Raw genomic sequence first — 221,202 nt, 5'->3', positions numbered from 1 at the left:
GACCAGTCCGAAGTTCTCACCGAACAGCCACCGCCACAGGACACCCACGACGATGGGCGACAGCAGCCAGGGGATGAAGAAGATGACGCGGGCGACCGACCCGCCCTTGGCGTGCTTGCTCACCACGAGGTTGGCGGCGAGCAGCGAGACCACGAAGTTCAGCGGGACGAAGAGCACCGCGTAGAGCACCGTCCGCGACAGCGCGTCGTAGAACGTGGAGTCCCCGAACAGCTTGTGGTAGTTGTCCAGTCCGATGAACTGGAACGCCCCCACACCCGAGTAGTTCGTGAAGGAGTAGACGAGCCCGATCACCGCCGGCCAGACGAAGAACAGGGCGAAGAGCACGACATTGGCCGCGATGAGGACGAGCGGCGCAAGCGTGTACTTACTGCGTCTCCTGGGCGGGCTCGCGGACGCGTCCGAGGCGCGTTTTGTCATCTTCCTGACTCCGTGCTGGTGGAATGGACGTGCGGTGGGCTCTCGGTCTGAGCCGGGCATCGGGTGGACGGCCGGGGCCGGGCGGCGGTGTCTCGACCCCGCCGCCCGGCCCCGCGGCCCACGATCAGCCGCCGACCTGCTGGTTGTAGCCGGCCACGATGTTCTCCAGGGCCTTGTCGGCCGACTGCTGACCGTTGATCGCCTTGGCGAGCTCCGTCTTGGTCGGGTCCTCGGTGAGGCTCTTGCCCTTCAGCACCCAGTCCGTCTGCGCGTTGTTGAAGTAGCCCGAGATCGGGGCGTACAGCGGGATCTCCTCGTTGTACAGCTTGAACGCCGCCTGCGCCGCCTCCGAGGTGAAGGGGTACTTCGGGTTCAGACCGCTCTCGACGGGCAGGAACCCGGACGCCTCGCACAGCTCGCGGTAGTGGTCCGGCTCGTAGACCCAGGACAGGAACTTCTGCGCGGCGGTGGCCGCGGCGCCGTTGTTGTTGAAGCCCACCATCATGCCGCCGGCGTTGACGTCGCTGGCCTGCACCGGCTGGGCCGGCGTCGGGACGCTCGCCCAGTCGAACTTCTTGATGCTGTCGGCGAAGGCGGCGACCTGCCACACGCCGGACCAGTAGGCGACCACGTCACCGCTCTGGAACATCGCGGACGGGTCGGCGCCGCTGGTCCACACCGACTTCGGCATGGTCTTGTCGTCGTTCCAGCCGACGAAGGTGTTCACGGCCTTCTTGGTCGCCGCGTCCACCGAGAACTTGCCCGAGGAGTCGGCGTGGACGTACTGCCCGCCCATCTCGTACACCATGGCGCGGAGCCGGGACGGCGAGTTGTCGAACGTCAGCGAGTACTTCACGCCGGTCTTCTCGCGGACCGTGTTCGCCGCCTTGATGAAGTCGGTCCAGGTCCACGTCTTGTCGGGCGAGGCCGGGAAGGCGACGCCGGCCTTCTTGAACAGCGACTCGTTGATGTACAGGCCGGACGCGGTGACGTCCGAGGGTATGGACAGCACCTTCCCGGAGGCGTCCTTCGCGAGGAAGTTCGGGTTGATGTTGTTGCTCTTGGTCTTGACGATGGAGCTGAGGTCGATCAGCTTGCTCGACCAGATCGGGTCCAGCGACGGCACGGCCGCCACGTCGGGCAGGGAGTTCGCCTGCGCGGCGTTCTTCAGCTTCGTCGTGTACCCGTCGTAGGGGATGTTGACGAGCTTGACGTCGACACCCTCGTCCTTCTTGTACTGCGCGATCAGCTTCTTCCAGCCCGCGTCCTGCCCCGGAACCGTGGAGATCCAGAACGTCAGCGACTTGGCGTTCCCGCCCGATTCGGAGCCGCCTCCGCAGGCGGTCAGCAGGAGGGCACCTGCCGAGGCCACGGCAGCGAGGGGAACCAGGCGGCGTATGCCGCCGCGGCCGAGTCGGCGGGAGCGCCGCACACCCACAGTGGTCATCTTCGATCCCTTTTTCGTCGTAGGGGACGGAGCACGGCGCCGATCGAGGCGGCACGGGTGCATTTTGCAGGAAATTTCGCTTTCCGGGGGCGCGGCCTCGCCCGGCCGCGTCGCCATGGGGGGTGGGATCCCCGGCCCCGGGGGCCGTCGTCGCACAAGCACGCCCTCGTGCGGCTGCCGTACTTCACGTACGGGCAGGATGCTCAACCCGAGTCGGCGTCCCGGCCGACTTAGAAAGCGCTTGTCCGGACATTGGCAGATCGAGTCGGAGGCCGTCAATCCTTCCCCCCCGCGGCCTCGGTCACGGTTTGGACTCCTCGGCTGACCGCGAGCCGGGCGGCGCCCACGACCGTGCCGAGATCCCCGACCGTGCTGCTGACGACTTCGGTGGGCCAGCTCAGCCGGGCCAGCTCGGCCCGCACCCCGGGCAGCACCTGGGGGTCGGCGCCGGTGCTGCCGCCCAGCACGATCAGACCGGGGTCCAGCACCGCGGTCACGGCGGCCGCGAGCCTGCCCACGTCGGCGGCATGGCGGTCGACGACGGCACGGGCCGTGGCCCGGCCCCCGGCCGCGAGGGCGAAGAGCCGGTCCGTGGTCCGCGGGCACGGCCCGTCCCGCTCCCCCCAGGCCTCCTTGGCGCGGCGCAGCAGCGACCGGGCCCCGATGTACTCCTCCAGGGCCTCCCGGCGCGGCTCACGGCCGTCGTCCCAGGGGTAGGGGAGCCGGGCCAGCTCACCGGCGGCGCCGTTCGAGCCGCGCAGCACCTGGCCGCCGACGACGATGCCGAGACCGATACCGACGCCGATCCGCAGATAGCCGAAGGTGTGCCGGCCACGGGCGGCGCCCTCGTGCAGCTCGGCGAGCGCGGCGCAGTTGACGTTGTTCTCCAGGTGCACGGGGACGCCCGGGGGAAGGGCCACGGCCATCGCGTCGAAGACCGGGCCGGCCTTGGCGGTGGCGGGGCGCATCCCGCTGCCCTGGAGGTCCCGTGCGGTGACGTCACCGACGGCGACCACGATCGAGCGCAACGGCGCCCCGGCGGGCAGGGCGGCGAGTGCCTCCCGGACGGCGTCCGCGGCGTCCTGGCGGGGGGCGGTGGCCTCGGCGAGCAGGGTGCCGTCCAGGGCGCAGCCCCTGACCCGGGTGAGCGCGGGGCCGAGGTCGACGGCCAGGACGGCGCCGGCGACGGGGCCGAGCCGGTAGACGGCGGCGGAGCGGCCCGTGCCGCTGGATGCGGTGCCGGAGTGCGCGGCGAGCCGGGCGCCCTCCAGTTCCGCCACGGCGGAGGAGACGGTCGGCTTGGAGAGCCCCGCCAGGCTGGCGAGCTGCGGGCGGGTGGCCCTGCTCGCCTGGGCCAGCACGGCGAAGACCGCGCTGGCGCTCTCGGTCAGGCGGGGGGCTTCCGCCACGTCGTGTTCCACAGTTTCCCCCACGGGTACCGGGCCGCGCACCCGCCCGAACTCGGCTCGGCGGACGGCGGCGAAAGGATGCGACGACGGCGCGCGTACCCGCCCCGCGAAGGCCCGGAAAGGGTCCGCCGGAGTCGAGTCCGCGACTTCTCTTGACGCACTGTACTTCGTTAGTTAACTTCCTAACGAACTTCACGGTACTCGCCTGCCGTGCTCACCAGAAGCCTGTCCCGGGGCTTCCCTAGTTCATCAGAAACAGCAATTTCGCAGGTCACGGTTCGCCCACCGTCGCAGCTCGATGCAACGACGAAAGAGGATCCGTGCAGGACTCTCCCCCTTCGTGTCCCGTCGCGGTCGGTGTCGACGTGGGCGGTACCAAGACGCATCTCCGCGCGATGGCGGGTGACGACGTCTTGGCCGACCGGGTCGGCCCCAGCAGCGGCTGGCGGCCGCACGACACCGCGGCCGCCGCCCGCTGGCTGGCCCGGCTCGTCCAGGAGTCGCTGCCTGAGGGCGTGCGCCCCGCCGCGCTCGCCGTGGGCGCGCACGCCTGCGAGACACCCCGGCAGTGCGCGCAGATCCGCGCCGCCGTTCAGGAACTGCTCGGCGTTCCCGCGCACGTCGTGGGCGACGCCGAGCTGCTCGTGCCCGCCGCGGGACTGGCCAAGGGGGCCGGCCTGGTGGCCGGCACCGGTTCGGTCGCGGTGGGCCTGCTGCCCGACGGCACCCCCGTGCAGGTGGGTGGCTGGGGCGCGGTCCTCGGCGACGAGGGCGGCGCCGCCGGCCTCGTCCGGGAGGCGGCCCGGGCCGTATGGGCCGCCCACGACCGCGGTGAGGAGCCGGACGCCCTGGCGGCCGGTCTCGTCGCCGCGTTCGGCGTGCCCGAGGTGCCCGCGCTCGGCGCGGCGCTGGAGGGCGCGCAGAGCGCCTCCGCCGAGTGGGGCCGGCACTCCCCCGTGGTCTTCGCGGCCGCCGACGCCGGCTCCGCGCTCGCCCGTGCCGTGATCGCCGAGGGCGGCGGGGCGCTCGCCGCGCTCGTCGCCCGGCTCGCCGCCCGCGGGGCCGCGGTCGACGACGTGGTGGTGGCGGGCGGCACGATCCTGCACCAGCCCGCTCTCTACGAGGCCTTCACCACCGCGCTGCGGGCCGCCGTACCGGGAGCGCGCGCACGACCGCTGACCGGGCCGCCGGTCCTGGGCGCGGTGGCACTGGCGAGGGCGCTCCTGTGAGAAACCGCTTGCACGTTCACCCGCGTGACATGTACCCGTCGCCGGGCCCTCACGGGAGCGACACAGCCCGGCCGTAGATCTTCGCTCGTACGCGTCGTCCGGCTCAGGAGTCGTCACCAGGCCCACGAGCCGCACGTGATCACATCTCTCCCTCTGGCCCCATGGGCCGAAGAACTCAAGAGAGGCACACCCATGCCGTCACCCGCCGGGCTCAACTCCACCTCGGCCGTGAACAGAAGGCGTTTCCTGAAGGTCTCCTTCGGCGGCTCCGCGGCCCTGGTCGCCGCGCCGACGCTGGTCTCCTGGCTGGGCGCGGCCGACGCCAAGGCCGCCACGAGCCCGCTGCCGTTCGTCGACGACTACAAGACGAACGTCCCGGCCAACCTCACGCCCGAGACCAACGCCGTGGTGCGGGTCCTCGGCGGCTTCGCCCGGGTGTGGAAGACCGGTTCGGCCTGGAACACCGGCACCCCGCTGCGGCCGGAGATCCTGCGCGCCAACATGCGCTACTGCGCCGCGCTCACCCGCGCGCGCACCGACGCCCAGGGCCGGGAGGCGTTCGTCTACGACCGCCAGCACCAGAGCTACGCGATGATCGCGGGCCTCGGCCCCCTGTCCGGCCTGTACAAGGCCGGCGCCAAGGCGGTCACCTCGATCACCAGCGCCCCGGACACCACGCCCGCGACCACGGTCAGCGACGCGGTGCCCGCCGACGCTCCCGCCGGCTCGGCGCTCGGCGCCGGTTCGTACGCCTCCGACCTCGGCCAGGTCGCCAGGCTGGTCGACACCGTGCGCGGCCCGTACGCCTCCGGCAACCAGGGCAAGTACGCCTTCCAGTACCCGCGGCCGTGGCGCATGAACGAGAACAGCGAGGTCGTCGACACCGGGAGGACCGACGCGCTCGGCTACCCGGTCTACGACTCCCAGGTCGTCGTCGTGCCGCAGCTGCTGCGCCAGCGCAACACCTCGCCGGTCGACGACGGCGGTTTCCCGAGCGGCCACACCAACGCCTTCCACCTGGCGGCGCTGGCGTACGCGTACGCCGTGCCCGAGCGGTTCCAGGAGCTGGTGACCCGCGCACTGGAGCTCAGCCACACCCGCATCATGTCCGGCATGCACTCCACGGTCGACGTCATGGGCGGCCGCATCATGGCCACCGCGCTCGCCGCGGCCACCCTCGCCGACCCGGCCAACGCCGACCTGAAGGCCGCCGCCCGCGCCCAGGCCCTCGCCTACTTCACCGGGAAGACCGGGACGACGGCCGACACGCTGTTCGCCTACGCGCACGCGGACGCCTCGGACCCGTACGCCGACCGGCAGGCCAACCGGCGCGCCGTCGAGCCGCGGCTGACGTACATCCTGGAGCGCCAGGGCCGCGAGGAGCCGCTGACCGTACCCAAGGGCGCCGAGGTGCTGCTGGAGACGCGCCAGCCGTACCTGAGCGCCGAGCAGCGCCGGAACGTGCTGCGCTCCACCGCGCTGCCCTCGGGGTACGTGCTGCTGGACGGCTTCGAGCAGTGGGGCCGCCTCAACCTGTTCGCCGCCGCCGACGGCTACGGCGCCTTCGAGACCGACGTGACGGTCACCCTGGACGCGGCGAAGGGCGGCTTCCACGCGGCCGACGCCTGGCGCAACGACATCGGCGGCGACGGCTCCCTGACCAAGCGCGGCTCGGGCACCCTCACCCTGACCGGCCACAACCGCTACCGCGGCGGCACGGTCGTCCAGGAGGGCACGCTGGTCGTGGGCCACGCGCACGCGCTCGGTCGGGGCGACGTCCGGCTCACCGGCGGCACGCTGCGCGCCGGGCAGCCGGTGCGGGTCCGCAGCACCTGGACGCAGTCGAGGGGCGCGACCCTGGACCTGCCGCTGCGCCGCGACCACAGCGCCGCGCTCACCGTGTCGGGGCGGGTGACCCTCGGCCAGGGCTCGGTGCTGTCGCTGCGCCTGGACGACAAGCAGCCCGCCCGCGCCGGGGACGTCGTCCCGGTCATCCACGGCCGCGCGCTGCGCGGCCAGTTCGACACCGTGGAGCTGAACTCCGCGACGCTGCGCGCCGTACCCGTGTACACGGCGGACGGTCTGTCGGTACGACTCCTGAAGCGGTAACGCCCCCGGAGGCGGGAGCTGGTGCACAGTGGCCCCGTGGCCACCGCGGACCGCTCCCGCCGTCGCCCCGCGGGCGACACCGCGGGGCACACGATGAAGCACACTCAGCGAGGGGACCCGGTCCGGCGACCGGGCACCGGCACGACGGCGGTACGCCCGCGCCGCACTGCCCCGGTCCGCCGCAGACCCTGGCCGGTGCCGCTGTTCGTGGGCCTCCTCCTCGCCCAGACGGCCGCGGCGATGGTGACCACGGCCGTGCAGCAGACGCCGACCATCGACGAGCCGGTCTACGTGGCCGCGGCCGCCGACTATCTGCACGAGCACCGGATCCGGTACAACCCCGAGCACCCGCCCCTCGGCAAGCTGGTCGTCGCGGCCGGTGTGGCCCTCGCCGACCCGCACGTGGACCCCCGCTTCAGCGGCGACCAGACCGCGGCGGGCCGGCATCTGCTCTACGAGTCGGGCAACGACCCCTGGCGGCTGATGCTGTGGGCGCGGCTGCCCGTGATCGCCCTGACGCTCCTGTTCGGGCTGGTGGTGTTCGCCTTCGCCCGTGACCTCGCCGGTCCCGTCCCCGCCCTGGCCGCGCTCGCCCTGTACGCCTTCTCCCCCGACGTGATCGCGCACGGCTCGCTGGCGACGCTGGACGTGCCCGCGGCCGGTTTCCTGCTGACCTCGGCCTGGCTGCTGTGGCGGGCCCGCAGCACCGGGCGGGCCCTGCTGTACCTGCCGCTGGCCGGCGCCGCGCTCGGCGCCGCCCTCGCCACGAGGATGAGTGCCCTGCCCGCCGTACCGGTGTGCGTGGCGCTGGCGGCCCGGTCGGTGGGGCCGTTCCGGGTGCGCCGGGCCGCGGCCGCGGCTGGCGCGGTGGCGTCGACGGCCGTGGCCCTCGTCTGGCTGGCGTATCTCGCGGTGGACCCCCGGCTGCGCTGGGACCCCCGGCAGGCACACGTCCCCGTGGTGCACGGGCTGCGCGGGCTGCTGGTGCGGCTGCTGCCCCTGCCGGAGGCGTACCGGGACGGCATGCGGATGCAGTTCGGGCTGGAGGACCAGTCCTGGTCGGGGTTCCTGTTCGGGCACGTGTACTCCGGGTCGCGCTGGTACTACCTGCCGGTCGCCCTGGTGGTGAAGACCCCGCTCGGCATGCTCGCGCTGTGGGCGGCGGGCGCCGCCGCCCTGGTGGCGGTACGACGGCTGCGGCCCGCGGCGCCGTACGTCCTGGTCCCCGCGGCGGTCCTGCTGGCCTCGGCGATGACCGGATCGCGGAACCTCGGCACCCGGTACGCGGTGTTCCTGCCGATGTTCCTGGCGGTGGCCGGCGGCTGCGTCCTGGCGGTGCGGTGGCGGTGGCGGCGGGTGGCGACCTGGGCGCTGGTGGCGTTCGTCGCCGTCAGCTCGCTGCGCGCGTTCCCCTACTACCTGCCGTACTCCAACGAGGCGTTCGGCGGCCCGGCGCGGACGCATCTGCGGCTGCACGACTCCAACGTGGACTGGGGCCAGGACCTCGGCCGGCTCGCGGGCCGGCTGCGCGGACGGTACGCGGGCGAACGGGTCTGGCTCGTCTACAAGGGCAGCGGAGTGCCCTCGTGGTACGGCATCCGCGCCTCCGATCCCCGGCGCGCCCCGCTGCGCTCGGTGCACGGGGTGCTGGCCGTGTCGGACTCGGCGGCGGCCCGGGCCGGCAGGCGGCTCGCCCGGCTGATCCGGTCCAGCCACGAGGTGGACGACGTCGGCCACTCGATCACGATTTACCAGCGGTGACGGCCGTGGGGTGTGCGAGCGGCGGGGGCTCGGGCACGCTGTCCGGCACGCTCCGTGAGCTATGTTGAGCTGCGTGGGAGACAAAGGAGGCGCACCGGTGCCATCGCCCCAACAGGCACGCGCACAGGCATCAGCGATCACCTCGGGCAAGACGGATCCCGAAGCGGAGGTGTCCCCGACCTCCCGGCTCCGGGCCCTCTTCGACGGCCCCCAGCTGTCCCCGGGACAACGACGCATCGCCCAGTACCTGATCGAGCACATCACCGAGGCGGCGTTCCTGTCGATCACCGACCTGGCCGACCGGGTGGGGGTCAGCCAGCCCTCGGTGACCCGGTTCGCCGCCGCGGTCGGCTTCAGCGGCTACCCCGCGTTGCGCGAGAAGCTCCAGTCGATCGCGCTCGGCACCCTGGCGGGCGGCCCCGCAGCGGACGAGGCGAACCGCAGCAACGAGCTCCAGGCCGCGGTCGACGCGGAGATCGAGAACCTGGAGAACCTGCGGCGGGACCTGTCCGACCCGGACCGGGTGATCGAGGTCGGGCGGGCGCTGTCGCAGTCGACGCCGCTGACCATCCTGGGCCTGCGGATCTCGGCCTCGCTCGCCGAGTACTTCGCCTACGCCGCACGCCGGGTCCATCCCGACGTCCGGCTGGTGACCCGGGGCGGCAGCGTCGCCTACGACGCGCTGCTGCAGTCCCGGGAAGCGGGCGGGACCTGGGTGCTGGCCTTCTCGATGCCCCGGCACGCCCAGGAGACGCTGACGGCGGTACGGGTCGCGCGCAGCGCCGGACTGAAGGTCGCGCTGATCACCGACCTGGCCCTCGGCCCGGTGGCCGACGAGGCCGACGTCACCTTCGCCAGCGGCACCGGCTCCCGGCTGGTGTTCGACTCCTACGCCGCCCCCGGGGTGATGGCCGCCGCGCTGCTCCAGGCCATGACCGACGCGGGCCCGGAGCGCACCCAGGCGCGGCTGGAGGAGTACGAGCAGATCGCCGAGCAGCACCAGTTCTTCCTACGCGAGTAAACGGCCACCGCCGAACCGCCGACCCTCCACGCTCACCCCTCCCCCTCCGTAAAAGGGCACAGGGATCATTGCGGGCACTTCACACATGAATGTTTTCATACGTCTTGCAAACCCGTCGGTATATATAAATACTGCTCACGGCCGCACCCGCCCCTCAGGGCTCCTGTACGGGCACCCGAAGCCGTCGTCCCTACCCACGTCGGCGTCGCAGGGTGCTCGGGGCGCCGCTCACGCGAGCGCCCGTGGCGGCCTCGGTCATCCCCTGGACCGGGGCCGCCCCACACCCGTCGGACCACCCGTCCCGACGCCGCACACCCGGAAGCGATGACCATGACTCTGACGACGACGCAGCGCATCAGCCCGGACTGGCCGTGCCAGGTCAAGACCCCCGGCAGCTACGACTGGGAGCGTTCGGCCGCGAAGTGGCTGCGGGAACTGGTGCCCGCCCGGTACGCGAGCTACCCGCTCATGCTGCGTCAGCCGGTGCTGCTCGGCCGTCACGCCCAGATCCAGGTCCAGCAGGAGATCCGGGTGGCCCGCACCGCCCTGCAGACCGCGCGCGCCGACCTGCCCCGGCTGGGCATGGCCGAGTCGGTCATCGAGCACACCATCAAGCTGTACGCCGCCGAGCTCATGCAGCTCCAGCACATCGCCCGCAGTGTCCGCTGCGTCACCCAGGCCCTGATCGAGTCCCACACGGGCCGCTGAGCGACGCGGACGGGCCCGTTCCGCGATGTCGGCACAAGGGCCTGATCGCAGCCGCACACCTGTGCCATGCTCGATGCGTGACGAGCGAATCCGCGCTGCCCCCGGAGTCCGGCGAGGCACCCGACATGGCCGCCCTCACCCGGGTCGTGGCACGCCAGCGCGCGGAGATGGACCGGCTCCAGGAACTGGCCGCCACCGCGGCCGTCCGGGAACGGGCCAAGGGCGCGGTCATGGCGCGGCTCGGCTGCTCCCCCGACGCGGCACAGGAGGAACTCCAGCGCCGGGCGGAGGCCGCCCGGCGGACCCTCCTGGAGGAGTGCTGGCTCACCCTCGGCTCGCTGGCCGCGCCCACCGCCGCCGCACCGCACGCCGCCGCGGCCGACCCGCACGAGGGGCCGGACGAAACGCACCCGGCCCCCGACGAGGTCGACTCCTCGGCCCTGGCCCGGCTCGCCCGGGCCCTCGTGCGGGTCGGCACGCCCCAGGACCTCGCCCGCTGTGTGCTCGACCGGCTCGCCGCCGACGCGGACGCCGACGCGGTCATGCTCTACGCACGGCTGCCCTCCGGCGGGCTGGAACTGGTCGGGCACGCCGGGATCGACGAGACGCTCGCCCTCCAGTGGAGCCGGGTGCCGCCGCTCGCCGGGGTCGCCGCGCTGGAGACGCTGAGCGCCAACGAGGCCCGCTGGCTGGAGGACCCGGCGGCGGACCAGGAGCGGTACCTGCTGATCGGGGACCCGTCCGAGCAGTGGGGCTCGCGCGCCTGGCTGCCGGTGGGCACCGAGGAGCCGGAGGTGGCGCTCGGCGTGCTGCGCCGCCGCACGGGCCCCTTCCCGGCCGCCGTACGCGCGCATCTACAGGCCGTCGCCCGGCTGTGCGCGGGCCCGCTGCACACGTTCGGGGTCCGGCGGGAGCCTGCCGTCGGTGCCGCCGCGGACGCCGTGCAGACGGTGTTCGACCGGCTGCCGGTCGCCGCGGTGCTGCTCACCCCGGTGCGCGGGCCCTCGGGTGCCGTCGAGGACTTCCGGATCGAGGCCGTCGCCGCCGGGACCTCCGACGCCGTCGGCCGCGCCGGCCGCGACCTGCTCGGTCTGCGCTTCCTGGAATGCTGGCCCACGGCCGTGGACGAGCCGCTGTGGCAGGGGTGCCTGAAGGCGCTGGAGGGCGAAAAGCCCTACGAGAGCGAGCCGTTCGCCCGGCAGCACCGTGTCGCCGGGGTCAGCGAGCTGGCCACTTACGCGGCACGGGTGGCCCGGCTGGGCGACGGACTGGTCGTCAGCTGGGTGCGCCACGACCCCTCGGACCGCCAGGAGCAGCGGCTGGCGGACGTGCAGCGGCTCGGCCGGCTCGGCTGGGCCACCTGGAACCTGACCACCGGCGAGGGCAACTGGTCCGCCCAGGTCTACGCTCTCCTCGAGCGCGACCCCGCGCACGGACCCGTCCCGCTCACCCGGCTGCCGGGCTTCGCCCTGCCCGAGGACGTGCCCGCGCTGGCCCGCGCCGTCGGCGAGCTGGTGCACGAGGGGCGGCCGTGCGACGTGCCGTTCCGGGTCGCCGCCCGGGACGGCGTCCGCCATCTGCGGGCGGTCGCCGAGGCGGTGACGGACACCGAGGGCACTCCCGTCGAGGCGCACGGCTTCCTCCAGGACGTCAGCGCCCAGCGCAGCGCCGAACTCGCCCTGCTCGCCAGCGAACGCGCGATGCTCACCCAGCAGGGCGCGCTGACGGCCGAGCGCACGGTCGCGGCCCGGCTCCAGGACGCGCTGCTGCCGCTGCCGAAGGAGCCCGTGCGGCTGGCCGGACTGCGCGTCGACATCGCCTACCTGCCCGCGCAGTCGGGACTCAACGTGGGCGGCGACTGGTTCAGCGCCATCCGACTGCCGGACGGCGACGCCCTGTTCGTGGTGGGTGACGTCACCGGGCACGGCCTGGACGCCGTCGCCTCGATGGCCCTGCTGCGGTTCACCGCCAAGGGCATGGTCATCACCGGCTCCTCGCTGACCGGGGCGCTCTCCCGCCTCAACGCGCTGCTGCTGCACTCCCGTGATCCGCACGGCACGGCGACCATGGTCCTGGCCCGCTACAGCCCGGCCGGGCGGCGGCTCGTGTGGGCCCAGGCCGGGCATCCCCCGCCGCTGCTGCTGCGCTCCGGCGAGGCCCGCTATCTCGAACGGCCGCACGGCATGCTGCTCGGCGCCCGCGACGCCCCGCGCTACGCGGAGGCGGAGTGCCTGCTCGCCCCGGGCGACCGGCTGGTGCTGTACACCGACGGTCTGGTGGAACGGCCCGGGGAGAGCATCGACCGGGGCCTGGAGCGGCTCGCCCGCGCCGCGGCGGCCCCCCACCCGGGCGGCCCGGTGCCGCTGGAGCGCCTGCTCGGCGCGCTCCCGGAGCCGGAGGGCCGGGACGACGTGTGCGTCCTGGACATCCAGGTGCCGCCCGACGCCGACGACTGACCAGTCCGGTCCCCCGTCCGCCCGGTCGCCGGTGTCAGCCGCCGGTTCGTGACTCCAGCGCCTGACGGGTGTCGTCGCCGTACACGCCGTCCTCGTCGCCCCGGATGCCGTACCAGAGCTGGAAGCGGGCCACCGCCTCCCTGAGGGTGGTGTCGTACCGGCCGTCGGTGGGGCCGTCGCGGTACACGTCGGGGATCTTCAGCAGCCGCTGCTGGAGGTCGGTCACCTCGGGGCCGCTGTCGCCCTCCCGCAGCGTGCCGGCGCCGTCGGGGTCGGGGTCGGCCGACGGCGAGGAGGTGTCCGGCTGGGTGGCGCTCGGCTGCGGCTGGACGGTCTCCGCCGCCGCCTCGCCGCCGCGGCCCGGCACCAGCAGGGCACCGGCGAAGCCGACGAGCGCCGCGGCGCACACGCCGACCGTGATGGCGGCCCGGCGCAGCCCGTTGCCCGGCCCCTCGGCTTCGCGCCGCCCGCGTGCGCCGTGCGCCGCCGACGCCGCGGGATGCGCGCCGGTGCGCCCCCGAGGGTGCCCGTAGGGGCGGCCGGCGGAGCGAGTGGGGCGGGAGCCGTACGAGGGCCGCTCAGCCGGACCCGCCGAGGCCGCGGCGGAGGGGTGCTCGCCCCACCCCGCCGCAGCCGCGGCGCCCCGGTCCGCGGCGGGCTCGTACGGGGACCGCTCGTCCGCCCAGTCCTGACCGGCGACCGGTTCCGTCGCCGGTCCCGCGGCGTCGTGGCCTTGGGCCTCGGGCGCGGGCGCGGCGTCGGTCCAGTGCCCCACCGGGGGGAGACGCTCCGTCGCCGGCTCGTCGGTGCCGTCCGGCAGCCCCTGCATCGGGATCGACTCGTAGGAGACCGGTTCCTTGGTCAGTTCGGTCATCTCGCGGAACAGGTCCGCCAGGGCGTCGGTGTTGCGGGGCCTGAGAACCCGGATGGGCTCCACGACCTTGCGCTCCTGCGGTTGTCCGGGTTCGGCCGGTGTCGGCACCCTGGTCTCCCTCCGTTCCGTGTCCCCGGGGAGAGATACGGGCGGACGGGCGGACGGGTTCAGCCGGTCAGGAAGCGGCGCAGCGAACGTGTGGTCGCCGCGACGAAGGCGTCCCGGGCTCCGTCGTCGAGGACGTCCAGGGAGAGATAGGGGTTGAGGTCCTCCAGTTCGACGAGGAGCAGCCCGCCGCCGGGGGCGCGGCAGGCGTCGACGCGCTGGATGCCGTGCGCCAGGGTGTTCCACTCGATGAAGCGGTGGGCGAACTCCAGGTCGGCGGGGGTCGGCTCGTACGGCCGCAGCTCCCAGCGGCGGCCGGGGTCCGGGGCGTACAGGGCGTACTGGAAGTCGTGGTCGACGAAGTAGAAGGAGACCTCGTAGGCGAAGTCGACGCACGGCTGGACGAGGACGGTGCCGTCGGCCAGGGCGGGCAGGTCGTCCGCGGCGACGGTCCTGAGGCCCAGGGAGTCCGCGCCCAGCTTGGGCTTGACGACGTACCGGCCGGCCGCGGGCAGGCGGTGCAGGTCCTCGGCGCGGTCGACGGTGGGGATCACGGGATACCCCTGGGTCCAGAGGTCCAGGAGGTACTGCTTGCCCGCCATGTCGGCGCGCCCGGTGAGCGGGTTGTAGACGCGGGCGCCGTCCCGCAGGGCACGCTCGCGGAAGGCGTCGTAGGCGTCCTGGTAGCCGAGGACGGGGCCGCTGTTGCGGACCACCACGGCGTCGAAGCCGGCCATCAAGGACGCCGCGTCCAGGGGGTGGCACAGGGCCAGGTCGAAGTCGGCGCGCAGCCGGGAGGTGAGCCGGACGTCCTCGTCGCCGTAGCGCCGGCCGCGGGCCGGGTAGGCCAGGTCGGTGACGTAGAGGAGACGGGGACGGGCGGACGGCACGGGGGCTCCTCGGGCTGGGCGGCGGTGCCGAAAGGTTACGCCGGGGCGGTGGGTGCTCCTGCGGGGAGGGGGACGCGGGGGTCGTACGATGACAGGACCGTCGTTTCTCTCCCGAAGGGCTCGTCCACTCCGTGACCACCGCAACTCTTCTCGACGGCAAGGCCGCCGCGGCCGACATCAAGAACGAACTCGCCCTGCGTGTCGAGGCGCTCAAGGAGCGCGGCATCACCCCGGGGCTGGGCACGATCCTCGTCGGCGACGACGCCGGCAGCCGTTCCTACGTGGGCGGCAAGCACCGCGACTGCGCGCAGGTCGGCATCGCCTCGATCCGGGTGGAGCTGCCCGCCGACGCCTCCCAGGCCGATGTCGAGGCGGCGGTGCTGCGGCTGAACGCCGACCCGGCGTGCACCGGCTTCATCGTGCAGCTCCCGCTGCCCGCGCACATCGACACCCACGCCGTGCTGGAGCTGATCGATCCGGTCAAGGACGCCGACGGGCTCCACCCGACGAACCTGGGCCGGCTGGTGCTGGGCATCCCCGGGCCGCTTCCGTGCACCCCGCGCGGCATCATCGATCTGCTGCGCCGCAACCGTGTGGAGATCACCGGGCAGCAGTTCTGCGTCATCGGCTGCGGCGTGACCGTCGGCCGTCCGCTGGGCCTGATGCTGACGCGCGCCACCGAGCACGCCACGGTGACCCTGTGCCACGAGGCGACGCAGGACACCGCCGCGCACGCCCGGGAGGCGGATGTGGTCGTGGCCGCCGCGGGGGTGGCGCATCTGGTGCGGCCGGACTGGATCAAGCCGGGCGCGACCGTGCTGTCGGTGGGCCTCACCCGCACGGTCGAGGGCGTCCTCGGTGACGTCCACCCCGATGTCGGCCATGTCGCCGGCTCCTTCGCCCCGCCGATCGGCGGCGTCGGCCCGATGACCCGGGCGATGCTCCTGACGAACGTCGTCGAGGCGGCCGAGCGGCTCTGAGCCCCCGGCGTCCCGGACCGGCACGCCGTGCCAGGCACTCGGTTCCCTTTTCGGTGGGTATCGGAGGGAACTGAGTGCCATCACAGGGCTCCGGGTGTTACGTTCCCGTCCATGAGCGCCACTGAGAAGGCGGAGGCCAAGCCGCCGATGCGGGACGCCCTGGTGGCGGCGGCCTTCCGGCTGTTCCTGGAGCGGGGCTACGAGCAGACCACCGTCGACGACATCGTGGCCCTCGCGGGCGTCGGCCGGCGGTCGTTCTTCCGCTACTTCCCCTCCAAGGAGGATGTGGTCTTCCCCGACCACGAGCGGTGCCTGGCCGACATGACCGCCTTCCTCGCCGCGAGCGAGCCGGACGCGGAGCCGGTGCGGCGCGTGTGCGACGGCGCCCGGCTCGTCCTGCGGATGTACGCAGAGAACCCTTCCTTCTCGGTGCAGCGCTACCGGCTCACCAAGCAGGTGCCCGGGCTGCGCGCGTACGAGCTGTCCGTGGTGTGGCGTTACGAGCGCGCCCTCGCCGCGTATCTGCGGGGCCGCTTCGCCGGCGGGGCCGACGGCAGCCTGCGGGCCGATGTGATCGCCTCGGCCGTGGTGGCCGCGCACAACAACGCCCTGCGGTCGTGGCTGCGTTCGGACGGCGAGGGCGACGCGACCGCCGCCGTGGACCACGCGCTGGGCTATGTGCAGGCGGCGTTCGGCGCGGCGCCCGCACCGCCCCCGGCCGGCGAGCAGCCCGAGGACGTGGTCGTGGTGGTCTCGCGGCGCGGGGCGCCGCTGTGGCGGGTGGTGCAGGAGATCGAGACGACGCTCGGACGGAGCTGAATCCGCTCCGCCTTCAGGGTACGCGGTACCTTTACCTGTGGCACTCAGTGCCATACGCTGTGCCGGTGCACGGTGGCACGGCGACCGGGCACATCCGTGCACGGCCGGGCCGCGCACGGGGGGATTCCGGCCCAGGGCAGGGAGTTGACCAGCGTGTACCACTACTCAGGAAGCGCCGTTCAGCGGGCAGCCGGCTCCTCCGCGGGGCTGCTCGACCGCGCGAAGGCCGACGGCGAGGCGATCCTCTTCCAGCGCTGCACCTGGTGCGGCACCGCCATGTACCACCGGCTGCTGTGTCCGGTGTGCCAGGGCAGCGACCTGCGCACGGAGCGCAGCGAGGGCGTCGGGACGGTCCGCCACGCCACCGTCGTCCACCGCAACACGCCCTCCGCGCGCAATGTGTCGCTGGTCGAGATGGCCGAGGGATTCGTCGTACGGGGCCGGGTCATGGGCCCCCTCATCGGCATCCACAGCGGCGATCGCGTCCGGCTCTCCACCGTGAAGGACCCGGTCCGCGGTGAGCCGGTGTTCCAGTTGGTCGACGAGCCGTACCGGGGCTGGCACCGCTAGACAGCGCCCACCGGACAGCACGGAGACTCCGCACGACGGCTCAATTCCGGTCATTCACGGGCCGGTTCACTCGTCACAGGCAACCCACAGGTCCCTGATCGCCTCCTTGGAGGCGTGAGGTGCTCCCGGAACGGACGGGACGCCCACGCACGAAGTGTGAGGAGGGACCCTTGTTGCATGCCCGGCGCATAGGTGTCACCGCCGTGGCCGTGCTCGCGGCCCTGGCGGGAACACCCGGGCTGGCCCAGGCCCAGCAGCCGTCCGGTACGACGGCGTCGGCCGCTTCCGACGGCGGACTGCCCCCGGGATGGCGCGTCACCGGTGAGGGTGCGGCACGTCAGCTCGTGTGGCGCGCGGAGTCGACCGTGCCCATGGGGGACGCGCGGGTGGAGTTCCACGCGGGCGGCCGGCTGCTCGGGGTGCCGAAGCCTGCCCGGGACGGCCGTACCTTCCGGCTGACCCTCGACCGGGCCGCGTCGCTGACGGACCTCCAGGTCCTCGCGGCCGGCCGCAGGCTGGACGAGGCCGCCGCGGACACCGCCGCACCGTCCAGGGATTCCCTGGCGGCCGCGCGTCCCCCGGCCGCGCTCCCGGCGAACCCGGTGGACCCCGGCAAGCCGGGCGCGTACCGCACGGTCACCGGTGAGTACGACCTCGCCCCGGTGAAGCTGCCCGACTTTCCCCGGCCGGTCGAGATGCAGGCCGTGGTGGTCGCGCCGAAGGGCGCCACCGGCAAGCGGCCGCTCGCGCTGTTCCTGCACGGCCGGCACGCCACCTGCTACAAGCCGGGCGGCGGCGAGGACGGCGTCACCGGCGACTGGCCCTGCCCCACCGGGCTGAAGGCGATCCCCAGCTACCAGGGCTACCTCCAGGACCAGCAGCTGCTGGCGTCGCAGGGCTATGTCACGGTGTCGATCTCGGCGAACGGCATCAACGGCCAGGACTGGGCGGCCGACGACGGCGGCGCGCAGGCCCGTTCCTCCCTGGTGCGCCAGCACCTGGCGAAGTGGGCCGGCTGGGCCGCCCACCCCGGCGCCGCGCCGGCGGCCGTACGCACCGCGAAGGTGGACCTGGACCGCGTCCTGCTCGTCGGTCACTCGCGCGGCGGCGAGGGCGTCAACCGGGCCGCGATGGACAGCCTCTACCGGGCGCCCGCCGCCCAGGACGGCTACCGGGGCCCGGTCCGCTGGAAGATCCGCGGGACCGTGCTCATCGGCCCGACCGTTTTCGGCCAGAACCCGGTCGCCGACGTCCCCTCCACGACGATCCTGCCCGGCTGCGACGGTGACGTCTCCGACCTCCAGGGCGAGGTGTACGCCGACGGCACGCGCGGCGTCAGCAAGGGCGCCGCCCTGCACAGCTCCGTCTACGTGGTCGGCGCCAACCACAACTTCTTCAACACGGAGTGGACGCCGGGCAAGGCCCAGGCGCCCGCGAACGACGACTTCTGGGACGACCCGGAGAGCACGGACCGCGACCCGGTCTGCTCCACGGGCACCCGCACCCGGCTGACCGCCGACCAGCAGCACCGGGCCGGCGCCACCTACATCGCCGCGGCCGCCCGGCTGTTCGTGGCCGGCGACGACCGGGTGCGCCCGCTGCTCGACGGCACCGGCCTGCGCGCCCCCTCGGCCGACCCGGCCCGGGTGCTGACCCATGCCGTCGGCGCCCGCCGTACCGGCGCGTTCCTGCCGGACGCCGGGGTGAAGGTGACCGGCGGCAGGCTGTGCGCGGCGGTCGACCCGGCCCCTGCCAAGGCCTGTCTGGGCCCGGACGCCCACGGCTCCTCCCCGCACTTCGCCACCTGGGCGTTGGAGAAGGAGGCCGGCCGCCACGCGGTCGCGCTGAAGTGGTCGGCGCCCGGCAGGGCCACGAAGGTCACCCCCGCCAAACCGCTCTCCCTGTCCGGCGCGAAGAACCTGACGCTGCGCGTCTTCGTGCCGCCGAACACCACCGGCACCAAGCTGGACGTGTCGCTCACCGACTCCGCCGGTCACCGCGCGAGGCTCGGCCAGGTGAAGGTCGACGGGCTGCCGGGCACCGAGCGGACCTCCTCGTACTGGGCGCGCGAGGTGCGGGTCCCGCTGACCGCGGCCACCCGCGCCAGGTTCGACCTCAAGCACGTCAAGTCGCTGGAACTGACGCCGCGTTCGCACTCCGGGCGGGCCTGGCTGATGGACGCCTGGGGCTGGGCCCCCGGCACCCCGGCCATCGCGGCGGCCACCCTGCCGCGGGTGGACATCGGCAGGGTCACGGTCAAGGAGGGCGACTCCGGCACCCGCACCTACCGCGTCCCGGTCAAGGTCACGGGACCCGGCACGGGCAGGGTCCGCTTCTCCGTCATCGACCCGGACACCGGCCGGGCCGTGGACAAGCTGGTCACCGTACGGTCGGGGGCGAACCCGCTCCATGTGTCGGTCGTGGTGAAGGGTGACACCCGCTTCAACTACGACCAGCGGCACGACGTCGTCGTCAAGGCCGTGCGCGGTGCCGTCATCGGCTCGTACCAGGGCGGGGTCACCGTGGTGAACGACGACCCCGCGCCGAAGGTGACGCTGACGCCGGTCACGGACAAGGTGACCGAGGGCGGGACGCTGACCTGGCGGATCACCCTCTCCGAAGCGGCCGACGTGGTCTTCTGGCAGCCCGTCCGGGTCCTGCCGGTCACCGAGGGCACCGAGCTGTCCACCAAGGACGTGGACCCGCAGTGGCTGCTGGACTGGTCCGGTGACGTGCCCGACCCGGAGCGCCCGCTGTCCAGCGCGAACCTGTGGGCGTGGCTGGGCGTCCCGGCCGGGTCCACCAGCACCGACTTCGTCGTGAAGACGGTGCGGGACCAGGTGGCCGAGCCGGTCGAGTCGATGCGTCTGGCGCTGACGGACGAGAACGCCGACCCGCTGCCGGACCAGCCGGTCCTGACGGGAACGGTCGAGGACGCGCCGTAGGCAGTCGTCACGCAGGGGGCATGGACCGGGCGGTCCGTGCCCCCTTTTCCGTGTTCAGAGCGTGATGCGGATCCCGACCGTCCCGTCCAGCCCGCGCCGCAGCCGACTGCCCAGGAGGGTCAGCCGCCCGAGGATGCCGTACTTGCGGGCGAGCAGGGTGCGGTAGTGGGCCGTGGTGTGGGCGTCGCAGATCTCGGCGGTGGCCGGGACCGGTGCGCCGGTGGGGTTGCCGCGGACGTCGCAGGGGCCCACGAGGACGTCGGCGCGGGCCCGGATCCGCTTCACCTTCCAGGCGTCGGCGGCCGACCAGGCCCCGAGCGTGTCCCCGTCGCGCACCACCCAGACCGGGGTCGCGACCCCGGTGCCGTTCTTGCGGTAACTGGTGATCAGCAGGTACTTGCCCGCTCCGAGCCGGTCGAGCGCATTGTCGTCCATGCAGGCAGTCTAGGCAGGCGGATCACCGCCTCGGCAGCCTCCGGTCCATGGTCGGTGCGGCCGGTCGGGGCTCCCCGGGGCCGCCGGTGGGGCCCCGGCCCGGCGACGGCGGTATCCGGGTACCAGGCATCCGGGCATCCCGGCATCCCGGCATCCCGGCATCCGCACGGATTTCCGCCGGTCGCCCCCGGGTGTGGGCTCCCTTGCATAGATTGCTTGTCGGTCGCATGCACAGTTTGCCTGTCGATCGCGCGCCTCCCCCATCCCCCTCCTGCCGCCGGAGCCGAACCCATGACGTCCGTCACCCCCACCCCGGAGAACTCCCGTATCGACATCACCCAGCCGCACACCGCCCGCATCTGGAACTACTGGCTGGGCGGCAAGGACCACTACGAGGTCGACCGGGCCGCCGGCGACCGGATCCGGGAGTTACACCCGGACATCGGGGAGTACGCCCGCGCCGACCGGCTCTTCCTGGGCCGTGCCGTGACCCATCTGGTGACGAGGGCCGGGATCCGCCAGTTCCTCGACATCGGCACCGGGCTGCCCACCGCCGACAACACCCACGAAGTGGCCCAGCGGCTGGCTCCGGACTCCCGGGTCGTCTACGTCGACAACGACCCGCTGGTCCTCGCGCACGCCCGGGCCCTGCTCAGCAGCACGCCCGAGGGCCGCACGGACTACCTCGACGAGGATCTGCGCCACACCGAGGCGATCCTGGAGCATGCGGAGAAGACCCTCGACCTCGCGGAGCCGGTGGCGCTGATGCTGCTAGGCGTGGTCATCTTCGTCGGCGACGACGAGGACCCGTACGCCCTGGTGCGTCGGCTGCTCGACCGGCTGCCGGCGGGCAGCCATCTGGTCCTGTCGCACACCGTCACCACTCCCGCGATGCCGGACGTGGACGAGGCCGTGCGGTTCTGGAACGAGCACGGCACCCCGAAACTGACCCAGCGCACCCCCGAGCGGGTGGCGCGCTTCTTCGACGGTCTGGAACTGCTGGAGCCGGGCGTGGTGTCGTGCTCGCGCTGGCGGCCCGAGCGGCAGGGGGCGGAGCCGGAGCCGGCGGAGGTGGCGATGTTCGGCGGAGTGGGGCGCAAACACTGACGTGCGGCGCGGCCGTGCGGCTCGCGGCGGCCGGTGCCGCGGCGGCTTCGCGAGGTGATCACTTCCGGGCTGAACACGACCGGGCGCTCGCACGTATGGGGGTGAGGGCACTCAACGACCGGAGCGCCCCGCGGTGTTGGAGCCGCACAACCGGGGTTTTTCGGGAGCTGGGCATGAGGCACGCACGACGACGGATCGTCCGGCGAGTGACACGGCTGGCGGCAGTCGGCGGACTCCTCCTGGGCGGGACCATGGTCACCCAGGCGGCCATGGCCACCGAGACACCCGCCACCTCGGCGACGCCGCGCACCGCACCGGAGTCCGTGGTCACCAACCCCGGTGCGGCGCTGGTCAAGAAGCTCGGCACGGCGCGCACCGCGGGCACCTGGCTCGACGACGAGGGACGCCCGGTCGTGGCGGTCACGGACGACGAGTCGGCCGCCACCGTGCGCAAGGCGGGCGCCCGGCCCAAGCTCGTGGACCACAGCATGAACGAACTGAAGTCGGCGGCGGCGACGCTGCGTTCGGCACCCAGGGTGCCCGGGACCGCGTGGGTGACGGACTACAGGACCAACGAGGTCATCGTGCAGGCCGACAGCACGGTGTCGGCCTCCGACTGGGCGAGCCTGACGAAGACCGCGACAGGCATCGGCAGTTACGTCCGGATGGAGCGGACGGCGGGCACGTTCACCACGCGGCTCAACGGCGCCCAGCCGATCCTGTCGACGGGCGGCCGCTGCTCCGCCGGGTTCAACGTGACCAACGGGACGAACGACTTCATCCTGACCGCGGGGCACTGCGGGCCGAACGGGTCGACCTGGTTCGCCGACAACACCGCGCAGCAGCAGGTGGGCCAGACCGTCCAGCAGAGCTTCCCGGTCAACGACTTCTCGCTCGTGCAGTACGCCAGTGGCAAGGCCGGCAACGGTGCCGATGTCGTGGCGATCGGCAACGGCAACGGGGTGCGCATCACGGGCACGGGCGACGCGGCTGTGGGCCAGCGGGTGTTCCGCAGCGGCAGCACCACGGGCCTCAAGGACGGGCAGGTGACCGGGCTCGACGCGACGGTGAACTACCCGGAGGGCACGGTCAGCGGGCTGATCGAGACGAACGTGTGCGCCGAACCCGGCGACAGCGGCGGGCCGATGTTCTCGGAGGGCATCGCGCTCGGCATCACCTCGGGCGGCAGCGGCGACTGCACGACGGGCGGTACGACGTTCTTCCAGCCGGTGACCCGGGCGCTGGCCCAGCTGGGCGTGACGCTCATCGTGTCCGCCCCGGGCAACGGGCAGGCGGGCGGCACCGCGCCCTCCGGTGGCCCGCAGCCGTCCCTCTCCCCCACCCAGGCGGCGATCGCGCCGGGTTCGACCTCGCCGGGCTCGACGACCCCGGTGACGGGCATCGGCGGCGGGACGTCCCTCGCGGCCCGGCTCACCGACCCGAACACCATCGGCCCCGGCCTGCTGGTCATCGGCGGCAGTCTGATCGCCCTGGTCGCCACCCGCTACTTCCGCGCCGAACAGGACCGCCGGGCCTACCGCGACTACTACTCGGCGACCTGGGGCTGAGCCCGGCAAACGAAAAGGGCACCCGGTCAGGGTGCCCGCTTCGGTCTACGAGGATCAGACCGCGTTCAGCGGCTGCGGGGCCGCGGCGGCCCACTCCAGGACGAGGCGCTGGTACTCCGCGCGCTGCTCGACACTCAGTGTCCCGCCCGACCGCAGCCACAGGGCCCGGATCTCCTCGTTGACCTCGTCAGCCGAACGATCGGAAACGGTTTCAACAGTGGTGGACATGGTGTGAAGCATACGGCTCTCAGGGTGAAGGCCACGTGAGTAAGTACTGATAATTCGGTCATTCCGTACCGTGTTACTGATCACGTCCCCCTGTACACCGCCCCATGTCAACCCCTGTGGGCCCGCCGGCCGGGGCCGGGTGCCGTCAGGTGCCCGGCTTGCGGCCGTAGACGAAGACGTCGTCGCCGTTCCTCAGCAGCGACCAGTACTTCTTGGCGGTGGCCGTGGTCATGTTGACGCAGCCGTGGGAGCCCGGCGGGTTCCACATGCTGAGGTTGACCGAGTGGAAGGCCTGACCGCCGTCGAAGAACTGGCTGTAGGGCATCGGCACGTTGTAGATGTCGGACACGTGGTCGATGTCACGCCAGTAGATCTTCTTCAGCCCGGTGCGGGTCTCGTACCCGTCGCGGCCCGTGCGGACCGGGACGGGACCGTAGACGAGCCGGCTGCCGTCCTGGATCCAGCTGAGCTGGAGGGTGAGGTTGACGCAGGCGATCCGGCCCCTGTTGGTGGGGCACCGGCCGGCCGCGTTGGGGTGGTTGCCCACGGCCTTCTGCTTGTTCATGAGGTCCATCACGCCCCAGGTGACGGAACCCGCGAAGCCGACGTTCGGGGTGATGCCGTGCTTGTTCTGGAACGCCTGGATGGCCCGGCAGTCGGCGGCCGACTGCCTGCCGTCGACGGGTCGGCCGAGGAACTTCTCGACCTGCTTCTGATACGGCCCGGCCTGCGTGGTGCAGGTGGCGGCCTGGGCCGGCGCGGCGCCCAGCACGAGCGTCAGCGGGGCGAGCAGCCCCGTGACCCCGAGCGCGACGGCTCCTCTTGTGCGTATGTCCCCCATGGGTGCCCTCTTTCCGGCGCGGTTTCGATCTCGACAACCTAGACCGGTGGGTGGGGTGCGTGGTTGTGGTCCGGGGCAAGCTGTGACGAATCAGTTAAGCAAGCCCGGCCGATGAAATGGAGTTCCTTCACACATGTCCGGTTTTGTCCAGCAACTTCCCGCGCTCATAGGGGTCGTGCTCGGTGCCCTCGGTTCGTATCTGGCGGTCGTGCGCAGCGACCGGGCCCGGTTCGGGCGCGAGCAGGCGGCGCGGTGGGAGGAGCGGCGGCTGTCGGTGTACTCCGACTACGCGCAGGCCTTGAAGAGGTCGGTGGTCCTGACGTACCGCGTCGCCGCCCACCTGGGCAACGACCCGCACCCGCACCCGATGGCCCTGGCGGAGGCGGAGCCGCTGCTGGCGGAGGCCACCGACGGGCGCGACCCGGCCGGGGAGGCGCTGATCATGCTGGGCAGCCGCCAGGTGGTGGACCGGGCCCGGGTGTGGGTGCGGGTGGTGATGGACATGGAGGCGTTCCTGCGGGCGGGGACCGTGGACCCCAAGGCCTGGCAGGGGCTGCTGGAGCGGCAGCGCGCCGGCCGTGAGGGCTACTACACGGCCGTCCGCGAGGACCTGGCGCTGCCGCCGGGGCATCCGGCGCGCTGGCCCTCGATGCCGGTCTCGGGCGGGTGAGGGGTCAGCGGTAGCCCGTCACGTCCGCCGGTTTCCCCGCGTCCTGGACCTCGACCAGGTACCGCCAGGCGTCGGGACGGCTGCCGTCGAGGTCGGTGTAGCCGTAGAGGGGGGCTAGGCCGCCGCTGGAGAGGGACCGGCCGTTGAAGCGGGCCACGTCCGGGTCGGCGGCGAGGGCGGCGACGGCCCGGCCGACGTAGCGGGGTGTCTCGGAGATCGCGAAGTGGGGTTCGGCGGCCAGGGCGTCGCGCCAGGTGTCCTCGGTGACGCCGAACGCGTCGAGCATGATCTCCGAGCGCATCCAGCCGGGGGTGAGGGCGACGGCAGTGGCGCCGCGCGGGCCGAGTTCATGGCCGAGGGAGAACGCCATGCGCAGCACGGACGTCTTGGCGAGGTCGTAGAAGAAGCTGTTGCGGTAGGTGACGCGGTTGTACTCGGCGGTGCCGTCGGTCATCTCCACGACCAGGCCCCCGGGGTGCCGCAGCAGCAGCGGGAGGGCGTGGTGGCTGGTGATCGCGTGGGTCTCGACGGCGAGGCGGAGCAGTCTGAGTCCGTTGTCGAGGTCGTGCTCCCAGACGGGGGTGTCCCACGCGAAGAGGTGCTCGGCGCCCCAGATGTCGTTGACGAGGACGTCCAGCCGGCCCTGCTCGGTGTCGATGCGTTCGACGAGCGCCCTGACCCGGTCGGGTTCGAGATGGTCCGTGGGGACGGCGATGCCCCGCCCGCCGGCCGCGGTGACCAGGTCGGCGGTGTCCTCGAGGGTCTCGGGGCGGTCGTACTCGGAGCGGCGGTCGCGCGTGGTGCGTCCCGTCACGTAGACGGTGGCCCCGACCGCGCCCAGTTCGACCGCGACGCCCCGTCCGGCGCCCCTCGTCGCCCCCGCCACCAGTGCGACCCTGCCCGCCAGCGGACCTGACCTGTCCGGCCCCATGTCCGGCCTCCTCGTGTTCCTCGTGTTCCTCGACTGTTGCTCGTTTCGGGTTCGAGGGTCGCGTGGAAGCCGGACATCTTCTGTCGCCTTTTCCGGCGGGTTCGCCGACGGTCACCCGGTGGGGCTCAGCCGCTCCGCGAGTTCGTCCTCGTCGGCGACGAACCAGAGCTGGCGGCCCCGGTTCGCCTCGTACACGAAGTCACGCAGGGCGGAGCTGTCGGCGAGGTGCCGGGAGATGTCACCGACGACGGCCAGCCGCAGCCGGTAGTTCGCGAACTTCTGCACGACCGCGCCCGCGATCCCCGACCGCAGCCGGAAGAACTCCTCCCCGCAGCGCTCGGCGGGGACCACCACCAGTTCCGCGTCGTGTCCCATCGCGTCACCGATCAGGTCGAGCGCGGCGCGCTCCCCGTCCAGCGCCGGCCCCTCGGGGGCGCAGCGCAGGACGCGGGTGGTGTGCAGGGTCGTGAGCGTGGGTGCGGTGTCGGTCATGCGGATGATCGTAGGAGTTTCCTACGGCCTGGCGCGCGCCGTTTCCCGCCCCGTGCGTCAGTGCCCGCGAGCGATCCACTCCTCCAGGTGGGGTGCCTCCGCGCCGATGGTCGTGGCGTCGCCGTGGCCGGTGAGCACCTTGGTGCCCGGCGGGAGGGAGAGCAGCTTCTCGCGGATCGAGGTGATGATCGTCGGGAAGTGGGAGTAGGAGCGGCCGGTGGCGCCGGGGCCACCCTGGAACAGGGTGTCGCCGGTGAACAGGACGCCGAGGCCGGGGTCGTACAGGCAGACCGCGCCGGGGGCGTGCCCGGGGGTGTGCAGGACGGTGAGGTCGGTGCCGGCGGCCTCGATGACCTGGCCGTCGGCCAGATGTGCGTCGGGCTCGCGGTCCGGGTGGGTGAGCTTCCACAGGGGCAGGTCGTCCGGGTGCAGCCAGATGGTCGCGCCGGTCAGCTCGGCGAGGGCGGGGGCCGCGCCGACGTGGTCGTTGTGGGCGTGCGTGCACACGATGGCGGTGAGCCGGCGGTCGCCGACGGCCGCGGCGATGGCCGCGGCGTCATGGGCGGCGTCGATGACGATCGCCTCGTGGTCGTCGCCGACGATCCACACGTTGTTGTCCACGTCCCAGGTGCCGCCGTCGAGGCTGAACTGGCCCGAGGTGACGAGTCGTTCGATACGGGCGGCCATCACAGCACCACCACCGAACGCAGCACGTCGCCGTGGTGCATGCGCGCGAACGCCTGCTCCACCTCGTCGAGGGCGATGGTCTCGGTGACGAAGGCGCCGAGGTCCAGGCGGCCCTGCTGGTGCAGGTCGATCAGCATCGGGAAGTCGCGGGAGGGCAGGCAGTCGCCGTACCAGGACGACTTCAGGGCACCGCCGCGGCCGAAGACGTCCAGGAGCGGCAGTTCGAGCTTCATCTCCGGGGTCGGCACGCCGACCAGGACGACCGTGCCGGCCAGGTCGCGGCCGTAGAAGGCCTGCTGGTACGTCTCCGGGCGGCCGACCGCCTCGATGACGACGTCCGCGCCGAAGCCGCCGGTCAGCTCGCGGATCGCCGCCACGGCGTCGGTCTCCTTGGAGTTGACCGTGTGGGTCGCGCCCATCTTCTTCGCCGTCTCCAGCTTGCGGTCGTCGATGTCGACGGCGATGATCCTCGCCGCGCCGGCGAGGTTCGCGCCGGCGATCGCCGCGTCACCGACGCCGCCGCAGCCGATGACGGCGACCGTGTCCCCACGGCTCACGTTGCCGGTGTTGATCGCGGCCCCGATGCCCGCCATCACGCCGCAGCCGAGCAGCCCGGCCACGGCGGGCGACACCGACGGGTCGACCTTGGTGCACTGGCCGGCCGCCACGAGCGTCTTCTCGGCGAAGGCGCCGATGCCGAGGGCCGGGGACAGCTCGGTGCCGTCGAGGAGGGTCATCTTCTGCTTGGCGTTGTGCGTGTCGAAGCAGTACCAGGGGCGCCCGCGCAGACAGGCCCGGCACTGGCCGCACACGGCTCGCCAGTTGAGGATCACGAAGTCGCCCGGCGCGACGTCCGTGACGCCGTCACCGACGGACTCGACCACGCCCGCCGCCTCGTGGCCGAGCAGGAAGGGGAATTCGTCGTTGATGCCGCCCTGCTTGTAGTGCAGGTCGGTGTGGCACACCCCGCAGGCCTGGATCCGTACGACGGCCTCACCCGGGCCGGGGTCCGGGATCACGATCGTCTCCACCCGCACCGGCTCGTTCTTCCCCGGCGCGATCACTCCGCGTACTTCCTGCGGCATGGGGTTGCCCCTTTCTTCGGCGGTCATCCGTCCCAGGTAGGACCCTACGCGGGGCGGAGCGGTCAGGGCACGGCCGACAGCTCCGGAACCCCCTCCTGCGGGCCGTGCCCGGCGACGGCCGCCGTAGCCTGAGGGCTCCGCCCGAGCGCCGAGGAGCCCCGTGAGCAACGCAGAGACAGCCGGCATACGACCCCCGTGGCGGCTGCTGCTCGACCATGTCCGGCCCCACCGCGGGACCCTGCTGGCGGGGGCGGTGCTGTCGCTGGTCACCGGGGCGACCGGGCTGCTGCTGCCGCTCGTGGCGCGGGGGTTGATCGAGGACCTGTCCCACGACCGGCCGATCACGGGGGCGTTGCTCGTCCTGACGGGCCTGGTCGTCGCCAACGCGGCGGTGGGGGCGCTGGGTTCGTACGTCCTGCGGCGCACCGCCGAGTCCGTGGTGCTGGGCGCGCGACGGGCGCTGTCCTCGTATCTGCTGCGGCTGCGCATCCCGGCGGTGGACCGCAGCGAGCCCGGGGACCTGATGGCCCGGATCACCTCCGACACCACCCTGCTGCGCGAGGTCACCACCGACTCGCTGGTGGGCCTCGGCACCGGCGGACTCACCCTGGCCGCGACGGTCGTGATGATGGCGCTGGTCGATCCGGTGCTGCTGGGGGTGACCCTGGCCGTGATCCTGTGCGCGGGAGCGGTCCTCGGGGTGATCGTGCCGCGGATCAACCGGGCCAGTCGGCAGGCGCAGGACGCGGTCGGGGTGATGGGGGCCTCGCTGGAGCGGGTGCTGGGCGCGCTGCGCACCGTGAAGGCGTCCGGCGCCGAGCCCCGGGAGGAGCAGACCCTGCACGCGGCGGCCGAGGAGTCCTGGCGGCAGAGCGTGCGGGCGGCCAAGTGGTCGGCGGCGGCCGGGAACACGGCCGGGCTCGCCATGCAGAGCGCGTTCATCACGGTGCTGGCGGTGGGCGGGGCGCGGGTCGCCACGGGCGCGATCGGCGTCGGCACCCTGGTGGCTTTCCTGCTGTACGTCTTCTATCTGATGGCACCGATCCAGCAGGTCGTGGGCGCGATCACCCAGTACCAGACGGGCTCGGCCGCCCTCGCCCGGATCCAGGAGGCGCTGGCGCTGCCCGCCGAGCCGGTGGGCCGGCCCGCCCCGCTGCCCTCCCCCGCCGCCGAACCGGCCTCGCTCTCCTTCACCGACGTCCGCTTCCGGTACGCCGACGACCTGCCCTACGTCCACCACGGGGTGACGTTCGACGTCCCGGCGCGGGGCATGACGGCGTTCGTCGGCCCGTCGGGCGCGGGTAAGACCACGGTGTTCTCCCTGATCGAGCGGTTCTACGACCCCGAGTCCGGCACGATCCGCCTCGACGGGCGCGCCCTCGGGGACTGGGAGCTGCCGCTGCTGCGGTCGTCCATCGGGTACGTCGAGCAGGACGCGCCGGTGCTGTCGGGCTCGCTGCACGCCAACCTGCTGCTGGGCAACCCGGAGGCGGACGAGGACACGGTACGGCGCGTGCTGAAGACGACCCGGCTGGACGGGCTGGCCGACCGGCTGCCGCAGGGCCTTCAGACACTGGTCGGACACCGGGGGACGAAGCTGTCGGGCGGGGAGCGGCAGCGGGTGGCCATCGCCCGCGCGCTGCTGCGCCGGCCCCGGCTGCTGCTGCTCGACGAGGCGACCTCGCAGCTGGACGCGGTGAACGAGGCGGCGCTGCGGGACACGGTGGCCGATGTCGCCCGGACGACGACGGTGCTGGTCGTGGCGCACCGGCTGTCGACGGTGACGACGGCCGACCGGATCGTCGTGATGGACGCGGGCCGGGTGCGGGCGGTGGGGACGCACGCCGAGCTGGTGACGGGTGATCCGCTCTACGCCGAGCTGGCGGCGACCCAGTTCCTGGCGGCGTCCGAGTGAGGGAAGGTTCCCGCCGGGGGGCCGCAGCCGAAGGGGCCGTCGCCCGGCGGGAGGACCCGGGCGGCGGCCCCATGGGGACCTGCGGCTACTGGATCGCGGGGAGCAGCCCGGTGACGGGGGCCACGAGGTCGGTGACCTGGTGCAGTTCGCCGAGCTTGCTGAGCTGGTGCAGGTTGTTCAGTTCGGCGAGCTGGCGGGAGACCGGCGGCAGGTCGGCCCGGTGCTCCGCCGGCATGCCGTCGGCGACCAGCGAGTCGATCAGGGCCATCGGGTGGATCCGGCCGTCGGAGGGGGCGTCGGCCGCGTTCGCCAGAGGTGCGGCGAGGCCCGTGATACCGGCGGCGAGGGCGGCGACTGCGGCGATGCGTCGAGTGGAGATCATGCCTGCACAAACGCCGCGGGGGCCGGCGCGGACACGGGTGGCGGACCGGGCTCACTCAAGAGGCGGAGCCGTGGCCGCTGCGCTTGCCGAGGCCCGCGGGGCGGAGGACGCTCGAAGGTGAGGGACCGGCGGCCCGGCTCCCCACGGTCCGCGGCCCTCCTAGGAGGTCACCATGGGCACCGCGGCAAGTTCCGGCTTCTCCACCGACACGCTGCGCAGGGGCGTCGAGGGATCGACCCCGTCGGATCTGTTGTCCCTCTACGCGGACGACGCCCAGCTGCGCATCGTCGATCGCAACACCCAGCCCAGCAGCCCCCGGGTGCTGCACGGCAGGGCGGAGATCGGCGAGCTGCTCCAGGACGTGTACAGCCGCGACATCAAGGCGCACAAGGTGGATGAGTGCATCGTGGAGGGCGACCGCGCCGCCTTCACCGAGTCCTGCGAGTACGCGGACGGCGTGCGGGTCCTCTCCGAGTCGATGATCACTCTGCGGGACGGCAAGATCGTCGACCAGATGATGATCCAGGCATGGGACGAGTAGGGAGGAAATTCGCCGGGGTCCAGGTCACCTCCCGGCTGACCTGGACCTTCTCGGCCCGGCTGGGGCGCTCGCGCGGCCACCGCTCCGCGCTGCCGGGGCCGGCGTCGGCGGCGGGCAGGAAGCTCTCCGTCGCCGTGCTGCGGACACTCCTGGGTACGGCCCGCCGACCGCGCCCGCTCCCTCCCGCACCCTCGTACCGGCTCCGGCCCGCGCTGCCGGTACGCCGCCGCCGGACGCGCTGACGCCCGGCGGGACGACGGTCCGTCAGTTCAACGACCAGCTCTGGTTGGTGGCGCCGCTGCACGACCACAGCACCAGCACGGAGCGGTTGGCGGTGGCGGCGCCGTTGACGTCGAGGCACAGGCCCGCGTGGACGTTGGTGATCGTGCCGTCGGCGTTGACGTTCCACTTCTGGTTGTTCTGGCCGTTGCAGTCCCAGATGACGACCTTGGTGCCGTTGGTGGTGCCCTGGTTGTAGGCGTCCAGGCACTCGGTGCCGTACACCACGAGTTCCTTGCGCGAGGTGTACGTCCAGGACTGGTTCTGGCCGCCGTTGCAGTCCCAGATCTCCGCCTGGGTGCCGTTGGTGACGGTGTTGTCGTAGACGTCCAGGCAGCGGCTGGACGCCCTGCCCACGACCTGGGTGCCGTTCACGCCCGCCAGGGGTCTGACGGTGATGTCGGCGAGGGCCGGGGCGTTGCCGAAGGCCAGGGTGTTGGCCGAGCCCTTGGACAGGCCCACCAGGAGGCTGATCGTGCCCTGGCCGGAGCCGGTCGGCGGGAAGGAGACCGTGGTGGCGCCCTGGCCGTTGACCTTGAGGGTCGCGGTCTGCGCCGTCGAGGCGGTGTTGGTGTAGGCGACGTCCACGATCTTGGTGCCGGTGGCGCCCGCGGTGACACCGGAGAAGCTCGACGTACCGGTGTAGGTGCTGCCGGAGGCCTCGGTGCCGCCGGTGACGGTGAGCATCACCGAGCCGCCCGCCGGGACGCTCTGGGTGTAGCTCGTGCTGTACGAGCCGATGTCCGACCGGGACCACAGGTCGCGCACGGTCGCCGGGGCACCGGTCAGACCGAGGTCGGACCAGCGGACGGTGATGTTCGCGGCGGCGGAGGTCCGGTTGAGCAGGACCACGGCCCGCTTGCCGGTGCCGGCGAGGACCTTGCCGTACACCTGGAGTCCGGTGGTGTCCTCGGCGACCTTGACGCCCTGGAGTCCGCGCGCGTCCTGGTCGACGGCGATGACCTCGGGGTTCTTCAGGATGTTCGCGGTCTCGGCGGTCATGGTGGTGAGGTCGTTGCCGGCCAGCAGCGGGGCGCCGGAGACGGCCCAGAGGTTCATGTGGGTGCGGTTCTGCGCGGCGGTGAAGCCGCTCATGCCGACCATCAGCATGTCCGGGTCGTTGTAGTAGCCGGTGTGCTGGGCGAGCGGGTGCAGGCCCTGGTCGAAGTTGGACAGCAGGTTCGTCATGGACGGCGGGTTGCCGTAGAAGATGATGTCGGTGCTGGTCCGGTACATCGGGGCCAGGCCCGGGGCCCAGTTCCAGGGGTTGCTGTTGCCCCAGTTGCAGACGGAGAGGGTGAGCGGGCGGCCCGTGGTGGCGCTCGCCCGGTCGACCGCGTCGCTGATCGCGGTGTACGTCGTCCGCGGGTCGAGGCCCTCGGCGTCACCGCCGCACCAGTCGACCTTCACGAAATCGAAGCCCCACTTCGAGAACTGGAGCATGTCCTGGGCGTAGTGGCCCTCGCTGCCGCTGCCCGGGGCGGCGGGGCGGCCGGTGGGGTAGTAGTAGCCGCAGCCGTCCTTGCCGGCGTCCGTGTAGATGCCGGCCTTGAGGCCCTTGCTGTGGATGTAGTCGGCGATGGCGCTCATCCCGCCGGGCCACTCGGACTCGTCGACGGTGATGTTGCCGCCGCTGTCGCGGGTGCCCTGCCACCAGCCCTCGTCGATGTTGACGTACTGGTATCCGGCCGCCGGCAGGCCCGCCGCGACGAACGCGTCGACCTGCCCCTTGATGACGCCGTAGTCGATCTTCGCGGCGAAGCTGTTCCAGGACGCCCAGCCCATCGGGGCCGTGGGCACCGCGATCTGACGGGTAGTCGCCGCCTGTGCCGGGGCGGGACCGGCGAACACCAGGGCGGCGGTCGCGGTCAGCGCCAGGGCGAGGAGGCGCACGGCTGCGGTTCTGCAGCGCCTGAGGAGGCCTGGGCGCGGTGGGGGATACATGCGGCGACTCCGGGGGTATTCGACATCTCGAACGAGGATCGGCGAACCGAACGGCTGCGCGCCCGAACGTAGAGCCGCCGGAGGGGCAAGTCAACGGCTGCGACAGAAGTCATGTGACCGGTCTCAAGGTGAGCGGTGTGACCGGTCTCAACGAGAGTGAGGTGACCGGCCTCCGCGATGAAGTGACGTCCGCCTTCGGGTCGTTGGCCCCGCCGCGCGCCTGACGCCGCCATACTGTCCGACGTGCGAGTGGCGATCATGACGGCGGGCTCCCGGGGCGATGTCGCCCCCTTCACCGGTCTGGGGCACGCCCTGGTGCGCGCGGGCCACGAGGTCACCCTGGTCACCCACGGGCGGTTCGCACCGCTCGTGACCGGCTCCGGGGTGGGCTTCCATCCGCTGCCGGTCGACCCGCGGGCGGAACTGGAGTCGGAGCGCGGCCGGGGCCTGCACGACAGCTCCAGCGGGCCGGGCAAGCTGCTGCGGGCGATCCGGCTGGCGCGGGCGGTGGTCGGCGACATGACCGACGATCTCCTGACCGCCGCCCACTCGGCCGACGCCCTGCTGGCGGCGGCCCCGCTCGCGCCCCTGGCGCGGACCATCGCCGAGGGGCTCTCCCTGCCGATCCTCGGTCTCCACCTCCAGCCCATCGCGCCCACCCGTGAGTTCGCCCCGCCCATGCTCGGCGGCGGCTCCTGGGGCGCCCTCGGCAACCGTCTCGCCGGGCACGGCGTGGAACGGGCCGTCGAACGGGTCTTCGCCCCGGTCCTGCCCGCCGTCCGCGCCCGGCTGGGCCTGCCGGCCGGGGGCACGCGCTCGCGCCGGCACCGGTTCACCCCGGTGCTGCACGGTTTCAGCCCCCTCCTGGTGCCCCGGCCCCACGACTGGCGCCCGGAACTCGACATCACCGGCTACTGGTGGCCGTACGACCGCGACCGTCAACTCCCGGCTTTCCTAAGGGAGTTCCTGGACGCCGGGCCGCCGCCGGTCTTCGTCGGCCTGGGCAGCGCGACGGTGCCCGATCCTCGGCGGCTGAGCGCCGAGATCGTACGGGGGCTGCGGCTGGCGGGGCTGCGCGGGGTGATCCAGCGCGGTTGGGCGGGCCTCGCGGCCGACGGCGACGACCTGCTGACCGTCGACGAGGTCCCGCACTCCCTGCTCTTCCCGGAGACGGCCGCGGTGGTCCACCACTGCGACGCGGGCACCACGGCGGCCGGGGTCCGCGCGGGCGTCCCGGCCGTACCGGTCCCGATCCAGTTCGACGAGGCCTTCTGGGCCGACCGCCTCGTGACGGCGGGGGTGGCCCCCCGGTCGGTCCCCCTGCGCCGGCTCACCGCCGAAACCCTGGCCGCGACCCTCACCGACGCCACCCGCGACCCCCGGTACACCGAGCGGGCAAGGGAACTGGGCACACGGGTACGGGCGGAGGACGGCGTGGGGCGGGTGGTGGCGGCGGTGTCCCGCCTGAGCTGAGAAGCAAGGTCCGGCACCCGGCCTTGCCGAGCGGCCTGGAAATCGCCCGGCGGAGAGACAGCCCAGGCCGACCGGAGCAGGGAAGACCCGGGGGCCTACCGGAGCGGAGAACATCCGGGGCCGACCGGAGCGAGCAAGGCCCGAAGACCGGGCAGGCCGAGTGAGGCCCAGGACCGACCCGGGCAGGCGAGGCCCCAGGACCGGCACGAGCGACGAGGACACGGACCCGCGGCCGAAACAAGCAAGCCCCACGGCCCGACAGGAGCCGGCGAGAACCCGAAGACCCGCCGGCCAGACAGCGCCCGAGAACCGGCACCAGCGAGGAAGACCCGAGGGCCGACCGGAGCGAGCCAGGCCCGACCACCGGGCAGGCCGAGTGACGCCCAGGACCGACCCGGGCAGGCGAGGCCCCAGGACCGGCACCAGCGACGAGGACACGGACCCGCGGCCGAAACAAGCAAGCCCCACGGCCCGACAGGAGCCGGCGAGAACCCGAAGACCCGCCGGCCAGACAGCGCCCGAGGACCGGCACCAGCGAGGAAGACCCGCGGGCCGACCGGAGCGAGCCAGGCCGAGTGAGGCGCAGGACCGGCATGGGCGACGAAGGCCCAGCGGCCGCGGCCGAAACGGGGAAGATCCCTGGGCCGACAGGAGTGGGCAAAGCCCGCGGACCGGCACGAGCGCGCAGGGCGCAGGGCGGCCGGAGCAGGTGAGGCCCGGAGGCCGCGCGGCGAGGAAGGGTCCGACGACCGACCGGCGTGCGGGAGGCCGGTGTTCATCGGTGGCGACGCGGTCCTACGGACGGGTTCTGGACTCGGGCACCCACCCCGGAGGCCGCAGTATCCCCAGCAGTTGGCGGACCAGTTCGTCGACCACCTCGTCCAGGGTGGCGTCGACCCAGCCGGCGCTCCAGTCGTGGAGAAGGCCGTTGACGCTGCCGATGAAGGCCGCGGCCGAGAGGCGGTAGTCGCGGGGGGCCGCCTCGCCGCGTTCGACGGCGGCCGTGGCCTCGGCACAGATCAGCTCGATCCAGCGGGCACGGCGGGCCAGGCGCTGCTCCTCCAGACGGGGGCTGACGCCCACGATCTCGACGAAGGTGATCCGGATCCGGCTCGGATCCGAGGTGACGTCGGCGGCGTAGGCGTGGAAGATCGCCGTGACCCGCTCGGCCAGCGGCAGGCCCTCCGCCGCCGCGAAGGCGGCCACGACGGCCGCCTCCGCCCAGTCGTTGACCTGGAGGTGGAGCACCGCGAGGACGTCCTCGAGGGTGCGGAACTCCTCGTAGAACTGCCGCGTCGACAGCCCCGCGGCCTCGCTGAGCGCAGCGACCGTCGTCCCGCGGTAGCCGGGGGTGCCCCCGAAGAGCTTCAGCGCCGCGTCGAGGAACCTGCCGCGCCGCTCCGCCTGCCGCTCGGCCGCGGTCTTGCCGCCGTACCGGCCGGTCGGCGCCCTGAGTCTGCCCGTCACTGCACCCTCCCGTGTCGCTCCATGCCCCCCCGTCGCCAATTTTGTCGTGCACGGAGTCTTGTGGCGAAGGGCACCCCTTCCTTACTTTCCAGTAAGTACGTTCTGAACGCAGGCGTGTTCAGATTCGGGCTTCTTCGAGCCGCTCAGCCCTGCCCCACCCGTTTCCCCACTCCGGAGGAGTGAGCACTCATGGCCGCCTTCAAACCCGGGCACCTCTGTGCCGTAGCCGCCGCCCTCGTCCTGTCCGTCACCGCCCCCGCGACCACGGCCCAGGCCGCGTCCGGCGCCGACCTGCGCGAGGTGATGTTCGTCGGCAACAACTGGGAGGGCACCGCGGACGTCATCAAGTCCACCGGTGACTTCGCGAAGGTCGGCCGGATCAACGTGATCCCCGACAAGGACGCGCGGATGGCGGAGATCAACGCCGACCCGATCAAGTGGATCTACTTCACGGCCATCCGCAACGGCGTCGGCGAGGGCCACGACCAGTTCGTGGACGACATGTACTCCACGCCGGACGGCAGGTCCGTCGTCGTCTCGCGTCCCAGCTTCGCCGACGTGGTCTCCATCAACCTCGCCACCGGTGCCATCAACTGGCGCTTCCCCGTGTCCGGTTACCGCTCCGACCACATGGCCGTCTCCCCCGACGGCACCCGGGTCGCGGTCTCCGCGTCGACCGCCAACACCGTGCACGTGCTGGACATCAACACGGGCAAGCAGGTGGGGTCGTTCGCCACCGGCGACAAGCCGCACGAGAACATCTTCACCAAGGACGGCAAGTACATCTACAACATGGCGATCGGTGATGTGAACACCAGTCTCGACGCCCCGTGGCTGGACTGGACGAAGGGCGACCGGCGCATCACGGTCGTCGACGCGACCACCTACAAGCAGGTCAAGATCATCGACATGCGGCAGAGACTGGACGCGATCGGCCTCACCGACTACTCGGACGCGGTGCGCCCGGCGGTGTTCTCGCCCGACGAGTCCAAGCTCTACTTCCAGGTGTCGTTCTTCAACGGCTTCTTCGAGTACGACCTCGCCGGCGACCGCATCACCCGCACCAAGACCCTGCCGAAGAACCCGGCGACGAACGACGACCGCACCACGTTCGTCAACGACTCCCGCCACCACGGTCTGTCGATGAGCCCGGACGGCAGCAAGCTGTGCGTCGCCGGGACCATGGACGACTACGCGACGGTCGTCAACCGCAGCACCCTCCAGGAGGGTCCCCTGGTCACCGCGTCCAAGCCGTACTGGGCCACGGTCAGCGGCGACGGCAAGGACTGTGTGATCTCCGAGAGCGGCGCCGACCAGGTCACGGCGATCGACTTCGCCACCGGCAAGAAGGTCCTGTCGGTCCCGGTGGGCGACCACCCGCAGCGGGTGCGGCTCGGCCATGTCGCGGCCGACTGGACGGGCACCGGCAGCTGATCGGCCCGGCACCGGAGGGGGCGGGCGCCCGGCGCCCGCCCCCTCCTTCGCGCGCGGTGGCGCGGTGTCGTGCCCTCGCGCCCTCGCGCCTATCCGATCTTCGAGGCCACCCACGCGGCCAGCTCGCTGCGGGCCGCGGCCAGCAGGGTCGCGGACGGCGCGGTCGCGCCGTTCGTCACCAGTGCGTAGTGCAGGACACCGGAGTCGGCGGCGCTGAGCAGCAGTCGGCGGCTGCCCGTCCCACCGGGTTCCACGGCGGCACCGATCCTCGTCGCGGAGGAGTACGCCGGCGGTCCGTACACCGTGCCCAGGTCGGAGACGACCGTGGTGGACGCGGTCGGGAAGGAGGCGGGCAGATGCAGCTCGGTGGGCGCGGTGCCGCCGGTGGACCGCCACACCAGCACGCCGTACTGGCCGGAACCGACCAGCGAGGCCACGTTCGGCAGGCTGCTGGGAACCGGGTTCCAGGTGAGCGTGGTGGAGCCGTCACGGGAGCGGTCCTCGTAGGTGAAGGCGACGGTGGAGCCCGAGGTGGCGCTCGGGTACACCCGGTCGAGGAGGCGGGCGTCCTGACGGAGCGTCGCGACACCGCTGTCGTCCAGGCGTACGGCCGAGAGGTCCTCGTCGTTCCAGGCGTCACCGGAGGTCATCACCTTGTCGGCGTTGCCGTTCATCAGCTCGCGGTGCCGCCCGTTGTAGATGTCCCACTGCCACTGCGAACCGGACAGCACCCGTCCCGAAGCGGCCGGTGTCGTCCACCAGTTGGCGCCCTTCACCCGCGAGTCGAGGGCCTGGTACATCGCCTTCAGCACGGTGGGCGCCTTGCCGGCGGTGCTGCCGTTGAGGGGGTGGCCGAACTCGCTGACGATCGCCGTCGTCCCGAGGGCCGAGGCGCGGTCTCGGACCGTGCCGAAGTCGCCGACGTACTGGCCGTCCGCGGCGTTGCCCCACATCAGGATCCCGGAGATCGCCTTCTGGTCGTAGAAGTGGGTGTTGAAGACGTACCGGGAGCCGATCGCGCCGGCGTCGAGGAGGCCGCCCTCCTCCTTGCTGACGTTGCCGTTCCAGAAGAGGTTCGGCTCGACGAGGGCGGGCTTGTCGGTCCAGCCGGCCGCGTCCATCCGGGCCCGGAACCTCACGTAGAAGGGCCACAGCAGGTCGCGTTCCCAGGTGCGGCTGGCCTGGCCGGAGTCGTAGGGGCCGGCGTACGGCTCGTTGTAGGGGTCGAAGCCGAGGACGCCGGCGAACTCCTCGGCCGTGAGGTTCGCCTTGATGTAGGCCATGGTCTTCTGGGCGGCGGCCAGGAAGTAGTCCTGGAGGCCGTAGGCGTTGTGCCAGAAGTCGTACTGGGCCTTCTTCACCGCACTGTTCTGGGTGATGTTCTGGCCCCACACGAAGCAGATGCCGCAGGACTCGGCGGGGTAGCCGCCGAGCGCGACCGCCCAGGCGGGGGCGCCGTCGCCGGTGTACCAGCTGCCCGAGTTGAACAGGTAGCGGGAGTACAGGTCCTGGTGGAAGTCGGGGTAGACCCGGATGCCCGCGTCGAGGAAGGCCTGCATCTGGGCGGTGGCGGAGGCGAGATAGGCGGTGTCGACCTGGCCCTTCACCGGTTCGGCGTAGGCCCAGGAGAGCAGGAAGCGCACGGCGTTGCCGCCGCCGAGGGCGCGCAGGGCCGTCGCCGACTTCCTGGCGTCGGCGACCGAGGCGAAGGGCAGACCCTTGTTCTCGGCGAGTTTCGTCTCGCCGGAGACGTTGTAGCCACGCAGTACCACCTCACGGCCGTTCGCGTCGACGAAGCGGCCGTTCGACACGGTGAGCGCCGTGCCGTCGAACGGGAGGGAGTCGGGGACGGTGGCCGCGGCGGCGGGCGTGCCCGCGGCCGTCAGGAAACCGCAGAGTCCGCAGAGGACGACCAGAACAGCGAGCAGACGTGCCCGGGCATTCGGCATGTCCACTACAGTCGGGCGCTTTCCGGACACCGTCAATACATCTGACTCACGAGTAAGGTTGAACATTGTTCACCTTTGGCGGCGCCCCACGCGCACCGCAGGCCCCGGAAGTCGAGCGGCGGGCGGGGCGGCAACGGATTACCGTGCAGACGTGCGCGAGATTCTCCCGGTGCTGAGCGGGTGGTACGGCGCCGGTGCGCCGTTCGGGCTCGCGACCGTGGTCGCGGTCAGCCGCAGCGCGCCGCGGTCGCCGGGGGCGGCGATGGCGGTGGGGCCGGACGACGAGGTCGTGGGCAGTGTGTCCGGGGGCTGTGTGGAGGGCGCGGTGTTCGAGCTCGCCCAGGAGGTGCTGGCGAGCGGGCGGGCCCGCCGGGAGACGTTCGGGTACAGCGACGCCGACGCGTTCGCGGTGGGGCTGACCTGCGGCGGGGAGCTCACCGTGCTGGTCCGGCCGGTCATCCCCGGGCGGGATCCCGCCTTCGGCCTGCTCGCCGCCTCCGTCGCCGCCGGCGAACCGGTGACCCTGGCCACCGTCACCGACGGCCCGGCCGCACTCGGCGCCGCCCTCGCGGTCCGGCCGGACCGTGCCGCGGGCTCGCTCGGCACCGAGGGCCTGGACGCGGCGGTCACCGCGGACGCGCGCGGGGAGCTCGCCCTCGGAGCCACCGGAGTGCGGCACTACGGACCGCGCGGGCAGCGGCGCGAGGACGCGGTCACGGTGTTCCTGCACTCCTTCGCCCCGCCGCCGCGCATGCTGGTGTTCGGGGCGATCGACTACGCGGCGGCCGTGGCCCGCATCGGCGATTTTCTCGGCTACCGGGTCACGGTGTGCGACGCGCGCCCGGTGTTCGCCAGACCGAGCCGCTTCCCCGAGGGTGTCGAGGTGGTCGTGGACTGGCCGCACCGGTATCTGCGCGGTACCCGGACGGACGAGCGCACCGTGATCTGCGTCCTCACCCACGACCCGAAGTTCGACGTGCCGCTCCTCGAGGAGGCGCTGCGCCGGCCGGCCGCGTACATCGGCGCGATGGGCAGCCGGCGCACCCACGAGGACCGTCGGCGGCGGCTGGTCGAGGCGGGGCTGGGCGAGCCCGAGCTGACCCGGTTGCGCTCCCCGGTCGGGCTCGACCTCGGTGCGCGTACGCCCGAGGAGGTCGCGGTGTCGGTGGCCGCCGAGATCGTCGCCGTGCGCTGGGGCGGCACGGGCGCTCCGCTGTCGAAAACGGCGGGGGCGATCCACGGCCGCCCTCCGGAAGCGGAAAGTCCCATAATTCCTTCAAAACGGGGCGTATGAGACAGAGGGATGCTGGGTAGTGGCACTGTCAACCATCCCCGCGAGGGAAGGAGGTCCGTGAAGCACAGCAGACTCGCAGCAGCCGGGCCGCCCCCGACCGTTTCGGCCGGGCGCGGCCCGGTTCAGCGAGGTGGCAGCCGGTGCAGGACGACGTCCGTGAGGCTGCCGTCGGCCACCGTGGCGGTGAGATAGGTGCAGTGCGGCTGACGGCGGCGGTCGGTGGGGGAACCCGGGTTGAGCAGGCGCAGTCCGCCGGGGGCGGTGCTGTCCCAGGGGATGTGGCTGTGGCCGAAGACCAGGACGTCGAGCTCGGGGAAACGGGCGGCGCAGCGGGCCTCGCGGCCCTGGGCCGGTCCCGTCTCGTGGATCACGCCGAGGCGCAGCCCGCCCAGCTCGGCACGGGCCACCTCGGGCAGCCGGGCGCGCAGGTCGGGGCCGTCGTTGTTGCCGTACACCGCGATCAGCCGACGGCTGCGGCTCTCCAGCAGATCGAGAGTGGCCACGTCGACCCAGTCCCCGGCGTGCACGACGACCTCGGCCTCGGGGAGCGCGGCGAGCAGCGGGGCGGGGAGTTCCCTGGCGCGCTTGGGCAGGTGGGTGTCGGACATCAGCAGGAGAGAAATCCCCATGTGCCCAGGCTAGCTCCCCCGCCGGCGCAACCTGGAGAGCGTCATGCTTCGTGGTCGGGGTCGAGCACCACCACGAACCTGTTGCCTTCCGGATCCGCCATCAGGGCGTGCAGGCCATCGTGAGGTTCCACGAGAGAGGCGCCCTTGGCGATCAGCGTCTGCACCTGTTCGGCGATCGTTCCGACAAGGACGGTGACGACCGGTAGCACCGCCGGAGATGTCGCCTCGCCGACGCTGTACCCACCCCCACCCGGGATGCCGCCCCAGAACCTGATCATTTTCTCCGGGTCTACCGCGTCGATGTGAACGTGCATGCTGCCGTCTCACTTTCATCTGTGCGCCCGAAGCCGAAAACGGCCTGCCGAAGCAGTCCGGCAGGCCGTTTTCAACCGGACGCGGACGACCTGGTTCAGTGGTTCGTGCCCGAAGCCCAGACGGCCTGACTGCCGTCGTAGACCACCACGTTGCCGTCGTCCTGCACGACCAGGCGGGAGCCCGGATGACCCGCCGTGTTGGAGGCCCATACCGGCCTGCCGGAGGCCGTGTAGACGACGAAGTTGCCGTCGCCCTGGAGGGTCGCCGACCAGCCCCGGTTGACGGTGTTCGAGGCCCAGCGGGCCCGGTTGAACTCGTCGTAGATGACGAGGTTGCCGTCGGTCTGCATGATCAACCGCGCCGTGTTGGAGCTGACCGACTGGCCCCGGCTCAGGGTGAACGGCGCATACCGAGTCTGGTTCGCCCGCAGGGACTGCACCGCTGCCGTACCGCCGGCAGCCGCTGCAGCGTCGTCCGAGGGCGCCGCGATGGCCTGGCTGCCGAGCGTCAGGGTGGCGACGACGGCGGTGGCGAGAAGTGTGACGACTCTCTTTCTCACGAGCGAACTCCTTGAGTCAGATCGTTCATCCGGCAGTGCCCGGGCCGGGCACCGCCCCTGCACTCTGACACCACCAGCGAGCGGAAGAAGCCGCTCCGCACCGCCATGACGTGTTTGCACCACCGCTTTGACCTGAACGCCGGGGCGCACGCGGCCGGGCGACGCCTCCCCCGACCGGAGCAAGGCCGGAATCCGGCTGCGCGGCCCCCGGACCCCGCCGTCTGCGGGCGACGCCGGGCAACGGCTCGTGAACGCTGGGGAACAGGACAGGTGAGCGAGGCACCGCGGCGTTAGCATCGGGCCAACGCGCACCCGCCCTACGGCACAGATCCGAACAGATCCAAAGGGGGCCAGGAGCCCGATGCCGGTCAAGGTCAGCGTCATCGTCCCCGTCTACAACCCCGGTCCCTACATCGAGGACTGTGTCGCGTCGCTGCTCAGGCAGTCGCTGCCGCCCGACGCCTACGAAGTGATCTTCGTGGACGACGGCTCCACCGACGCCACCCCCGCCCGTCTCGACGCGCTAGCCGCCGAGGATCCCCGGGTGCGGGTCATCCACCAGGAGAACTCCGGCTGGTCCGGCAAGCCCCGCAACGTCGGCATCGACGCCGCCCGCGGCGAGTACGTCATGTTCGTCGACAACGACGACCACCTCGGCGACGAGGCCCTGGAGCGGATGTACGCGTACGGGGTCGCCCACGACGCCGACGTCGTCGTGGGGAAGATGGTCGGCCGGGGCCGCGGGGTGCCGGTGGAGCTGTTCCGGGTGAACCGGCCGAAGGCGAACGTCGAGAACGCGCCGCTGATCGACAGTCTCACCCCGCACAAGATGGTCCGCCGCGCGTTCCTGGAGCGCACCGGGCTGCGTTTCCCGGAGGGGCGGCGCCGCCTGGAGGACCACGTCTTCGTCACCGAGGCCTATCTGCGCGCGGACAACGTCGCGGTGCTCGCCGACTACGTCTGCTACTACCACGTACGGCGCGACGACGACGCGAACGCGGGCTTCCAGCGCTTCGACCCGGCCGGGTACTTCAAGAACCTCCGCGAGGCCCTGGACGTGGTCGAGAAGTACACCGAGCCCGGCCCGCTGCGCGACCGGCTCTTCCGGCGCTGGCTGCGGGTGGAGATGGTGGAACGGCTGCGCGGCCGCCGGTTCCTGAACCTGCCCGAGGACTACCGCAAGGAGCTGTTCGAGGAGATCCACGCGGTGGTCGTCGAGCGGTTCGGACCGGGGGTGGCGGCGCCGCTTCAGCCCACCCAGCGCGTGGTCGCCGCACTCGTGACGGACGGGCGTTACGACGACGTCGTCGCGTTCGCCGAGTGGGAGTCCGGGGTCGCGCTCACCGTGGACCCGGAGGACGTCCGCTGGCAGGACGGGGTGCTGCGGATCGGGTTCGCGGCGGAGCTGACGCACGACGGCGGGCCGATGACGTTCCCGGCCGCCGGGGGCTCGCCGCAGTGGCCGCCGAGAGACGTCGCCGAGGCGGTGCGGTGGCTGGGTGAGGACACGGTCGGCCGCTTCGGCAGGGCCAGGCCGGACCTGCTGCTGCGCGACCGGGCCAGCGCCGCGCAGTACTTCCATCCGGTCGAGGTGGTCCGGGAGACGGTTCCCGCCGGGGACGGCAGCCGGGTGCGGCTGGTGCTGCGCGGGACGGCGACCGTCGACCCCGCGGACCGGACCGCGCTGCCGGGCGACGGACTGTGGGACGCCTACGTACGGGTCGGGCTCGGCGGCTGGACCAAGGAGCTGCGGCTGGGGCCGGCGCCCCGCCACGACCGTGCGGAGCCGCCGGCCGCCGTCGTCGCGGGCCGGGTGGTGCTGCCGTACTGGACCGACCGGCACACCAGTCTCGCGCTGGACGTCGGCCGCGCGGGCCGGCGGCTGGGCCTCGGCCGGCCGGGGCCCACGGACGTCACGGTCGCCGGGGAGCGGATCGGAGTGGACCTGGGGTTGCACGTGCCCGTGCGCACCGGGGTGCTGCTGCGGCTGAGCGGGCCGGGGTCCCACGACGTGCCCGCGGTGCTGCTGCCCGGCGGGCGGCTGGAGGCCTCGCTGCCCGTCGCCGACCTCGCGGGCCGTACCTGGCGCACGGCGCTCTGCCTCACGCCGGAGACGCCGGACGGGCCCGAGGTGCGGTTCCATCCGCTGGCGGTGGCGCTGCGGGTGGGGGCGGACGGGGTGCGGGCCGTTCCGGCGCCGCGTCCCGGTGGGGTGCGGAGGTGGGGGCGGCGGGTGCGGCGTCTGTGGCGGCGGGTGCTCGGTGCGGTCGTGCGGGGTGGGCGTGGGGGCGGGGGCGGGCGTTGAGGTCTATGGCGGGTGCGGGTTCGTTGTGGCTGGTCGCGCAGTTCCCCGCGGCCCCACAAAACACCGCGCGGGCCGCCGCCCCCTGAAGGAAGGGGCGGCGGCCCGCGCGGTGGTCAGTCGGCGACCGATACCCGGTTCAGGGCGGTGCGCAGGGCGTCCCAGCCCCGGGCGCGGGACAGGCCCCGGTTGCGGGCGCGGGTCAGGGGGCGCCAGAAGCCTGCTTCCAGCAGGGTCCGGGGCGGGACCGCGCGGACGCGGTCGAGGACGGTCTCGGGGACCTTCTGCGGGTCGGGCACGTCGAACTCGGCGAGGATCTCGTCGTAGCGCTGACTCAGCACCCGGCTGCGCGGGTCGGCGCCGAAGACGAGGAGCTGGCCGGTGGGCTCGGTGTCGACGAGGACGGTGACGAGGTCGGGGCGGTGCCGGGCGAGGATCTCGGTGAGCTTGTAGACGTCGCCGGTCCAGGCGGTGGTGTGGCGGTCGCGGGCCGCCTCGTCGGCGCTGCGCGGCAGCATGTCGTCGAAGACGATCACGCTGGCCCAGTCCGAGTGCCGCTCGACGTTGATGAAATCGCGCAGCGCGTACTCGAACAGGTGCATGCCGTCGATGAAGGAGAGGTCGAGGACGGGGCGCCGCCAGTGGCCGAGGGCCGGACGGCCGCGGCGCAGGTTGCGCCAGGGGTGCCGGCCGCCCCTGAGGTGCTGGAGCGGGTTGTCGCGGGCGAAGAAGTCGTCGCTGGTGGCCTTCACCAGATGGACGTCGCAGCGGATCTCGGAGGTCACCTTGAACGCGGGGTCGACGGCGATGCTCGGCACCCGGGACAGCCTGAGGCTGCGGCCGTCGTTGACGCCGATCTCCAGGTAGGTGCGGGCGGCGGTGACCTTGTGCAGTTCCCGGAGGAACTCATGGCGTTTCACGAACGGACTCCTTGGGTCTCCTTGCGGATGAGCGGCAGTGCCGTGTGCAGGGCGGTGCGCCAGTCCCGCAGGGGGCGCAGGCCGGTCTCCCTCCAGCGGGCGTGGCCGAGCACGCTGTAGGCGGGGCGCGGGGCGGGCCGGGGGAAGGCGTCGCTGGTGGTGGGGCGGACCCGGTCGGGGTCGGCGCCGATGAGCCGGAGGATCTCGCGGGTCAGCTCGTACCAGCTGGCCTCGCCGGTGGCGGTGGCGTGCAGGATCCCGGTGGCCGTGCGGCCGGTGCGCGGTCCCAGGTCGGCGATGCGGGCGGCGACGTCGGCGCTCCAGGTGGGCTGGCCCCGCTGGTCGTCGACGACCTCGAGGGTGTCGCGGCGGGCCTGGAGACCGAGCATCGTCCGGACGAAGCTGGGGCCGTGGACGCCGTAGAGCCAGGCGGTGCGCAGGACGACGCAGGCGTCCGGGAGTTCGCCGAGGACGGCGCGCTCCCCGGCGAGTTTGGTGCGCCCGTAGGCGGTGCGCGGGGCCGGGGGGTGGTCCTCCGGGTAGGGGACGGTGGCGTCGCCCGCGAAGACGTAGTCGGTGGAGACGTGGATCAGCCGGGCGCCGTGCGCGGCGCAGGACCGGGCCAGCAGCCGGGGGCCGTCGCCGTTGATCCGCAGCGCGCGGGCCTCGTCGGTCTCTGCGTCGTCGACGGCGGTGTACGCGGCGCAGTTGACGACGAGGTCGGGCCGGTGCGCGGCGACGGCCCGGTCCACCTGGTCCGGTCGGGTGATGTCCAGGGCCGTGTGGTCGAGGCCGGTCACGTCCTCGCCGCGCCGCGCCAGTTCCGTGACGGTGTCGCGGCCGAGCAGGCCGGCGGCGCCGGTGACGAGCCATCTCATACGGTCCGCGCTCCCCGTTTCAGCGGCTCCCACCAGTCGCGGTGGTCCCGGTACCAGGCGACGGTGTCGGCGAGACCGGCCGTGAAGTCGTGCCGGGGCCGGTAGCCGAGTTCGGTGCGGGCCTTGGTCCAGTCGACGCTGTAGCGCAGGTCGTGGCCCTTGCGGTCGGGCACGTGGTCGACGCGGTCCCAGTCGGCGTGGCACGCCTCCAGCAGCAGCCCGGTCAGCTCCCGGTTGCTGAGTTCGGTGCCGCCGCCGAGGTTGTAGACCTCGCCGGGGCGGCCCTTGGTGCGCACGAGGTCGACGCCCCGGCAGTGGTCCTCGACGTGCAGCCAGTCGCGGACGTTGCGTCCGTCGCCGTACAGGGGGACTCGCTCGCCGTCGAGGAGGCGGGTGACGAACAGCGGGATGACCTTCTCGGGGAACTGGTGGGGACCGTAGTTGTTGGAGCAGCGGGTGACCCGTACGTCCAGGCCGTGGGTGCGGTGGTAGGCGAGCGCGATCAGGTCGGAGGACGCCTTGGACGCGGAGTACGGGGAGGTGGGGCCGAGTGGGTGGCTCTCGGGCCAGGAGCCGGTCTCGATGGAGCCGTACACCTCGTCGGTGGAGACGTGCACGAACGGCCCGACCGCGTGCCGCAGGGCCGCGTCGAGCAGGGTCTGCGTGCCGAGCACGTTGGTGCGGACGAAGGTCCCGGCGCCGTCGATGGAGCGGTCGACGTGGGACTCGGCGGCGAAGTGCACGATCTGGTCGGCGCCGGCGGCCAGCTTGTCGACGAGGTCGGCGTCGCAGACGTCGCCCTGCACGAACTCCAGGCGGGGGTGGCCGACCGGCAGGTTGGTGAGGGTGCCCGCGTAGGTCAGCTTGTCCAGGACGGTGACGTCGAGCGCGGTGTCGCGGGCGAGGAGGCCGCGGACGTACGTGGAGCCGATGAAGCCGGCGGCTCCGGTGACGAGGAGGTTCATGTGTGGATCTGTACCTTGCTGTGGTCGCCGAGGACGAGACGGTGGGCACTCGGCACGCCGGGGGCCGGGGTGACTTCCACATGTCGGCCGATCAGGGAGTTCTCGATGCGGCCCACGCCGTCGATGGAGGAGTCGCGCAGCACGATGGAGAACTCCAGCTCGCTGTCGGTGATACGGCAGTTCTCCGCGACGGAGGTGAAGGGGCCGACGTAGGAGTCGCGGACCTCGGTGCCCGCGCCGATGACGACGGGGCCGACCAGGCGTGAGCCGACGATCCGGGCGCCCGCCTCGACGACCACCCGGCCGACGGTCTCGGAGGCCTCATCGACCTCGCCGTCGATCCGGGTCTCGAGTCCCTCCAGGACGGTCCGGTTGACCTCCAGCATGTCGACGACGTTCCCGGTGTCCTTCCAGTAGCCCTTGATGATCGTGGAGCGGACGTCGGCGCCGTCGTCGATGAGCCGCTGGACGGCGTGGGTGATCTCCAGCTCGCCGCGCCGGGAGGGCCGGATCGTGCGCACGGCGGCGTGGATCGCGGGGGTGAAGAGGTAGACGCCGACCAGGGCGAGGTCGCTCTTGGGCCGGTCGGGTTTCTCCTCCAGTCCGACGACCTGTCCGGCCGCGTCGAGTTCGGCGACGCCGAAGGCGCGCGGGTCGGGGACCCGGGTGAGGAGGATCTGGGCGGCGGGGCGGGTCCTGCGGAACTCGTCGACGAGTTCGGTGATGCCGCCGACGATGAAGTTGTCGCCCAGGTACATCACGAAGTCGTCGTCGCCGAGGTAGTCACGGGCCACCATGACCGCGTGCGCGAGCCCGAGGGGCCGCTCCTGCGGGATGTAGGTGACGGCGAGGCCGAACCGGGAGCCGTCGCCGACGGCCGCGCGGATCTCGTCGGCCGTGTCGCCGACGATCACCCCGACCTCGGTGACGCCCGCCGCGGCGATGGCCTCCAGGCCGTAGAAGAGCACCGCCTTGTTGGCCACGGGGACGAGCTGTTTGGCCGAGGTGTGGGTGATCGGCCGGAGTCGGGTACCGGCACCGCCGGACAGCACGAGAGCCTTCATCGCCTCACCTCGGCTCCCGGAGGCCGGGAATGCCTGGATCGTGGTGGTTGTCTGTCTTCAGTCCTCACCCCTGACGATGTTCCATTCCGGGCCGGAGCGCATCCCGGGCGGGGTGCCGGGGCCCACCCGGGCGGGCAGGCAGGTGCGCAGGGCCCACAGGTCGCGGCGCAGTCGGCGGGCTCTGGCCCAGCCGGTCTCGGCACGGCGTGCGGCGGGCTTCTCCTCGATGTGCGAGGTCACGGGATCTCATCACCTTTCGGGCGGCCCACGGAGCGTTCCCGCGGCGCCACGCAAGGGCGAGTACCCGGGGCGGCCCCGCGGACACGTCAGCCGCCGACGGTGACCTCGGCCCACACCTGTTTGCCGCCGCTGACCGGGAGGGTGCCCCAGGCCTCGGAGACGGCCTCCACGAGGAGGATGCCGCGGCCACCGGTGGCCTCCCAGCCGACATTGGGCTGGACGGGGGTGCGGGGCGAGGCGTCGGTGATGGCCACCCGCAGCCGGTTGCCGACCAGGGTGAGGTCGAGGCGGACCCGGCCGTCGGTGTGCACCAGGGCGTTGGTGACGAGTTCGGAGACCACGAGGAGGGCCGTGTCCACGGCGTCGCCGGACACGTCCCAGGAGCGCAGCGTGCGCCGGCTGAAGCGGCGGGCCTGGCGGGCCGCCTCGGGCAGCCGCCACACGGTCCAGCCGTCGCGCAGCGGTTTGACGGCCATGCCGTCGTAGCGCATCAGCAGCAGGGCCACGTCGTCGGCGCGGTGGGCGCCGGCCAGCAACGCGTCGGCGACCAGGCCCAGGTCGGCGGGGTCGGAACCGGCGAGGCCCCGGGCGAGCCGGTCCAGGCCGGTGTCGATGTCGAGCTGGGCGGACTCCACGAGGCCGTCGGTGGTCAGGGCGATGACCGTGCCCGGCAGCAGTCTGAGCGGGGTCATGGGGAACTCGGTCCGGTCGAGCACGCCGAGCGGCGGGCCGCCCTCGCCCTCGACGCGTTCGGTTGCGCCGTCCGGGTGCCGCAGCACCGGTGGCGGGTGTCCGGCCCGTACGCACCATCCGGTGCCGGCCTCCATGTCGACGTCGACGTAGGCGCAGGTGGCGAACAGGTCGGTCTCGAGCTCGGTCAGCAGCCGGTTGGCGTGGGCGACGACCACGTCCGGCGGGTGGCCCTCGGTGGCGTAGGCGCGCAGCGCGGTGCGCATCTGGCCCATGAGGGTGGCGGCGGCGGCGCTGTGGCCCTGGACGTCGCCGATGACGAGGGCCACGTGGTGGTCGGGCAGCGGGATCACGTCGTACCAGTCGCCGCCGACCTCCAGCCCGGCGGTGGCGGGCAGGTAGCGGGCGACGGCGACCCCGCCGGGGAGCGCGGGCAGCCGGCGCGGGAGGAGCTGGCGCTGGAGCATGCCGACGAGTTCGTGCTCGGCGTCGAAGGCGTGGGCGCGCAGCAGGGCCTGTCCGGCGAGCCCGGCGGAGGCGGTGAGCAGGGCGCGTTCGTCGGGGCCGAAGTCGTGCGGGGTGTCCCAGCCGATGAGACAGGCGCCCGCCATCCGGCCGGCGGCGGGCAGCGGCAGGACGGCCAGGCCGCCGGGGCCGACCTCGGCGAGGGCGGGTTCCAGGACGTCGCTGCCGGCGGGCCAGATCCGGGCGCGGCCCTCGCGCAGCGCGGCGGCGAGGGTGGGCATGGCGCTTACGGGGGCGTCGGGCCATTCGCCGCGCCATTCCGAGCGCCACAGCTCGGGCCAGGCCTCGGGGTCGGCCGGGTCGAGGACGATGACGACGAGCCGGTCGTTCTCCAGCTCGGCGAGGGCGATCCGGTCGGCGCGCAGCGGCTCGCGCAGGGCGGTGACGACGGCCTGGCTGACGTCCCGGACGGTGCCGGCGGTGGCGAGGGCGGCGGCCAGGCGCTGCACCCGGGCCACGTCGGTGACCTCGGCGCGCAGGCTGGAGGCGTCGGTGACGGTGCCGACGAGCCGGGGCGGCCGGTCCTCGCCGCCGGGCAGCAGCCGGCCGCGCAGCCGCAGCCAGCGGGGCGGGCCGTCGGGCTGGAGCACCCGGAACTCCAGTTCGCGTTCGCCGATCGACATGTGGTCGGCCTCGACGACGGACATCAGCGAGGGCAGGTCCTCGGGGACGGTCCGGGCGAGGAGGGTCTCCACCCGGCCGTCGAAGTCCTCCCGGTCCATGCCGAACAGGTCCAGGAGCACGGCGCCGACCTCGACGCGGCCGGTGTCCATGGCGAGGCCGAAGGAGCCCGCGCCCGGTTCGTCCTCCGTGCCGGGGGCGACGGGCGCGGGCGCGGCGAGCGCCTCCGCGACGAGGGCCAGGCAGGCGCGGTCGTCGCCGTCGAAGCCGGCGGGGCGTTCACTGACGGCGAGCAGCAGCCGTCCGCCGGCGCCGGGCACCGGGAGGGCGGCCAGCCGGACGTCGGGGGTGCCCTCGGCGAGGTGTTCCGGGCCGAGCCACACGGGCCGGCCGGTGCGGTGCGCTTCGGCCACCGGGGAGCGTCCGTCGGCGGGGTAGCTCTCGCGCAGTCCGTACAGGGCGCCGGGCACGCCCGCGGACTCGGCCAGCACGAGCGCTGCGGTGTCCTCGCCGGGCGTGTACAGCGCCGCGAGGGACGCTCCCGTGAAGACGAGCGCCTGTTCCAGGAGGCGCCGCACCCGGTCCGGGCCGGCGGGGTCGGCCGTGATCGTCTTCAGGGCGAGGGCGGCACGCACGGGTCCCGCTCCGCGCCCCGCAGCACCCTCAGTGACCACGTCCGCCATTACAGCGCGTATGCGACCCGGGCGCAGCCCCTCCTCACGGCGGGGCCGTCCGCCCCGCCGTGCGCGCGTTCGCCGTGCGCCCCGGCCCGGTAGGGGGCAGATTTGGAGCCGGAACCCGGGATGGTCGGTGGGCCGAGGAGGTGGGCGCCGTGTCCGACGGGAACCAGACCGGGCAGACGGCGGCCGCCGTGCGGACGCCGGTCGGCCGACCGCTGCTGTCGCTGGCGCTGACCTCGATGATGGACGCGGTCGGCGCGCACTCGGGTGCGGTGTACCTGCGGCCGGGCGAGGAGCCGGTGCTCCAGATGGCGGTGACGGCGGGGCTGCCCCGTTCCTTCTCGGCGCCCTGGGAGCGGGTCGGCCTGAACGCGCCGATCCCGGTGGCGGAGGCGGTCCGGGAGCGGCGACTGGTGTGGGTCGGCGGGGAGGAGGACATGGCCCGCCGGTATCCGCGGATCGCGGTCGTCCTGCCGTATCCCTTCGCGCTGGCGGCGCTGCCGGTGGCCACCGAGTCGCGGGTGTACGGGGCGGTGTACGTGACCTGGCCCGGTTCGCATCCGGCGGAGCTGTCCGAGCGGGAGCGCGAGGAGCTGACGGCGGGGTGCGACCGGCTGGCGGTGCGGCTGGAGCGGACGGCGGCGGAGAACCGGCCGCTGGGGGTCGAGTCCGATCTGATGGACGCCTGGTCGATCGGCGGGACCGCGGACACCCTCGGCACGGTGGAGGCGGCGCGGATGGTGGCCCGGCTGCCGTACGGGCTGTGTTCGCTGGATCTGAGCGGCCGGGTGGGCTTCGCCAACACGGCGGCCGCGGATCTGCTCGGGGTGCCGGTGCGCGCCCTGCTGGGGGCGCAGCTGTGGGCCGCGGTGCCCTGGCTCAACGACCCCTCGTACGAGGAGCGTTACCGGGCGGCGCTGATCGGGCAGGCCCCCGTGTCGTTCGTGGCGCTGCGGCCGCCCAAGGAGTGGCTGTCGTTCCGCCTGTACCCGAGCACCACGGGGATCAGCGTCCGGATCACCCGGGCGCGGAACGTGTCGGAGCCGAAGCCCTCGCCGGCCCGGCCGGGGGACGCGCCGAGCCGGCTGGTGTCGATGTCGCAGGCGCTGAGTCTGGCGGGGGCGCTCACCGAGACGGTGACCGTGCAGGACGTGGTGGGGCTGGTCGCGGACGAGATCGCGCCGACCGTGGGCAGCCAGGCGCTGGCACTGCTCGGGGCGCGGGCGGGACGGCTGCGGGTGCTGGGCCATCACGGCTATCCCGACCCGCACACGGTGGAGCGGTACGAGGGGATGCCGCTGTCGACGGCGTCGCCGGGCGCGCACGCGGTCGCGCACGGCGTCCCGTCGTTCTTCTCGTCCCGGCGGCAGCTGGAGCAGCTCTACCCGGCCGAGCGGTCCTCCCCGGACGGTCTCGCGGCCTGGGCGTACCTGCCGCTGATCGCCTCGGGCCGTCCGGTGGGCGCGTGTGTGCTGGCGTACGGGCGGCCGCGTGAGTTCTCCACGCACGAGCGGGCGGTGCTGAGCAGTGTGGCGGGGCTGATCGCGCAGGCCCTGGACCGGGCGCTGCTGTACGACGTCAAGCACCAGCTCGCGCACGGACTCCAGGCGGCCCTGCTCCCCCACACGCTGCCGCGGCTGCCCGGGGTGCGGGCGGCCGCCCGCTATCTGCCGGCCACCCGGGGCATGGAGATCGGCGGCGACTTCTACGACCTGGTGCCGTCCCGGCCGCTGGCGGCGGCGGTGATCGGGGACGTGCAGGGCCACAACGTGACGGCGGCGGGGCTGATGGGGCAGCTCCGCACGGCCGTACGGGCGTACACGACCGTGGGGCAGGAGCCCGCGGAGGTGATGCGCAGCACCAACCGGCTGCTGATCGACCTGGGGTCCGATCTCTTCGCCAGCTGTCTGTACCTGCGGCTGGACCCGGCCCGCGGGCGGGCGGTGATGGCGCGGGCCGGGCATCCGCCGCCGCTGTTGCGCCGGGCGGACGGACAGGTGCGGGTGCTGGACCTCGCGGGTGGTCCGCTGCTGGGCATCGACGGGTCGGCGGCGTATCCGACGACGGAGGTGGAGCTGGCCCCCGGTTGTGTGCTCGCCCTGTACACGGACGGGCTGATCGAGTCGCCGGGGGTGGACATCGAGGACGCGGTCGCCGGGCTGGGGCGGCGGCTGGGCGAGAGGGGTGGCCGTCCGCTGGAGGAACTGGCCGACGATCTGGTGGGGCCGTACGCGGCGGCCGAGGAACGGCTCGACGACGTGGCGCTGTTGTTGCTGCGGGCGACCTGAGCGCGTGAACGGCCCGGCCCCCGCCGGAGGGCCGGACCGTTCACGCGGTGCCGGTGATCGGCTGGTGCCGATGCGGTGTCAGTGGGACGCGGTCACGCCCGCGCCGCCCTCGAGACCGTTGTCGTTCTGCTGCTGGGCGCCGTTCTGGTCCTGCGCCCCGTTGCCGGCGTCCTGGCCCTTGCCGTTGCCGGCGTCCTGACCGTTGCCGTTGACGGCCTCGCCGGTCTGGTCGTCGATGCCGTCGCCGTTCTGGTCGACCGCGCCGGCGCCCTGGCCGTTGCCGGCGTCCTGACCGTTGCCGTTGACGGCCTCGCCGGTCTGGTCGTCGATGCCGTCGCCGTTCTGGTCGACCGCGCCGGCGCCCTGGCCGTTGTCGCCGACGCCGTCGCCGGCGCCCACGCCACCGCCGAGGCTCGCTCCGGTCGCCTGGAGGGCGGTGGTCACCGGCTGGAAGAAGGTCTCGCCGCCGACGGTGCAGTCGCCGCTGCCGCCGGAGGTCAGGCCGACCGCGAGGCCGTCCTGGGTGAACAGGGAGCCGCCGCTGTCGCCGGGCTCGGCGCAGACGTCGGTCTGGATGAGACCGGTGACGGTGCCCTCGGGGTAGTTGACCGTGGCGTCGAGGGCGAGGACGTTGCCGTCCTTGAGGCCGGTGGTGCTGCCCATCCGGAAGACCTGGGTGCCCACGACCGCGTCGGCGGCCTGCGAGATGGCGACGGTCTGCTGGCCGACATTGACCTCGCTCGGCGCCTGGGTGTTCGGGTCGTCGTACTTCACGAGTGCGAAGTCACCGTCGCCGGGGAAGGTCGCCTGGTCGACGGTGGCGATCGGCTGGCCGTTCTCGGAGTCGGACCACTGCTCCGCGGCGACGCCGCAGTGACCGGCCGTCAGGAAGGCGGGCGAGCCGTCCTTGGCGGTGACGTTGAAGCCGAGGGAGCAGCGGGCCCCGCCGCCGAAGATGGCGTCGCCGCCGGAGACCTTGGTGGACAAGGTGCCGGCGGACTTCTTGACCGTCGCCATGCCCGAGCCGAGGCTCTGGACGGTGGACTCCAGCCGGTCCCACTTGGCGCCGGTGACGGTGGAGTCGGCGGTGACCACGATCTGGTTCGTCCGCGGGTCGACGCCCCACGCGGTGCCCGTGATGGTCGCCTTGGTCTTCAGGGTCTTCGCGGCCGCCTCGAGCTCGGCCGCGCTGTTCTGGACCTCGCGGACCTTGGCGCCGGCCTTCTCGGCCTGGGCGACGGCGTTGCTCTTGTCGCCGGAGCCGTCGGCGACGTTGACGACCAGCTGCTGCCGGCCGGAGTCGTAGTAGGAGCCGGCGAAGGCGTCCCCGAGCAGCTGCTGGAGCTGCGCGGCGAGGTTCGAGGCGTCGCCCGTCTTCAGGGTCTTCACGGAGGCGGCGTCGGGGGAGCCGTCCTGGGAGGCGTTGGCCTGGGGAAGCAGGATGGCCGCCGCTCCGAGCGCCGCGACACCACCGACCGCGATGATGGCCTTACGCTTCGTAACTCGCTTGTGACTCAAAAAACTCGACCTCCTGGGGGGGCGGGGTCTGGCTGCCGGTCGCCGGCAGCTCCGTACAGCGGCGCCTGGTTGGCCCTGAGTACGCGCGGGACGCGGGATGCGTTCAATCGCGTTTGCCAACTTCCTTTGCGCAATGCGGAATCGGCCATGACCGCGCCCTGACCGGGCCACGGGGAGGCACCCACCCATACCGCGACGTCCGCCGTCGAAGCGGACGGGATCCTTCCAGGACACGGGCGCCGAAAACCCGCCAGGCGCACAGCCGTCCCACAACCCCCGCCGGATCGGATGTCTCGATCACGGCAGTTCCGACCCACCCGGCTGCGGACGTCGGAGAATCCGACGTCGTCAGGCTGCGCGGGACGCGTACGGCGAAACTGCGGGCGGACCCGCCCGGCTCACCAACACCGCCTACACCGGGCTCCAGTTGATCGAGACGATGAAGGCGACCGGCGGTGCGGACGGCTACTTCCGCACGTGGGCCGGGCAGCACGCCACCACCCTGGAGGAGCAGCAGCGGCTCGGTGCGCCGAGCGCCTGGCCGGGCGCGGTCGCGCCGACGCTCGCCACCCTCAACAGCGCGCTGATCCTGCGGATGGGCGGGATGCGGGCCATCGAGGGCCATCTCGACGAGGCGACGACCAGGGCCCTGGACAACGACACCCAGCGCACGGCCGTCGAGAGCACCCGCGGACCCGAGCGGACGCCTGCACGAACTGGTGCGCCGTCAGCGGACGTAGGGCGGGGCGGGCCACTCCCGCCCCGGTAACGAAACTTTGCCGTTTCGCTCAAAGTGGTCTAGCCTCGATGTGTACGAAACCGTTTCGTTTACGTTCTCTTTGCCCATCCGCCTGCTCCATCGCACCGACCTCCCTGGAGTGGTTCCCCATGCCCTCGAAGACCTTGACGGACGGCGCCCGCACGGGCACCGAGCCGGCGCCGTCCGCCTCCGCCAGGAAATGGTGGATCCTCGCGGTCGTCGCCCTGGCCCAGCTGATGGTGGTGCTGGACGCCACCATCGTGAACATCGCCCTGCCCTCGGCCCAGGCCGACCTCGGCTTCTCCGACGGCAACCGGCAGTGGATCGTCACCGCCTACGCCCTGGCCTTCGCCTCACTGCTGCTGCTCGGCGGCCGCATAGCCGACCTCTTCGGCCGCAAGACCGCCTTCCTCATCGGCGTCGTCGGCTTCGCCGCGGTCTCCGCGCTCGGCGGCGCGGCCACGAACTTCGAGATGCTGGTCACCGCCCGCGCGCTGCAGGGCGCGTTCGGCGCGCTGCTCGCCCCGGCCGCGCTCTCCCTGCTCAACACGACGTTCACCGACGCCAAGGAGCGCGCCAAGGCGTTCAGCGTCTACGGCGCCATCGCCGGCGCGGGCGGCGCGGTGGGCCTGCTGCTCGGTGGCATCCTGACCGACGCGCTGGACTGGCGCTGGACCCTCTACGTCAACGTGGCCATCGCGGTCCTCGCCTTCGCGGGCGGCTGGATCCTGCTGACCAACCACCGCGACGCGGGCAACTCCAAGCTCGACGTCCCCGGCACCTTCCTGGTCGCCGCCGGACTGTTCTCCCTGGTCTACGGCTTCTCCAACGCCGAGACGCACGACTGGGGCTCCCCCCTGACCTGGGGCTTCCTGATCGCGGGCGGGGTGCTGCTGGTGGCCTTCGCCTGGTGGCAGACCCGCGCCGCGCATCCGCTGCTGCCGCTGCGCATCCTGCTCGACCGCAACCGTGCCGCCTCCTTCTTCGCCGTGCTGATCTCCGGCGCCGGCATGTTCGGCGTGTTCCTCTTCCTCACCTACTACCTCCAGCTCAACCTGGGCTTCAGCCCGACGAAGACCGGTGTGGCGTTCCTGCCGATGGTCGGCGCGCTGATGGTGACGGCCCAGCTGGGCACCACCGTCCTGGTGCCCCGGATGGGACCGAAGGCGGTCATTCCGCTGGGCTTCGCGATCGCCGCCGCCGGCATGGCCTGGCTGACCGGGATCGGCGTCGGCTCGGACTACGTGAGCGCGGTGCTGCCGCAGCTGGTCGTCACCGGCATCGGACTCGGCCTGGTCATGCCGCCCGCCATGCAGATGGCCACCGGCGGGGTCGCGGCCGAGGACGCCGGGGTGGCGTCCGCGACGGTCAACGCCATGCAGCAGGTCGGCGGTTCCATCGGTACGGCACTGCTCAACACCCTCGCCGCGAGCGCCGCGACCGACTACCTGGCCGGGCGGGACGCCACCAGCAAGCTGGTCCAGGCGCAGGCCACGATCGAGGCCTACACCACCGCCTTCTGGTGGTCGGCGGGCATGTTCGTGGCGGGCGCGGTGATCGCGTTCGCGCTCTTCCGCCGCGGGGTGCCGGAGCAGGACCCGGAAGCCGCACCGGTCGTCCACATGTAGCCCCGCCGGTCCGCACCCCGGCCCACCGGGGAACGGCGAGCGCCGCAGTACGAGGGGCCACCGTCCGCTGCGGGACGGTGGCTCCTTTCGTACCGCGTCCGGCGTAGGGAATCGCCCCTCTGGGTACGCGCCGGGCCATGAGAATCAGCGTGCTGGACGTGGGGTCGAACGCGGTACGGCTGGTGGTGGCGGACGCCGAGGGCGGGGTCCCGCTCCCGGTGCACACGGAGAAGTGGCGGCTGCGCCTGTCGGAACGGGTCCGTCCGGGCGCGCCCGTCCCGGAGGAGGCCGTGGAACGGCTGGTGACCGCGGTCGCCGCGGCGGCCCGGACCGCGGACCGGTGGGGTGCGGCCGGTCCCCTGGCCTTCGCGACCGCCGTGGTGCGCGCCGCCCCCAACCGGACGGAGGTGCTCCGGGCGGTCCGCACCCGGACCGGGGTCGCGCTGTGCACCCTGCCGGGCGAGCTGGAGGCGGAGCTGACCTTCCTCGGCGCCCGCCGCTGGATGGGCTGGCGGTCCGGGCCGCTCGCGCTGCTGGACATCGGCGGCGGCTCGTTCGAGGTGGCGTTCGGCCGGGGCCGGCTGCCGGACTTCGTGGCCTCGCTGCCGCTCGGGGCGAACCGCCTGACCCCCGCACCTTCCAGCAGCTCGGCCGGCTGTGCGGGGCCCTGCCGGGCCGGCACGGTCCGTTCGTGGACCGCAGCCTGCACCGCCGTGACCTGCGGACGGCGATCGAACGGCTGGCCGAACTCCCGGCGGCGGAACGCGCCCGGCTGCCCGGTATCTCCGCACCGCGCGCGGCGCAGAGCCTGGCCGGGGCGGTGGTGGGGCACACGGCGATGAAGCTGACGGGGCTGCGCACGGTCACGGTCTGCCCCTGGGCGATCCGCGAGGGCGTCCTGCTGCGGCACATCGAGGACGGCCCGTCCTGGTGGGCGCGGGTCAGCGGCGAGACCGACGGGGCCCCCGGCCCCCCGGAGCCGGTGCCGCTGCGCGTCGCGCGACACTGAAGGGCCCCGAAGACGCCCGACGCGAGGAGCAGGCCATGTCCGACGACCGCGAACCGCCCGAGACCGCGCTCGAGGCGGTCCTGCGGGAGATAGAGGACGCCGAGGCCCGCACCGACGAGCTGGACCATCTCGAAGACCCGACAACAAGTGATATGCCGGAAATTCACTGGGACGAGTGAACTAGATCTTGCGCCCGGCCGAGCAGGGATGCCGAGCGCCCCAACGGGGTAGCTACCGGCTCCGAAGCGGCTCCCGAAAGCCGCCCGAAAGCCCCTGCCGAGGTGGAGCGGACATGACGCCACCGGCCGATCCCCCTGCCCGTACTCGTGTCGCCGGCCCCTGCACCGTGGTGGAGCTGACGGGCGAGATAGACCTGGCGACGGCCGGCTTCGTCGCGGAGCAGCTCGACGCGGTGACGGCCGCGGCGGCCGTCGACGTCCTGGTCGATCTGCGCGGGGTGGAGTTCTTCGACTGTTCGGGGCTGCGGGTGCTGTGCCGGGCCCAGGACCGGGCGGTACGCGGCGGCGGTCGCCTGCGGGTCGTCTGCGACCAGCCGTATCTGCACCGGCTGTTCCGCGCGACGGGCCTGCTGGGGCGCTTCCCACCGCTCACCTCACTTCCCGACGGCCTGACGGACAGCCGTACCGAATGACCCCAGGGACCGGCGGGCGGCCCCACTCCGCCCGTCCGGCCCCTGGGTTACGAGATCACGGTCGTCCCGTGTCCATTGGCCCGCACTCCCCACGTCACGGGCCGGTCACGGCGTCCACGGGACCCGCGCGATCCCGGTCTCAGAAGGCGAAGAGGCTGCTCCCGGCAGCGTTCTTCACACATTCGTTGGCGAACGTGCGCTCATAGGCGACACGCTTGCCCTGCCAGACGCCGTCGACCGTGACGACGATCGGGGCGTACTGCTTGGTGCACAGGGCGTCGCCCGGGCCCGCGAGGGCGTCCACATCGCCGCCGGCGGCCCGTAGCTCCGCACAGGCGCGCGCGGCCGCCGGGTGGGTGCCGGAGGGTCCCGGCGCACAGCTCAGGGTGACCGCACGGGCGGCACCCACCGTGGCGGCGCTCTCGCCGTGCCCCATGGTCAGCACCAGGGCGGACGGGGCGTAGAGCGAGGCGGGGGCGGCGGCCGGGGCGGCGAGCGCGACCCCGGTCAGGGGTGCGCAGACGGTGGCGGCCGTGAGGCCGAGGGTCGCGGCCCAGCGCGCGGTGTTCCGCATTGTGTGCATCCTTCCGCTCGATTTCGAGGGTGTGCCGGCCGGCCCGATCGGAGCCGAACCCGGCGACCGCGAGTCTGCCGAGTCCGCCGCCGAAACTCACATCGACCCCATGCGTTTCAGTAACCTTGCGTATTGAAGCAGTGGCGTGAAGTCACGGACTTCGAACGTTCCAACCCCGAAAGCAAGCACTTCATGATCGCGCGCGTCGGCCGGATGGCCGGTTTCCATGGGTTCGTTAATCGGCCTGAAACATTCCGCTCCTGCTCCCTTTCCGCTCTCGGCTGACCTCTTCCTGACGCCTTGTGTTCATGGGCCGACGGAGTAATCGTCATTACATGATTACTTCAGAGCAGAGGGACAAGGTGAGGGGCTGGTTCTCCGGGCGGCTGCCCGACGACCTGTTCGAGGAACTCGTCGAGGTCGTCGTGGACCGCGAGGAGATCACCGTGATCGGCCGGGTGCCCGCGCCCCGGCTCACCGCGGACGCCCCGGACGCCGAGCGGGAGGCCGCCGTCGCGGCCCGGATCCAGGAGTTCCGGGAGCGCACGCGCGAGGCCCGGATGGCCGTGGCACGGGACGCCGAGCACCGGTTCCGCCGCAAGGTGGCGTGGGGCGTGGTGTGCGACGGGCAGCGGGCCCTGTTCACGCATGTCGCGGCGCCGGTGATGACCCGGCTGCGGCAGCCCGAGCGGCAGGTCCTGGACACGCTGATCGCCGGGGGCGTCGCCCGCAGCCGCAGCGACGCGCTCGCCTGGTGTGTCCGGCTGGTCCAGCGGCACACCGACGACTGGCTCACCGAACTGCGCGAGTCCCTGGAGCACGTACAGCGGGTGAGGGCGCAGGGCCCGGACACGGGGGAGGCGACCGACGCCCGGGACGACTCGTCCGCTCAGGACCGGGAGGAGGGATGACCCGGACCGCCCGCCGCCGGGGCCCGTTGTCAGACCCTGCCCCTACCGTGGGGGCATGACTCATTTCGTGCTGGTGGCAGGGGCTTTCCTGGGTGGGTGGGCCTGGGACGAGGTGGCGGCGGAGTTGCGCGCCGCCGGGGACGAGCCCCATCCCGTGACGCTCTCCGGGCTCGCCGAGCGGGCCGCGGAGCCCGCTGGGCAGCGCACGCATGTGCGGGACGTGGTGGCCGAGGTGGAGCGCCTCGGACTGCGGGACGTGGTGCTGGTCGGGCACAGCTACTCGGGGATCCCGGTGGGGCAGGCGGCCGAGCGGATCGGCGACCGGCTCCGGCGGGTGGTGTACGTGGACGCGAGCGTGCCCTTCGACGGGCAGTCCTTCCTGGCCGGTTGGGACAGCGACCACGTCCGCGCGTCGATCGAGGCGCACGGCGGCAGCTGGCCCCCGCTCGGCGCCGACGACTTCGCCGGCCAGGAACTGACCGACGAACAGATCTCCGGGATACGCTCCCGGGCCACCGCCCACCCCGGCGCCACCCTCACCGAAGGGGCGGAGCTCAAGGGTTCCGCGGGCGATCTCCCCTCGACGTACATCAAGTGCCTGCTCGACGGCGACGCCCCGCCGCCGGCCGTGGCGGACCTGCTCAAGGGCGAGAACTGGGACCTGGTGGAGATGAACACCGGTCACTGGCCGATGTTCTCCCGCCCGGTCGAACTGGCCCGGATCCTGCACGCGTCGGCGGCCGGGCGGTAGGGCCGGTCCTGGTCCTCGCCTCACTACCCGCCGGTATCGTCGCCGTGCACGCGGGCTCCCCGGCGAGAGGCGGTAGGGACGGATGGCGAAGCACTGGGCGGACTTCCAGTACGAGATCTATCTCCACGGCATGACGGGCCGGGTTCCCCGGCTGCCCACCGATCTGACCCGGCTGGAGGAGCTGACCGAGCGGCGGCTCGGGCCGGGTCCGGTCGGGTACGTGGCGGGCAGCGCGGGGGACGGCGGCACGGCGCGGGCCAATCGGGCCGCGCTGGAGCGCCGCCGGATCGTGCCGCGCATGCTGCGGGACGTCCACGAACGGGATCTGTCCGTCGAGGTGCTGGGCCGCGCCCTCCCCGCCCCGCTGGCCCTCGCACCGGTCGGCGTGCTGTCGATCATGCACCCGGAGGCGGAGCCGGCGGCGGCCCGGGCGGCGGCCGCGCAGGGGGTGCCGTACATCCTGTCGTCCGCCTCCAGCACCCCGATGGAACGGGTCGCCGAGGTGATGGGGAACGCCGAGCGCTGGTTCCAGCTCTACTGGTCCAAGGACCGCGAGGTGACCCGGAGTTTCCTGGACCGGGCGAAGGCGAGCGGCTTCACCGTTCTCGTGGTCACTCTCGACACGCCGCTGCTGGCCTGGCGGCCACGCGACCTGGACCAGGCGTACCTGCCCTTCCTGCACGGCGTGGGCACCGCCAACTACTTCACCGACCCGGCCTTCCGGGCCGGCCTGGCCACCCCGCCCGAGGAGGATCCGAACGCGGCCGTGCTGCACTTCATCGGTCTGTTCGCGGACCCCGGCAAGACCTGGCCGGACCTCGCCTTCCTGCGGGAGCACTGGGACGGCCCGATCGTCCTCAAGGGCGTCCTGCACCCGGACGACGCCCGGCTGGCCGCCGACGCCGGGATGGACGGGGTGGTGGTCTCCAACCACGGCGGCCGCCAGGTCGCCGGCTCGATCGGTGCCGCCGACGCGCTGCCCCGGGTCGCCCGGGCGGTCGGCGACCGGCTGACGGTCCTGTTCGACAGCGGTATCCGCACCGGCGACGACGTCTTCAAGGCCCTCGCCCTGGGCGCCGAGGCGGTGCTGCTCGGCCGCCCGTACGTCTACGGACTCGGCCTGGACGGACAGCCCGGCGTCGAGCACGTGATCCGCTGTCTGCTCGCCGAGTTCGACCTCACCCTGGCCCTGTCGGGCCACGCCGCACCGGCGACCGTGGGTCCGGGCGATCTGGCCGAGGACGAGGGGTAGCGCCCGGGGAGCGCCCGGGGAGCGCCCGGGGAGCGCCCGCGGGCCGTCGTCCCCGGCCGTTCTCAGGCCGTCCCCTCCTCCAGGCCCACCGGCTGGGCCGACGGCGGGGCGTCCGTGCCGGTGACGGCGAGGGAGCGGGGTGTGGCGGCGGCCGTGTCGGGGAGCCAGCGCTGGGCGTCGGAGTGGTCACGGACCTTCACCACCACATCGGCGCCCGCCTCGGCGCCGGCGCCGGCCAGGGCGAGGGAGTCGTCCCAGCGGGGCAGCAACTCGCCCTGCACGGTGAAGTCGTAGCGGACGTCGTCCGTCCGGCGGTGCCCCGCGTCCACACAGTCGCCGAGGATGACCACACCGGCGTCGGCGTGGGAGTCCACGCACAGGTCGGGCTCGGCCGCGCTGCGCAGCTGGCCGTCCTCGGCGTACGACCACTGCTGGGTGTTCCCGGTGCCGCACGCGGCGAGTTCGAGGGCCGCGCCGGCCCGGGCGTCGCCCCGGATGTCCAGGCAGAGATCGGCGCCGGCCTCGCGCAGTCGGGTCCGCTGGGATGCGGTGGGGAGCTGGACGGTGCCGGGGGTGGTCGGGGAGGCACTGGCGCCCGGGGTGTCGGTGCCCGGGACCACGCCGCTGGTGGAGGCGGCCGGGTCGGCGCTGCCGTCGTTGATCCACATCCCGGCGGCCAGCAGGCTGGTCAGCAGCCCGGCGGAGGCGAGCCCCACACCGGTGAACAGGGCGCGCGGGGAGCGCGGTTCGCCGGCCGTGCGACGGCGCGGCGAGGGCATGCGGGAGAGCAGGGTGCCGCCGCGCGGCCGGCCACCGCGGTGCCGGGCGGAGCCCCGCAGGCGTACGGGCTGCTGGGACCGGCCGGGGCGGGAGTCGTGGTAGCGGCGGGCGCCCCAGCCGAGGACGGCCTCGGCGAGGAGCACGCCGAGCGCGTTCTCGAAGTGCCCGAGCTGCTCGGCGGCGGCCCGGCAGTAGCGGCACTCGTCGAGGTGCTTGCGGACATCCGGCAGCAGTTCGCCGCCGCGCCGGATGGGCACGTCGAGGAGGCGGTTGTAGAAGCGGCACTCCTTGCTCGGCGCGAGTTCCCGGTGGGCGCGGACCAGGCCCTCGCGGAGCTTGTCGCGGGCCTGTTCGTAGGCGGCGGCGGTCATCTCGGTGTCCATGCCGAGCAGTCCGGCGGCTGCCGGGATCGACTCGGCCTCGACCTCCACGTGCCACAGGACGCAGCGGGCGATCGCGGGCAGGCTCTGGAAGGAGCGCTCGGCGAGCACCCGGTTGTCGGGGGTCATGGACTTGGCGGCGCGCATGCCCCGGGCCCCGGCGGGCTTCGTCAGCACGGGCAGCACACCGGAGATCTGGTCGTCGGCGGCCCAGAGCCGGGCCATGTCCCGTACCGTCACGAGCAGTCGGGGCCGCAGCGCGGTGCCCGGCTCGCCCAGTTTCAGCCGGTCGAAGACCTGGTGGACGGCGGCCGCGGTGAGCATGTTCGAGACGTTGCCGGAGGACGCGATGCAGATCACCGCGTACTCGTGGACCGGCCGCCAGTGCCGGGCGATCAGCACCGCGGTGGACTGGGCGACCTCGCTGTCCGTGCCGCCGCGGATCCCTGCGGCGAGGGACTCGTCGGATTCTCCGGGGCCACCGCCGGGCGGCGGGTAGAGAGGGCGAGGCGGCTGAGCGGTCGGCACTGAGCGGTTCCTTTGGTACGTACCTGATGGCGCGACGGGGAGTGTGTGTCCGCCCCGCAGGCGTCACACAGGGACCCGGCCGTCACCCCCCGCTCGGAAGGTTCACCTTTGCACAACTAAGTCGTGCGCAACAAGGCGTGAGGACATCCGGCCCCTTGTTGAATGGATGTCGACAAGGCGGGCGGACGAATGCCCCGTGGCGCGCCTTTCGTCCGTTCTTGCGCCCCGTGTGAAACGGACGCACGCGCAGGGGTGCCGCGCACCTTCCCGCGGAGTGCGCCGCGTAGTGGACTGGATCCGGCCACTTCCTCGGAGGCCCCGCGCAGGACGGCGGCTCTCCTGCGCGCCACGGCCGCCGGCCCTGTTCCTCCCGCCCGGGGCCGGCGGCCCACAACGTCCGGGGACGGCTATATCTGCCAGGACCGCAGCCGGTCCGCGGCCCCGTACACATCGGTCTTGCCGTCGATCAGGTCACGGGCGAGGTCGACGAGCGCGCCGTAGGGCGGGTCGATGCCGACGCCGCTGACGTACATGTAGGCCACCGCGGTCGCGCAGGCGAACCGAGCGTTGGCCGACGGCAGGGGCTTGAGCAGGGCGAGGGTGTGCAGCAGGGCGGCGGCCCGCCAGGCCGGGTCGGAGTCGACGCCGAGCCGGGGCGGGTCCACCCGGTGCCGGGCGACGGCCGCGACCAGCGCGGAGAAGTCGTTGACGGTGGGCTGGTCCGGCAGGACCTCTTCGTGGCGCTGGAGCAGCCAGGGCACGTCGATGTGGATGACGGGTGTCATCGGTCAGGCGACCCGCCCCTCGCCCCTGAGGGCGGGTTCGTCGTCCGGGAACGCGGCCGCGAACTCGTCGGCGTGGGCGGAGAAGAAGCGGCGGAACGCCTCCGCCCCCTCCTGCAGTGCCCGGTGCCGCGCGATGTCGGCGGCGGCCGCCTCGCGCACGAGCGCCTTCATCGACGTGCCGCGTTCCTTCGCGATCTGCCGCAGGTCCTCCAGCTCGCGATCGCTGAACTCCACATTGAGGGCTGGCATCCCCTCACGGTACCGCCCGGGTACTTAGTCGTAAATATCCCCAGGTCAAGCGAGCGTCCGGGCGGTACCAAAAGAGTGCCTAGCCGTGCCTGGCCGTGCCTAGCCGACCTTTGCGCGGCCCTGGTCCGCCACGAAGGAGGCCAGCCGGGCGAGGGCGGCGTTCCAGTTGATCGCGGTCTCGTTCGTGGACCAGGACTGGATGTCGTCGATGTAGCAGAACTGACCGACGCACCCCTGGAGTTTGCTCTGTGCGTACGGGTCCTGGATGCCCGAGTTCGCGCCGCCCGCGAGGGTGCCCCTCGGCGGTTCGGGGAGGTTCGGGTCGAGCTGGTGGGCGTACCAGCGGCTGTGCTGGTGGTGGGAGAAGACCTCGCCGTAGCCGGTCACGTAGGAGATGTTGAGCGCGTTGCGGCCGAGGACGTAGTCCATGCTCTGGACGGCCCCGTCGCGGTACTTCGAGGCGCCGGTGAGGTCGTAGGCGGTGGCGATGACGACCGCGTTGTTCAGCACCTGGTGGCTGGAGCCCCAGTCGTAGCGGTTGCCGTCGGGGGCGTAGGGCATGCCGTACGGCTGTGCGGCGAGCGTGGCCAGGTAGGTGTCGGCGCCGCGCACCACCGACCTGCGGACCTTGTCGCGGCCGGGCAGCCGGTTGGGCACGAGTGCGAGGTCGAGGCGGCCGGCCGCGGCCGTGCGGGACCAGTCGAAGCCGTTCGGGCCGAAGATGTCGGCGGTGTGCGCCGGGGAGCCGAGGACGCGGGCGGCGAACTGCTGCTCGCCGGTGGTGAGGTACAGCTCGGCGGCCGCCCAGTAGAACTCGTCGGTCGCGTCGCTGTCGTCGTAGGCGCCGCCGCCGTTGCTGTCGGCGGCGCCGGCGTAGACGTCGGGGTGCGCGAGGGCCGCCGCCCAGGCCTTGCGGGCCGCCTTGAGGGCCTTCGCCGCGAACTGCTTGTCGTAGGGCCGGTAGAGGCGGGCCGCCTGGGCGGCCGTGGCGGCGAGGTTGAGGGTGGCCGTCGTGGTCGGCGGGTGCAGTTCGCGCTTCTGCGGGTCGGCGCCCGGCAGCAGGGGCAGGCCGGTCCACTGCTCGTCGTGGACCTTGTGGTGGGCCATCCCGGCGAGCGGCTGTCCGTCCGGTACCTGCATCTTCAGCAGGAACTCCAGTTCCCACCGGGCCTCGTCGAGGATGTCCGGAACGTGGTTGCCGCTCTCGGGGAGGGCGAGGGTGCCGTCGCCCAGCGCCGCGGGCCGGCCGGTGCGGGCGTGCAGGGAGCGCTCGTAGGTGCTGAGCAGCTCCCAGGTGGCGATGCCGCCGTTGACGACGTACTTGCCGTGGTCACCGGCGTCGTACCAGCCGCCGCTGACGTCGAGGCGGTAGTCGCAGACTCCCGGCTGGCAGGGGACGCTGGTGTCGCCCTGGTTGGGCGCGACGCCGACGTGGCCGGCCGCCCTGCCGTAGCCGGGGCGCAGGTCGTCACGGATCGCGATGCCGCTGCGCTGGGTGTAGTAGTACTTGACCGCGTCCAGCCGCAGCTGCTCGTAGCGGGCCGTCCCGATGTCGAACGGGCGGCTGGTCTCGCCGTCGGCGACCAGGGTGAGGCCCGTGCCGCGCCCCCGGTAGGCGCCGAAGTCGATGGAGTGGACGCGCTGTCCGGAGGAGACGTCGAGGCCGCGCGGCACGGTCCAGCCGTGGGCGAGCGTCGCCCCGGCGGCGTTCTTCAGCCGCCAGGGCAGCTTCTCGGCCGCGTCGGTGACGAGGGTGGCGTTCTTCGGCCCGGCGGGCAGATAGGCGACCTGGTTGACGCGCACGCGCGGCCCGGTGTCCGGCTCGTAGACCTCCGGGGGCACCCCGCCGAGCAGGGAGACGTCGTCCACGCAGAACCGCCACGGATCGGCGCTGCCCCCGACCTGGAACGCGACCTGCCCGTCAGTGGAGTCCACCGGCGAGGTGAAGGTGTACGTGTAGGAGTCACCCGCCTCGTTCAGCACCGGTGTCGCCTCGTACCAGGTGTCGTACGGGGCGACGCCGAGCCCGACGATCGCCCGCACCACATGCCCCTCGGGCACCCCGGAGGCGGCGAAGGAGAAGCGGTACGAGGACCCCTTGACCAGGGTGATCGCGTTCTGTCCGATCGCGGAGTCCCAGCGGTTGGCGGTGCCGCCGGGTACGTCCGCGCACAGGCGTCCGCCGGACAGGCCGGCGGTGACGTTGCTGGTCCACCAGGGGTCGGCGGTGGTGTCGAAGCCACCGTTCCTGACCTGCTCGACCTCGTCGGCACCGGCCTGCTGCACGGGCAGCGCGGTGAGGGCGGCGCCCAGCAGGGCCGCGAGGGAGAGCAGGGCGGTTCTGCGTCGTGTCACGTCCGGCTCCTCGGTCAGCGTCATGGGAGCGCTCCCAAACAGGGGCAGGGACATGCTTGTCCCAGTCATGACACCGCGTCAACGGTCCGGACGAGAACGGTTGTCCGTCCCCGCCCGGACCGCGGCCCGGTCAGGCCTCCAGCTTGCCGGTCCGCACCGCCCCACCGCCCCTCGGACGGTGCCGGGTGCGGCGCCGGCGAGCGTCAGCCGCAGCCGGGAGCCGCGCACCGCGCACCGCGCACCGCGCCGAAAGGTGACCACGGCCGGGGCGTCGGAGTCCGTGGAAGACGCCTGGAGCCTCGCGGGTGACCACTGCATCCGGCGGACCCCGTCGACCAAGCGTTCCCTGACCTCGCCCGGAGGGCGACCGCCCGGCCCCCTGGGGGGTTCCGGTCCACGCGCGGACGGGACGGACTAGGCTGGAACGGATGTGGCGCGCCTGTTCACTGTGAGTGTCCGTGATGGAGTGGCGACGATGAGCCCGGAGTATCCGTTCGACGAGGCCGCGACGGCCAGGGTGGTCGTCGACGACACCGGCACGGTCGTCTGCTGGAACGAGGGTGCCCGCGCCCTGCTCGGCTGGGCGCCCGCCGAGGTCGTGGGCCGACCCGCCGGCGAGCTGCTCGCCACGGGAAAGCCCCCCGCCCCCACCGGCCCCCGCTGGGACGGCACCCTCGCGCTGCGCCACCGCGACGGCCGGACCCTGCGGGTGTGGCTGCTCGCCCACCACCGCCCCGCCCTCCACGACACCCCGGGCACCTGGCTCGTCGTGACCCCGCTCACCTCGGACGGCACCTCGGACGACCCCGGCACCTCGGACGACCCCCTGGACGCGGCCGCCCTGACCCAGGCGCCGTGCGCCGTCGCCGTCTACGACGAGCGGCTCCGGCTGGCCCGGGTCAACGACGCGATGGCCGCCGCGATCGGTCTGCCCGAGGAACGCATCCGGGGGCTGCGGCTCTCCGAGATCGGCGGCCGGCCGCAGAGCGCCGAACTGGAGACGCACATGATCCGGGTGCTCGCCAACGGACGGGCCGAGGACGTCCAGATCTACACCCGCACCGGCGGCGAGGAACGGGCGCACGCCTGGCTGGCCCGGTTCAAGCCGGTCACCGACGCCTGGGGCCGGGTGCGCGGCGTGTGCCTCGCCGCGCACGACTTCACGGAGAACTACCTCGCCCGCGAGCGGCTCCGGCTGGTCAACGAGGCCAGTGTGCGGATCGGCAGCACCCTCGACGTCACCCGGACGGCTCAGGAGCTGGCCGAGGTGTGCGTGCCCGCGCTCGCCGATTTCGTCAGCGTCGATCTGCTGGACCCCGTGGACGGCGGGGATCCGCCCACCCGGCTCGTCGCCCCGCTGGAGCTGCGGCGGGCCGCGCACGACTCCGTCAACGCCGGCAACCCGATGGCCGTGGCCAAGCCCGGGGACGTCCTGCGCTATCCGGCCGGCTCGCCCCAGGCCGACTCCCTGATCGCGGGCCGCACCATCGTCGCCTCCGTGGACGAGCTGAACGCCTGGCTGGCCTGGGACACCCTGCGGGGCGAACGGGTGCGGGAGTTCGGCATCCACTCCACGATGTCGGTGCCGATCCGGGCCCGGGGCACGACCCTGGGCGTCGCGGTCCTCACCCGCTACCGGCGGCCGGACCCCTTCACCGCGGACGACGTGCTGCTCGCCGAGGAGATCACCGCCCGGGCGGCCGTCTGCATCGACAACGCCCGCCGGTTCTCCCGCGAGCGCGACACGGCTCTCGCCCTCCAGCGCAGCCTGCTCCCGCGCTCCCTGCCCCAGACGGTCGCCGTCGACGCCGCCTCCCGCTATCTGCCCGCCGCCCGCGCCGGGGTGGGCGGCGACTGGTTCGACGTGATCCCGCTGTCGGGGATGCGGGTCGCGATGGTCGTCGGGGACGTCGTCGGCCAGGGCATCCAGGCCTCGGCGACGATGGGCCGGCTGCGGACCGCCGTACGCACCCTCGCCGACATCGACCTCTCCCCCGACGAGCTGCTCACCCACCTCGACGATCTCGTCGTACGGCTGTCCGAGGAGGCAGGCGGCGAGGGCAGCCCCGGCGAGGTCGGCGCGAGCTGTCTGTACGCGGTGTACGACCCGGTGTCCCGGCGGTGCACGCTGGCCCGGGCCGGACACCCCGCGCCGCTGCTGCTGCGGCCGGGCGGCGCGCCCCACCGGATCGATCTGCCCGCCGGTCCCGCGCTGGGCGTCGGGGGGCTGCCGTTCGAGTCGGCCGAGCTGGAACTGACCGAGGGCAGTGTGCTGGCGTTCTACACGGACGGGCTGCTCGCGTCCGGCGAGCGGGACACGCAGGCCGGTCACCTGCTGCTCAGCGAGGCCCTCGCCGCGTACTCGGACTCCCTGGACGAGACCTGCGACCGGGTGCTGCACGCCCTGCTGCCGGCCGGGGGCGTCGCCGACGACGTGGCGCTGCTGCTGGCGCGCACCCGGGGAGTGCCGGCGGCGCAGGTCGCGACCTGGGACATCCCCGCCGATCCGGCGCTGGTCGCACCGATCCGCAAGCAGGTCGTGGACCAGCTCGCGCGCTGGCAGATGAGTGAGGCGTCGTTCACGGCCGAGCTGGTGGTGAGCGAGCTGGTCACCAACGCGATCCGGTACGGGGCGCATCCGATACGGCTGCGGCTGATCCACGACGCGACGACGTTGATCTGCGAGGTCTCCGACACCAGCCACACCGCGCCGCACCTGCGGCGGGCGAAGACCTGGGACGAGGGTGGGCGGGGACTGCTGCTGGTCGCGCAGCTCACACAGCGGTGGGGAAGCCGGCACACCACGGAGGGCAAGACGATCTGGGCGGAGCTGGGGCTCTTCGAGGAGGAGTAGGGGGCACGGCGTGGTGAGCCAGACGGGGTGGCGCGTGCGGGCCCCCGCACGATCTTCGCTGCCACCGCCGGCTCCGCGTCTGCTGGCTGGTCTGCGCGAGCATGGCGCACACGGCCCCGTCGGCGGCGAGGCCTCCCGGGCTGCCCAGGCGGCTCGGGAAGGCGGTGCGCCACGGGCGGCGATGTCCGGCCGGAACAGGGGGCAGGCGTAGAGCGTGGCGGCGTCGAAGCCTGGTCGAAGCCTGGGGGCCGGTCCCCAGCACTTTCCCGTTCCTGGCGGGCTATCGGGTCGTCGGGGACGACGCCGGCCGTTCGACCGAGGAGCCGCCGGCCGAGCGGGAGCGTGTCATCCAGCGGCTGGGCCCCTGGTCGCGATCGAGCCCGCCCCGGTGGCACGGACGCCCATGCCATGCCTGGCGTGCGTCCGGGCTGAGCGGGCACTGCCGGGGTGCGACCGCGCTCGGCCACGGCGTCCGTCCCCACTGCGGCAGGCGGTACCCCGCCGCCAACGCCCACCGGTGTCAGTGGCGTCCGTCGCCGCCGTGGCCATAGCCGGACCCGTACCCACCGCCGTAACCGCCGCCGCCGTACCCGCCGCCGCCGTAGCCCGAACCGCCGTTGCCCCAGCCTCCGTAGCCCGGGCCGCCCTCCTTGCCGCTCCAGTTGCAGTAGTACCAGGAGGAGTACGAGCAGGAGGTGCCCGGGGTGGAGCCGCCGGAGGTGGTGGTGCCCGGGGAGCTCTTCGTCGTCGGGGTGGCCGAGGGGGCCGGGTCGGCCGACTTGGGCGTGGCCGCCTTGGGGGTCGGTGTCGGCTTCGGCGTCGAACCGGCGGTGCCGGTTTCGTCGGCGCCCCAGTTGACGAACTCCATCTGCGGGTCGGGCTGCGAGGTGTCGATCACCCAGCGCTGGGCGGTGCCGTTCGCGCGGTTCTTCAGGACCAGGGCTCCCGACCCGTCGGTGGCGGCGGGCGCGAGGGCCAGGTTCTGGTCGGAGCGCGGGACGAGCGTGCCCTGGAGGGTGAAGTCGTACCGGACGCTCTTCGCGGTCCCCGCGGAGGAGTCGGCGCACTCGCCGAGCCGCACGGAGTAGCCGAGGTGGGAGTCGAGGCACAGGTTCGGGTCGGCGGCGCTGCGCAGCAGTCCGTCGGTCTCGTACGTCCACTGCTGGCCGGCGTCAGAGGAGCAGGCGGCCAGTTCGGTGTCGGCGCCCTTGGCCGCCTTGCCCCCGGCGATGCCGATGCACAGCCCGGAGGCGACGTTGTGCAGCCGGCCGCGCAGGGTGCCCTGGGTCTCCTGGTCGGCGATCCAGGACGGGCTGTCGGTCGCGGTGTCGGTGCCCGCGGAGGGCGTCTTGGTGCCCGCGCCTGCGGTCGCGCCGCTGCCGCCGTCGGAGCCCAGGGCGGCCCACGCCACGAGCGGCAGGACGACCATGCCGCTGACCGTCAGGACGGCGGCGGTGAGGTTGCGGCGGCGGATCCGGCGGGCCGCCTTGCGGTCCGAGCGGCGGGACGCGGGACGCAGGGCGACCTCGGTCCCGGAGCCGGGTCCGGCCGCCGGACGGGACGCCTCGGCCCCGCCCCGGGCTCCGGACGCGGCGTCGGGCCTCCGGGGTGCGGCCGGTTCGCCGTCGAAGGCCTCGCCGACGGCCCCCGGATGGCGCTCGCGGGCGGGCGCCGCCGTCCGCTCGCGTCCGTCCGCGGTTCGGCCCTCCAGGTAGGCGCCGGCCGCCCAGCCCAGGATGCCTTCGGCCAGGGCGACGCCGAGGAGGCCTTCGAACTGCAGGAGCTGGTCGGCGGTGTGCGCGCAGTGCCGGCACTGCTCGGTGTGGCCGCGCAGATCGGGGTCGACGTCCAGGCCGCCGCGGCGGCAGGTCACGTCCAGCAGGCGGTGGTAGCGGTGGCACTCGTCGTCGGTGGCCTGTTCGCGGTGGACCTGGAGGACCTCCTCGCGCAGCCGCTCGCGGGAGCGGCGCAGTTCGACGTGGGCGCCCTCCTCGTCGAGTCCGAGCAGTTGGGCGGGGATCGCGAGGGGTTCGGCCTCGGCCTCGCAGTGCCAGAGGAGACAGCGGGCCGACTGGGGCAGCCGGTGGAAGGCGCGGGCGATCATGCGCCGGTTGGCCGGCGGGAGCAGCAGGGCGGCGGCCGGGGTGCCCTCGGCATCCTGGTGGCGCAGGGCGGGGTGGAGCAGATCGCGGCGGCCGTCGGCGTCCCACTCGCCGGCCAGTCGGCGGACGGTGGCCAGCAGGTGGGGGCGCCAGGCGGCGGTCGGGCCGTCCTGGTGCTGGGTCGCGCCGAACAGCCGGGTGAAGGCGGCGGTGGTGAGCATGCCGGCGGCGCGCTCGCCGTCGGTGCACAGCCGCGCGTAGGCGAAGGCCGCCTCCCAGTGCCGGTCCAGCAGCTCCCCGACGGGGTGGAGCGCGGGCGACTCCCCCGCCGATTGGGTCAGTTCCGCACTCAGCTGTTCGTCCGTCGCGTCGAGGCGGCGAGCCGAAGGGGAATTCGACAGGCCTGCGTCATTCACGGCTGCATTCCTCCTGGAGGCATGTCCGAGGGAAGCGGGACATGCGGCAATAGGCAGGGTTCGACACCTGTGAGGTCAGCAAGGGAGTCGGCTCTTGTGAAGCGTGGGGGGTGTGACGGAACACAGGGGTCTCGCGCGCACAGGGGAGAAAACGTTGTCCGTGCGCCGACACGCCACACCTTCGCACAGCCGGACCTGGAGGAACAAGAGATCTCGCCGTTTCCGGCACGGTGTGCGGGGCCCAGGAATTGACGAAACGTCAATGCATTGTCTGAGTTAGGGCGGGTCCCGGTATGGGTGTCCCTTTTTACCGCCGTTTTCAGGGGCCCTTTCCCGGGACGTCCTTTGTGGCGCGCATGCCGTCCCGGTACGCGCCGGGCGGGCTGCCGTAGCGGGCGCGGAACACACGCGTGAAGTGGAACGGGCTCACGAATCCGGAAGCCGCCGCGACGCGTTCCACGGGGAGGCCGGTGCCCTCCAGCAGCCGGGCGGCGTGCCGCAGCCGGGCCTCGCGCAGGGCCCGCATCGGGGACTGGCCGGTCTGCTCGGTGAAGAGATGCGAGAGCCGGGAGGGGGACAGTGCCACCAGGGCGGCGAGTGAGTCGACGGTGTGCGGGGCGCCGGGGTCGGCGGCGAGGAGCGCCTGGACGCGCCGGACCCGCTCGTCGAGGCCGGGCGGCGGGAGCGGCGCGCGGGCGGCGGCCGTGGTGAGCAGGACGGCCTCCTCCAGGGCGCACAGGGCGAGTTCGCGGGCGGTGGTGCCGTGCGCCACGGCGATGCCGGAGCCGTCCGGCGCCTCCTCGGCTTCCCCGGGCCGGCGGGCATCGGCGTACAGGCGCCAAAAGGCGGTCTCGACGCGCGGGTGCAGGGCCTCGGGCACGCGGCTCACGGCGTACAGGCCGTCGTCGGTGCCGTACGGGCGCAGCCACGGCGTCCACGAGGGGCGGGCCTGGCAGTGCGCCCACCAGAACCGCCAGCGGGGGGCGCCGGGGGCGACCGCGTAGCCGTGCGGGACACCCGGCGCGAGGACGACCAGATCACCGGTGCCGGCCCGGACCTCGCTCGCGCCCTGCCGCAGCAGCCCTCCTCCGGCAGTCGTCCAGGTGAACAGCCAGCTGTCCGATCCCCGGGGCCGGTCGATCTCGTACCCCGGGGCCTCGTCGAAGTGGGCCGCGACCACCAGTCCGGGCGGCGGCGAGGGGGCACCGGGTCCGGCAGCGGCGGGCAGGTCGTCAGCAGGCACGGGCATCCTCCGGTGGGCCGGGTCCGCCTCACGATAAGGGGACCGATCAGCAGGGACCGATCACCCGGGACCGATCAAGGAGGGCGCACATGCTGCGGCAGTACGAGGAGGACGGCTTCACGGTCGTCCGGGGGCTGTTCGGACGCGACGAGGTGGAACGCCTGCGTGCGGAGCTCGCGGGACTCCAGGCGGCGGGGCGGGCCGTGCCGGGGCACTTCGAGCCGCGCGCCGGAAACGATCCGCTGGACCGGTACCCCCGGGTGATGCATCCGCACGAGATCAGCGCGCTCGCCCGGCAGGTACTGCTGGACCCGCGGTTGCGGGACGTGCTGGAGACCCTGCTGGGCGAGGAGGTGCTGGCCGCGCAGAGCATGTTCTATTTCAAGCCGCCGGGGGCGCGGGGGCAGGCGCTGCACCAGGACAACTTCTATCTGCGGGTGGAGCCGGGCACCTGTGTGGCGGCCTGGCTGGCGTGCGACGAGATCGACCGCGGGAACGGGGGGCTGGAGGTCGTCCCCGGTACGCATCGGATGGAGGTGTTCTGTCCCGAGGAGGCGGACGAGGAGGTGTCGTTCGCGCGGGAGTACGTGCCGCCGCCGGCCGGGCTGGCGCCCGTGCCGGTGGACATGGCGCCGGGGGACGTCCTGTTCTTCAACGGGAGCCTGGTGCACGGATCTCCGCCGAACCGGAGCGGGGACCGGTTCCGGCGGTCGTTCATCGGGCATTACGTGGGGCGTTCGGCGGAGCGGATCGGGCGGTACTACCGGACCGTGTCCATGAGTGGGGCGAGGGTGCCGCTGGAGGAGAGCGCGGGGGCAGGGCCTTGCGGGACGGAGTTCGCGTCGCCGGAGGGGCCGCATTAGGGCTGGGGCGGGTGCGGGTCCGTCGTGGCTGGTCGCACGGTTCCCCGCATCCCTGGCGGGGCGCCTCAGTGGCCGGCGATGGGGTGGGGGGTGTAGGGGCGCTCCAGTTCTTCCCGTTCCTCCTCGGTCAGTTCCCACTCCACCGCCGCCACCGCGTCCTCGATGTGCCGGGGCTTCGAGGCACCGATGACCGGGGCCGTCACCTGGGACTGGTGGAGCAGCCAGGACAACGCCACCTGGGCGCGGGGGACGCCGCGGCCGGCCGCGATGCGCGAGACCGCGTCGACGACGGTGCGGTCGCCCTCCTGGTAGAGCGTGCCGCCGAAGGTGTCCGTGGCGCTGCGCTCGGTGGCGGTGCCCCAGTCGCGGGTGAGGCGGCCCCGGGCCAGGGGGCTCCAGGGCAGGACTCCCACGCCCTGGTCGGCGCAGAGCGGCAGCATCTCGCGCTCCTCCTCGCGGTAGAGGAGGTTGTAGTGGTTCTGCATGGACACGAACCGGGTCCAGCCGTGCCGTTCGGCGGTGTACTGCATCTTGGAGAACTGCCAGGCGTACATCGAACTCGCCCCGATGTAGCGGACCTTGCCCGCCTTGACCACGTCGTGCAGCGCCTCCATCGTCTCCTCGACCGGGGTGTACGGGTCGTAGCGGTGGATCTGGTAGAGGTCGACGTAGTCGGTGCCGAGGCGGGTCAGGCTGTGGTCGAGTTCGGACAGGACGGCCTTGCGGGACAGTCCGCCGCCGTTGGGCCCCGGGCGCATCCGGCCGTGCACCTTCGTGGCGAGGACGATCTCGTCGCGGCGGGCGAAGTCGCGCAGCGCCCGGCCGACGATCTCCTCGCTGGTGCCGTCGGAATACACGTTCGCGGTGTCGAAGAAAGTGATGCCGGCGTCCAGCGCCTGACGGATCAGCGGACGCGAGGCCTCCTCGTCGAGGGTCCACTCGTGCGTGCCCCGGTCGGGGAGGCCGTAGGTCATGCAGCCCAGACAGATCCGCGACACGTCCAGGCCCGTCGAACCGAGCTTCACGTACTGCATCGATGCTGCTCCTGACTCGGAGGGGAGTACACACGGGGGAGCCTACGTCGACGCCGGCCGCTCCTCGGGGAATCTCACTCCACCAGGTCCAGCGCCCGCTCCCAGCCGAACTCCCCGCCCCGGTGGGGAGGTCCGAAGCGGACGCCCATGCCGCGCAGCCGTATGAGACTGTCCTGGTAGGCGGGGTGGGCGGCGAGGCCGTCGGAGACGCAGGTCAGCACACCGACCGGGACGCCCTGGCCCGTGACCTCGCACAGGGTGCCGAGGGCGAGGGTGTCGGCGACGCCCGCCGCCCATTTGTTGATCGTGTTGAAGGTGGCCGGGGCGACGACGACGGCGTCCGGGTCGGGGAAGGGACGCGGGTCCCCCGGGCTCCGCCAGGCGGAGCGGATCGGGCGGCCGGTCTGCGCCTCGACGGCGGCCGCGTCGAAGAAGCCGTTCATGGCGTGCGGGGTGGCGATGACCCCGACCTGCCACTGCCGCTCCTGAGCGGCGGTGATTAGTCTGCCGACGCCCGAGGCGATGCCGGCGGCGCAGACGACGACGTACAGGAAGGGCGGCTTCTCGTCCGGTGCGGTCACCCGGGAACCCTACGCGAGCGGGAAGGACAGCCCTCGCTCGGAGTCGGGGCGCGGGCCGTGCAGGCGGCGGTCCCCCTCGTCGATCCGTACGTCGTTGATGCTGGCCTCCCTGCGGGTCATCAGGCCCTGCTCGTCGAACTCCCAGAGTTCGTTGCCGTACGAGCGCCACCACCGGCCGTCGGCGTCCCGCGACTCGTACTGGAAGCGGACGGCGATGCGGTTGCCGTCGAACGCCCACAGGTCCTTGCGCAGGGCGTACTCGCGCTCGCGGGCCCACTTGGCGGTCAGGAAGTCGACGATCGCGGCGCGGCCGGTGAGGAAGGTGTCACGGTTGCGCCAGAGGGAGTCCTCGGAGTAGGCGAGCGCGACGCGGTGCGGATCGCGGGTGTTCCAGGCGTCCTCGGCGGCCTGGACCTTCCGCGCGGCGCTCTCCCGGGTGAAGGGCGGGAACGGCGGTCGGGGGTCGGACATGGAAGCGCCTCCTGGCAGGTGGGGCCGCGATGAGTGGGCCGTGACGACAACGGGAGAACGAGCGTTCTCCGCTATGCTGCCACCGTAGAGAACGAGCGTTCTCCTCGTCAAACGGGTCCGGCCCGGCGAGGGGGACCCCGCGGGACGATCGGGAGCACGGTGATGGCGGTGGCCATGGACGGCGCGACAGCGCGCGAGCAGGCGCTCGACGCCGCGGAGACGCTGTTCTACGGGCGGGGTGTGCAGTCCGTGGGGATGGACGAGGTCAGGGCCGCCTCGGGGGTCTCGCTGAAGCGGCTGTACCAGCTCTTTCCCGCGAAGGACCTGCTGGTGGAGGCCTACCTGGAGCGCCGGGACGTGCGCTGGCGGGGGCGGCTCGCGGAGTTCGTGGCGCGGCGGGAGGAGCCCCGGGAGCGGATCCTCGCGGTGTTCGACTGGCTGGAGGAGTGGTTCGCCGAGCCGGACTTCCGGGGCTGCGCCTGGATCAACGCGTACGGCGAGCTGGGGGCGACCTCGGAGCGGGTGGCGGAGCGGGTACGGGCACACAAGCGGGCGTTCCGGGAGTATCTCGGCGCACTGATCGCCGAGGCCGGCCTGCCCGGCGCTCTGACGGGACCGCTGTTCCTGCTGGCCGAGGGGGCGATGGTGACGGCCGGGATCACCGGGACACCGACGCCGGCCACCGAGGCACGCGAGGCGGCGGGGCTGCTGCTGGGGTGAGCCTCGGACACGGGAGAGGCTTGTTCCATGGCACGGAAAGGACGGCGCCCTGACGGGCCCTGCCACGGAGCACGCCGAGAGCACACTTCGGTAGGGAAGCTATCCGTGCAGTACGGCATTGGCTGTGGCGACGAAGGCGTCGCAGGCTTCTTGAGCCGTGCGGCCACGCTGGAGCATGTCCGCTCTGTCTTCAGTCCGGATGATCGCGCTGGTGAGCTCCAGCACCGTGTTGGCCTGATCGCCGAGTTGTTGCACGTCGGCCTGGCTGCTCATGAGCTTGAGGCGGTAGGCGCTGCTGCGTGTCTCCACGTAGAGCCGGTAGGACTCGGCTCGTGCGGTCGCGGCATCTTCACTCGTGGAGTCGGTGTCCCAGCGTGACCATCGGTCGTACTGCGCGCGACGGTAGTCCTCGGCAAGGGCAATGAAATCCGCGCAGTTGTCGAGCAGGCGCTGTTGTCGAAGGTGCGTATGTGCGCGGGCCTCGGCTCGGCAGGCGGACCTCTCCTGGTAGTGGTGCGCGATGACGGAGCCCAGCAAGGTGCCTATCACGGCCAAGGCGCCGGCAATGATCCCCTCCACAGTTGTAGCGGATCACGCCGGAGGCCGGCTGCGCGAGCCGCCTTTCGGTCGTTTCTGCTGGTGACTAATGGTGTGGACGGGTATGTGGAGGCCCGTGGTCATGACCCGGTCTCCTGATCGTGGCAGGTCTCTCCGAGGGCGGCGAGGAGGCACGGCGGGAGTCCCACGCAGCCGCCCTCGGCACCCGACCGCCGCGCCCCGCTCCGACGGCGGCCGCGGGCCCTGTCCGCCCTCGTCGTCCGCCTGGGCGCGCCGGCCCCCGCGGCCGTGGCCGACCCGGCCGGCGCCGCCTCGGGGCCCCGGACGACCGTACGCCGCAACGCCGCCTGGAGGCCTTCGTCGACGGTCCCGGCGGCCCGCCGGGGGCGATCGCCGTGCTGCGACGGGACGGACGCACCCAGGTCGTACGGGCGGGAGTCGCCGACATCGGCACGGCCGGGTACACCCAGCTGATGGCCGCCACCCCGGACGGCCGCCGCTCGCTGACGTTCTCGGTGACGCGTCAGATCAACGCGGACCTGACGCCCGCCCTGCCGGCGCGGATGCGTGCCCTCCAGGAGGACTTCGTCTGCGGCCTGATGCGGGGCAGGGGCTGAACCGGGGGCCCGTGCGGTTCCCCGGCCCGTACCCCCGCCCCGTCGGCTCATCCGTCCGAGGCGGGCACCTCGATGGCGCCGACCGGGCAGGCCCGCGCGGCCTCCCGGACCATCGGGTCCCCGGCGCCGTCCTCCCGGCCGGGCAGCAGCGTGCTGTAGCCGTCGTCGTCCTGGGTGAAGACGCCCGGTGCGGCCAGCACGCACTGGCCGGCCCCGATGCAGACGTCCGTGTCGACGCGGATGGGGCCGCGGGTGGGGTTCTCGCGGTGCATGGCGGTGCCCCTCACCAGGTCACGGGGAGTTCGAGCATCCCCTGGATGGTGTCGCCGGGCTTCCAGCGGACGTCCTCGGCGGGGATCGCGAGCCGCAGGCCCGGCAGGCGGGCGAGGAGGGTGCCGAGGGCGATCTCCAGCTCGGCGCGGGCCAGGTTCTGGCCGAGGCACTGGTGGATGCCGAAGCCGAACGCCACGTGGTGACGGGCGGAACGGTGCCAGTCGAGGGTGTCCGGGTCGGGGTAGGCGCGCTCGTCACGGTTGATCACCGAGGTCGAGAAGACCACGCCGTCCCCGGCCCGGATGGTGGTGCCGCCCACCTCGATGTCCTCGGTGGCCAGCCGCAGCAGCCCGTCCGCGATGGACAGCATCCGCATCAGCTCCTCGACGGCGGCCGGCAGCAGCGCGGGGTCGGCCCGCAGTTCTGCCAGCCGCTCGGGGTGCCGGAGCAGGGTGTAGGTACCGAGGGAGATCATGTTGGCGGTCGTCTCGTGGCCGGCGACCAGCAGGATGACGGCCAGGGCGATCGCCCCGTCGCGGTCCACGGTGCCGTCGCGCAGCCGCTCGTGGACCAGGGCGTCCAGGACGCCGTCCCCGGGCGGCCCGGCCGCCTTGCGGTCGATCAGCGCGCCGAGGTACGCGTCGAGCCGCCCGCGGGCGTCGCGCACCTCCTCGGGCACCCGGCTGCGCAGCATCCGCCGGGACTGCTCCTCGAAGAAATCGTGGTCGGCGTACGGCACCCCGAGCAGCTCGCTGATCACCGTGGACGGCACCGGCAGCGCGAAGGCGGAGACCAGGTCGGCGGGCGGGCCCTGGGCGAGCATCGCGTCGATCCGCTCGTCGACGATCCGCTGGATGGCCGGGCGCAGCGCCGTGGCCCGCTTGAGGGTGAAGTCCGCGACCAGCATCCGGCGCTGCGCGTGGTGCTCGGGGTCGTCGACGTTGAGGAGGGCGGCCCGGCGGTCGAGCAGCGCCTTGAAGCGCGGGGAGGTCGCCGGGTAGCCGGGCCGGGTGCGGTCGCTGGACAGCCGGGGGTCCGCGAGCAGGGCGCGGGCGGTGTCGTGGCCGGTGACGACCCAGGCCGTGCGGCCGTCGTAGAGCGTCACGCGGGACAGCGGGCGGGCGGTGCGCAGGGGGTCGTAGGCCGTGGGCGGATGGTAGGGGCAGGTACGGTCCTGGGGGAAGGACACGGGCTTCGACAGTGGGGGGAGTTCCGACAGTTCCAGTTCCGTCATGAGAGACCTCGCAGACGAAGGGTGCGGCGTGCCGATCTTCATTAGATGCCCGGGGCATCTATAGGACGACAGGGAGTTCGGCCAGATCGGCGAAAGGGACAAGATGGCCGGAACCATCCACTCCGCGAGGACCCGGCTCAGGTTCTTTCGGTGCCGAGGGCCGGACCCGGGACCGAAAATCACTTGCCGGCGGGTGCGCTCTGGCCGCACGATCCGGCCATGCCTCGAATCGACGTTCTTCTGCCGCTGATGTCCGACGCCGTCCTTCCGGCCGGGCTCCAGCAGCAGCCCGTCCGTCCCCGGAGGCCCGGTCCCGCGCGTCCGTGACGGCCGCGCTCGTCGCGGGCCTGATCGCGGGCTACGGCATCGCCGTACCCGTCGGGGCCGTCGCGACCTACCTCGTCTCCCTCACCGCCCGCACCTCCCTGCGCACCGGCGCGTGCGCCGCGCTGGGCATCGCTACCGCCGACGGGCTCTACGCCCTGCTGGCCACCGTCGGCGGGTCCGCGCTCGCCGCCGCGCTGCGGCCGGTGCTGGTGCCGCTGCGCTGGGCCTCGGCCCTGGTGCTGCTGGTCCTGGCGCTGCGCGGCGCCCTGACCGCCGTACGCCAGTACCGGGCCCGTCGGCTCGCCACCCGCTCCCTGCCCCCGCCACCGACCGCCGCCCGCGCCTACCTGGGCCTGCTCGGCATCACATTGCTCAATCCGACCACCGTCGTCTACTTCGCCGCGCTGGTCCTCGGCACCGGCACCACGGACGCCGTACGCCCGCTGGAACAGGGTGCGTTCGTGCTGGCCGCGTTCGTCGCGTCCGCGAGCTGGCAACTGCTCGTGGCCGGGGGCGGCGCCCTGCTCGGTCGCACCCTGACCGGCCACCGCGGACGCCTCGCGACGGCACTCGTGTCGAGCGGGGTGATGACGGTGCTGGCTGTCGGGATGGTGATGTAGACGCGGGTGGGCCGGGGGGCGGAGGACCCAGGGGTCAGGGGGAGGACGACCCGGGCGGGGCAGGGGAAGGACGGCCATTGCGGGGCAGGGCTGAAGGCTCGGCCGACGGTCAGGCAGTGAAAGCCCCGCGCGGGTCACGGAGTGAAGGCTCGGGCGACGGTCAGGCTGTCCTCGTAGACGTGGTGGCGGACGATCAGGCCGTCGCGGACGGTCAGGTGCAGGGCGAACGCGGCCCGGTAGGGGCGTCCGGTGGGGGCGGCGGTCTGCCGTATCTCGCCCAGCGCCACCGCGTCGGCGCCGTCGACGAGGACGTGTTCGACCCGCGTGTCCGCCGCCCCGGGCCGGTGGTGGGCGGCCAGGGACCGGAAGTGGTCGGCCGCCTCGGCACCGGTGAACCGGTGCCGGATCCAGGGCGTCTCGGCGCGGTCGTGCGCGTCCTCGGGCCAGGAGAGCCGCCAGTCGACGCCGTCGGCGTACAGGGCGGCGATCCGCTCCGGGTCGCCCTCGCCGATACGGCGGAGCAGTTCCTCGGTCACGGCGCGGGTGCCGGTCGTCTTCGTCATGGCTCCGAGTGTGCCGACGGGGTGCGGGCGGCGCGATTACCCGGCAGGTAACGGGGGTGCGGATGAAACGAGGGGGCACCGGTGTTGAGGGGATCAGCCGGTCGTGAGCGACCATGTGACGAAAGGGACGGATACCATGCCTCTCGAAGGCGAGTACGAGCCCAGCCCGACCCAGTGGGTACGCGAGCAGGTGGAGTTGTACGAGGGCTCCGGCGGCACCGAGGGCACGACACTGCTGGACACGGGGCTCCCCGTCATCCTGCTGACCACCCGGGGCGCGCGCAGCGGCAAGCTCCGCAAGACCCCGCTGATGCGGGTCGAGCACGACGGGCGGTACGCGCTCGTCGCCTCCCAGGGCGGGGCACCCACCCACCCGGTCTGGTACCACAACCTCGTGGCCGACCCGCAGGTGGAACTGCAGGACGGTCCCGCGAAGCAGGACATGACGGTCCGTGAGATCAGCGGCGCGGAGAAGGCCGAGTGGTGGGAGCGTGCCGTCGCCGCGTTCCCGCCGTACGCCGACTACCAGAAGAAGACCGACCGGGAGATTCCCGTGTTCGTCGCCGAGCCGCAGGGCCGCTGACCGCACGGCGGCGGTGCCCTCGTAGCAGAATCCGTGCCCGGCGCGCATGAACCGGCCCGCACCGGGCACGCGAGAGTCAGGCCCCGCCGCGCTCCCCCGTCGCGGCGGGGCTCTTGCGTGCCCCGTGCGGCGGACGGTCGGTGACGTCGAGGAAGATCGCGTCGGCCTCGGGGACCGCGTCGCCGATGGCGCGCTTGATCCGGTCGGCGACCTCCTCCACCCGCTCGCTGTCCAGGCCCGGCATGAGATCGACGCGCGCGGCGACGAGGGCCGTGTCGAGGCCCGTCTTCATGGTGAACAGCGCCTCCACGCTGTCGATCTCCGGCTGGGCGGCCAGCAGTTCCGCGATACGGTCGCCGGTCTCGGGGTCGGCGGCCACGCCGATGAGCTGGTCGCGGGCCTCCCGGCCGAGCTGGAAGGCGACGAACACGAGGAGCGCGCCGATCGCCAGCGAGGCGGACGCCTCCCATACGACGTTGCCGGTGACCATGTGCAGCGCCATACCGACGGCGGCCAGGGTGACACCCAGGACGGCGGTGCCGTCCTCGGCGACGACGGTGCGCAGGGCCGGGTCGCGCAGCCGGGACGTGCCGCCCTGCCGGCGCACCTGGTGAAGGGCGCGCAGCAGGGAGAGGCCCTCGGCGAGGAGGGCGACGCCGAGGACGATCAGACCGGCCACATAGCCGCTGGTCTTCTCCTCCGCACCGCTTCGGAGGGCCTCCACGCCCTGGAAGAAGGAGAAGCAGCCGCCCATGACGAAGATTCCCACAGCGGCGAGGAGCGACCAGAAGAAGCGTTCCTTGCCGTAGCCGAAGGGGTGGCGCCGGTCGGCCGGGCGGCGGCTGCGGCGCAGCGCGGCGAGCAGGAACACCTCGTTGAAACTGTCGGCGACGGAGTGCGCGGCCTCCGAGAGCAGCGCGGGCGAGCCGGCCAGCAGCCCCCCGGCCGTCTTGGCGGCGGCGATCACGAGGTTGGCGGCGAGGGCCACCAGCACGGTCAGGCGCGTCCGGCGGTCGGCCCGCGCCTTTCGGGCAGGGTCGCGCTTCGGCTTCGGTGTTGTCCCGCTCACCCGTGCCGACTGCCCCGGCAGTTCGGGATCACACCGTGCGGTGCGCGGAAATCGGGGAACGCGGTCAGCAGGTCGCCGAGCCGGGCGGCCGGCGGGAGCAGCGGGAGGTGCCATGAACGACGGGGGCGACGGCAACAGCGGGTACGGGCACCGGCGGTTCCGGCGGTCCAGGAGCCACTTCAGGGACCGGATCACCGCGGACGGCCGGGACGGCTGGCCGGTGACGGCCGGGCGCTACCGCCTCGTCGTCAGCCGTGCCTGCCCGTGGGCGAGCCGGGCGGTGATCTCCCGGCGGCTGCTCGGTCTGGAGGACGCGCTGTCCATGGCGATCGCCGATCCCCTCCAGGACGACCGGAGCTGGCGGTTCACCCTCGATCCGGGCGAGCGCGACCCGGTCCTCGGCATCCGCTTCCTCGGCGAGGCCTACGACCGGCGGGAGACCGGGTATCCGGGCGGCGTCAGTGTGCCGGCGATCGTGGACGTGCCCAGCGGCCGGCTGGTGACGAACGACTACCAGCGGATCACCCTCGACCTGGCCACCGAGTGGCGGGCCCTGCACCGCCCCGGGGCGCCGGACCTCTACCCCGAGGAGTTGCGGGCGGAGATCGACACGGTGATGGCCGAGGTGTACGAGGACGTCAACAACGGGGTGTACCGGGCGGGGTTCGCGCGGGGGCAGGAGGAGTACGAGGAGGCCTGTGCGGCCGTCTTCCGGCGGCTGGAGCTGCTGGGTTCACGACTCGCGCGGCAGCGTTACCTGGTCGGTGACACGATCACCGAGGCCGATGTACGGCTGTTCACCACGCTGGTCCGCTTCGACGCGGTCTACCACGGACACTTCAAGTGCAACCGCTGGAAGCTGACGGAGGACCCGGTGCTGTGGGCGTACGCCCGGGACCTCTACCAGACGCCGGGTTTCGGTGACACCGTCGATTTCGACCACATCAAGCGGCACTACTACCAGGTGCACACCGGGATCAATCCGACGAGGATCGTTCCCGTCGGGCCGGACCTGGCGGGCTGGACGACCCCGCACGGCCGGGAGCGGCTCGGCGGGCGCCCCTTCGGGAACGGCACCGCGCCGGGACCGGTCCGCGCGCAGGAGGAGGTCCCGGCGCGGGGGCGCCCCTGAACCGGTACCGGTCCACGCGGTTCGCAGTGGTTCGCGCAAGCCGCCCGGGTCGGGTATTTCAAGAATTTCGAGGTTTGCGACAAGGAGGACCCGGTGGCCAGGAAGACCAGGAAGAGGAAGCTCCCGCTCGTCTACCAGCCTGTCGGTTTCGTCTTCGGCTGGGCGAGCGGCGCGCTGGCCGGGGTCGCCTTCCGCAAGGCGTGGAAGGCGATCCGGCACGAGGACGACGCCCCCGACGCCCTGGACCGCGATCGTGGCTGGGCCGAGATCCTGCTGGCCGCGGCGCTCCAGGGCGCGATCTTCGCAGCGGTCCGCAGCGCCGCCGACCGCACGGGCGCGAAGGCCATCGAACGGTCGACGGGCACCTGGCCGACGAAGGAGAAGGGGGGCCGGGACTGAAAGGGGCGGGACCTCACGGGCGGTCCCGGACCGTCAGCCCAGTGTGGGGGCCCTGGGGGTGGTGCGGCGCAGGGTGAAGGAGTGGCCCGACGGGTCGGCGTAGCCGCGTTCCTCGTGGGGGCCGGGCGCTCCGTTCGTGTCCAGGGGGCGGCCGCCCAGACCGACGATTCTGCGCTCGGCCTCGTCGAGGTCGTCGACCAGGAAGTCGAGGTGGACCTGGAAGGAGTTCTCGGGGCGGGGCCAGCTCGGCGGGGTCGCGTTGGCGTCGCGGCGGAAGGCCAGCCGGGTCCCGTCGGCGCCCCGGATCTCGACGCGGTGGGCGCAGACGTCGGTCTCCTCCGCGTCCAGGAACCCCTTGTAGAACTCGGCGAGCTGCTCCGGTTCGGCGCAGTCGGGCACCACGACGCCCGCTTTCACCACGGCCATGTCGTCTCCTCCACGAGGTCGGGGACGGGCGGCTCCCGTCCCGGTCCTTGCGGATACCCCGGTTTCAGCCGGCCACCAGCCACTGGCCGTCCCGCATCACCTCGCACCCCCCGGTCTCCTCCCGGGTCCGCCAGGACTCGATCCGTTGCGGACGGATGAGGAAGTACAGGTGGGGCACGGCGAGGGCGCGCGGGTCGAAGCCGGTCTTGCCGGCGAAGATCTCGGCGTCCTCCTCCGGGAGGTCGGCGGGCGGGACGGCGACGGCCCGTCCCTCGATCATGACCACGTCGTCGGCCGGTCCGACGGCGAGACGTGCCACGCCGGTGTCGTGCAGGGCACGGCCGGTGGGCGTGGCGAGCGGGGCGGCGACCAGCAGGACGGTGCCGTCCCAGACGTAGGAGAGCGGGGCCAGCTGGGGGGTGTCGCCGTCCTCGGCGGCGGTGGCGACCCAGACGTCGACGTCGTGTTCCAGCCGGTGGAGCGTGTCGTACTTGCGCTGCTGCGCGGTGCGTGCCGGTGCGGGGGTCATGTCTCCAGTGTGGCCGCGGGCCGCGCCCCCGCACCACGGACCGGCGCCACCCCGCTGGACTTCCTGGACAGGTGTCCCGCTATAGTGGACACCTGTCCAGGAAGTTGAGGGAGATCATGGAAATTCTTGCGGGTGTACTGGTCGCGCTGGTGGCGCTGCTGCATCTCTACATCCTGGTGATGGAGATGTTCCTGTGGCAGAAGAAGCCGGGGATGGGCTTCCACGGGTTCGACGCGGAGATGGCGCGGCGCACCGCCCCGATGGCCGCCAACCAGGGGCTGTACAACGGGTTCCTGGCGGCGGGACTGGTGTGGGGGCTGATCGCCGGGGACCCGACCGGTTTCGCGGCACAGGTGTTCTTCCTGTCCTGCGTGATCGTCGCGGGCGTGTACGGCGCGGTCACCGCCAACCGCCGGATCCTGTTCGCCCAGGCGCTGCCCGGCGCGCTCGCCCTGGCCGCGGTGCTGATCGCGCAGTGATCCGGGCGGAGGCCGAGGACCCGAGGGCGGCCCGGACCCGGTCCCGCCTGCGGGCCGCGCTGCTGGCGGAGTGCGCGGAGCGGCCGCTGGAGGAGGTGGGCGTGGCGGCGCTGGTGCGGCGGGCCGGCGTCGGGCGGGCCACCTTCTACGTGCACTACCCCGATCTGGAGGCCCTCGCCGTCGACGCCTGCGCGGATGTCGTCCGCGAGGCCGTGGAGGCGTTGCACGCCTGGCAGGGGCGGCCGGACCCGGTGCGGGCGCCGGGCGCCCTGGCGGAGTTCTTCGCCTCGCTCACCCCGCACGCCCCGCTCTACCGCACCCTCCTCGCGCCGGGCGGCGGCGGTCCGCTCGGCCGGGTGCTCCACCGGGACCTGCGGGCCTACAGCCTGCGGGAGCGCGAGCGGGCCGGCGCGGCGGACGCCCCGCTGGTGGCCTCGGCCGTCGCCGCGACCTTCGCCGGAGTGCTGGCCGACTGGCTGCACGGCGACCTCGGCGGCACCCCCGCCGAGATCGCCGACCAGGTCTGGCAGTTGCTGGTCGCCCTGCACGCGAGCCGCTGAACGGTCCTCACTTGCAGGCCACCGCCCTCTTCGCCGACGGCCAGGCCTCGACGCCGTCGGGGGTGCGGACGTAGGCCGTCTTACGGTCCTTCGTCAGCCACAAGCGCCAGTGACCGTAGCGGTAGCCGGTGCCGCGGGCGTCGGCCGGCATCCGGACGTCCGCGTCGTACGGGGCGGTGAGCAGGCCGGATTCGAGCACGCCGCCGGGGTCGCGGACGTACTGCCGGTAGCCCTCGCCCCGGCCCGTCCCCAGGAAGTGCGCCTTCTGCCAGCCGCAGTGCTCCGCACCGGCGTGGCTGGTGACGGTGGTGGTCGCGACGCGGTGTCCGTCGCGGTCGGTCCAGATCTCCAGGCCGAGGGAGTCGGTGACGGCGGCGGGGAGTTCGGCCGGGTCGCAGGAGGCGTTCGTCTCCGGGCCCCAGCCCGGTCGGCCCTTCTGGTCCTGGGCGACCACGACCGCGACCTTCGTCCGGCCGCCGACGTCGTACGAGTACAGGACCCGGCCGTCCGCCTCACGCTCCACCCGGTAGCCGGAGCCCGGGACCTGCGGCTGGAACATGTCGAAGAAGAGCCGCAGCCCGTCCTCGGGGGTGTCACCGCCGTCACCGGCGCTCCAGCCGTCGGGGCCGCCGCCGGTGTAGATCTCGCCGTCGCACTCCAGCGCCCGGCCCGCGGCGCCGGACTCGGCGAGCAGGGACCGCGGGGTGTCCGTGTCGAGGGTCGTCGTCGCGACGTCCAGCGGTCCGGTGTACGGCGTCGCCGGCGGCGATCCCCCGACGACGGGGTCCGCCCGCTCCTCCGGCCCACAGCCCACGGCCGTCACCAGTGCCGCTGTCGCCACCGCCAGTCCTCTGCGCATGCGCGCCCCCCGTTCCTCCGGTCGATCCCGTGTCCCTACGACGCCGGAGCGGGCCGGTACGTTCAGCGCGCGGTCTGGAACGTTCTGCGGTAGGCCTGCGGCGAGACCCCGATCGCCGCGTGCAGGTGCTGGCGCAGCGAGGCGCCGGTGGCGAAGCCGACCCGGCCGGCGATCTGGTCCACGGTCAGGTCGCTGGCCTCCAGCAGGTGCCGGGCGTGCACCACCCGCTGCTGGATCAGCCAGCGGCCGGGGCTGACGCCCACCTCGTCCTGGAAGCGGCGGGCGAAGGTGCGCAGGCTCATCCGGGCGTGCGCGGCGAGGTCGGCGAGGGCGAGGGGCTCATCCAGGTGCGCCAGGGCCCAGGCCCGGGTGGCCGCCGTGCTCGCCGGACCGGCCTCGGGCACCGGCTGTTCGATGTACTGCGCCTGCCCGCCGTCACGGAACGGCGGCACCACACAGCGGCGGGCCACCCTGTTGGCGAGTTCGCTGCCGTGGTCCTTGCGGATGAGGTGCAGACAGATGTCGATGCCGGCGGCGGCGCCGGCCGAGGTCAGCACCCGGCCGTCGTCCACGAAGAGGACATCGGGGTCCAGGTCCACCTGCGGGTACATACGGCGGAAGCGGTCGGCGCAGTTCCAGTGGGTGGTGGCCCGGCGGCCGTCGAGGAGACCCGCGGCGGCGAGGACGAAGGCCGCCGTGCAGATCGAGACGATCCGGGTGTCGGGGCGGATCCGGGCCAGGGCCCCGGCGACCGCCGGCGGCAGTTCCTCCGTGAGCCGCTCGGGCGACACGGACGCGACGACGACCGTGTCGGCCGTCTCCAGCACCTCGGGGCCGTGCTCGACCCCCACCGTGAAGTCGGCGTTCGTGTGCACCGCGCGGCCGTCGACCGTGCAGGTCAGCACCTCGTAGCGCCCGTCGGCGGCGCCGAGGATCCGGCTCGGGATGCCGAGCTCGAAGGGGTAGACGCCGTCGAGGGCGAGGACGACGACACGGTGGGGGGCTGCTGCGGACATGGCATGATTCTATCGGAGGTTGGCAATCATGCCATTTCCCGGCGGTGCGGGGCCGGGCAGGCTGGTCGACCATGAGCACTGAGAACACGATGCGAGTCATCGGCCAGGACGTCCTCGGCGGTCCCGAGGTATTGCAGGAGAAGGAGACGGCGCGTCCCGCGCCGCGGGCGAACGAGGTCCTGGTGCGGGTGCGCGCCGCCGGGGTCAACCCGACCGACTGGAAGCACCGCGCCACGGGCGGGTTCCTGGGCGAGCCGCCGTTCGTCCTGGGCTGGGACGTCTCCGGGACGGTCGAGGCGGTCGGCATCGGCGTCGCGACGTTCGTCCCGGGCGACGAGGTCTTCGGGATGCTGCCGTACCCCTACGGCCACGGTTCGCACGCCGAGTACGTCGTCGCCCCGGTCCGTGCCCTGTGGCACAAGCCCGCCGGTGTCGACCACGTCCAGGCGGGAGCGCTGCCGCTGGTCTCGCTGACCGCCTGGCAGGCGCTGGTGGAGAACGCCGGACTCGCGGCCGGACAGCGGGTGTTGGTCCATGCGGCGGCCGGTGGCGTGGGGCATGTGGCGGTGCAGATCGCCAAGGCGCGCGGCGCGTACGTGATCGGCACGGCGAGCGCGGGCAAGCACGCCTTCCTGCGGGATCTGGGTGTCGACGAGGTGATCGACTACCGGGAGACCGACTTCACCGAGGCCGTGAAGGACATCGACGTCGTCCTCGACACCGTGGGCGGGGAGAACGCCACGCGCTCCCTGCGGGTGCTGCGGCCCGGCGGGATCGTGGTGTCGATCCTGCCGACGGGCTCCCGGGAGCTGGAGGAGGAGGCCGCGCGGCTCGGGGTGCGCGCGGTGCGGATGCTCGTGGACGCCGACCGGGCCGGGATGCGGGAGATCGCCGAGCTGGTGGAGGCGGGCAGGCTCCGCCCGACGATCGCGGGGGCGTTCCCGCTGGCCGATGCCGCCGAGGCGCACAGGCTCGGCGACACCGGCCGGACCACGGGGAAGCTGGTCCTGACGGTGGACTGACGGTCCGCCGGCGGCGGACGTCAGAAGGTCAGCACCGGCTTGACGGTCTTGCCCGAGGTCATGTCCTGGACCGCCTGTCCGATGTCCTCGAAGGCGTAGGTGCCGATCAGCCGGTCCAGCGGGAGCCGTCCCGCCTTGACCAGTTCCACCAGGGCGGGGATGAAGGTCTGGGTCTCGCTGTCGCCGAGGGTGAGGCCGACGACCCGCTTGCCGCCGAGCAGCCCGTTGACGTCCAGGGCGACCTCGCTGCCGAACGGCGGTGCGCCGACGACGACCAGGGTGCCGCGGGCGGCGAGCGCGTCCACCCCCTGGCGCAGTACGGCCGTACTGCCCGTGGTCTCCACGATCCCGTCGGCGCCCCGGCCGCCGGTGATCTCGGCGACGGCCTCGCCGAGCGTGACCTGTCCCGCGTCCACGGTGTGGGTGGCGCCCACCTCCTTCGCGAGCTCGAGGCGTTCGGCGACGCGGTCGACGGCGATGATGGTGGTGGCGGGGCCGAGGGCGGCGGCCATGACGGCGGAGAGGCCGACGGCTCCGGCGCCGAGGACGACGACCGTGTCGCCGGCGGTGGGGCGCAGGACGTTCCAGACGGCGCCGACCCCGGTCTGCACACCGCAGCCGAGCGGGGCGATCGAGGTCAGGGGGACCTCGGGGTCGACCTTGACCAGGCTGCGCTCGTCGACCAGGGCCCGCTCCGCGAAGGAGGACTGGCCGAAGAAGTGGCCGCCGAGCGGCTCGCCGTCGCGGCTGATGGTGCTGGTGCCGTCGGCGCGGCGGCCGCCGATGAGGTTCAGCGGCAGCCAGCTCGCGCAGTAGGCGGGGTGGCCGCCGTGGCAGTTGCGGCACTCGCCGCAGGAGGTGAAGGAGAGGACGACGTGGTCGCCGGGGGCCACCCCGGTGACGGCCGCCCCGACCGCCTCCACGACCCCCGCGCCCTCGTGGCCGAGGACGCCCGGCAGCGGGAAGGGCAGTCCGCCGCTCTGCACCCCGAGGTCGGTGTGGCACAGGCCGGCCGCCACCAGCCGGACCACCGCCTCGTGCGGGCCGGGCTCGGCGAGGACGACCTCGGAGAGGGTGAACGGCGCTCCGGCTGACTCGACGACGGCCGCGCGCGTGGTGATGGACATCGATGGAACTCCCTTGGCCGGGCGGCTGGTTCAGTCGAGTGAGACGACGACGGACTTGACCTTGGTGTAGGAGGCGAGCGCCTCGGGGCCGTACTCGCGGCCGAAGCCGGAGTCCTTGACGCCGCCGAAGGGGACGGCCGGGTCGAGCATGGCCCAGTCGTTGACCCAGACGATGCCGGCCTGGAGGCGGTCGGCGATCCGGTGGGCGCGGGCGAGGTTGCCGGTCTGCACCCCCGAAGCCAGGCCGTACGGGGTGGAGTTGGCGAGGGCGACCGCCTCGTCCTCGTCGTCGAAGGGCTGGACGGTGAGGACGGGGCCGAAGATCTCCTCCTGGACGACCCGTGAGTCGTTCGGGAGGTCGGCGATGACGGTGGGCTTGTAGTAGTAGCCGCCGTCCAGGTCGAGGCGCTCACCGCCGCAGACGATCCGGGCGCCCTCCTTGCGGGCGAGGTCGACGTACTCCTCGACCTTGCGCAGGTGCTTCTCCCCCGCCATGGGTCCGACGACGGTCTCCGCGGCGCGCGGGTCGCCCACGGGCACCCCGGGGACGGCCTCGGCGAGGATGTTCAGCAGGGTGCTGTAGACCGGGCGGGCCACCAGCAGGCGCGGGCCGCCCATGCAGAACTGGCCGCTGTTGAAGACGAAGCCCTTGATGACCGCGCCGACGGCCTTCTCCAGGTCGGCGTCCTCGAAGACGAGGTGCGCGGCGTTGCCGCCGAGTTCCATGGTGACCTGCTTGAGGTTCTCACCGGCGATGCCCGCCACGTGCCGGCCGATCGCGGTGGAGCCGGTGAAGGCGACCTTGTCGACGCCGGGGTGGCGCAGCAGCGCCTCGCCCGCGACCGGGCCGGTGCCGGTGACGACGTTGACGACGCCGTCGGGCACCCCGGCCCGCTGGAGCAGTCCCGCCATGTACAGCGCGCTCAGCGGGGTCTCGTCGGCGGGCTTGTGGACGACCGTGTTGCCCGCGGCGAGGGCCGGGGCGAGCTTCGAACCGGCCAGGATCAGCGGGAAGTTGAACGGGGTGATGGCGGCGACGACGCCGATCGGGCCCCGCTGGGTGTAGGCGAGGGCGTTCATCGGGATGTCGCGGTTGCCGCCTTCCAGGGAGAAGGCGAGCGTGGCGTAGTACTCGTAGTCGTTGGCCGCGTTGGTGACGTCGACCGCGTGGGCCAGGGTGATCGGCTTGCCGACGTCCAGGCTCTCCAGCCGGGCGATCTCGTCGGCCTCCTCGCGGATCAGCTGGGCCACCCGCAGCAGGATCCGGCCGCGCTCGCGGCCGCTGAGCCCGGACCACCGGCCGGAGTCGAAGGCCTCGCGGGCGGCCCGCACCGCGGCGTCCACGTCGGCGGCGCCCGCCTCGGCGACGGTGGTGACGACCGCGCCCCGGGACGGGTCGACCACCTCGGTCCGCGCTCCGTCCGCGGCCTCGCGCCACTGTCCCCCGATGAACAGTCGACCGGGGTCGATCTCGAAGGTGGTCATCGCCACTCCTCAGCATCGTTGCCAAGTTTTCAAATAACAGGATTCCTGTTGGTCCGAGTCTCATTACGGACAGGTTTCCTGTCAATGGTCTACGCTCGGACTCATGGCCGGCACCCAGACGACCCAGGCGGCGACCTCCGCGCGCCCGCCCCACAAGGCTCCCCCGTCCCTGCTCTACATGGTGAAGCAGGTGGAGCTCGTCGTGCGATCCCGGCTGGACGAACTCGTCAAGCCGTCCGGGATCACCGCCCTGCAGTACACGGCGCTGACCGTCCTGGAGCGGCACGACGGACTGTCCGCCGCCCAGCTGGCCCGGGACTCCTTCGTGACCGCCCAGTCCATCGCCGATCTGGTGCGCTCCCTGGAGAGCCGCGGCCTGATCCGCCGCGAGCGCAATCCGCGCAACCGGCGCGAGCTGATGATCCTGCTCACCGACGACGCGCGCGCACTGCTGGAACAGTACGCGCAGCCCGTCCGGGAGCTGGAGGAGCGGATGGTGCGAGAGCTCACGGCGCACCAGACGGAGCAGTTCAGGACAGCCCTGTCCACGGCATGGCAGGCCCTCTCGTAAGCTTCTCGCACCCCTTCGCTCACGGCGCGAAAAAACTCGGTCGAGACACGCCCGAATTTCGAAGACATATGTCAATCGAACATGCTGAAATTCACTCCATCGGGGGTACCTTGCTGGGGCGGGGAACTGCTGTGCGCTGCCCCCGCGTTGGAGGCTCCCGACCGGTGGAGCGGGTTGGAGGCGATGTCGTCGTGCAGCAGGAACCCGCCGCGGACACCCCGCACCTGGGCGTCCGGCAGGAGCGGGGGTACACGGTGCTGGAGTTCCGCGGCGAGATCGACATCGTCGCGGCGACGGAGATCGGTCCACGGCTCGACGAGGCAACCGCCGGGCCCGCCCCGCGGGTGGTCATCGACCTCTCCCGGATCGACTTCTTCGACTGCTCCGGACTGCGCCTGCTGTACCGGGCCCGTCGCCGGGTGCTCGACCAGGACGGCGAACTGCGGCTGGTCTGCACCCACCCGCTGGCCCTGCGCGTCCTCAGGGCCACCGGCCTGCACCGCTTACTGCCGCCCGCGACGACACTGGACGCGGCCCTCGGGCAGCCCGAGGCCACGTCCGGCACCTTATGACCGCACTCCCCGGCCCTACCGCACGATCCTCGTGACCTGTCCGGCCCCCACGGTCCGCCCGCCCTCGCGGATGGCGAACTTCAGCCCCTCCTCCATCGCGATCGGCTGGATCAGTTCCACCAGCATGGTGGTGTTGTCGCCCGGCATGACCATCTCGGTGCCCTCCGGCAGGGTCACCACGCCCGTCACGTCCGTCGTACGGAAGTAGAACTGCGGGCGGTAGTTCTGGAAGAACGGCGTGTGCCGGCCGCCCTCGTCCTTGGACAGGATGTACGCCCGCGCCTCGAACCGGGTGTGCGGGGCGACCGAGCCCGGCTTGATCACCACCTGGCCCCGCTCCACCTCGTCCCGTTTGACCCCGCGCAGCAGCAGACCGACGTTCTCCCCTGCCCGGCCCTCGTCGAGGAGCTTGCGGAACATCTCCACACCGGTGACCGTGCTCCTCGTCTTCCGCGGGTGGATGCCGATGATCTCCACCTCGCTGTTGACCCGCAGCGTGCCGCGCTCGATGCGGCCGGTGACGACCGTCCCGCGCCCGGTGATGGTGAAGACGTCCTCGATCGGCATCAGGAACGGCCGGTCCACGTCCCGCTCCGGTTCCGGCACCGCCTCGTCGACCGCGTCCAGCAGGTCCAGCACCGACTGCGTCCACCGCGGGTCGCCCTCCAGGGCGCGCAGCGCGGAGACCCGTACGACGGGCACCTCGTCGCCCGGGAACTCGTACTCGGTGAGCAGTTCGCGCACCTCCAGCTCGACCAGCTCCAGGATCTCCTCGTCGTCGACCATGTCCGTCTTGTTGAGGGCGACGACGATGTACGGCACACCCACCTGCCGGGCCAGCAGCACATGCTCCTTCGTCTGCGGCATCGGCCCGTCCGTGCCGGCGACCACCAGGATCGCGCCGTCCATCTGCGCCGCGCCGGTGATCATGTTCTTGATGTAGTCGGCGTGCCCGGGGCAGTCCACGTGGGCGTAGTGCCGGCGCTCGGTCTGGTACTCCACATGGGCGATCGAGATGGTGATGCCGCGCTGCCGCTCCTCGGGCGCCTTGTCGATCTGGTCGAACGGGGTGAACGGGTTCAGCTGGGGGAACTTGTCGTGCAACACCTTGGTGATGGCTGCCGTGAGGGTCGTCTTGCCGTGATCGATGTGCCCGATGGTGCCGATGTTGACGTGCGGTTTGGTCCGCTCGAACTTCGCCTTCGCCACTGCGAGCCCTCCCTGGTCACATGGGTGACGACATGCGCGTATCCACTCCTTCCTGTCTATTCGCTGCGGGCCGCGTCGAACAGGGCGCTCACGGACTCACCGTTGTGAATACGGCGCACGGCCTCGGCCAGGGCGGGGGCGATGGACAGGATCCGCAGCTTGTCGGTGTGCTCCTCGGCGGGCACCGGCACGGTGTTGGTGCAGACGATCTCCAGGACGTCGGGCTGATCGCTGAGCCGTTTGAGGGCGCCGGCCGCGAACAGACCGTGGGTGCAGGCCACCCGGATCGAGCGCGGCTGGAGCTCCCGCAGCCGGTCGAGGAGTTCGAGGACGGTACTGCCCTTGGCTATCTCGTCGTCGAGGACGATGACGTCCCGGCCGGTGACCTCGCCGATCAAGGAGTTGATGCTGACCCGGTCGTCGGCATAGCGCTGCTTCGCGCCGGCCGCCACCTGGGCGCCGATCATCCGGGCGAAGGCGGCGGCCTCCTTGGCGTTTCCTAGGTCGGGCGAGACGACGGTGGTGGAGGTCAGGTCGTAGCGGCGGAAGTGGGCCGCCAGCTCGCGACGGGCGTGCAGGTGGTCCACGGGCATCGAGAAGAAGCCGTGCACCTGCGGTGAGTGCAGGGTCATGGTGAGAACCCGGTGGACCCCGGCCGCCGCCATCAGATCGGCGACCAGACGGCCGCCCAGGGAGATCCGGGGCGCGTCCTTCTTGTCGGAGCGGGCGTAGGAGTAGTGCGGCATGACCACGGTGATCCGGCCGGCGGAGGCGCCGCGGGCCGCGTCGCACATCAGCAGCAGCTCCACCAGGTGCTCCTGCACGGGCTTGACCAGGGGCTGGACCAGGAAGACGTCCCTCTCCCGGCAATTGGCCTGGAGCTGGACCTCCAGGCAGTCGTTGGCGAACCTGCTGAGCCGGGTCGGGCTCAGCGGCACGCCCAGATGGGAACAGACCTCGGCGGCCAGCTCGGGGTGGGCGCTGCCGCTGAACACGGAGATGTCTCGCACGAAGGACTCCTCGACCAGGTCCGTCTGGAGGGGATCTCTCACGGGATCTCTCATGCTACGGACCCCGCCGAACCGTGCGGCCGGGCGGATGGGCCGACCGGGTGAGCACGACCTGCCCGCTCGTCGCGCCCCCGACGGGCCGCGGCCATCATGGCCCACGGCCTCGCTTAGTGTCACAGATCGTCAACAAGGCGGTGCGGCAAGGGCTTTGCCGGGAATCCGTCTCGACAGGAAGGAGGGCCGTCGCCATGACGACTCCCGTCAAACGCCTCCAGGGGCGCATACCCGGCTGGGCCAAGGTACTCATCGCGGTCGTGGTCGTACTCACCGTGATGTTCGCCGGGATCCGGCTCAGCCTGCTGCCCGGGCTGCGCGAGTTCTTCGGCACCGAGACCAAGGACCGCTCGGGCCCCGCCCTGCTCAAGTCCATCCAGGACATGAGCCGTTACGACGCAGCCTCCGGCAACTTCCAGGTCGTCGTGGACCTGGAGAAGGACGCCAAGTACCTCCCGGACGCCCTGCACGGCACCCGCACGCTGTACGTGGGGGCGGGCACCGTGGAGGCCTACGTCGACCTCGGCAGGCTGGGCGACGACGACGTGACGGTCGACGGCGACCGTACGTCCGCCACGCTCCGGCTGCCGCACGCGCAGCTCGGCAAACCGGCACTCGACCCGGACCGCTCCTACGCGGTCTCCAAGCAGCGCGGTCTTCTCGACCGCCTCGGCGATCTCTTCTCGGACAACCCGAACAGCGAGCAGGCCGTGCAGAAGCTCGCCGTGAAGCACATCGCACAGGCGGCGAAGGACAGCGAGCTGACCTCCCGCGCCGAGACCAACACCACCGACATGCTGGAGGGTCTGCTGCACTCCCTCGGCTTCACGGAGGTCAAGGTCACCTACGGGCCCTGACCGGCCGAGCGGTGTTCCCACGGGCCGTGCGCATCCTCGGGGCGTCAGCGGGTAACCGCCCTACGACGCAGGTAAGTTGAAGACTGGAGGACAGCATGGCCCGTGCAGCCTCACGCCCACGCCCCGTGTTCCGCCTGCGCCCGCCCAAGGGCGAACAGCCACCGGACGCGTCCGCGCCCGCCGCACCGGCGGCACCTCGCAAGAAGGCGGCGCTCTGGCGGAGGGTCGTGTCCCGGACGAAGGCAGCGCCCGGGAGGACCAGCGCGTCCGGGAAGAAGGCGGCGCCCGGCAGGAAGGCGGCGCGCAAGGAGAAGGCGCCGGCGCGTTCCGGTCCCCGCCCGATGCCCTTCCCGTTGCGGCTCCTCGCGATGCTGTTCGCCTTCGCCTTCATGGTGGGGTTCGCCGTCGTGCTGGCGCGGCTGACGCTGGAGCCCTCCCCCGCCTCCGAGGCGCTCGTGCACTCGAATCTGCACCCGGGCCGGTCGCTGCGGGCCTATCTGGACCAGCCCGCGCTGCGGGACGCGGTCAAGCAGATCGGCGGGAACGTGCTGCTCGGAGTGCCGTTCGGCATCCTCGTGCCGGTGCTCGCGCCCAAGGCCCGCGGCATGCTGCGGGTCCTGGTGCTGACGGCGTCCGTGATGCTGCTGGTGGAGTTCGCGCAGGGCGCGCTCATCACCGGGCGCGCCTTCGACATCGACGACGTCATCCTCAACACGACCGGCGCGCTCGTCGGTTACCTGCTGCTCGGACGCCGGATGAGCCGCGCGGTGCACGCTCCCCGGCCCCGGCGGCGGGCTTCCTAGTGACGCGGTTTCCAGGTGTACCTGTCGCCGCCCACCCAGCGCACGACATTGGGGTCGTCGAGGTCGTGGACGGTGATGCCGAACGCGGCGGCCGTCTCCAGGACGTCGGTGACGGTGCGCGCGGAACCGACCACTTCGCCGTCGATTTCCACGATCCGGAACGGGGGCGTACCCGGCTGCACCCCGAGCACCATGATCCGTGGCTGGTTCAGAAAGGGGCTCGCGACTTCGGTCATGACTAGAGCCTAAAGCGCAACCATCCGTCATGAATCATCAGGAATCACCCAGCGGGGCCACCGCCCGTCGTGCGCCGGGCGCCGCGCTGGGCAACGCTGGAGCGAGGAGGTGGCCATGGATCCGCTGGATGCCCTGGACCGGATCGCCTTCCTGCTGGAGCGGTCCCTGGCGCCGACGTACCGTGTGAAGGCCTTCCGTACGGCCGCCCGGGTGCTGGCGGAGCTGCCCGAGGGCGAGGTGGCCGAGCGGGCCCGCTCCGGCACGCTGGAGTCGCTGAAGGGCGTGGGGCCGAGAACGGCCCAGGTGGTGCGGGAGGCACTGGCCGGCGAGGTGCCGTCCTACCTGCGGAAACTCCAGGAGGAGGCGGGTCGGCCGCTCACCGACGGTGCCGGCGGGCCGCTGCGGGCCCTGCTGCGCGGCGACTGCCATCTGCACTCCGACTGGTCCGACGGCGGCAGTCCGATCGACGAGATGGGCCGGACGGCGGCGGCCCTCGGCCGCGAGTGGGCCGTGCTGACCGACCACTCGCCCCGGCTGACGGTCGCCCGGGGGCTCTCGCCGGAGCGGCTGCGCGCCCAACTGGAGGTGGTCGAGGAGCTGAACGCGTCCTGGGCGCCGTTCCGGCTGCTGACCGGTATCGAGTGCGACATCCTGGAGGACGGCTCCCTGGACCAGGAGCCCGAGCTGCTCGACCGGCTGGACGTGGTCGTGGTGTCCGTGCACTCGAAGTTGCGGATGGAGAAGCGGGCGATGACCCGGCGCATGCTGAAGGCCGTACGGGATCCGCACGCCGACATCCTCGGGCACTGCACGGGGCGGCTGGTGCAGGGGCGGGGGCGGCCGGAGTCGGAGTTCGACGCGGACGAGGTGTTCGCGGCGTGCGCCGCGTCCGGCACGGCCGTGGAGATCAACAGCAGGCCCGAGCGGCTGGACCCGCCCCGGCGGCTGCTGACGCGGGCGGTCGAGGCGGGGGTGCTGTTCTCGGTCGACACCGACGCGCACGCCCCCGGCCAGCTGGACTGGCAGATCCTCGGCTGCGCGCGGGCCGAGGAGTGCGGGGTGCCCGCCGACCGGATCGTGACGACCTGGCCGGTGGACCGGCTGCTGGAGTGGTCCCGGACGGACGTCTCCGCTTGACTTCGAGCGCACTCCAATTCGTAGCGTTCCGACCATGAGCAACAGCGACATGAGCCACAGCACCACGAGTGAGGGCCGCACCGCGCAGCACAAGATCGGCTCGGGCTTCGATGCCACGAGCACCGCCGACGACGTCCTGCGGGGCGTCGATCTGAGCGGACGGCTGGCGCTCGTGACGGGCGGCTACTCCGGACTCGGCCTGGAGACCACGCGGGGGCTCGTGGCGGCCGGCGCCCGGGTCGTCGTACCGGCGCGGCGCCCGCGGACGGCACGGGAGAACCTCGACGGCATCGGCGACGTCGAGGTGGACGAGCTCGACCTCGCCGACCTGGACAGCGTGCACGCCTTCGCCGACCGCTTCCTCGCCTCGGGCCGCACGCTCGACCTGGTGATCGACAACGCCGGGATCATGGCCTGCCCACAGACCCGGGTCGGGCCGGGCTGGGAGGCGCAGTTCGCCACGAACCACCTCGGTCACTTCGCCCTCGTGAACCGGCTCTGGCCGGCGATCGAGCCGGGCGGGGCGCGGGTGGTGTCGGTGTCCTCGCGCGGCCACCACTTCTCCGGCATCCGCTGGGACGACGTCCACTGGCGGCGGGACTACGACAAGTGGCAGGCGTACGGGCAGGCCAAGACGGCGAACGTGCTGTTCGCCGTGCACCTCGACGCGCTCGCCCGGGACCGCGGTGTACGGGCCTTCGCGCTCCACCCCGGTGGCATCCTCACGCCCCTCCAGCGGCATCTTCCGAGGGAGGAGATGATGGCGAACGGCTGGATCGACGAGGACGGCAACCCGATCCCGCAGCCGGGCTTCAAGACGCCGGAGCAGGGCGCGGCGACCCAGGTGTGGGCGGCGACCTCCCCGCAGCTGGACGGCATGGGCGGCGTCTACCTGGAGGACTGCGACATCGCCGAGCCCGCTCCGGAGAGCGGCGAGCGCACCGGGGTGAAGGCCTGGGCGACCGACCGTGAGCAGGCGTCCCGGCTGTGGGACCTCTCGGCCGAGCTGACCGGGGTGAACGCGTTCGCCTCCTAGACCTCGCTCCCTTGACCTCGCCTCCTAGACCCCGCCTCCTGACCTCGCCTCCTGGGCTGGTCTCCCGGGCGCCGGGCGCGTGCCGGGTCGCCGTGCGGGGGTACTCGGCGGTCGTCTCGTGCAGGACCGTCGAAAGGAGCCGAAGGTGAGCAGCTCAACGGGCGGCGATGTCGTCGTCACCGGGGCCACCGGGAACGTCGGCACGAGTGTGGTGCGTCTGCTGTCGGAGGATCCGGGCGTCGCCTCGGTGCGGGGCCTGGCCCGGCGGGTGCCGGAGTGGGCGCCGCCGAAGACGGAGTGGACCGGGGTCGATCTGGCGTCGGAGGACGTCAGCCTGGTCCCCCTGTTCGAGGGCGCGGCGGCGGTGGTGCACCTGGCGTGGGCGTTCCAGCCCACGCACGACCCGGCGGTGACCTGGCGGACCAATGTGCTGGGCAGCATCCGGGTGTTCGAGGCGGTGGCCGCCGCGCGGGTGCCGGTGCTGGTCCACGCCTCGTCGGTGGGGGCGTACTCGCCCGGTCCCGAAGGAGCACGCGGTGGACGAGTCCTGGCCGACGCACGGCTGGCCGGACGCCGCGTACTGCCGGGAGAAGGCCTATCTGGAGCGGGCCCTGGACATCTTCGAACGCGATCATCCGCAGGTGCGGGTGGTGCGGATGAGGCCGGCTTTCCTGTTCAAGCGGGAGTCGGCGAGCGAGCAGCGGCGGATCTTCGGCGGCCGGTTCCTGCCGGGCCAGGCGGCCCGGCCCGACCTGCTGCCCTTCCTGCCCGACATCCCGGGGCTGCGGGTGCAGGCGCTGCACACGGACGACGCGGCCGAGGCGTACCGGCTCGCCCTGCGCACCGAGGTCCGGGGCCCGTTCAACCTCGCGGCCGAGCCGGCCGTGGACGCCGGTCTGCTGGGCGAGATGTTCGACGCCCGCCCGGTACGCCTCCCGCGCACGGCCGTGCGCTCGGCCGTCGCCGCGGCGTGGAACCTGCGTCTCCTTCCGGCTTCCCCGCATCTCTTCGACGCGGTGCTGCGCCTGCCCCTGATGGACTGCACCCGTGCCCGCACCGAACTCGGCTGGCGCCCGGAGCGCAAGGCCACGGAGGTGCTCCGGGAGTTCCTGCAGGGCCTGCGGTCCGGGGACGGCGGGCCGACGGTGCCGATGCGGGGGCGGACGGTGGGCTGAGGCGGCCCGTCCACCGCGGGGGCGCGCCTTCCCCGGGTTCCGGCTCAATCGGACGGCTCGTCGGGGACCGGCTGCCCGGGGCGTGCGCGGGCCGGGCCGGGGGCTCCCCGGCGGCCGGTGCCGGCCTCGTCGGTGTCGGGGAGTTCGGCGTCGGGCAGATCGGGGGTGGTGACGTCCCAGGGGTCCTCGCCCGGGCGGCTCTGCTGGTCGGGCAGGTCTCGGGGGACCGGAGGGCCCGTCTCGCCAAGACCCTCTTCTCGGTGCGCGGCCACGGTGTGCTCCCTTCGTGCGCCCTTCGCGGGGCGATGGCGGGTACCTCGCCGGCGGGCGGTCAAACGTCAGTGCGGGATGCGCTCCTCCAGGGCCGCGTGCCAGGCCGGCCGGGGAAGGACGGGCCCGGGTTCGGGGCGTCGGCCGCCGTGCGCGAAGAAGTCCGCGAGCGGGAGGATCGCCGCGCCCACGGTGACCGCGTCGGGGCCGAGCCTGCCGAGGTCGACGGTGACCCTGCGGGCGGGATGGCCGAGGGAGTAGGCGGTGGCGTGACGGCGTACGGCGGGCAGCAGACGGGCGCCGAGCTGGAGACCCGCCCAGCCTCCGATGAGGATGCGCTCGGGCCGGAAGAGATTGATCAGGTCGGAGAGGCCGGCGCCCACGTACTCGGCGGTCTCCTCCAGGACGGCGCGGGCGGCGGGGTCGCCCTCGGTGCCGTCCTCCGGGTGGGCGGCGGCGAGCATCGCGGCGAGGGCGCCCTCCTCGTCACCGTCCGTGGGCGGCCGGCCTCCCTCCTCTCTCCAGCGGTCGAGGAGTGCCTCGGCGCCCGCGTACGCCTCCAGACAGCCGAGGGCGCCGCAGCGGCAGCGACGGCCCCGGACCCGGACCGTCAGATGCCCCCATTCGAGGGCCCGGCCCTGGTCCGCCTCGGGGGTGACCAGGCTGGCGCCGACGCCGGAGCCGAAGAGGACCACCACGGCGTTGCGGGCACCGCGTCCGGCGCCGAACCACATCTCGGCCTGGCCGAGGGTCCGGGCGCCGTTGTCGATGAAGTACGGGACGCTGTCGGGCAGCGGCGAGCCCTCGCGCAGCAGCGCCTCCAGCGGTACGGCGTCCCAGCCGATCGTCTGCCCGTGCACGACGGCGCCGCCCTCGGGGGTGTGCTCGACGATGCCGGGGACGCCGATGCCGACGCCCAGGAGCCGTTCGGGGGCGAGTCCGGCCGTGGCCAGCACCTCGGCGACACCGTCCCGGATGTGACCGACGATGCCCTCGACCTCGTACCGCCCCTGCTGCAACGGGCGTTCCGCGCGGGCGAGTTCGGTGAGGGTGAGGTCGAACAGCTCGATCCGCACCCGGGTCTCGCCGACGTCCACGCCGATCATGTGGCCGCTGCCGGGGGCCACGCGCAGCAGGATGCGGGGGCGGCCGCCGTCGGAGTCGACGCTGCCGGCCTCCTCGACCAGCCCGTCGGCGGCCAGGTCGGCGACGACGTTGCTCACGGAGCCGGAGCTGAGGCCGGTGGCCGGGCCCAGCTCGAAGCGGCTGAGGGGGCCGTCGAAGTAGAGCCGCTGCAGGACGGCCGTGCGGTTGGCCCGCCTGAGATCGCGTACCGTACGCCCGTTCCGCCCCGTCATGACGCTCCTTTCGCACCCTGCCCGTTCTGCAACATACCCTCGGGGACGGGCCGGGCGCGACTTCCTCCAACCCTTAGTTCACGATGCGAGACAAGCTGGGGGCACGGTCGAGATCGGCCCGATGACGGGCGACCGCGCCCTCGGTCCTCTCGGCGGTGCCCGCGCCCGGGGGTGCGCCGAAGCGGGCGAGGGTGTGCCAGAGCATCTTGAGGTCCTGCGGGTCGGCCCGCCCCTCGCGGACGGCGTCACCGATCACGCGCGGGTCGACCACCGCCCCCTCGGCGATCCGCGCGCCCAGCTCGGCGTACGCACGGCCCCGGTATGCGGCGTTGCGGTACAGCTCGGCGACGGTGATGCGGTAGCCGGGGTGCCACTCCACCGGGCAGGGCAGGGCACCGGCCGCCTCCTCGACCGGGGTGCCGCGGTAGCTCGGGTCCAGGACCAGGGCCTCGACGTCCCGGGCGAGATCGACACCCCCGTGCACATGGGCCTCGACGTAGTCGTTGAGGGCGTCCCGCTCGTCGGACTCCGCGAGGGCGATCAGGGGCATGGCCGCGACGACACCGAAGGCGACGGGCTCGGCCGCGCTGTCGGGGTAGCAGAAGGTGGCACGGGTGAGCGCCGCCGGGCGCAGCCGCAGGTGTGAGGAGCCGAACCTCGGTGCGGCGCCGACGACTTGGCGCCGGAAGTCGAGTGCGCCGTACACCGGTCGCTCGCGCGGGTCCGCGTCGTCGTACACCCCGCCGAAGATCCGGCTCTCCCAGCGCCACCGGTCCCCGCCCGGGTGGGCGGTGAGGCCGCCGTTGCTCGTGCCGGTGACGAACTGCGAGCGGTAGGCGCCGTCGCGGGCGAGTGCGGCAAGGATCGGCAGACCGCCCGCCTCCCGGTCGGGAGGGAAGTTCAGCGTGATCCGCAGGCCCGGAACGAGGGCGGGACCGATGGAGCGGGCGGCGACATGCCGCAGGGCCGTCCGGGCGCGCGAGGACGGAGGGACGTGCGGGAAATCCACTGGCTCTCCCCGGTGAGGCTACTTACCCTAGGTTGTGACCTAGAGGTCCTAGGTTCAGGCACAGGCACAGGCACAGGCACCCCAGGAGGCTCCCCATGAGGCCACTCACCGAAAGCGACATCCGCAGCTCGTTCGTCAACTGCTCCAAGGGAGAGGCCGGACGGCTGTACGTGCCCCGTGAGCTCGAGCAACTCCCCTGGTCCGCGCTCGACTTCCTGGGGTGGCGGGATCCGGGGGCGCCCGATCGGAGTTGTCTCGTCGCCGAGCGGCAGGGCGAACTCGTCGGTGTGACCCTGCGTCTGCCGTCCTCGCGGCGGGGGCTGCCACAGCGCAGCATGTGCTCGCTGTGTCTGACCACGCACCCCGGTGGCGGGGTCTCGCTGATGACGGCCCGCAAAGCGGGCGCGGCCGGCCGCGAGGGCAACTCGGTCGGCCTGTACCTCTGCACCGACCTGGCCTGTTCCCTGTACCTGCGCGGCAGGAAGGTCCCGGCGTCGGGGGGCAGGCTGGAGGAGAGCCTCACCCTGGACGAGCAGATCGCCCGCGCGACGGGCCGCCTGTCGGCCTTCCTCGACCAGCTGTACACATGAGGGCGCGCCAACCCTCCCCTCGACCGGATGGCGGAACACCCGGTCCCTGAGGACGAAGACCCGCGTCGCCCCGCCTCACCCGTGGAAACCATCTGCCGACCGCCGTCCAGGGGTGCGGATGATTCGAGGAGTGAGACGGGGATTCCCCGCACCGCGTTCCACGGCACCCTGGATACAGAAGGAACGTTCGAGCACCGTGGGGAAGGGGAACTGGTCCGGGAATGCGAGAGGTAAGTCAGCGAGCGACGCCGTTCGTACGGTTTCTGCGACGTCATCGGGAACCCGCGGTGGTCCAGGCGTTCCGCTCCGCCGCGGCGGCGACGATCGCGTACGTCGTCGCCCTGCGGCTCAGCCCCGAGGCGGCCCCCCTCACCGCACCCCTGACCGCGCTGCTGGTCGTCCAGGTCACCTTGTTCGCCACGCTCACCAACAGCATCCGGCGGGTCAACTCGGTGGTGGCGGGCGTCCTGGTCGCCATCGCCTTCAGCCAGCTGGTCGGGCTGACCTGGTGGAGCCTCGCGCTGCTGATCGTGGCCTCGCTGGCGGTCGGGAACCTGGTCCGGGTCCACGAGTACGTGCCGGAGGTGGCGATCAGCGCCATGCTGGTGCTGGGCGTGACCACCGTCGGCGACACCGCCTGGGCGCGGATCGTGGAGACCCTGATCGGCGCGGTCGTCGGCCTCGCCATCAACCTGCTGCTGCCGCCCCCGGTGTGGATCGAGGAGGCGGGCGATTCGATCGAAGGACTGGCTCGCCGGCTGCGGCGGCTCATGCTGCGGGTCGGCGAGGAGGCGGCCGGCCGCCCGGCGGTCGAGGAGGCGGCCGCCCGGCTGCACGAGGCGCGCCGGCTCGACCACGACATCGTGGAGGTGGACGCGGCACTGCGGCAGGCCGAGGACAGTCTGCGGCTCAATCCCCGGGTCCGGGAGGGCCTGCTGCACCGGGTGGTGCTGCGCACCGGTCTGGACACCCTGGAGATCTGCACGGTCGTCCTGCGGGTCCTGGCGCGCACCCTGACCGACCTCGCCAAGGAGCGCGAGCCCGATCCGCTGTTCCCGCAGGAGACCGGCGAGGTCGTCGAGCGGCTGCTGTCGGAGATCGCCGACGCGGTCGTCAGCTTCGCGGTACTGGTCACCACGCATGTCAGCCTCAACGCGGACGCCGCCGAGGCCCGGCTCACCGCGGAGCTGCGGCAGGCCGCGGCCACCCGTGACAAGCTCGCCCAGCTGCTGCTGGAGCGGCTCCAGCACGACGCCCGGCAGTGGCAGCTGCACGGCGCCCTGCTCACGGAGGTGAACCGGATGCTCGACGAGCTCGACACCGAGCACCGCTCGCGCCGGCTCCTGGAGGAACTGGACCGGGTCTCCGCCGAGCAGCGGGCGCGGATGCCACGGCTGACCCGGCTGCGCGAGCGCCTCGGCATCCAGGACGAACTGTGGCGGAACCGCACGGGGATCGGCGGGCGTTCTTTCTGAGGGAGCGCCGGGACGGGGCCGGCGCCGAAGGAGGGAGCACGCCTGTGGCCGGCACCACCGTACGGATCGACGGGGACACACTGAGGCTGCCGGGCGGGGTGGCCGTGCGGTTCATGCGGACCCTGCGGCTGCCGGAGAGCGGTGAGCACGACCTGCCGCCCGGGCTGGGGACGTTCCCGCTCCGCCGGGTCGCCGACCACCCCGACACCGTGCCCGCCGAGTGGCTGGCGCGCGGTGGCGTGATGCTGCCGGTGTATCTCCGCGAGGCGATGTGGCTGGGCTTCGCGGGCTCCACCCGGCCGGCGGCGCTCCAGGTCGGGGCGGGCAAGGTGTGCGCGGTCTCCGGCAAGCCGTGGAGCGACCGGCTCTCCCGCGACCCGCAGAACTACCTGGCGCTGCCGCGTCAGCCCTGGCTGGACGGCATCAACTCCGGCAAGGGCACGGTCCGCCAGTTCGTGGCGGTGCCGCTCGGCCTGGGCGCGACCGTGGAGGGCCAGGTCACCGGCGAGGAGGTGTGGGGCGGGGTCCAGCTCCAGTGCTTCCCGCTGACCGAGGAGAAGCGCGCGGAGTGGGAGGAGGCGCAGCGGGTCCTCTCGATGGAGACGCGGAGCGTGAAGTCCGTCGGGGGCGGATACGGCGCGGCGCCCGGGGCGACGCCCCCGCAGGCGCCGATGCCCATGACGGCCGCCGCGCCCGCCCCGGGCGGGGCGCCCCGGCCGCGCGCCGCCGCCGCGATGGGGCTGGGCGTGGGCGGTTCGATGCGGCAGGAGGTCTACCGGGACACCCGCCCGGTCGAGGACTACACCCGCGAACCCGGCGCGCGGGTCTTCGTGCACCTGGTCACCCCGCCGGAGTGGCGGCGCATCACCGGCGAGGAGCCCCCGCCCTCCCCGGTGGATCGCGCCGCGTACACCAAGGCGGGCCTGCCGTGGTTCGACTACTACGACGAGGGCGCGCAGGACCTCCCGCCGGGCGAGGCCCTGTCCGGGGTCGAGCCGGTCGGCGGGTGGCTCGGCGACGACCTGGCCCCCTGGCAGCAGCCGGCGCCCGGCCAGGTGCACCCGCTCAAGGACGCACCCGGGACGCCGGTGCAGGACGGCGACTGGTAGCCGGCCTGGCCCCGCTTTTGCGTGCGAGGGGCGTTCCGCGTCAAGGTGCTGTGGACGGGAGCGCGGGACGACCTGAGGTGCGCGCGATGGACAGCGGGACGGCAGGGACGCGCGGCGGCTGGAGCAGGCGGCGGTTCGTCGCGGTGCTCGGCGGCGCGGCGGTGGCGCCGGCCGTGGCGGGCTGCGGCGGTGACGGCTCGTCCGGGGCGGCGCGGGAGGGGCGGGAGCCCCGGGAGGCCGCGACGGCCCCGCGGTCGTCGCAGGCGTCGCCGTCCTCCGCCTCGGCCGAGCCCGCGCCGAGCCCGTCCGGCCCGCGTCCCCTCTATCTGGGCACCTACACCTCCGCCGAGGGCGGCGGCAGGGGCATCGGTGTCGCCTCGTACGACCCGTCCTCGGGCCGGATCACCGCCCGGGGCACCGTCACCGGTGTCCCCGACCCGTCGTACCTGGCGATCCACCCGGACGGCGGCACGCTGTACGCGGTGAACGAGCGGGCGAGGGGCACGGTGACCGCCGTACGGCTGTCCGACCGCGCGGTGCTGGGGAGCCGGGCGACAGGCGGGGCGCACCCCTGCCATCTCTCGGTGCATCCGAGCGGGCGCTGGCTGCTGAGCGCCGACTACGGCTCGGGCAGTGTGGCCGTGCACCCGATCGGCTCCTCGGGGGCGCTGGGCGAGCGCACCGCCCGGGTCACCCACGCGCGTCCGGCGCCCGGGCCCGGGCAGCGGGGGCCGCACGCCCACCAGTTCCTGACGGCGCCGGACGGCGGGCACGTGCTGGCCGTGGACCTCGGCACGGACACGGTGTACAGCTACCGTCTCGACGGGCACGAGGGCACGCTCACCGAGGTCGCCCAGGCGCACACCCGGCCGGGCGCGGGACCGCGCCACCTCACCTTCCATCCCGGCGGGCGGTACGCCTATCTCGCCGACGAGGGCGACGACACGGTCGCGGTCTGCGCCTACGACGCCGGCAGCGGGCGGCTGACGATCGGTGCGCCGCAGTCGACGGGCGCGAAGGCCGGCCCCAACTATCCGGCGCAGTTCGCGGTCACGCCGGACGGGGCGTACGCGTTCCTGGCCAACCGGGGCGACAACACCCTCGCCCGGTACGCGGTGGAGGCGGACGGGGCCCGGCTGCGGCTGCTCGGCACGGTCCCGGTGCACGGGGACTTCCCGCGGCAGATCGCCCTCTCGCCGGACGGCGGACTGCTGTTCGCGGCGAACCAGCGCTCCGGCACGGTCAGTGTCTTCGAGGTGGACGCCGGCAGCGGCCGACTGCGGCTCGCGGGCGAGCCGTTCCCGTCACCCGTCGCCGTCTGTGCGCTGCCGCTGTAGGGGGCGCGGGCAGGACGCGGCGCTCGCCCGGGTGAGCAGGACGTGCATCCGCTCGGCGAGCTGGCCGACGTCGTCGGCGGGTGCGTGGAAGGGCAGGCGTACGTCACCGTGGGCGCGGGCCCGTTCGATGCGGAGCGTCAGTCCGTGCCGGTCGACGGCGAGCGGCTGGACCCGTACGGCACCGTGCAGGCTCTCGTGCCGCACCAGGCGGGTGAGCCGCTCGACGGCGTCGGGGTGGGCGTCGGCCAGGTGGGTGAGCAGCTGGGCCTCGGCGGTGGCGAGGGGATCGGGGCGGGCCCCGGCGAACTCGTCGCGGTCGACGACGACCGCGCCCCCGGCCTGTTTCAGGACGACCCGGGTGGCGCGCAGGACGAGGTGGTCGTCCTCGGGGGCGAACCAGCCGGCCAGCCAGAGCCGGCCCCGGACACGGTTGCGCACGGGCACGGGTGCCACGTCGGCGAACTCCAGGACGGCGGACGGCTCGCCGCGGGGCGCGCAGAGGGCGGCCGTGAGCAGGGAGCTGTCGTCGGGCACATGGAGGTGCACCCGGCCGGCGTCGTCGACGGTGTGCGCGCCGAGGAACTCCTCGCGTCCGCCGTCGGCGGTCACCGAGCAGGACCACGCGGCGGCCGGCACCGACCGGGCCCGCTCGGCCGCCCCGGGCACCGCCGTCCAGCTGTGGCTGTCACCCATCCCAGACCTCCTTAGGTAAGCCTTGCCTAACCTATCGGACTCCGAGCCACGCGCCAACCTGCACCGAGGACCTTTGTGCCGCGTCAGTGCGCGAGGACCCCGAGCAGCGCCCGCGCACACAGGTCCCGCACCTGTTCCCGCGTCAGATCCGGCCCGCGCAGCCACTCCAGGCAGACGGCCGTGGTGAACGCCAGCCAGCCGCGCACCGCCAGCCGCACCTCGGCGCGCTCCTCGAAGAGCGGTCCGAACTCCGGGTCGGCGCCGAGGGCGGCGAGGATCTGTTCCTCCTGCGCCGCGAGGGCCCGCCGGTAGACCCGGCGCACGGTCAGATCACCCGCCGCGTCCGCACGGTGGAAGGCGCGGTAGCCGTGCGCGTGGGTCTCGACGTACTCCAGATAGGTGTCGAGGCCCGCGGTGAGCTGCTCACGGACCGGCATGCCCGGCACCGCCGCCGTCATCCGCAGCATCCGCTCGCTCTCGCACTCGACGACCGCCGCGAAGAAGTCCCGCTTGGTCGGGAAGTAGTGGTAGAGCAGCCCGCGCGAGACCCCGGCGATCTCCGCGACCCGCTCGATGCGGACCTCGTCGTACGGACTCTCCGAGAACAGGCGCGCGCCCACCGACAGGAGCTGTTCCCTGCGCTCCCCGGTGCTGAGTCGACGCCGGGTGCGCTCCTTCGGGTTCGCGGCCATCCCCGCACTGTACTTGACGCCGGTTCAACGACGGGACGAGACTGAACGCGCTATTGAACCCACGTACAACAGCTCCAACCTGCCGCTGCTTCAAGGGAGATCGAGGGAGAACGCGTCATGGCGGAGACCGTGTCGACGACGACCGGGGACGTCCTGCCCAAGGGGTTCCGCAGCGCGGAGCTGGGCTGGCCCGCGCTGCGGCGCATTCCGCATCCCCCGTACCGGATCCCGCTGCTCGGCGACCTCCTCGGCGCCAGCCGGCGCACTCCCCTGCAGGACTCCCTGCGCTACGCCCGGCAGCTCGGTCCGATCTTCCGGCGCAAGGCGTTCGGCCGGGAGTTCGTGTTCGTGTGGGGGGCGGAGCTGACCGCCGACATGGCGGACGAGGCGCGGTTCGCCAAGCACGTGGGGCTGGGCATCGCCAACCTGCGGCCGGTGGTCGGCGACGCGCTGTTCACGGCGTACAACCACGAGCCGAACTGGCAGCTCGCGCACGACGTCCTGGCGCCCGGGTTCAGCCGGGAGGCCATGGCGGCCTACCACCCGATGATGCTGGACGTGGCCGAGCGGCTCACCGCCCACTGGGACCGGGAGGCCGCCGCCGGACGGCCGGTCGACGTGCCCGGGGACATGACCAAGCTGACCCTGGAGACGATCGCGCGCACCGGGTTCGGGCACGACTTCGGCTCGTTCGAGCGGGACCGCCCGCATCCCTTCGTGACCGCGATGGTCGGCACCCTCACCTATGCCCAGCGTCTCAACATCCTGCCGTTCCCGGGGCTGTGGAAGGGCGCCGCCCGGCAGAACGAGGCCGACATCGCCTACCTGGACCGCACCGTCGACGCGCTGGTGCGGCAGCGGCGCGCCGGAGGCGGCGGGCAGGGGGACCTGCTCGACCGGATGCTCGACACCGCGCACCCCGCGACCGGTGAGCGGCTGTCCGACGAGAACATACGGCGGCAGGTCGTCACCTTCCTCGTCGCGGGCCACGAGACCACCTCCGGCGCGCTCTCCTTCGCCCTGCACTACCTCTCCCTGAACCCGCGGATCGCCGCCCGGGCCCGGGCCGAGGTGGACCGGGTGTGGGGCGGCACGCCGATGCCGGGGTACGACCAGGTGGCGAAGCTGCGGTACGTGCGCCGCGTCCTCGACGAGGCGCTGCGGCTGTGGCCGACGGCGCCCGCATTCGCCCGGGAGGCCCGCGAGGACACCGTGCTGGGCGGGGAGCACCCGATGCGGCGGGGCGCCTGGGCGCTGATCCTGACGGCGATGCTGCACCGGGACCCCGAGGTGTGGGGCGAGGACGCCGAGCGGTTCGACCCGGACCGCTTCGACGCCGCTGCCGTCCGGGGGCGCGCCCCGCACGCCTTCAAGCCGTTCGGCACGGGAGCCCGCGCCTGCATCGGCCGGCAGTTCGCCCTGCACGAGGCCACCCTGGTCCTCGGCCTCCTCTTGCGCCGCTACGACCTGCGCCCCGACCCGGCGTACCGGCTGCGGGTCACGGAGCGGCTGACACTGATGCCGGACGGGCTGCGGATGGGCCTGGAGCGGCGTACGGCTCCCGTGGCACCGCGGGAGCCGTACGCGGCGTCGGCTCCGGCTCCGGCTCCGGAGGAGGCTTCAGCTCCCCGCTGTCCAGTGCACCGGGCGGGTGACTGAGCCCGGCAGCCGGGTGCCGGCGCCGCCCCGGGCCGCGGTCACCTGGGGCTGGGTGAGGAAGAAGGCCCCGGTCAGGTCGGCATCGGTGAGATCGGTGTCCCGCAGGTCGGCCCCGATCAGGTCCGCGCCGCGCAGATCGGCGCCGGTGAGGTCGGCGGCGATCAGACAGGCACCGCGCAGGTTCGCCCCGCGCAGATCGGCGCCCTTGAGGCGGGCGCCCATCAGGTCGGCGCCCCGGCGGTCCTTCCCGCGGCCGCGGACGCCGGCCCGGGCCAGCTCGCTGGTCCTCAGCAGCAGGACGTTGACCTCCGCGCGGTGGGCGGGGACGTCCAGGGCGGCCAGTTCCCCGGGGGTTCCCCGGGTGAGCGCCTCGGTCCGCTCCAGGGCCCGGCGCAGCTCCGGGTGGACCGGGCGGGCGGCGGGCAGGCCGAGCGCCTCGGTGAGGTACCAGAGCAGCTCGTGGAGCTGGCGGACCACCGGGAACACCTCGAACACCGCATGGGCGTGCTCGGCCGGGGCGCCCCGCCAGTCCCGCCCGCCGAAGGTCACCTGCGAGACCTTCTGGCCGGCGCCGAAGCAGTCGTAGACCGTGCAGCCGGTGAAGCCCTTCTGCCGCAGCCGGTCGTGGATGCCGCAGCGGTGGTCCGCCGCCAGGTGGAGGCAGGGCCGCCCCGCGGGCTTGTCCAGCGCGAAGTCGGCCGAGCGGGCGAAGGGCAGCGCCACACAGCACAGGCCGAAGCAGCTCGCGCAGTCGCCGCGCAGTCCGTCCCGGTCCACCGTCTCGTCTCCTGTCCTGGCCCCCGTCTTCTCTCGCATGCCCTCCACCCTACTGATCCGCGCTCACACTCCGTCCGGCACCTCCAGGGCGGCCACCCGCTCCGGGTCGGCCAGGATGTGCAGGGCGACGATCCGGCCGTCGGCGACGGTGATGCCCATGACCGAACGCACCTCGCCCTCGGGCCCGTTGACGATGCCGACCGCGCCGCCCACCAGCGCCAGCCGCCCGGCCGGCGCGAACTGCCGGAAGAAGATCGCCTGTTCGGCCACCGCCTTCGCACCCTGCACGATCTTGGAGGCCGCCGCGCCGCGCACCAGCGCCCCGGAGTCGGCCCGCAGCACCACATCGGGATGGAGGATGGAGACCAGCGCCTCGAAGTCCCCGGCGCGGGCGGCGGCCAGGAACGCGGAGACCACCTCGCGCTGCCGGCCGAGGTCCGGCTCCGCCGTCGGTGCGGCCCCCTGGACCCGGCGGCGGGCCCGGCTGGCGAGCTGCCGGGTCGCGGCCGGGGTGCGCTCGACGATCGGCGCGATGTCGTCGAACGGCACGGCGAACATGTCGTGCAGCACGAACGCGAGCCGCTCGTCGGGGTCCAGGGTCTCCAGCACGATCAGCAGGGCGAGACCGACCTCGTCGGCCTGGAGCACCTCCTGCTCGGGGTCGGTCCGGGACAGGGGCCCGATCACCGGATCGGGGACGAAGGCGGCGTACGCGGACCCCGCAGAGGCCTCGTAGCCGTCGTCCATCGGCAGTTCACGGCGGGCGGCGCGCGAGCGCAGCAGGTCCAGACAGACCCGGCCGGTCACGGTGGTCAGCCAGCCGCCCAGGTTGCGCACCTCGTCGGCCTCGCTGCGGGCGAGTCTGAGCCAGGCCTCCTGCACCGCGTCCTCGGCCTCGGCGAGCGAGCCGAGCATGCGGTAGGCGACGGCCTTGAGATGGGCGCGGTGCTCCTCGAAGCGTTGTGCGAGCACGGCGGTGTCGGTCATGGCGCCACTCCCCCTCGGGCGTCGGTGTCTACCGGCTGAACAGTTCGAAGGCGACCGCCGGGCGGCCGCCGAAGCGCTCCCCGACGGAGTGCGTCACCCCGGTCAGGAAGCCCCGTACATACGTCTCCGGGTCCTCGTCGGTGAGGGCCTCGATGTAGGCGCGGTGTTCGAGCAGCGAGCTCACCGCCCGCTCCAGGCCCGCCGAGGCGTCGACGGCGTGGGTGGGCGTGGCGGAGCCGGCGACCGCGACCCAGCGCACGCCGTTCCAGGGGTCGAGTCCCTGTTCGGCCAGCTCGGGGAAGATCCAGCGGTTGCCGGCGTCCGCGGCGGCGTCCAGCGTGGCCCGGCCCACCGCGACATGGTCGGGCGTGTTCCAGGCGACGCCGCCCCAGGTGTCCCGGTGGTTGAGGGTGATGACCAGCTCGGGGCGGTGCCTTCGGATCGCGGCGGCGATGTCGCGGCGCAGGGCCGGGCCGTACTCGATCACTCCGTCGCGGTGGTCGAGGAACTCCACCTCGCTGACGCCCACGACGGCCGCGCTCACCCGCTGCTCCCGCTCCCGCAGCGGACCGCACTCGGCGGGCGCGATGGTGTCGATGCCCGCCTCACCGCGGGTCGCCAGGACGTAGGCGATCTCGCGGCCGGCGTCGGTCCAGGCGGCGACGGCCGCCGAGCAGCCGTACTCCAGGTCGTCCGGGTGCGCCACGACGGCCAGGGCCCGTCGCCAGTCCTCGGGCATGGGCTGGAGCTGGGGCATCGTCGGCACGGTCATGCCCGAAGACTAATCGGTGACACCGACATCACGCTTCGTCACGGACGAGGGCGAGCAGCCGGTCCAGGACGCGGGGACCGCCGGCCCGGACGCCGTCGTGCTCGAACTCGTCGGTGACCCAGGTGCGCAGCCCGCGGATCGCGCGGGCGGTGCGCAGGGAGTGGGCGGTGTCGACGTACAGGTCGTCGTGGTAGACCGCGGCCGCCACCGGGACCTCGTTGACGGCGAGGCGGGCGGGGTCGTAGAGGGGCGTCCAGTCGGTGCGGGCGGCGAGGAGGTCGGCGGTCTCCCGCAGGGGACGCAGCGCGGGGTCGGTGTCGAACATCCAGGGGTGGATCGTCTCGCCGGTGAGCAGCAGCGGTCCGTCGCCGGTGAGCGTCTTAGCGGCGTCGAACTGCGGGAACTCGGCGCGCACCCGCTCCGCCGACCAGGCGGTGGGGCGGGCGTCCTGGCCGTAGATCGCCTCGTGGACGAGGGCGTAAAGGGGGTGCTCGGCGAAGGAGAGCCGGCCGCGGAGCTGCTCCTGGAAGGCGTCGGAGAGCGCGGGGCCCCGCGGGGTGGGGACGAAGGCGTCCTCGAGGAGGTGGTGCAGCCGGTGGCTGCCGTCACCGGTGCCGAGCAGGATGCCGAGGGTCTGGAACGCCTCCACCGTCAGAAGGTGGCCGCCGGGGAGGGTGACCTCGTGCTGGAGGAGGTGCTCGGCGATCCGGCGGACCCGCTCGACGTCCTGCGGGTAGCGGGCGTAGTGCGCGGCGTTCTTGCGTTCCATGCGCGGGTAGGCGGCGCGGTAGACGTCGTCGGCGTGGGCGTCGAGGGCGGGCAGACCACCGGTGATCAGGGCGGCGGCCAGGCCCTCGGGGGCGAGGGAGAGATAGCTGACCGTGCAGAATCCGCCGAAGCTCTGGCCGAGGACGGTCCAGGGGGCGCCGCCGGTGACCTCGCGGCGGACGGCCTCACAGTCGCGGACGATCGAGTCGGCGCGGAAGTGCGTGAGGTAGTCGGCCTGGGCGGCCGGGCCGCCGCGCAGCGGGAGGGTCTGGCGGTTGGCGGGCGTGGAGGCGCCGGTGCCGCGCTGGTCCAGCAGGAGGACGCGGTACTCCTTGAGGGCGCGGCCGAGCCAGGCCGGTCTGCCGACGAAACGGTTGGCGCCGAATCCGGGGCCGCCCTGGAGGTAGAGCAGCCAGGGCAGATCCTGGCCGGCCTTCTCGCTGGCGACGACCTCACGGGCGTACAGCTCGATCGTCTCCCCCGCCGGGTCGGCGTGGTCGAGCGGGACGGTGAAACGGCGGTCGGTGAGTACGACGCCGGGCTGGCGGTAGCTGAGGGACAACAGGGGTCTCCTGGACGCTCGGTGTACGGGCCGCGGCCCAGTCCAGCACAGGTCCGGGCGGGCGTGGCGGCCGGGGATCACGAGCGGCTGCTGAACGGCGGCTCAGCGGGCCGGTTCCGTGCCGGGCTGTGTCAGCGCGCCGAGAGGCTGGAGCGGCGTACCACCAGCTCGGGCTGGAGCACGACCCTGCGGTGCTCGTGCCGTCTGCCGGTGTCCTCCTCGGTCTCCTCCAGCAGCATCTCGGCGGCCAGGGCGCCCATGGTGACGGCGGGCTGGCGGACCGAGGTGAGCGGGACGGCCGCGGCGGCGGCGAACTCGATGTCGTCGTAGCCGACGATGGCGAGGTCGTCGGGGACCCCGACGCCGGCCGCGTACATGGCCTGGAGCACGCCGAGGGCGAGCAGGTCGTTGGCGCAGAACACGGCCGTGGGGCGGTCGGCGAGTCCGAGCAACCGGGCGCCGGCGTCCCGTCCGGCGGCCACGTCGAGCCGCTCGGTGGGCAGCTCGCGCAGGCGGTCGGGGCCGAGGCCGGCCTCGGCGAGCGCGTTCAGGGCGCCGGTGCGGCGGTCCCGGACCTGGTTGAAGCCGGGCGGGCCGCTGACGTACGCGAGGGAGCGGTGCCCGGCGTCTATGAGGTGCCGTACGGCGAGCGCGCCGCCCGCCACGTCGTCCACGGACACCGAGCACTCGGTGGTGCCCTCGGAGACCCGGTCGACCAGCACGAACGGGATGCCGTGGCGGCGGAAGGACTCGATGTTGCGGCCCGTCGCGTCGGCGGGGGTGAGCAGCACGCCCCGCACCCGCTGCTCGGCGAAGAGGGAGAGGTACTCGGCCTCCTCGCCGACGCTCTCGGCGCTGTTGCAGACCATCACGCCGAGCCCGGCGTCGCGGGCGGCCCGCTCGGCGCCGCGCGCGACGTCCACGAAGAAGGGGTTGCCCATGTCGAGGACGAGCAGCCCCATGATCCGGGACCGGCCGGCCCTCAGCTGGCGCGCGGACTCGCTGCGGACGTACCCGAGCCGGTCGATCGCGGACAGCACCCGGGCCCGGGTCTCCGTGGCGACGGTGTCGGGGCGGTTGATGACGTTGGAGACCGTGCCGACGGAGACTCCGGCGGCGCGGGCGACGTCCTTGATACCCACCGGCTGGGCCATCAGGCGGAGACCTCCAGGTGAACGGGGTACGGCGGGACGGGCCTCACATTACCGTCACGCCGGCCCCTGGCCGTTCCTGTCATGCGGGCAGGGCGAAGTCGACGACGTGGAGCGCCGAGGGGGTGGTCCCGCTCGACTTCTCCTGGTACATGAACGACAGCGTGTTGTCGGCCCTGACGCGCAGCTCGTCGATGACGACCTCACCGAAGGCGTTGAGTCCGCTGCCGTCGAAGAGCACGGTCCAGTCGGTGTAGCTGGAGGACTTCGAGGCGCCGGCGATCCGCCCGAACGGGAAGACGGCGTAGGCGTTGTCGTACGTGTCCAGGATCAGCTTGGTGCGCTGGCTGGAGCCGAGGGCGACGGGGATCTCCGTCTTCTGCCAGGTGCCCGAGGAGTTCTTGCGGACGTGGAAGGCGCGGCCGTTGGCGGTGCGGTCGCTGACGTAGTCGGTGGTGCACTGGCCGAAGCGGCCGGGGACGTAGCTGATGATCGCGTGCGGCAGGCCGGCGGAGTCGGTGGCCTGGCTCTCCTGGTTCATCAGGGAGTGGTCGGGGTTGAGCGGGTCGACGACCAGCCCCGGGTCCGTGACGGCCACCGTGTCCGAGGTGCCGGTGGTGCCCACGAGCGTGCCCGCGTCGTTGCGCCAGGTCCGCCCGCGGTCGTCGGAGTAGACGTAGCCGGTGTCGTGGTTGGTGATGCCGCCGCTGCTGCACATGACGGCGGCGGACTGCTCGCGCCAGGTGAAGAAGGAGTGCAGCCGTCCGTTGACGTCGTAGTCGATGCCGTGCAGGTACATGTTGCGGGCGGTGGAGGAACCGTGCGAGCTGGTGTACGTGCCCGTGGAGCCGGACCACTCCCCGAGCGCGGTCCAGGACGACCCGTCGTACTCGGCGAGGGCGTTGCGCCCGTTGCCGGAGATCCCGACCCGGTAGCTGAGCTGGAGCCTGCCCTCCGGCGTGGAGACGAACTGCGGGTAGGTGAACTGCGAGGTGAGCGCGAGCCCGTCGAGGCTGGTCTGCACGGCGCCGAAGACGGACGAGGTCCAGGACGTGGCGGCCGGGTCGTCCAGGAGTTGGGCGACCGACTTCACGTAGAAGAAGCCGTCGCTGTGGGAGTCCATGGTGAGGTGGAGCCGCCCGTCGGCCTTGGAGACGCCCATGGAGATGACGTTGTGGGAGTCGCTCGCCTTGAGGACGTGGGAGAGGGTGACGGTCGACCACGAGGCGCCGCCGAGGACGCGGCGGCCGACGACCGCGTTGCCGGTGGAGGTGTACCAGGCCGCGTACTGGTAGCCCTTGTAGGTCAACAGGCCGTTCTTCTGGAAGGAGTTGTTGTTGACCAGGCCGTCGTAGGACACGAAGAAGATCGCGCTCGCGTCGAGCCGGGTGGTGCCCTTGCCGGTCACGGACGGGCCGGGGTCGGCGGCGCGGGCGGTGCCGGAGGCGAGCAGGGGGGTCGCCGAGGCGCTCACGAGGGCGCCGGCCAGCAGGGTGCGTCGTCTCATCTCGGGGGACTCCATTGTCGTACGAGAGCGGGTGGTACGGGATGGTGTCAGGCGAGGTGGAACACTTCGGTGAGGGGTTTCATGGCCTCGTCGGGCCGGGCGCCGTCCAGGGACTCGAAGAACGGTGCCATCTCGGCCTGCCAGCGGGCGTTGACCTCGGCGGCCGCCATCTCGGCCTGGGCGGCGGCGAAGTCCTCGGTCTCCAGATAGCCGACGAGCAGGCCGTCGTCTCTGAGGAAGAGGCTGTAGTTGTGCCACCCGGTGGCCGAGAGAGCCTGGAGCATCTCCGGCCACACGGCGGCATGCCGTTCGCGGTACTCGGCGAGACGGTCCTGACGGACCTTGAGCAGGAAACAGACGCGCTGCATGGAAGTACCGCTCCCGGTGGGTGGGGGGACTGGGGCGTGGGGATCAGAAGGTGAACTGGTCGATGTTCTTGGCGTCGAACACGGTCGGCTTGCCGAGGCTGATCACACCGTCCTTGCCGATGGTGTACGACGTCCCGCCGGCCGTGAAGGTCTCGCCCTCCTTGCCGGTGATCTGGCCGGAGGCCAGCGCCACGGCGGTCTGCGCGGCGAGGGCGCCGAGCTTGGCCGGGTCCCACAGCTCGAAGCCGTCGACGGTGCCGTTCTTGACGTACTTGCGCATGTCGTTGGGGGTGCCGAGGCCGGTCAGCTTGACCTTGCCCTTGTACTTGGAGCCCGAGAGGTACTGGGCCGCGGCCTTGATGCCGACGGTGGTCGGGGAGATGATCCCCTTCAGGTTCGGGTACTCCTGGAGGAGGCCCTGGGTCTGCTGGAAGGACTGCTGCGCGTCGTCGTTGCCGTACGCGACCTTGACGAGCTTGATGTCCTTGTACTTGGCGTCCTTGAGTTCGTCCTTCATGAACTCGATCCAGGTGTTCTGGTTGGTCGCGGTCTGCGCGGCGGACAGGATCGCGATCTCGCCCTTGTAACCGATCTGCTCGGCGAGCAGCTGCACCTCGGTGCGGCCGAGGTCCTCGGCGGAGGCCTGCGAGACGAAGGCGTTGCGGCACTCGGGGTTGGTGTCGGAGTCGTAGGTGACGACCTTGATCTTGTTGCTCATGGCCTGCTTGAGCGCGGTGCACAGGGCACCCGGGTCCTGGGCGGAGACGGCGATCGCGTCGACCTGCTGCTGGGTCAGCGTGTTGACGTACGACACCTGTCCCGAGGTGTCGGTCGCGCTGGAGGGACCGACCTCCTTGTAGTTCGAGCCCAGCTCCTTCAGCGCGGCCTCGCCGCCCTTGTCCGCGGAGGTGAAGTACGGGTTGTTGACCTGCTTGGGCAGGAAGCCGACGGTCAGCCCCTTCTTGGTGGCGGCGTTCGGGTCGGCCTTGCCCGCGGCGGCGGCCGAGCCGGTGCTCTCCTTCTTCACGTCCTCCTTGGTGGTGCCGCCGCAGGCGGTGGCGGCGAGGGCGAGGGAGGAGACGGCGGCGAGGGCCGCGCAGGCACGACGGAGGGATGACTTGCGCATGGTGGTGTGGGTCCTTCTACGAGGAGGGCTGGTTCTCAGGCCGGCGAGGTCGAGGCGGCGGATGTACGGCCTGCCCTCGCGACGGAGATCTGGCGTGCGACCCGGGGGCCGAGCACGGAGACGACGAGCAGGACGCCGGTGACGACGATCTGCGACTGGGCGGACACGTCCTGCAGGCTCATCACGTTCTGCGCCGTGCCGAGCAGGAAGACTCCCGCGATCGCGCCGCCGAGTGTGCCCTTGCCGCCGTCGAAGTCGATGCCGCCGAGGAGGACGGACGCGATGACGGCGAGTTCGAGGCCGGTGGCGTTGTCGTAGCGGGCGCTGGCGTAGTGCAGGGCCCAGAAGACGCCGGTGAGAGAGGCCATCAGGCCGGTCATGGTGAACAGGATCAGCTTCTGCCGCTTGACGCGGATGCCGGCGAACCGGGCGGCCTCCTCGCTGGCGCCGATCGCGAACAGCGAGCGCCCGAACGGCGTGGCGTGCAGGACCACGAAGGCGATGGCGAGGAGGACGACGAAGGGCAGGAAGGCCTGCGGGAGGAAGCTGTCCCCGATCCGGCCGGCCGCGAAGTCCAGGTACTGGGTGGGGAAGTCGGTGACCGCGTCGGAGCCGAGCACGATCTGCGCGATGCCCCGGTAGGCGGCCAGGGTGCCGATGGTGACGGCCAGGGACGGCAGCCCGAGCCGGGTGACGAGCAGGCCGTTGACGAGCCCGCAGACGATACCGAGCAGCAGGCAGAGGGGGATGATCGCCTCGATCGTCAGGCCCTGGTTCCACAGGGCGCCCATCACCGCGCCGGACAGGCCCGCCGTGGAGGCGACCGACAGGTCGATCTCCCCGGAGACCACCAGCAGGGTCATCGGCAGGGCGACCAGCGCGACGGGGAGGGTGTTGCCGATCAGGAACGACAGGTTCAGCGCGTTGCCGAAGCCGTCGACGGAGGTGAAGGAGAACAGCAGCAGGACGATCAGGAGGGCGCCGACGACGGTGTCCCAGCGGATCACCCGGTTCAGGGACTCAGTCACGAGTATCCCCCTTCTTCTCCACGGCCGGCTTGGCGGACGCCGACTTCTTCTTCAGGGCGGTCGCCACCCGCAGGCCCACGATCCGGTCCACGGCGATCGCGAGGAGGAGCAGGACGCCGTTGATGGCGAGGACCCACACCGAGCTGACGCCGAGGGCGGGCAGGGCGCTGTTGATGGAGGTCAGCAGCAGCGCGCCGAGAGCGGCGCCGTAGACGCTGCCGGAGCCGCCGGTGAAGACGACGCCGCCGACCACGACCGCGCTGACGACGGTCATCTCGTAGCCGTTGCCCGTGCTGGAGTCGACGTTGCCGAACCGGGCCAGGTACATCGCGCCGGCGAGTCCGGCGAGTCCGCCGCAGAAGGTGTACGCGGCGAGGATCCGCTTGCGCACGGGGATGCCGGCGAGGCGGGCGGCCTCCGGGTTGGAGCCGAGGGCGTACAGCTCCCGGCCGCTGCCGAAGTGCTTGAGGTAGTAGGCCGTGGCGATCAGCACCGCCAGGGCGATGAGCGCGAGGTACGGCACGGCGGACAGACCGCCGGAGCCGAAGTCGACGAAGCCGCCGGGCAGGTCGGCCGCGGTGATCTGCCGGGAGCCGACCCAGATGGAGTCGATGCCGCGGACGATGTACAGCGTGCCGAGGGTGACGACGAGGGCGGGCACCTGGCCGAGGCTGACCAGCAGCCCGTTCAGCAGCCCGAAGCCGACGCCGAGCAGGACGGCCAGGGCGATCGCGACGACCGGGTCGCCGCCGCCGTGCAGATAGGTGCCGGCGGCGAAGGCGGTGATGCCGAGGGTGGAGCCGACCGAGAGGTCGACGTTCCTCGTGATCACCACCAGGGACTGGCCGGTGGCGACCAGCACCAGGATGGTCGCGTTCAGCAGCAGGTCCTTGACCCCCTGCTCGGAGAGGAACTCGCTGTTGCCGGCCTGGGTGACGGCGATCATCGCCAGGAAGACGACGAGGATGGCGAGTTCGCGCATCCTGAAGACGCGGTCGACGAGCCGGGTTCCGCCGGACTGGGGCGTCTCGGCGACGGGGGCCTGTTCAGGAGTGGCGACCGTCATGCGGCGGCCCTCCCGGTGGCTGCGGCCATCACGGTTTCCTCGGTGGCGTCGGATCGGGGGATCTCGGCGGTGAGCCGGCCCTCGTGCATCACCAGCACGCGGTCGGCCATGCCGAGGATCTCGGGCAGGTCGGAGGAGATCATCAGGACGGCGACGCCGTCGGCGGCCAGTTCGCTGAGCAGCCGGTGCACCTCGGCCTTGGTGCCGACGTCGATGCCGCGCGTGGGCTCGTCGACGATCAGCACCTTGGGGGCGGTGGCCAGCCACTTGGCGAGGACGACCTTCTGCTGGTTGCCGCCGGAGAGCGTGTGGACGCTGTCGGCGATCCGGGCGTACTTCACCTGGAGCTTGACCGCCCAGTCCAGGGACCGGCTGCGCTCGGCGCCGCGGTCCATCAGGCCGGCCTTCACCGTCGTGCGCAGACCGGTGAGGCCGATGTTGCGCTCGATGGACATGTCCATCACGAGGCCCTGGGCGCGCCGGTCCTCCGGGACCAGGGCGAGGCCCGCGGCCATCGCGGTGGAGGGGGCGCCGTTGACCAGTGCCTTGCCGTCGACGGTGACGTCACCGGCGTCCCAGCGGTCGATCCCGAACACCGCGCGGGCCACTTCGGTGCGTCCGGCGCCGACCAGTCCGGCCAGGCCGACGATCTCACCGCGCCGTACGTCGAAGGAGACGTCGGTGAAGACGCCCTCGCGGGTCAGCCGGCGCACGCTCAGGGCGATCTCGCCCGGGGTGACGTCCTGCTTGGGGTAGAGCTCGTCGAGGTCGCGGCCGACCATGCGGCGGACCAGGTCGTCCTCGGTCATGCCGGCGAGGGGCTCGCCGGCGATCCAGGCGCCGTCGCGCAGGGTGGTGACCCGCTGGCAGATCTCGAAGATCTCCTCCAGCCGGTGCGAGACGAAGAGGACGGCCGCGCCCTGCTCGCGCAGGGTGCGCACGACTCCGAAGAGGCGGGCGACCTCACTGCCGGTGAGGGCGGCGGTCGGCTCGTCCATGATCAGGACGCGGGCGTCGAAGGAGAGCGCCTTGGCGATCTCCACGATCTGCTGGTCGGCGATGGACAGGCCGCGGGCCGGGCGGTCCGGGTCGAGGTCGACGCCGAGCCGGGCCATCAGGGCGGCGGTCGCGGCGTGGGTGGCCTTGTGGTCGATGCGGCCGAGGGCGCGCCGGGGCTGGCGGCCCATGAAGATGTTCTCGGCGATCGAAAGGTCGGGGAAGAGCGTCGGTTCCTGGTAGATCACGGCGATGCCGGCGTCGCGGGCGTCGCCGGGTCCGTGGAAGACGACGGGCTCGCCGTCGAGCAGCACCCGGCCGGTGTCCGGTCGGTGCACCCCCGCGAGGGTCTTGATCAAAGTCGACTTGCCCGCGCCGTTCTCCCCGGCGAGGGCGTGCACCTCGCCGGGGAACAGCTCCAGGGAGACGCCTCGCAGGGCGCGTACGGCGCCGAAGGACTTGGCGACGTCCCTGAGCGCCAGCACCGGGGCCGGTCCCGTGTCGGAGGGGTGGGTCATGGGTGGCTCCTCGACGAACGTCCGCGGCGGTGCCCCTGGGGCCCGTCACGGCGTCGTGAAAGGTTTCAACTGGATTGCCGGGACGTTAGGCACGGCGGGCATGTCGCGTCAATGGGTCCGTCTCGAAAAGTTTTCGCTAGCCGAAGGTCACGCGGCGGTCACGGTAAGGGTGCGCGGTCGAAAGGGTTGACACCGCCTGCGTGGCCTCATAGCTTCCCGTTCTGAATCGTTTCATCCGGGCCCGGACCCGGACCGATGTCACAGGAGCCCGAAGTGACCGACCTCGCCGCCGTGAAGGCCGCGCTGAAGACCCAGGCCGTCGAGACGCCGTCGTGGGCGTACGGGAACTCGGGGACCCGCTTCAAGGTGTTCGCACAAGCGGGCGTTCCCCGCACCCCGCAGGAGAAGCTGGACGACGCGGCCCAGGTGCACGCGGTCACCGGCGTCGCGCCGACCGTGGCGCTGCACATCCCGTGGGACAAGGTGGAGGACTACGCGGCGCTGGCCAAGCACGCCGAGGACCGGGGGGTGAGGCTGGGGACGATCAACTCCAACACCTTCCAGGACGACGACTACAAGCTGGGCAGCATCTGCCATCCCGAGGCGGCGGTGCGGCGCAAGGCCCTGGATCATCTGCTGGAGTGCGTCGACATCATGGACGCGACGGGCTCCCCGGATCTGAAGCTGTGGTTCGCGGACGGGACGAACTACCCCGGCCAGGACGACATCCGCGCCCGGCAGGACCGGCTGGCGGAGGGGCTGGCCGAGGTGTACGAGCGGCTCGGGGACGGACAGCGGATGCTGCTGGAGTACAAGTTCTTCGAGCCGGCCTTCTATGCGACGGACGTCCCGGACTGGGGCACGGCGTACGCGCACTGTCTGAAGCTGGGGCCCAGGGCCCAGGTCGTGGTCGACACCGGTCACCACGCGCCCGGGACCAACATCGAGTTCATCGTGGCGACGCTGCTGCGGGAGGGCAAGCTCGGCGGGTTCGACTTCAACTCGCGCTTCTACGCGGACGACGACCTGATGGTGGGAGCCGCGGACCCGTTCCAGCTGTTCCGGATCATGTACGAGGTGGTGCGGGGCGGCGGGTTCACCTCCGAGGTGGCCTTCATGCTGGACCAGTGCCACAACATCGAGGCGAAGATCCCGGCGATCATCCGTTCCGTGATGAACGTGCAGGAGGCCACGGCGAAGGCGCTGCTGGTGGATCGGTCGGCGTTGACCGCCGCTCAGGCCTCCGGGGATGTCCTGGAGGCGAACGCCGTGCTGATGGACGCCTACAACACGGATGTGCGGCCGTTGCTGCGGGAGGTGCGGGAGGAGATGGGGCTGGACCCCGAGCCTCTCGTCGCCTACCGGGCGTCCGGGTGGGCCGAGAGGATCGTCGCCGAGCGGGTGGGAGGGGAGCAGGCCGGCTGGGGCGCGTGAGCGTCCGCCTTGATCTGTTCGGTCGCGGGGTGCGGGCCGGTTGTGGCTGGTCGCGCCCACGCGGCGGAGCCGCATACCGACGCGGCCCCGCGCCCCTGAAAGAAGCGCACTCCCCTCTTCTGCAAAAGTAAGGAATCTCCATGTCCACCCATCCCGAAGCCGCCGCCCTCCTCGCGCGGTCGCACCGACTCGGGGCTGACCCCCGTAACACGAACTACGCCGGCGGCAACGCCTCCGCCAAGGGCGTCGACACCGACCCCGTCACCGGTGGGGACGTCGAGCTGATGTGGGTGAAGGGGTCGGGCGGCGACCTCGGGACGCTCACCGAGGACGGGCTGGCCGTGCTGCGGCTGGACCGGCTGCGCGGGCTCGTCGACGTCTACCCGGGGGTGGAGCGCGAGGACGAGATGGTCGCCGCGTTCGACTACTGCCTGCACGGCAAGGGCGGGGCGGCACCCTCCATCGACACCGCGATGCACGGCCTGGTCGACGCCGCGCACGTCGACCATCTGCACCCTGACTCCGGGATCGCGCTCGCCTGCGCGGCGGACGGGGAGAAGCTGACCGCCGAATGCTTCGGGGACAGCGTGGCGTGGGTGCCGTGGCGGCGGCCCGGGTTCCAGCTCGGGCTGGACATCGCCGCGATCAAGGCCGCCCACCCGCAGGCCGTCGGGGTGATCCTCGGCGGGCACGGGATCACCGCCTGGGGCGACAGCGCCGAGGAGTGCGAGCGCAACTCGCTGCACATCATCCGCACCGCCGAGAGGTTCCTCGCCGAGCGGGGGAAGGCCGAGCCCTTCGGGCCCGTCGTCGAGGGGTACGAGGCACTGGCCGACGGCGCGCGCAGGGAGCGGGCCGCCGCGCTCGCGCCGTACGTGCGGGCGATCGCCTCGCAGGACCGGCCCCAGGTCGGGCACTTCGCCGACTCCGACGTCGTCCTCGACTTCCTGGCGCGCGCGGAGCACCCGCGGCTCGCCGCGCTGGGGACGTCCTGCCCGGACCACTTCCTGCGGACCAAGGTGCGGCCGCTGGTCCTCGACCTGCCGCCCACCGCTCCGCTGGAGGAGGCCGTGGCGCGGCTGAAGGAACTGCACACCGCGTACCGGGAGGAGTACGCCGCCTACTACGAGCGGCACACCGAGGCCGGCTCCCCCGCGATGCGGGGCGCCGACCCGGCCGTCGTGCTGGTGCCCGGCGTGGGCATGTTCTCCTTCGGCAAGGACAAGCAGACGGCCCGGGTCGCCGGTGAGTTCTACGTCAACGCGATCCATGTGATGCGGGGCGCCGAGGCGGTGTCCTCGTACGCGCCGATCGAGGAGCGGGAGAAGTTCCGCATCGAGTACTGGGCGCTGGAGGAGGCCAAGCTCCAGCGGATGCCGAAGCCGAAGGCGCTGGCCACCCGGGTGGCGCTGGTGACGGGCGCGGGCAGCGGGATCGGCAGGGCCATCGCGCACCGGCTGGTCGCCGAGGGGGCGTGTGTCGTCGTCGCCGACCTGAACGCGGAGAACGCGGCCGCCGTCGCCGAGGAGCTCGGCGGGGCCGACAGGGCGGTCGCCGTGACCGTCGACGTGACGGACGAGGAGCAGATCGCCGAGGCGTTCCGGGCCGCCGCGCTCGCCTTCGGCGGGGTCGACCTCGTCGTCAACAACGCGGGCATCTCCATTTCCAAGCCGCTGCTGGAGACCTCGGCCAGGGACTGGGACCTCCAGCACGACATCATGGCCAGGGGATCGTTCCTGGTGTCGCGGGAGGCCGCGCGGGTGATGATCGCTCAGGGGCTCGGCGGGGACATCGTGTACATCGCTTCGAAGAACGCCGTGTTCGCCGGGCCGAACAACATCGCCTACTCCGCCACCAAGGCCGACCAGGCCCACCAGGTCCGGCTGCTCGCCGCCGAGCTGGGCGAGCACGGGATCCGCGTCAACGGGGTCAACCCCGACGGCGTGGTCCGGGGCTCGGGCATCTTCGCCGGCGGGTGGGGTGCCCAGCGGGCCGCCGTGTACGGGGTCGACGAGGAGAAGCTCGGCGAGTTCTACGCCCAGCGGACCATCCTCAAGCGGGAGGTGCTGCCCGAGCACGTGGCGAACGCGGTGTTCGCGCTGACCGGCGGGGAGCTGACCCACACCACCGGGCTGCACGTGCCCGTCGACGCGGGCGTGGCGGCCGCTTTCCTCCGGTGACCGGCGTGCGGTCGTACGCCGCGGTCGACCTCGGCGCGTCCAGCGGGCGCGTCATGGTCGGCCGGGTCGGCCCCGACTCCCTGGAGCTGGCGGAGGCGCACCGGTTCGCCAACCGTCCGCTCCGGGTTCCGGAGGGGCTGCGCTGGGACGTGCTGTCCCTGTACGCCGGGGTCCTGGACGGACTGCGGGCGGCCGGCCCGGTGGACTCGGTCGGCATCGACAGCTGGGCCGTGGACTACGGGCTGCTCGACGGGGACGGGGCGCTGCTCGGCAACCCGGTGCACTACCGGGACACGCGCACCGAAGGGGTCGCCGAGAAGGTGTGGGCGACCGTGCCGGCCGCCGAGCTGTACGCGGCGACCGGTTTGCAGTACGCGCCCTTCAACACCCTGTACCAGCTCGTCGCCGCCCGGGGGACACGCCAGTTCGCCCATGCCGAGCGGCTGCTGCTCATCCCCGATCTGCTGGCCTATTGGCTGACCGGGGAGCAGGGCACCGAGCTGACCAACGCCTCCACGACCCAGCTGATCGATCCCCGCACACGGACGTGGTCGTCCGGGCTCGCCGCGCGCCTCGGCATCGACCTGGAGCTGTTCGCGCCGCTGCGGCAGCCGGGCGATCCGGCCGGGGTCCTGCGCCCCGAGGTGCTGGAGGAGACCGGGCTGACGGGGCCGGTGCCGGTGACCGCCGTCGGGTCGCACGACACCGCGTCCGCGGTGGCGGCCGTGCCGGCGACCGGGGAACGGTTCGCCTACATCTGCACCGGCACCTGGTCCCTGGCGGGTCTGGAGCTGGCGGCGCCCGTGCTCACCGAGGAGAGCCGGGCCGCCAACTTCACCAACGAACTGGGGCTGGACGGCACGGTCCGCTACCTGCGCAACATCATGGGGCTCTGGCTGCTCCAGGAATGCGTACGGGCCTGGGGGGACCCCGATCTGGGGGTGCTGCTGCGGGAGGCGGCGGCCGTGCCCGCGCTGCGGTCGGTCGTGGACGCGGGCGACGCGGCGTTCCTCGCGCCCGGGCGGATGCCGGAGCGGATCGCCGAGGCGTGCCGGGCCACCGGGCAGCCGGTGCCCGGGACCCCCGGCGAGATCACCCGCTGCATCCTCGACTCGCTCGCCCTCGCCCACCGCCGGGCGGTCGAGGACGCCCAGCGGCTCGCCGGACATCCCGTGGACGTGGTGCACGTCGTGGGGGGCGGCACCCGCAACGCGCTGCTGTGCCAGCTCACCGCCGACGCCTGCGGGCTGCCCGTGGTGGCCGGGCCGACGGAGGCCGCCGCGCTCGGCAACGTGCTGGTGCAGGCGCGGGCCCACGGGATGGTCGGCGACCGTGCCGACCTGCGCGGGCTGCTCGCCCGCACCCAGCCGCTGACGCGCTACGAGCCGCAGGGCGGCACCGGGCGGTGGCGCGAGGCACAGGCCCGGCTCGCCGCGCGGTGAGCGGGGGTCTCCCCCTGGCGCTCCCGCTGGACTACTCTGCACTGATCCGATGACTTAACCCCGAGGAGCCGCGATGCGTGTCGCACTGTTCCTGACCTGTGTCAACGACACGCTCTATCCGGATACCGGCCGCGCCGTGGTGAAACTGCTGACCAGACTGGGTGTCGACGTCGACTTCCCGATGGCCCAGACGTGCTGCGGCCAGGCCCACTACAACACGGGCTACCGCCATGAGGCCGAGCCGCTCGCCCGGCACTTCTCCGATGTATTCGGGGAGTACGAGGCGATCGTGACGCCCTCCGGGTCCTGCGGGGCGATGGTGCGGGAGCTGTATCCGCGGATGGGTGAGCGGGCCAGGGCGGAAGGGCGCGGGGGCTCGCTGGCGACGGCGCTGGCGCCGGTGGTACCGAAGACGTACGAGCTGACCGAGTTCCTGGTGGACGTGCTCGGGGTGACGGACGTCGGGGCCTACTACCCGCACACGGTGACCTACCACCCGACCTGTCACGGGCTGCGGGGCCTGGGGCTCGGCGAGCGGCCCCGCCGGCTGCTCCGGGCCGTGAAGGGGCTGGAGCTGGTGGAGCTGCCGGGCGCGGAGGAGTGCTGCGGGTTCGGCGGCACCTTCGCGCTGAAGAACTCCGACGTGTCGGCGGCGATGGGCGCGGACAAGGTGCGCAACGCCGAGTCGACCGGCGCCGAGGTGCTGTGCGCGGCCGACAACTCGTGTCTGATGCACCTCGGCGGCACCATGACCCGGCTGAAGGCGGGGCTGCGGCCGGTGCACCTGGCGGAGATTCTGGCGAGCACGGAGGAGGAACCGGCCGTATGAGCGGCACGTATCTGGGCATGCCGGCCTTTCCCGAGGCGGCTCGGGCGGCGGTCGGGGACCGGACCCTGCGGGGCAACCTGCGGCACGCCACGCACACCATCCGCGCCAAGCGGGCCAAGGCGGTCGCCGAGGTGTCCGACTGGGCCGAGCTGCGGGAGGCCGGCAAGCGGATCAAGGACCATACGCTGCGTCACCTCGACCGCTACCTCGTGCAGTTGGAGGAGTCGGTCACGGCGGCGGGCGGGACCGTGCACTGGGCGGCCGACGCCGAGGAGGCCAACCGGATCGTCGCCCGGCTCGTCAAGGAGACGGGCGAGTCGGAGGTCGTCAAGGTCAAGTCCATGGCCACTCAGGAGATCGGGCTCAACGAAGCCCTCGAAGCCGAGGGAATCCACGCCTACGAGACCGATCTCGCCGAGCTGATCGTGCAGTTGGGCGGGGACCGGCCCTCGCACATCCTCGTCCCGGCCATCCACCGCAACCGGGGGGAGATCCGGGACATCTTCCGCCGGGAGATGGGCGAGTGGGGGCGCGCGGCGCCCGAGGGGCTCACCGACACACCGGCCGAACTGGCGGAGGCGGCCCGGCTGCATCTGCGGGAGAAGTTCCTGCGGGCCAAGGTCGGCGTCTCCGGCGCCAACTTCATGGTGGCCGAGACCGGCACCCTGGTGGTCGTGGAGTCCGAGGGCAACGGGCGGATGTGTCTGACCCTGCCCGAGACCCTGATCTCCGTCGTGGGCATCGAGAAGGTCGTGCCGACCTGGCGGGACCTGGAGGTCTTCCTCCAGACTCTGCCCCGCTCCTCGACCGCCGAGCGCATGAACCCGTACACCTCGACCTGGACCGGCACGACGGACGGCGACGGGCCGAGGACCTTCCATCTGGTGCTGCTGGACAACGGCCGCACCGACACCCTCGCCGACGAGGTCGGCCGCCAGGCCCTGCGCTGCATCCGCTGCTCGGCCTGTCTGAACGTCTGCCCGGTCTACGAGCGGGCCGGCGGGCACGCCTACGGCTCGGTCTACCCGGGTCCGATCGGCGCCATCCTCAGCCCCCAACTGCGGGGTACGCAGAGCGAGATCGACGCCTCGCTGCCGTACGCCTCCTCGCTGTGCGGTGCCTGCTACGAGGTCTGCCCGGTCGCCATCGACATCCCCGAGGTGCTGGTGCATCTGCGGGAGCGGGTCGTCGAGGGCGGGCCGGTGGTCCGGGAGGGCAACCGGGTGGTGCTCAAGCCGGCCAAGGGGCACGCCGCCGAGCGGGCGGCGATGCGGGCGGCGCGGTGGGCGTTCGCCCGCCCCGGCGCCCTGCGCACCGGGCAGCGGCTCGCCTCCCGGACGCGCCGCCTGCACCCTCGTACGCTCCCCGGACCGGGGCGGGCGTGGAGCGGCAGCAGGGACCTGCCGGCCGTACCGGCGGAACCCTTCCGCGACTGGTGGCAGCGGACGAACGGCGGGAAGGACGGGGCGCGGTGAACAGCAGGGAACGCATTCTGGGGCGGGTGCGGCGCGCACTGGCCGACGCGCCCGGGGACGACTCGCCGATCGAGCGCGCCTATCTGCACGTGCACGCGGACGGCGGCGCCGAGGAGACGGTGGCGCTGCTGGCGGAGAACCTGGCCGACTACCGGGCGCTGGTGCACCGCTGCTCGCGGGACGAACTGCCGTCCGTGATCGGCCGGTTGCTGGCCGAGCGCGGGGCGGGGTCGGTGGTGGTGCCGCCGGGGCTGGACGCGGGATGGCTGGCGCAGACCGGGGCCGACCGGGTGGAGGACACGGCCGCGAGCAGCGCGGACGAGCTGGACCGGGTCGACAGCGTGGTCACGGCGTGCGCGGTGGCGATCGCCGAGACCGGGACGATCGTGCTGGACGGCTCCCCCGACCAGGGCCGCCGCCGGATCACGCTGGTCCCCGACCATCACATCTGTGTGGTGCGGGTACCGGGCCAGGTCGTCTCGTCGGTGCCGCAGGCCCTCGAACGGCTGGACCCCGCGCGGCCGTTGACGTGGATCTCCGGTCCCTCGGCGACCAGCGACATCGAACTGGACCGGGTGGAGGGCGTGCACGGTCCGCGCACACTCGAGGTGATCCTGGTCGGCTAGGGGGTGCCCCTCGCGGGTAGGGGGCCTGGTGCCGTGCGCGCAGCCAGGGGGCTCCCATGCAGTTCATCGAGGTCACCGGTCTGGCCGGCGTGCGGTCCGCCGTGATCCGGTTCACCAGACCCGCAACGGGCCTGTCCTTCCTGCTGTTCCCGATGATCCACCTCGGGGAGCCGGCGTTCTACCGGGAGGTGGCGGACCGGCTGCGCCGCTGCGACCTGGTGCTCACCGAGGGCATCGGCCGTCAGCCGCGCTCCCCGGGCGCGGAGGCCCTGGTGGCGTCGTACGAGCAGCTGGAGTACGCCGAGCGGCTCGGGCTGGTCGTCCAGGACATCGACTACCGGACGCTCGGGGTGCCCGTGGTGTGCCCGGACATGTCGGGCCGGGAGTTCGAGGCCGGCTTCCGGGGGCTGCCGCTGCGCGAGCGCCTGCTGATCGCCACGCTGACGCCGGCGATGGCCGCGGGCATGCGGTTGTTCGGCACCCGCCGCTATCTGGCCCGGCATCTGGCCACCGAGGATCTGGTGGGCGACACCGAGCAGGCCGTGGCGGACGGCATGCCCGGCCTGGACGACCTGGTGATGCGCCGCCGCGACCGGCTGCTCGTGCGGGCGCTCACCGAGTTCGACCAGGCGTACACGAGCCGCACCGGGCCGTTCACCGTCGCCGTGGTCTACGGCGCCGAGCACATGCGGGCGGCCTCGCAGGCGCTGGTCGGGCTCGGCTATCACGCGGCGGACGCGGAGTGGCTGACGGTGTTCCTGGTGGAGCCGGCTCAGGAGTAGGCCGCTCCGCAGGTCACTCGGGAGCAGGTCGCTCAGGAGCAGGTCGCTCAGGAGTAGGTCATGGGGCAGTGGTGGCGCAGCGCGTACTGGGCGGCACGCAGATACAGCGCCGCGAAGAACGCGGTGTCCGGGTCGTCGGCCCAGGGGCCGGGACGGGTCGCGGCCCGCTTCCGCGCGTCGCCGTCCTGGAACCAGGCGCCGAGGCCGTAGGGGCCGGAGGGCTCCGGTATCAGGTCGAGCGGCAGCTGGAGGGCGGCGGCGAGCCGCTCGGCGAGGGCGAGGACGCCGGGCGCCCCGACGACCAGGGTCTCGGTGTCGTAGGCGTTCTCGACCGGCAGGAGGAGGGGCTCCTCCAGCGCGAAGGGGACCAGGAACGACCAGCTGAGGAGGGCGTGCCGCTCGCCGGGGGTGAGGTGGGCCCGGCAGAGCGTGTCGAAGCCGTCCATCGGCGGGCTCGTCTTCTCCGCGAACCGGCCCGGCTCCGGCGGCCGGCCCGGCCGGTAGGGCGGCAGGCCGCGCTGAGTCAGCCGCTCGTCCAGGGCGGCGGCGACATCGCCGTAGCCGTCCTCACCGGGGACCGACCAGTCCTCCGGGTCCACGCTCACGAGGTAGATACCCATGGCCGCACGGTATCCGCCGCCACTGACACCATCGACAAGGCGGGTGAACAAGCGCTTAGATACGTGAGCACCTGCTCGTCCTCGACCGTCCGCCCGACCCCCGGAGGGCCCGTTGTTCACGTCCGTCGACGACGTCGTCGCCCGTCTCGCCGAGACCGGCTATCTGGCCTCTCCCGCGGTCGCCACGACCGTGTTCCTCGCCGACCGGCTCGGTAAGCCACTGCTCGTGGAGGGCCCGGCCGGCGTCGGCAAGACGGAACTCGCCAAGGCCGTCGCCCGGGTGGCCGGGGCGCGGCTGGTGCGGCTCCAGTGCTACGAGGGGGTGGACGAGTCCCGCGCGCTGTACGAGTGGAACCACGCCAAGCAGCTGCTGCGCATCAGCGCCGGCCGTGACGAGACCTGGGACGAGGCCCGCACGGACATCTTCAGCGAGGAGTTCCTGCTCCCGCGCCCGCTGCTGACCGCGATCCGCGGCGACGAGCCGACGGTGCTGCTGATCGACGAGACCGACAAGGCCGACGTCGAGGTGGAGGGGCTGCTGCTGGAGGTGCTCAGCGACTTCCAGGTGACCGTCCCGGAGCTGGGCACGATCACCGCGAGCCGCCGGCCGTTCGTCGTCCTGACGTCGAACGCCACCCGCGAGCTGTCGGAGGCGCTGCGCCGCCGCTGTCTCTTCCTGCACCTCGGCTTCCCCGACGAGGAGCTGGAGCGGCGGATCGTGCGGCTGAGGGTGCCCGGTCTGGACTCGGTGCTGACCGAGTCGGTGGTCCGGGTGGTGGCCGCGCTGCGCGCGATGGACCTGCGCAAGGTGCCGTCGGTCGCCGAGACCATCGACTGGGCGCGCACCCTGCTCGCGCTGGGCGCCACCACCCTGGACGAGAGCGTCGTACGCGACAGTCTGGGCGTGATCCTCAAGCACCAGGACGACATCCTGAAGGCCGGCGCCAAGCTCGACCTGGACGCCGTGTGAGCGGCGCCGCCGCCGACCGGCTGACCGGGTTCGTGGCCGCGCTGCGCGCGCACGGCGTGCGGATCGGCACCGGCGAGACCCTGGACGCGGCCGAGGCGGTGGCCGCGCTGGGGTTCGCCGACCGGGGGCTGCTGCGCGAAGGGCTGGCCGCCACCCTGCTGCATGCGCCGGACCAGCGGCGGCTGTTCGACACCGTCTTCGACCTGTACTTCCCCTACGGCGTCGGGGCGCCCGCGGGCGAGCCCGGTGACCGGGACTCCCTGCGCGAGCGGCTCGCGGACGCGCTGGCCGCCGACGACCGTGCGCTGCTGGGCCAGTTGGCGATCGAGGCGGTCGACGGGCTCGGCGGATACGGGAGTTCACCGGGGGCGGACGGCTGGTCGTCGCACCAGACCCTGGACCGGCTGCGCCCGCAGACGCTGCTGGCCCGGGTCCGGGACGAGATGCGGCGGCGCGGCGGCGGTTCCGGTTTCGCGGGGCGGCTGCTGGAGGACGAGATCCGGCGGCGCATCGAGGAGTTCCGGGGGCTGGTGGCGGCGGAGGCCCGGCGCCGGGTGGCGGAGCGGCGGGGGCGGGACGAGATCGCGCGGCGGGCGGTGGCGCCGACCGCGGACCGGGTGGACTTCCTGTACGCGGGCCGGGACCGGCTGGCCGAACTGCGGCGGACCGTCCAGCCGTTGGCGCGCAAGTTGGCCACCCGGCTGGCCGCGCGCCGCCGCCGTGCCGCGCGCGGCACGATCGATCTGCGCCGCACACTGCGCGGCTCGCTGTCCACGGGCGGGGTGCCGATGCGGCCGGTGCTGCGCCGTCGGCGGCCGGCCCGTCCCGAACTGGTCCTGCTGTGCGACGTGTCGGGCTCGGTGTCCGGCTTCTCCGACTTCACGATGCTGCTGGTGCAGGCGTTGCACGACCAGTTCGGCAAGGTGCGGGTGTTCGCCTTCGTCAACCGGATCGACGAGGTCACGGGGCTGCTCGAACACGGCCGGGCCGATCCCGAGGGCCTCGGCGCCCGCATCCGGGCCGGGGCCCGGCTGACGGGCCATCACGGCAGCAGCGACTACGGGGTCGCGCTCGGGGAGTTCGCGCACCGGTACGGCGCCGCCGTGGGCCCGCGCACGACGGTGTTCGTCCTGGGGGACGCGCGGACGAACATGAGCGATCCGAACCTGGCGGCCCTGCGCGAGATCTCCGCTCGGGCCCGCCGTCTGTACTGGTTGAACCCCGAGCCCCGCTCGCTGTGGGGCACGGGCGACTCGGCCGCTCCCGAGTACGCCGAGCTGGTCGCGATGCACGAGTGCCGCAACGCCCACCAACTCGGCGTACTGGTCGCGCGGTTGCTCCCGATCTGAGCGTCGTCGTCCCACCGGCGGGCGGCGGGGCTCGGGTCGCTACTCGGCCTTCGCGTAGTCCGTGGCCATCGCCCCCGCGAAGTCGTAGACCACGCACTGCTCGTCACCGACGACCCAGGCGTCGTGTCCGGGTGAGATCACGAAGACGTCGCCGGGGCCCACCTCGGTCTCGCCGCCCTCGTCCATGGTGATGTGCATCCGACCGCTGACCACATAGCCGTTGTGGTGGATCTGGCAGGTGTCGGTGCCCGCGATGGGTGCCACCGACTCCGTCCAGCGCCAGCCGGGCTCGAACGTCGCCATGGCGAAGTCCAGCCCGCTCATGTGGACGGCCTCCAGGTGGCCCCGGGGGAAGTCGCGCCGCTCGTCCGGCTTGTCCATCGTCTTCACTTCCAGCATGGCGTCCTCCTTCTGCCGGCCGTGCCGCGCCACGGCCGCGGCCGGTCTCCCCGGCGGCCCGGGACGTCACCGGTGGGGGCCGCGCCTCACACGTCCATCGTCCGCCCCGCCACCGGGGGGCGCCATTCGGCGGATCGGGCCTTCAGGCGCCACCCGCGCACAGCTCGGCGAAACGGCCGGTGTCGATGTTGCCGCCGGAGACGATCACCCCCACCCGGCGGCCCGGGACGCCGGTCCGGCCCGCGAGCAGGGCGGCCAGCGGGGTGGCCCCGCTGGGCTCCACGACGATCTTCAGACGCTCGAAGGCGAAACGCATCGCGGCGCGGATCTCCTCGTCGGAGACGAGGGCGATCTCGTCGACGAGGCGCCGGTTCACCGGGAAGGTCAGCTCACCGGGCGTGGACAGGGCCTGGCCGTCGGCGATGGTGCGCGGCACCGGGATCTCGATCCGCTGGCCGGCCTGGAGGGACCGTCGGGTGTCGTCCCCGGCCTCCGGCTCCACGCCGACGATCCGGATGCCGGGCCGCAGCCCCTTCGCCGCGGTGGCGCTGCCGGCGATCAGGCCGCCCCCGCCGACCGGGGCGAGGAGGGCGTCCAGGTCGTCCACCTCGTCGAGCAGTTCGAGTGCCGCGGTGCCCTGGCCCGCCATGACGTGCGGATGGTCGTAGGGCGGGATCAGGGCGAGCCCTCGTTCGGCGGCCAGGGCCCGGGTGACGGCCTCCCGGTCGCCGGTGTAGCGGTCGTACGTCACGATCTCGGCGCCGTAGCCCTCCGTGGCCGCCCGTTTGGAGCGCGGCGCGTCCTCGGGCATCACGATCACCGCGGTGGTGCCCAGCTCCCGGGCGGCCAGGGCGACGGCCTGCGCATGGTTGCCCGAGGAGTAGGCGGCGACGCCCCGGGCGAGCTGGTCGGGGGTCAGCCGGGAGGCCGCGTTGTAGGCGCCGCGGAACTTGAAGGCACCGACGCGCTGGAAGTTCTCGCACTTCAGGAACACCTCGGCGCCGACGGCCGCGTCCAGGGTGCGGGAGCGCAGCACGGGGGTGCGCCGGGCGACCCCCTTCAGTCTGACGGCCGCGTCCAGGACGTCGTCGAGGGTGATCGGCGGGGGTGCGGTGGTCACGGGCGGGCTCCCTCGGCGGAGTCGGAGGAGTGGGCGGGGTCGGTGGACGTGTCCCGCGCCTGCGCCAGGTAGTGGTAGGCGGAGGCACGGGAGATGCCCAGGCGGGCGGCGACCTGTTCGACGGCCCGGCGCACGGCGAAGACGCCCCGTTCGTCGAGGCCCCGGAAGAGGGCGAGGCGGCGGGCCCGGTCGAGGCCGGGCCAGGTCTGGTCCTGGCGTCGCAGATGGTCGTCGAGCAGGGCGTCCACGACGGAGTCGATGTCGTCGCCGAAGGTGGTCACCGGCGCCTGCGACGGCTGTGCGGCGGCGCCCGCGAGCGCGGCGAGCAGCCCTTGCACCCGGTCGACCTCGGTGACGTCCACATTGACGCAGAGGGCGCCGAAGACGCCGCCGGCGGAGTCGCGCAGCACCATCGTGGACGACTTCACCCGTCTGCCGTCGCCGGTGCGGGTGACGTAGTTCAGCTCGTCGCGGGCCTCGTCGCCGCGGGCCAGGACGCGCAGGCCGATTTCACTCATCGCCCCGCCGGCCGTCCGCCCGGTCACCGACCCGGCGACGGCGACCACCGACCTCTCCGGCCGCCGGTAGTCGTGCAGGACGGCCTCGCACACCGGCCCGAAGGTGGCCGCGATCCCGTCCACGACCGGGACGAGCGCCCGCAGGATCGCGTCCCGCTCCGCGTCCCTCGCCCGTTCGCCTCCGCAGTCACCGGCAGTGGTCTCCATACGAGCGATTAGACCACAGGTCCAGGTTCTGGACCACAGGTCCAACACACCGGACGCTCCCCACCCGCCCGGCGATCGATCGATCGATCAAGGGGTGGCGTCCCCAATCCCCGTTTCCCTAGGATGTGTTACCGACCGCGACGACGCGGCCACGGCCGGAGCTGGGGGAGAAGACATGCAGTCCGGGAAGCCTCTGTCCACGGAGATCGACGCCACGATCCCGACGGCGGCGCGCATGTACGACCACTACCTCGGCGGCAAGGACAACTACGCGGCCGACCGGGCCGCCTGCGCCGAGCTGGACAAGGTCGTACCGAGCACCCGTGCCCTCGCCCTGAACAACCGCCGCTTCCTCCAGCGGGTCGTGCGGACCCTGGCCCAGGAGTACGGCGTCCGGCAGTTCCTGGACCACGGCTCCGGCCTGCCCACCCAGGACAACGTCCACCAGGTCGCCCAGCGGATCGACCCGAGCGCCCGTGTCGTCTACGTCGACAACGACCCGATGGTCCTCGTGCACGGCCGCGCCCTGCTGGAGCAGGACGAGCGCACCACCGTGATCCACGCCGACATGCGCGAGACCGAGGCCATCTTCACCCACCCCGACACGGAGCGGCTGATCGACTTCTCCCAGCCGGTGGCCGTGCTGTTCAACTCGGTCTTCCACTGCATCCCCGACAGCGACACCGACGGCCCGTCCGCCGTGGTCCGCCGGGTGTGCGAACGCCTGGCCCCCGGAAGCTATCTGGTGATGTGTCAGCTGGTCAGCGAGGATGCGGCGGTACGGGAGTTCGTGACCGACTTCATGGACAAGGCCACACAGGGGCACTGGGGCCGGGTGCGGGAGCAGAAGGACGTCGCCGCCTGGTTCGAGGGGCTCGAGATCCTCGCACCGGGACTGGTCGAGGTCTCCACCTGGCGGCCCGACACCGAGGTCGCCCCCCGCCAACTCACCCAGGAGTGGATCGAGTTCGGCGGCGTGGGACGTCTGGGCTGACCGGGACCCGGACCCGGCCAGGCCGTCACGCGTAGCGCTGCCGGATGGTCTCCTCGATCATCCTGAGCGACTCGCGCGGCTGGAGCGCCTGGTCGGCGAGCCGGTCCAGGGCGACCCGGTACTCCTCCGTCTCGTCCCGGTCCTCCAGGAAGGTCGCGCTCCTGATCTGCTCCAGATACACGATGTCGGGCAGATCGGCACCGCCGAACCGCAGATAGGTGACGGGGATGGCCGGGGCGGAGGCGTGCGTGACGTCCAGCGGGACGACCTGCACGGTGACCTGGGGCAGCCGGGCCAGCTCCACCAGATGGGCGAGCTGCTCGCGCATCACCTCGCGGCTGCCCAGCACCCGCAGCAGCACCGACTCGTCGAGGATCGCCCACACCCGCGGGGCGTCGGCGCGGTGCAGCAGCTCGCTCCGCCGGGTGCGCAGCTCCACCCGGCGCTCCACCTCCCGCGGCGAGGCCGAGGGCAGTCCGCGCTCCACAACCGCCCGAGTGTACGCGGGGGTCTGGAGCAGACCCGGCACGTACTGGATCTCGAAGGTACGGATCGCGGTGGCCGCCTCCTGAAGTCCGACCAGGCGATCGAACCACTCGGGCATCAGCCGTTTGTCGTACCGCTGCCACCAGCCCGGCTCCCCCGCCTGCCGCAGCAGCTCCAGCAGCACCGAGGCCTCGTGCTCCTCGGCGCGGTACAGGGCCAGCAGCGCGCGGACGTCACCCTCCGTCGGCGGGCGGCGCCCCTTGCCGGCCTCGATGCGCGACAGCTTCGCCGGGCTGAACCGGACCGCACGCGCGGCCTGGTCCTGGGCGAGCCCGGCGTCCTCGCGCATGCCCGTGAGCTGGACCCCGACCAGCATTTTGAGCAAGGTCGGGGCGGGCTCCGCGCGGTTCAGATACGGTTCGAGGCGGGAGACTCGAGGTGACTCGGCAGACATGCTGTGACTCCCCACGGACCGGCAGACGACAGACCCCAGTATCGCATCCGAGGCCCGACGGCCGTAGGGAGCAAGGGAATTGAACCGGCGCCCCGTCGGCGGCACCCTCCCGCCGGAGGCGCTCACAGCAGGTGGTCGAACTCCCCGTCCTTCGCCCCCGCCAGGAACGCCGCCACCTCGGCCGGCGTGTAGACCAGGGCCGGACCGTCGGGGTCCCGGGAGTTGCGCATCGCCACACCGCCCCCGTCCAGCGCCGCGACCTCGACGCAGTTGCCCTCCGCGTTGCTGTGACTGCTCTTGATCCAGCGGACGCCGAGCTCGCTCGCCCGCACTCCGTTCGACACCGATCCGGTTCCTGACGACACGGCAACTCTCCTCGCTTCGTACGCGCAATTTCCCGTGAAATTGCACGAGGACATCGTCAGCGTGGATAATAACCGTGCCGTCAACCGCAGTTCCGGCAGCCCGTCCTGACCTCGCCTCAGGGAGATGCCCCGTGTCATCACCTGCGCAGTTCCGGAACCACGAGTCCGTCCTCGACTCGTCCAGGACCGCAAGCCTGCACCTCGGGGGCGGCCGGGAGGGATGCGCCGAGGCCCGGAACTTCACCCGGCGCACGCTCTGCGGCTGGTCCCTGGACCACTGCGCGGACGACGCGCTCACCGTCGTCACCGAACTCGCCTCCAACGCCGTCCTGCACGGCCTGCCGCCCCTGCCCACGGATCACGTGACGGATCACTTCGACGTACGGCTCCGGCTCACCCTGCGCCGCTCGCACCTGATGTGCGCCGTCACCGACCCCAGCGACAGCCCGCCCCTGTACCCGCACCCCGGCGACGACCTGCTGGAGCACGGCCGCGGGCTGTACATCGTCGAGACCCTCTCGGAGCACTGGGGCTGGACCCGCCGCTCCCCCGTGGGCAAGACCGTCTGGGCCATGCTGCCGACCCGCACCTGCACGACATGACCGCCATGAGGAGAACCCCACCCCTTGAGGACCTGGGACATGTGCCCTGGCCCGAGATCCGGGACACCACCGGATCCGCCGCCGGCATCCCCGCCCTGCTCACCACCGTCGCCCGCGGCGACGCCGAGACCGCCGAGAGCGCGCTCGGGCAACTGCGCCGCCGTATCTGCCGGTACGGCTTCGTGGTGGACCAGGCGACCGCGGCCACGGTGCCGTTCCTCTGGGAGCTCGCACGGCTTCCGCAGGTCACCTGCCGGGTGGCCATACTGCGTCTGCTGAGGAGCATCGCCGACGCCCGCCAGTGGGAGACCACCGCCGCCGCCTACCCCAAGCTGCTGCGCCACCCGGACAACCACGTGGCCTGGGAGCGCCAGGCACGCCACGCCGTCCGGGCCCAGCGGGGCCTCCTGGAGGATCTCCTCACGGACCGCGACAGCGAGATCGTCGAGGCCGGCCGGGAACTCGCGGCGACGCTGAACGACTGAAGACCGGGCGGCGAGCCGGTCCGTCCGGGGGAACCGACCGCTAGGTTGACCGTATGAGCAACCTTGACCGTGCGCCCGTGCCGAGCGTGTGCGGCGGGCGTGGATTCGTGGTCGCCGAACCCGTCCGCGAGCTGCTGAGCCCCCGCAAGGTGCAGCTCGGCGAGTCGACCGAGGTGCGCCGGCTGCTGCCGAACCTGGGCCGGCGCATGATCGGCGCCTGGGCCTTCGTCGACCACTACGGCCCCGACGACATCGCCGACGAACCCGGTATGCAGGTGCCGCCGCATCCGCACATGGGACTCCAGACCGTCAGCTGGCTGCACGAGGGCGAGGTGCTGCACCGCGACTCCACGGGCAGCCTCCAGACCGTCCGCCCCCGGGAACTCGGCCTCATGACCTCGGGCCGCGCGATCAGCCACTCCGAGGAAAGCCCGCGGACCCACGCCCGCTACCTCCACGGCGCCCAGCTCTGGGTGGCCCTCCCCGACGCCCACCGCCACACCGAGCCCCACTTCGAGCACCACGCCGCGCTGCCCACGGTCACCGCGCCCGGCCTCACCGCCACCGTCGTCCTCGGTGAACTCGACGGCGCCCGCTCCCCCGGGACGACGTACACCCCGATCGTGGGCGCGGACCTCGCCCTGGCCCAGGGCACGGACGTACGCCTGCCACTCGTCCCCGACTTCGAGTACGGCGTCCTGTCGATGTCCGGCGAGGTCCACGTCGACGGCGTCCCGGTCCTCCCGGGCTCCCTCCTCTACCTCGGCTGCGGCCGCACCGACCTCCCCCTGCGCGCCGACACCGACGCGGGCCTGATGCTCCTCGGCGGCGAGCCCTTCGAGGAGGAGCTGATCATGTGGTGGAACTTCGTCGGACGGGTCCCAGGACGAGATCGTCCAGGCCCGCGAGGACTGGATGAAGGGGACACGGTTCGGAGAGGTACGGGGCTACGCCGGGGCACCGCTGCCCGCACCGGAGCTGCCTCCGACGCCGCTCAAGCCGCGGGGAAGGGCGCGCTGAGCCGGGAAGTCGGCGAATGCCCGCCGGCTGTGCACGAGCAGTTCACGCATCCCCGGGCTGTGCGTGTTCTTCCAGATCAGGGCGAGCAGGGCGGGTGTGTCCACGTCCTCGATGGTGCGGGCGGTGAGCCGGTCGCGGTAGCTCGCGGCCATGGAGTCGCTGAGGACGGCGACGGCGAGCCCCCGGGCGGCGAGGGCGGCAATGGCCTCCGCCGCGCCGGCCTGCAGGGTGATCGCGGGCTGGAGGCTCTGTGCGGCGCAGGCCTGGTCGAGTACCGTGCGCAGGCCGGTGCCGGGCGGCATGCACACGATCGGGTAGGCGATCAGGTCGCGCAGGGTGACCCGCCGCTGCTTCGCCAAGGGGTGCCCGGCCGGGACCGCCGCGACGAGCCGCTCGCTGATGAGGGTCAGCGCGTCCAGCCCTTGGGGCGTGGCGGTTGCCGTCCCGATGAGTGCCAGGTCGACGGTGCCGCTGCGCACCCCCTCGACGAGCCGGTCGGAGCTGTCCTCCAGCAGTGAGATCTCCACACCGGGATGTGCCTGGTGGAACGCGGCGAGGGCGTCGAACAGCGGGGTCAGGGTGCAGCCGACGACCATCCCGACGGTGAGGCGTCCCCGGATCAGGTCGGTGACCTCGCCCACCGCCTGGCCGACCGCCCCAGCGGCGGCGAGTGCGGCGCGGGCGTGGCCGAGGGCGGCCTTTCCCGCGACGGTGAGGGTGACGGTGCGGGCCGACCGGTCGAACAGCTCGGCTCCGAGTTCCCGCTCCAGCCGGCGGATCTGGGCGCTCACGCCGGACTGGCTGATGTGCACCCGCTCGGCTGCCCGGGTGAAGTTCTGTTCCTCGGCGACCGCGACGAAGTATTCCAGCTGCCTCAGTTCCATGACTGAGGATTCTAGTTCCCAGAAGATCCATCTGTTGGAATTCTGGCCGCTCTGCCGCCAGGCTGGGAAGCGTCGAAGCCCCACGAGGAGGAATTCATGCCGGAGTACGAGAAGGCCATGCGGCCCGAGGACATCACCCGCTTGTTCGTCGAGCGATCCAACGCCGGTGACGCGGCCGGGGTCGCCGCCCTGTACGAAGAGGGCGCGGTGATGGCCTACCCGCCCGGTGACCGGACGGTGGGCCGGGAGGCGATTCGTGCGCTGTGGGAGAAGGTGCTGGCCCACCGTCCCCGTTTCGAACAGGAACAACCGCTGCCGACGCTGATCAGTGGAGACATCGCCCTCACCTCGACTCCCCCACGGGACGGGGCCGGTGCCCGGGCGCAGGTCGTCCGGCGCCAGCCCGACGGAAGCTGGCTGCGTCTGCTGGACCAGCCCGAGTTCGTCCCACCCACCAGCTGATCCCTCGCCTCGGCGGTGAGCCGGTGGGCGCGGCCGTCCCGGGAGCCCGTGCCGACGCCGGGTCGCGGGCCCCGGGTCGTGCGCCGGAGTCCGACGCGTCGTGGTCAGCGGCGGAGTTCTCGGTAGCGGCTCGGGGTGGTGCCGTAGGTCGAAGTGAAGGTGCGGCTGAAGACGGCCAGGTTGGCGAACCCGTACCGGGCCGCGATGTCGGTGAGCGAGTGGTGGGCGTTGCGGGGGGAGAGCAGCGCCTGGCGGCAGGATTCCAGGCGGCGGGTCCTGATCGCGGTGGCCACCGTCGTGTCGAAACGGGAAAAGATCCGGTGCAGGGTGCGCGTGGAGACGTAGAAGGTGCTCGCGATCTGCTGGGGTGACAGGTCCGGGTCGTCGATGTGAGCGTCGATGTGGTGCAGTACGGCCGTGTAGAGCCGACGCGCCTCGGCGTTGGGGTCGTCCGGTTCGACCTCCTCGAGGGCGGCCGTGATCGCCAGCTCCGCGATCTCGTCGGCGAGCCGGATCGCACCGGCGGAGGACACCTCGCAGCCGGGGGCCAGCAGATTCGACAGCACTGGTGACAGCAGCCGCCCCAGCGCCGAGTCCGCAGTGCCGGGTGTCGCCGAGCAGGGCTTGCCGGGCCCGGGGCAGCCACCGGTCCGGGGCGCTTTGCCCGGTGTCCGCGCCGAGTTCCACGCGCGGGAACGCCTCCAGTGCGGGGGGTGTGTCCGCCGGGAGGACGGGGGTGTTCTCCGGGAGGTACAGCACCCGCGCACCGGCCCGGGTCTCGAGGTCCTCGACGGACACGAAGGCGTCGTCGTCCACCTGACCGTCGAGGGAGAAGAAGAGCAGGGTCCCGTCCCGCGGGAAGTCCTCGGCACGTCCGCCCCGGGGAAGTGCGGCAGACCGCACCGAAGCGACGAAGGACAGGGGCCCGTGTCCGGGCCACTCGGGCCAGGCAACCCCGGCCGGAAGCTCGGGGGCCCCGCCGAGGGCGGCCACGATCTGCTCGCCGTGAACGCCGGTCCGCCCTGGCGGCGAACCGGCGCCCCCTGCCCCGCTCCGCAGGAGCTTCGATTCCTCCCTGGCCTGAAGGCCGGGACATCCACGAAGGAGAGGACCGATGAGAACCTCACTCGTGGCCGCCGCTGACGCCGACGGGCCAACTGCCGTGTCGTGACACGATAGAGCCGCCCTGGATGTGCCCGGCGCCCAGGACCCAGCAGACGGCGGGATGGCCGGCGACCACCGAGAAAGGGCGTGCCCCATGGACGAAGAGGCGTGCCTCGACCGCTACGGTGTGCACCCGGCCGAAGCCGACCTCGACGACATTCGTCGGCTGCTCGGGGCGCAGATCGCACGCGAGCGCCAGGCACAGGGCGCCGGCGACACGGAGCTGATGAGACTGTGCTGCGTCCAGCTGTTCAACGCCGGCGGTCTCGACGACGTACTGCTCATCTGGGACGCCAAGACCGCCAGTATGGACGCCGACTGCTCGATCGACATCCAGTTGCTGTGCGGGACCGGACTGGCCGGGACCAAGGCGTACCTGCGGTCCCGGCGTCGGCCCGACGCCGCGGCCGCGCTTCGGCGGTTGCTCGTCTGCGAGCAGGCCGGCGACTTCGAGGACTTCTCCGTCGCGGGGTATTCCACCCGGTACGCCGCCTACTACGCGCCGTGACGGACGCGGGCGAGATCTCCTTTGCCCCCTCTTGAACATTTCTTGGGACGGGGTGAGTTGGAAGGGCGTCAGGCACGTATTCGTCTGCGACCGCCCCGCCGGGCGACGAGCGATTCCGACAGACCCCCTCGACCGCACAGGAGGAACAGTGCAGCTCTCACGCAATTTCGTGGGCACTCTCGTCGTGGGCGGCGCCCTGACCCTGACAGTGAGCGCCCTCGCGTACCCGTCGATGCTCGGTCTGACCACCGTGTCGACCTCGCCCGACCGGCTCATCGCGAACACCCAGTGGGGGCCGTTCACCGAGAGCGACCGGGCTTTCGTGGTGGCGGTGCGGGCGGCCGGTCTCTGGGAGCACCCTGTCGGACTGATCGGGCTGGAGAAGGGCCAGAGCAAGGCCGTCAAGACGGCCAGCGAGCATCTCGTCGACGGGCACGCGGCCCTGGACGAGACCTGCCGCAAGATCGCACCGATGCTGAACGTCGTCCTGCCCAACGTGGCCAGCCCCCAGCAGGAGGGCTTCGTCACCACCCTGAAGACGTCCCAGGGCAAGCAGTTCGACATCGACTTCGCCAACATCCTGCGCATGACGCACGGTTCCATCTTCAACACGGTGGCGAAGGTCCGGGCGACGACGAAGAACTCCCTGGTGCGCGCGTTGGCGGACCAGGCGAACGACACCGTCCTGGACCACATCACGGTGATGGAGCAGACCGGTCTGGTCGACTTCGACACCACGCTCTTCAACCAGACCAAGCCGCCGACCCTGCCCAAGTCGGACATGACCCCGCCGGTCCCGCCCGCCGGTCAGCCGCTGGTCGTCCTTCCGCCGCCGCCGAACGCCACGTCCACCCCCGCGGACCTGGGCCCGGCGATGAACGGCGCGGCCGCCAACGGATAGACGCCACCCAGGGGCGGCCGAGGTTGCGCGGGGAGGCCCGCCTCACCCCTCGGACTGCCCCTCGACCTTCCGCAGCAGGCCCAGCAACGCCTCGCGCTCCGGCTCGGTCAGGCCCTCGAAGCACTCCGCGAGCACCTCGTCCGCCACCGCGTGACCGGCCTTCAGCATCCGGCTCCCCTCCGGAGTGAGGTGGTGCTCGATGCGGCGGCCGTGTCCGGGGCGCCGGTCCACCAGCCCCTGCGCCGCCAGGCGCCCGGCGAGCGTGCCGAAGGCCTGCTCGCTCTGGAAGGTCGCCGCCGCCAGCTCCCGGGCGCTGGCGCCCGGCACGCGGCCGATCGCCCGCAGGGCGTCCCACTGCGCGAGCGTGCTGCCGACGGACGCGAGACGCGTGTCGAGCGCCCGGTGCTGGCGGTACTGGGCGGCCTTCACGGCCCGTCCGAGGATCTGCAGTTCAACGGCCATGTCGGCCAGGCTAGCACAGCGACTAAGCTTGCTTATATAAGCATCCTTAGTTACTGTCGGCCGCATGACTCCGACACCGGCCCGCGCCCTCCCCCTCACTCTCACCGAATCCGGCCCCGCCACCGGCCGCCCCGTCCTCGTGCTGCACGGCGGCGGCGGTCCCGCCACCGTCGCCCCGATCGCCGAGCACTTCGCCGGCACCGCCCCCACGCTGTTGCCCACCCACCCCGGCTGGGACGGCACCCCTCGCCCCGCCGGCCTCACCCGGGTGGCCGACCTCGCCGCCGCCTATCTCCGCCTCCTGCGCGAACGCCACCTGTCCGACGTCCTGGTGATCGGCTCGTCGCTGGGCGGCTGGATCGCCGCCGAACTGGCCGCGGCCGACACGGAGGGACTGATCAGCGCGGTCGCGCTGCTGAACGCGGTCGGCATCGAGGTCGACGACGAACCGATCCGGGACTTCTTCGCCCTCGACGCACGCGGCATCGCCGAGTACGCGTACCACGACCCCGAGCGCTTCCACGTCGACCCGGCGACCCTGCCGGCCGAGCGACTGGCCGCCATGCGGGCCAACTCGGCCACCCTGCGCGTGTACTCGGGCGGCCCCGCCATGAACGACCCCGCCCTGCGCCCGCGCCTCGCGGCCGTCACCGTCCCCACCCTCGTCGTATGGGGCGAGAGCGACCGCATCGCGACTCCGGCCTACGGCAGGGAATATGCGGCGTCGTTCGCGAACGCCCGTATGGAAGTGGTCGCCGAAGCGGGCCACTTGCCCCATCTCGAACAGCCGGAGCGCACCTTCGCCCTGCTCGACGCCTTCGCCGCACGGACCACGCGCCGATGATCACGAACGGAGGTGCGCCCGCGACCCCGGCCGCACATGACCGGCCCTGCCGTCGCGCACGCACCGGGCTCGCCACGACCCCCACACGACCGCCGCCACGCCCACACCCGCGCACACCACCCACACCGCCCGGACCACCGCGACCGCCGCAGCCGGCATCAGGACGCCCTCGTTCCCGCACCGGTCAACGCCGATCGCCCTCGACACCGGGGAGAGCGGACGGCGTTCTCACCACCCGCCGCTTCGGGCCCGGCCCCGAGCGCACCGGACCGGAAGGCCGGGGCGTGCGCCGGGGGCGGCTCAGGGCGACGCCCGACAGGACCAGGGCCAGGCCCGCCAGTTGCCGGCCGGTCAGGCCCTCACCCGCCATCGCCGTACCGAGGACGACACCGGTCACCGGGTTGAGCAGGCCGATCAGCCCGACCGTCCCCGCGGGCAGGTGTCGCAGACCGGTGAACCAGGCGACGAACGCCAGGGCCGTGGCGACGAGGGAGACGTAGGCGAAGGCGAGGAGGGTCGGGGTGGAGGCGCTGGGTGGAGCACCCTCCACCGCCGCGGCGACCGGCAGCAGGAGGAGACCGCCGGCCGTGAGCTGCCAGGCCGTCGACGCGAGCACGTCCGCGCCGGTGCTCCAGCGTTTGGCGAGGATGTGACCGAAGGACGACACCAGCAGCGCGGCGGCCGAGGCGAGCACCCCCGGCACACTCACCGCCTCCGCCCCCGTGAGCAGCATGAGGCAGACCCCGGCCAGTCCGACCGCGGCACCGGCCAGGTGACCGGCCCGCGGACGCTCGGACACCAGGGGCCAGGCGATGAGCATCATCGTGAGCGGCGACAGCGCCATCACCGTCGAGGCGACGCTCGTCGGCAGGAGCTGGGAGGCGGCGTAGACGAGGACGAAGAAGACGCTCATGTTGAGCAGCCCGAGCACCGCGGAACGCCACCACCACGCGCCGTGCGGCCGCCGCCGGGACAGGGCCAGCAGGACCAGCCCGGCGGGCAGCGCCCGCAGGGCGGCTCCCCACAGCGGTCGGTCGGCGGGCAGGAACTCGTGCGTGACGAAGTAGTTGGCACCCCAGGCCACCGGGGCTAGCGCGGTCAGGGCCGTCAGGGCCACCCGGCGTACATTCGCTTCCATGGAAGCCAATATAGCTTCCATGGAAGCGAATGTAACTTCCCGGGAAGCGAAGGTAACTTCCGGGGAAGCTAATATGGCTGTCATGGAACAGAACGGTGAACCGCTGGACCACGTGGCCCGCATCCAGGCCGACTGGCGCCGGGAGCGCCCCGATGTGGACGTGAGCCCCCAGGGCGTGTTCGGCCGGCTGCACCGGCTGGCCGACCGGCTCACCGGCGAACTGTGCCTGGTCTACGGCCGCTACGGCCTCGGCGAGGGCGAGTTCGACGTACTGTGCGCCCTGCGCCGCGCCGGGGAGCCCTACGAGCGGGCCCCCGGCGAACTCGCGGCGCACACCATGGTCACCACCGGCGCGATGACGAAGCGGATCGACCGGCTGGAGCGGGCCGGGCTCGTCACGCGCCGCCGTTCCGCCGACGACCAGCGCGGCCGAATCGTCGCCCTCACCGGGCCCGGCCGCGAACTGATCGACCGGGCCTTCACCGAGCACATGCACAACGAACGCCGCCTGCTGGACCTGCTGACGCCCGCCGAGGCCGCGACCCTCGAAGCACTGCTCACCGGGTGGCTGGGCCGCATGGAGCATCCGGGAGCCGCCGACGCCGAGTGACCGGCGCCGCGGGCGACCCCGCCCGGTAGTGGAATATTCAACGACCACCTCCGGTTGACGGCGGCGAAGGAGGTCACGAGTGAACATGACATACGGCACGGGGTACGACGCGACGAGCGAGTCGGCGTACTACGCCCACGGGACCCCGGCCGAGCGCTGGGAGCGCGCACGGCTGTTCTTCGACGCGCGGGACTACACCGCGGCGGCCCGGGTGCTGGCGCCGCTGGTCGACGAGGTGCCGGAGCAGACCGGACCGCGGCTGCTGCTGGCCCGCGCCTACTACCACTCGGCCCAACTGCGCCGCGCCGAGACCGAGTTGCGGCTGATCGTGGAGCGCGACCCGGTGGAGCACTACGCGCGCCTGATGCTCGGCCGCACCCTGGAGCGGCAGGGACGGCACACGGAGGCGGCACCGCATCTGCGGATCGCCTCGGCGCTGGCCGGGGACTTCCCGGAGGACTGATCCGGCCCAGGACATGAGCGGGCCCACGACATGATCGGGTCCCGGGCGTGATCCGCCCCACGACACGGGAGCGGCCCGGCGGTGGACCTCACCGCCGGGCCGCTCCCGTGTGCATGGTCGCTCCCGTGCTCTCGGGCTCGGGCCTACGCCTCCGCCTATGCCTCTGCCTGCGCCTCGGCCTTCGCCCTCGTCCGGCGCCGGTGGGCCAGTTCGCCGAGGATCACGTCCACCACCAGGAAGCCGGCGAGCGGGATGCCGAGGAGCGGGACGAAGTAGCCGAGCACGGCGACCGCCGCCATCAGCGGCACCAGGACGTACGGCGGAACCTGCGCCCAGGCGCCGCGCGGGATCGGGCGCCCGAAGGCGGAGCCGCGGCCACGCTGCCACCACATGCGGTAGCCCCACACGATCAGCAGGATCAGGGAGAGCGCGAGCAGCATCAGCGCGATCTGGTTGACCAGCCCGAACAGGGTGCCGGTGTGCAGGTCGATGCCCCAGCGGGTCAGCTTGGCGAGCACCGGATAGTCGGCGAAGCGCACGGTGTCGGTGACCTCGCCGGTCGCGGGGTCGATCGCGACGGTGTCCTGCTTCTCGGGCCAGCTGCGCTGGATCTGCTTGACGACGTACGCCGAGGAGGCGTCGGCGGGCGGGACGATCTCGACCGGGTCGCCCAGCCCCTCGGCGCGCGCGGCGGCGAGCACCTTGTCCAGGCCGACGCCGTGCTCGCCGTCGCCGCCCGAACCGGAGGCCGCGTCATGACCGGCGTGCTCGCCGCCGCCGCTCACCGCGGCCGAGACGGACGGGGTGGCCTGCTTGAGCGAGGTGCGCAGCTCGTCGATGTTGGCGCCGGCATAGGTGGACCAGGTCAAGCCGGTCGCGGACAGGAAGAAGAACCCCGCGGCGGCCCAGACGCCGACCGTGCCGTGCAGTCCGAGGGTGCGGCGGCGGCCGCTGGTGCCGCGCACCTTGCGCAGCGCGCGGCGGCGGGAGAACCACAGCACGATACCGCCGGCCGCGATCACCCAGAGCCAGCTCGCGGCCAACTCGCTGTAGAGACGGCCGGTTTCGCCGAGGTGGAGGTTGCGGTGCAGGCCGGAGATCCAGGTGCGCACCGGCAGGGCGCCCGAGGAGCCGTACTGCTCCAGCGCGCCGCGCACCTCGGCGGTGTACGGGTCGACGAACACGGCGAGGGTGTGCTCGGGGTCGACGCCCTCGACGCCGGAGAGCATCACCCGGGTGGTGGCGTCGTCCTGCGGAGAGGGGCGCACGGCCGAGACCGTGCCCTCGGGGTGGGCCTTGCGGGCGGCGGCCACCTGCTCGGATATCGGCAGCTTGGTGTCGCCGGCGGGCACGGTCATCTCGTGCGCGTAGAGGAGCTTCTCGACCCGGAAGGAACCCGCGTACAGCAGGCCGGTGACGGCGGCGATCAGCAGGAACGGCGCGACGACGACGCCCGCGTAGAAGTGCAGACGCAGCACCAGGGGGCGCAACGAGGCCCACGGGCCGGGGGACTTGGGCAGCGGGTCCGGGGCCGGGCCCGCCTCGGGGGCCTCGCCCGTGGGGGTCGAGGGAGCGGTGGTCATCGGGGAGCTACTCCGGGATCGGGGACGGGTTGAGCCGGGACGGTCCAGTAGTCGGATCGCGCCCGGGCCGAGTTCCCGCGAGTTCTCGTGACCTGCGTCACACGTGCGTCGCTCATGTCATGCTGGCCCGATGGCAGCTCCCAGTCCCCGTACGCCCCTTGCCGACCGCATCGAGGAACTCCTCGCCCCCGGCGGCCCGTTGCCGATCGTCGCGGCCGGCGACCCGGTCCTGCGCGCCGGCACCGAACGCTACGACGGTCAGCTCGACGCGTCCCTGCTGGCCCGGTTCGTCGAGGCGTTGCGCGTCACGATGCACGCGGCGCCCGGTGTCGGGCTGGCCGCGCCGCAGGTCGGTGTGGGGCTGCGGATCGCGGTGATCGAGGACCCGGCGCCGGTGCCGGAGGAGGTGCGGGTGACCCGGGGACGGGTGCCGCTGCCCTTCCGGGTCCTCGTCAACCCCTCGTACGAGCCGGTCGGTCCGGTCCGCGCCGCCTTCTTCGAGGGGTGTCTGAGCGTGCCCGGCTACCAGGCGGTGGTGGCCCGGGCCGCCGAGGTACGGCTGACCGGCCAGGATGAGCACGGGCGGCCGCTGGACGAGGTGTTCGCCGGGTGGCCCGCCCGGATCGTGCAGCACGAGACGGACCACCTCGACGGCACCCTGTACCTCGACCGGGCCGAGCTGCGCTCGCTGTCCGCCAACCAGACGGCGCTGGAGCGCTGGGCCCAGCCGACCCCGTCGGAGGCGGCCGGCGCCCTCGGCTTCGAGTTGCCGTAGGCCGGGGCGCCGTAGTGCCGTAGACCGGGGCGCCGCAGACCGGCGTAACCCGAGCCCCCTTCCCCACAGGTCAGTTGTCGCGGAACGCCTCCAACAGGCGCAGCCAGATCTCGCTGAGGGTCGGGTAGGACGGGACCGCGTGCCAGAGGCGGGAGACGGGGACGCGGCCGGCGACGGCGACGGTCGCGGAGTGGATCAGTTCGCCGACGCCCGGGCCGACGAAGGTGACCCCGCGCAGGACCTCCTCCTCCAGGTCGACGACCATCCGGGCGCGTCCCTTGTAGCCCTCGCCGTACAGGCCCGCGCCGGCCACCGCGGACATGTCGACGTCGACGGCGCGCACCCGGTACCCGGCCTGTTCGGCCTCGGCCAGCGAGAGACCGACCGCGGCGGCCTCCGGGTCGGTGAAGACCACCTGGGGGACGGTCTCGTGGTCGGCCGTAGCGGCGTGGGCGCTCCACGGCTCGGGGCCGTCCAGGAGGGTGCCGGCGGCACGCGCGGCGATCGCGGCGCCCGCGATCCGGGCCTGGTACTTGCCCTGGTGGGTGAGGAGGGCGCGGTGGTTGACGTCACCGGTGGCGTACAGCCAGTCGGTGCCGGTGACGCGCAGGCTGTCGTCGACCGTGAGCCAGGAGCCGGGTTCCAGGCCGACGGTGTCGAGGCCGATGTCGTCGGTGCGCGGGGCACGGCCGGTGGCGAAGAGGATCTCGTCGGCCTCGATCCGGTCCCCGGTGCCGGTGACGACCGTGACGGTGCCGTCGGCGCGGGTCACCGACTCCACCGAGGTCCCGGTCCGTACGTCCGCGCCGGCCTCGGTGAGCGCCTCGGCGACGAGTTCGCCGGCGAAGGGCTCCATGCGGTTCAGCAGGCCCTTGCCGCGGACGAGGACGGTGACCTCGGAGCCGAGGGCCCGGTAGGCGGTGGCCATCTCGGTGGCGACGACTCCGCCGCCGACCACGACGAGCCGGCCGGGCACGGTCTGGGAGCTGGTGGCCTCGCGGCTGGTCCAGGGCCGTACCTCGGCGAGGCCGGGCAGCGGCGGCAGGACGGCCCGGGTGCCGGTGGAGACGACCACGGCGTGCCGGGCGGTGAGCGTGCGCTCCCTGACGGTCACCGTGCGCGGGCCGGCCAGTCTGCCGTGACCCCGGTACAGGTCGGCGCCGATGCCGCCGAGCCAGTCGGCCTGACCGTCGTCCGTCCAGTCGCCGGTGAACCAGTTGCGGCGGGCGAGGACGGCGTCCGCGTCCAGGGGTCCCTGGACGGCCTGGCGCAGTCCGGGCAGCCTGCGGGCGTCGGCCCGGGCGATGACCGGTCGCAGCAGGGCCTTGCTGGGCATGCAGGCCCAGTACGAACACTCGCCGCCGATCAGCTCGTTCTCCACGACCGCGGTGGTGAGGCCGGCCGCACGGGTGCGGTCGGCGACGTTCTCCCCCACGGGCCCGGCTCCGAGCACCACGACGTCGTAGGCGATGGTTTCCGATTCCGTCATGGGGTCAGTCTGGTGGGTGGTGTGCGGGGTGGCCACACGGACAGGGGCGCGGAATACGCGCCCGCACGGCCGTGTTGGTGCCGACCAGGAACCCCCACCAGGAAGAAGGTCGCAGGTCATGAGCAGCACCGTGGAGCTCACCAAGGAGAACTTCGACCAGACGGTCACGGACAACGACTTCGTCCTGATCGATTTCTGGGCGGCCTGGTGCGGCCCGTGCCGTCAGTTCGCGCCGGTGTACGAGAAGGCCGCGCAGGACAACCCGGACCTGGTGTTCGGCAAGGTGGACACCGAGGCGCAGCCGGAACTGGCCCAGGCCTTCGGCATCCAGTCGATTCCCACGCTGATGATCGTCCGTGACCGGGTGGCCGTGTTCGCCCAGCCGGGCGCGCTGCCCGAGGCCGCCCTCACGGACGTGATCGGGCAGGCGCGCAGGCTGGACATGGACGAGGTCCGCAAGTCGGTGGCGGAGCAGCAGGCGGCCCAGGCCGACCAGTAGGCCTCGCCAGGCCTCAGAAGGGGTAGGGGGCCACGTCGCCGCGCACCGTCGTCCAGCGCAGGTCGGTGAACGCCTCCACATTGGCCTCGCCGCCGAAGCGGGCGCCGGTGCCGGAGGCGGCGACACCGCCGAAGGGGGCCACGGCCTCGTCGTTCACCGTCTGGTCGTTGATGTGGACGATGCCGGTGGGGATGCGTTCGGCGAGGTCCAGGCCGCGGGCGGCGTCCCGGGTGACGATGCCCAGGGAGAGACCGTAGGCGCTCTGCGCGGCGAGCGCGGCGGCCTCGTCGGGGGTGCTGAAGGCGCGGACGGGGGCCACCGGGCCGAAGACCTCCTCGGCGTAGGCGGGCGTCGTCTCGTCGACGTCGGTGAGGACGGTCGGCCGGTAGAAGAGGTCCTCGTGGGTGCCGCCCGCGGCGAGCTTCGCGCCGGCGGCCGTGCTGGCCTCGACCAGGCCGTGCACCTTGGTGAGCTGGCCCCGGTCGATGAGCGGGCCGAGGTGGACCTGCGCGCGGTGCGGGTCGCCGACGGCCAGGGACTCGGCCTTGGCGGCGAGCCGTTCGACGTACTCGTCGTAGAGCGAGGCGTGGACCAGGTGGCGGCCGGTGGTCATGCAGATCTGGCCCTGGTGGAAGAACGAGCCCCAGGCGGCGGTGGAGATCACCGCGTCGAGGTCGGCGTCCTCCAGGACGATCAGGGCGGAGTTCCCGCCGAGTTCCAGGTGGGCGCGCTTGAGGTGGCGTCCGGCGGCCTCGCCGACCGCACGGCCCGCGGCGGTGGAGCCGGTGAAGGAGATGACCGGCACGCGGGGGTCGGCGACCAGGGCGGCGCCCGTCTCGGCACCGCCGGGCAGCACCTGGAGGAGGCCGGCGGGAAGGCCCGCCTCGGCGAAGACGGCGGCCAGCGAGAGGCCGCCGCAGACGGCCGTGCGCGGGTCGGGCTTGAGGACGACCCCGTTGCCGAGCGCGAGGGCGGGCGCGACGGAGCGGATGGAGAGGATCAGCGGGGCGTTGAACGGGGAGATCACGCCGACCACGCCGACCGGGATCCGCCGGGTGTACGACAGCCTGGGCGCCTCGCTGGGCAGGACCTGGCCGGCGGGACGGGAGGCGAGGGCGGCGGCCTCGTAGCACTCCTGGGCGGCGACGTGGAGTTCGAAGTCGGCCTTGCCCGGAATGGAGCCGGACTCGCGGACGAGCCAGTCGCGCAGTTCGTCGGCGTGCGCGGCGAACAGGTCGCCGGCCCTGCGCAGCACCCCGGCGCGGACGAAGTGCGGCAGGCGGGCCCATTCGCCCTGGGCGGCGCGGGCGGTCTCGGCGGCGGTGGCCACATCGGCGGCGGAGGCCAGCACGACGGTGCCGAGCGGTGCGCCGGTCGCGGGCTCGGTGACGGTGTGCCGCGGGCCGGTCAGGGCGCGGGACTGCGAGGTCTGCCAGGTCTGGGGGTCGAGCAGGGGCATGAATGGCTCTCCGATCGGTGACCCGCGGGACGCACGGTTCGGGGGCACACACGTCCCATCTGGTTGAGCATTTAACAGCTTGTTCCGCTCGGGCGCACCCTCCCGGATCAACTGGACTCGCGGTGCACCACGGTCGCGCCGGACAGCGGGTGCGACTCGGGCTCCGCGCCGGGGTTGCGCACCGCCCGGTCCACCAGTGCCGCGAGTTCGCGGCCGGAGGGCAGCTCGATGCGCACGGTGCTCAGCGTAGGCCGCAGCAGAGCGCCCAGCATCAGGTCGTCGGCGCCGATGACGGCCGTGTCCTCGGGGATGCGCACCCCCGCCTCCGCCAGGGCCCACATCAGGAGCATGGCGTACTCGTCGTTGTAGGCGAACACGGCGTCCAGGCCCAGGTCGGCCCAGCGGGCGGCGAGGGCGGCGGCGGAGCTGCGGGTGTACGCGAGGGGCAGTTCGACGACGGTGGCCTCGGTGCCGCGCAGGGCCTCGCGGGCGCCCGTCAGCCGGGGCCCGGAGAAGATCTCCATGCCCGGCTCCTCGGGCACCACGACACCGATCCGCCGTCTGCCCCGCGCGTGCAGGTGCAGGGCGGCGCTGTGGCCGACGCGGGCATGGTCCAGGAGCAGCGCGTGGGCGCCCTCGACGGGCACGGGACTGAGGGTGACCACGGCCCGCGCGCCGGACCGTTTGAGGACGGCCACGCCCTCGGGACCGATGCCCGGAGTGGGCACGAGCACGGCGACCGGCCGTAGTTCGGCCCAGGCCCGGGCGGCGTCGTCGCCGTACAGCCCGGACGTGCCGTACTGGACGACCGTGTAGTCCAGGCGGCTCAGGGCGCCCTGGAAGTCGTGCACGAACTGGCTGTAGAGGGGGCCGGCCGGCACCGGCAGGGTGGGCATCAGGACGACCCGGCTGTGTCCGGCGCGCAGGCTGCGGGCGGCAGCGTGCGGCACGTACCCCAACTCCCTCGCCGCCTGGTGGACCCGGCGACGGGTGGGCTCGCTGATGCGTACGGCGCTGGTGTTGTTCAGCACATAGGAGACGGTCGCGCGCGAGACTCCGGCCAGGCGTGCCACGTCGGCACTCGTGGGCACGGGGCGCGGCGCCGGCGGCTTCGTCGGCGCGGGCGTATTGGGTATCTGCACCATGACGTACGGCATCTTGGCAGAAGCTGTGCGCAGAATTTCAGGTGGGGCACGCACACATTCGATGAAGCGTCAACCACACCTGCGCTCATCAGTACGAATTACCAGACACGCTCTCCGGTGCGGTGCGGCGCCGCTCGGCGTGTCGCGCCGCGGCGTTCCGTGCGGCGCGCGCTCAGCCGCCGACCGCGATCCGGTCCACCAGGTCGGTCCACCCGTCCTCCAGCCGGGCCATCGGCACCCCGCACCGGCGGGTCAGATGGTGGACCAGGGCCGGGTTGAGGTAGCCCATCAGGGTGTGGGCCAGGAGCTCGTGGTCGGCACGGGGCAGCGTCTGGCGCAGCAGCAGGACGACATGGCTGTGCTGGACGCGATGGGCGGGCACCGCGTAGCGGCGGTCCGCGGCCGCCTCGGCCGCCAGTTGCAGGTCCATTTCGCCGGCGAGGCGCCGCAGCAGGGCGATCCCGAAGGCCCGCAGCCGCTCCACGGGCGGCGCCCCCGGTCCGAGCGGCGGGGGCCCGCCGAGGAACGCGGCCTGCATCTTCTGCTCCGAGTGGTCGAGCAGCGCCATCAGCAGTCCCGTGCGGTCGCCGAAGCGGCGGAAGACCGTGCCCTTGCCCACCTTGGCGGCCGCGGCCACCGCCTCCATCGTCACCCCGGCCGCGCCGTGCTCGGCGATCAGCCGGGCAGCGGCGTCCAGCAGCCGCGCACGGTTGCGGGCCGCGTCCGCACGCAGACACGGCTCGTCACCGGCGGTCCCCAGCTGGATCAGTTGCTGAGACTCGCCGATCTTCTCCTCGGGCTCCGGACAGGGGGGCAGAACGCTGGACATGAACTCAGCGTAAAGCACCGGGAATGAACTGGACCACGGTCCGGTTATGCTGCTACATATTAAGCGGACCCTGGTCCGGATCGTATACACCGTGTTTCAGCCCTTGGGAGTTCCCATGTCTGTCCGCATCCTCGCGCTCGTCGGCAGCCTCCGCGCCGGTTCGACCAACCGCCAGCTCGCCGAGGCGGCCGTCAAGGTCGCTCCGGAGGGCGTCGAGGTCGAGCTCTTCGAGGGCCTCGCCGAGATCCCCTTCTACAACGAGGACCTCGACGTCGAGGGCAGCGCCCCGGCCGCCGCCACGAAGCTGCGTGAGGCCGCCCAGGCCGCCGACGCGTTCCTGCTCTTCTCCCCCGAGTACAACGGCACGATCCCGGCCGTCCTGAAGAACGCCATCGACTGGCTGTCCCGCCCGTACGGCGCCGGCGCCTTCGGCGGCAAGCCCGTCGCCGTGGTCGGCACCGCGTTCGGCCAGTACGGCGGCGTATGGGCGCAGGACGAGGCCCGCAAGGCCGTGGGCTTCGCCGGCGGCAAGGTCCTCGAGGACGTCAAGCTCTCCATCCCCGGCTCGCTGACCCGCTTCGCCGAGACCCACCCGTCCGACGACGCCGAGGTCGCCGCCCAGCTGACCGAGGTCGTGGCCCGGCTGCACGGCGCCGCGGGCGACCTCGCCGCCTGATCACGGGGAGCGTCACGGCGTACGGCACGCCACGAGGGGGCCGCGGCACGGGTTGCCGCGGCCCCCTCGTCGTGCCCGCCGAGTAACCGGTACGTCGTCACCTCGTCGAAAGTGATGCAACCCGCAGACCGCCGACCGTGCGGTCTGATAAGGCTGGGTCATGCAGACCCTTTTTCGACGATTGCTCCAGCTGATGCCGCGCGTGGGCGTCCAGGTGACCGACCTCGGCCCGGGTGCGGCGGTCGTGTCGCGGCGGGGCGGTCCCTACGAGGTGACCGACGTGAACGCGGCCACGAAGGTCGTCTCCCGGCGCGGCGGCCCGTACCGGGTGACCGGCGTCGACAAGGACACCTGGGTCCTGCGGCGCACCCGCGACGGCGCGCGGACGGGCGTCGCCGAGACGGGGGTCGTACCGCTCGGCGACAGCGGTGCCGTGCTCCTGATCGAGGATCCGGAGCACCAGGACGAGCGCAGGATCCAGCTCTCCGCTGCCGAGTACCTGTGCGTCCAGCATGTCGTCGCCATGCTGGAGCTGTACGGCGTGAACTGCGTCTTCGACGTCGGCGCCAACACCGGCCAGTACGCCAAGCGGCTGCGCAAGTCCGGTTACACGGGCCGGATCGTGTCCTTCGAGCCGACCTCGGAGACGTTCGCCCGGCTGGCGAAGGCCGCCGAGAACGACCCCGACTGGCAGGTCCACCAGTGCGGGCTGGGCCGCGAGGAGACGACCGCCGAGATCCACAAGAGCTGGCTGACCATGAACTCCCTGCTGCCGGCGAGCGAGTACGGCAAGGGCCGTTACGGCCGGTTCAAGAACTCCGACACCGAGGAGATCCGCATCCGCCGCCTCGACGAGGTGATGGACGAGGCCCTGGCGGGACTGGCCGGTCCGGTGCCGTATCTGAAGATGGACACCCAGGGTTACGACCTGGAGGTGTTCGCGGGGGCCGGCAAGCGCGTCGCGGAGTTCGTGGGCATGCAGTCCGAGGTCGCCTGTCTGCGGCTGTACGAGGGCAGCCCCACGATGGGCGAGGCCGTCGCCGCGTACGAGGCGGAGGGCTTCGGCATCACCGGCATGTACCCGGTGACGCGCGAGGCGACCACCGGCCGCGTGATCGAGTTCGACTGCGTGATGATGCGCGCGACCGCGGCCCCGGCCCAGGCGTCCCCCACCCCGACCTCGCAGGCGTCCACCGCCTCCCAGGCCTCCCAGGCCTCCTAGGCGGTCTGGGCCTCACGGGACGCCGGTCTCGGGCACGTACGCCGGAATCCGGCGCACAGCAGGTCATGACCTCGCAAGGCGCCCCTGCCGTGGAGGGTGTCACCCGCCGGATGGCGGGGAGGTTCCGCCGGACGGCGGTGCTCCGGGCGGTGGCGGACGGCTGAATCATGTCCGCACGAGCCGCCGCGTTCCCGCGTGAGGAGAACCCATGACATCCGTTCCGCCCCCGTTCGACCCCGAGCTCGCCGCCGCGCTGGAGCTGATCAAGGAGGTGGTCCAGCCCGGGATGTCCCCCGAGGACATCGACGCCATCCGGCAGGGGCCGGGCATCTCGATGCTGGCCGAGCTGGATCTGACGGCGGGCGGGGCCTTCGAGGTCGAGGACAGGACCGTGCCGGGGCCCGAGGGCGCCCCCGAGATCTCGCTGCTGATCTGTCGGCCCACCACACCGGCACCGGCCCGGCCGCGCCCGGTCGTCTACCACGTGCACGGCGGCGGGATGGTCCTCGGCACCAACCGGGTCGGTGTCGACGCGGCGCTGGACTGGGCCCGGGAACTGGACCTGGTCGTGGTGTCCGTGGAGTACCGTCTGGCGCCCGAGCACCCGCACCCGGCGCCGGTCGAGGACGTGTACGCCGGGCTGTTGTGGACGGCGGAGCACGCGAAGGAGCTGGGCGCGGACCCGGAGCGGATCGTGATCGCCGGGGCCAGCGCGGGCGGTGGACTCAGCGCGGCGCTCGCCCTGCTGCTGCGCGACCGGGGCGGCCCGCGGCCGATCGGCCAGCTGCTGATGTGCCCGATGCTGGACGACCGCAACGACACCCCCTCCTCGCACCAGATGGCCGGCCTCGGCGTGTGGGACCGCACGGCGAACGAGACCGGATGGGGCGCCCTGCTCGGCGAACTGCGCGGCGGCCCCGACGTCTCCCCCTACGCGGCGCCGGCCCGCGCCGAGGACCTGTCCGGACTGCCCCCGGCCTTCCTCGACGTCGGCTCCGCGGAGACCTTCCGGGACGAGGTCGTCGCCTACGCGTCCCGGATCTGGCAGGCGGGAGGCGTGGCCGAGCTGCACGTCTGGCCGGGCGGCTTCCACGGCTTCGACGGCTTCGCCCCCCAGGCGGCCCTGTCCCGCTCGGCCCGGGCGGCCCACGTGGACTGGCTGCGACGACTGCTCGCGGAGTAGGACGACTCGGGTGGCCGACGGGGCCGGCGGGGCGGTGTCCGCCGGGTCCACCGGGGCCTTCGGCACGCGGCCACCCGGGCCCCTCCCTCCCGACGCGGACGGACCGGACCGGCCACGCACGTTCCCGATCAGGAGCGCCATGCACCTTCCCGAGCACGAGCAGCGGGCCGCCGCCCTCGGCTCCCGGCCCGGCGTGCAGGCACTGGTCCCGCGGAGCGCCGTACGGCCCGGAGCCCGCGCCGACGCCGAGGCGCTCATCCGCGGAGCCGCCGCACCCCCCAGAGCCCGAGCCGACGCCGAAGCACTCGCCCCCGGAGCCGCCGAGCCCGCCGCGGCACCAGCACGACGGCCCCCCGCCCGCGGCTGCCTCCGGGACTCCTCACCGGCGTGCGCGTGGCGCATGATGGCCCCATGAAAGAGCTGGCCGGGCGTCTGACCGCGCTGGACCCCGACGCGGGTGCCGCCGTGCGGGTGATCGCCTACTTCGACCGACTGGCCGAGGCCCGCGTCGGCGTCGAGGCGCTGGTGCGCGGAGCCGCCGTACTGGCCGGGGTGCCCGCGCGGCTGGTCGACGCCGACCGGCGGGTACGGGTACGGGTCGAGGCGGACGGCACCCGACGGGACTCGGACCTGACGCCGGACCCCGAGTGGCCGTGCGCGGCCCTGACGCCCGGGGGCGCGCCCGCGCTGTGGCTGGAGCGCGCCGGAGCGGTGCCCAGCGTGGTCGACGCGGTGATCCTGGAGCGGGCCGCCGGAGCGGCACGGCTCGTCCTCGACCGTACCCGGGGGCGGGCCCCGCTCGACGACCCCGCCCTGGTCGAGACCGTGCTGGACGCCACGGCCGGCGAGCCGGCCCGGCTGCACGCGGCCCGGCGGCTCGGCCTCGACCCGCAGGCCGCCGCCCGTGCCGTCGCCGTACCGTCCGGACGGCCCCGGGTCGTCGCCGCCGGGGGCCCGGTCACGGAGTCCGCGGGCCCGCGGACCGGCGTCGGCCCCGCCGTCCCCGTCCTGGACCTGCCACGCTCCTGGGCCGCCGCCCGCACCGCGCTGAGGTTCACCGCCGAGGGAACCGCCCAGGACCCCGGCCCCCGGGTCGTGTACGCCGACGAGCTGGGCGGCATCGCCCTGCTGGCCGAGGTCGTCGTGCCGGGGGCCGAACCGCCGCCCGACGTCCAGGCGCTGGAGGCGGCCGCCGCGGACGCGCCCTGGCTGCTCACCACGCTGTACGCCGTCGTGGCGACGGCGAGTCTGCGGGCGGCCGCCACCGAGGCGAACGTGCACCACTCCACGCTCCAGGACCGCCTCACCCAAGCCGAGCACCTGCTGGGCTGGCCGGTGCGCACCCCGCAGGGCCGGCTTCGCCTGCACCTCGCGCTGACGACTCGGCGTCTGACCCGGGCGTAGAGCCCCCCGCCCCACCTCTCGTCGTTCAACCGATCGGTTGAACGGGGGTTCCACCGGACGCCCGGCAACGCAGCCGTCCGGACGACGCGCGGCTGCGTCCGCGCGGCGCAGAATCGGGACCGACCGCGGCGCCCGGTCCCCACCCCCCTTCAGAGATCAGAGAGGTCTGAGCACCATGCCCAGCTCCCCCAGCAGAAGGCGTCTCCTCGCGACCGGCGCGGGTGCCGCCCTCGGCCTCGGCGCCCTCGGCACCTCCCCCGCCTCCGCCACCCCCGCCTCCGCCACCCCCACCGCCGCGCGGACCGGCGCCGGGGCCGAGGAGACCCGGTCGCTCGACGAGCTGTACCGGGACGCCCTCGCAGAGGGAGGCAAGCTCGTCGTATACGCGGGCGGGGACACCCCGACGCAGCAGGACGGCACCAAGGCCGCCTTCCTCAGGCGCTTCCCGGACATCGACCTGAAGCTGATCGTGGACTACAGCAAGTACCACGACGTCCGGGTCGACAACCAGCTCGCCACCGGCACCCTCGTGCCCGACGTCGTCCAGTTGCAGACGCTCCAGGACTTCGTCCGCTGGAAGTCCCAGGGCCGGCTGCTGCACTACCGGCCCGCCGGGTTCTCCCAGGTGTACGAGAAGTTCAAGGACCCGCAGGGCGCCTGGGTCGCGATCGGCGCGATCGGGTTCAGCTTCATGTACGGCCCGGACGCGGCCGGGGCCGGGGCGCCGCGTACCCCGCTGGACCTGCTCGACGCACGCTGGAAGGGGCGGATCGCCTCCTCCTTCCCGCACGACGACGACGCGGTCCTCTACCTCTACTCGCTGTACGTGAAGTACTACGGTTGGGACTTCGTGGCCCGTCTGGCCGCGCAGGACGTCCGGTTCGCCCGCGGCAGCAACTCCCCCGGTGACGCGGTGCGCTCCGGGCAGTACGCGATCGGCGTCGGCGGCTCCGGCGCGCCGCTGGGCACCGGCCCGGTGAAGTGGGTGATGCCTGAGAGCGCCCCGTTCATGGCCTGGGGCCAGCGGGCGGCGATCCTGAAGGCGGCCGCGAACACCACGGCGGCGAAGCTGTACCTCAACTGGCAGTTGTCGACCGCCACTCAGCAGAGCGCGTTCAACGGCTGGTCGGTGCGCACCGACATCACTCCCCCGGCCGGTCTGAAGCCGGTCTGGGAGTACCCCAACGCCCACCTCGACGGCTTCCCCCGCTTCATGTCCGACCGGGCCGAGGTGGAGCGGCTGAAGCAGACCTTCGCCCTGTACTTCGGCGAGGTGAAGGGCGATCCGACGCCGGGCTTCCTCGGGCTGCGCCCGGGCGCCTGACAGCGGTCGCCCCGCGTCCTCACACCACCCCTACAGCCGCCCGATAGACTCGGCTCCCCTGTTCGAACGGATCATCGTCCAAGGGGGTTTCGTGTCCGACCGCGCTCCCGTCCGTACCGCCGTGAGAGCCGTCCTCGGGAGCCGACCGGGTCTGTCGCACCTTTCCCATCTGACGTTCTTCCTGGTCGTCGGGGCGGGTCTGGTGAGATTCGCGCGGCTGGGGTTCGGGCTGTGCTGGGACGTGCTGACGGTCAGCACCCTGCTGGCCGTCGGCTACGCGGGCGGGCTCGCCGCCGGGGACCGGTTCGGGCGCTCCGGGCGCTGGGGCAGCTTCGGCCGGCACACGTGGTTCGCGGCGCTGCTCGGGCTGTGGGCCCTGCTGCTGGGGCTCGCGCCCTCGCTGGTCTCGACCTACACCTGGTGCGCCGTCCCGCTGGCCTGCGCGGCGCTGCGGGTCCTGGACCGTCGGGCGGCCGGGGTGGCGGTGGGTGCGCTCACCGTCGTCCTCGTCGGTCAACCGGCCTACGGTACGGGGACGTTCGACCCGGAGGTGGCGCTGATCCCGGTGGCGGCCGTGTGGGGCACGCTCGCGCTCTACCGGACCCAGCAGCTCGACGCCGCCGAACGGCTGCGGCTGGTCGAGGAGTTGCGGGGCACCCGGGACGTCCTGGCGCGGCAGCAGCGGCAGGCGGGGGTGCTGGCCGAGCGGGCGAGAATCGCCCGGGACCTGCACGACACGCTGGCCCAGGAGCTTTCCGGCGGGGTCATGCTGCTCCAGGCCGCCGAGCGGGACTGGGACGGGCGGGCGGACGTGGCCCGTACCCGGGTGCGGGCCGTCGCGGACGGGCTGCACACCACGCTCGCCGAGACCCGCCGGATCATCCGCGACCTCACGCCCTCGGCCGTGGACGAGTCGGGACTGGAGGGCGCGCTGCGGCTGCTGTGCGCACGGGCCGAGGCGGAGGGTGCGGCGGCGCGGGTCCGGTTCCGCACGGCGGGCAGCGGCGGGACCGCCCTCGACGGGCGGGCCGCGGGTCCCGGCGAGGGGACCGCCGGCCTCGACGCGCAGGCCGCCGCGACGCTGTTCCGGGTCGCGCAGAGCACGCTGGCCAATGTGCGGGAGCACGCCCACGCGGTGAACGTCCAGGTCACCCTGCGGGCCGGGACGGACCGGGTGGAGCTCGAAGTGCGGGACGACGGCGCCGGGTTCGAGCCCGGCCGGGTCACCGGCGCTTCCCCGGCGGGCCGGGGGCTGGGGCTGCCGGCCGCCCGTGCCCGGTTGCGCGAGTGCGGCGGCGAGCTCGCCGTCGGCAGCGCCCCGGGCCACGGCACCTGTGTGCGCGCCACGGTCCCCATGGCCCCCTGGGCCCGGCCGGCGCCGGTGGCCGCGCGATGAGCGGTGGGCCGTTGCGGGTGCTGCTCGCGGACGACCATGCCGTCGTACGGGCCGGGTTGCGGGCGCTGCTGGAGGGGGAGCCGGACGTCGAGGTGGTGGCGGAGGCGGGCAGCGCCGAGGAGGCCGTCGGGCTCGCGGCGCGGCTGCGGCCCGATGTGGTGCTGATGGACCTGCGGTTCGGCGGCGGGGGCGGTGCCGACGGGATCGAGGCGGTGCGCCGGCTCGCGGCCGAGGCGCCGGGGGTGCCGGCGGTGATGCTGACGAGCTACTCGGGCCGGGCGGACGTGGTGCGCGCGCTGGAGGCCGGGGCGCGGGGGTACGTGCTGAAGGCGGGGCCGCCGCAGGAGCTGTTCCGGGCGGTGCGCGGCGCGGCCGCCGGGGCGCTGGGGCTCGCGCCGGAGGTCATGGACGAGCTGGTGGGCCAAGTGGTTTCGCCCACCCAGGAGTTGAGCGGCCGGGAGGTGGAGGTGGTGCGGTTGCTGGCCGAAGGGCTGAGCAACCGGGGCATCGCCGAGGCGCTGTTCCTGAGCGAGGCCACCGTGAAGACGCATCTGGTGCGCCTCTACCGCAAGCTGGGCGCGGACAACCGGGCGGCGGCGGTGTCGGAGGCGGTGCGGCGGGGGTTGCTGGACCTGGGGTGACGACAGGGCGCCCGGTGGCCGGGCGCCCCCGCGGTGGGTCAGACCTTGGCGGGCCGCTCGGGTTCGGTGGCCGGCTCTGCGGTCATGCCGGGTCCGCGGTCATGCCGGGTCCGCGGTCACCTGGTCGGCGGCCGTGGCGACGGCGGCGAGGGCGGCCGAGACCGGGGCGAGGCCGCCGCCGGCGAGGAGCGCGCTGCGGGGGCCGTCCTCGGAGGCGAAGGTGCAGCCGCCCATGGTGGTGGTCATCCGGGAGAGGACCTGGGAGAGGACCACCCCGATGACGGCGGAGCCGATCGAGGTGCCGCACGACAGGTCGCGGGACGACTTCGCCGCGTTCGCGGGCCGTCCGCGCCGCTTCGGCCACGGCATCGAGGCCACCGGCGGCCGCCCCTGACCACGGCCCTGGGGCACCTCCCGGCGCCACCTGCCATCATGGGCAGACGGAACGGGGTCTCGCTCGACGGCCCCGGACAGGACCCCGGAGGGGGAGGCAGGGCGCGGTGCAGGACGGCCAGGTGGGCGTGGGGCAGGCGGGGCGCCCGCAGCGGGCGGACGCGCGGCGCAACAAGGAGAGCCTCCTCGACGCGGCGGCCGCGATCTTCGTGGAGTCGGGCGTGGAGGCGCCGGTCCGCGACATCGCGGCGCGGGCGGGCGTCGGCACGGCCACGATCTACCGTCACTTCCCGACCCGGGCCGATCTGATCATCGCGGTCTACCGGCACCAGGTCGAGGCCTGCGCCGAGGCGGGCCCGGCGCTGCTGGCGGCCGGCCCGACCCCGTACGCGGCGCTCGGCCGGTGGATCGACCTCTTCACCGACTTCCTGGTCACCAAGCACGGGCTCGCGGCGGTGCTCCAGTCCGACGACGCCGGCTTCGAGGGCCTGCACCACTTCTTCCTCGACCGGCTGGTGCCCGTGTGCACCGAGCTGATCGAGGCCGCCGTCGCCGCCGGCGAGATCCGCCCCGGGATCACCGCCTACGAACTCATGCGCGGCACCGGCAATCTCTGCATCGGCGCGGAGCACGACCCCCGTTACGACGCCCGCCGTCTGGTCGGCCTCCTCGTGGCGGGACTGCGCGCGCCGCGGTGAACCGGCCCGGGCGGCCGGGCCGGGCGGCTGCGCGCGGCCCGGGGGGTGCTCAGGCCCAGGCCGTCACCGGGATGAAGGAACTGTCCTGCCGGAACAGGTCCGTGCCGTCCGACGCGACCACGCTCAGCTGGTAGTTGTAGTGCCGCAGGTAGTAGCCCGGGTAGTTGTACGACTCGAAGCGCACCGAGCCGCTCGCCGTGCCGGTGCGGGCGACGAACGTGGCATCCTTGGCGAAGGTCGCGGTGCCGTCGTTGGCGTCGAAGCGGGCACGGAAGTTGTAGTGCCGCAGGTAGTTGCCCGAGGAGTCGCGGAACGAGTAGCCGTTGGAGTCGGCGAGGCCCGCGACGACCGTGAAGGTGGACGCCGTCTTCTCGCCGCTGGTGCTGGAGCCGGTCACCACCGGGAGGTTGAGCAGCGAGGACTGCGTCTGCCAGTACCGTGTCGCGTAGTTGGCGGACCGGAAGGAGCGGGTGGCGTTCCTGGTGATGCTCGGGCCGCCGGACACCGTCTCCTTGATGACGGTGAAGTGGCGGGCTGTGCCCGAGATGGCCGGCAGGGCCTTGGGGGCGCTCCAAGTGGCGAAGGAGTCGGTGCTGTCGCTGTAGTAGTAGGTGCCGTCGCCGTAGCCGTCGAAGAAGATCCGCCAGGTGCCGTTGTCGAGCTGGATCACCGAGGGGCCCTCACGGTAGCTGCCCCAGCCGGCCCAGTCGCCGGTCCGGGAGATCGTGTAGGGCCCGGCGAGGCTGCTCGCGGTGGCGTACTCGATGTACTTCGTCGTCTCGTTCTTGGTGAAGGCGTGGTAGGTCGAGCCGACCTTCACGATGTAGGTGTCGATGTGGTTGGAGCCGATGCCGGACAGGGCGACCGGTGAACTCCAGGCCGTCAGCGCGGTGTTGGTGGCCTTCAATAGATACGGGGTGAAGATCCACTCGTCGCTGGTGGGCGAGCAGGACACGATGACGTTGACGCTGCCGTCGCTGTCCACGAACCACTCCGGTGCCCAGGCGCGCGAGAGGCCGCTGATCGGGACCGTGTAGTCGTACAGGAACGTCCAGGTGGCCCGGTCGGCGCTGCGGGCGAAGCCGATCGTGGTGCTGACGTCCTGCCAGGTGTGGGTGGTGTAGGTGAGGTAGTAGTAGCCGTCGGTGTGCCTGAACACGCTCGCGTCGCGGATGCGGTTCGCGGGCGGGGTGTACGCGGAGGACTGCACCAGCCGGAAGTCGGTGGCGTCGTCGGACTGGTAGACGTTGACCGTGCCGTCGTTGCTGTTGAGGAACGGCACGATGGTGTAGCGGGTGGCGGAGCCGGCGGCCGGCGCTGCGGCGAGGGCGGTGCCGAGCAGGCCGGGCAGCTCGCCCAGCACGAACGCCGAGGCGGGCAGGACGGCCATCGCGCGCAGCAGGGCTCGGCGGGACGGAGACGCGGCGGGGCGGGGTGAGGTCATGGTCGGCTCTCTTCACTACGGCTCAGTAGTCCGACATTCCGAACAAGGTTCGGAAAGTCGGTCAGAAGGTAAGCGCGAGTCAGGGACACGTCAATGGTTTGCGCAGGAACAGGTGGTACCTGTGGTGCGGCTGTGACGCCCTGTCAGCCGACAGGCCGCAGCGCGCCGTTCCGTCCTGCGGCCCCGAGACGTTACCGTTCGGTAGTGTCAGACGATGTCGTCCCGGAGGTGCCCCGTATGACGCCCGACCGTGCCGCCGGCCTCGCCGAGACCGCCCGGGCGCTGGCCGCGGGCGAGGTCTCCTCGCGCACGCTGGTCGAACAGACCCTGGCCCGGATCGAGGCCACCCAGGGCACCCTGAACGCCTTCCGGATCGTCCGCGCCGAGGCCGCGCTCGCCGAGGCCGACGCGGCCGACCGGGAGCTGGCGGACGGGGGGCGCGGGCCGCTGCTGGGCGTGCCGGTCGCCGTCAAGGACGACATGGACGTGGCGGGTTCGCCGACCGCGTTCGGCTGCGCCGGCGATCACCCGCCGGTCGCCCGGGACGGGGAGGCGGTACGGCGGCTGCGCGCGGCCGGGGCCGTCGTCGTCGGCAAGACCAACACCTGCGAGCTGGGGCAGTGGCCCTTCACCGAGGGCCCGGCGTTCGGCGCCACCCGCAACCCGTGGAGCACCGATCACACCCCGGGCGGCTCCTCGGGCGGCTCGGCGGCCGCGGTGGCGGCGGGCCTGGTGCCGGCCGCGCTGGGGTCGGACGGCGCGGGTTCGGTCCGCATCCCCGCCTCCTGGACCCATCTCGTCGGCGTGAAGCCGCAGCGGGGCCGGGTCTCCACCTGGCCGCGCGGCGAGTCCTTCCAGGGCATCACCGTCAACGGCACCCTCGCCCGGACCGTGGAGGACGCGGCCCTGCTCCTCGACGCGGCGAGCGGCAACCACGATCTCGATCCGCACCGGCCCGCCGCGATCGACGCCTTGGCGGCCGTGCGCCGCGACCCCGGCCGGCTGCGGATCGCGCTCTCGCTGAAGCCGCCGTTCACCGCGGTGCCCGCACGGCTGACGCCGGAGGTGCGGACGCGGGTCGTGGAGCTGGCCGGGCACCTCGCCGACCTGGGCCACGAGGTCGAGGAGGCGGACCCGCCGTACGGGCACATCGGGCTCACCTTCGTGCCCCGGGCGACCGCGGGCATCGCGGAGTGGGTCGCCGACGCCCCCTTCCCGGCGCTCCTCGACCCCCGCACCCGCGACGCCGCACGGCTCGGCCGGCTGCTCGGCGGCGCCCCGCTGAAGGCGGCCCGGCGCGCGGAGGCGGTCCTGCACCGCCGTATCGGCTCCTTCTTCCGCGCGTACGACGTCGTCCTCGCGCCGACCACGGCCGCTCCCCCGCCGCGCATCGGCGCCATGCTGCACCTCGGCGGATTCGCCACCGACCGCGCGATGATCGCCGCCTGCCCCTACGCCTGGCCGTGGAACGTGCTGGGCTGGCCCGGCGTCAACGTCCCCGCCGGTTTCGCGCCCGGCGGGCTGCCGGTCGGCGCCCAACTGCTCGGCCCGGCGCACAGCGAGCCGCTGCTGCTCTCGCTCGCGGCCCAGCTGGAGGCGGAACTGCGGTGGCACGAGCACTGGCCCGAGCCGCTCGCGGCACCGTCCCCGGCCGTCTGACCGCGCCCTTCCCGCTGACCCGCGGTCCTGCCGCCCGTACGCTGTGACCATGGGCGATGCGTCGATGGTCGGGCTGATGGGGCGGGTCACCGGGACGATCGGGCCGGGGCTCGTCGGCGAGGTGATCGTCCGGGTGCGCGGCGGGGCGGAGCACTTCCTCGCCTACGCCGCGGACGGCACCGGCCGGATCGAGCGCGGCAGGGTGGTCATGGTGGTGGAGTACCTGGCCCCGAGAACGGTCTACGTCACGGAGGCGTACGACAGTTGAGCCGGCTGCGGCGCAGGTGAGAGCGGTGTCGGCCAGGTCTGCGTCAAGATTGCAACAAGGATCCTCGGGGGTCTTCACCCGGGGCCCCCGCAGGCGCAGACTCCCTTCGTTCGGTGCCGAAAGGGCACCATGCAAAGGGGGCGTATGCCGATGGTTGTCGGCGTCGTTGCGGGGACGGCGGTCGCCGCCGTTCTCGTTCTGATCGGTCTGTTCAAGTTGATGTGGCGGGTCGCGGAACCCAACGAGGCACTCGTCATCTCCGGCTCCAAGCACCGTGTGGAGGGGCTGGAGGAGGGCATGGGCTTCCGCATCGTCACGGGGCGCGGCACGCTGGTGATGCCCGGCGTGCAGGTGGTGCGCAAGCTGTCGCTCGACCTGAACGAGACCGAACTGCAGGTGGACTGCGTCACGCACCAGGGCATTCCGCTGAAGGTACGGGGCGTGGTCATCTTCAAGGTGGGCGACGACTTCGTGTCGATCGCCAACGCCGCCCGGCGCTTCCTCGACCAGCAGAGGATGATGTCGGAGCGGGTGCACAACGTGTTCGCCGGTCATCTCCGGTCCATCGTGGGCGGGTTGACGGTCGAGGACATGATCCGGGACCGGGAGAAGCTCACGGGGCAGACCCGTGCCGCCTGCGGCACGGAGATGGAGAAGCTCGGTCTGATCGTGGACTCCCTCCAGATCCACGAGATCGAGGACCCGACCGGGTACATCCAGAACCTGGCGATGCCGCACGCGGCGGCCGTGCAGCGGGACGCCCGGATCGCCCAGGCGGAGGCGAACCGGCTCGCCACGGAGGCCGAGCAGGCCTCGTTCGCCCGGATGGCCGAGGCCACCCGGGACAGCGAGATCCTCCAGGCCGGCTACCAGGCCGAGCGGGACAAGGCGGCGGCCAAGGCCCGTCAGGCGGGCCCGCACGCCGAGGCGGCCGCCCGGCAGGAGGTCGTCGTCCAGGAGACCCGGGTCGCCGAACTGGAGGCGCACCGGCGCGAACAGCAGCTCCAGGCCGACGTCCGCAAGCCGGCGGACGCGAAGGCGTACGAGAAGCGCACGCTGGCCGAGGCCGAGCGCGACGCGCGGATCTCGGCGGCCGAGGCCAAGGCGAAGGAGACGGAGCTGGCGGCCGCCGCCGAGGCGACCCGGGTGAAGACCGCCGCCGGCGCCGAGGCCGAGGCCACCAAGACCCGGGGTGCCGCCACCGCGGCGGCGACCCGGGCCACCGGTGAGGCCGAGGCGGCCGCCGCGCAGGCCCGCGGTCTGGCGGCGGCCGAGGCGACCAAGGCGCAGGGTCTCGCGGAGGCGGAGGCCATCAAGGCGCGCGCCGCGGCCCTCGCCGAGAACCAGGAGGCCGTCGTCGCCCAGCAACTCGCCGAGAAGTGGCCGGAGATCGTCCAGGCGGGCGCGTCCGCGTTCGGCAACGTCGACAACATGGTGCTGCTCAACGGCGCCGACGGCATGGCCGAGGTGTTCGCGAAGGCGCTCACCATGGGCGGTACCGGCCTCGGGCTCGCCCGGCAGCTGCTGTCGTCCATGAACCAGAACGGGCAGCCGGCGAACGGGACGTCGGCCCTCAACGGAGCCGGTGCGCCGCCGTCCCAGAAGGTGCCCGTCGAAGGAGCGTGACCCGCGCGTGAGATGCCCGTGGGGGCGGCCTGCGGGTCGCCCCCACGGGCGCGTCCGGGTGCGGGGGTGGGGGCCCTGCGGGTGTCCCGGGGCCCGCGGTTAGGGTGCCCCCGTGACCGCTTTCACGGATGAGAACGTCCCGGGGCGCTTCGGCCCCTCCGCCACCACCGAGGCCGACCCGCGCGAGGTGGGCCGGGTCCGCACCGAGTACTCCCCCGCCCACGACGGCGACCCGGACCCCGGTGAGATCGTCTGGACGTGGGTGCCCTTCGAGGAGAACGACGGCCGGGGCAAGGACCGACCGGTGCTCGTCGTCGCCCGTGAGGCGGCCGGCACGTTCCTCGCGGTCCAGCTCTCCAGCAAGCGGCACGACAACGACCGCGAGTGGGTCGGGATCGGCAGCGGCCCCTGGGACCGCACCGGACGGGACTCCTGGGTGGACGTCGACCGTGTCCTGCGGCTGCACGAGGACGGCATGCGCCGCGAGGCCTGCGCGCTGGACCGGGGCCGGTTCAACCTCGTCCGGCAGCGGCTGCACGAGCGTTACGGCTGGACCTGAGCCGTACGCCCCTCACTCTCGAACACACGCTCGAACACGGACCGCACCACCGCCCCGGGCGTCCGGTCCAGGACCCCGAACACCACTCGCTCGAACGCATGCTCGAAGGCCCCGCCGGGGCCGAGCAGCGCCCGGAACGCCCCCGCCACCTGCGCGGGGTCGTTGCGGAACACCCCGCAGCCCCAGGCCCCCAGCACCAGCCGCCGGTAGCCGTGCGCGGCGGCCGTCTGCAGGACCCGCTCGGCACGGGCCGCGAGGGCGCCCGGCAGCTCCGGCGCCCGCTCGGGCGCCGTCCGCAGCACGACGCCGGCGTTCGGCGCGGCGGAGGTCAGGAACCCGGCGGTGAACGGCTCGTCCAGCAGCCGGCCCCGGTCGTCCCGGAAGACGGGCACGGCCGGCGAGTGGACGACCCGGTCCGTGTAGAACGGATCGCGGTGGGCGCGGTGGTGCGCGTAGAACGCAGGGGCCTCCAGCAGGCAGGTGTACAGCGCTGAGGCCCGGCACAGGGCCTCCTCCTGCGCCTGGGCGCCGTTCAGATAGCCGCCTCCGGGGTTGCGGGCGGAGGCGAAGTTGAGGACGGCGACCGGCGCGTCCGCGAGACGGCGGGCGGCCTGCGTACTGCTCTCGCCGGTGACCTCGACCGAGGTGACCACGGGAGGCACCGGAGGGACCGGAACGGGTCCGGGTCCCCGCATGCGGGTCCCGGCCCGGGCGGCCCCGATCAGCGCCGTCAGCTCCACCGCCCGGCCGCCGGGCGAGCGGTACCCCCCGGCCGCGACGATCTCCTCGGTCTCCCGGGCGATGCCGCGCAGGCGCGCGCTCATGGCGCCACCCCCGTGGACGCCATGACCGTGCGTGCTTCCCCCGTGGTTGTGCTCATGCACGCATCGTCGGCGACGGCCGACCGGCCGTGCAAGGAGATTTCCGACGGCGGGAACACCCCGGGAACTCCCCGGAAACGCCGGGCGACCAGCACGGAATCGAAGGTTCTCCACGACATGGGCCCCGATATGCACTCTTGTGCGACGGGGTTCCAGGGGCTTGGGTGGATCGGGTGATTGCCGGTCCGGCGGCCTGATCGCCGGACAGGTGGCATGGTGGTACCTCAGGAGGATCCAGACATGTCAGATTCGGTCAGCGACTGTACCGAAAAGTCCGACAACACCGACTGTACGGCGCCTCGCACCTCCCTCTCCGAAGCCGAGGTGGAGGCCCTGGTCAGGGGCATCTGCTTCAAGACCGGCCCGCCCCGGACGGTCGGCGTCGAACTCGAATGGCTCGTCCACGAGCAGCGGTCACCGCAGCTCCCCGTGACACCCGAACGGCTCGCGGCGGCCTACGCCGCACTGGAGAGCGCGCCCCTGCGGTCGGCGCTCACCGTCGAGCCCGGCGGCCAGCTGGAGCTCAGCTCTCCGCCCGCCGCCTCCCTCCCCGAGTGCGTGGGCACCCTCTCCGCCGACCTGGACGCCGTCCGCGCGGTCCTGCGCGAGCACGGACTCGTCCTGGCCGGCCTCGGCACCGACCCCTGGCACACCCCTCGCCGGTTCCTCCACGAGCCGCGCTACGACGCCATGGAGGCCTGCCTCGACCGCACCGGCCCGGCCGGCCGCGCCATGATGTGCACCTCGGCCTCCGTACAGGTCTGCCTGGACGCCGGCTACGAGGGGTCCGGCCCGCTGGGGCACGGCCGCCGCTGGTGGCTCGCGCACACCCTGGGCGCGGTGCTGGTGGCCGCCTTCGCCAATTCCCCGCTGCTGCGCGGGGCCCCGACCGGCTGGCGCTCCACCCGGCAGCTGCTGTGGATGGAGATCGGCGCGGGCCGCGCGGGCGCCCCCGCCCTGGACGGCGACCCCCGCGACGCCTGGGCCCGCCATGTGCTGGACTCGCCGGTGATGTGCATACGGCGCGACAGCGGCCCGTGGGACGTGCCCGAACGGATGACGTTCCGGGAGTGGACCCGGACCGGGCAGCCGACCCGGGCGGACCTCGACTACCACCTGACCACGCTGTTCCCGCCCGTCAGGCCGCGCGGCCATCTGGAGCTGCGCATGATCGACGCCCAGCCCGGCGACCACGGCTGGATCGTGCCCGTCGCCGTGACGACGGCCCTGTTCGACGACCCGGAGGCCGCCGAGGACGCCTGCCGCGCCGTGGAGCCCCTGGCCCCGCGCGGTCTGCCGCAGCCCGCCCCGCACAATCCGCTGTGGATCGAGGCGGCCCGCTACGGCCTGTCCGACCCCGGCCTGCACACGGCCGCCGTCGAGTGCTTCGCCGCGGCCCTGCGCGCGCTGCCCCGGCTCGGCGCCCCCGCCACGATCGTGGACGCCGTCTCGGAGTACCGGGACCGCTATGTGCTCAAGGGCCGCACTCCCGCCGACGACCAGCTGGACAGCCTGCGCGGCACGGACACCCGCGCGTACGGGAAGGACCCACGCCCATGACCACCGAGCACCTCCCGGACGCCGGCACGCTCCGCGAGCGCGCGCTGACCACCCTGACCACCGCCCGGGACCGCACCACCCTGCTGACCTCCTGCGTCGAGGACCCGGACCTCACCGCACAGCACTCCCCGCTGATGTCCCCGCTGGTGTGGGACCTCGCGCACATCGGCAACCAGGAGGAGCTCTGGCTGCTGCGCACGGTGGGCGGCCGGGAGCCGATGCGCCCCGAGATCGACGGCCTGTACGACGCCTTCGAGCACCCGCGTGCCGAACGCCCCTCGCTGCCGCTGCTGCCGCCCGCCGAGGCCCGCGCCTACGCGGCGGAGGTACGCGGACGGGTCACGGACGTCCTGGAGTCGGCCGACTTCCACGGCACCCGGCTCACCGAGGCCGGGTTCGCCTTCGGGATGATCGCCCAGCACGAACAGCAGCACGACGAGACCATGCTGATCACCCATCAGCTGCGGCTGGGCCCCCAGGTCCTCACCGCTGCCGACCCGGAGCCCGCGCCGCTGTTCACCGGTCCGGCCGAAGTCCTCGTCCCCGGCGGGCCGTTCACCATGGGCACCTCCACCGAGCCCTGGGCGCTCGACAACGAACGCCCCGCGCACCAACGGGAGGTGGCGCCCTTCCACATCGACACCACTCCCGTCACCAACGCCGCCTACCAGGCGTTCATCGACGACGGCGGCTACGACGACCGGCGCTGGTGGACGACGCAGGGGTGGGCGCACATCCGCCGGCACGGCCTCCACGCCCCGCTGTTCTGGCACCGCGACGCCGGGCAGTGGCTGCGCCGCCGGTTCGGGGTCACCGAGGTCGTACCGCCCGAGGAGCCGGTCCTGCACGTGTGCTGGTACGAGGCCGACGCCTACGCCCGCTGGGCCGGGCGCCGGCTGCCCACCGAGGCCGAGTGGGAGAAGGCGGCCCGCTTCGACCCGGCGACCGGCGGCTCGATGCGCTACCCGTGGGGCGACGCCGACCCGGCGCCCGAGCACGCCAACCTGGGCCAGCGTCATCTGCGCCCCGCCCCCGCCGGAAGCTACCCGCAGGGCGAGTCCCCGCTCGGCGTACGCCAGTTGATCGGCGACGTCTGGGAGTGGACGGCGAGCGACTTCCTCCCCTACCCCGGCTTCACCGCCTTCCCCTACAAGGAGTACTCGGAGGTGTTCTTCGGCCCCGAGTACAAGGTGCTGCGCGGCGGTTCGTTCGCGGTGGACCCGGTGGCCTGCCGGGGCACGTTCCGCAACTGGGACCTGCCGATCCGGCGGCAGATCTTCTCCGGCTTCCGCACCGCCCGCTCCGGGGCGCTCTGATGTGCCGTCATCTCGCCTGCCTGGGCCCTTCGGAGCCGCTCGGCCGGATCCTGGTGGACCCGCCGCACGGTCTGTACCGGCAGTCGTGGGCGCCCCGGCGGCAGCGGTACGGGACGGTCAACGCCGACGGCTTCGGTGTGGGCTGGTACGCCGAGGACGATCCGGTGCCGGCCCGCTACCGCCGCGCCGGGCCGATCTGGGCCGACCTGTCCTTCGCCGACCTGGCGCGCGTGGTGCGCTCCGGCGCGTTGCTGGCCGCCGTACGGGACGCGACGCTGGCCGGGGCCGACGCGGAGGCCGCCGCGGCACCGTTCGCGCAGGGCCCCTGGCTGTTCAGCCACAACGGGGCGGTGGCGGGCTGGCCGTCCTCCCTCGCGGTCCTCGCGCACACCCTGCCCGCGGCGGACCTCCTGGCGCTGGAGGCCCGGACCGACTCCGCGTTCGTCTGGGCGCTGGTCCTGGCCCGGCTGCGGGGCGGCGACCCCGGCGGGCAGGCCCTGGCCGACACCGTCCTGGAGGTCGCCGCCGCGGCCCCCGGCTCCCGGCTCAACCTGCTGCTCACCGACGGCGCGACCATCACGGCGACCGCCTGGGGCGACTCCCTCTGGTACCGCGCCGACCCCGGCCGGCGCACGGTCGTGGCCTCCGAACCGTACGACGACGACCCGCGCTGGCAGGAGGTCCCCGACCGCACCCTCCTCACCGCGAACCGCACCGAGGTCCTCCTCACCCCCCTCAAGGACCCGGCATCCGCACCCCCCGAGGAGCCCCTTACGTGAGTCCGTTCCCGCTCTCCCGCACAGGTCGCGCCGCCTCATGGGCGGCCGACGGTTCGACCGAAACGAGGCCATGATGACCGGCTCCCGCGCCTACGGCTACACCGACACCCTCGACGCCGAGCACTACGCGAGGGCCCTGCGCGCCGACATCCACGGCGGACTGACCGGCACCCCCAAGTCCACGGCGCCCACGTGGTTCTACGACGCCCGGGGCAGCGAACTCTTCGAGGAGATCACGCAGCTCCCCGAATACCCCTTGTGGCGGGCCGAGCTGGGGCTGTTGCGGCTCCACGCCCAGGACGTGGCCGCGCGGACCCGGGCCCGCAGCATGATCGAGCTCGGATCCGGTAGTTCGACGAAATCCAAGCTGATCCTCGAGGCGCTGGGCCCGGCCGGCCTGAACTACGTCCCCGTCGACGTCAGCGCCGACGCGCTCCACCAGGCCGGCGCCCACCTCGTCCAGGAGTACCCGGAGATCCGCCTCCACGCCCTCCGCAGCGACTTCACGGCTCCGCTCGTCCTGCCGGACCTGCCCGAGGACGGCCCCCGGCTCATCGCCTTCCTGGGCAGCACGCTCGGCAATTTCCGCCGGGGAGCCCGCGTCCCCTTCCTCCGCGGGCTCCGGGACGTCATGCGCCCCCAGGACTTCCTGCTGATCGGCGCCGACCTGGTGAAGGACGAGCAGGAGATGATCGCGGCCTACGACGACGCGCAGGGCGTCACGGCCGAGTTCGACAAGCATCTGCTCCACGTCCTGAACCGCGAACTGGACGCCGACTTCGATCCCGACGCCTTCGACCACACAGCCGTGTGGAACGGCGCGGAAAGCCACATCGAGATGCGGCTGCGCAGCCGAACCGAGCAACTGGTGAAGATCCGCGAACTCGACCTGGCGGTGCACTTCGAGCGCGGAGAGGAGTGGATCACCGAGCGCAGCGCCAAGTTCACCACGGACGGACTGCGGGAGGAGATGACCGAGGCCCGCCTGCGCACTCAGGAACTCTGGGCGGACTCCGACGCCGGATTCGCGCTGCTGCTCGCGGCTCCCGCGTAGCCGCTCCGGCACGGCCCGATCGTCACCGGCGGCGGCCCCGGCCTTCTGGGGGCCGCCGCCGGTCGGTCGCCGGGCGGTAAACGTCCACTGCTTGGTGACCGAGCCGGAGGCCACGTTGCCGCTGTGTGCGGTTGGTGATCGAGTAGCGTCCGGCACCCGGTGGGTGATCGCCCACTGCGGGTTGTCGCCGCCGTCCCAGGCCGCCTGCCGGGCGGCGGGTGTTGCGGGCGGTCCGGGACCGCGGGCTCGGCCACGGCATCGACTCGCCCGGCACGATGCAGCAGCGCTGGACGGTGATCGGCGGCGGTCCGGTCTGCATCCTCATCAGGTTGGTCGCCAGGGCCGTCGGCGCCGAGGTGGACGTGGTGGAACCCGGCACCCGAGCTGGTGCGGAAGGGGACCGGTGACGCCGGTGACGCCGTCGCCCTTGAGGTGGCCGGCGCGGCGGCCTGCGTCACCACCGCGGTCGATGTCCTGGGTGTGGGGGCCGGCTGTGCCTGGTGGCCATCCTCGTCAGCAACAGCCGCAGCCGGCCAGACCCGTAGCTCCGGGCACTCGGCATCCGCCGGACGGGACAGCAGATCAGCCACCCCGCCGTGCTGCCCCGGCTCACCGACCCGCCGCACCCCCGTTTCCCTTGACGACAACTACGTCACCGGCATGCCGGACTGACGCCCGCGCCCGCATCCCGAACCCGCGTCACAGGCAGTTGTGCACCAAGGACAGGAGCTCCTGGTCCGTCAGGCCGAACGCGCGTGCCCGGGCGACGAGGCCGTGCACGGCCTCGGTGAGGCGGGCCTGGTCCGCGATGCCGGGTGCCGCGGTGATCACCGCGCCACGGCCTCGGCGCAGCTCGATCAGTCCTCCCTCGTCACGCAGTCGCTGTTGACGTGCTCCCTGGCCTAAAGTCCAGGGATTCCGGCCTGGGTCGGCTGACCCTTCCGGGGGCTTCCTGCTTCACCGCGCTGTGCCGGGACTTTCGTCCTGGTCTTACCGGCGCTCCACGAGGCGTTTAGCGTCTCCGCCCGTCCGGCGGCGACGATGCGGCGTCCTTCGAAGAGGACGTTGCGTGCTGCGTTGTGGTCGCGGTCGTGCATGGTGCCACAGGCCCCGCACGTCCACTGGCGGACGTGCAGAGGCTTGGGGCCGTCCCGGAATCCGCAGGCCGAGCAGACCTGAGAGGACGGGAAAGCACGGTCCACCTTGGTGAAGGTGCGGCCGTACAGAGCCGCCTTGTATTCCAGCATGCCGACGAACGCGGACCATCCCGCGTCGTGCACGGACTTGGCGAGCCGGGTGCGGCCGAGGCCGGACACCGCGAGGTCTTCCACATACACCGCTTGGTTGTCGCGGACGATCTGTGTGGATGCCTTGTGGTGCCAGTCCCGGCGCCGGTCCGCCACCTTGGCGTGCTGGCGTGCGACCTTGATGCGGGCCTTGGCCCGGTTCTTCGATCCCCTCACCTTGCGGGACAGCTCCCGCTGAAGGCGCTTGAGTTTCTTCTCCGCCCGGCGCAGGAAGCGCGGGCTGTCGATCTTCCGCCCATCAGAGAGGACCGCGAAGGCCGACAGACCGAGGTCGATACCGGCGTCGGTCTCCACTCCCGGGAGGCTGTCCGGCTCGGTGTCCACGACGAAGCTGAGGAAGTACCGGCCGCAGCTGTCCTTGGTGACGGTCAGGGACGTGGGCGCGGCCGGAAGCCGGCGGGACCACTTGACCTTGAGATTGCCGACCTTGGCCACGTACAGGGTGCCATCGTCCTGGAGGGAGAAGGCGTTGGTGTTGAGACGGATCGACTGCTGGGTGTCCTTCTTCGACTTGTAGCGGGGAGGGCCGACCTTGCGGCCCTGCCGCTTGCCCTTGACCGAGTCGAAGAAGTTCTTGTAGGCGGTGTCGAGGTCCCGCAGGGACTGTTGCAGGACGACGGCTGAGACGTCGGCGAGCCAGGCGCGTTCCTGGGTGCGCTTGGCCTGGGTGATGCGAAGCCGGGACAGCTCGGCCGACGTCACGTAGGGCAGCCCTGCCGCGTGCGCTTCCTTGCGGACGCGCAGGCAGTCGTTCCACACCACACGGGCGCACCCGAACGCGCTCGCCAGCGCACGGCGCTGGGTGGCATCCGGGTAGGCCCGGTAGTTGTAGCGCAGCTGCACACTCAAGATCCTACTACGATTGGTCTCATGGATGGACCGAATGACTACAGGCGTGGCAGACACGTGGTTTCGGCGATGCATGTGCACTTGGTCTTCGTGACGAAGTACCGGCGCGGGGTGTTCACCGACGAGATGCTGACACGCTGCGAGGAGATCATGCGCAAGGTCTGCGAGGACTTCGAAGCGGAGCTGAAGGAGTTCAACGGCGAACACGATCACGTCCACCTGCTGGTGCACTACCCGCCCAAGGTCGCCGTCTCCAAGCTGGTCAACAGCCTCAAGGGCGTCTCCGCCCGCCGGATACGGCAGGAGTTCACCGGCCGGATCGACCGCGCCATCATGCACGGACATCTGTGGTCGCCCTCGTACTTCTCCGCATCGTGCGGCGGAGCACCGTTGGCGATCGTCCGCCAGTACATCGAGCAGCAAAAACGTCCGCTCTGACGTGCACGTCACAGCAGCCTTGAGATGCATTCATCCCCGGCGTGAACGCCGGGGCCTTCTGCAAGAAACCCGGTAACCCCGACCCGGGGCCGTTCCCTTACGCGGGCGGAGGCGTCTGTGCCGGGGCCGTCGCCGGGCTCGTGGTCCCGCCCGGACCGGCGGAGGCCGTCCCGGGTGCCGCCGGGGCCGGCGAAGCCGCCGAAGCCGACGGCGGTGCGGTGGTGTCGGCCTCGGCGTCGGCCAGGCAGTCGACGAAGCTGACGAAATCCGGCTTCGCGGTGCCGTCGGTGACCGCGAACTCCTCCTGCGCATGGCTGCGCAGCAGACACATGTCGTAGCGGGCCACCGTCGGCAGGGAGTCGCGCGCGCCGTCGGTGCGGTACTCGTGGCGGCCGACCAACTGGCAGGAGTCGTACCGGATCAACGGTCCGCGCGGCCCCACGACATAGCGGTGCGGCCGTACTTCGGGCGCGAAGTCCTTGAAGGCCAGGCCGGTGTCGTCGCAGTCGCTGAAGTGGACCGTGCCGCTCTTCCACACACAGTCGATGACCCGCGCGTCGGGGTTGCGCACCTCGAACCGGATGTCCTGGGCGTGGAAACGCTGCACCGAGTCGTGGTGCTGGGCGACGGGGAACCGGAAGAAGGTGCTCGTGGTGCCGTACTCCTGGCTCGGCGGCCGGGTGCCCGTGATGATGTACGAGCCGCCCCGGCAGGTGATGGAGCCCCCGTAGGGGAACTCCAGGAAGTTGCCCCAGTCGTACTCGACCTTCATGTCGGTGAACCAGTAGTTGAGGAACTGGTCCTGGTCGTTGGGCTGCTGGCCCCGGCCGGTGAGGCCCGAGTAGAGGAAGGCCCTGCGGTAGGCGCCGCCGACCCGGCACGCCTCCCAGCGCATCTCGGAGTTGGTGTCGGTGCCGTCCAGGCAGATGCCGTACTCCCACTCCCCCATCCACTCGCACTCCGAGAACCGGTAGTCCTGCGCCTGGCCGGTGGAGTAGGAGGTGAAGAAGGAGGCGCCCGGCGTCGCCGAGCGGAACTGGATGCGTTCGAAGGACAGGTTGGCCCAGATGTCCTCGTTGCGGCACAGGGAGGAGCCGGGGCCGACCGGCGGGCGGAAGACCAGGGTGGTCATGCGCTTGCCGGCGCCGGAGAAGCGCAGCCCGTTGGCGGGGCGCAGCGGCGCGACCCCGTTCAGCAGGGCGTTCGGACGGGTGATGAGGAACTCGCCGGGCGGGATCTCGATCACGGTGCGGCCGATGCCCCGGGAGACGCGGGCGGCGGCGAGGGCGTAGGCGTACTCGAACGCGGCGGTGTCGTCGGCGGTTCCGTCGCCCACCGCGCCGAGGTCGCGGACGTTGATCACCCGGGACAGCAGACCGGCGGAGGCCGGCGCCCGCACCGCACCGGCGGGGCCGACCGGGGCGCCGGGGCCGCTTCCCGGTCCCGACGCGGCGGACGCGCTGTGGCCGGTGAGGACGGTCGCGCCCAGCAGGGTCACCCCGCCACGCAGGAGCTGCCGACGGCTCACACGGGACATCCCGCCTCCCCGCTCTGCCATAATTGCCTTCTTTCTAGCGATTTGTTCAATTGACATGAGATTCGCTCTTATAAGGAGGGATATGGCTGAGTTCGTCGAGGTTCTGCGGCATCTTTCGGCGGCCCAGAAGCCCGCGAAGGGGGTCTCGCTCTACACCCGGTTCGTCAATCGCCCGGCCGGGCGGGTCCTGGCCGCGCTGGCCTATCAGGCGGGGGCGACGCCCAATCAACTGACCGTCCTGGGCGCCCTGTTCACCTTCCCCGCGCTGGCCGCGGTGGCGCTGCTGCCGCCCACGCCGCCGATGGCGGCGGGTGTGGGCGCGGCCCTGGCCATGGGGTTCTTCCTGGACTCTGCGGACGGTCAGCTGGCGCGGGGGCAGCGGTCGGGGAGTCCGTCGGGCGAGTGGCTCGACCATGTCCTGGACTGCGTCAAGATCCTCGCCCTGCACCTGGTGGTGCTGGTGTCGTTCTACCGGTTCTTCGCCCTGCCGAGCCCGCTCTGGCTGCTGGCGCCGATGGTCTTCCAGCTCGCGGCCGTGGTGATCTTCTTCGCCGGCATCCTGACGGAGAAGCTGAAGCGGCGGGCACCGGGCGAGGTTCCGCCCGGTGCGCCCCCGGCCTTCAGGGCCGTCCTGCTACTGCCCGTCGACTACGGCCTGACCTGTCTGGCCTTCCTATTCCTGGGCAGTCAGGACGTCTTCCTTGCGGTGTACTCCACGCTGCTGCTGGCACACGTCCTGTTCATGGCCGCCTTCCTGGTGAAGTGGTTCCGGGAGCTGCGCTGAGGGGATCGACGGCGGTTCGTGGGCGGCCAGCATCCTCAGGGCGCTGCGCAGCAGGGTGCTGGAGGTGTGCATGGTGTACGGGAAGTAGACGACCTCCACCCCGACCTCCCCGAACCGCCGCTCGTACTCCAGCCACTTGGGGGTGCCGCGCCAGTCGTCGCCCTTGAAGATGACGTGGAAGCCGACGCGCTTCCAGGTGTTGAGCTTGTCGACCTCCGTCTCCACGATGGCGTCGTCGACGTACTTCACACTGCGGACGATGTCGAGCCGCTCGGCGAGCGGGACGACCGGGACCTTGCCCTTCAGCCGTAGCGTCATCTCGTCGGAGCTCACTCCCGCGACGAGCCGGTCGCAGTGGCGCCGGGCCTCGCGCAGGATGTTGAGGTGGCCGATGTGGAACAGGTCGTAGACGCCCGGGGCGAATCCGATGCGGGTCATCGCGCCTCACCCGTGCCCCGGTGGGCCGTCCGGCCGGACTCGGCCGTCCTGCCCGTCTGGCCGGACTGCGCGGTCTGGGCGCCGCCCTGGGCCGTCTGCTTCGGCGCAGCGGTGGTCTGCTGCGCCGGCTTCTTCGGCACGTTCACGGTCAGGGAACGGGACCTGGCCGCGGTGTTGGTGCCGTCCGTGACCTCGATGGCGTACTGGTGGCGGGAGCCCGCCGGCACCGTGTCCGTCCAGGTCATCCGGGGGCGGTCCCAGAACGCGGAGGACTTGGCCTGGCGGGTGACCAGCTTGCCGTCGCGGTAGATCCGGTACGTCAGGACGGCGTCGTCGCGGTCCCAGGCGGCCCGCCAGGCGAGGGTGACCCTGCCGGGCTCGGCCGCCGACAGGGACAGCGTGGGGGGCTCCTCCGGAGCGCCGGTGTCCTTGTCGCCGAAGCGGGTGAGACCCTGCTGGGGCGCCTCGTTGACCTCGGTGAACTCACCGCCCGCCCACAGGAAGCCGCGCGACGCCACCAGGACGCGGGGGCCGACCTCCTCGCCGAGGCCGCCGTTGGTGTCGGGGAACCAGTGCAGGATCCTGCGGTCGTCGACCCGCTGGGCCAGGAAGTGCTGGCGGTCGCCCCGGTCGGGGAAGCCGCCGGGCGTCTCGTTGCAGTCGTGGGCGTGCGAGGCGCTGTAGAGCACGCCGTTGTAGGGCAGGACGGACTGGGTGGCGCCGCGGCAGGTGTCGTTCCACACCATGATGCCGGTGGCGGTCCGGCCCGCGATCCGGCCGTCGTAGATGCCCGGGCCATGCCCCTCCGCGCCCACGAAGAAGCGGGAGTTGTCCTGGGCGATCGTCTTCACCGACGACTGGCTCGGGAACCAGCCGGGGTAGGCGAGCACGGTGGCGCCGGTGACCGGGTTCAGGGTGACCAGGGAGCGGGCCGACTGTCCGTTGACCTTCTCGAAGTCGCCGCCCACGAAGAGGCGCCCCTGCGAGAGCGCGGCCGACAGGGCGCGCACCGGCTGGTCGAGTTCGGCCTTGAAGGGCAGCAGCGCCCCCTTGGGCGTGACGGCGGCGATACGGCTCCTGGTCTCGCCGGAGACCCGGCCGAAGTCACCGCCGAGGTAGATCGCGCGGTCCGTGGGCTCGACGGCCCGCACGGTCGAGGACACGGTCGGCTTGAAGTCCTTGCGCACCGAGCAGTCGGCGGTGTTGAGCGCGACCACGTTGGCCGCCTTCTCGGAGCCGGCGGTGTCGAAGGACCCGCCGATGTACAGCACCCGGCCGTCCGCGGAGGCCTTCATGGCCCGTACGGTGTGGTGGTACCCGGTGAAGGACGGGGCACAGGGCAGGAGTTTGCCGGTCACGGCGTCGAACGCGGCGAAGTTGCGGCGGGCCACCAGCTTCCGGCCCGGCGCCGCACCCGGCGGGCGGACCGCCTCGAAGGATCCTCCGACGTAGACGACGCCGTTCGCGGCGGCCATCGACCACACGATGCCTTCGGTCTGCCAGGTGGGCAGCGCATCGGCGGAGAACGTCTTGGGACCGCTGTCGGCGGCCGCGGCGAGGGAGGCGTCGAGCAGGGCTGCGGAACACACGAGGGCGGTGACGGCGACCCTGGTGACCGGCTTCGAGCGGAGCTTTCTCAGGTGCAAGGGAACCCCGGGTGGCAGTGGTGGGAGTGGTACGGAGTCGGAAGACGCCCACCGAGTGGGCCGCAGGGGTGCGGCCGGGGCCGGCCTCATGCGGCGCGGCGGCGCAACACTCCGGCGAGCTCGTTCACTCTCAGCGACGTCCGATATCGCCACAAACTAATAGCAAATACACACATTCCCAAGGCCATCCCCACGGCGAGTCCTGATGGGGTGTCACCTTCCCTCGTACGGGCGGCTCCCAGCACCACGCACACGGTCAGGGCGACACCGAGGGCGGTGACATAGCCGCGGTCGACGGTGGGGAACCCCAGGCGCCATCGGATCAGCAGGGCCGCCGCGAGGTTCTCCACCACGATGGCCGCGCCCCATGACGCGGCGGCCCCGAGCACGCCCCAGGCCGGGACGGCGAGCACCCCGACGGTCAACTGGACCGTGAACGCGACCGCGGTGACGGCCAGATGCCAGGAACTGCGGCCGGCCATCAGCAGCACGGTCTGGGCGTTGCCGACGGCGACGTTGACCATGGAGGCCGCGCAGAGCACGACCAGGGCGGGGGCGCCGCGGACGAACTCCGGCCCGAAGGCGGACAGGAAGGTCCCGGGGAAGGCCGCGAGGAGGGCGAACAGCGGCCAGGAGAACAGCACGATCCAGCAGGTCGACACGCGGTGCAGGGAGTGCGCCTCGGGCTCCTCGCCGAGGGCGAGCAGCCGGCTGACCTCCGGCGCCACGGCGAGCCGTACGGCGAGTTGGAGGAGCGTGCCCGCGGTGACGACGCGGCCGATCGCGGTGTAGACGCCGGCCTCCCCCGCGGTGGCCATGGCCGACAGCAGGATGACGCCGACCCACACGGCGCTGATGTCGAAGACGGAGGAGACCGCGCGCGGCGCGGCGAAGCCCCAGAACGTCCGCCAGGACACGGTCCCGCCGGCGGCCGGGGCCGTCGGGCCCCGAGCGGCCCGGCAGCGGCGCAGGGTGAACCAGGCGGCCACCGCACCGGCCAGCGCCGGCAGCAGCCAGGCCGAGGCCAGCGCGGTCAGGCTGGGCAGCAGGAAGGCGACGGGGAGGGCGATCAGCAGCCGCAGCACCGGCTTGCCGATCTGCTCCACGGCGACGAACGGGACGACCGTGCCGTAGGCCCGGGTGGCGCCGAGCAGGACCATGCCCACGGTGGTGACCGGCAGGAAGACGCCGAAGAGCCGGACCAGTGAGACGGCGTCCGCCGGGGGCAGTTGGGGCAGCAGCAGCCGCGCCACCGTGGACGACAGCAACAGGGGCGCGGCGGCCGCGGTGGACACCAGGGCTGCGGGCAGTACGGCCATACGCAGCAGGTCGGGGACCGAGCGGCCGTCGTCGAGGGCGAGGTCCCGGGGTACGAAACGGATCAGCCCGGCGTCGGCGCCGAGCTTGCAGGTGTTGCTGAGGATGGTGAACAGGGCGACGCCGGTGAAGACCACGCCCGAGCCGTCCGCGCCGACGGCGCGGGTGAACAGGCCGACCAGCAGGAAGGAGAAGACGGCGTTGGCGACGGAGCCCGCCATCCCCCACCAGCCACCCCGGGCGACCGCCGCCACCGCGCGCGGGGCCTCGGCCCCGGCGCGGGTGGGAGCGGTCGTGTCGGCGGCGGTCACCGCCGCGAGACGGAGAAGGTGCCGTCCTGGGCGGGAAGTTCCATCGGCGCGGCGGGGTGCGTCGCCGGACGGTACTTCGGGCGGCGGCCCGGCAGCCGCAGGCGCCGGCGGGGCCGGGCGGCGTCGAGGACCGTGCCGAGGAGGCGTCCGCCGGAGCAGTCGACCAGTTCCTGCACCTGGCGCAGGTCGTCCTGGCGGGTGGTACCGAGGCCGACGACCAGCACGACGCCGTCGACGCGCTGGGCCACGGCGAGCGCGTCGGCGTGCGTGAGGAACGGTCCCGTCACGACGACGGTGGTGGACTCGACGCCCGGCCGCAGCCGGTGGGCCTCGGTCGACAGGCTCGAGCGGGTGTGCGCGCCGATGCCGCCGCCGGAGCGGAAGGCCAGCCGCCCGGAGACCTCGGCTTCGACGAGGACGCTCCCGCTGGGCAGGAACGCCTCCTCCAGGGTGGGCGCCTCGTACGGCATCAGCGGCAGCCGGTCCGAGAGCCCGGAGGCGTCGGAGTCGGCGTCCACCAGCAGGACCTCGCCGCCGTACTCGGCGAGCGCGGCGGCCAGGTTGGCGGCGACCTCCTCGGCGGCGTCGGCGTCACGCGGGGCGACGACGAGCACCTGGCCGGGGCCCGAGGGGCCGTCCGTCTTGCGCAGCCGGAAGGCCAGGGCACGGAACGCCTCGGTGCGGGCGCCGCCGGTGCGGCCGACCTTCAGCAGTTCGCCGTGCCCGTCCTCGTCGTCGGGCAGGATGCCGAGCACCGGGGCGTGCAGCGCGCCGCGCAGTTCGCCGACCGAGCGGATGCGGGAGTCCAGGGCGGAGCGCAGCCAGGCCAGCACCAGGCCGAGCAGCAGGCCGCACACCAGGCCGAGGGCGAGCAGGACGCGCAGACCGGGGCCGACCGGCAGGTGCGGGGCGGTGGCCCGGCGGACGACGTCACCGGCGTCGGTGTCCCGGGACTTGATGTCGAGGACGCGCTTCTGGAGGGTGTAGAGCTGGCTCTGCGCGGCCGTCTTGGCGTCCTTCTGCTCCAGCTTCTCCTCGGCCAGATCCTGGTTGAGCACCCGGATCTGCTGGCCGAGGGCGTCGGTCGCGCGCCGGACGGCGGCGTCGTTGCGGCTCTTGCGGTCGGTGAGGTAGGCCTCGGCGAAGGCGTTGGCGCCCTCGGCCGCGCGCCGGGGGCTGCCGGCGGTGAACTCGAAGCGCAGCACCCGGGACTTCATCGGGTTGGTGACGCGCAGCCGGGAGGCGAGGCCGCCTGCCTCGCTCTCGGGCAGGCGCAGGGCGCGGGCGACCCGGCGGGCGACCTCGGCGCTGGTGGCGACCTGCTGCTCGGTGGTCATGCTGACCTGGTTGTCGGCGGAGACCCCGACCGCGCCGAACGGGTCGGCGGTGGAGCGCACCAGGACCTCACCGGTGGCGGTGTAGGTGTGCGCGCGGTACTCGGCCAGCGCCAGCCCGCCGAGCAGTCCCAGGACCAGGCCCAGCGCGATGAGGGCGCGGTGGCGAAGGATGCGGCGCAGTTGGTCGCGTAGTTGGTCCGGCTCGTCGTACCGGTCGTCGAGATGGATGGGGCCGGTCACGGGTGCCCTCCTGTTCCGGGGATCGATGCGTGACGGGGGGTTGCGGCCGGCATCGCCGAAGAGCGGAACCGGGATGCCCGGGCGACGGGGGTGGTGATGAGCAGCGGCACGGCCACCAGCAGGGTCAGCGGACCCGCGATGGCGAGCAGGCTGCCGCGCAGGAAGACCATCTGGTAGAAGGCGAACGCGGGGACGAGCAGCGCGGCGAGGGCGCCGGTGCTCTCGCGCAGCCGGTGGCGGATGTCGTCCACACGCCGGCCGAACGCGCCGAGCAGCAGGAAGACCAGGAACACCGCCGGGGGGCCGGCCCACAGGTAGCTCTCGATCCACAGGGGCGCGGAGAGGTTGTGGAACTCGTACCCGGCGTACTCGGCCAGGGAGATGCCGGTGTCCTCGGGCTTCTCCGGCCACAGCGCGCGCGGCACCATGAACAGCGGCGGGCCGAGGACGTTCTGCGGGGAGAACCCGTGGTCGTGGGCGTAGTCGACACCGGTCTGCATCTGCTGGAAGGCGTCGTAGTCGCCGTTGGAGGTGAACTGGTCGGCGAGGGAGGCGACGGTCAGGGTCTCGCGGTCGCTGTAGCGGAAGTAGTCGCTGTAGGGGAAGACGAACAGCAGGGCGGCGAGGATCGCGGCCGAGGTGACGCGGAAGGCCCGCGGCCGGCACAGCCGGGGCACCGAGAACAGCAGGGTCAGCAGGACCATGCCGGCCCAGAACCGCGGCTTGCTGATGGGGTTGTTGACGACCACGTTGAGGGCGAGCAGCACCGGCAGTAGCAGCCAGCGCACCGCGCGCAGCCAGCGGTCGCCGCCGGGGCGGCACGGCACCCTCAGCAGTCCGAGCAGCGCCCAGAACGCGGGCACCGACAGCGACCAGCTGAGCAGGGAGCGCAGTGAGGCGTCCTCCCCGCCGGCCTCGGTGATGGCCTGCCGGCTGGTGAAGTACGCGCCCAGTCGGCCGGGTTGGCCGGCGATGAGCACGACGGCCAGGCCGAGGGCGAGCGTGCACAGGGCGAGCAGGCGCCAGGGCGCGACCCTGCGGGCGAGGACGCGTTCCAGGCGCCCGGGCGGGGCGGTGTGCCCGCGGACGCGTTCCCGGCGGGCGGCGAGGGCCGCTCCCGCGCTGTGGGCGAGGAGGCCGAGTTCGACGAGGGCCACGGCCACGAGCGCGGTGGTCTCGTCGGTCCGGTAGGGCCAGGGGTACGCGTCGGCGGCGAGCATCGCGAGGCCCGCCAGCCCCAGCCAGATGTACGCGAAGACCCAGAAGCCGAGGGCGACGAAGCGGACCCGGGAGGCGGTGAGCACCCGGGCGAGCGCGCCGCCGCTGTGCACCACGACGACGCCTTGCAGGACGAGCGCGGCCGACGGGTGCGCACCGTGCGACTGGAGGATCAGCCCCGGCAGCAGGACCGTCAGTGCCACGGCCCAGAGGGAGACCGCAGCCACACTGCGGACGCGAGCGTCCTGCATCCCGGCCTCTCCGTCGAGCGAATATTTAGGCTGAAACATCACTGAAGGATATATAGCGCTTAGATCGCGCTAATCACCCCAGGCGCGCAGAAATCGTGAAATTCTCGGCGTGCCAATTACCCCAAATCATGACAAGTCTGCATAGCTTATCGGCCATCAGACCTCCCCATTCGCAGAGGAGTTGTGTATGAGCCAGCAGGTAGACGTCGTCGTCGCCGGGGGCGGGGGCTTCATCGGCGGTCATCTGGTGGGCGACCTTCTCGCCCAGGGACTGACCGTCCGCTCCGTCGACATCAAGCCGCGCCAGGACTGGTACCAGGTCCACCCCGACGCCGAGAACGTGGTCGCCGACCTCTCGCTCCTGGACAGCGCCAGGGCGGGCGTCCGGGGCGCGCGCCAGGTGTACATGCTGGCCGCCGACATGGGCGGCATGGGCTTCATCGAGAACAACAAGGCCGCCTGCATGATGTCGGTGCTCACCAGCACCCACATGCTCCAGGCGGCCCACGAGGCCGGTGTGGAGCGCTACTTCTACTCCTCCTCCGCCTGCGTGTACGCCGCCGGCAAGCAGACCGACCCGGCCCTCACCGCCCTCAAGGAGGAGGACGCCTACCCGGCGCAGCCCGAGGACGGCTACGGCTGGGAGAAGCTGTTCTCCGAGCGCATGTGCCGGCACTACGCCGAGGACTACGGCTTCGTCACCCGCGTGGCCCGCTACCACAACGTGTACGGCCCGCACGGCACCTGGACCGGCGGCCGGGAGAAGGCGCCGGCCGCGGTCTGCCGCAAGGTGGCCGAGGCGGTCCTCAGCGGCGACCACCGGATCGAGATCTGGGGCGACGGACTCCAGAGCCGTTCGTTCATGTACATCGACGACTGCGTGCACGGCAGCCAGATGATCCTGAACGGCGACAGCGGGATCCCCGTCAACCTCGGCTCCTCGGAGCTCGTCACCATCAACCAGCTCGTCGACCTCGTCGAGGAGATCGCCGGTGTCCGCTGCGAGCGCGCGTACCGCCTGGACGCCCCGCAGGGTGTGCGCGGCCGCAACTCCGACAACACCCTGATCCAGGAGATCCACGGCTGGGAGCCGTCGGTGCCCCTGCTCGACGGCCTGGAGACGACCTACGCCTGGGTCTACGACCAGGTCAAGCGCTCCCAGCAGTGAGCCGCGGGCGAGCAGAGGAGGCGGTGAACCCATGAGGATCCTCGTCCACGACTACAGCGGCCACCCCTTCCAGGCCCAGCTCAGCCGTGAACTGGCGCGCCGCGGTCACGACGTCGTCCACTCGACGTGCACGGCCTACGTCTCCGGCAAGGGCAACCTCGCCGGGGACACCCCCGGGCTGCGCTTCGTCACCATCGGCGACGGCACCGCGCTGCGCAAGGACGCCTACGTCCGCCGGCTGCGCCAGGAGACCCTGCTGGGCCTCGAACTGGCCCGGCAGGTACGGCGGGAGAAGCCCGACGTGGCGCTGCTGTCGAACATGCCGATCCCGGTGCTCGTGGTCGCGGCGGGCGTCCTGCGGCGGATGGGCGTCCCCTGGGTGCTGTGGCACCAGGACGTGACGGCCGTGGCGATGAAGAGCTTCGCCGCCGAGAAGGTCGCCCGGTCCATGGGCATCGCCGCGAAGGTCTTCGGCGCCGGCGAGAAGTGGTCGGCGCGGCAGGCCGCGGCCGTCGTGGTGATCGCCGAGTCGTTCCTGCGCGTGCACCGCGAGTGGGGCACGGCCGGCAAGGTCACCGTCATCCCCAACTGGGCGCCGCTGGACGAGATCGTGCCGGTCGACCGGGCCAACGCCTGGTCGGCCGAGCACGGCCTGGACGGGGTGCGGACGGTGCTGTACTCCGGCACGCTCGGCCTGAAGCACAATCCCGAGCTGCTGGTGCTGCTCGCCGAGCGGCTGGGCGCGCGGGGCACCCCGGTACGGCTGGTCGTCGTCAACGACGGCCCCGCGGTGCCGGTGCTGCGCCGGGCGGCGGCCGAGCGGGGCGTCGATCTGACCCTGCTGCCCTTCCAGCCCTACGGGCGGCTGCCCGAGGTGCTGGGCTCGGGCGATCTCCTCGTGGTGCTGCTGGGCGCGGACGCCGGGGAGTTCTCGGTACCGTCGAAGACCCTGTCGTACCTGTGCGCCGGACGTCCCGTGCTCGGGCTGATGCCGGCCACCAACCTGGCGGCGCGGCTGCTGCACCGGGCGGGGTCGGCGGTGTTCCCGCCGGAGGAGGGCGCGCTCGACGAGGCCGTCTCCTGGGCGCGGGAGGTCCTCTCCGACCCGGCGCGCGCGGAGTCGCTGGGCAAGGAGAGCCGGGCCCTGGCCGAGCGGGAGTTCGCCCTGGAGGACTGCGCCTCGCGCTTCGAGGACATCCTCCGTACGGCGAGCCGCGCGCGGCGGCGCTGAACGGGCGGCGGTTCGGCCGCACCCGGCGGCCGAACCGCTCGCGTCACCCCTTCCGGTACAGCTTCTCCAGCCGGTCCACCACCGCGCGGATGGAGAAGACCTCGTCGATCGCCCGCCGGCCGGCCGCGGCGAGCCGGTCGCGCAGCTCCGGGTCGGCGAGCAGCCGGCCCACCGCGTCGGCCAGCGCCGACGGACTCCCGTCGGTGACCAACGCCGCTTCCCTGCGGGCCAGTTCGGCCGCGATGCCGCTGCTGTCCGTGCACACGACCGGGGTCCCCTCGGCGAGCGCCTCCAGGACCGTCATCGGGAACGGCTCCCGCACGCTCGGCAGGACGTACACCGCGGCCTTGCGGTAGGCCGCCAGGGCCGCCGCATGGTCGAGCGCACCACCGTAGGAGACGACGTCGCCGATCCCCCGGTCCTCGATCAGCCGGCGCACCGCGGGCAGCGAGCCCTCGTCGGCGCCGTAGAGCGTGAAGCGGGCGTCGCCCGACTCCTTGTGGACCAGGGCGGCCATCTCCACGAACGCCTCGGGGCGTTTGCGCGGGTGCAGTCTGGCCAGGAAGACCACCTCGTGGCCGCTGCGCACCCCGGCGGTGTGGCGGCCCGCGTCGGACACGCGCAGCCCGTTGGGCAGGTCGAGCAGCGGCGGGCCGTCCGGACCCAGGACGGCGGTCAGTTCGCGGCGCTCCCGCTCGGTGAGCACGAGACAGGCGCGGGCGCCGCGCAGCAAGGGCACGAACAGCCGGTCGAAGACCCGCGCCACGGCGGCGGTGCGGGGCTCGACCATGCCGTGGGTCTGGGTGACGTAGTCCGTGCCGCGCAGCCGGGCCACGGCGAGCGCGGCGAGGGAGACGAGGTCGCGGCCGGCGTGCAGGTGCACGACGTCGGCGCGGCCCGTCGCGCGCCACAGGTCCGCCAGGAGCAGCGGGTGCATGAGCCCGAGGCAGCCACGGCCCGGCACGAACCGCCAGGCCGGGCGGGAGACGAACGGGACGGCTCCGACCCGCCCCGGGGCGGGCGCCGCGCCCCGCCACAGCGACACCAGCCGGACGTCGTGGCCGCGGGCGGCCAGCTCCTCGAGCTGCGCTGCCGCGACGCTCGTCGGACCGCCGAAGGCCCCGTCGTCGCTGACGAGGGTGACCACGTGGACGATTCTCATGCCCGGCCTCCCGCGGTCAGGACCGCGTCCCGCGGCACGTCCTGGTGGGCGACGGCGCCCGCGCCCACCACGGCGCCCCGGCCCACGGTGACCCCGCGCAGCACGACCGCTCGGGCCGCGACCCAGCTGCCCGGCTCCAGCCGGATGGGGCCGTTGTCGAACTCGAAGGTGGCGCTGCGGCGGCGGTGGCTGCCGGTGCACAGCAGGGCGCTCTGCGAGACACAGCAGTCGTGGCCGATGGTGACCGGTTCGAGGTTGAGGATCCAGGCGTCCTCGCCGATCCAGACGTCGTCGCCGACGTCCAGTTTCCACGGCCAGTGGACACGCACGCCGCGCCGGATCAGCACCCGCCGGCCGACCCGGGCGCCGAAGGCGCGCAGCAGCGGCGGCCGCCAGCGGGCGGGGAACCACCACTGGGTGAACAGCAGATGCTGGGCGGCGTACCAGGCGGCCTGCACCAGCGGGGGGCGGCCCTTGTCGTATCCGGCTCCGGTGAAGCCGCGCAGCCGGCGGTCCACGACGGGCCGGTGCGCCGGGTCCGCGACGGAAGTGGTCTGTACCATGACGCGATCCTTCCCGGCGGCGGGGGCGAAGGTCCCGTGCCGGCCGCGTGTTGGCGGCAGACCTGCCCGGATGGCGGAAGCGGCCCCCGGGCCGGAACCCGGGGGCCGCTTCGGTCCTCGCGTCCTCACCGAGGAGGAGGGCCCGGCCTAGTAGGCGCCCTGGCCGTTGAGGACCGCGCGGACGGTGCGGGCCATCACGTTGACGTCGCCGGACAGGGACCAGTTGTCGACGTAGCGCAGGTCGAGCGCGACCGTCTCCCGCCAGGACAGGTCCGAGCGTCCGCTGACCTGCCACAGTCCGGTCAGGCCCGGCCGGACGTTGAGCCGGCGCATCTCGACGCCGTTGTACTTGACGACCTCCTCGGGCAGCGGCGGGCGCGGGCCCACGAGGGACATGTGACCGAAGAGGATGTTGAAGAGCTGGGGCAGCTCGTCCAGGGAGTAGCGGCGCAGGACGCGTCCGACCGGGGTGACCCGGGGGTCGCGGCGCATCTTGAACATGTGTCCGTCGTTCTCGTTCTGCTGCTCCAGCCCGCCCTTGAGCCGGTCCGCGTCGACCACCATGGTGCGGAACTTCCACATGGCGAACCGCATGCCGTGCCGGCCGACCCTGGTCTGGCGGTAGAGGACCGGGCCCGGCGAGCCGAGCCGGACGGCCAGCGCCAGCAGGAGCAGCAGCGGCGAGAGCAGCAGGATCAGCAGCAGGGCGCCCGCCCGGTCCACCGCCGTCTTGGCGGCGGCGTGCGCACCGCGCTGGAGCGGCGGGGCGATGTGCAGCAGGGTGAGCCCGGCCGCCGAGGTCAGCCGCACCCGGCGGCGGGCCACGTCGGTGATGCCGGGCAGCACCGTGAGCGAGCGGCCCCGGTCGTGCAGCGCCCAGGACAGCCGGCGCATCCGCTCGCCGTCCAGGTGCGGGCCGGGCGCCACGAAGACCAGGTCGGCGCCGAGTTCGTCGGCCGCGCCGAGGACGACGGAGGCGTCCGCGTCGGGTGTCTCGGGTGCCTCGCGGGTCAGTTGCGCGCACACGGGGACGCCCGAGGTCACCTCGTCCTCGCCGACCGGGCAGGCGCCGACGATGACGTATTCGTGGTCGGTGCGCTGGGCGAGCTGTCCGACCACGGCGTCGAGGGCCGAGGCCTCGCCGACGACCAGCACATGGCGCAGGGCGCGGGCGTTGCGGCGGGCGGCGAGCAGATGACGGTGGATCAGTTTCTGACAGACGCCCGTGGCCACCAGGGCGGGGAGGAGCGCGGTGAACGCCTCGGCGGGCACGCTCTGCAGTCCGCAGACCACCCGCAGCGTGGCCAGGGCGCCGACCAGGACCAGCCAGTCCCGGGCCACGGCCCGCAGGCCGCCTCCGTCGCCCCAGGCGGCGGGGGTGTACCGCTTGCTCGCCACCCCGATGAGCGGCCACAGCAGGGCCGCGGCGGCCGCCAGCCGCAGGGGATGGGGCTCATGGACCTCCACGATGGTCGCGGCGACCGGCAGGGCCGCGGCGGCCAGGTCGACGGCGACGGCGAACGGGCCGTACCAGCGGGCCCGGGTCCGCACACGCGGGACGGGGTGGCGCGCCACGGGAATCGGCGCCTGCCGGGACATCGCGATTCTGAACCGGCGCATGGTTTCCTTCGAACCCCCACTCGCAGATCACATTCCTCACATGATCCTTATATCACCGTGTGGGTAAGAAAATAGGCTTTTATCGCCCTGTGTGGAGCGGCGTGGCATGGCGGTGCGTCGCCGGTTGGGGCACGGTGGAGTGACACGGCCGAGAGGAGCACCCGATGTCGAACCACACCTACCGGGTCACGGAGATCGTCGGCACCTCGCCGGACGGCGTCGACCAGGCCATCCGCAACGGCATCGGCCGCGCCTCGCAGACACTGCACAACCTGGACTGGTTCGAGGTCACCCAGGTGCGCGGCCAGCTCGAGAACGGCGAGATCGCGCACTGGCAGGTGGGCCTGAAGGTCGGCTTCCGCCTGGACGAGTCGGACTGACGGAACCGGTCCGGGATCAGGTACGGCCCTGTCGCTCCTGCGCCTCGCGCAGTTCCGGCGACGGCGCGCTCCAGCGGGCGAGAACGACCCGGAATCCCGCCCGTTCGGCGTCCTGGCACACCAGCGCGTCGTCGTCCACCAGCAGCCGCACCTCCCGCGACCGGGCGAGCCGGCGCAGGATCTCCAGCTTGGTGCGGCGGGCCGGCCTGCGGTCGTCGTTGCGCCGCATGTACACCCGTCCCTCGGGCAGCCCCTGCGCGGCCAGCCACGCGAGCGTGTCCCGCCGGCAGCGCTCCGGCCGGCCGGTGAGGTAGACGACCTCGCACCCCTCGGCCTGCTCCCGCGCCAGGGCGACACCTTCGGGGATCGGCGGGTCCGCGGGCGCGGCGGCGAAGAACGCGTCCCAGTCGCGCGGCCTGCACTCCAGGAACCGCTGCCGGTGGGCCGTGTCGGCGAGGGTGTTGTCCAGATCGAACACGGCGATCGGCCGTCGACTGCTGTCGGTCACGCCCCCATTCTCCACCGGAACTTCCCCACCGGAACGTGGCCACCGGGGCATCCGACGGGGCTTCCGACGGGGCTTCCCTGGGCTTCCCGAGGGGGTTTCCTGGAGACGCTTCCCGACGGGGCTTGCCCGGCGAGGCCTCCCCAGCGGGACCTGTCCGGCGGGCACCGGCACGGCTTGCCCGGCGGCACCGGCGCGGCTTGTCCGGCGGGGCTTCTCTGCTGGGGTGGTGCGGTTGGGGTGCCTTCGCTCTGGGGGAGCGGGCGGTGGGGAGATGTGGGAATCCCGTGGGACGTCAGGTGTTGAACGGGGTATGAGTTCCGCGATCGCTCCGGCCCGCTTCTCCGTCCTCGATCGGTCCCGGATCCGGGAGGGGCACACCGCGGCACAGGCGCTGCGGGACACCGTGGCGCTGGCTCGGGAGGCCGAGCGGCTCGGCTTCCACCGCTTCTGGGTCTCGGAGCACCACGGTGTCCCCGGTGTCGCGGGCTCCGCGCCCACCGTCCTCGCGGCCGCCGTCGCGGGAGCGACCCGCACCATCCGGGTCGGCACCGGCGGGGTGATGCTGCCCAACCACCGGCCCCTGGTCGTCGCCGAGCAGTTCGGGGTCCTGGAGTCGCTCTTCCCGGGGCGGATCGACATGGGCCTGGGCCGCTCGGTGGGCTTCACCGACGGGGTACGCAAGACGCTCGGCCGCGACAAGGACGACGCCGACGACTTCGCCACCCAGCTCGCGGAGCTCCTGGGCTGGTTCGGGGGCACCTCGCCGACCCGGGTGCACGCCTACCCCGCCGAGGGGCTGACGGTGCCGCCGTTCGTGCTGGCCCTGGGCGAGGGCGCGACGATCGCGGCCCGCGCGGGCCTGCCCCTGGTGATCGGCGACCTCAGGGACCGCGAGAGGATGCGGCGCGGCATCGACACCTACCGTGCGCGCTTCTGCCCCTCCCCCTGGGCGTCCGAGCCGTACGTCGTCGTCTCCGGCACGGTCGCTGTGGCCGCGAGCCCCGAGGAGGCCCGGCGGCTGCTGGTCCCGGAGGCCTGGTCGATGGCGTACTCCCGCACCCACGGGACCTTCCCGCCGCTCCCGCCCGCCGAGTCGGTGGAGACCCGCACGATGACCGCGAAGGAACGTGGCTTCTACGAGCGGGGCCTGACCGGCCATATCGCCGGCACCGAGGAACAGGTGACGCACGAGCTGGACACCCTGCTCCAGGAGACCGGCGCACAGGAGATCCTCGTCACCACCAGCACGTACGACCGTACGGCGCTGCTGGACTCCCACCGGCGGCTGGCCGGGATCGTGCACCGGGCGAGGAACACCGGGTGAGCGTCGGTGCCTAGGGGACGGCCGGCCGGCGGCGGCGCTGTTCGCTCCAGGACCGGTGGTGGTCCACGAGGGTCTCCTCGATCGGGCGGTAGGTGAGGCCCAGTTCCTCGGTGCTCCGGCGGTTGTCGACGCGGAACCGGATACCGAGGTGCCCCCGGATGTAGTCCTGGGAGAGACCGAAGGCGGGGCCCAGGATGCGGACCGGCCAGTGCGGCAGGGCGGTGCGGGGCAGGCGCGGATCGCGCGGGTGGTGCCTGCGGAGCAGCCGCGCCATCTGGTGGAAGGACGTCATCTCCTCCGCCGCGAGGATGTACCGGCCGTGGGCGTCCGGCCTTTCTGCGGCGGCCACATGGGCGGCGGCCACGTCCCGGACGTCGACCGTGGTGAAGCTGAAGTCGGGGGCGCCGTAGAAGAAGTAGCCCTTGAACAGCTCGTCGAGGAGGAACAGGCTGCCCGAGTCGGAGGCGGGCGTGAGGGAGGGGCCGAGGATCAGCCCGGGGTTGAGGCAGACCATCCGCCAGCGGCTCTGCGCGGCCTCGGCGTCCCAGGCGGCCCGCTCCGCCACGGTCTTGGCGTAGTGGTACGGGTTGTTCTCCACCGTGCTGGTGGTGTTGACGTACTTCTCCGTCAGGACCCGGCCGTCCATGCGGTCGACGTCCGCGTAGGCGCCGAAGATCGCACCCACCGTGGAGGTGAACACCAGGCGTTCCACCGTCGGGGCGCGGTCCACGGCCCCGACGACGTTGCGGGTGCCGTGCAGCGCCGGGTCGACGACGTCCCGCTGTCCGTCCTTGATCCTCTCCGGCATCAGGAAGGGCGAGGCCACGTGGAAGACGATCGTGCAGCCCTTCGCCGGCTCGTCGAAGGAGCCCTCCCGCAGCAGGTCCGCCTCGAAGAGGTCGAGCCGGCCGGGGTGGGCGTCCTGGAGGGCGCGCAACGGAGCGAGCTTGGCCGTGTTCGCCGTATCGCGGACCGTCGTACGCACCCGGTAGCCGCGCTCGAGGAGCTGCCGCACCAAGTGCGCCGCGACGAAGCCGCTGCCTCCGGTGACCAGGACCGTTCCGCCGGCCGGGCTGGTGCTCACGCGCGCTCCCCTCAGGAGGTCGGGACGCGCGCCATGATCCCATCCCGGGCGCCCGACGGCCCCCCGCTTGCGGGGAATTCCCCGGATCCGCGCCGGTGCTCGTGCGGACCGGCCAGGACCCGTTCCCCGGCCGCCGCCGCGAGCGTCTTGCGGTCGGTGGCACCGTCCGGCGCGAGCAGCGGGAGCACCTCGACCTCCGCGACCAGGCCGCGCGCCGAGGTCACCCGCCACAGCGAGGCGAGCAGTGAGTCGTCGCCGACGTAGGCGGGCGCGGTGCTGGCCGCCCCGGCGCTGTTCCGGTAGCGGATCCGGACCGGCTGGACGGGGACCCCGGCGTCGAGCGCGGCCTGGAACACCGCGCGCCGGAAGTGCCCCTGGGCGCGGCCGCACCAGGTGCTGCCCTCCGGGAACACCGCGACGGCCTGCCCGGCCCGCAGCACCCCGGCGATGGTGGCGACCGTGCCGGGCAGGGCGCGCAGCCGGTCCCGGTCGATGAACAGGGAGCCGTTCGCGGCCATCGCCCCCACGACCGGCCACGCGCGGATCTCCTTCTTGGCCAGCATCCGAGCCGGGCGGACCCCGGCCAGCAGGGGGATGTCCAGCCAGGAGATGTGGTTGGCGACCAGGAGCAGTCCGCCGGTGGCGGGCGCGCGCCCGCCGGTCAGCCGGATCCGCACCCCGGCGGCCCGGACGACGGCCCGGCTCCACCGCCGTACCGCCCCCGCCGGGATCCGCGCGCCGAACGGGGACAGGGCGACCCCGGCCAGTACCAGGACGACCACCGCGACGAGCCGCAGCACGGCCCGCGGTACGGCCGTCCAGGACGCCGTACCCTCCACGCACGCCCGCGGGGTGCAGGGCGCGCCGGGCAGCCAGACACTCATCAGGCGCTCGGCACGAGGGAGAGGAAGTGCCGCAGGTAGCGGGAGTTGACCCGGCGCATCGACAGCAGCACGAACAGGTCGGCGACACCGAAGTCCGGGTCGTGCGCGGGCTCGCCGCACACCCAGGCGCCGAGGCGGACGTAACCGCGCAGCAGGGCGGGCAGTTCGGTGCGGGCGGCCGGGGCCGCCGCGGCGGCGGCCTCCTTCGGGATCCACGGGAGCAGCGGGCGCACCCGGAACTCCTCGGGAGCCAGGTGCTTGGCGCGGGCCCGGTCCCAGGTGGCGGCCGCGAGGACGCCGCCGTCGGCGAGCGGGACCGAGCAGCAGCCGGCCAGCCACTCGTGGCCGCGGTCCACCATGTAGCGCGCGATGCCGGCCCAGATCAGGCCGATGACCGTGCCGTCGCGGTGGTCGGGGTGGACACAGGAGCGGCCGACCTCGACGAGGCCGGGCCGGATCGCGTCGAGCCGGCCCAGGTCGAACTCGCCGTCGGAGTAGAGTCGTCCGGCGACCGAGGCGCGCTCCGGGGGCAGCAGCCGGTAGGTGCCGACGACCTGGCCGGTCTCCGCGTCGCGCACCAGCAGGTGGTCGCAGTAGGCGTCGAACGGGTCGACGTCGAGGCCCGGCTGCGGGGAGGACAGCAGGGCGCCCATCTCACCGGCGAAGACCTCGTGCCGCAGGCGCTGCGCGGCCCGTACGTCGGCCTCGTCGCGGGCCAGGGTGACGGTGTAGCGGACGGGTGCCGTGGACTGCTGGGGACGGTCGAGGGTGGAAACGCCGGTCATGGCTCACTCCTGGGCACGGGCCACATCGGGGACGGTGGCGCTCCCCCTGTTTCTCCCGACCCCGGTTGGCGTGGACGTGTCCGGTGCCGGGAGCCGGGATGTGGGAATGTTGAATGCCAGGCTTTCGACCGTGCCGACGGTTGCCCCGGGCCGCTACCGCCTCGCCTTGCGGGCCGCCCGCAGCCACTCCTTGTTCATCCCGGTGATGGACACCAGCGGAATTCCCTTGGGGCAGGCGGTGGCGCACTCCCCGGCGAGCGTGCAGCCGCCGAACCCCTCCTCGTCCATCTGCGCCACCATGTCCAGGACGCGGGTCTCGCGCTCGGGCGCGCCCTGCGGCAGCACGTTCAAGTGGTTGATCTTGGCGGAGGTGAACAGCATCGCCGCGCCGTTGGGGCACGCGGCCACGCACGCTCCGCAGCCGATGCACTCCGCGTGCTCGAACGCGAAGTCGGCGTCGGGCTTCGGCACCGGCGTCGCGTGCGCCTCGGGCGCGGACCCGGTGGGCGCGGTGATGTAGCCGCCGGCCTGGATGATCCGGTCGAAGGCGCTGCGGTCGACCACCAGGTCCTTGATCACCGGGAAGGCGGAGGCCCGCCACGGCTCGACGTCGATCGTGTCGCCGTCCGCGAAGGACCGCATGTGCAGCTGGCAGGTGGTGGTGCGCTCCGGGCCGTGCGCCTCGCCGTTGATGACGAGGGAGCAGGCGCCGCAGATGCCCTCGCGGCAGTCGTGGTCGAAGGCGACGGGGTCCTCGCCGCGCAGGATGAGGTCCTCGTTGAGGGTGTCGAGCATCTCCAGGAAGGACATGTCCGGCGAGACGCCGTCCACCTCGTACGTGGACATGGCGCCGTCGGCCTCGGCGGTGCGCTGCCGCCAGACGCGCAGGGTGAGCTTCATGCGTAGCTCCGCTGGGTGGGATGGACGTACTCGAAGACCAGGTCTTCCTTGTGCAGGGTGGGAGCCTCGCCGGTGGCGGTGAACTCCCAGGCGGCCGCGTACGCGAACTCCTCGTCGCGGCGGGCGGCCTCGCCGTCGGGGGTCTGGGACTCCTCGCGGAAGTGGCCGCCGCAGGACTCGGCGCGGTGCAGGGCGTCGAGGCACATCAGCTCGGCGAGCTCCAGGTAGTCGACGACCCGGTTGGCCTTCTCCAGGGACTGGTTGAACTCCTCGCCGGTGCCCGGGACCTTGATGCGGCGCCAGAACTCCGCGCGGATCTGCGGGATCCGCTCCAGTGCCTTGCGCAGCCCCGCGTCCGTGCGGGCCATGCCGCAGAACTCCCACATCAGCTCGCCGACCTCGCGGTGGAAGGAGTCGGGGGTGCGGTCGCCGTCCACTGACAGCAGCAGGTTCAGCCGGTCCTGGGTCTCGGCGAGCACCTCCTGGACGACCGGGTGGTCGTCGGTCACCTCGTCCTGGGCCGGGTGGCGGGCGAGGTAGTCGTTCACGGTGGCCGGGAGCACGAAGTAGCCGTCGGCCAGGCCCTGCATCAGGGCGCTCGCCCCCAGCCGGTTGGCCCCGTGGTCGGAGAAGTTGGCCTCGCCGATGGCGAACAGGCCGGGGACGGTGGTCTGGAGGTCGTAGTCGACCCAGAGGCCGCCCATCGTGTAGTGCACGGCCGGGTAGATCCGCATCGGCACCCGGTACGGATCCTCGTCGGTGATCCGCTGGTACATGTCGAAGAGGTTGCCGTACTTGGCCTCGACGGCCTCGCGGCCCATGCGCTGGACGGCATCCGCGAAGTCGAGGTAGACGCCCTGTCCGCCGGGTCCGACCCCGCGCCCCTCGTCGCAGACGTTCTTCGCGGCCCGGGAGGCGATGTCGCGCGGGACCAGGTTGCCGAAGGACGGGTAGATGCGCTCCAGGTAGTAGTCGCGCTCGGCCTCGGGGATCTCGTGCGCGGGCCGGGTGTCGCCCTTGGCCCTGGGCACCCAGATCCGGCCGTCGTTGCGCAGCGACTCGCTCATCAGCGTCAGCTTGGACTGGTGGTCGCCGGTGCGCGGGATGCAGGTGGGGTGGATCTGGGTGAAGCAGGGGTTGGCGAAGTACGCGCCGCGCCGGTGGGCCCGCCAGATCGCGGTGGCGTTGGAGTTCATGGCGTTCGTCGACAGGTAGAAGACGTTGCCGTAGCCGCCGCTGGCGAGGACGACGGCGTCCGCGACGTATGTGTCGATCCTGCCGGTGATGAGGTCCCGGGCGACGATCCCCCGGGCCCGGCCGTCGACGACGATCAGATCGAGCATCTCGGTCCGCGGATGCATCTCCACGTTCCCGGCGGCGATCTGCCGCGACAGCGCCTGGTAGGCGCCGAGGAGCAGCTGCTGGCCCGTCTGGCCGCGGGCGTAGAAGGTCCGGGAGACCTGGACGCCGCCGAAGGAGCGGGTGTCGAGCAGTCCGCCGTACTCACGGGCGAAGGGCACGCCCTGGGCCACGCACTGGTCGATGATCTCGACGGAGATCTGGGCGAGGCGGTGGACGTTGGACTCGCGCGCCCGGAAGTCGCCGCCCTTGACGGTGTCGTAGAACAGCCGGTGGACCGAGTCCCCGTCGTTGCGGTAGTTCTTCGCCGCGTTGATGCCGCCCTGGGCGGCGATCGAGTGGGCGCGGCGCGGGGAGTCCTGGTAGCAGAACTGGACGACGTGGTAGCCCTGTTCGGCGAGCGTGGCGCCGGCCGAGCCGCCGGCGAGCCCGGTGCCGACCACGATCACCGTGTGCTTGCGCCGGTTGGCGGGGTTGACCAGCCGGGCCTCGAAGCGGCGCTTGTCCCAGCGCTCGGCGACGGGGCCCGAGGGGGCCTTGCGGTCGACGAGCGGTTCGCCGGTCGTGTAGTCGGTGTAGGTCATGTTCAGCTCACCACTCCGGTCATGACGCCCACGGGTACGGCGACGAAGCCGGCCGTGAGCAGCAGCGCGAGGACGTTCGCCGTGGCTTTCAGGGCGCGGTCGCGGGTGCGGCTGCCGACGCCCAGGGTCTGGGCGGCGCTCCAGAAGCCGTGCCGCACGTGCAGGCCGAGGGCGAGCATGGCGACGATGTAGATGACGTTGCCGTACCAGGTGGAGAAGGTGTCCACGACGTTCTGGTAGGGGTGGCCCTGCTGGAAGCCGCCGCTGTGCACGGTGCCGGTGGTCAGGTCCAGGAGGTGCCAGACGAGGAACAGGCCGAGGATGACCCCGCCCCAGCGCATGGTGCGCGTGGCGTAGCTCGCGCGGGCCTTGCGGTGCACGTACCTGCCGGGGCGTGCCCTGATGTCACGCCGGCTGAGCTGGTAGGCGGAGGTGGCGTGCGCGATCACGGCGACGACCAGCACCACGCGGACCAGCCAGAGCGTCCACTCCTCGTGCATGAACGGTTCGCCGACGGTGCGCAGCCAGTGGGCGTAGTGGTTGAACTCGCCGGGCCCGAAGAAGATCTTCAGGTTTCCGATCATGTGGACGACCAGGTACAGCAGCATGATCAGTCCGCTGACGGCCATCACGGTCTTCTTGCCGACGGAGGAGTCCCACACGGTACGCGCCATCGACGGCCGTCGGTCCGTCCGCGTTGCCAGAGCCATGTCTCCAGACGCTAGGGCCGTTCGGCCCCATCGGTCCAAGACATGAAACGGCTCGTTTCGATAGGCGTCCGCTATCGAGCCGCCTATCCTGGAAGGGTGCAGTTCCAGCAGCTCCAGTACTTCGTGGCGGTGGCCGAGACCCGGCACTTCACCCGGGCCGCCGAGCGGGTCCATGTCGCCCAGCCCTCGCTGTCGCAGCAGATCAGGGCGTTGGAGCGGGAGCTGGGGGCGGATCTGTTCCTGCGGGCGCGCGGCAACATCACGCTCACCGACGCGGGCGAGGCGCTGCTGCCGCTGGCCCGGCGGATCCTCGCGGACACCGAGACCGCGCGCTACGAGGTGCAGGAGCTGGTGCAGCTGCGCAGCGGGCGGGTGCGGCTCGGGGCCACCCCGAGTCTGTGCACCGGTCTGCTGCCGGACGTGCTGCGCGCCTTCCACGACCGCTACCCGGGCATCCGGCTGCTGATCGAGGAGGGCGGTTCGCACGATCTCGTACGGCAGCTCGCCCGCGGCGCCCTGGACCTCGCCCTGGTCGTCCTGCCGCTGCCGACGCCCTCGCCCGCGCTGACCACGGTCGAGCTGCTGCGCGAGGACCTGGTGGTGGTGTCCTCCCCCGAGGCGCCGAAACCGGGCGACGGGCGGCGCACGGTCGGGATCGCCGATCTGGAGGGCGAACGTCTGGTGATGTTCCGGCACGGCTACGACCTGCGGGAACTGACCGTGGCCGCGTGCCGGGCCGAGGGCTTCGAGCCGGACTTCGCCGTCGAGGGCGGGGAGATGGACGCGGTCCTCGGCTTCGTCCGGGCCGGTCTGGGGGTGGCCGTCGTGCCCCGGATGGTGGCCGCCCGGTCCGGCCGGGGCCTGCGCGTCACCCCGCTCACCCGGCCCGGTCTGCACCGGACGATCGCCCTCGCGCACCGCAGCGACGTGGCACCGCCGCGGGCGGCGCGCGAGCTCCAGCGGATGCTGCTGGAGCACTGAGCCCCGGCTCAGCCCTGGAGGGCGGCCGGCCGGAACACCTCCTCGCACCACCGCCGGAAGGTCGTGGGCGCGGTGTCGGGCGTGCTGGGCTGTGCTGCGCCGTAGAGGCCCTGGGTGTTCTGGGCGTCGACCATGTCGGAGAAGGCCCGCACCCACGACTCGGTGGCGCCGAGACGGTTCCAGCGCTCCGCGAGCTGCGCCGTGGTGGTGAACTCGACGCGGACGGGCCGGCCGAGCACCTCGGAGAGGACGCCGGCCATGCCTTCGGGGGTCAGGTCGTCGGGGCTGACCAGCGGCACGTCCTCCTGCCCGCGCCAGGAGTCGTCGAGCAGCAGGCGGGCGGCCGCGGCCCCGATGTCGCGCGTGGCGCACAGGCGCAGCACACGGTCCGGAACGAGCGGTGTGACGAAGACCCCGGCGTCGCGGATCGAGGCCAGCTGGCGCAGCTCGTTCTCCATCAGGGAGGGCGGGCACAGGGCCCGGTAGTGGACGCCCGTGGCGGTGATCGCCTCGTCCATGGCCAGCCCCGCGGAGATCAGCCCGGCGTTCGCGGCGATTCCGCGGCCCAGGGTGGAGACGGCCACGACCCGCTGCGGGCCCTGGGCCCCGATCACCTCGCACAGCGGCTCGGTGAAGGCCCGGAAGTGTCCGTCGACACTGGCGGCGGCGGGGTTCGGCGGGACCAGCCAGAACACCCGGTCGGCGCCCTGGCAGGCCTCCTTCAGCACGGCCGGGTCCGCGTGCGACCCCTGGACGGCCTCCACCCGCTCGCGCACCTCGGGGGCGAGGGCGGCCGGGTCCCGGACGATCACCCGGACCGGTGCGGGGCCCTCGGGGGCGTCGAGAAGACGGGCGACGACCTCACGGCCGATCTGCCCGGTCGGAGTGGTGACGAGAATCATGAACTAGCTCCTGGAACAGGACGTGTCGGGACGCTCACGAGCCTGCTGCCCCGGCGTCCGGAACTGAAGGTCCGGTTCGCTCGCGCTTGTTACCCTCAGGGCAATGCCAAGGGGAGGTCACGCCCGTGGAGTCCCGTCCGCTGCGCTACTTCGTCGCCGTCGCCGAGGAGCTCAACTTCGCCCGTGCCGCCCAGCGGTTGGGCATCTCTCCGCCGCCGCTGTCGCGGGCGATCCGCGCGCTGGAGGAGGAGCTGGGCGCCGTACTCCTCGAACGCACCACGCACAGCGTCACGTTGACGCCGGCGGGAGAGATCCTGCTGCCGGAGGCCCGGTTCGCGCTGGAGGCGCTGGAGGCCGCCGGGCGGCGGGCCCGGCGGGCGGCCGCCGCCGGACCGAAGCTGGAACTGGCCGTGAAGGCCGACGGCGACGGCGGGCTGCTGGAGCCGATCCTCGCGCGGTACGCCGCCGACCCGGCCGCGGTGCCGGTCTCCGTCCGGCTGTGCGCCTGGCACGAGCAGTCCCGGCTGCTGCGGCGGGGCGAGGCCGATGTCGCCCTGGTGTACGAGCCGTACGACCGCGTCGGTCTCGACGCGGAGGAACTGGCCGTCGAGCCGCGTATCGCCGCCCTCGCCACGAGTCATCCGCTGGCCGGGCGGGCCGGACTGTGCCTGGCAGACCTGGGGCTGCGCGCCGACACGGTGTACGCGTACCTCGACGCGGTCCGCGGCAGGGGCGCCGACCTCGCGCAGCTCCTCACGCTCGTCGCCCTCGGCGAGGCCGTCCCCCTGCTGCCCGCGTCCGTCGCCGGCCGCTACCCGCGCCCCGGCGTCGTCTACCGCCCGGTCCGGGACGCGCCCCCGGCCGTGCTGGCCGTCGCCTGGCCCCAGCAGTCCCGCTCCACGGCGACGGCGGCCCTGGTACGGGCGGCGGTCGCGGTGGCGGACGAGCGCGGGGCGCGGGCGGCGGGCTGAGCGGCGTCCCCCAGGGGGCGCCCCTGCGGTCAGCCCGTCGCGTCCGCCAGTGCCAGTTCGTGGAGGCGTTCCGGTGGGCCGGGGCGGGCGTAGTACCAGCCCTGGGCGGTGTCGCAGCCGAGTATGCGCAGTTGTTCGGCCTGGGCGCCGGTCTCCACGCCCTCGACGGTGACCGCGAGGTCGAGGCCGTGGGCGAGTGAGACGATCCCCTCGACGATCTTGAGGTCGACGGGGTCGGCCGGGAACTGCTGCATGCCCTGGGTGAAAGAGCGGTCCAGCTTGAGCACGCTCACCGGCAGCCGGCGCAGATTGGCGAGGTTGGAGTAGCCGGTGCCGAAGTCGTCCAGGGCGATGTCGATGCCCATCTCGGCCAGCCGGCGCAGCGGTTTGAGCAGGTCGTCGTCGGCCCCGATCAGGGCGGACTCGGTGACCTCCAGGCACAGGGCCTGCGGTTCGACACCCGTGCGTTCCAGGATGTCGACCGTGTCCTGCACCAGCCCCGGATGAGTGAGCTGGCACGGCGAGAGGTTGACGTTGACGCGCAGCGGCGCCGCCGAGTCGCCGTCGCGTTCCCGCCAGGCGCGGGCCTGCCGTACGGACTGTTCCAGGACCCAGCGGCCGAGTGGCACGATCAGTCCGGTGCGCTCGGCGAGCGGGATGAACCGGTCGGGGCCGAGCACCCCGTGCTGCGGGTGCAGCCAGCGGACGAGGGCCTCCGCGCCGCGGACGCTGCCGTCGCCGAGGTGGACCAGCGGCTGGTACTCGATGAAGAACTCACCGCGTTCCAGGGCGGCCGGCAGCGCGGTGGTGAGCCCGTGGCGGGTGATCGCGCGCGCGTCGGCCTCGGGGTCGGCGAGCTCGAAGCGGTTGCCGCCCGCCGACTTGGCCCGGTACATGGTGATGTCGGCGCTGCGCAGCACCTCCGCCGCGTTGTGCTCCCCCGCCCGCCCCTCCACGATCCCGATGCTGCCGCGCACGGTCAGCTCGCGGCCGTCGATGCGCACCGGCGCGACCAGGGCGTTCTGGATGCGCGTGGCGAGTTCGTCGACCTCGCCGCGGGTCTCGGTGCCGGTGGTCAGCGCCACGAACTCGTCGCCGCCGAGGCGGGCCACCATCTCACCGGGCGCGGTCGCGCAGGACTGCAGCCGGTCGGCGACCTCGACGAGCAGCCGGTCGCCGGCCGCGTGACCGAGGCTGTCGTTGATGGTCTTGAAGCCGTCCAGGTCGAGGTAGCACAGCCCGAAGCCCTGTTTGCCGCCCGCGCCCAGCACCTTCTCCAGGCGTTCGAAGAACAGCGTGCGGTTGGGCAGACCGGTGAGGGCGTCGTGGGTGGCCTCGTAGCGCAGCCGCAGGTTGAGCAGCCGGCGCTCGGTGGTGTCCTCCATCAGGGCCAGCTGGTACTGCGGTGCGCCGTCCGCGTCCCGCAGCAGGGACACCGTGAGATTGGTCCACAGGACCGTCCCGTCGGGGCGGTAGAACGCCTTTTCCAGGTGGTAGTGCTCGCGTTCGCCGCGCACGAGTTCGTCGTAGAGCCGCCAGGTCTGCGGCGCGTCCTCGGGGTGCGTCCACTCCCGGACGTTGCGGCCGTGCATGGTCTGCTCGGAGACGCCGAACATGCGCAGCAGCGCGCCGTTGACCTGGAGGATGTTGCCGTCGAGGTCGGCCATGCCGATCCCTATCGCGGCGCCCTCGAAGACCGCGCGGAAGCGGGCCTCGCTCGCGTGCAGCGCCTGCGCCACGACGCCCTGGGCCTGGAGCGCGGCCCGGGCGATGGCCTCCTGCTCGGCGAGCGTGCGCTCGCGCAGGGCCTGCGCGTACCCGGCGGCCATGGCGTGCTGCAGCCGGGAGGCGCGGGTGCGCAGCTCCTCCTGGGGGCCGTCCTCGCCGCAGTAGAGCACCAGATAGGCGTCGACGCAGTCGAGGGCGCGGCTGAGCGCCTCGGGGTCGGTGCAGTGCGCCTCGACGAGGGCCGCGCCGACCGCTCGTCCGGTGTCCGCGTCGAAGGCCCTCGCCAGCAGCGCCTCGCGCAACCGGCGGGCCGACGGCAGGAGTTGTTCCTCGAACTCCGGCCGGGTCAGCGACGTCGACGTCACCGGGAACACGGCCCGGCTCCAGATCGTCGCGAACCGGCGCAGTCTGTCCTCCGGCCCGTCCGGCGCGGCGGTCACGCGGTACGCCCCACGCCGGCGAACCCGCAGAACGCGTACGGATCCTCGTCCTGGGGGTCGGTCTCCGGCCGCCAGCGTGGCATCGGCACCAGTCCCGGTTCCACCATGTCGTACCCCTCGAAGAACCGCGCGACCTCGTCGCGCGTGCGCATGATCAACGGGAGGCGGATGTCCCGGTACACGTCCACCATCGCCTCCGTCCGCTCCCGGGCCACCGGCATTCCCTCGTACGAGGCATGCGTGAGGACGAGCACGCTGCCGGGTGCCAGCGCCTCCGTCAGCTCGGCCACCGCCGCGTACGGGTCGTCCGCGTCCTCCACGAAGTGCAGTATCGCAACCATCAGCAGCGCCACCGGCCGCTCGAGGTCGATCAGGCTCCTCACCTCGGGACTGGTGAGGATGTCCTGCGGCTTGCGCAGGTCGGCGGCGACCACGCCCGCGTCCTGGTTGCCCTCCAGCACCGCCTGGCTGTGCGACACGGCCACCGGGTCGTGGTCGACGTAGACGACCCGGGCGCCGGGGCTCGCGGCCTGGGCGACCTCGTGGACGTTGCCGAAGGTGGGTATGCCCGAACCGACGTCGAGGAACTGGGTGATGCCCTCGCCCGCCGCCCAGCGCACCGCCCGCCGCATGAACGCCCGGTTGGCCTGCATGATCTTCGGCAGCCCGGGGGTGAACTCCAGCGCCCTGCGCGCCGCTTCCCGGTCGACCTCGAAGTTGTGCGAACCGCCCAGGAAGTAGTCGTAGATCCGCGAGACGCTCGGCACCGAGATGTCGATGCTCCGAGGGGCCCAGGCGGGACGCTCCATCTCTGTCTCCAAGGCGTAGGCGATCCGGTGTTCGAGCTGAGGCTACTGATCGCCCGCCAAAGGGGCGAGTGGAAACGGAAATTGACCGTCCGTTCCCGGTCACTGCCTGCGGCACGTGCCGGATCGGCATCCCCGAAGGGCCCACGAGACGCACCCGACGCATCCCGGAAGGTTCCACAGCCGCCTGAAGGGCGGCGAAAGTCTACGCATACGCGGCATGAACCGGGAAACGGCGATCCGCCCCCTCCGTGCGGCGTGGAGGGGGCGGACCAGTGGTCGGGCGCGCTCGTTCAGCAGGTGCGGGGATCAGCCCTGGGGAGGTGATCTCTACTGCTTGGGCGCGCCGACCAGATCTCCGTTCGGGGCCACGGCGTACCAGGTGCCGCCGACGCCCTGACCGTTGATGTCGCCGGGGGACTTGTCACCGGAGAAGGTGTAGATCGGGAAGCAGTTGATGGTCTGCTGCTTGTCGCCGTCGGACCGGGTGAAGTTCATGTAGCCCTTCTCCTGGATCCCCTTGGTCTGGGAGAAGTCCACCGGGTCGACGATGGGCCACTTGTCACGGCAGGCGTCGTTGCAGTTCGACACCGGCTTGGGCCACGCCTTGTCCTTGAGGAAGCGGTAGACCGTCATGCCGTTCTTGTCGACGACGATCTTGCCGAGGTTGGGGTCGTTGCGGACGGAGAGACCCTCGGAGGCCGACCCCGAACCCGACGCCGAGTCGGCCTTGGCCTTCTTGCCGTCGGGGGCCAGCGCGAACCACTTGTTGCCCACGCCCTGGCCGCTGGTGTCACCGGCGTTGGCGTCCTTGGCGTAGTAGTACGCGGGCCAGCCGTCGACCGTGAGCTGCTTGGTGCCGTCGGAGCGGGTGACCTCGCCGAGCAGCGACTTGTCGATGCCGTCGCCCGCGGAGACGTCATCGGCGGAGACCGGCGGCCAGGTGGTGGCGCAGTCACCGTCACAGTTCGACTTCGGCGGCTCGGCGGTGTCCGCGTCGAAGCGGTAGAGGGTCATGCCCTTCGAGTCGGTCAGGATATTGCCGAGTTGGGCGTTCGTGGAGATCGCCAACTCGCCCGCGGTGGCGCCCTGGGCGCCGGCGCCGGCGTCGGCACCGGCCGTGCCGGCCGGGTCGGTCGCACCGGCCGACGCGCCGACACCGGTCCCGACGCCGCCGATACCGCTGCCGACACCCGCGATGCCGCCGGCCTGGGCCGTCGCACCGACGTTCTGGCTGGACGCGGACGTGCCGCTTTCCTGACCGCACGCCGTCGTCAGCGCCAGCATGCCCACAGCGCTCAACACGAGTGAGGCGCTCCGCCAGGAGGTCTTCATCGTCAACAACTCCCCGATAGTCCTAAGGGTGTTCGCAGCGCCCTGCTGCGCCGCCGCACGGCACTGGGTACGCATGGGGGCGGTCGTTGTGTTCAAACGCGGCACAAAAATCTTTCCGAGGCCTGTGATCGGGGGCGTTCCGGGGACGTGCGCGCCGGACACGGGGGCCGGCCGCGGGGTCGTACACCTGTACCCGAGGGGGACGCGCGCACAGGTGCCCGCCCCGTCTTCGGGCGCGCACTTCCCCCGTTCGGGGCAATCGGGGCCATCGGGTGCGTAGGGGGGCGCGGCGCACCGCATGATCTCGGTCGTGCATGGACCCGAACCGACCCGATCCGCCCTCGTCGCCCGGGTATTGTCCCTGATGGCGGCGGCCTGGCTCCTCGCGGCCGCGCCGGCCGGGGTGGCCGCGGCCGACGCGTGCGCGTACGCCTCCACGGGCGAGGGCGGCACCTCGGCGGTGGCGGTGGCGGGAGGCCGGAGCCACTCCTGGCCGACGCCGCCGACGTCACCGGCCTTCCCGGACGGGCCGGACTTCCCGCAGGCGCCGGCGTTCCCGAAGCCCGTGATGCCCACGGCGTGCCCGGTCCCGACGCCCCCGCCGCCCCCGCCGAAGCCCGAGCCCACCCCGCCGCCGAAACCGAGCCCCCGGCCGAAACCGGCCCCCAGGCCCACCCCGCCTCCGAAGCCGCCCCTCAGACCGAGGCCCGCGCCGACGCCCCCGCCGCCCGCACCGGCGGCGCCCGCGGCCCGGCCGGCCGCCCCGCCGAGACCGACGCCGAAACCGACACCGCCCCGGCCCACCCCGCGGCCCTCGGTGACCCCCGTGAGCTACCCGGAGTACCACTCCCAGCCACGCCCCCGACCGGCCGGTGAGCGCACTCCCCCGGTCACCTACGTCCTGCTCATCACCGTGCCCGCGCTGGCCGCCGTCGCCGCGCTGCGGCCCCGCTAGCGCCGATCCAGGAGGCATGTCTTGCCGGAATGGCTTGTTCTCACCCTCGCGATGCTCGCCGCCTGCGTGGTCGTCATCGCCGTGACCTTTCTGCGGCACCGCTCGGCCGCCGAGGACGAGGACCCGTCCGAGACCCCGGACGTCATCGAGTACATGACGATGTGGATCGGCGTGGTGTACGCCATCGTCCTGGGCCTGGCCATCGCCGGGGTCTGGGACGCGCGGGGCGGCGCCGAGGACCACGTCCAGGCCGAGGCCCAGGCGCTGCACGAGATCTCGGAGCGGGTGCGGGTGTATCCGCCCGAGGTCCGCGACCGGATTCGGGCGGACGTCAACGCCTATGTCGGACACGTCGTCACCACGGAGTGGAAGGCGATGGCCGACCGGGGCGAGGTGACCGAGCGCGGGGACGAGCTCCTGCAGAAGGTCCGGGTCGACGTCACCGACTACCAGCCCGCCAACGACTTCCAGGCGCAGGCCTACCAGCCGCTCCTGGACCAGATGGCCGCCGCGGACCAGGCACGCAACGCCCGCGCCGGCTCGACCGGGGCGACCATGCCCGGAGTGGTGTGGTTCGGGCTGCTGGCGGGCGGGGTCATCACCATCGGCATGGTCTTCGCGCTCCAGATCAGGCGCACGCCCCGGGAGCTGGTCCTCGCCGGGCTGTTCTCCGCCCTGATCGCCTTCCTGCTCTTCCTCATCTGGGACTTCGACGCGCCCTACAGCCGGGGCATCGCGGCATCCGCCGAACCCTTCCTGCATCTGTTCCCGAACGCCGGGGGCTGACGCACCGCCGGGGGGACGGACCGGGCCGCCACGCCGGGGCCGTCCCCCGCTCGCGGGAACGCCGTCCCCCGGGCGGCCCACATCCGTGCCCCGTTCGCGCTACTGCGATCGCGCGGGCGTACAGCCGTTCCTAGCGTTTCGGTCATCGAGGTGCATTCACGGCACGAGCGGAACAGGTCCGCCCAGGCTCCTCGAAGACCGGAGGAACCCCCATGCGCGCGATACGCGTCGCCTCGGCCGCCCTGCTGGGCGCGGCCGCCCTGGCCCTCACCGCCCCGGCCGCCGTCGCGAGCGACGACGGCCACTACGTCATGTCCGAGGGATACCGGGTCCTGCCCTCCACCGTCGCGGCGGGCGGCCAGGTGACGCTGCTGGTGGACCGCGAGGTCAGCGGCTGCAAGGGCTCGGTGACGGTCACCTCGGCGGTGTTCGACGCGGTCACCGTCCCCCGGGGTTCCACGTCGGCGGTGACGCTGGTCGACCGGGACGCGAGGCCCGGGGCGGTGTACCGGGTGACGTTCACCTGCGGCGGTCTCAGCGCCGTCAAGGAGCTGACCGTCGCCGCCGGTCACGAGCCTGTCCCGACGCCCTTCCCGCTCCCCCACGGGGTCCGGGCCGGCGAGGGCGGCACCGTCGCCGGGTTCGACCTGCGGCAGATCGGGCTGGGGGCCGCGCTGATCGTGGGCTCGGTCGGCACGGCGTACCACCTCGCGCGCCGGCGCGGGGGCGCGGACACGGCCTGACGGCACCGCCCGGGTGGGCGGTGCCGTCAGGGACCGTGCGCGACGCGGCGGGTGAACGCGCCTCGGACTCGGCGCCTCGGACTCGGCTCTCGGACGCGGCGCCCCCGTCACGGACAACACGCCCCGTCCCGGACGCGGCGCCCGGTCCCGGACACCGCGCCCCGTCTCAGATACTGCGCCCCGGTCTCAGACGCGGCGTTCGGCCCGGCGGCGCATCCAGAACAGCCCGCCGCCGGCCACCGCGGCGGCGACGAGCCCGCCGCCGATGGCGATGTCGGTGGGGGTGGCGCCGGTGGAGCTGCTGCCGCCGAGACCGCCGCGGACACCGCCGAGCACGGTGAAGGCGCGGGGGCTGACCAGGGTGCGGCCGGAGCAGGTCACGGTGAGGTCGTAGCTGCCGGGGCGGGCGTTGTTGCTGATGGTCGCGGTGCCCCGGGCGCTCTGGTTGACGCCGTCGATCGCGGTGAGGGTGGCCGTGCCGAAGGCGTCCGAGGTCATGGTGCCGCCCTGCGGGCAGCCGTCGACGGTCACCGTGATCTGGCCGCCCCGGGCGATCACGCTGGGCTGCACGACGATGTTGCTCGGGCTGACGTTCATGCCGTCGCGCGCGACGGCCACGGGGGCGCCGAGGCCCAGGGCGGCGACCGCGGCGGCCGAGACCGCCGAGGCCGTCGAGACTCTCCGAAGACTGGTGGTGCGCATGTGATCCTCCGCGGAAGGCGCCCCGGGTCCCGTCCCCGGTCTGTCGGCGAGAGAACGCCTCCCGCAACGACCCTCAGATGCCGTGCACGCGCCCGCATTTCGGCGATGGTCCGTCCTGGTGAGCGGACACGCCGGGGGACGAGCGCGCGATCACCCATCGCCGCAGGTCACGGACCGTCAGAAAAATCCTCCGGGCGGCGACTCGGATGGCGCACCGAACGGCGGGCCCGCCACCCGTTCGCCCGTGAGCCGTCGCCGGTTCCCGGTGGCGGACTTAGCGTTCTGATATGCGCGAAAGGGACACGGCGACGGCCGTGTCGAAAGGGGATTGCCGCATGTCCGGTTACCACCTGTCCGAGCGGGCGGAAGAGGAGGAGCGGCAGCGCAAGCGTGCTCCCTGGGGAGTGATAGCGCTTGTTCTGCTGACCGGTCTCGCGCTCATCCGCAACGGTTCGGGGGAGTTCGACATCGGCCCGCCGCAGCCCGCCGCGGCGGCGGCGCCGGACAGCCGCACCGCCACCGGCACCTTGGGCCGGGCGCCGGCCGCGCTGCCGTTCGCCCAGCCGGACCGGGTGATGATCCCCGCCATCTCGGTGAACGCGCCGGTGATGCCGGTGGGACTGGACGCGGACGGCTGGGTGGGTGCACCGCCGCCGGAGGACCCCAACCTGGCGGGCTGGTTCACCGGGGGCGTGTCGCCCGGCGAGAAGGGGACGGCGGTCGTGGTCGGCCACGTCGACAACAAGCTGGGCCCCGCCGTGTTCTACGGACTCGGCGCCCTGAAGAAGGGGAATCGCGTCGAGGTGGCACGCCAGGACGGGAAGACGGCGGTCTTCGAGATCTACGGCATCGAGGTCTTCGCGAAGAACAACTTCCCCGGCGACCGTGTGTACGCCTCCAAGGGCGCCCCCGAACTGCGGGTCATCACCTGCGGGGGCGGTTTCTCGAAGGCGAACGGGTACGACGGGAACGTCGTCGTCTTCGCCCGCCTGGTCGAGGTCCGCTGAGCGGCCCCGGCCGGGCGGGCGGCCCGGTTCAGGTGTGCTGCCACCGGGGCACGGTGATCTCGTAGCCGGAGTCCAGCAGCCGGGGCAGGTAGCGGCGCAGGGCCCTGACGCTCTGGGAGCGGTCGCCGCCGGCGTCGTGCGAGAGGATCACGACCCCGGGGCCGGCGCCCTCCTCGACCCGGTCGACGATGCTGCGGGTGCCGGGGGTGGTCCAGTCGAGGGTGTCGACGGTCCAGGCGAGGGGTTCCATGCCGAGTTCGGAGCCCAGCTGGAAGGCGGCGCGGTTCCAGGCGCCGTAGGGGGCGCGGAACCAGCGGGGGCGCTCTCCGTAGCCGGTCTCGATGACGTCGCTGGTGCGGGTCATCTCGGAGCGGATCCGGCGGCGGGAGAGGGTGGTGAGCAGCGGGTGGGACCAGGTGTGGTTGCCCACGACATGGCCCTCGTCGGCCATCCGGGCCAGCAGGTCCTGGTGGTCGACGGCCATCTCCCCGCACACGAAGAACATCGCGCGGACGCCGTAGCGGGCGAGGGTGTCGAGGATCTGCGGCGTGTAGCGGGGGTCGGGGCCGTCGTCGAAGGTCAGCACCATGCTGCGGCCGCGCCCGGACAGGCTCATCAGCGGTTCGCTGCGGACCGGGACCCGGTCGGGGGCGGCGCTCGGGGGGCCGTAGCCGGTGAGGGGCTGGAGGCGGTAGGCGGAGGCTTTCATCGCGGGGCGGCCCGGGGTGCCGGCGGCCGGCCCCGCGGCGCCGTCGGCCGGTTCGTCGTCTCCCGCGGCGAGCAGTCCGGCGGCTCCGGCCGCCCCGGCCGCGGCGGTGACGCCAAGGAGCAGGATCCGGCGCCGTGTGAACAACTGATCCTTCTTCATGCACTCATCAGTCGCCCGTCCGGCCCCGCCCGCACCGCACCGGTCACACGATTCCACCCTCCGGCGCAGCGCCGGTCGGTCCCGGGCGTTGCGGCGGCGCACGGCGCCGAGGACGTCCTCGTCGAGTTCCCTCGCCGAGGCCGCCGCCCGCCGCCCGCCGCGAGCAGGGAGTGGGAGGTCAGCCTGCGGCAGGGCACTCGGGTACCGGCTGTGGGAACACCCGGGGGGGCCGCCGTCGAACGGCGGCTGCCCGGGCCGGGCGGTGGGCGGAGCCGGGGGTTCCGATAGCCTCGGGCCGTGACGGAACAGCATGCGCACCAGCCTGCGCGGGAGCCCTCGGAGCCGTTCGAGCGGGGCACGGACGGCCCCAAGGTCGTCCTGGTGGGGGTCGACGGCTCGGACTCCTCCCTGCGGGCCGCGGCCTACGCGAGCGGTCTGGCCCGCCGCCAGCACGCGCTGCTCGCCGTGGTGTACGTGCAGCCGGTGATGGCGGCGGGGGCGGCCTTCGGGGTGCCGGTCACGGAGACGACCGGGCAGATCGCCGAGGACCTGATCGCGCAGATCCGGGAGTCCGCCGAGCGGCTGCGCGGGATATTCGACGTGCGCTGGGAGTTCCACACCTTCCACGGCGACCCGTACACGGGACTGGTGCGAGCCGCGGACGAGCTCAAGGCCGACGCGGTGGTGGTGGGCGCCTCCGAGCAGGCCGGGCACCGGATCGTGGGGTCGGTCGCGGTGCGGCTGGTGAAGGCGGGGCGGTGGCCGGTGACGGTGGTGCCGTAGCGGTCCGGCCCGGCGGGACTTCGGGCGGGCGGGTGCACGGCTACTCCGCCATCACCAGGCCGTCCTTGGCCGCGCCCCGGCTGAGGACGACGTCCCTGATCCGGTCGCGTACACCCTGGACCCCCGCGCCCCGGGCGAGCGCCTGGTTGAGGTTCACCACCCGGCCCGCGTCGACGTCGAACATCTGCGGCAGGAACTCCGCCTTGGCCACCTTCCAGCGGCCGCCGGGCTGCGCGGGCGGGGCGAAGGTGAAGCGGGCGACGGTGGACTCGTTGCCCCGGGGGTCCTCGGTGCCCTGGTTGCCGCTCATCTCTCCGGCGATCTGGTCGCCCAGGCCGTAGACGACCCAGGTGCCGTTGACCTTCTCGTACGCCTGCGGGACGTGGGCGTGGGTGCCGAGGACGAGGTCGACGTCGGGGCGGCCGGCCGTACGGGAGGCGGTGAGGGCGCGGGCCAGGGCGAGTTGCCGCTCGTCGGGGGCGTCCTGCCACGGGGTGCCCGCGTGCACGGAGACGACGACCACGTCGGCGCCCGCTTTCCGGGCGGCCCGGGCGTCGGCGAGGATGCGGTGCTCGTCGGCGAGGTGGACGCTCCAGGGCTGGTCCGCGGGCAGCGGGGAGGCGGTGCCGTAGGTGTAGGCGAGGTGGGCGACCTCGGCGGAGCCGGCGTGCAGCAGGGTGACCGCGTCGGCCTCGGCCTGGGAGCGGGCGGTGCCCGCGTGCCGTACGCCGGCGCCGTCGAGGGCGTCCAGGGTGCGCTGCACCCCGGCGGCACCGTCGTCGAGGCTGTGGTCGGATGCGGTGGAGCAGCCGTCGTAGCCGGTGGCGGCGAGGGCCTGCGCGATCTCGGGCGGGGACCGGAAGACGGGGGCGCCGCTGTAGAGGCCGTTCGCGCCGAAGACGGTGTCCAGCTGGCACAGGGCCAGGTCGGCCCGGGAGACGACGGGTGCGATGTCCGTGAGCATGGGGCGGAAGTCGTCACCGGTGCCGCCCCCGTCGAACTGGGCGCGTTCGACGACCGAGCTGTGCGGCAGGATGTCGCCGGAGGCCACGAGGGTGAAGCCGCGGGCGGCGGAGGCGGCCGGCGGCCCGGGGCGCTGGGGCTGCTGACGTTCCCGCTCATGGGCCTGGCATGCGGCGCCGGCGGCGAGGAGGGCGGTCACGGCCAGCGCCACCGCGTGCCTGCGTGCGACGATCATGGGTCACCCCATTTCTGATGGATTGTCATATTTACGCACGCCTCACTCCTAGCGCATGCCCCCGGACGGACCGCTCCGCCGCTCCCTACGGGCCGCCCGATCGGCGTAGCCCCCGACCGTTCGTCGAACCGTTCGTCGACGCGATCGACCGTCCGTCGCAGAGCCGTGCCGGCACCCTGTCCCGAACCGGTGCCTTGCGGTGCCATACGCCCATGACCGCCGGAACCGCCCTCGCCGTCACGAAGACGACCGCCGAACACGAACTCGCCGCGCTCCAGCGGGAACACGGGCGGCCGCTCTTCGCGCTGCTGCTGCGGCTCTGCGACGGCGACCGCCAGCGTGCCGAGGACCTCGTCCAGGAGACCCTCGTCCGCGCCTGGCAGCACCCCGAGGCCCTGCGCACCGACGCGTTCGACTCCGTACGCCCCTGGCTGCTCACCGTCGGCCGGCGGCTCGCGATCGACGCGCGGCGGGCCCGGCAGGCGCGGCCCCCGGAGGTCGGGGACGCCGTGCTGGAGAACGCACCGGTCTGCGCCGACCACGCCGAACGGGCCGCCGCGGCCCTCGATGTGCGCGAGGCTGTGAAGACACTCACTCCCGAACACCGTGAAGTCCTGGTGCTCGTGTACTTCCGGGGGGCGAGTGTGGCGGAGGCCGCCGAAGCCCTCGGCATCCCTGCCGGTACCGTGAAGTCCCGCGCGTACTACGCGCTGCGCGCCCTGCGCCGGGTGCTTCCGGGATACGCGCCCGACCTGGGCTGAAACACACAGCCAAGTCAAGCCTTCGTAAAGCGCCTTGCCGAGGACCCCCGTTGGGTAATCGGGTGTCCTTATCCGTGTTCCGGTCCTCAAGGCCGGCCACCGGACTCCAGGGGCCCGGCGACGGGCCGCGCGCACGCACCGGAGGAAGGCAGGAAGGGATGCAGCACAGAGGTCACCAGAGCACGGACGGCACCGGTGGGGGCGAACTCACCGTCCCCATGGCCTGGTTGTACGCCGAGTACATCGCCGACGAACTGCTGCGGACCGGCGATCTCATGCCGCCGACGTCCTTCGAGTTCCGCGCCGGGCGCGACGCCCTGGCGCTCACCATCTTCCTGTCCGACACCGACGGCGAACTCCCCGGCATCCGGGTCGTCACCCAACTCGAGACCTGGCTTTCGCTCACGGCGTACGACCAGCCGTGGCAGGACTGGGTCGAGGAACGTATGTCCCAACTGAGGGCCGTGGCGAAGCGGTCGGACGGCCCCTCGCCCGATCTCGAACTGGCCGAGGCCGCCTGGCGCTGGCTGGAGGAGACCGAGCTGCTCGCCCCCGACCTCAACGCGGTCCCGGGCGGCGCCCCGGGGGGCGGCGAGGACGAGGGACCCAAGGTCTGGACGCCCGCGTGGCAGCTCGGACTGCCCCTCGGTCACCTCGCGATCCATCTTTTTTAGAATCCGACCAATCCGAGAGCCCGGCCGCTCCGAACATCTGGGTCACGATTCGGTACGCGCCTGAGTGATTCGTGTGCCTGGTCCGTACCGGTGGGAGCAAGGAGTAACCCCACTGGCACTCAACGGCACGAGGTTTCGGCATGAGGTCCCTGGAGAGGCATCGCGACGTCGGCGCGTACGCGCTCGGCGTGCTGGACGAGGCGGAGGCCTTCCGCTTCGAGGACCACCTCATGGAGTGTCCTCAATGCGCGGCGCAGGTCACCGAGTTCGGCCCCACCGCTCGGCAGATGATGCTCTACCGGCGGGCCACCCCGCGCAGCGTGCACCCGTTCGCCGGCCCCGGTCCGCGGATGCTGGACAAGCTGCTCGCCGAGGTGGCGGTCCGGCACCGGGCCGCCCGCCGCCGGATGATGTTCGCCCTGGCGGCCTCCGTGGTGATCGCGCTGGTCGGCCCCGCGGTCGCGATGATGGCGGGCGGTGACGACGCCGAGGACGCGGTACGGGTCACGGCCACCGACGAGAAGTCGGGCGTCTGGGCGCAGGTGACCATCGAGGACGAGGTCTGGGGCAGCGACATCGAGCTGAAGGTGAAGGACGGCGCGGGCCCCCGCGACTGCCGGCTGATCGCCGTCGGCCACGACGGCTCCGAGCAGACCGTCACGAGCTGGAACGTTCCGCTGCACGACGCCCGGCCCAACACCATGCAGGGCGGCACCGCCTACCACCCCGAGGAGGTCGCCCGCTTCGAGCTGCGCACCGCCGAGGGCGAGCATCTGGTCACCCTGCCCTCCACCAGCTGAATCCGGCCCGAAGTGAGTTCAGGTCACTTCGGTGTCGCATTCAACCTCATTCCCGGACAGTGATTCCCCACCTTTCCCGGCACTCTTGTCGCGCGATATCGCGATTTGCAGCGGCGTGCGTCTCGACGGAAAATGTTGTCGAGACGTGGAGCCACCGATGGAAAAGACTTTGCGAATCCTCCTGTCCGAGGAGGGCGCGGAAGCCGAGGACATCGCCGAACTGACCGGCTTTCTGCGCGAGGAACTGCTTCAGCTCGACGTCGACGACGTCAGGGCCGTGACCGGCGAGGAGGCGCTCCCCCCGGGCGCCCGCGCCGTGGACATCACCACGATCGGAGCCCTGCTGGTCAGCCTGGGCGGCTCCGCCACCGGACTGTCCCAGGTCATGAACGCCGTCCGGGAGTGGCGCGACCGCTGCCGGGGCACCCGCCCCACCCTGCGCCTGACCCTGGACAACGACCAGCTGGAGATCTCCGAGGCGACGACCGAGCAGGTCTCGGAGGCGTTCGACCTGTTCGTCAGACGTCACTCCCCCCTCGAGGCGTGAGCCATGACCACCACCCGGCATGCGCTGATCATCGCCAACGACCGCTACGACGACCAGGGCCTCGGACAATTGCGGGCACCGGCGCAGGACGCCGTTTCCCTCGCGGAAGTCCTGGGCAACCCCGAGGTCGGCGATTTCGATGTGGAAGTGCTGAGAAACGAGCGGGTGGACGCCATCCGGCGCGGCATCGAGCGTTTCTTTTCCGAGGGCGGGCGCGAGGACACACTGATGCTGCACTTCTCGTGCCACGGCCTGAAAAGCGAATCCGGGTCCCTGTATTTCGCGGCCCGGGACACCGAACCCCGGCTGCTGGAGGCGACGGCGGTGTCGGCGCAGTTCGTCCGCCACTGCATGTTCCGCACCCGGGCCAAGCGGACCGTGCTGTTCCTGGACTGCTGCTACGGCGGCGCCTTCTCCCGGGGCTCGTCCTCGGTCCGGGCCGCCGGGGACGTCCATGTGCTGGAGTCGTTCGCCGGGGAGAAGCTCGGCGGCGGCCGGGGCTGGGCCGTGATCACCGCCTCCAACTCCATGGAGTACGCCTTCGAGGGCGCCCAGCTCACCCGCACCGCCGCACCGCGGCCCTCGGTGTTCACCCACGCCGTCGTGGAGGGCCTGACCACCGGGGACGCCGACCTCGACGCGGACGGCGAGGTGTCCCTGGACGAGCTGTACGAGTACGTCTTCGACCATGTCCGGCGGGAGAGCCCGCACCAGACGCCGGGCCGCACCGTCGACATGCAGGGCGACATGTACCTCGCCCACAGCCGGCGCCGGCGCATCGTGGCCAAGCCGGTGCCGCCCGCCCTGCGCAAAGCCATGGAAGCCGCCAACTTCTACACCCGGCTGGGTGCGGTGGCCGAGCTGCGCGCCTGGATGGAGAGCACCGACCTCGCCAAGGCGCTGGGCGCGTGCGAGGCCCTGGAGGAGATCGTCCAGAACGACATCCGGGTGGTCTCGGACGAGGCGCGCAAGGCATTGGCCGACGCCGCGCTGCGGCCCGATCCGGTGCGGATGGACTTCGGCAGGGTGCCGCAGGGCTCCACGACCCCGCACCGGCCGGTCCATCTGCTCGGCCCGCCCCTCGCCCGTGCCTGCACCTTCCATCCCGTCGCCGAGGCGGGCGGCTGGCTGCGGGCCGAGGAGTCGCCCGAGGGCCTGGACATCGCCGTCGACACCGTGCGGCCGGGCCGGCTCAGCGGGGAGCTGCTGCTGAAGGGCGTCGTCACCGGTGAGGTGACCCTCCAGGTGGAGGCGGAGATCGTACCGGCGCCGGCCCCGCTGCCCGCACCCGAACCGGAGCAGCCGCCGCCACCACCGCCGCCCCGGCAGGAGGACCGCGGCGCCGGACGGGACGGGACCCCCTCGGTGCCCGCGGTGCCCGCAGCGCCCGAGACCACCGGGGTACCGGAGCGCTCCGCTACCGGCCGGGCCGTACCGGAGGCCACCGGGGAGGGCACGACCCCGGCCGACGCGGACCGTGTCGATGCGGACCGTCCCGGGCCAGACCGTCCCGGGCCAGACCGTCCCGGAGCAGACGGTTCCCGCGCGGACCGTCCCGGTGCGGCCGGCGTCCCGGCGGCTGCGGGACCCGGAGGCGCCGGGCCCCCGGCCCCGCCGGAGCGCGGTGCGGCGACACGTCACCCGGAGGACGACGGAGCGGGGCCGGGCACCGGCGGGGCCGCAGGCACCCCGG

At 72.8% G+C, this 221,202-nt stretch carries 214 protein-coding genes and 6 pseudogenes (2 of these 220 running past the window's edge); 110 read left to right on the top strand and 110 right to left on the bottom strand.

Going from position 1 to position 221,202, the window contains the following annotated elements; genetic code table 11:
• The 3 genes from AQJ58_RS27410 to AQJ58_RS27400 form a co-directional block, all read right to left on the bottom strand.
• Window positions 1-438, bottom strand: the 5' portion of a protein-coding gene (locus AQJ58_RS27410; protein WP_067254858.1) for a carbohydrate ABC transporter permease. Its footprint begins 474 nt before the window's first position; only the first 438 of its 912 coding nucleotides appear in the window; it begins with the start codon at window positions 436-438; its stop codon lies beyond the left edge, outside the window.
• 124 nt (window positions 439-562) lie between these two features.
• Window positions 563-1,885, bottom strand: coding sequence for an ABC transporter substrate-binding protein (locus AQJ58_RS27405; RefSeq protein WP_067254855.1), 1,323 nt, complete (start codon window positions 1,883-1,885; stop codon window positions 563-565).
• Window positions 1,886-2,160: 275 nt separating this feature from the next.
• The gene (locus AQJ58_RS27400) at window positions 2,161-3,294 is read right to left on the bottom strand and encodes an ROK family protein (RefSeq protein ID WP_234360313.1); all 1,134 of its coding nucleotides are present in this window, start codon (window positions 3,292-3,294) and stop codon (window positions 2,161-2,163) included.
• Between the two features lie 395 nt (window positions 3,295-3,689).
• Here AQJ58_RS27400 and AQJ58_RS27395 point away from each other — a divergent pair, with 395 nt between their 5' ends.
• The 6 genes from AQJ58_RS27395 to AQJ58_RS27370 all read left to right on the top strand — a co-directional run bounded on the left by AQJ58_RS27395 (window position 3,690) and on the right by AQJ58_RS27370 (window position 12,578).
• Window positions 3,690-4,523 (top strand): BadF/BadG/BcrA/BcrD ATPase family protein, encoded by an 834-nt coding sequence (locus AQJ58_RS27395; protein WP_420712188.1) that lies wholly within the window; start codon window positions 3,690-3,692, stop codon window positions 4,521-4,523.
• Window positions 4,524-4,715: 192 nt separating this feature from the next.
• The gene (locus AQJ58_RS27390; RefSeq protein WP_067254847.1) at window positions 4,716-6,632 is read left to right on the top strand and encodes a phosphatase PAP2 family protein; all 1,917 of its coding nucleotides are present in this window, start codon (window positions 4,716-4,718) and stop codon (window positions 6,630-6,632) included.
• 93 nt (window positions 6,633-6,725) lie between these two features.
• Window positions 6,726-8,393 carry a phospholipid carrier-dependent glycosyltransferase gene (locus AQJ58_RS27385; RefSeq protein ID WP_067255171.1) on the top strand — a complete coding sequence of 556 codons (1,668 nt, stop codon included), beginning with the start codon at window positions 6,726-6,728 and terminating at the stop codon, window positions 8,391-8,393.
• A 97-nt stretch (window positions 8,394-8,490) separates the two neighbouring features.
• On the top strand, window positions 8,491-9,414 hold the full coding sequence (locus AQJ58_RS27380) for a MurR/RpiR family transcriptional regulator (RefSeq protein ID WP_067254844.1): 924 nt from the start codon (window positions 8,491-8,493) through the stop codon (window positions 9,412-9,414).
• Between the two features lie 324 nt (window positions 9,415-9,738).
• Window positions 9,739-10,122, top strand: a complete 384-nt coding sequence (locus AQJ58_RS27375) for a hypothetical protein (RefSeq protein ID WP_199844689.1) — start codon at window positions 9,739-9,741, stop codon at window positions 10,120-10,122.
• Window positions 10,123-10,247: 125 nt separating this feature from the next.
• Entirely contained in the window at window positions 10,248-12,578 is a 2,331-nt protein-coding gene (locus tag AQJ58_RS27370; RefSeq protein WP_067255167.1) for a SpoIIE family protein phosphatase, read from the top strand.
• Between the two features lie 34 nt (window positions 12,579-12,612).
• Here the strand turns inward: AQJ58_RS27370 and AQJ58_RS27365 are convergent, their stop codons facing one another.
• Entirely contained in the window at window positions 12,613-13,560 is a 948-nt protein-coding gene (locus tag AQJ58_RS27365) for a peptidoglycan-binding domain-containing protein (RefSeq protein ID WP_067254841.1), read from the bottom strand.
• 59 nt (window positions 13,561-13,619) lie between these two features.
• Entirely contained in the window at window positions 13,620-14,447 is an 828-nt protein-coding gene (locus AQJ58_RS27360) for an ATP-grasp domain-containing protein (RefSeq protein WP_067254839.1), read from the bottom strand.
• Between the two features lie 131 nt (window positions 14,448-14,578).
• Here AQJ58_RS27360 and AQJ58_RS27355 point away from each other — a divergent pair, with 131 nt between their 5' ends.
• From AQJ58_RS27355 to AQJ58_RS27340, 4 genes are all read left to right on the top strand, one after another.
• On the top strand, window positions 14,579-15,427 hold the full coding sequence (locus AQJ58_RS27355; RefSeq protein WP_067254835.1) for a bifunctional methylenetetrahydrofolate dehydrogenase/methenyltetrahydrofolate cyclohydrolase: 849 nt from the start codon (window positions 14,579-14,581) through the stop codon (window positions 15,425-15,427).
• A 147-nt stretch (window positions 15,428-15,574) separates the two neighbouring features.
• Complete coding sequence (locus AQJ58_RS27350) at window positions 15,575-16,246, top strand: TetR family transcriptional regulator (RefSeq protein WP_199844696.1); 672 nt, start codon at window positions 15,575-15,577, stop codon at window positions 16,244-16,246.
• Between the two features lie 153 nt (window positions 16,247-16,399).
• Window positions 16,400-16,816: a Zn-ribbon domain-containing OB-fold protein gene (locus tag AQJ58_RS27345; protein ID WP_067254830.1), complete on the top strand. Its 417-nt coding sequence runs from the start codon at window positions 16,400-16,402 to the stop codon at window positions 16,814-16,816.
• Window positions 16,817-16,986: 170 nt separating this feature from the next.
• A complete protein-coding gene (locus AQJ58_RS27340) occupies window positions 16,987-19,761 on the top strand; it encodes an alpha/beta hydrolase (protein ID WP_067254828.1) in 2,775 nt (924 codons plus the stop codon).
• Between the two features lie 54 nt (window positions 19,762-19,815).
• On the opposite strand, the gene AQJ58_RS27335 is transcribed toward AQJ58_RS27340, so the two are convergent.
• Window positions 19,816-20,196, bottom strand: a complete 381-nt coding sequence (locus tag AQJ58_RS27335; RefSeq protein WP_067254825.1) for a PPOX class F420-dependent oxidoreductase — start codon at window positions 20,194-20,196, stop codon at window positions 19,816-19,818.
• 291 nt (window positions 20,197-20,487) lie between these two features.
• On the opposite strand from AQJ58_RS27335, the gene AQJ58_RS27330 reads away from it, so the two are divergent.
• Together AQJ58_RS27330 and AQJ58_RS27325 are read left to right on the top strand one after the other, a co-directional pair.
• Window positions 20,488-21,303 carry an SAM-dependent methyltransferase gene (locus tag AQJ58_RS27330; protein WP_067254823.1) on the top strand — a complete coding sequence of 272 codons (816 nt, stop codon included), beginning with the start codon at window positions 20,488-20,490 and terminating at the stop codon, window positions 21,301-21,303.
• A gap of 173 nt (window positions 21,304-21,476) precedes the next feature.
• The gene (locus AQJ58_RS27325; RefSeq protein WP_067254820.1) at window positions 21,477-22,871 is read left to right on the top strand and encodes a S1 family peptidase; all 1,395 of its coding nucleotides are present in this window, start codon (window positions 21,477-21,479) and stop codon (window positions 22,869-22,871) included.
• 54 nt (window positions 22,872-22,925) lie between these two features.
• Here the strand turns inward: AQJ58_RS27325 and AQJ58_RS27320 are convergent, their stop codons facing one another.
• Window positions 22,926-23,111 carry a hypothetical protein gene (locus tag AQJ58_RS27320; protein ID WP_055632074.1) on the bottom strand — a complete coding sequence of 62 codons (186 nt, stop codon included), beginning with the start codon at window positions 23,109-23,111 and terminating at the stop codon, window positions 22,926-22,928.
• A 133-nt stretch (window positions 23,112-23,244) separates the two neighbouring features.
• Window positions 23,245-23,940, bottom strand: coding sequence for a L,D-transpeptidase (locus AQJ58_RS27315; RefSeq protein ID WP_067254817.1), 696 nt, complete (start codon window positions 23,938-23,940; stop codon window positions 23,245-23,247).
• 133 nt (window positions 23,941-24,073) lie between these two features.
• Between AQJ58_RS27315 and AQJ58_RS27310 the strand changes: the two genes are divergently transcribed.
• Window positions 24,074-24,610 carry a hypothetical protein gene (locus AQJ58_RS27310; RefSeq protein WP_067254815.1) on the top strand — a complete coding sequence of 179 codons (537 nt, stop codon included), beginning with the start codon at window positions 24,074-24,076 and terminating at the stop codon, window positions 24,608-24,610.
• A gap of 4 nt (window positions 24,611-24,614) precedes the next feature.
• Here AQJ58_RS27310 and AQJ58_RS27305 read toward each other — a convergent pair whose 3' ends face one another.
• The 4 genes from AQJ58_RS27305 to AQJ58_RS27290 all read right to left on the bottom strand — a co-directional run bounded on the left by AQJ58_RS27305 (window position 24,615) and on the right by AQJ58_RS27290 (window position 27,805).
• Window positions 24,615-25,541, bottom strand: coding sequence for an SDR family oxidoreductase (locus tag AQJ58_RS27305; RefSeq protein WP_067254812.1), 927 nt, complete (start codon window positions 25,539-25,541; stop codon window positions 24,615-24,617).
• 111 nt (window positions 25,542-25,652) lie between these two features.
• Window positions 25,653-26,033 (bottom strand): DUF4180 domain-containing protein, encoded by a 381-nt coding sequence (locus AQJ58_RS27300; RefSeq protein ID WP_067254809.1) that lies wholly within the window; start codon window positions 26,031-26,033, stop codon window positions 25,653-25,655.
• A gap of 57 nt (window positions 26,034-26,090) precedes the next feature.
• The gene (locus AQJ58_RS27295; RefSeq protein ID WP_067254806.1) at window positions 26,091-26,720 is read right to left on the bottom strand and encodes an MBL fold metallo-hydrolase; all 630 of its coding nucleotides are present in this window, start codon (window positions 26,718-26,720) and stop codon (window positions 26,091-26,093) included.
• Window positions 26,720-27,805, bottom strand: coding sequence for an S-(hydroxymethyl)mycothiol dehydrogenase (locus AQJ58_RS27290; RefSeq protein WP_067254804.1), 1,086 nt, complete (start codon window positions 27,803-27,805; stop codon window positions 26,720-26,722). Before AQJ58_RS27290 ends, AQJ58_RS27295 begins: the two co-directional genes overlap by 1 nt.
• 160 nt (window positions 27,806-27,965) lie before the next feature.
• On the opposite strand from AQJ58_RS27290, the gene AQJ58_RS27285 reads away from it, so the two are divergent.
• On the top strand, window positions 27,966-29,720 hold the full coding sequence (locus AQJ58_RS27285; RefSeq protein WP_067254801.1) for an ABC transporter ATP-binding protein: 1,755 nt from the start codon (window positions 27,966-27,968) through the stop codon (window positions 29,718-29,720).
• Window positions 29,721-29,805: 85 nt separating this feature from the next.
• Here AQJ58_RS27285 and AQJ58_RS27280 read toward each other — a convergent pair whose 3' ends face one another.
• Entirely contained in the window at window positions 29,806-30,102 is a 297-nt protein-coding gene (locus AQJ58_RS27280) for a hypothetical protein (RefSeq protein WP_067254798.1), read from the bottom strand.
• A gap of 172 nt (window positions 30,103-30,274) precedes the next feature.
• On the opposite strand from AQJ58_RS27280, the gene AQJ58_RS27275 reads away from it, so the two are divergent.
• Window positions 30,275-30,643: a nuclear transport factor 2 family protein gene (locus tag AQJ58_RS27275; RefSeq protein WP_067254795.1), complete on the top strand. Its 369-nt coding sequence runs from the start codon at window positions 30,275-30,277 to the stop codon at window positions 30,641-30,643.
• Complete coding sequence (locus AQJ58_RS43520; RefSeq protein ID WP_159056346.1) at window positions 30,631-30,885, top strand: hypothetical protein; 255 nt, start codon at window positions 30,631-30,633, stop codon at window positions 30,883-30,885. Before AQJ58_RS27275 ends, AQJ58_RS43520 begins: the two co-directional genes overlap by 13 nt.
• Window positions 30,886-30,907: 22 nt before the next feature.
• On the opposite strand, the gene AQJ58_RS27270 is transcribed toward AQJ58_RS43520, so the two are convergent.
• On the bottom strand, window positions 30,908-32,866 hold the full coding sequence (locus AQJ58_RS27270) for a ricin-type beta-trefoil lectin domain protein (RefSeq protein WP_067254793.1): 1,959 nt from the start codon (window positions 32,864-32,866) through the stop codon (window positions 30,908-30,910).
• A 258-nt stretch (window positions 32,867-33,124) separates the two neighbouring features.
• Here AQJ58_RS27270 and AQJ58_RS27265 point away from each other — a divergent pair, with 258 nt between their 5' ends.
• The gene (locus tag AQJ58_RS27265) at window positions 33,125-34,339 is read left to right on the top strand and encodes a glycosyltransferase (RefSeq protein WP_067255165.1); all 1,215 of its coding nucleotides are present in this window, start codon (window positions 33,125-33,127) and stop codon (window positions 34,337-34,339) included.
• Window positions 34,340-35,134: 795 nt separating this feature from the next.
• Here AQJ58_RS27265 and AQJ58_RS27260 read toward each other — a convergent pair.
• Complete coding sequence (locus AQJ58_RS27260; RefSeq protein ID WP_067254790.1) at window positions 35,135-35,806, bottom strand: TetR/AcrR family transcriptional regulator; 672 nt, start codon at window positions 35,804-35,806, stop codon at window positions 35,135-35,137.
• 189 nt (window positions 35,807-35,995) lie between these two features.
• Between AQJ58_RS27260 and AQJ58_RS27255 the strand changes: the two genes are divergently transcribed.
• Window positions 35,996-37,240, top strand: a complete 1,245-nt coding sequence (locus tag AQJ58_RS27255; RefSeq protein WP_067254788.1) for a YncE family protein — start codon at window positions 35,996-35,998, stop codon at window positions 37,238-37,240.
• Between the two features lie 89 nt (window positions 37,241-37,329).
• Here AQJ58_RS27255 and AQJ58_RS27250 read toward each other — a convergent pair whose 3' ends face one another.
• Entirely contained in the window at window positions 37,330-39,189 is a 1,860-nt protein-coding gene (locus tag AQJ58_RS27250; protein ID WP_067255163.1) for a cellulase family glycosylhydrolase, read from the bottom strand.
• A gap of 151 nt (window positions 39,190-39,340) precedes the next feature.
• On the opposite strand from AQJ58_RS27250, the gene AQJ58_RS27245 reads away from it, so the two are divergent.
• Window positions 39,341-40,483, top strand: a complete 1,143-nt coding sequence (locus AQJ58_RS27245) for an XdhC family protein (RefSeq protein WP_067254786.1) — start codon at window positions 39,341-39,343, stop codon at window positions 40,481-40,483.
• A 122-nt stretch (window positions 40,484-40,605) separates the two neighbouring features.
• On the opposite strand, the gene AQJ58_RS27240 is transcribed toward AQJ58_RS27245, so the two are convergent.
• The 3 genes from AQJ58_RS27240 to AQJ58_RS43515 form a co-directional block, all read right to left on the bottom strand.
• Window positions 40,606-41,106: a metallophosphoesterase family protein gene (locus AQJ58_RS27240; protein WP_067255161.1), complete on the bottom strand. Its 501-nt coding sequence runs from the start codon at window positions 41,104-41,106 to the stop codon at window positions 40,606-40,608.
• Window positions 41,107-41,153: 47 nt separating this feature from the next.
• Entirely contained in the window at window positions 41,154-41,426 is a 273-nt protein-coding gene (locus AQJ58_RS27235; RefSeq protein WP_067254783.1) for a VOC family protein, read from the bottom strand.
• Window positions 41,427-41,521: 95 nt separating this feature from the next.
• Window positions 41,522-41,986, bottom strand: a complete 465-nt coding sequence (locus AQJ58_RS43515; protein WP_159056345.1) for a lectin — start codon at window positions 41,984-41,986, stop codon at window positions 41,522-41,524.
• 361 nt (window positions 41,987-42,347) lie between these two features.
• Between AQJ58_RS43515 and AQJ58_RS27225 the strand changes: the two genes are divergently transcribed.
• Window positions 42,348-44,291: a glycosyltransferase family 2 protein gene (locus tag AQJ58_RS27225; protein WP_067254781.1), complete on the top strand. Its 1,944-nt coding sequence runs from the start codon at window positions 42,348-42,350 to the stop codon at window positions 44,289-44,291.
• Window positions 44,292-44,404: 113 nt separating this feature from the next.
• Here AQJ58_RS27225 and AQJ58_RS27220 read toward each other — a convergent pair whose 3' ends face one another.
• From AQJ58_RS27220 to AQJ58_RS27195, 6 genes are all read right to left on the bottom strand, one after another.
• Complete coding sequence (locus AQJ58_RS27220) at window positions 44,405-45,208, bottom strand: class I SAM-dependent methyltransferase (RefSeq protein WP_067254779.1); 804 nt, start codon at window positions 45,206-45,208, stop codon at window positions 44,405-44,407.
• A complete protein-coding gene (gene rfbD / locus AQJ58_RS27215) occupies window positions 45,205-46,086 on the bottom strand; it encodes a dTDP-4-dehydrorhamnose reductase (RefSeq protein ID WP_067254776.1) in 882 nt (293 codons plus the stop codon). Before rfbD ends, AQJ58_RS27220 begins: the two co-directional genes overlap by 4 nt.
• Window positions 46,083-47,051, bottom strand: coding sequence for a dTDP-glucose 4,6-dehydratase (gene rfbB / locus AQJ58_RS27210; RefSeq protein ID WP_067254775.1), 969 nt, complete (start codon window positions 47,049-47,051; stop codon window positions 46,083-46,085). The genes rfbD and rfbB overlap by 4 nt, the downstream gene beginning before the upstream one ends.
• Complete coding sequence (locus AQJ58_RS27205; RefSeq protein ID WP_067254772.1) at window positions 47,048-48,115, bottom strand: glucose-1-phosphate thymidylyltransferase; 1,068 nt, start codon at window positions 48,113-48,115, stop codon at window positions 47,048-47,050. Before AQJ58_RS27205 ends, rfbB begins: the two co-directional genes overlap by 4 nt.
• Window positions 48,116-48,172: 57 nt before the next feature.
• Entirely contained in the window at window positions 48,173-48,355 is a 183-nt protein-coding gene (locus AQJ58_RS27200) for a hypothetical protein (RefSeq protein ID WP_067254770.1), read from the bottom strand.
• 86 nt (window positions 48,356-48,441) lie between these two features.
• Window positions 48,442-50,874: a SpoIIE family protein phosphatase gene (locus AQJ58_RS27195; protein ID WP_067254768.1), complete on the bottom strand. Its 2,433-nt coding sequence runs from the start codon at window positions 50,872-50,874 to the stop codon at window positions 48,442-48,444.
• Between the two features lie 140 nt (window positions 50,875-51,014).
• Here AQJ58_RS27195 and AQJ58_RS27190 point away from each other — a divergent pair, with 140 nt between their 5' ends.
• Window positions 51,015-53,159, top strand: coding sequence for a SpoIIE family protein phosphatase (locus AQJ58_RS27190; protein WP_107122168.1), 2,145 nt, complete (start codon window positions 51,015-51,017; stop codon window positions 53,157-53,159).
• 78 nt (window positions 53,160-53,237) lie between these two features.
• Here AQJ58_RS27190 and AQJ58_RS27185 read toward each other — a convergent pair whose 3' ends face one another.
• On the bottom strand, window positions 53,238-54,677 hold the full coding sequence (locus tag AQJ58_RS27185) for a S1 family peptidase (RefSeq protein ID WP_067254763.1): 1,440 nt from the start codon (window positions 54,675-54,677) through the stop codon (window positions 53,238-53,240).
• A gap of 344 nt (window positions 54,678-55,021) precedes the next feature.
• On the opposite strand from AQJ58_RS27185, the pseudogene AQJ58_RS41590 reads away from it, so the two are divergent.
• From AQJ58_RS41590 to AQJ58_RS27165, 5 genes and pseudogenes are all read left to right on the top strand, one after another.
• A pseudogene (locus tag AQJ58_RS41590) lies at window positions 55,022-55,305 on the top strand (NHLP family bacteriocin export ABC transporter peptidase/permease/ATPase); the annotation flags it as partial.
• A 260-nt stretch (window positions 55,306-55,565) separates the two neighbouring features.
• Complete coding sequence (locus tag AQJ58_RS27175; protein ID WP_067254757.1) at window positions 55,566-57,065, top strand: MFS transporter; 1,500 nt, start codon at window positions 55,566-55,568, stop codon at window positions 57,063-57,065.
• 137 nt (window positions 57,066-57,202) lie between these two features.
• Window positions 57,203-58,074: pseudogene (locus AQJ58_RS27170) on the top strand (Ppx/GppA family phosphatase).
• A 35-nt stretch (window positions 58,075-58,109) separates the two neighbouring features.
• Window positions 58,110-58,253 carry a hypothetical protein gene (locus AQJ58_RS43510; RefSeq protein WP_159056344.1) on the top strand — a complete coding sequence of 48 codons (144 nt, stop codon included), beginning with the start codon at window positions 58,110-58,112 and terminating at the stop codon, window positions 58,251-58,253.
• 113 nt (window positions 58,254-58,366) lie between these two features.
• Complete coding sequence (locus tag AQJ58_RS27165) at window positions 58,367-58,726, top strand: STAS domain-containing protein (protein WP_067254756.1); 360 nt, start codon at window positions 58,367-58,369, stop codon at window positions 58,724-58,726.
• A 139-nt stretch (window positions 58,727-58,865) separates the two neighbouring features.
• Here AQJ58_RS27165 and AQJ58_RS27160 read toward each other — a convergent pair whose 3' ends face one another.
• Window positions 58,866-59,300 (bottom strand): protease inhibitor, encoded by a 435-nt coding sequence (locus AQJ58_RS27160; protein ID WP_067254753.1) that lies wholly within the window; start codon window positions 59,298-59,300, stop codon window positions 58,866-58,868.
• A gap of 335 nt (window positions 59,301-59,635) precedes the next feature.
• Here AQJ58_RS27160 and AQJ58_RS27155 point away from each other — a divergent pair, with 335 nt between their 5' ends.
• From AQJ58_RS27155 to AQJ58_RS27145, 3 genes are all read left to right on the top strand, one after another.
• Window positions 59,636-60,211, top strand: a complete 576-nt coding sequence (locus AQJ58_RS27155) for a hypothetical protein (RefSeq protein WP_067254751.1) — start codon at window positions 59,636-59,638, stop codon at window positions 60,209-60,211.
• A 55-nt stretch (window positions 60,212-60,266) separates the two neighbouring features.
• On the top strand, window positions 60,267-60,962 hold the full coding sequence (locus tag AQJ58_RS27150) for an alpha/beta fold hydrolase (RefSeq protein WP_067254747.1): 696 nt from the start codon (window positions 60,267-60,269) through the stop codon (window positions 60,960-60,962).
• Window positions 60,963-61,044: 82 nt separating this feature from the next.
• On the top strand, window positions 61,045-62,214 hold the full coding sequence (locus tag AQJ58_RS27145) for a lactate 2-monooxygenase (RefSeq protein ID WP_067254746.1): 1,170 nt from the start codon (window positions 61,045-61,047) through the stop codon (window positions 62,212-62,214).
• 62 nt (window positions 62,215-62,276) lie between these two features.
• On the opposite strand, the gene AQJ58_RS27140 is transcribed toward AQJ58_RS27145, so the two are convergent.
• From AQJ58_RS27140 to AQJ58_RS27125, 4 genes are all read right to left on the bottom strand, one after another.
• Window positions 62,277-63,902: an RICIN domain-containing protein gene (locus AQJ58_RS27140; RefSeq protein WP_067254743.1), complete on the bottom strand. Its 1,626-nt coding sequence runs from the start codon at window positions 63,900-63,902 to the stop codon at window positions 62,277-62,279.
• A gap of 407 nt (window positions 63,903-64,309) precedes the next feature.
• Window positions 64,310-64,687, bottom strand: coding sequence for a toxin Doc (locus AQJ58_RS27135; RefSeq protein ID WP_067254741.1), 378 nt, complete (start codon window positions 64,685-64,687; stop codon window positions 64,310-64,312).
• Between the two features lie 3 nt (window positions 64,688-64,690).
• Window positions 64,691-64,936 carry a hypothetical protein gene (locus AQJ58_RS27130; RefSeq protein WP_067254739.1) on the bottom strand — a complete coding sequence of 82 codons (246 nt, stop codon included), beginning with the start codon at window positions 64,934-64,936 and terminating at the stop codon, window positions 64,691-64,693.
• Between the two features lie 99 nt (window positions 64,937-65,035).
• Window positions 65,036-67,291: a glycoside hydrolase family 9 protein gene (locus AQJ58_RS27125; RefSeq protein ID WP_067255156.1), complete on the bottom strand. Its 2,256-nt coding sequence runs from the start codon at window positions 67,289-67,291 to the stop codon at window positions 65,036-65,038.
• 475 nt (window positions 67,292-67,766) lie between these two features.
• Here AQJ58_RS27125 and AQJ58_RS27120 point away from each other — a divergent pair, with 475 nt between their 5' ends.
• Window positions 67,767-70,145 (top strand): SpoIIE family protein phosphatase, encoded by a 2,379-nt coding sequence (locus tag AQJ58_RS27120; RefSeq protein ID WP_067254736.1) that lies wholly within the window; start codon window positions 67,767-67,769, stop codon window positions 70,143-70,145.
• Window positions 70,146-70,665: 520 nt separating this feature from the next.
• On the opposite strand, the gene AQJ58_RS43970 is transcribed toward AQJ58_RS27120, so the two are convergent.
• Together AQJ58_RS43970 and AQJ58_RS27110 are read right to left on the bottom strand one after the other, a co-directional pair.
• Window positions 70,666-72,663, bottom strand: coding sequence for a ricin-type beta-trefoil lectin domain protein (locus AQJ58_RS43970; protein WP_067254733.1), 1,998 nt, complete (start codon window positions 72,661-72,663; stop codon window positions 70,666-70,668).
• Between the two features lie 319 nt (window positions 72,664-72,982).
• Complete coding sequence (locus AQJ58_RS27110) at window positions 72,983-73,912, bottom strand: helix-turn-helix domain-containing protein (RefSeq protein ID WP_079079264.1); 930 nt, start codon at window positions 73,910-73,912, stop codon at window positions 72,983-72,985.
• 83 nt (window positions 73,913-73,995) lie between these two features.
• Between AQJ58_RS27110 and AQJ58_RS27105 the strand changes: the two genes are divergently transcribed.
• Window positions 73,996-74,769, top strand: coding sequence for a phytanoyl-CoA dioxygenase family protein (locus tag AQJ58_RS27105; RefSeq protein ID WP_067254728.1), 774 nt, complete (start codon window positions 73,996-73,998; stop codon window positions 74,767-74,769).
• Between the two features lie 65 nt (window positions 74,770-74,834).
• Here AQJ58_RS27105 and AQJ58_RS27100 read toward each other — a convergent pair whose 3' ends face one another.
• From AQJ58_RS27100 to AQJ58_RS27090, 3 genes are all read right to left on the bottom strand, one after another.
• Window positions 74,835-75,803, bottom strand: coding sequence for an aldo/keto reductase (locus tag AQJ58_RS27100; RefSeq protein WP_067254726.1), 969 nt, complete (start codon window positions 75,801-75,803; stop codon window positions 74,835-74,837).
• 74 nt (window positions 75,804-75,877) lie between these two features.
• Window positions 75,878-76,384 carry a flavoprotein gene (locus AQJ58_RS27095; RefSeq protein WP_067254724.1) on the bottom strand — a complete coding sequence of 169 codons (507 nt, stop codon included), beginning with the start codon at window positions 76,382-76,384 and terminating at the stop codon, window positions 75,878-75,880.
• Between the two features lie 9 nt (window positions 76,385-76,393).
• On the bottom strand, window positions 76,394-76,855 hold the full coding sequence (locus AQJ58_RS27090; RefSeq protein WP_067254721.1) for a nuclear transport factor 2 family protein: 462 nt from the start codon (window positions 76,853-76,855) through the stop codon (window positions 76,394-76,396).
• Between the two features lie 174 nt (window positions 76,856-77,029).
• Between AQJ58_RS27090 and AQJ58_RS27085 the strand changes: the two genes are divergently transcribed.
• Window positions 77,030-77,575, top strand: coding sequence for a TetR/AcrR family transcriptional regulator (locus AQJ58_RS27085; RefSeq protein WP_067255154.1), 546 nt, complete (start codon window positions 77,030-77,032; stop codon window positions 77,573-77,575).
• Between the two features lie 99 nt (window positions 77,576-77,674).
• Here the strand turns inward: AQJ58_RS27085 and AQJ58_RS27080 are convergent, their stop codons facing one another.
• Window positions 77,675-78,154: a hypothetical protein gene (locus AQJ58_RS27080; RefSeq protein WP_067254718.1), complete on the bottom strand. Its 480-nt coding sequence runs from the start codon at window positions 78,152-78,154 to the stop codon at window positions 77,675-77,677.
• A 374-nt stretch (window positions 78,155-78,528) separates the two neighbouring features.
• Between AQJ58_RS27080 and AQJ58_RS27075 the strand changes: the two genes are divergently transcribed.
• Complete coding sequence (locus AQJ58_RS27075) at window positions 78,529-78,750, top strand: hypothetical protein (protein WP_067254716.1); 222 nt, start codon at window positions 78,529-78,531, stop codon at window positions 78,748-78,750.
• Window positions 78,751-78,797: 47 nt separating this feature from the next.
• Here AQJ58_RS27075 and AQJ58_RS27070 read toward each other — a convergent pair whose 3' ends face one another.
• Window positions 78,798-79,022 carry a ferredoxin gene (locus AQJ58_RS27070; protein ID WP_067254713.1) on the bottom strand — a complete coding sequence of 75 codons (225 nt, stop codon included), beginning with the start codon at window positions 79,020-79,022 and terminating at the stop codon, window positions 78,798-78,800.
• Between the two features lie 11 nt (window positions 79,023-79,033).
• Window positions 79,034-80,257: a cytochrome P450 gene (locus AQJ58_RS27065; protein ID WP_067254710.1), complete on the bottom strand. Its 1,224-nt coding sequence runs from the start codon at window positions 80,255-80,257 to the stop codon at window positions 79,034-79,036.
• A 323-nt stretch (window positions 80,258-80,580) separates the two neighbouring features.
• On the opposite strand from AQJ58_RS27065, the gene AQJ58_RS27060 reads away from it, so the two are divergent.
• On the top strand, window positions 80,581-81,204 hold the full coding sequence (locus AQJ58_RS27060) for a LysE family transporter (RefSeq protein WP_067254707.1): 624 nt from the start codon (window positions 80,581-80,583) through the stop codon (window positions 81,202-81,204).
• Between the two features lie 134 nt (window positions 81,205-81,338).
• On the opposite strand, the gene AQJ58_RS27055 is transcribed toward AQJ58_RS27060, so the two are convergent.
• Window positions 81,339-81,767, bottom strand: a complete 429-nt coding sequence (locus tag AQJ58_RS27055; protein ID WP_067254704.1) for a nuclear transport factor 2 family protein — start codon at window positions 81,765-81,767, stop codon at window positions 81,339-81,341.
• Window positions 81,768-81,903: 136 nt separating this feature from the next.
• On the opposite strand from AQJ58_RS27055, the gene AQJ58_RS27050 reads away from it, so the two are divergent.
• Entirely contained in the window at window positions 81,904-82,350 is a 447-nt protein-coding gene (locus tag AQJ58_RS27050) for a nitroreductase family deazaflavin-dependent oxidoreductase (protein ID WP_067254702.1), read from the top strand.
• 76 nt (window positions 82,351-82,426) lie between these two features.
• Here the strand turns inward: AQJ58_RS27050 and AQJ58_RS27045 are convergent, their stop codons facing one another.
• Entirely contained in the window at window positions 82,427-83,533 is a 1,107-nt protein-coding gene (locus AQJ58_RS27045) for a cation diffusion facilitator family transporter (protein WP_079079263.1), read from the bottom strand.
• On the opposite strand from AQJ58_RS27045, the gene AQJ58_RS27040 reads away from it, so the two are divergent.
• Window positions 83,532-84,551, top strand: a complete 1,020-nt coding sequence (locus AQJ58_RS27040; protein WP_067254697.1) for a glutathione S-transferase family protein — start codon at window positions 83,532-83,534, stop codon at window positions 84,549-84,551. The genes AQJ58_RS27045 and AQJ58_RS27040 overlap by 2 nt on opposite strands.
• A gap of 93 nt (window positions 84,552-84,644) precedes the next feature.
• Entirely contained in the window at window positions 84,645-84,950 is a 306-nt protein-coding gene (locus AQJ58_RS27035; RefSeq protein WP_067254694.1) for a DUF4235 domain-containing protein, read from the top strand.
• 33 nt (window positions 84,951-84,983) lie between these two features.
• Here the strand turns inward: AQJ58_RS27035 and AQJ58_RS27030 are convergent, their stop codons facing one another.
• Entirely contained in the window at window positions 84,984-85,376 is a 393-nt protein-coding gene (locus AQJ58_RS27030) for a VOC family protein (protein WP_067254691.1), read from the bottom strand.
• A gap of 64 nt (window positions 85,377-85,440) precedes the next feature.
• The gene (locus AQJ58_RS27025; RefSeq protein ID WP_067254689.1) at window positions 85,441-85,905 is read right to left on the bottom strand and encodes a PNPOx family protein; all 465 of its coding nucleotides are present in this window, start codon (window positions 85,903-85,905) and stop codon (window positions 85,441-85,443) included.
• Between the two features lie 116 nt (window positions 85,906-86,021).
• Between AQJ58_RS27025 and AQJ58_RS27020 the strand changes: the two genes are divergently transcribed.
• Complete coding sequence (locus tag AQJ58_RS27020) at window positions 86,022-86,384, top strand: DUF1304 domain-containing protein (RefSeq protein ID WP_067254687.1); 363 nt, start codon at window positions 86,022-86,024, stop codon at window positions 86,382-86,384.
• Entirely contained in the window at window positions 86,381-86,944 is a 564-nt protein-coding gene (locus tag AQJ58_RS27015) for a TetR/AcrR family transcriptional regulator (protein ID WP_067254684.1), read from the top strand. Before AQJ58_RS27020 ends, AQJ58_RS27015 begins: the two co-directional genes overlap by 4 nt.
• 7 nt (window positions 86,945-86,951) lie before the next feature.
• On the opposite strand, the gene AQJ58_RS27010 is transcribed toward AQJ58_RS27015, so the two are convergent.
• Complete coding sequence (locus tag AQJ58_RS27010) at window positions 86,952-87,803, bottom strand: hypothetical protein (RefSeq protein WP_067254683.1); 852 nt, start codon at window positions 87,801-87,803, stop codon at window positions 86,952-86,954.
• A 62-nt stretch (window positions 87,804-87,865) separates the two neighbouring features.
• Window positions 87,866-88,819 (bottom strand): GlxA family transcriptional regulator, encoded by a 954-nt coding sequence (locus AQJ58_RS27005; RefSeq protein ID WP_067254681.1) that lies wholly within the window; start codon window positions 88,817-88,819, stop codon window positions 87,866-87,868.
• 71 nt (window positions 88,820-88,890) lie between these two features.
• On the opposite strand from AQJ58_RS27005, the gene AQJ58_RS27000 reads away from it, so the two are divergent.
• On the top strand, window positions 88,891-89,841 hold the full coding sequence (locus tag AQJ58_RS27000; protein WP_067254679.1) for an NADP-dependent oxidoreductase: 951 nt from the start codon (window positions 88,891-88,893) through the stop codon (window positions 89,839-89,841).
• A gap of 20 nt (window positions 89,842-89,861) precedes the next feature.
• On the opposite strand, the gene AQJ58_RS26995 is transcribed toward AQJ58_RS27000, so the two are convergent.
• Together AQJ58_RS26995 and AQJ58_RS26990 are read right to left on the bottom strand one after the other, a co-directional pair.
• A complete protein-coding gene (locus AQJ58_RS26995) occupies window positions 89,862-90,968 on the bottom strand; it encodes an NAD(P)-dependent alcohol dehydrogenase (RefSeq protein ID WP_067254676.1) in 1,107 nt (368 codons plus the stop codon).
• 30 nt (window positions 90,969-90,998) lie between these two features.
• Entirely contained in the window at window positions 90,999-92,453 is a 1,455-nt protein-coding gene (locus AQJ58_RS26990; protein ID WP_067254674.1) for an aldehyde dehydrogenase family protein, read from the bottom strand.
• A gap of 103 nt (window positions 92,454-92,556) precedes the next feature.
• Between AQJ58_RS26990 and AQJ58_RS26985 the strand changes: the two genes are divergently transcribed.
• A complete protein-coding gene (locus tag AQJ58_RS26985; protein WP_067254671.1) occupies window positions 92,557-93,024 on the top strand; it encodes a MarR family winged helix-turn-helix transcriptional regulator in 468 nt (155 codons plus the stop codon).
• A 191-nt stretch (window positions 93,025-93,215) separates the two neighbouring features.
• Window positions 93,216-93,596 (top strand): anti-sigma factor antagonist, encoded by a 381-nt coding sequence (locus AQJ58_RS26980; RefSeq protein WP_067254669.1) that lies wholly within the window; start codon window positions 93,216-93,218, stop codon window positions 93,594-93,596.
• A gap of 15 nt (window positions 93,597-93,611) precedes the next feature.
• Here the strand turns inward: AQJ58_RS26980 and tuf are convergent, their stop codons facing one another.
• Together tuf and AQJ58_RS26970 are read right to left on the bottom strand one after the other, a co-directional pair.
• The gene (gene tuf, locus AQJ58_RS26975) at window positions 93,612-94,805 is read right to left on the bottom strand and encodes an elongation factor Tu (protein ID WP_067254667.1); all 1,194 of its coding nucleotides are present in this window, start codon (window positions 94,803-94,805) and stop codon (window positions 93,612-93,614) included.
• A gap of 56 nt (window positions 94,806-94,861) precedes the next feature.
• Window positions 94,862-95,815 carry a ribose-phosphate diphosphokinase gene (locus tag AQJ58_RS26970; RefSeq protein WP_067255151.1) on the bottom strand — a complete coding sequence of 318 codons (954 nt, stop codon included), beginning with the start codon at window positions 95,813-95,815 and terminating at the stop codon, window positions 94,862-94,864.
• Between the two features lie 248 nt (window positions 95,816-96,063).
• On the opposite strand from AQJ58_RS26970, the gene AQJ58_RS26965 reads away from it, so the two are divergent.
• Both AQJ58_RS26965 and AQJ58_RS26960 read left to right on the top strand, forming a co-directional pair.
• A complete protein-coding gene (locus tag AQJ58_RS26965) occupies window positions 96,064-96,726 on the top strand; it encodes a DUF4230 domain-containing protein (RefSeq protein ID WP_067254664.1) in 663 nt (220 codons plus the stop codon).
• 95 nt (window positions 96,727-96,821) lie between these two features.
• A complete protein-coding gene (locus AQJ58_RS26960) occupies window positions 96,822-97,529 on the top strand; it encodes a VanZ family protein (protein ID WP_234360312.1) in 708 nt (235 codons plus the stop codon).
• Here the strand turns inward: AQJ58_RS26960 and AQJ58_RS26955 are convergent.
• The gene (locus tag AQJ58_RS26955) at window positions 97,526-97,765 is read right to left on the bottom strand and encodes a hypothetical protein (protein ID WP_067254662.1); all 240 of its coding nucleotides are present in this window, start codon (window positions 97,763-97,765) and stop codon (window positions 97,526-97,528) included. The two genes, AQJ58_RS26960 and AQJ58_RS26955, sit on opposite strands and share 4 nt — an antisense overlap.
• Window positions 97,766-97,880: 115 nt before the next feature.
• On the opposite strand from AQJ58_RS26955, the gene AQJ58_RS26950 reads away from it, so the two are divergent.
• The 3 genes and pseudogenes from AQJ58_RS26950 (at window position 97,881) to AQJ58_RS26940 (ending at window position 101,114) form a co-directional block, all read left to right on the top strand.
• Window positions 97,881-98,903 carry a PHP domain-containing protein gene (locus AQJ58_RS26950; RefSeq protein ID WP_067254660.1) on the top strand — a complete coding sequence of 341 codons (1,023 nt, stop codon included), beginning with the start codon at window positions 97,881-97,883 and terminating at the stop codon, window positions 98,901-98,903.
• A 34-nt stretch (window positions 98,904-98,937) separates the two neighbouring features.
• Entirely contained in the window at window positions 98,938-99,939 is a 1,002-nt protein-coding gene (locus AQJ58_RS26945) for an SDR family NAD(P)-dependent oxidoreductase (protein WP_234360311.1), read from the top strand.
• Between the two features lie 145 nt (window positions 99,940-100,084).
• Window positions 100,085-101,114, top strand: a pseudogene (locus tag AQJ58_RS26940) (SDR family oxidoreductase).
• A gap of 44 nt (window positions 101,115-101,158) precedes the next feature.
• On the opposite strand, the gene AQJ58_RS26935 reads toward AQJ58_RS26940, so the two are convergent.
• From AQJ58_RS26935 to AQJ58_RS26925, 3 genes are all read right to left on the bottom strand, one after another.
• Window positions 101,159-101,386 carry a hypothetical protein gene (locus tag AQJ58_RS26935; RefSeq protein WP_067254655.1) on the bottom strand — a complete coding sequence of 76 codons (228 nt, stop codon included), beginning with the start codon at window positions 101,384-101,386 and terminating at the stop codon, window positions 101,159-101,161.
• Window positions 101,387-101,452: 66 nt separating this feature from the next.
• Window positions 101,453-102,742, bottom strand: coding sequence for an ROK family transcriptional regulator (locus AQJ58_RS26930; protein ID WP_067254653.1), 1,290 nt, complete (start codon window positions 102,740-102,742; stop codon window positions 101,453-101,455).
• 73 nt (window positions 102,743-102,815) lie between these two features.
• Window positions 102,816-103,751, bottom strand: coding sequence for a DUF3626 domain-containing protein (locus AQJ58_RS26925; RefSeq protein WP_067254651.1), 936 nt, complete (start codon window positions 103,749-103,751; stop codon window positions 102,816-102,818).
• Window positions 103,752-103,846: 95 nt separating this feature from the next.
• Between AQJ58_RS26925 and AQJ58_RS26920 the strand changes: the two genes are divergently transcribed.
• From AQJ58_RS26920 to AQJ58_RS26905, 4 genes are all read left to right on the top strand, one after another.
• Window positions 103,847-104,341 (top strand): FBP domain-containing protein, encoded by a 495-nt coding sequence (locus tag AQJ58_RS26920; RefSeq protein WP_067254648.1) that lies wholly within the window; start codon window positions 103,847-103,849, stop codon window positions 104,339-104,341.
• Window positions 104,342-104,562: 221 nt separating this feature from the next.
• Window positions 104,563-105,816, top strand: a complete 1,254-nt coding sequence (locus AQJ58_RS26915; RefSeq protein WP_067254647.1) for an FUSC family protein — start codon at window positions 104,563-104,565, stop codon at window positions 105,814-105,816.
• 44 nt (window positions 105,817-105,860) lie between these two features.
• Window positions 105,861-106,925 (top strand): hypothetical protein, encoded by a 1,065-nt coding sequence (locus AQJ58_RS26910; protein WP_067254644.1) that lies wholly within the window; start codon window positions 105,861-105,863, stop codon window positions 106,923-106,925.
• 86 nt (window positions 106,926-107,011) lie between these two features.
• Complete coding sequence (locus AQJ58_RS26905) at window positions 107,012-108,262, top strand: lactonase family protein (protein ID WP_067254641.1); 1,251 nt, start codon at window positions 107,012-107,014, stop codon at window positions 108,260-108,262.
• Here AQJ58_RS26905 and AQJ58_RS26900 read toward each other — a convergent pair.
• Together AQJ58_RS26900 and AQJ58_RS26895 are read right to left on the bottom strand one after the other, a co-directional pair.
• Window positions 108,230-108,955, bottom strand: a complete 726-nt coding sequence (locus tag AQJ58_RS26900) for a DUF2470 domain-containing protein (RefSeq protein ID WP_067254638.1) — start codon at window positions 108,953-108,955, stop codon at window positions 108,230-108,232. The two genes, AQJ58_RS26905 and AQJ58_RS26900, sit on opposite strands and share 33 nt — an antisense overlap.
• A gap of 83 nt (window positions 108,956-109,038) precedes the next feature.
• Entirely contained in the window at window positions 109,039-109,647 is a 609-nt protein-coding gene (locus AQJ58_RS26895; protein ID WP_067254635.1) for a TetR/AcrR family transcriptional regulator, read from the bottom strand.
• 117 nt (window positions 109,648-109,764) lie between these two features.
• Between AQJ58_RS26895 and AQJ58_RS26890 the strand changes: the two genes are divergently transcribed.
• Entirely contained in the window at window positions 109,765-111,306 is a 1,542-nt protein-coding gene (locus AQJ58_RS26890) for a cytochrome P450 (protein WP_067254632.1), read from the top strand.
• Here the strand turns inward: AQJ58_RS26890 and AQJ58_RS26885 are convergent.
• From AQJ58_RS26885 to AQJ58_RS26835, 11 genes are all read right to left on the bottom strand, one after another.
• Entirely contained in the window at window positions 111,268-112,122 is an 855-nt protein-coding gene (locus AQJ58_RS26885; protein ID WP_067254629.1) for a pentapeptide repeat-containing protein, read from the bottom strand. The genes AQJ58_RS26890 and AQJ58_RS26885 overlap by 39 nt on opposite strands.
• Before the next feature lie 24 nt (window positions 112,123-112,146).
• Window positions 112,147-113,070 carry a sigma-70 family RNA polymerase sigma factor gene (locus tag AQJ58_RS26880; RefSeq protein ID WP_067254627.1) on the bottom strand — a complete coding sequence of 308 codons (924 nt, stop codon included), beginning with the start codon at window positions 113,068-113,070 and terminating at the stop codon, window positions 112,147-112,149.
• Window positions 113,071-113,098: 28 nt separating this feature from the next.
• Window positions 113,099-113,842: a PIG-L deacetylase family protein gene (locus AQJ58_RS26875; protein WP_067254624.1), complete on the bottom strand. Its 744-nt coding sequence runs from the start codon at window positions 113,840-113,842 to the stop codon at window positions 113,099-113,101.
• A 28-nt stretch (window positions 113,843-113,870) separates the two neighbouring features.
• Window positions 113,871-115,172: an alpha/beta fold hydrolase gene (locus AQJ58_RS26870; RefSeq protein ID WP_067254623.1), complete on the bottom strand. Its 1,302-nt coding sequence runs from the start codon at window positions 115,170-115,172 to the stop codon at window positions 113,871-113,873.
• Between the two features lie 131 nt (window positions 115,173-115,303).
• Window positions 115,304-116,326 carry a LacI family DNA-binding transcriptional regulator gene (locus AQJ58_RS26865; RefSeq protein ID WP_067254620.1) on the bottom strand — a complete coding sequence of 341 codons (1,023 nt, stop codon included), beginning with the start codon at window positions 116,324-116,326 and terminating at the stop codon, window positions 115,304-115,306.
• Window positions 116,327-116,405: 79 nt separating this feature from the next.
• Window positions 116,406-117,830 carry a BNR repeat-containing protein gene (locus AQJ58_RS26860; protein ID WP_067254619.1) on the bottom strand — a complete coding sequence of 475 codons (1,425 nt, stop codon included), beginning with the start codon at window positions 117,828-117,830 and terminating at the stop codon, window positions 116,406-116,408.
• A 47-nt stretch (window positions 117,831-117,877) separates the two neighbouring features.
• On the bottom strand, window positions 117,878-118,198 hold the full coding sequence (locus AQJ58_RS26855; protein ID WP_067254616.1) for an L-rhamnose mutarotase: 321 nt from the start codon (window positions 118,196-118,198) through the stop codon (window positions 117,878-117,880).
• A 43-nt stretch (window positions 118,199-118,241) separates the two neighbouring features.
• Window positions 118,242-119,324 (bottom strand): rhamnose ABC transporter substrate-binding protein, encoded by a 1,083-nt coding sequence (gene rhaS, locus AQJ58_RS26850; RefSeq protein WP_067254610.1) that lies wholly within the window; start codon window positions 119,322-119,324, stop codon window positions 118,242-118,244.
• A 35-nt stretch (window positions 119,325-119,359) separates the two neighbouring features.
• Window positions 119,360-120,352, bottom strand: coding sequence for an ABC transporter permease (locus AQJ58_RS26845; protein WP_067254607.1), 993 nt, complete (start codon window positions 120,350-120,352; stop codon window positions 119,360-119,362).
• The gene (locus AQJ58_RS26840; RefSeq protein WP_067254604.1) at window positions 120,345-121,418 is read right to left on the bottom strand and encodes an ABC transporter permease; all 1,074 of its coding nucleotides are present in this window, start codon (window positions 121,416-121,418) and stop codon (window positions 120,345-120,347) included. The genes AQJ58_RS26845 and AQJ58_RS26840 overlap by 8 nt, the downstream gene beginning before the upstream one ends.
• A complete protein-coding gene (locus tag AQJ58_RS26835; protein WP_067254602.1) occupies window positions 121,415-122,932 on the bottom strand; it encodes a sugar ABC transporter ATP-binding protein in 1,518 nt (505 codons plus the stop codon). Before AQJ58_RS26835 ends, AQJ58_RS26840 begins: the two co-directional genes overlap by 4 nt.
• 273 nt (window positions 122,933-123,205) lie before the next feature.
• Between AQJ58_RS26835 and rhaI the strand changes: the two genes are divergently transcribed.
• The 7 genes from rhaI (at window position 123,206) to AQJ58_RS26800 (ending at window position 131,700) form a co-directional block, all read left to right on the top strand.
• Window positions 123,206-124,366 carry an L-rhamnose isomerase gene (gene rhaI, locus AQJ58_RS26830; protein ID WP_067254599.1) on the top strand — a complete coding sequence of 387 codons (1,161 nt, stop codon included), beginning with the start codon at window positions 123,206-123,208 and terminating at the stop codon, window positions 124,364-124,366.
• Between the two features lie 140 nt (window positions 124,367-124,506).
• Window positions 124,507-126,546 (top strand): bifunctional rhamnulose-1-phosphate aldolase/short-chain dehydrogenase, encoded by a 2,040-nt coding sequence (locus AQJ58_RS26825; protein WP_067254598.1) that lies wholly within the window; start codon window positions 124,507-124,509, stop codon window positions 126,544-126,546.
• A 5-nt stretch (window positions 126,547-126,551) separates the two neighbouring features.
• Window positions 126,552-127,988 (top strand): rhamnulokinase, encoded by a 1,437-nt coding sequence (locus AQJ58_RS26820; RefSeq protein WP_067255146.1) that lies wholly within the window; start codon window positions 126,552-126,554, stop codon window positions 127,986-127,988.
• A gap of 73 nt (window positions 127,989-128,061) precedes the next feature.
• Window positions 128,062-128,817 carry a (Fe-S)-binding protein gene (locus tag AQJ58_RS26815; RefSeq protein ID WP_067254595.1) on the top strand — a complete coding sequence of 252 codons (756 nt, stop codon included), beginning with the start codon at window positions 128,062-128,064 and terminating at the stop codon, window positions 128,815-128,817.
• Window positions 128,814-130,292 carry a LutB/LldF family L-lactate oxidation iron-sulfur protein gene (locus AQJ58_RS26810; protein ID WP_067254593.1) on the top strand — a complete coding sequence of 493 codons (1,479 nt, stop codon included), beginning with the start codon at window positions 128,814-128,816 and terminating at the stop codon, window positions 130,290-130,292. The genes AQJ58_RS26815 and AQJ58_RS26810 overlap by 4 nt, the downstream gene beginning before the upstream one ends.
• On the top strand, window positions 130,289-130,918 hold the full coding sequence (locus AQJ58_RS26805) for a LutC/YkgG family protein (RefSeq protein WP_067255143.1): 630 nt from the start codon (window positions 130,289-130,291) through the stop codon (window positions 130,916-130,918). Before AQJ58_RS26810 ends, AQJ58_RS26805 begins: the two co-directional genes overlap by 4 nt.
• A 56-nt stretch (window positions 130,919-130,974) precedes the next feature.
• Complete coding sequence (locus AQJ58_RS26800; RefSeq protein ID WP_067254590.1) at window positions 130,975-131,700, top strand: hypothetical protein; 726 nt, start codon at window positions 130,975-130,977, stop codon at window positions 131,698-131,700.
• Between the two features lie 47 nt (window positions 131,701-131,747).
• On the opposite strand, the gene AQJ58_RS26795 is transcribed toward AQJ58_RS26800, so the two are convergent.
• The gene (locus AQJ58_RS26795; RefSeq protein WP_067254588.1) at window positions 131,748-132,320 is read right to left on the bottom strand and encodes a hypothetical protein; all 573 of its coding nucleotides are present in this window, start codon (window positions 132,318-132,320) and stop codon (window positions 131,748-131,750) included.
• A gap of 112 nt (window positions 132,321-132,432) precedes the next feature.
• Between AQJ58_RS26795 and AQJ58_RS26790 the strand changes: the two genes are divergently transcribed.
• Together AQJ58_RS26790 and AQJ58_RS26785 are read left to right on the top strand one after the other, a co-directional pair.
• Entirely contained in the window at window positions 132,433-133,290 is an 858-nt protein-coding gene (locus tag AQJ58_RS26790; protein WP_067254586.1) for an AAA family ATPase, read from the top strand.
• Window positions 133,287-134,639 (top strand): vWA domain-containing protein, encoded by a 1,353-nt coding sequence (locus AQJ58_RS26785; protein WP_067254583.1) that lies wholly within the window; start codon window positions 133,287-133,289, stop codon window positions 134,637-134,639. The genes AQJ58_RS26790 and AQJ58_RS26785 overlap by 4 nt, the downstream gene beginning before the upstream one ends.
• Window positions 134,640-134,678: 39 nt before the next feature.
• Here the strand turns inward: AQJ58_RS26785 and AQJ58_RS26780 are convergent, their stop codons facing one another.
• From AQJ58_RS26780 to AQJ58_RS26770, 3 genes are all read right to left on the bottom strand, one after another.
• The gene (locus AQJ58_RS26780) at window positions 134,679-135,038 is read right to left on the bottom strand and encodes a cupin domain-containing protein (protein ID WP_067255140.1); all 360 of its coding nucleotides are present in this window, start codon (window positions 135,036-135,038) and stop codon (window positions 134,679-134,681) included.
• 142 nt (window positions 135,039-135,180) lie between these two features.
• Window positions 135,181-136,158, bottom strand: a complete 978-nt coding sequence (locus tag AQJ58_RS26775; RefSeq protein WP_067254580.1) for a threo-3-hydroxy-L-aspartate ammonia-lyase — start codon at window positions 136,156-136,158, stop codon at window positions 135,181-135,183.
• The gene (locus AQJ58_RS26770; RefSeq protein ID WP_067254578.1) at window positions 136,155-136,883 is read right to left on the bottom strand and encodes a helix-turn-helix transcriptional regulator; all 729 of its coding nucleotides are present in this window, start codon (window positions 136,881-136,883) and stop codon (window positions 136,155-136,157) included. The genes AQJ58_RS26775 and AQJ58_RS26770 overlap by 4 nt, the downstream gene beginning before the upstream one ends.
• A 175-nt stretch (window positions 136,884-137,058) precedes the next feature.
• On the opposite strand from AQJ58_RS26770, the gene AQJ58_RS26765 reads away from it, so the two are divergent.
• The gene (locus AQJ58_RS26765; RefSeq protein ID WP_067254576.1) at window positions 137,059-137,877 is read left to right on the top strand and encodes an SAM-dependent methyltransferase; all 819 of its coding nucleotides are present in this window, start codon (window positions 137,059-137,061) and stop codon (window positions 137,875-137,877) included.
• 25 nt (window positions 137,878-137,902) lie between these two features.
• On the opposite strand, the gene AQJ58_RS26760 is transcribed toward AQJ58_RS26765, so the two are convergent.
• Together AQJ58_RS26760 and AQJ58_RS26755 are read right to left on the bottom strand one after the other, a co-directional pair.
• Entirely contained in the window at window positions 137,903-138,817 is a 915-nt protein-coding gene (locus AQJ58_RS26760; protein ID WP_067254573.1) for a helix-turn-helix domain-containing protein, read from the bottom strand.
• Window positions 138,818-138,939: 122 nt separating this feature from the next.
• Window positions 138,940-139,161, bottom strand: coding sequence for a DUF397 domain-containing protein (locus AQJ58_RS26755; RefSeq protein WP_067254572.1), 222 nt, complete (start codon window positions 139,159-139,161; stop codon window positions 138,940-138,942).
• Window positions 139,162-139,313: 152 nt separating this feature from the next.
• Here AQJ58_RS26755 and AQJ58_RS26750 point away from each other — a divergent pair, with 152 nt between their 5' ends.
• The 3 genes and pseudogenes from AQJ58_RS26750 to AQJ58_RS41585 all read left to right on the top strand — a co-directional run bounded on the left by AQJ58_RS26750 (window position 139,314) and on the right by AQJ58_RS41585 (window position 141,289).
• Window positions 139,314-139,784, top strand: coding sequence for an ATP-binding protein (locus AQJ58_RS26750; protein ID WP_067254570.1), 471 nt, complete (start codon window positions 139,314-139,316; stop codon window positions 139,782-139,784).
• Window positions 139,785-139,789: 5 nt separating this feature from the next.
• On the top strand, window positions 139,790-140,269 hold the full coding sequence (locus tag AQJ58_RS26745) for a hypothetical protein (RefSeq protein WP_234360310.1): 480 nt from the start codon (window positions 139,790-139,792) through the stop codon (window positions 140,267-140,269).
• A gap of 53 nt (window positions 140,270-140,322) precedes the next feature.
• Window positions 140,323-141,289, top strand: a pseudogene (locus tag AQJ58_RS41585) (pirin family protein).
• On the opposite strand, the gene AQJ58_RS26740 reads toward AQJ58_RS41585, so the two are convergent.
• Window positions 141,217-142,173, bottom strand: coding sequence for a LysR family transcriptional regulator (locus AQJ58_RS26740; RefSeq protein ID WP_079079275.1), 957 nt, complete (start codon window positions 142,171-142,173; stop codon window positions 141,217-141,219). The pseudogene AQJ58_RS41585 and the gene AQJ58_RS26740 sit on opposite strands and share 73 nt — an antisense overlap.
• A 96-nt stretch (window positions 142,174-142,269) precedes the next feature.
• Between AQJ58_RS26740 and AQJ58_RS26735 the strand changes: the two genes are divergently transcribed.
• Window positions 142,270-142,635 (top strand): YybH family protein, encoded by a 366-nt coding sequence (locus tag AQJ58_RS26735; protein ID WP_067254566.1) that lies wholly within the window; start codon window positions 142,270-142,272, stop codon window positions 142,633-142,635.
• Between the two features lie 104 nt (window positions 142,636-142,739).
• On the opposite strand, the gene AQJ58_RS26730 is transcribed toward AQJ58_RS26735, so the two are convergent.
• Together AQJ58_RS26730 and AQJ58_RS46035 are read right to left on the bottom strand one after the other, a co-directional pair.
• A complete protein-coding gene (locus tag AQJ58_RS26730; protein WP_067254564.1) occupies window positions 142,740-143,201 on the bottom strand; it encodes a helix-turn-helix domain-containing protein in 462 nt (153 codons plus the stop codon).
• A 178-nt stretch (window positions 143,202-143,379) separates the two neighbouring features.
• Window positions 143,380-143,895: pseudogene (locus AQJ58_RS46035) on the bottom strand (DUF1963 domain-containing protein); the annotation flags it as partial.
• Here AQJ58_RS46035 and AQJ58_RS26725 point away from each other — a divergent pair.
• The gene (locus tag AQJ58_RS26725) at window positions 143,894-144,307 is read left to right on the top strand and encodes a hypothetical protein (RefSeq protein WP_067254561.1); all 414 of its coding nucleotides are present in this window, start codon (window positions 143,894-143,896) and stop codon (window positions 144,305-144,307) included. The pseudogene AQJ58_RS46035 and the gene AQJ58_RS26725 overlap by 2 nt on opposite strands.
• Before the next feature lie 184 nt (window positions 144,308-144,491).
• Window positions 144,492-145,208, top strand: a complete 717-nt coding sequence (locus AQJ58_RS26720; protein ID WP_067255138.1) for a DUF4142 domain-containing protein — start codon at window positions 144,492-144,494, stop codon at window positions 145,206-145,208.
• Between the two features lie 42 nt (window positions 145,209-145,250).
• Here the strand turns inward: AQJ58_RS26720 and AQJ58_RS26715 are convergent, their stop codons facing one another.
• Window positions 145,251-145,670 carry a MarR family winged helix-turn-helix transcriptional regulator gene (locus AQJ58_RS26715; protein WP_067254559.1) on the bottom strand — a complete coding sequence of 140 codons (420 nt, stop codon included), beginning with the start codon at window positions 145,668-145,670 and terminating at the stop codon, window positions 145,251-145,253.
• A 64-nt stretch (window positions 145,671-145,734) separates the two neighbouring features.
• Here AQJ58_RS26715 and AQJ58_RS26710 point away from each other — a divergent pair, with 64 nt between their 5' ends.
• Window positions 145,735-146,514, top strand: a complete 780-nt coding sequence (locus AQJ58_RS26710) for an alpha/beta fold hydrolase (RefSeq protein WP_067254556.1) — start codon at window positions 145,735-145,737, stop codon at window positions 146,512-146,514.
• A gap of 184 nt (window positions 146,515-146,698) precedes the next feature.
• Here the strand turns inward: AQJ58_RS26710 and AQJ58_RS26700 are convergent, their stop codons facing one another.
• The gene (locus AQJ58_RS26700; RefSeq protein WP_079079260.1) at window positions 146,699-147,652 is read right to left on the bottom strand and encodes an EamA family transporter; all 954 of its coding nucleotides are present in this window, start codon (window positions 147,650-147,652) and stop codon (window positions 146,699-146,701) included.
• 82 nt (window positions 147,653-147,734) lie between these two features.
• Here AQJ58_RS26700 and AQJ58_RS26695 point away from each other — a divergent pair, with 82 nt between their 5' ends.
• Both AQJ58_RS26695 and AQJ58_RS26690 read left to right on the top strand, forming a co-directional pair.
• A complete protein-coding gene (locus tag AQJ58_RS26695) occupies window positions 147,735-148,262 on the top strand; it encodes a MarR family winged helix-turn-helix transcriptional regulator (protein ID WP_107122172.1) in 528 nt (175 codons plus the stop codon).
• Between the two features lie 85 nt (window positions 148,263-148,347).
• Entirely contained in the window at window positions 148,348-148,725 is a 378-nt protein-coding gene (locus tag AQJ58_RS26690) for a tetratricopeptide repeat protein (RefSeq protein WP_067255135.1), read from the top strand.
• 155 nt (window positions 148,726-148,880) lie between these two features.
• On the opposite strand, the gene AQJ58_RS26685 is transcribed toward AQJ58_RS26690, so the two are convergent.
• Entirely contained in the window at window positions 148,881-150,308 is a 1,428-nt protein-coding gene (locus AQJ58_RS26685) for a PepSY-associated TM helix domain-containing protein (RefSeq protein ID WP_067254546.1), read from the bottom strand.
• A gap of 130 nt (window positions 150,309-150,438) precedes the next feature.
• Between AQJ58_RS26685 and AQJ58_RS26680 the strand changes: the two genes are divergently transcribed.
• Entirely contained in the window at window positions 150,439-151,083 is a 645-nt protein-coding gene (locus AQJ58_RS26680; protein WP_067254543.1) for a peptide deformylase, read from the top strand.
• A gap of 70 nt (window positions 151,084-151,153) precedes the next feature.
• Here AQJ58_RS26680 and AQJ58_RS26675 read toward each other — a convergent pair whose 3' ends face one another.
• Entirely contained in the window at window positions 151,154-152,572 is a 1,419-nt protein-coding gene (locus AQJ58_RS26675; protein ID WP_067254541.1) for a dihydrolipoyl dehydrogenase family protein, read from the bottom strand.
• 118 nt (window positions 152,573-152,690) lie between these two features.
• Between AQJ58_RS26675 and trxA the strand changes: the two genes are divergently transcribed.
• Window positions 152,691-153,071 (top strand): thioredoxin, encoded by a 381-nt coding sequence (gene trxA, locus AQJ58_RS26670; protein ID WP_067254538.1) that lies wholly within the window; start codon window positions 152,691-152,693, stop codon window positions 153,069-153,071.
• A gap of 13 nt (window positions 153,072-153,084) precedes the next feature.
• Here trxA and AQJ58_RS26665 read toward each other — a convergent pair whose 3' ends face one another.
• The 3 genes from AQJ58_RS26665 to AQJ58_RS26655 all read right to left on the bottom strand — a co-directional run bounded on the left by AQJ58_RS26665 (window position 153,085) and on the right by AQJ58_RS26655 (window position 156,504).
• Window positions 153,085-154,530, bottom strand: coding sequence for a benzaldehyde dehydrogenase (locus AQJ58_RS26665; protein WP_067254536.1), 1,446 nt, complete (start codon window positions 154,528-154,530; stop codon window positions 153,085-153,087).
• A 107-nt stretch (window positions 154,531-154,637) separates the two neighbouring features.
• On the bottom strand, window positions 154,638-155,687 hold the full coding sequence (locus AQJ58_RS26660) for a LacI family DNA-binding transcriptional regulator (RefSeq protein WP_107122166.1): 1,050 nt from the start codon (window positions 155,685-155,687) through the stop codon (window positions 154,638-154,640).
• A gap of 160 nt (window positions 155,688-155,847) precedes the next feature.
• A complete protein-coding gene (locus AQJ58_RS26655) occupies window positions 155,848-156,504 on the bottom strand; it encodes a TetR/AcrR family transcriptional regulator (protein ID WP_067254533.1) in 657 nt (218 codons plus the stop codon).
• Between the two features lie 115 nt (window positions 156,505-156,619).
• Between AQJ58_RS26655 and AQJ58_RS26650 the strand changes: the two genes are divergently transcribed.
• The 8 genes from AQJ58_RS26650 (at window position 156,620) to AQJ58_RS26615 (ending at window position 164,350) form a co-directional block, all read left to right on the top strand.
• Window positions 156,620-157,180, top strand: a complete 561-nt coding sequence (locus AQJ58_RS26650) for an NADPH-dependent FMN reductase (RefSeq protein WP_067254531.1) — start codon at window positions 156,620-156,622, stop codon at window positions 157,178-157,180.
• Window positions 157,181-157,340: 160 nt separating this feature from the next.
• Complete coding sequence (locus AQJ58_RS26645; RefSeq protein ID WP_067254528.1) at window positions 157,341-158,402, top strand: FkbM family methyltransferase; 1,062 nt, start codon at window positions 157,341-157,343, stop codon at window positions 158,400-158,402.
• A 208-nt stretch (window positions 158,403-158,610) separates the two neighbouring features.
• Window positions 158,611-159,585, top strand: coding sequence for an alpha/beta hydrolase (locus AQJ58_RS26640; protein ID WP_067254525.1), 975 nt, complete (start codon window positions 158,611-158,613; stop codon window positions 159,583-159,585).
• A gap of 139 nt (window positions 159,586-159,724) precedes the next feature.
• Entirely contained in the window at window positions 159,725-160,000 is a 276-nt protein-coding gene (locus AQJ58_RS26635) for a hypothetical protein (protein ID WP_159056343.1), read from the top strand.
• A complete protein-coding gene (locus AQJ58_RS26630; RefSeq protein WP_067254520.1) occupies window positions 159,997-160,989 on the top strand; it encodes a helix-turn-helix domain-containing protein in 993 nt (330 codons plus the stop codon). The genes AQJ58_RS26635 and AQJ58_RS26630 overlap by 4 nt, the downstream gene beginning before the upstream one ends.
• A 175-nt stretch (window positions 160,990-161,164) precedes the next feature.
• Complete coding sequence (locus tag AQJ58_RS26625) at window positions 161,165-162,313, top strand: ABC transporter substrate-binding protein (protein WP_067254517.1); 1,149 nt, start codon at window positions 161,165-161,167, stop codon at window positions 162,311-162,313.
• A 91-nt stretch (window positions 162,314-162,404) separates the two neighbouring features.
• Complete coding sequence (locus AQJ58_RS26620; RefSeq protein ID WP_067254515.1) at window positions 162,405-163,709, top strand: sensor histidine kinase; 1,305 nt, start codon at window positions 162,405-162,407, stop codon at window positions 163,707-163,709.
• Window positions 163,706-164,350 carry a response regulator transcription factor gene (locus tag AQJ58_RS26615; RefSeq protein WP_067254512.1) on the top strand — a complete coding sequence of 215 codons (645 nt, stop codon included), beginning with the start codon at window positions 163,706-163,708 and terminating at the stop codon, window positions 164,348-164,350. Before AQJ58_RS26620 ends, AQJ58_RS26615 begins: the two co-directional genes overlap by 4 nt.
• Window positions 164,351-164,449: 99 nt before the next feature.
• On the opposite strand, the gene AQJ58_RS46030 is transcribed toward AQJ58_RS26615, so the two are convergent.
• Complete coding sequence (locus AQJ58_RS46030) at window positions 164,450-164,596, bottom strand: hypothetical protein (protein ID WP_420712186.1); 147 nt, start codon at window positions 164,594-164,596, stop codon at window positions 164,450-164,452.
• Between AQJ58_RS46030 and AQJ58_RS43965 the strand changes: the two genes are divergently transcribed.
• Together AQJ58_RS43965 and AQJ58_RS26605 are read left to right on the top strand one after the other, a co-directional pair.
• Window positions 164,583-164,744 (top strand): hypothetical protein, encoded by a 162-nt coding sequence (locus AQJ58_RS43965; RefSeq protein WP_199844701.1) that lies wholly within the window; start codon window positions 164,583-164,585, stop codon window positions 164,742-164,744. The two genes, AQJ58_RS46030 and AQJ58_RS43965, sit on opposite strands and share 14 nt — an antisense overlap.
• 106 nt (window positions 164,745-164,850) lie before the next feature.
• Window positions 164,851-165,441, top strand: a complete 591-nt coding sequence (locus tag AQJ58_RS26605) for a TetR/AcrR family transcriptional regulator (RefSeq protein WP_067254506.1) — start codon at window positions 164,851-164,853, stop codon at window positions 165,439-165,441.
• 49 nt (window positions 165,442-165,490) lie between these two features.
• On the opposite strand, the gene AQJ58_RS26600 is transcribed toward AQJ58_RS26605, so the two are convergent.
• Complete coding sequence (locus AQJ58_RS26600) at window positions 165,491-166,885, bottom strand: glycoside hydrolase family 43 protein (RefSeq protein WP_067254504.1); 1,395 nt, start codon at window positions 166,883-166,885, stop codon at window positions 165,491-165,493.
• 237 nt (window positions 166,886-167,122) lie between these two features.
• Here AQJ58_RS26600 and AQJ58_RS26595 point away from each other — a divergent pair, with 237 nt between their 5' ends.
• From AQJ58_RS26595 to AQJ58_RS26580, 4 genes are all read left to right on the top strand, one after another.
• Window positions 167,123-168,544, top strand: coding sequence for an amidase (locus AQJ58_RS26595; RefSeq protein WP_067254501.1), 1,422 nt, complete (start codon window positions 167,123-167,125; stop codon window positions 168,542-168,544).
• 49 nt (window positions 168,545-168,593) lie between these two features.
• The gene (locus tag AQJ58_RS26590; protein ID WP_199844688.1) at window positions 168,594-168,812 is read left to right on the top strand and encodes a hypothetical protein; all 219 of its coding nucleotides are present in this window, start codon (window positions 168,594-168,596) and stop codon (window positions 168,810-168,812) included.
• A 144-nt stretch (window positions 168,813-168,956) separates the two neighbouring features.
• The gene (locus AQJ58_RS26585; RefSeq protein WP_067254498.1) at window positions 168,957-170,438 is read left to right on the top strand and encodes an SPFH domain-containing protein; all 1,482 of its coding nucleotides are present in this window, start codon (window positions 168,957-168,959) and stop codon (window positions 170,436-170,438) included.
• Window positions 170,439-170,550: 112 nt separating this feature from the next.
• Window positions 170,551-170,997 (top strand): type II toxin-antitoxin system PemK/MazF family toxin, encoded by a 447-nt coding sequence (locus tag AQJ58_RS26580; RefSeq protein WP_055636018.1) that lies wholly within the window; start codon window positions 170,551-170,553, stop codon window positions 170,995-170,997.
• Here the strand turns inward: AQJ58_RS26580 and AQJ58_RS26575 are convergent.
• A complete protein-coding gene (locus AQJ58_RS26575; protein WP_067254495.1) occupies window positions 170,982-171,821 on the bottom strand; it encodes a TIGR02452 family protein in 840 nt (279 codons plus the stop codon). The genes AQJ58_RS26580 and AQJ58_RS26575 overlap by 16 nt on opposite strands.
• Before the next feature lie 297 nt (window positions 171,822-172,118).
• On the opposite strand from AQJ58_RS26575, the gene egtA reads away from it, so the two are divergent.
• From egtA to AQJ58_RS46025, 5 genes are all read left to right on the top strand, one after another.
• Complete coding sequence (egtA, locus tag AQJ58_RS26570) at window positions 172,119-173,438, top strand: ergothioneine biosynthesis glutamate--cysteine ligase EgtA (protein ID WP_067254493.1); 1,320 nt, start codon at window positions 172,119-172,121, stop codon at window positions 173,436-173,438.
• Complete coding sequence (gene egtB, locus AQJ58_RS26565) at window positions 173,435-174,754, top strand: ergothioneine biosynthesis protein EgtB (RefSeq protein WP_067254491.1); 1,320 nt, start codon at window positions 173,435-173,437, stop codon at window positions 174,752-174,754. Before egtA ends, egtB begins: the two co-directional genes overlap by 4 nt.
• Entirely contained in the window at window positions 174,754-175,533 is a 780-nt protein-coding gene (gene egtC, locus AQJ58_RS26560) for an ergothioneine biosynthesis protein EgtC (protein WP_067254489.1), read from the top strand. The genes egtB and egtC overlap by 1 nt, the downstream gene beginning before the upstream one ends.
• 73 nt (window positions 175,534-175,606) lie before the next feature.
• Window positions 175,607-176,587 carry an L-histidine N(alpha)-methyltransferase gene (egtD, locus tag AQJ58_RS26555; protein ID WP_067255131.1) on the top strand — a complete coding sequence of 327 codons (981 nt, stop codon included), beginning with the start codon at window positions 175,607-175,609 and terminating at the stop codon, window positions 176,585-176,587.
• 218 nt (window positions 176,588-176,805) lie between these two features.
• On the top strand, window positions 176,806-176,994 hold the full coding sequence (locus tag AQJ58_RS46025) for a hypothetical protein (protein ID WP_067254486.1): 189 nt from the start codon (window positions 176,806-176,808) through the stop codon (window positions 176,992-176,994).
• A gap of 292 nt (window positions 176,995-177,286) precedes the next feature.
• Here the strand turns inward: AQJ58_RS46025 and AQJ58_RS45490 are convergent, their stop codons facing one another.
• Window positions 177,287-177,418, bottom strand: coding sequence for a hypothetical protein (locus tag AQJ58_RS45490; protein WP_267892099.1), 132 nt, complete (start codon window positions 177,416-177,418; stop codon window positions 177,287-177,289).
• Between the two features lie 71 nt (window positions 177,419-177,489).
• Entirely contained in the window at window positions 177,490-178,737 is a 1,248-nt protein-coding gene (locus tag AQJ58_RS26540) for an RNA-guided endonuclease InsQ/TnpB family protein (protein ID WP_067254483.1), read from the bottom strand.
• Window positions 178,738-178,764: 27 nt separating this feature from the next.
• On the opposite strand from AQJ58_RS26540, the gene tnpA reads away from it, so the two are divergent.
• Window positions 178,765-179,181 carry an IS200/IS605 family transposase gene (gene tnpA / locus AQJ58_RS26535; protein ID WP_079079259.1) on the top strand — a complete coding sequence of 139 codons (417 nt, stop codon included), beginning with the start codon at window positions 178,765-178,767 and terminating at the stop codon, window positions 179,179-179,181.
• Between the two features lie 97 nt (window positions 179,182-179,278).
• On the opposite strand, the gene AQJ58_RS26530 is transcribed toward tnpA, so the two are convergent.
• On the bottom strand, window positions 179,279-180,718 hold the full coding sequence (locus tag AQJ58_RS26530) for a glycosyl hydrolase family 28-related protein (RefSeq protein WP_107122165.1): 1,440 nt from the start codon (window positions 180,716-180,718) through the stop codon (window positions 179,279-179,281).
• A gap of 82 nt (window positions 180,719-180,800) precedes the next feature.
• Here AQJ58_RS26530 and AQJ58_RS26525 point away from each other — a divergent pair, with 82 nt between their 5' ends.
• Window positions 180,801-181,502 carry a CDP-alcohol phosphatidyltransferase family protein gene (locus AQJ58_RS26525; RefSeq protein ID WP_067254478.1) on the top strand — a complete coding sequence of 234 codons (702 nt, stop codon included), beginning with the start codon at window positions 180,801-180,803 and terminating at the stop codon, window positions 181,500-181,502.
• A 21-nt stretch (window positions 181,503-181,523) separates the two neighbouring features.
• Here the strand turns inward: AQJ58_RS26525 and AQJ58_RS26520 are convergent.
• From AQJ58_RS26520 to AQJ58_RS26500, 5 genes and pseudogenes are all read right to left on the bottom strand, one after another.
• Window positions 181,524-181,940: pseudogene (locus tag AQJ58_RS26520) on the bottom strand (adenylyltransferase/cytidyltransferase family protein); the annotation flags it as partial.
• Window positions 181,937-183,586, bottom strand: coding sequence for a hypothetical protein (locus AQJ58_RS26515; RefSeq protein WP_067254475.1), 1,650 nt, complete (start codon window positions 183,584-183,586; stop codon window positions 181,937-181,939). The gene AQJ58_RS26515 and the pseudogene AQJ58_RS26520, both read right to left, overlap by 4 nt.
• An 86-nt stretch (window positions 183,587-183,672) precedes the next feature.
• Window positions 183,673-185,214 carry an oligosaccharide flippase family protein gene (locus tag AQJ58_RS26510; RefSeq protein WP_067254472.1) on the bottom strand — a complete coding sequence of 514 codons (1,542 nt, stop codon included), beginning with the start codon at window positions 185,212-185,214 and terminating at the stop codon, window positions 183,673-183,675.
• Window positions 185,211-186,791, bottom strand: coding sequence for a YveK family protein (locus tag AQJ58_RS26505; RefSeq protein WP_067254470.1), 1,581 nt, complete (start codon window positions 186,789-186,791; stop codon window positions 185,211-185,213). The genes AQJ58_RS26510 and AQJ58_RS26505 overlap by 4 nt, the downstream gene beginning before the upstream one ends.
• Window positions 186,788-188,260: a hypothetical protein gene (locus tag AQJ58_RS26500; RefSeq protein ID WP_234360309.1), complete on the bottom strand. Its 1,473-nt coding sequence runs from the start codon at window positions 188,258-188,260 to the stop codon at window positions 186,788-186,790. The genes AQJ58_RS26505 and AQJ58_RS26500 overlap by 4 nt, the downstream gene beginning before the upstream one ends.
• Window positions 188,261-188,447: 187 nt before the next feature.
• On the opposite strand from AQJ58_RS26500, the gene AQJ58_RS26495 reads away from it, so the two are divergent.
• Both AQJ58_RS26495 and AQJ58_RS26490 read left to right on the top strand, forming a co-directional pair.
• Window positions 188,448-189,428 (top strand): NAD-dependent epimerase/dehydratase family protein, encoded by a 981-nt coding sequence (locus AQJ58_RS26495; protein ID WP_067254468.1) that lies wholly within the window; start codon window positions 188,448-188,450, stop codon window positions 189,426-189,428.
• Window positions 189,429-189,459: 31 nt separating this feature from the next.
• Window positions 189,460-190,659, top strand: coding sequence for a glycosyltransferase family 4 protein (locus tag AQJ58_RS26490; protein WP_067254466.1), 1,200 nt, complete (start codon window positions 189,460-189,462; stop codon window positions 190,657-190,659).
• 43 nt (window positions 190,660-190,702) lie between these two features.
• On the opposite strand, the gene AQJ58_RS26485 is transcribed toward AQJ58_RS26490, so the two are convergent.
• The 3 genes from AQJ58_RS26485 to AQJ58_RS26475 all read right to left on the bottom strand — a co-directional run bounded on the left by AQJ58_RS26485 (window position 190,703) and on the right by AQJ58_RS26475 (window position 194,004).
• On the bottom strand, window positions 190,703-191,821 hold the full coding sequence (locus AQJ58_RS26485) for a glycosyltransferase (protein ID WP_067254463.1): 1,119 nt from the start codon (window positions 191,819-191,821) through the stop codon (window positions 190,703-190,705).
• Window positions 191,818-192,384, bottom strand: a complete 567-nt coding sequence (locus AQJ58_RS26480; RefSeq protein WP_067254461.1) for a DapH/DapD/GlmU-related protein — start codon at window positions 192,382-192,384, stop codon at window positions 191,818-191,820. The genes AQJ58_RS26485 and AQJ58_RS26480 overlap by 4 nt, the downstream gene beginning before the upstream one ends.
• 147 nt (window positions 192,385-192,531) lie before the next feature.
• Window positions 192,532-194,004, bottom strand: a complete 1,473-nt coding sequence (locus AQJ58_RS26475; RefSeq protein WP_234360308.1) for a sugar transferase — start codon at window positions 194,002-194,004, stop codon at window positions 192,532-192,534.
• Between the two features lie 164 nt (window positions 194,005-194,168).
• Between AQJ58_RS26475 and AQJ58_RS26470 the strand changes: the two genes are divergently transcribed.
• Window positions 194,169-194,384, top strand: a complete 216-nt coding sequence (locus AQJ58_RS26470) for a dodecin (RefSeq protein ID WP_067254459.1) — start codon at window positions 194,169-194,171, stop codon at window positions 194,382-194,384.
• A 16-nt stretch (window positions 194,385-194,400) separates the two neighbouring features.
• Here the strand turns inward: AQJ58_RS26470 and AQJ58_RS26465 are convergent, their stop codons facing one another.
• The gene (locus tag AQJ58_RS26465; protein WP_067254456.1) at window positions 194,401-194,892 is read right to left on the bottom strand and encodes a phosphatase domain-containing protein; all 492 of its coding nucleotides are present in this window, start codon (window positions 194,890-194,892) and stop codon (window positions 194,401-194,403) included.
• A 310-nt stretch (window positions 194,893-195,202) separates the two neighbouring features.
• On the opposite strand from AQJ58_RS26465, the gene AQJ58_RS26460 reads away from it, so the two are divergent.
• Window positions 195,203-196,216, top strand: a complete 1,014-nt coding sequence (locus tag AQJ58_RS26460; protein ID WP_067254454.1) for an LLM class flavin-dependent oxidoreductase — start codon at window positions 195,203-195,205, stop codon at window positions 196,214-196,216.
• A gap of 10 nt (window positions 196,217-196,226) precedes the next feature.
• On the opposite strand, the gene AQJ58_RS26455 is transcribed toward AQJ58_RS26460, so the two are convergent.
• The 6 genes from AQJ58_RS26455 to AQJ58_RS26430 form a co-directional block, all read right to left on the bottom strand.
• Window positions 196,227-197,300: an NAD-dependent epimerase/dehydratase family protein gene (locus AQJ58_RS26455; RefSeq protein ID WP_067254452.1), complete on the bottom strand. Its 1,074-nt coding sequence runs from the start codon at window positions 197,298-197,300 to the stop codon at window positions 196,227-196,229.
• Between the two features lie 11 nt (window positions 197,301-197,311).
• Entirely contained in the window at window positions 197,312-198,184 is an 873-nt protein-coding gene (locus AQJ58_RS26450) for a lysophospholipid acyltransferase family protein (protein WP_079079256.1), read from the bottom strand.
• Window positions 198,184-198,969, bottom strand: coding sequence for a GNAT family N-acetyltransferase (locus AQJ58_RS26445; protein ID WP_067254449.1), 786 nt, complete (start codon window positions 198,967-198,969; stop codon window positions 198,184-198,186). Before AQJ58_RS26445 ends, AQJ58_RS26450 begins: the two co-directional genes overlap by 1 nt.
• 153 nt (window positions 198,970-199,122) lie before the next feature.
• A complete protein-coding gene (locus AQJ58_RS26440) occupies window positions 199,123-199,869 on the bottom strand; it encodes a succinate dehydrogenase/fumarate reductase iron-sulfur subunit (protein WP_067254446.1) in 747 nt (248 codons plus the stop codon).
• Window positions 199,866-201,812, bottom strand: coding sequence for a fumarate reductase/succinate dehydrogenase flavoprotein subunit (locus AQJ58_RS26435; protein WP_067254444.1), 1,947 nt, complete (start codon window positions 201,810-201,812; stop codon window positions 199,866-199,868). The genes AQJ58_RS26440 and AQJ58_RS26435 overlap by 4 nt, the downstream gene beginning before the upstream one ends.
• A 2-nt stretch (window positions 201,813-201,814) precedes the next feature.
• Complete coding sequence (locus AQJ58_RS26430) at window positions 201,815-202,486, bottom strand: succinate dehydrogenase (RefSeq protein ID WP_067254441.1); 672 nt, start codon at window positions 202,484-202,486, stop codon at window positions 201,815-201,817.
• A 132-nt stretch (window positions 202,487-202,618) separates the two neighbouring features.
• Here AQJ58_RS26430 and AQJ58_RS26425 point away from each other — a divergent pair, with 132 nt between their 5' ends.
• Complete coding sequence (locus tag AQJ58_RS26425; protein ID WP_067254439.1) at window positions 202,619-203,503, top strand: LysR family transcriptional regulator; 885 nt, start codon at window positions 202,619-202,621, stop codon at window positions 203,501-203,503.
• A gap of 8 nt (window positions 203,504-203,511) precedes the next feature.
• Here the strand turns inward: AQJ58_RS26425 and AQJ58_RS26420 are convergent, their stop codons facing one another.
• Window positions 203,512-204,405, bottom strand: a complete 894-nt coding sequence (locus AQJ58_RS26420) for an NAD(P)H-binding protein (protein ID WP_067254437.1) — start codon at window positions 204,403-204,405, stop codon at window positions 203,512-203,514.
• 125 nt (window positions 204,406-204,530) lie between these two features.
• Between AQJ58_RS26420 and AQJ58_RS26415 the strand changes: the two genes are divergently transcribed.
• Window positions 204,531-205,376 carry a LysR family transcriptional regulator gene (locus AQJ58_RS26415; RefSeq protein ID WP_067254435.1) on the top strand — a complete coding sequence of 282 codons (846 nt, stop codon included), beginning with the start codon at window positions 204,531-204,533 and terminating at the stop codon, window positions 205,374-205,376.
• Between the two features lie 29 nt (window positions 205,377-205,405).
• Here the strand turns inward: AQJ58_RS26415 and AQJ58_RS26410 are convergent, their stop codons facing one another.
• The 3 genes from AQJ58_RS26410 to AQJ58_RS26400 form a co-directional block, all read right to left on the bottom strand.
• Entirely contained in the window at window positions 205,406-207,544 is a 2,139-nt protein-coding gene (locus tag AQJ58_RS26410; RefSeq protein ID WP_067254432.1) for a putative bifunctional diguanylate cyclase/phosphodiesterase, read from the bottom strand.
• Window positions 207,541-208,353, bottom strand: coding sequence for an SAM-dependent methyltransferase (locus tag AQJ58_RS26405; RefSeq protein ID WP_067254429.1), 813 nt, complete (start codon window positions 208,351-208,353; stop codon window positions 207,541-207,543). The genes AQJ58_RS26410 and AQJ58_RS26405 overlap by 4 nt, the downstream gene beginning before the upstream one ends.
• A 327-nt stretch (window positions 208,354-208,680) precedes the next feature.
• A complete protein-coding gene (locus AQJ58_RS26400; RefSeq protein ID WP_067254427.1) occupies window positions 208,681-209,685 on the bottom strand; it encodes an SCO0930 family lipoprotein in 1,005 nt (334 codons plus the stop codon).
• An 826-nt stretch (window positions 209,686-210,511) separates the two neighbouring features.
• On the opposite strand from AQJ58_RS26400, the gene AQJ58_RS45485 reads away from it, so the two are divergent.
• From AQJ58_RS45485 to AQJ58_RS26385, 3 genes are all read left to right on the top strand, one after another.
• On the top strand, window positions 210,512-210,640 hold the full coding sequence (locus AQJ58_RS45485) for a hypothetical protein (RefSeq protein WP_267892098.1): 129 nt from the start codon (window positions 210,512-210,514) through the stop codon (window positions 210,638-210,640).
• Between the two features lie 21 nt (window positions 210,641-210,661).
• Complete coding sequence (locus tag AQJ58_RS26390) at window positions 210,662-211,426, top strand: bestrophin-like domain (RefSeq protein WP_107122164.1); 765 nt, start codon at window positions 210,662-210,664, stop codon at window positions 211,424-211,426.
• Between the two features lie 212 nt (window positions 211,427-211,638).
• Window positions 211,639-212,169, top strand: coding sequence for a hypothetical protein (locus AQJ58_RS26385; RefSeq protein ID WP_067254422.1), 531 nt, complete (start codon window positions 211,639-211,641; stop codon window positions 212,167-212,169).
• A 186-nt stretch (window positions 212,170-212,355) separates the two neighbouring features.
• On the opposite strand, the gene AQJ58_RS26380 is transcribed toward AQJ58_RS26385, so the two are convergent.
• Window positions 212,356-212,871, bottom strand: a complete 516-nt coding sequence (locus AQJ58_RS26380; protein ID WP_067254419.1) for a hypothetical protein — start codon at window positions 212,869-212,871, stop codon at window positions 212,356-212,358.
• 335 nt (window positions 212,872-213,206) lie between these two features.
• Between AQJ58_RS26380 and AQJ58_RS26375 the strand changes: the two genes are divergently transcribed.
• Window positions 213,207-213,878, top strand: a complete 672-nt coding sequence (locus AQJ58_RS26375; protein ID WP_067254416.1) for a class F sortase — start codon at window positions 213,207-213,209, stop codon at window positions 213,876-213,878.
• A gap of 28 nt (window positions 213,879-213,906) precedes the next feature.
• Here the strand turns inward: AQJ58_RS26375 and AQJ58_RS26370 are convergent, their stop codons facing one another.
• Window positions 213,907-214,746 (bottom strand): polysaccharide deacetylase family protein, encoded by an 840-nt coding sequence (locus AQJ58_RS26370; protein ID WP_067254413.1) that lies wholly within the window; start codon window positions 214,744-214,746, stop codon window positions 213,907-213,909.
• Between the two features lie 297 nt (window positions 214,747-215,043).
• On the opposite strand from AQJ58_RS26370, the gene AQJ58_RS26365 reads away from it, so the two are divergent.
• Window positions 215,044-215,529, top strand: coding sequence for a universal stress protein (locus tag AQJ58_RS26365; protein WP_067254411.1), 486 nt, complete (start codon window positions 215,044-215,046; stop codon window positions 215,527-215,529).
• A gap of 40 nt (window positions 215,530-215,569) precedes the next feature.
• On the opposite strand, the gene AQJ58_RS26360 is transcribed toward AQJ58_RS26365, so the two are convergent.
• Window positions 215,570-216,727 (bottom strand): CapA family protein, encoded by a 1,158-nt coding sequence (locus AQJ58_RS26360; RefSeq protein WP_107122163.1) that lies wholly within the window; start codon window positions 216,725-216,727, stop codon window positions 215,570-215,572.
• Window positions 216,728-216,939: 212 nt separating this feature from the next.
• On the opposite strand from AQJ58_RS26360, the gene AQJ58_RS26355 reads away from it, so the two are divergent.
• The 5 genes from AQJ58_RS26355 to AQJ58_RS26335 all read left to right on the top strand — a co-directional run.
• Window positions 216,940-217,488, top strand: coding sequence for a sigma-70 family RNA polymerase sigma factor (locus AQJ58_RS26355; RefSeq protein ID WP_067254408.1), 549 nt, complete (start codon window positions 216,940-216,942; stop codon window positions 217,486-217,488).
• A 158-nt stretch (window positions 217,489-217,646) separates the two neighbouring features.
• The gene (locus AQJ58_RS26350; protein WP_067254405.1) at window positions 217,647-218,162 is read left to right on the top strand and encodes a hypothetical protein; all 516 of its coding nucleotides are present in this window, start codon (window positions 217,647-217,649) and stop codon (window positions 218,160-218,162) included.
• Between the two features lie 140 nt (window positions 218,163-218,302).
• Entirely contained in the window at window positions 218,303-218,962 is a 660-nt protein-coding gene (locus AQJ58_RS26345) for a zf-HC2 domain-containing protein (protein ID WP_067254403.1), read from the top strand.
• Window positions 218,963-219,119: 157 nt separating this feature from the next.
• A complete protein-coding gene (locus AQJ58_RS26340; protein WP_067254400.1) occupies window positions 219,120-219,509 on the top strand; it encodes a hypothetical protein in 390 nt (129 codons plus the stop codon).
• 3 nt (window positions 219,510-219,512) lie between these two features.
• Window positions 219,513-221,202 carry the 5' portion of a caspase family protein gene (locus AQJ58_RS26335; protein WP_067254398.1) on the top strand. It continues 584 nt past the right edge of the window, so only the first 1,690 of its 2,274 coding nucleotides appear in the window; it begins with the start codon at window positions 219,513-219,515; its stop codon lies off the right edge, out of view.

The organism is Streptomyces sp. DSM 15324, assembly GCF_001514285.1.
Taxonomy (GTDB): Bacteria; Actinomycetota; Actinomycetes; order Streptomycetales; family Streptomycetaceae; genus Streptomyces.
The sequence above is the reverse complement of the archived record's forward strand: the minus strand, read 5'-3'. Positions and strand labels throughout refer to the sequence as shown.

Excerpts from the sequence above, each read along its gene's own strand:
- AQJ58_RS27195 (WP_067254768.1), bottom strand. The coding sequence starts at position 50,874 with ATGGCGGACGTGGTCACTGAGGGTGCTGCGGGGCGCGGAGCGGGACCC.
- AQJ58_RS26960 (WP_234360312.1), top strand. The coding sequence starts at position 96,822 with ATGGCCCGTGCAGCCTCACGCCCACGCCCCGTGTTCCGCCTGCGCCCG.
- AQJ58_RS27110 (WP_079079264.1), bottom strand. The coding sequence starts at position 73,912 with ATGCCCGTGCCTGCTGACGACCTGCCCGCCGCTGCCGGACCCGGTGCC.
- AQJ58_RS26955 (WP_067254662.1), bottom strand. The coding sequence starts at position 97,765 with ATGACCGAAGTCGCGAGCCCCTTTCTGAACCAGCCACGGATCATGGTG.
- AQJ58_RS27290 (WP_067254804.1), bottom strand. The coding sequence starts at position 27,805 with ATGCCGCAGGAAGTACGCGGAGTGATCGCGCCGGGGAAGAACGAGCCG.
- AQJ58_RS26700 (WP_079079260.1), bottom strand. The coding sequence starts at position 147,652 with ATGGAAGCGAATGTACGCCGGGTGGCCCTGACGGCCCTGACCGCGCTA.
- AQJ58_RS26725 (WP_067254561.1), top strand. The coding sequence starts at position 143,894 with ATGGACGAAGAGGCGTGCCTCGACCGCTACGGTGTGCACCCGGCCGAA.
- AQJ58_RS26655 (WP_067254533.1), bottom strand. The coding sequence starts at position 156,504 with ATGTCCAGCGTTCTGCCCCCCTGTCCGGAGCCCGAGGAGAAGATCGGC.
- AQJ58_RS27205 (WP_067254772.1), bottom strand. The coding sequence starts at position 48,115 with ATGAAGGCTCTCGTGCTGTCCGGCGGTGCCGGTACCCGACTCCGGCCG.
- AQJ58_RS26645 (WP_067254528.1), top strand. The coding sequence starts at position 157,341 with ATGCAGACCCTTTTTCGACGATTGCTCCAGCTGATGCCGCGCGTGGGC.
- AQJ58_RS26685 (WP_067254546.1), bottom strand. The coding sequence starts at position 150,308 with ATGACCACCGCTCCCTCGACCCCCACGGGCGAGGCCCCCGAGGCGGGC.
- AQJ58_RS27325 (WP_067254820.1), top strand. The coding sequence starts at position 21,477 with ATGAGGCACGCACGACGACGGATCGTCCGGCGAGTGACACGGCTGGCG.
- AQJ58_RS27370 (WP_067255167.1), top strand. The coding sequence starts at position 10,248 with ATGGCCGCCCTCACCCGGGTCGTGGCACGCCAGCGCGCGGAGATGGAC.
- AQJ58_RS26680 (WP_067254543.1), top strand. The coding sequence starts at position 150,439 with ATGGCAGCTCCCAGTCCCCGTACGCCCCTTGCCGACCGCATCGAGGAA.
- AQJ58_RS26485 (WP_067254463.1), bottom strand. The coding sequence starts at position 191,821 with ATGAGAATCGTCCACGTGGTCACCCTCGTCAGCGACGACGGGGCCTTC.
- AQJ58_RS27045 (WP_079079263.1), bottom strand. The coding sequence starts at position 83,533 with ATGGCACCTCCCGCTGCTCCCGCCGGCCGCCCGGCTCGGCGACCTGCT.
- AQJ58_RS27295 (WP_067254806.1), bottom strand. The coding sequence starts at position 26,720 with ATGGCCGCCCGTATCGAACGACTCGTCACCTCGGGCCAGTTCAGCCTC.
- egtA (WP_067254493.1), top strand. The coding sequence starts at position 172,119 with ATGTCAGATTCGGTCAGCGACTGTACCGAAAAGTCCGACAACACCGAC.
- AQJ58_RS27145 (WP_067254746.1), top strand. The coding sequence starts at position 61,045 with ATGGCGAAGCACTGGGCGGACTTCCAGTACGAGATCTATCTCCACGGC.
- AQJ58_RS26595 (WP_067254501.1), top strand. The coding sequence starts at position 167,123 with ATGACGCCCGACCGTGCCGCCGGCCTCGCCGAGACCGCCCGGGCGCTG.
- AQJ58_RS27065 (WP_067254710.1), bottom strand. The coding sequence starts at position 80,257 with ATGACGGAACTGGAACTGTCGGAACTCCCCCCACTGTCGAAGCCCGTG.
- AQJ58_RS27160 (WP_067254753.1), bottom strand. The coding sequence starts at position 59,300 with ATGCGGAACACCGCGCGCTGGGCCGCGACCCTCGGCCTCACGGCCGCC.
- AQJ58_RS26865 (WP_067254620.1), bottom strand. The coding sequence starts at position 116,326 with ATGGCCCAGCCGGTGGGTATCAAGGACGTCGCCCGCGCCGCCGGAGTC.
- AQJ58_RS26780 (WP_067255140.1), bottom strand. The coding sequence starts at position 135,038 with ATGCTGGAAGTGAAGACGATGGACAAGCCGGACGAGCGGCGCGACTTC.
- AQJ58_RS27040 (WP_067254697.1), top strand. The coding sequence starts at position 83,532 with ATGAACGACGGGGGCGACGGCAACAGCGGGTACGGGCACCGGCGGTTC.
- AQJ58_RS27010 (WP_067254683.1), bottom strand. The coding sequence starts at position 87,803 with ATGCGCAGAGGACTGGCGGTGGCGACAGCGGCACTGGTGACGGCCGTG.
- AQJ58_RS43510 (WP_159056344.1), top strand. The coding sequence starts at position 58,110 with ATGTCCGACGACCGCGAACCGCCCGAGACCGCGCTCGAGGCGGTCCTG.
- rhaS (WP_067254610.1), bottom strand. The coding sequence starts at position 119,324 with ATGCGCAAGTCATCCCTCCGTCGTGCCTGCGCGGCCCTCGCCGCCGTC.
- AQJ58_RS27175 (WP_067254757.1), top strand. The coding sequence starts at position 55,566 with ATGCCCTCGAAGACCTTGACGGACGGCGCCCGCACGGGCACCGAGCCG.
- egtC (WP_067254489.1), top strand. The coding sequence starts at position 174,754 with ATGTGCCGTCATCTCGCCTGCCTGGGCCCTTCGGAGCCGCTCGGCCGG.
- AQJ58_RS46030 (WP_420712186.1), bottom strand. The coding sequence starts at position 164,596 with ATGACCACCACCATGGGCGGCTGCACCTTCGCCTCCGAGGACGGCCCC.
- AQJ58_RS26815 (WP_067254595.1), top strand. The coding sequence starts at position 128,062 with ATGCGTGTCGCACTGTTCCTGACCTGTGTCAACGACACGCTCTATCCG.
- trxA (WP_067254538.1), top strand. The coding sequence starts at position 152,691 with ATGAGCAGCACCGTGGAGCTCACCAAGGAGAACTTCGACCAGACGGTC.
- AQJ58_RS27320 (WP_055632074.1), bottom strand. The coding sequence starts at position 23,111 with ATGCTTCACACCATGTCCACCACTGTTGAAACCGTTTCCGATCGTTCG.
- AQJ58_RS26385 (WP_067254422.1), top strand. The coding sequence starts at position 211,639 with ATGCGCGCGATACGCGTCGCCTCGGCCGCCCTGCTGGGCGCGGCCGCC.
- AQJ58_RS26930 (WP_067254653.1), bottom strand. The coding sequence starts at position 102,742 with ATGACGGGGCGGAACGGGCGTACGGTACGCGATCTCAGGCGGGCCAAC.
- AQJ58_RS26460 (WP_067254454.1), top strand. The coding sequence starts at position 195,203 with ATGAGTTCCGCGATCGCTCCGGCCCGCTTCTCCGTCCTCGATCGGTCC.
- AQJ58_RS27005 (WP_067254681.1), bottom strand. The coding sequence starts at position 88,819 with ATGTCCGCAGCAGCCCCCCACCGTGTCGTCGTCCTCGCCCTCGACGGC.
- AQJ58_RS26575 (WP_067254495.1), bottom strand. The coding sequence starts at position 171,821 with ATGAGCGCGCGCCTGCGCGGCATCGCCCGGGAGACCGAGGAGATCGTC.
- AQJ58_RS27100 (WP_067254726.1), bottom strand. The coding sequence starts at position 75,803 with ATGCAGTACGTGAAGCTCGGTTCGACGGGCCTGGACGTGTCGCGGATC.
- AQJ58_RS27310 (WP_067254815.1), top strand. The coding sequence starts at position 24,074 with ATGTCCGGTTTTGTCCAGCAACTTCCCGCGCTCATAGGGGTCGTGCTC.
- AQJ58_RS27270 (WP_067254793.1), bottom strand. The coding sequence starts at position 32,866 with ATGTATCCCCCACCGCGCCCAGGCCTCCTCAGGCGCTGCAGAACCGCA.
- AQJ58_RS26340 (WP_067254400.1), top strand. The coding sequence starts at position 219,120 with ATGGAAAAGACTTTGCGAATCCTCCTGTCCGAGGAGGGCGCGGAAGCC.
- AQJ58_RS26920 (WP_067254648.1), top strand. The coding sequence starts at position 103,847 with ATGAGGCCACTCACCGAAAGCGACATCCGCAGCTCGTTCGTCAACTGC.
- AQJ58_RS26995 (WP_067254676.1), bottom strand. The coding sequence starts at position 90,968 with ATGTCCATCACCACGCGCGCGGCCGTCGTCGAGTCAGCCGGAGCGCCG.
- AQJ58_RS26495 (WP_067254468.1), top strand. The coding sequence starts at position 188,448 with ATGAGCCAGCAGGTAGACGTCGTCGTCGCCGGGGGCGGGGGCTTCATC.
- AQJ58_RS27395 (WP_420712188.1), top strand. The coding sequence starts at position 3,690 with ATGGCGGGTGACGACGTCTTGGCCGACCGGGTCGGCCCCAGCAGCGGC.
- AQJ58_RS26915 (WP_067254647.1), top strand. The coding sequence starts at position 104,563 with ATGCGAGAGGTAAGTCAGCGAGCGACGCCGTTCGTACGGTTTCTGCGA.
- egtB (WP_067254491.1), top strand. The coding sequence starts at position 173,435 with ATGACCACCGAGCACCTCCCGGACGCCGGCACGCTCCGCGAGCGCGCG.
- AQJ58_RS26810 (WP_067254593.1), top strand. The coding sequence starts at position 128,814 with ATGAGCGGCACGTATCTGGGCATGCCGGCCTTTCCCGAGGCGGCTCGG.
- AQJ58_RS26375 (WP_067254416.1), top strand. The coding sequence starts at position 213,207 with ATGTCCGGTTACCACCTGTCCGAGCGGGCGGAAGAGGAGGAGCGGCAG.
- AQJ58_RS27130 (WP_067254739.1), bottom strand. The coding sequence starts at position 64,936 with ATGCCAGCCCTCAATGTGGAGTTCAGCGATCGCGAGCTGGAGGACCTG.
- AQJ58_RS26400 (WP_067254427.1), bottom strand. The coding sequence starts at position 209,685 with ATGAAGACCTCCTGGCGGAGCGCCTCACTCGTGTTGAGCGCTGTGGGC.
- AQJ58_RS26740 (WP_079079275.1), bottom strand. The coding sequence starts at position 142,173 with ATGGAACTGAGGCAGCTGGAATACTTCGTCGCGGTCGCCGAGGAACAG.
- AQJ58_RS27390 (WP_067254847.1), top strand. The coding sequence starts at position 4,716 with ATGCCGTCACCCGCCGGGCTCAACTCCACCTCGGCCGTGAACAGAAGG.
- AQJ58_RS27280 (WP_067254798.1), bottom strand. The coding sequence starts at position 30,102 with ATGATCTCCACTCGACGCATCGCCGCAGTCGCCGCCCTCGCCGCCGGT.
- rfbD (WP_067254776.1), bottom strand. The coding sequence starts at position 46,086 with ATGAGATGGCTCGTCACCGGCGCCGCCGGCCTGCTCGGCCGCGACACC.
- AQJ58_RS26715 (WP_067254559.1), bottom strand. The coding sequence starts at position 145,670 with ATGGCCGTTGAACTGCAGATCCTCGGACGGGCCGTGAAGGCCGCCCAG.
- AQJ58_RS27405 (WP_067254855.1), bottom strand. The coding sequence starts at position 1,885 with ATGACCACTGTGGGTGTGCGGCGCTCCCGCCGACTCGGCCGCGGCGGC.
- AQJ58_RS26615 (WP_067254512.1), top strand. The coding sequence starts at position 163,706 with ATGAGCGGTGGGCCGTTGCGGGTGCTGCTCGCGGACGACCATGCCGTC.
- AQJ58_RS26360 (WP_107122163.1), bottom strand. The coding sequence starts at position 216,727 with ATGATCGTCGCACGCAGGCACGCGGTGGCGCTGGCCGTGACCGCCCTC.
- AQJ58_RS26500 (WP_234360309.1), bottom strand. The coding sequence starts at position 188,260 with ATGCAGGACGCTCGCGTCCGCAGTGTGGCTGCGGTCTCCCTCTGGGCC.
- AQJ58_RS26345 (WP_067254403.1), top strand. The coding sequence starts at position 218,303 with ATGAGGTCCCTGGAGAGGCATCGCGACGTCGGCGCGTACGCGCTCGGC.
- rfbB (WP_067254775.1), bottom strand. The coding sequence starts at position 47,051 with ATGAACCTCCTCGTCACCGGAGCCGCCGGCTTCATCGGCTCCACGTAC.
- AQJ58_RS26965 (WP_067254664.1), top strand. The coding sequence starts at position 96,064 with ATGACGACTCCCGTCAAACGCCTCCAGGGGCGCATACCCGGCTGGGCC.
- AQJ58_RS26370 (WP_067254413.1), bottom strand. The coding sequence starts at position 214,746 with ATGAAGAAGGATCAGTTGTTCACACGGCGCCGGATCCTGCTCCTTGGC.
- AQJ58_RS27385 (WP_067255171.1), top strand. The coding sequence starts at position 6,726 with ATGAAGCACACTCAGCGAGGGGACCCGGTCCGGCGACCGGGCACCGGC.
- AQJ58_RS26990 (WP_067254674.1), bottom strand. The coding sequence starts at position 92,453 with ATGACCACCTTCGAGATCGACCCCGGTCGACTGTTCATCGGGGGACAG.
- AQJ58_RS26350 (WP_067254405.1), top strand. The coding sequence starts at position 217,647 with ATGCAGCACAGAGGTCACCAGAGCACGGACGGCACCGGTGGGGGCGAA.
- AQJ58_RS26840 (WP_067254604.1), bottom strand. The coding sequence starts at position 121,418 with ATGACGGTCGCCACTCCTGAACAGGCCCCCGTCGCCGAGACGCCCCAG.
- AQJ58_RS27250 (WP_067255163.1), bottom strand. The coding sequence starts at position 39,189 with ATGCCGAATGCCCGGGCACGTCTGCTCGCTGTTCTGGTCGTCCTCTGC.
- AQJ58_RS26585 (WP_067254498.1), top strand. The coding sequence starts at position 168,957 with ATGCCGATGGTTGTCGGCGTCGTTGCGGGGACGGCGGTCGCCGCCGTT.
- AQJ58_RS27265 (WP_067255165.1), top strand. The coding sequence starts at position 33,125 with ATGACGGCGGGCTCCCGGGGCGATGTCGCCCCCTTCACCGGTCTGGGG.
- AQJ58_RS27350 (WP_199844696.1), top strand. The coding sequence starts at position 15,575 with ATGCGGGACGCCCTGGTGGCGGCGGCCTTCCGGCTGTTCCTGGAGCGG.
- AQJ58_RS26600 (WP_067254504.1), bottom strand. The coding sequence starts at position 166,885 with ATGACCTCACCCCGCCCCGCCGCGTCTCCGTCCCGCCGAGCCCTGCTG.
- AQJ58_RS27020 (WP_067254687.1), top strand. The coding sequence starts at position 86,022 with ATGGAAATTCTTGCGGGTGTACTGGTCGCGCTGGTGGCGCTGCTGCAT.
- AQJ58_RS26950 (WP_067254660.1), top strand. The coding sequence starts at position 97,881 with ATGGATCCGCTGGATGCCCTGGACCGGATCGCCTTCCTGCTGGAGCGG.
- AQJ58_RS43965 (WP_199844701.1), top strand. The coding sequence starts at position 164,583 with ATGGTGGTGGTCATCCGGGAGAGGACCTGGGAGAGGACCACCCCGATG.
- AQJ58_RS26490 (WP_067254466.1), top strand. The coding sequence starts at position 189,460 with ATGAGGATCCTCGTCCACGACTACAGCGGCCACCCCTTCCAGGCCCAG.
- AQJ58_RS26625 (WP_067254517.1), top strand. The coding sequence starts at position 161,165 with ATGCCCAGCTCCCCCAGCAGAAGGCGTCTCCTCGCGACCGGCGCGGGT.
- AQJ58_RS27120 (WP_067254736.1), top strand. The coding sequence starts at position 67,767 with ATGAGCCCGGAGTATCCGTTCGACGAGGCCGCGACGGCCAGGGTGGTC.
- AQJ58_RS27165 (WP_067254756.1), top strand. The coding sequence starts at position 58,367 with ATGACGCCACCGGCCGATCCCCCTGCCCGTACTCGTGTCGCCGGCCCC.
- AQJ58_RS27305 (WP_067254812.1), bottom strand. The coding sequence starts at position 25,541 with ATGGGGCCGGACAGGTCAGGTCCGCTGGCGGGCAGGGTCGCACTGGTG.
- AQJ58_RS27330 (WP_067254823.1), top strand. The coding sequence starts at position 20,488 with ATGACGTCCGTCACCCCCACCCCGGAGAACTCCCGTATCGACATCACC.
- AQJ58_RS26355 (WP_067254408.1), top strand. The coding sequence starts at position 216,940 with ATGACCGCCGGAACCGCCCTCGCCGTCACGAAGACGACCGCCGAACAC.
- AQJ58_RS27155 (WP_067254751.1), top strand. The coding sequence starts at position 59,636 with ATGATTACTTCAGAGCAGAGGGACAAGGTGAGGGGCTGGTTCTCCGGG.
- AQJ58_RS27255 (WP_067254788.1), top strand. The coding sequence starts at position 35,996 with ATGGCCGCCTTCAAACCCGGGCACCTCTGTGCCGTAGCCGCCGCCCTC.
- AQJ58_RS26890 (WP_067254632.1), top strand. The coding sequence starts at position 109,765 with ATGGCGGAGACCGTGTCGACGACGACCGGGGACGTCCTGCCCAAGGGG.
- AQJ58_RS27085 (WP_067255154.1), top strand. The coding sequence starts at position 77,030 with ATGGACGGCGCGACAGCGCGCGAGCAGGCGCTCGACGCCGCGGAGACG.
- AQJ58_RS27050 (WP_067254702.1), top strand. The coding sequence starts at position 81,904 with ATGCCTCTCGAAGGCGAGTACGAGCCCAGCCCGACCCAGTGGGTACGC.
- AQJ58_RS27150 (WP_067254747.1), top strand. The coding sequence starts at position 60,267 with ATGACTCATTTCGTGCTGGTGGCAGGGGCTTTCCTGGGTGGGTGGGCC.
- AQJ58_RS27300 (WP_067254809.1), bottom strand. The coding sequence starts at position 26,033 with ATGACCGACACCGCACCCACGCTCACGACCCTGCACACCACCCGCGTC.
- AQJ58_RS26525 (WP_067254478.1), top strand. The coding sequence starts at position 180,801 with ATGGCTGAGTTCGTCGAGGTTCTGCGGCATCTTTCGGCGGCCCAGAAG.
- AQJ58_RS27375 (WP_199844689.1), top strand. The coding sequence starts at position 9,739 with ATGACCATGACTCTGACGACGACGCAGCGCATCAGCCCGGACTGGCCG.
- AQJ58_RS26430 (WP_067254441.1), bottom strand. The coding sequence starts at position 202,486 with ATGGCGCGTACCGTGTGGGACTCCTCCGTCGGCAAGAAGACCGTGATG.
- AQJ58_RS27335 (WP_067254825.1), bottom strand. The coding sequence starts at position 20,196 with ATGGACGACAATGCGCTCGACCGGCTCGGAGCGGGCAAGTACCTGCTG.
- AQJ58_RS26760 (WP_067254573.1), bottom strand. The coding sequence starts at position 138,817 with ATGTCTGCCGAGTCACCTCGAGTCTCCCGCCTCGAACCGTATCTGAAC.
- AQJ58_RS26440 (WP_067254446.1), bottom strand. The coding sequence starts at position 199,869 with ATGAAGCTCACCCTGCGCGTCTGGCGGCAGCGCACCGCCGAGGCCGAC.
- AQJ58_RS26690 (WP_067255135.1), top strand. The coding sequence starts at position 148,348 with ATGACATACGGCACGGGGTACGACGCGACGAGCGAGTCGGCGTACTAC.
- AQJ58_RS27070 (WP_067254713.1), bottom strand. The coding sequence starts at position 79,022 with ATGCACCGCGAGAACCCCACCCGCGGCCCCATCCGCGTCGACACGGAC.
- AQJ58_RS26900 (WP_067254638.1), bottom strand. The coding sequence starts at position 108,955 with ATGGGTGACAGCCACAGCTGGACGGCGGTGCCCGGGGCGGCCGAGCGG.
- AQJ58_RS26675 (WP_067254541.1), bottom strand. The coding sequence starts at position 152,572 with ATGACGGAATCGGAAACCATCGCCTACGACGTCGTGGTGCTCGGAGCC.
- AQJ58_RS26695 (WP_107122172.1), top strand. The coding sequence starts at position 147,735 with ATGGAACAGAACGGTGAACCGCTGGACCACGTGGCCCGCATCCAGGCC.
- AQJ58_RS26435 (WP_067254444.1), bottom strand. The coding sequence starts at position 201,812 with ATGACCTACACCGACTACACGACCGGCGAACCGCTCGTCGACCGCAAG.
- AQJ58_RS26635 (WP_159056343.1), top strand. The coding sequence starts at position 159,725 with ATGCACCTTCCCGAGCACGAGCAGCGGGCCGCCGCCCTCGGCTCCCGG.
- AQJ58_RS26985 (WP_067254671.1), top strand. The coding sequence starts at position 92,557 with ATGGCCGGCACCCAGACGACCCAGGCGGCGACCTCCGCGCGCCCGCCC.
- AQJ58_RS27275 (WP_067254795.1), top strand. The coding sequence starts at position 30,275 with ATGGGCACCGCGGCAAGTTCCGGCTTCTCCACCGACACGCTGCGCAGG.
- AQJ58_RS27105 (WP_067254728.1), top strand. The coding sequence starts at position 73,996 with ATGCTGCGGCAGTACGAGGAGGACGGCTTCACGGTCGTCCGGGGGCTG.
- AQJ58_RS26480 (WP_067254461.1), bottom strand. The coding sequence starts at position 192,384 with ATGGTACAGACCACTTCCGTCGCGGACCCGGCGCACCGGCCCGTCGTG.
- AQJ58_RS26475 (WP_234360308.1), bottom strand. The coding sequence starts at position 194,004 with ATGCGCCGGTTCAGAATCGCGATGTCCCGGCAGGCGCCGATTCCCGTG.
- tnpA (WP_079079259.1), top strand. The coding sequence starts at position 178,765 with ATGGATGGACCGAATGACTACAGGCGTGGCAGACACGTGGTTTCGGCG.
- AQJ58_RS26380 (WP_067254419.1), bottom strand. The coding sequence starts at position 212,871 with ATGCGCACCACCAGTCTTCGGAGAGTCTCGACGGCCTCGGCGGTCTCG.
- AQJ58_RS26855 (WP_067254616.1), bottom strand. The coding sequence starts at position 118,198 with ATGCAGCGCGTCTGTTTCCTGCTCAAGGTCCGTCAGGACCGTCTCGCC.
- AQJ58_RS26450 (WP_079079256.1), bottom strand. The coding sequence starts at position 198,184 with ATGAGTGTCTGGCTGCCCGGCGCGCCCTGCACCCCGCGGGCGTGCGTG.
- AQJ58_RS26825 (WP_067254598.1), top strand. The coding sequence starts at position 124,507 with ATGTCCACCCATCCCGAAGCCGCCGCCCTCCTCGCGCGGTCGCACCGA.
- AQJ58_RS26470 (WP_067254459.1), top strand. The coding sequence starts at position 194,169 with ATGTCGAACCACACCTACCGGGTCACGGAGATCGTCGGCACCTCGCCG.
- AQJ58_RS27225 (WP_067254781.1), top strand. The coding sequence starts at position 42,348 with ATGCCGGTCAAGGTCAGCGTCATCGTCCCCGTCTACAACCCCGGTCCC.
- AQJ58_RS26650 (WP_067254531.1), top strand. The coding sequence starts at position 156,620 with ATGTCTGTCCGCATCCTCGCGCTCGTCGGCAGCCTCCGCGCCGGTTCG.
- AQJ58_RS27000 (WP_067254679.1), top strand. The coding sequence starts at position 88,891 with ATGAGCACTGAGAACACGATGCGAGTCATCGGCCAGGACGTCCTCGGC.
- AQJ58_RS27235 (WP_067254783.1), bottom strand. The coding sequence starts at position 41,426 with ATGCACGTTCACATCGACGCGGTAGACCCGGAGAAAATGATCAGGTTC.
- AQJ58_RS26880 (WP_067254627.1), bottom strand. The coding sequence starts at position 113,070 with ATGACCGACACCGCCGTGCTCGCACAACGCTTCGAGGAGCACCGCGCC.
- AQJ58_RS27025 (WP_067254689.1), bottom strand. The coding sequence starts at position 85,905 with ATGACCCCCGCACCGGCACGCACCGCGCAGCAGCGCAAGTACGACACG.
- AQJ58_RS26590 (WP_199844688.1), top strand. The coding sequence starts at position 168,594 with ATGGGCGATGCGTCGATGGTCGGGCTGATGGGGCGGGTCACCGGGACG.
- AQJ58_RS26660 (WP_107122166.1), bottom strand. The coding sequence starts at position 155,687 with ATGCCGTACGTCATGGTGCAGATACCCAATACGCCCGCGCCGACGAAG.
- AQJ58_RS26530 (WP_107122165.1), bottom strand. The coding sequence starts at position 180,718 with ATGTCCCGTGTGAGCCGTCGGCAGCTCCTGCGTGGCGGGGTGACCCTG.
- AQJ58_RS26630 (WP_067254520.1), top strand. The coding sequence starts at position 159,997 with ATGAAAGAGCTGGCCGGGCGTCTGACCGCGCTGGACCCCGACGCGGGT.
- AQJ58_RS27135 (WP_067254741.1), bottom strand. The coding sequence starts at position 64,687 with ATGACACCCGTCATCCACATCGACGTGCCCTGGCTGCTCCAGCGCCAC.
- AQJ58_RS26895 (WP_067254635.1), bottom strand. The coding sequence starts at position 109,647 with ATGGCCGCGAACCCGAAGGAGCGCACCCGGCGTCGACTCAGCACCGGG.
- AQJ58_RS43520 (WP_159056346.1), top strand. The coding sequence starts at position 30,631 with ATGGGACGAGTAGGGAGGAAATTCGCCGGGGTCCAGGTCACCTCCCGG.
- AQJ58_RS26885 (WP_067254629.1), bottom strand. The coding sequence starts at position 112,122 with ATGCGAGAGAAGACGGGGGCCAGGACAGGAGACGAGACGGTGGACCGG.
- AQJ58_RS26710 (WP_067254556.1), top strand. The coding sequence starts at position 145,735 with ATGACTCCGACACCGGCCCGCGCCCTCCCCCTCACTCTCACCGAATCC.
- AQJ58_RS26735 (WP_067254566.1), top strand. The coding sequence starts at position 142,270 with ATGCCGGAGTACGAGAAGGCCATGCGGCCCGAGGACATCACCCGCTTG.
- AQJ58_RS26875 (WP_067254624.1), bottom strand. The coding sequence starts at position 113,842 with ATGACCGTGCCGACGATGCCCCAGCTCCAGCCCATGCCCGAGGACTGG.
- AQJ58_RS27030 (WP_067254691.1), bottom strand. The coding sequence starts at position 85,376 with ATGGCCGTGGTGAAAGCGGGCGTCGTGGTGCCCGACTGCGCCGAACCG.
- AQJ58_RS26445 (WP_067254449.1), bottom strand. The coding sequence starts at position 198,969 with ATGACCGGCGTTTCCACCCTCGACCGTCCCCAGCAGTCCACGGCACCC.
- AQJ58_RS26420 (WP_067254437.1), bottom strand. The coding sequence starts at position 204,405 with ATGATTCTCGTCACCACTCCGACCGGGCAGATCGGCCGTGAGGTCGTC.
- AQJ58_RS26860 (WP_067254619.1), bottom strand. The coding sequence starts at position 117,830 with ATGAGACGACGCACCCTGCTGGCCGGCGCCCTCGTGAGCGCCTCGGCG.
- AQJ58_RS26765 (WP_067254576.1), top strand. The coding sequence starts at position 137,059 with ATGCAGTCCGGGAAGCCTCTGTCCACGGAGATCGACGCCACGATCCCG.
- AQJ58_RS26745 (WP_234360310.1), top strand. The coding sequence starts at position 139,790 with ATGAGGAGAACCCCACCCCTTGAGGACCTGGGACATGTGCCCTGGCCC.
- AQJ58_RS26405 (WP_067254429.1), bottom strand. The coding sequence starts at position 208,353 with ATGGAGCGTCCCGCCTGGGCCCCTCGGAGCATCGACATCTCGGTGCCG.
- AQJ58_RS27090 (WP_067254721.1), bottom strand. The coding sequence starts at position 76,855 with ATGTCCGACCCCCGACCGCCGTTCCCGCCCTTCACCCGGGAGAGCGCC.
- AQJ58_RS26905 (WP_067254641.1), top strand. The coding sequence starts at position 107,012 with ATGGACAGCGGGACGGCAGGGACGCGCGGCGGCTGGAGCAGGCGGCGG.
- AQJ58_RS26800 (WP_067254590.1), top strand. The coding sequence starts at position 130,975 with ATGCAGTTCATCGAGGTCACCGGTCTGGCCGGCGTGCGGTCCGCCGTG.
- AQJ58_RS27315 (WP_067254817.1), bottom strand. The coding sequence starts at position 23,940 with ATGGGGGACATACGCACAAGAGGAGCCGTCGCGCTCGGGGTCACGGGG.
- AQJ58_RS26640 (WP_067254525.1), top strand. The coding sequence starts at position 158,611 with ATGACATCCGTTCCGCCCCCGTTCGACCCCGAGCTCGCCGCCGCGCTG.
- AQJ58_RS26665 (WP_067254536.1), bottom strand. The coding sequence starts at position 154,530 with ATGCCCCTGCTCGACCCCCAGACCTGGCAGACCTCGCAGTCCCGCGCC.
- AQJ58_RS26945 (WP_234360311.1), top strand. The coding sequence starts at position 98,938 with ATGAGCAACAGCGACATGAGCCACAGCACCACGAGTGAGGGCCGCACC.
- egtD (WP_067255131.1), top strand. The coding sequence starts at position 175,607 with ATGACCGGCTCCCGCGCCTACGGCTACACCGACACCCTCGACGCCGAG.
- AQJ58_RS26835 (WP_067254602.1), bottom strand. The coding sequence starts at position 122,932 with ATGACCCACCCCTCCGACACGGGACCGGCCCCGGTGCTGGCGCTCAGG.
- AQJ58_RS26795 (WP_067254588.1), bottom strand. The coding sequence starts at position 132,320 with ATGGGTATCTACCTCGTGAGCGTGGACCCGGAGGACTGGTCGGTCCCC.
- AQJ58_RS27055 (WP_067254704.1), bottom strand. The coding sequence starts at position 81,767 with ATGACGAAGACGACCGGCACCCGCGCCGTGACCGAGGAACTGCTCCGC.
- AQJ58_RS26770 (WP_067254578.1), bottom strand. The coding sequence starts at position 136,883 with ATGGAGACCACTGCCGGTGACTGCGGAGGCGAACGGGCGAGGGACGCG.